This window comes from Longispora albida DSM 44784 (assembly GCF_000379825.1).
Lineage (GTDB): Bacteria > Actinomycetota > Actinomycetes > Mycobacteriales > Micromonosporaceae > Longispora > Longispora albida.
The window spans coordinates 167,478-392,250 of record NZ_KB903825.1 but is presented as its reverse complement, the minus strand read 5'-3'; the positions used below and the strand labels follow the sequence as shown (position 1 = coordinate 392,250).

Here is a 224,773-nt window from a genome sequence, read left to right as displayed (position 1 = left end):
GCCGGTGGGATCTGGGGCTGTGCCAGGCGATGCTGGCGAACCCGGCCTCCGACGCGCCAGCAGACCAGGCCCGCCGGAAGACCGTCCGGGACCGGGTGATCGCCTACAACGCGGAGATCGCCGGCGCGTGCAAGGCGTACGGGAGCGCGTGTAAGACGGACGGCGGGGCGGTGTTCCGGTTCGCGTTCAAGCCGGAGCATGTCAGCGCGATCGACTTCTTCCATCCGAGCGCTGCCGGGCAGGCCGAGCTGGCCAGGGTCACGAACGCTTCCGGGTACCAGTGGTAGACCCGGAATGAGTGGTAGAAAGGGCGCATGACTTCCCACCCCCTGGCCGCGGACGAGGTCGTCGACATCTGCCGCGACCTCATCAGGATCGACACGACGAACACCGGTGACAACGCGACCAGCGCAGGGGAGCGTGCCGCCGCCGAGCATGTGGCCGCGCTGCTCGCCGAGGTGGGCCTCGACCCGGTGATCACAGAGAGCGAGCCGGGCCGGGCCAGCGTGGTCGCGCGGTACGAGGGCTCGGATTCCTCGCGCGGCGCCCTGCTGATCCACGGTCACCTCGACGTGGTGCCCGCCGACCCGACCGAGTGGTCGACGCACCCCTTCGGCGGTGAGATCAAGGACGGGTACCTGTGGGGCCGCGGCGCCGTCGACATGAAGGACTTCGACGCGATGGTGCTGGCGACGGTCCGCCAGTGGAAGCGTGAGGGCGTCGTCCCGCCCCGCGATCTCGTGCTGGCCTTCGTGGCCGACGAGGAGGCCGGCTCGACGTACGGCGCGCACCACCTCGTCGACAACCACCGCGACCTGCTCGACGGCTGCACCGAGGCGATCGGTGAGGTCGGCGGGTTCTCTGTGGACGCTGGCAACGACCTCCGGCTGTACCTGATCGAGACAGCCCAGAAGGGCCTCGACTGGCTGCGCCTGACCGCGAAGGGCCGCCCAGGCCACGGCTCGATGATCCACGACGACAACGCCGTCACGGCGCTGTGTGAGGCCGTCGCGCGGATCGGGGCGCACCGCTTCCCCGTGACGATGACGCCGACCGTGAAGGAGTTCCTGGAGCGGTCATCCGAGGTGCTCGGCATCGAGTTCGACCCGGAGGACCCGGAGGCGGCGGTCGCCAAGCTCGGCCCGATCGCCCGGCTCGTCGGCGCGACGCTGCGGCACACGGCGAACCCGACGCGGCTCGATGCCGGGTACAAGGACAATGTCATTCCCAGCAGGGCCAGTGCGACGATCGACTGCCGCAGCCTCCCAGGTCTTTCGGAGGAACTGGAGGAGCAGCTGCGCGCGATCGTCGGGCCGGACATCGACATCGACTACATCCACCGGCAGCCGGGCCTGGAGACCAGCTTCGATGGCGAGCTCGTCGACGCGATGGCCGGCGCACTGCGCGCGGTGGACCCGGGCGCGCGGCCGGTACCGTACATGCTGTCGGGGGGTACCGACGCGAAGGCGTTCAGCAGGCTCGGGATCCGCTGTTTCGGCTTCGCCCCGCTGAAGCTGCCCGCCGACCTGGACTTCGCGGCGCTGTTCCACGGGATCGACGAGCGGGTACCGCTCGACGGGCTCCGGTTCGGCACGCAGGTCCTTGACCGTTTCCTCCGGCGTTGCTGAATCAACGCCACCTGTGCTGAAAGGCGCCTAGCCATGACCGACGACCGGCACGCCGAGCTCGAAGCCGCACTGGAGAAGGTGGTCACCGCAGCGCGGGTACACCTCAAAGCGGTGCAGGCTGCCGACGGCAAGCCCGACGACGACGCCGTCTGGGCGGCCTATGTCGCGCTGAACAACGCGGCCGTGGCCTACGACGACGAGATGCTCGCCAGCTTCGGCGAGGTCACGCCGTGGGACGTGCAGCCGATCGACCCGGACGCCGCCGACGCCGAGTTCGCGGCGGTGACGATCGAGCGGGACGCCGAGCCGGTGCTGATCGCCGTCCGGCAGCGCCGTGACTACCTGGTGCCGAACGCTGCCGCCCTGCTCAAGGCCGCCCAGCGGCTCCGGCAGGACACCCAGGACACCACGGACGTCGAGTCGGTCGGCGAGGCGGTGCTGGAGCTGCTCCAGGCCGGGGACGGCTCGCTGGCCCCGCTGGACATCCCGGAGCTGGAGCCGCTGGAGGGCGTCGTCACGGTCAGCGAGATCCAGGCCGCCGTGGACCTCGACGCCGGGCCGGAGGACGACGTGAACAGCCTGTTCGCCCCGGCCCCGACCGAGAAGCTGGTCGGCCGGTTCGACGAGCACCCCTACGAAGAGGACGAGGACGAGGACTAGCAGCCTCGGAGCACAGCGGGCGGCAGGTCAGCCGCCCGCTGTTCGTCTGTTCAGGACCGGCCCAGCAGGTGCTGGTGGGCGGCACGGAGCCGGTCGACGCTCCGGTCGGTGCCGGGCGGGCTGAGCCGGGACAGCTCCTCCCACGCCTGGCCGAGGGCAGCCAGCACGTCGTGCATCTCGGCGCGGTGCCGGGCGTGCAGCTGGTCGCGGAGCTGCGTCAGCCGCTTCTCCCAGCCGGCGGCGGCCGCGGCCGGGGGAGCGGGCGCCGGTGAGGGCTGGACCGGGGCTCGCGGAGCCGGTGCCGGAGCCTGGGGTGCCTGCGCCTGCCGGGCGGGGACGATCGCGGCGATCGCTCTGCCGTCGCGCCAGATCAGCGTGGTCTGGCCTGACAGCTCCGCGAACGAGACGAGCTGCGGAAACCGGGTGCGGGCCTCAGCGAGCGAGACCTCGAACGTATGGAGAGTCTTCGTCATGTGGTCATCGTGACGGCACCCTCTGACATTTTTGCCCCGGTGCCGCTGGCAGCCCTCGGGAGGGACGTGGCACGCGTGACCGGCGCGGGACCAGCCCTGGGTGCCGCGCGAGAAAAGAGCCTGGTCAGGACGACAAGGCTGGCAGCGGCCCGCCGGTGACCCGGCGGCGCAGGATGACCTTCCGCGTGCCGTCTCCGAAGAGCAGGAGCCGGGCGAGCTCCCAGCCGCCGTACTCGGCCTGGATCGTCAGCTGTGCCTGGGTGGTAAGCCGATCGGTGCCAGGGGGCAGGCGGAGCGGCACGTATTCGTAGTCCATGACCTCATTCTGGCCATCTGTTGTGCTCCGTGCCACCCTGCGTTCACAAAGTGAAGGGGTTAAACCGCCAGCTCCGGATAGCCCAGAGTCAGTGCGGAAACGTCGTCGAGCGCCCGGCGGATCTGGGCCGGCAGGGTGATCTTCTCGGCGTCGAGCGCGCCGAGGAGCTGGGCGGCCGTCCGTGCCCCGACCAGCGGAGCCGTCACCCCCGGCCGGTCGCGGACCCAGGCGAGCGCGACGGCGAGCGGCGAGCAGCCGAGCCCGTCGGCGGCGGTCGCCACGGCCTCCACGATCCCTGCGGCCCGCTTGTCGAGGTACGGGGCGACGAACCGCTCGAACTGCTCGGAGCCGGCCCGCGAGTCGGCGGGCACGCCGTGCCGGTACTTGCCGGTCAGCACCCCGCGCCCGAGGGGCGACCAGGCCAGCACGCCCAGCCCGAGCGCGCCGGCGGCGGGGAAGACCTCGCGCTCGGTGCCGCGTTCGAGCAGCGAGTACTCGACCTGGGTCGCCACGATCGGTGAGCTGGTGGCGCCGGCGGCCAGCGCCGTCTGCCAGCCGGAGAAGTTGGAGATGCCCGCGTACCGTGCCTTCCCGGCGCTGATCGCGGCCTCCACAGCGGACAGCGTCTCGGTCAGCGGGGTCACGGGGTCCCAGCCGTTGACCTGCCAGACGTCCACGTAGTCGGTACCGAGGCGGCGCAGCGAGGCTTCGAGTGAGCGCAGCAGGTGCAGGCGGGAGTTGTCGTGCCGGCGGAAGTACCCCGGCCGCAGCCCGGCCTTCGTCGCGATCACGACCTCGTCCCTGGCGACCAGGCCGCCGAGCAGCGAGCCGATCACGGCCTCGCTCTCCCCGTACACGTCGGCGGTGTCGATCAGGTTGCCCCCGGCGTCCAGGAAGGTGCGGAGCTGGTCTGCCGCGTCGTCAGCGTCGGTGTCCCTGCCCCAGGTCATGGTGCCGAGGCCGATCCGGGAGACGTGGAGACCGCTCCGGCCGAGGGGTCGCTGCTGCATCCTGGCGACGGTACCGGCTCGGCAGGCGTGACGGTATCCCCGCCGGGCGCTAGGATGGTCACAACCTACTCACGAGTAATATGCGGAGGGCTCGATGCGGCTCGGACTCAACCTCGGCTACTGGGCGAATGCCGAGCAGGCCCAGCGCAACCTGGCGTACACCCAGGAGGCCGAGCGGCTCGGCTACTCCGTGGTCTGGGCCGCCGAGGCCTACGGCTCGGACAACCCGGCCACGCTGGCCTGGCTGGCCGCCCAGACCGAGCGGATCGAGCTCGGCAGCGCCATCATGCAGATCCCGGCCCGCCAGCCGGCCGCGACCGCGATGACCGCCGCGACGATCGACACCCTGTCCGGCGGCCGGTTCCGGCTCGGGCTGGGCGTGTCCGGACCGCAGGTCTCCGAGGGCTGGTACGGCGTGCCGTTCAGCAAGCCGCTGGCCCGGACGCGCGAGTACATCGACATCGTCAAGAAGGTGCTCAGCCGCAAGACCGTCACATACGAGGGCAAGCACTACACGCTCCCGCTGCCGGACGGCCCGGGCAAGGCGCTCAAGCTGTCGCTGCACCCGCACCGCACCGACATCCCGGTGTACCTCGCCTCGATCGGCCCGAAGAACCTGGAGCTGACCGGCGAACTGGCCGACGGCTGGCTGGCCATCTTCCTGGAGCCGGAGGCCGCCGCCGAGCACCTCGCGCACCTCGCGAAGGGCCGCGCCAAGGTCGGCAAGACCCTTGAGGGCTTCGACATCGCCCCGGCCGTGCCGATCGTCATCGGCGAGGACCCGGAGATGTGCGCGGAGATGGTGAAGGGCTACGCGTCCCTCTACATCGGAGGCATGGGCAGCAAGGAGCACAACTTCTACCACGCCCTGGCCACCCGGATGGGTTACGGCGACGCCGCCGACGAGATCCAGGAGCACTTCCTCAACAAGCGGTACCGCGAGGCGATGGCCGCCGTCCCGTTCGAGTTCGTGGACCGCACGTCGCTGCTCGGCCCGGTCGAGCGGATCGCCGAGCGCCTGAAGGCGTATGCCGAGGCGGGGGTCACGACGCTGTCTGTCGTGTCGTTCGACTCCGACGTCGAGGACGGCATCGAGACGCTGCGCGGGGCGGCGAAGGCGTTCGAGCTGGCGGGCGTTTCAGAGTAGTCACGTGGCCTTGAGGCAGTGGAGTGCCGGGCCCCGGCACTTCCTGCCTCCGGTCAGAGCCGGCGGGCGCAGATCAGTGCGGCGACGGCTGCCGACGCGGCCGGGATGACCAGTGCCGCCAGTGGCCCGCCATGATCGGCGAGTACGCCGGCCAGTGCGGAACCGCCGGCCAGCCCGGCGGCGAGTGCCGTCGAGAGCCAGGTGAAGGCTTCCGTGCGGTTCTCCGGGGGCGCGACCGTGTCGATGACCAGGTAACTCGTGGCGGCGATCGGGGTGAGGAACAGCCCGGCGATCCCGAGCGGCAGGGCGAGAAAGGTGCCGGGGACGAGCGCGACGGGTACCAGCGCGACAGCGAAGCCAGCCATCAGCCGGGCGTAGCTGGACCGGGCCGGGATCAGGGTTCCGAGCAGGCCGCCGCCGATCCACACGGACAGCACGACCGCAGCCACGGTCGCCGAGCCCACCGCCGCCGGGACCGCCACCGGCAGGGCACCGAAGACCAAGCCCTGCACGCCCGTGGCCAGCACGAGAATCCGCACTTCACGCACGCGCAGGGCCAAGCCCCGGCTGACCGCCGTGACTCGCCGGGACTGCCCCGCGCGGCCTGCGGCAAGAACAAATCCGCCTGTACCCAGCGCGGCCGCCCCCGCGCCTGCCAGCACAGCGGCGGCCGGGCTGGCGGCTGCGGTGAGCCCGGCGACCACGATCGGCCCGGCGAGCAGGAGTACCTGCTGGATCAGGGACTCGAAGGCGTACGCGGCGCGCAGCAGGCTCCTGTCGGTGACGAGTACGGGCCAGGCGGCCTTCATGCTCCCGGAGATCGGCGGGAACCCGGCCCCTGCGGCGAACGCGCACAGCACAGCCGCCAGCAGCCCCGGAGCGGCGACGAGTCCGGCCAGCGCGAGGACGTAGACCGCAGCGGACGGCAGCAGGACAGCCGCGCGCCCGAGACGGTCGATCAGCAGCCCCTGGACGGGAGTCGTGACGGCGTCACCGATGGCGAGTGCCGCGACGGCGAGGCCGCCAGCGGCGTACGAACCGGATCTGTGGTGTTCCAGCAGGACGACAGCCAGCGGGGCGATCCCCTTTGGCAGCCGGGCCAGCAGCGAGAACCCGGCGACGGCACCGACGTGCGGCAGCCGTGCGACACGGACGAGAGAACTGAGCACGAGAGACTCCTGGGCTGTACGCGGACACGAAGAAACGTGCCGACGTAACCCCCCAGGCTTTTGTCCTTCGAGGTGGCCGCTGCCCTCGGGAACGCCCTCGGGAGCGGTCGTGGCGCTCGGACCAGCCCCGGACCCTCCGGCGGAACCCTAGCCACACATCGATCGACCTCACGCCACCCTACCCGCAGCCCTGCCTGTCCGGACCGCGCCCGCGCTGGCCGTGACCACCAGGAGGATCGCGAGGCCCTGGGCCGGGGACAGTTCCTGGCCGAGGACGAGGTACCCGGCGACGGCGCCCAGCGCCGGGGCCAGGCTGGTCAGCACGGCCATCGTGGCTGCGGGCAGCCTGCGCAGCGCGAGGAGTTCGAGGGCGTAGGGGACGCCGGAGCTGAGTACGGCGATGGCCAGGCCCAGCAGGAGCACCGGGGGGTCGGCCAGTGCCCGGCCAGCGGAGACAGTACCGAGCGGGAAGCTGACCAGCGCCGCGACCGTCATCGCGATCGCCAGCCCGTCGAGCCGGGGGAACCTGGCCCCGGCCCGCGCGCTGAGCACGATGTACGCCGCCCACATCACCCCGGCGCCCAGCGCGAAGGCCACACCGGCGGTGTTCAGCTGCCCGAGCCCGGACAGGCCGAGCAGCCCGACGCCGGCCAGCGCGAGGGCAGCCCACAGCAGCCCGGCCGGCCTGCGAGACGTGACCACGGCCAGCAGCAGCGGCCCGAGGAACTCGATGGTCACGGCAGCCCCGAGCGGGATGTGGCTGATCGACAGGTAGAAGAGGTTGTTCATGCCTGCGAGCGCCAGCCCGAAAGCGGCGGCCACCGCCCAGTCGGCCCGGGAGTACCCGCGCAGCCGGGGCCGGGCGACGGCGAGCAGCAGGAGCGCGGCGAAGGTCACGCGCAGCGCGACGGTACCGAGCGCGCCGGCCCGGGGGAACAGCAGCGCCGCGAAGGCCGCTCCGAACTGGCCGGACACAGCCCCGGCGAGGACGAGCCCCGCGCCGCCGAGGTGCTGTCCGGTGCGGAGTACCAGCGGAGGGTTCTGGATCGTCATGGTCATGCCGCTGACGCTATGGACCGCCGAACATGGCGTGAAATGCCGAAACAGCTGCGGTTATGCTCTGGACGCATGACCATCGAGCTCCGGCATCTGCGGGCGTTCCTCGCGATCGCCGAGGAGGACAATGTCACCCGGGCCGCCGCGCGGCTGCACCTGAGCCAGCCCGCGCTGTCGCGCATCCTGCGCCAGCTGGAAGACCACCTCGGTGCCAGGCTGGCAGACCGCTCAACCCACCACTTTGTACTGACGACGGAGGGCAGGACCTTCCGGGACAAGGCTCTCGCCGCCGTGTCCGCCGTCGAGTCGGCTCTCGACCCGCGCGGGCTGCGCGCCTGGCCGCTCCGGCTGAGCCACACCTGGCCCGCCCTCGGGGATCACACGATCCCGCTCCTGCGCCGCTGGGACGAACGCCATCCCGGTACCCCGCTGGACCTGCTCCGGATCGACGACCGCACAGCCGGGCTCACCCAGGGCCGGGCGGACGCGGCTCTGCTGCGCGGGGGCGCCGTGCCGGACGGGTTCCGTGCCGAGCTGCTGACGGTGGAGGAGCGGGTGGCCGTCATGGCGGCCGACAGCCCGCTGGCCGCGTTGCCCATCGTCACGCCCTCGGACCTCGCCGCGCATCCGCTCGCGCTCAACACGGTCTCTGGTACGACGACGCTGGATCTCTGGCCGCTGGACGCCCGGCCAGCCTCGGTCATCGAGGTCACCAACACCGACGAGTGGCTCGTCGTGATCGCTGCGGGCCGGGCGGCCGGAGTGTCCACTTCGGCCACTCCGAGCAACCACACGCACCCGTCGCTCGTGTATCGGCCGCTGGCTGGGGTGCCGGCTGTGCCGGTACACCTTGTCTGGCCTTATGGCCCCGCACACCCGGCGATCCCGGACCTGCTCGCCCTCGCCCGCGAGATCCTGACGTGAAACACCGCTGGCCGCGCCGGATCGGCGCGGCCAGCGGCCGGTAACGAGGGATCAGAGCCAGCGCTGGGCGCGGGTGCCGTCGCAGTTCCACGTCTTGAGCGTGCTGCCGTAGTTGCCCATGCACAGGTTGGTGGCGGCGTTCCTGAACTCCCAGCCGCCATTGGAGTAGGACTTCTTCCACTTCTGGTAGTTGCCGAAGTTGGAGGCCATCACGTAAACCGAGCCACTGGAGTTGCTGTCCAGCACCAGGCCCGTGGCCGCGTTGATGAGCACGAACGTCTGGTCGCTGGGCCGGTACCAGTTCTGCCAGGTCTGGTAGATGCCGCCGTTGGCGGGGATCGCGTAGGCGTCGCCGTAGCCGTTCCCGCGGTCGTTGGCGTCGAGGTAGTTGTTGGTGTGGATGCTGTGCAGCGTGACGACGCCGTGGTACCCGTAGCCCTGCTCGTACAGGCCGGCGTTCGCCGGAGCGGAACTGCCGAACACGACCGCGGTCAGCGTCGTGGCGGCCAGGAGCAGCTTGGTGAGGAATCGCTTAGCCATGCGCCCATGCTGTCCCGGGTGCCTGTCGGCACGATGGCTGCACGCATGAGGAATTCATGAAGCCAGGCCGTTCGCTCAGTTGCGGGCGTGACGAGGGCCGGCCGCGCTGAGTTCGGCGGCGTCCAGCGCCACGGTGGTCATCTCCCTGGCCGCCGGTTCGGCGTCGTCCAGTTCCTCGACCATCTCCCCGTCGGCCTGCACGACGACGGTGTCGGCCGTCCGGAAGGAACCACGGATCAGCGGCCAGACCACTGTGGCCAGTCCCGCACCGACGATCGGCGCGACCAGGAACAGCCAGACCTGGCTCAGCGACTCGCCACCGGCGAACAGCGCGGGCCCCAGCGAACGCGCCGGGTTGACCGACGTGCCGGTGAGCGGGATGCCGACCAGGTGGATCACGGCGAGCGCGAGACCGATCGCCAGGCCGTCGAAGTCGCCCAGCGTGCGGTTGATGACGGCGAGGACGACGAAGACCAGCAGGAACGTCAGCAGTACCTCGGCGACGAAGGCACCGGGGCCGTTGATCGAGTCGCCCCAGCCGTTGGAACCGAGCCCGCCGGTCTGGTCCTTCACCCCGCCGCCGGTCGTGAACCACTTCAGTACCCCGGCCGCGGCGATACCGCCGAGGAACTGCGCCACGATGTACCCGCCAGCGTCCCGCGGGCTGATCTTCCTGGCGACCACCAGGGCGATGGTCACGGCCGGGTTGACGTGGGCGCCGGAGATGGGGCCGATCGTGTACGCGAGGGCGAGCAGCACGAAGCCGAACGCCAGCGCCACGCCGACCGGGCCGATGGTCTCGTAGCCGAACACCGCGCTGCCAACCCCGAAGAGGACCAGGATGAACGTGCCGGCGAACTCGGCGATGAATCTGCGCATGTCAGTTCCTTGCGTCAGGGGTGCGGTTCTACTCCGTAACGAGTAGCACCCCTGGGCACCGCCTGGCCCGGGTTACGGGAAGAGTTCCAACCCTGGTCATAGGGCCAGTACAACCAGGGTTGGATGCCAACCGGGCAGGCGGGCACGAACCGGAATCAGCCCAGCCAGACCCGGCCGGCCGCGATCGAACGCATCCTGGATGCCGTGCGGGGTGGTCGTGCTGGGGCTCCACCGGTAGCCGGCGAGCGGTTCAAGTTGATCATGGGGCGCGCTGCGGTCCTGCCCGTCCGCTGTGGACCCGCGCCGTCACCTGTCCGGTGCCCGCCCGGCGCCGCCCGGTGCCTCTCAGCTCCGGCTCAGGGCGGGGTGGCTACGCTGTCCGTCAAACACTCGGGCGAGAGCAACGGGAGCGGTGACTGTGGAGATCTGGCAGGCAGTAGTCCTCGGAATCATCGAGGGAATCACCGAGTTCCTGCCGGTGTCGTCCACAGGGCACCTCACCATCGCCGAGAAGCTGATGAAGATGAAGGTGGACGACCCGGCTGTGACCGCGTTCACCGCCGTCATCCAGATCGGCGCGATCCTCGCGGCCATCATCTACTTCCGGGCCGACATCATCCGGTTCGGCGGCGGCATCCTCCGTGGCCTGTTCAACAAGGAGCAGCGCGGTTACGACTGGCGGTTCGGCTGGTACGTCGTGGCGGGCTCGATCCCGATCGGCGTCGTCGGCCTGCTCGGCAAGCCGCTGATCGTCGGGCCGCTGCGCTCGCTGTGGTTCGTGGCCGGCTCGCTGATCGTGTGGAGCTTCGCGATGTGGTTCGCCGAGCGGGTCGGGCCCCAGCAGCGCGGCGAGAAGGACGTGACGCTGACCGACGTGCTCGTGATCGGCTTCGCGCAGTGCCTGGCCCTCGTGCCCGGCGTGTCCCGCTCCGGCGCGACCATCACCGCCGGCCTGCTCCGCGACCTCGACCGGGTCACCGCGACCCGGCTGTCGTTCTTCCTCGGCATCCCCGCGCTGACCGCCGCCGGGATCTACGAGCTGCCCGACGCGCTCGACGGCTCGATCGGCTGGCCGCCGGTGCTGGTCGGAACGGTCGCGAGCTTCATCGTCGGCTACGTGTCGATCGCCTGGCTGCTCAAGTTCGTCGCCAAGCACTCGATGAACACCTTCGTCACGTACCGGCTGTTCCTCGGCCTCGGCGTCATCGGCCTGCTGATCGCCGGCACGATCACCGCCACGTGAGCCCGGCCTGATCGGGTACACCGGCAGCCGTCTGGGAGAATGACTCTCCGTGGCCACCGTACTGCTGCTCCGGCACGGCCGGAGCACCGCCAACAGCGCTGGGATCCTCGCTGGTGATCTCCCCGTGCCGCTCGACGAGACCGGCGAGCGCCAGGCGGCCGACGTCGCGGCCCGGCTGAAGGCCCTGCCGCTCGCGGCCGTGGTCAGCAGCCCGGTCGAGCGCTGCCGCCAGACGGCCCAGGCGATCTGCGCGCCGGGGGAGAAGCCTTCGCTGGACGGGAGGCTGGCCGAGGCCGGGTACGGCGACTGGACCGGCAGGCTCATCTCCGAGCTGAACTCCGAGCCACTGTGGAGGGTCGTGCAGCGGCACCCGTCCGCGGCGGTCTTCCCTGGCGGGGAGGCGATGGCGGCGATGGCAGCCCGTGGCGTGGCGGCCATCCGCGACTGGGACACGCGGATCAGCGCGGAGCACGGGCCCGACGCGCTGTGGGTGGCGTGCAGTCACGCCGACGTGATCAAAGCGGTGACGGCTGACGCGCTCGGGCTGCACCTCGACCAGTTCCAGCGGATCGTCGTGGACCCGGCGTCGCTGACCGTGATCCGCTACACCGAGACCAGGCCGTTCCTGCTCCGGCTGAACGACGTCGGCGGGGACCTGGCCGGGCTCGTGCCGAAGGGTACCGAGGCCACGGCGTCCGACGCCGTGGTCGGTGGCGGGGCCGGGGCCTGAACGGCCGCCGGGGCTAGGCTGTGATGGTGCTGTTCACCGAGGGGCGATGCCGATGATGAACGTTTACTCGTTCGAGCCGCCGGAGCGGTTCGTGGCCGGTACGGTCGGCCCGCCCGGTGACCGCACCTTCTACCTCCAGGCGCGCGGCGGCGGCAGGCTGGTCAGCGTCGCGCTGGAGAAGGTGCAGGTCTCGCTGCTGGCCGACAAGCTCGACGAGCTGCTCGACGAGGTACACGCCAGGTTCGGCCTGGACCTGCCGGGTGTCCCGCCCGCCGACAACGGGCCGCTGGACACCCCGGTCGACGAGGAGTTCCGGGTCGGGACACTGGGCCTGGCCTGGGACTCCGACACCACCACCGTGGTGATCGAGGCCGTGGAGGCCGGCGAGCAGGAGACCGAGGGCGAGCAGGGCGCAGAGCCCGGCCCTGGCCTCGACCGGCTCCGGGTCCGGATCAGCCCGGTGGCGACCCGCGGCTTCATCGACCGGGCCCGCCGGGTCGTCGCCGCCGGGCGCCCGCCGTGCCCGCTGTGCGGCCAGCCGCTGGACCCGTCCGGCCACCTGTGCCCCCGGCACAACGGCTACCACCGGCAGACCTGACCGGCGCGCTCATGGACGCAGCCAAGGACGCCGCCGTCGACCCGCTGGAACTGCTCCGGCACGGCGACCTCGAACTCGAGGGCCGGCTCACCGACGCCTCCAACGCCACCCTGCGCGCCTACATCACGCTGGACGGCGAGACGGCACGGTGCGTGTACAAGCCGGTGGCGGGGGAGCGCCCGCTGTGGGACTTCCCCGACGGCACGCTGGCGGGCCGCGAGGTCGCCGCGTACCTGGTCAGCGAGGCCACCGGCTGGGAGTGCGTGCCGCCGACCGTGCTGCGCGACGGCCCGTTCGGCCCCGGTTCCTGCCAGCTGTGGATCGAGGAGGTCGCTCCGCCGCTGGTCGACTTCGTGCCGGAGCTGCCCGCCGGGTGGCACCCGATCGCCTCGGCGCGGGGCGGGGTGCTCGGGCACGCTGACGAGCCGGGCCTGGCCAAGCTCGCCGCGTACGACGCCGTGATCAACAACGCGGACCGCAAGGGCGGGCACCTGCTCCGGGCGGCAGGCGGCCATGTCTACGGCATCGACCACGGGATCTGCTTCCACGCCGAGGACAAGCTCCGCACGGTGCTGTGGGGCTGGGCTGGCCAGGAACTCCCCGGGGAGGTCACCGGCGTCCTCCAGCTGCTGCGGACCGGCCTGACCGGTGACCTCGGCACGGAACTGGCCCGGCACCTGACCCCGGCCGAGGTCCAGGCCGCGGCGTCCCGGGTGGAACGCCTGCTGGCCTCAGGGCGCTATCCGCTGCCGTCAGAAGAGTGGCCCCCGCTCCCGTGGCCGGCGCTCTGAACACACTGGCCGGCCGCTCCCGCCGGTACGAGATGAATTCCCTTCGCTCTTGTGATTTTCCCGACGGTTCGTGGCGGAGACGGGCTGGATAGGCTGGCGGGATGGACTCCTGGCTGGCACCTGAGCTGCCCACACTGCCCGGAAAGGGCCTGAAGCTCTCCCTGTTCGACTCGTCCAGTGGCCAGGTGCGGCCGACGGAGCCGTCGGGCGCGGCGAAGATGTACGTCTGCGGGATCACCCCCTACGACGCCGCGCACCTCGGCCACGCCGCCACCATGATCACGTTTGACCTGATCAACCGGCTGTGGCGGGACGCGGGGCACGACGTGAACTACGTGTCGAACGTGACCGACATCGACGACCCGCTGCTGGAGCGCGCCACGCGCGACGGGCAGGACTGGATCGTGCTCGGCATGCTGGAGACCGCGCTGTTCCGGGAGGACATGGAGGCGCTGCGCATCCTGCCGCCCGACCACTATGTCGGCGCCGTCGAGTCCATCCCGGCGATCGTCACCGAGATCGAGCGGCTGGTGGCCAGCGGCGCGGCGTACCGGCTGGAGGACGGCACCGGCGACGTCTACTTCGACGTGACAGCCGCCCCGGCCTTCGGCTACGAGTCCAGGCTGGACCGGGCGGCCATGCTCGGGTTCTTCGCCGAGCGCGGCGGCGACCCGGAGCGGGCTGGCAAGCGTGACGCCCTCGACCCGCTGCTGTGGCGGGGCGTCCGGGCCGGCGAGCCCTCGTGGGACGGCAGGTCGCTCGGCGACGGCCGCCCGGGCTGGCACATCGAGTGTGCCGTGATCGCGCTGAGCCTGCTCGGCGACCGGATCGACGTGCAGGGCGGCGGCAACGACCTGCTCTTCCCGCACCACGAGATGTCCGCAGCGCACGCCGAGTGCCTGACCGGCACGCACCCGTTCGCCACGCACTACACGCACGCGGGCATGATCGGCCTCGACGGCGAGAAGATGAGCAAGAGCAAGGGCAACCTGGTCTTCGTCTCGAAGCTGCGCGGCATCGGCGTGGACCCGATGGCCATCCGGCTGGCCCTGCTCGCCGACCACTACCGCACGGATCGTCAGTGGACGGACACGGTGGGCAAGGCCGGCGAGGACCGGCTCGACCGCTGGCGTTCGGCTGTCGCGCGCCGTTCGGGTGCCCCGGCTGAGCCGCTGGTCCAGGCCCTGCGCGAGCTGCTGACCAGCGACCTCGACACGACGGGCGCTTTGGCGGCCGTCGACGCGTGGGCCGAGGCCGACGGCACGGACGAGAGCGCTCCCGCCCTGGTCGCGGCCGCTGTCGACGCACTGCTGGGCGTCAAGCTCTAACCGTTGCACTCATCGCCGAAGACGCCGCCCCAGGTTTCGACCTGGGGCGGTTTCTTTGATTTTGTACCTCAGGGTGCCAGCTGGACCGGCTGACCGGTAGTGGCAGCTCCCCGCCCGGCTCAGGCATGCTGGCTGCCATGTCTCCTCTCAGGTCAGCGCTCAGGCGACGGCTCGGCGCGATCAGGAACGTCAGCCGGAAGCGCGTCGTGCTGACACTGCTCGCGCTCGCCGCAGTGCCGGCCGTCCTGCTCGCCACCGCGGTGACCTGGGTGACCGTCGCGGCCAGCGGGCACGTCTACACCGTCGCCGGGGTACCGGAGCGGCCCGTGGCCCTGGTGCTCGGCGCGCAGGTCAACCCGGACGGGCAGCCCTCGGACTTCCTCGCCGCCCGGCTGGAGCTGGCCCGGCAGCTGTACGAGGCGGGCAAGGTCCGGGCCATCCTGGTGTCCGGGGACGACGGCCAGCCGGAGTACAACGAGGTCGACCCGATGCGCGACTGGCTCGTCCACCGCGGCGTACCGGAGAAGAAGGTCGTCAAGGACCACGCCGGCTTCGACACCCGGCAGTCGTGCGTCCGGGCCGTGAAGGTGTTCGGGGTGAAGTCGGCGACCGTGGTGACGCAGGGCTTCCACATCGACCGGGCGGTCGCGCTGTGCCGCGAGGCAGGGATCGACGCGGTCGGTGTCGGGGACGAGACGATGAAGAAGTGGCCGAAGCCCTGGTACACCGGGGCGGCGCGGGACAAGGTCGCCTGCGTGAAGGCCATGTTCGAGGTGGTGACCGGCGCGCAGCCGGCCTTCCTGGGCCGGCGGGAGACCGGTGTGGACGAGGCGCTCGCCTCCTGACCGGCCTTGACCGGCCGACCCGCCCCACCGGTTTAAGGGACTGAATTTTGCAGGGTCCGGCGGGTACATTCGCCTCCATGACTGGGTACCTGCGTTATCCGACGCTGCACGGTGACACCCTTTTCTTCGCGTGTGAGGACGACCTGTGGACGGTCCCCGCCGCCGGTGGCCGGGCCATCCGGCTGACCGCGGGCGTCGACGAGGCCAGCCATCCGAGGCTGTCCCCGGACGGGACACAGCTGGCCTTCACCGGCTCGGCCGACGGGCCCCGCGAGGTGTACGTGATGCCTGCCGAGGGCGGTGAGGCCCGCCGGCTGACCTTCCAGAGCGCACACTGCACAGTGGCCGGCTGGACCCCGGACGGCCGGATCGTCTACCAGTCCTCGGCAGGCCACCCGCACCGCCGCCACCGCCTCTTCGCCGTGTCCCCGGACGGCGGCCTGCCAGAGACGCTCCCGTACGGGGACGCGCGGACCATCGCCTACGGCCCCGTCGTCGTGCTCGGCCGCAACACCGGCGAGCTCCAGATGTGGAAGCGGTACCGGGGCGGCACGGCCGGTGACCTGTGGCGGGAGGACCGGCGGCTGCTGAGCCTGCCCGGCAACCTCGCCTCGCCGGTCTGGCTGGGCGACCGGCTGCACTTCGTGTCCGACCACGAGGGCACGGGCAACGTCTACTCCTGCACGGCCGAGGGCGAGGACGTCCAGCGGCACACCGACCACTTCGAGTACTACGCGCGGAACCTGACCGGCGACGGCCGGCGCCTCACGTACCACAGCGGCGGCGACATCTACCTGCTGGAGGACGGCGAGAGCCGCAAGGTGGACATCCAGCTCGGCAGCTCGCGCGCCCAGCGGGTACGCATCTTCGCCGACGCGGCCGCTCACCTCGACACCGCCTCGCTCAAGCCGGACGGCTCGGGCCTGGCGATCACCACCCGGGGCAAGGCGTTCTCGTTCGGCCACTGGGAGGGGCCGGTCCGCCAGCACGGCGAGCCGGAGGGCGTCCGGTACCGGCTGCTGTCCTACCTCGCCGACAACGAGCGGCTCGTGGCTGCGGCGAGCGACGACAGCGACCAGGAGGCGCTGGTCGTCCTGCACCCGGACGGCGTGTCCACCCGGATCGCCACCGAACTCGGCCGGATCACCAGTGTGGTCCCGTCCCCGTCCGGCGCCCGCGTCGCCCTCACGAACCACCGCAACGAGCTGTGGCTGGCCGATCTCGACGACCCGGCGGGGCCGCAGCTGGCCGACCAGAGCGAGCACGGCGCGATCACCGGCCTGACCTGGTCGGCGAGTGGCCGATGGCTCGCGTACAGCCGCCCGGCCAGCGCCAACACCGCCGAGATCCACGTGTACGAGGCCGGCATGGGCGTGCACCGGGCCGTCACGAAGCCCGTGCTGCGCGACTTCTCGCCGTCGTTCGACCCGGCCGGGCAGTACCTGTACTTCATCGGCCAGCGCGAGTTCAACCCCGTCTACGACGAGATGCAGTTCGACCTGGGCTTCCCGCAGGGCTGCAAGCCGTACGCCGTGGCGCTCCGCAGGGATGTCGGCTCGCCGTTCGTCCAGCAGCCGCGTCCGCTGGAGGACAAGAAGGACGACGGCGGCACCGAGCCGTCCGACGACATCGACTTCGAGGGGATCGAGCGGCGGGTCGTCGCGTTCCCGGTCGACGAGGCCCGGTTCACCGACGTCATCGGGCTCAAGGGCAAGGCGCTGCTGCTGTCGCATCCGGTGAAGGGCAGCCGCCGGCACCGCTGGTTCGACACCAAGGCACCCGGTACCGGCATCCTGGAGTCCTTCGACTTCGCCACCGGCAAGACCGAGCAGCTCGCGAGCGGCATCAACTGGCTGACGGCCGGCGCCGGCGCCACCACCCTCCTGTACCAGTCCGGTGAGCGGCTCCGGGTCGTCAAGGCCGGCGAGAAGCCCTCCGACGAGGACGGCACGGACCGGGCGGGCGGCTGGATCGACTTCGGCCGGGTGAAGGTCTCCGTCCGCCCGGCCGCGGAGTGGCGGCAGATGTTCCGTGAGGCGTGGCGGCTCCAGCGCGAGCACTTCTGGGCCGAGGACATGCTCGGCATCGACTGGCCGGAGGTGTACGAGCGCTACTCGCCGCTGGTCGACCGGATCAGCACGCGCACGGAGCTGTCCGACCTGATCGGCGAGATGCAGGGCGAGCTCGGCACGTCCCACGCCTACGAGATCGGCGGAGCGTACCCCGACCGGCCCTACCACCCGCAGGGCTTCCTGGGGGCCGACTGGTCCTGTGTGGACGGTGAGTACCGGATCGAGCGGATCCTCGGCGGCGACGTGTGGGACGAGGTCGCCACGTCCCCGCTGAACCGGCCGGGCGTGAACCTCGCCCCCGGCGACGCCGTCCTCGCGATCAACGGGCTGCCGGTCGGAGGCGCGGTGACGCCGGCGGAACGCCTGGTGAACCTGGCCGGCAGCGAGGTCGAGCTGACCGTCCGCCCGGCCGGCGGCGGCGAGCAGCGCGTGGTGAGCGTGAAGGCCACCGGCGACGAGCTGCCCGCACGGTACCGGGACTGGGTCGAGGCGAACCGGGCAGCCGTGCACGAGCGGTCCGGCGGCAGGCTCGGCTACCTGCACATCCCCGACATGGGGCCGGACGGGTACGCCGAGTTCCACCGGGGCTTCCTGGCCGAGTTCGACCGGGAGGGGCTGGTCGTCGACGTGCGGTTCAACGGCGGCGGGCACGTCTCGGGCCTGCTCCTGGAGAAGCTCTCCCGGCGGCGGCTCGGCTACGACGTGCCACGCTGGTCGGCGCCGATCCCGTACCCGGACGAGTCGCCGCGTGGCCCGCTGGTCGCGATCACGAACGAGCACGCCGGCTCGGACGGCGACATGTTCAGCCACGCGTTCAAGATGTACAAGCTCGGCCCGCTGATCGGCACCCGGACCTGGGGCGGCGTCGTGGGCATCACGGTCAACCACGGGCTGGCGGACGGGACGGTGACCACCCAGCCGGAGTTCTCCCTGGTCTTCGACGACGTCGGCTGGCAGGTGGAGAACTACGGCACCGACCCGGACATCGAGGTCGAGATCCGGCCGGAGGACTACGCCCGCGGCGCGGACCCGCAGCTGGACCGGGCGATCGAGGTGGCACTGGACGCCCTGTCGGCGGCACCGGCCCACGAGCCGAAGTTCGTCGAACGGCCACACCTGGGCCGGCCGGCCCTGCCGCCCCGCGTCGGGATCTGATCTCGCGCCAGGTCGTGGCTGGACGGCCGCGTGAAGAACCCTGGAGGGGAAGCCGCGTTTGCCTTCCCGTCCAGGGTTCTTCGCGCGGCCGGGTTCGCCGTCCCCGGCTTGCCGATCTGGGTTCGGTGCCCGGCAGAGGGCGCGGTGCGGCTTGCCGTCCAGAGTGCTTCACCCGGCCGGGTTCACCGCCCCAGCAACGAAACGCAAGAGTCCTTACCCCACCCCGTGCCGCGTCGTGTCCACCACGAAGTCAGCCCGCTCCCGGGTGCCGTCGGCTGTGAAGAACTCCGCTTCCTCCTTCATCCACCGTTTCCACAGTTCTTCCTTGCCCTCGTGCGTCGAGTTCCGGGCGAGGCCGCGTGCGAGGCGCATGTCCGCCGGTGCCTCGACCCACACCGAGCAGGCGAGCCGTCCGGCGGTGGCCTGCCGGGTGCAGGTCACTCCTTCGAGGACGATCACCGGGCTCCAGGGCTGCGTCTTCCAGTCGCCGAGGGACGACCCGTACCAGTCCTGCCAGTCCCTGGCCTGGTACCGCGCCTCGCGCCCGGCGAGCAGCGGCTCCAGTACCTGGGCCTCGAACCGGGGCCACCACCCGCTGAAACAGTCCCAGGACACGAAGTCGTCGATCTCGATGATGGGTGCCCCGAGTGCCGTGGCCAGCCGGGCCGCCAGGTAGCTCTTGCCCGACCCGCTCGGCCCGTCGACGCCGACGAGCCGGATCCCGTTGACCGGCTCGCGGCTCAGGACAGCAGCCGCGATCTCCGCCGCCACCTCGCTCTCGCCCACCTCGGCGCTGCTCATCGCCCTACCCCCGTCGCTTCGCTTCTGACTGTTACCGGCACGCCGTCGGGTGCCGCGCGTTCATGAAACACGCCACCAGTGGACCACCGCCCCCGCCCGTTCTGCCACCCCGCCCTGGGGCCTGTCCGGCAGATCTTTGCCGGGCTGCGGCGGCCTCAGAAGCCGCCTGCATGCGCCGCTTCTGAGACTCGCCTCGCACCGGCAAGATCGACCGGACAGGCCCTAGCCTTGACCACATGCTGCGTACCGTTCACGACCGGCAGGAGCTGGCCGCCCTCTTCGAGCCGGACCCCGGCCTGCACCTCTACGAGCTGGGCGATCTCGACGACTACTTCTGGCCGTACACGACCTGCTACCGGATGCCGGCCGGCCGGACGGCGGCGCTGGTCTACACCGGTGCGGCGTTCGGCCCGCTGCTCCTCGCGCTCGGCCGCCCCGATACTGCCGCCGAGCAGCGGGAACTCCTGTCGGCGCTCCAGCCAGTGCTGCCCCGGAGCTTCTATGCCCACGTGACGAACGGTGCCGAGGACGTGCTGTCGGACTACCGGGTGAGTGATCACGGAGTACATCTGAAAATGCTCTTGAAGGGTTTTGCTCCGGCCAGCGGGGAGCCGGTGGTGCGGCTGGGGCCTGACGACCTGACCGAGCTGCAGGAACTCTACGCAGCCGCCTATCCGGACAATTCTTTCGATCCGCGCATGCTGGGCGCGGGGGAGTACGCCGGGATCAGGCGGGACGGCCGGCTCGTGGCGGTCGCCGGGGTGCACATCCATTCGCGGTCGCGCCGGATCGCCGCCCTCGGGAACGTGACCACCCTGCCCGAACTCCGAGGGCAGGGGCTGGCGGCGGTGGCGGCGTCGGCGCTGTGCCGCACCCTGCTGTCCACGGTGGACCATATCGGCCTGAACGTGCAGGCTGACAACACCGCCGCCGTCTCCCTCTACCAGCGGCTCGGCTTCGAGATCACGGCCGAGTACCGCGAGATGGCCGTGACCTCCTGCTGCTAGCAGCGCAGCTCCCGGCGGATCGCCTCAGGTGCCGCAGGCACACCCGGAGCAGTGCAGAGTTCCGCGCTGCCCAGGGTGAGCACGATCCACCGGCCGCCGGTCTTCTGGAGGACGGCGCGGGCCGGCCCGGCGCTGGGCGCGTACAGGGAGGCCACTGCCCAGCCGGACGAGCACACCATTCCTGGCTGGACGGTCACGCCGCCCGGCAGCCCGGTGTTGCTGGCTGCCGCCGCCTCCAGGACTTCCTTGTCACTGGGGCACGCGGCTTCGGCACGCGGGCTGCTACCCGCAGGAGACGAACTGCTGCCGCCACCCGGGGAACTGCTGCCCAAGCGGCTCACGGCCTCCGGCAGCTCACCCCGCCCGGAACACCCAGTGAGAGCCGCAGCCCCCACAGCCGCCAGCGCCATCGACATGATCTTGGTTCGCACGCGAGCACACTATGCGCTCGGGGCAACCCCGCCCCCACCTGACCTCTAAGCTGCCCCTCATGACGGTATTCGTCGCCGAAGCCACCCGCGTCTCCTTCCCCGGACCGCCGCTCACCCTGGCCACCGCCCCGGAGGCCGAGCGGCTGGGCCAGCTGTACTTCGAGTGCTACGAGCCGGGCGTCGCCTGGGCCACCGAAGCCGAGGCCATCGCGGACATCCGGCTCGGGTTCGACGGCGGATACGGTCCACTGTGGCCGGAGGCGACCCTGTTCGCGGAGGCCGACGGCCGCCCGGTAGCGGCGGTCTATACCGTGCACCGCGCGCCATGGCCGGACACTCCTGACTGCCCGTTCGTGATCGACCTGCACGTCAGCCGGGCGTACCGCCGCCAGGGTCTCGCGAGCCGCCTCCTCGGCGAGGTGCTGAGCCTGGCAGCCGGAACGGACCGCCCCCGGGTCGCCCTGCGCGTCGACCCGGCCAACGAGCCGGCCATCCTCCTCTACACCGCCCTCGGCTTCCGCCCAGCCTGATCTCTCCCCGTACTCACCCGCCCCTGAGTATCGGTCCCGCCCGGTCTGAGTACCGCTCCCGATGTCCCGTCCTCCCCGCCGTGGGGAGATGGAGGCATGAGAGAAGTCTTCATCACCGCGACCGGCTCGTACCTGCCCGGCGCGCCCGTCGACAACCACGCTCTCGCGGACCGTTTCGGCGACAACCCGTTCCGCGAGAAGGTTCTCGCCGCCAACGGCATAAAGACCCGCCACTACGCCGCGCCCGGCGTGCTCAACGAGCACCTGGCCGCCGAAGCCATCACCCAGGCTCTGACCGCTCGCGGTATCACCCCGTCCGATGTCGGCATGCTCGCCACCGGTACGACGCAGCCCGATCTGCTCGTCCCCGGGTTCGCCTCGATGGTGCACGGCCGGATCGGCGGCGGCCCGATGGAGACCCTCTCCGCCGCCGGTGTCTGTGCCTCCAGCATGGCGGCGCTCAAGGCCGCTGCGGCCCAGATCCGGCTCGGTGAGCATGACACCGCTGTCGTCGCGGGTTCGGAACTCGTCAGCCGCTCACTTCTTCACTCCGGCGGCACGGCCGACACCGAGTTCCTGCGCTGGACGCTGTCGGACGGGGCCGGTGCCGTCGTTCTCGAATCGTCCCCGCATCCCGACCGGCCGTCTCTCCGCCTCGACTGGGTCCGCGTCACCTCCCACGCGCACGACCACCCGGTCTGCATGAGCGCCGGCCTCAATCAGGCCACCGGCCAGACCTGGCAGGACTACCCGACGATCCCCGAAGCGGCCGCCGACGGCCTCTTTCAGCTCCGGCAGGACATGCGGGCACTCCCAGCTCTCGCCAGGCTCGGCCTCCGCGAGTTCCTGGCGAGCACCGACCCGGCTGCTCTCGACCACATCCTCTGCCACTACAGCGCCGACCACTTCCGCCAGACCATCTTCCGGCTGCTCGGCCAGGCGGGCACCACAGTGGACGAGAGCCGCTGGTTCAGCAATCTGCCCTCGGCAGGCAACACCGGCGCGGCCAGCATCTTCGTGATGCTCGACGAGTGCCTGCGGTCCGGAAGGTTCACCCCGGACCAGAAAATCCTTGTGGTTGTACCGGAATCAGGCCGCTTCACCTACGCCTTCGCCCACCTGACCTGCGTCGCCCCGGCCTCACGCCACACCACGCAGTCCCCGCTGGGCGCCCCGCGGCCCGACGACTCCGACACCGTCAGCTGGACGGTCCAGCAGCTCGCCCAGGTCTGGTCGGGCCTGGAGGCCGAGCTGGCCAGGGTGCCCGTCGTCCGCCGCATCGAGTCGGGTACCGCGACCCTGGCCGACTACCGCGACCTCCTGGTCAACCTCCGCCAGCAGGTCATCGAGGGCGGCCGGTGGATCGCGCGGGCCGCCTCGCAGTTCTCCGCCGAGTACTTCGAGCTGCGCAGCCTCGCGATCGGCCACGCCGCGGAGGAACACCGCGACTTCCGCCTGCTCGAAGCCGACTATGTGGCGACCGGCGGCGACCCGGACGTGATCCGCACGGCACCGAAGAACATCGGCTCGGAGGCCTTGTCGGCTTTCATGTTCCACCAGGCCGGTCAGCCCGACCCGGTCGACCTGCTCGGCGCGATGTTCGTGATCGAGGGCCTCGGTACGGCGAAGGCGCTGCACTGGGCCGGCCTCCTCTCGGAGCAGCTCGGGCTCGGCGAGGACCAGACGACCTTCCTCCGGTACCACGGGGCCAACGACGACGACCACTTCGCCAAGCTCCGCGACGTGCTCCGTTCCGGGCTGATCGACCGGGCGACGGCGGCCCGGATCGTCAAGACCGCCAAGGTGACCGCCCGGCTCTACGCCCTCCAGCTGGCGGAGCTGAACAATGTCTGATCGCGCTGGCCCCGCCCTCTGGGAAGCCATCCTTGACAACCACGCCCTGCCCTTCGACCCGGCGACCCTCCAGGCGGTCGTCCGCGACCAGCGCCGCTGGACGAGGGCCTGGCTCTACCCGGCCGCCCGGCTGTTCTCCCGCCTCGCCGTGGCGGCCATCGTCCTCGGAAAACGTCTCCTCCCGTTCCAGTTCACCGCGCACAGGCTCATGGACCGGCTGTGTGTCTGGTTCCTGCGCAGGTTCGTGGCACCCGAGGCCGGCGCGCTCCTCATCCGGCACTTCGTCATAGAGACCAACCTGCTCAACTTCCTGATCGCCAACAGCGCGGGCGCCGGGAAACTGCCGCCGGTCACGCTGGTCCCCACGACCCTGCGCCAGCTCGGCGACCACGCCGTCATCGAGCACGACATCAACGTGTACGCCGTCCTGATCGCCCTCGGCAGAACCGGGCACGGCGGTCGTCCGGCCGCCCTCGACTTCAGCATGCTCACCGTGCCGCCCATCGACGCCGAACCTGGTACCCGCCGCTTCCTCCGGCTCGACATCCAGACAGCGCTGTGCCTGATGAACATCCCGTTCGCCCTCTGCCTGACCAGCTCGGAGTACCGCAGGGCCGTGCACTCCCTCCGGCTCGACGAGCCGCTGATGGCGCTGTTGTCCGCCGCGACCGGCGACCCGTCCTTCCTCGCGTGGCGCCCGGCGGGCACCGCGATCCGGGTCGACTCCACGATGGACGTCCCCCGCGCCGTCTACGAGCACGCCGTCTACTGCGAGCACGCCCACGCCCGCCTCCTCGAACTCAGCCAGCAGTAACTGAAAACCTTTCATTTTCCGTACTCCCGCAGTACTGTCCACGCCATCGACTGAGGAGGCGTCATGGCTGGTGTCCAGGGTTTCCCCGAGGGTTTCGTCTGGGGGGCCTCCACGGCCGCGTACCAGATCGAGGGCGCGGCGACCGCCGACGGCCGGGGCCCGAGCGTCTGGGACACCTTCACGAGCCAGCCCGGCCGGATCGCCGACGGCTCCACTGGGGACCACGCCTGCGACCACTACCACCGGTACCCGGAAGACGTCGCCCTGATGGCGGACCTGGGCATCGGCGCCTACCGGTTCTCCCTGTCGTGGTCCCGGATCCAGCCGGACGGCAGCGGCCTGGCCAACCCGGCCGGCCTGGCCTTCTACGACCGGCTCACCGACGAGCTCCTCAGCCGGGGCATCCAGCCCGTCGTGAACCTGTACCACTGGGACCTGCCCCAGGCCCTCGAGGACACCGGCGGCTGGCTGAACCGGGACACGGCCGCCCGCTTCGCCGACTACGCCCGGATCGCGTCCCAGGCACTCGGCGACCGCGTCGCCCTCTGGTCCACCCTCAACGAACCCTTCGAGCACATGGCCCTCGGCCACGCCCTCGGCGTCCACGCCCCGGGCCGCACGCTCGCCCTCGAAGCCCTGCCGGCCGGCCACCACCAGCTCCTGGCGCACGGCCTCGCCGTCCAGGTACTCAGCGAGACCAGCCCGGCACCCGTCATGCTGATCAACAGCTACTCACCGGCCCGCCCTGCCAGCGACGACGAGGCCGACATCTTCGCGGCAGGCATGTACGACCTGCTCCAGAACCGGCTGCTCACCGACCCCGTCCTCCTGGGCTCCTACCCGGCGGAACTGGGGGAGCTGCCCTTCGTCGCCGACGGCGACCTGGCCACCATCGCCCAGCCCCTCGACTACCTCGGCGTGAACTACTACCAGCCCCACACCGTCCGGGCCACCTCCGACGGCCCGCTGCCCTTCGACATCGCCTCGCCGCCCGGGTACCCGCAGACGGCCTTCGGCTGGTCCGTCGTCCCCGACGGCCTCCGCGAGACCCTGACGGCGCTCAGGGACCGCTACGGCGACGCGCTCCCGCCCCTCTACGTCACCGAGAACGGCTGCGCCTACAACGACACCGTCGACGCGGCAGGCGAGTGCGCCGACCCGGCCCGCGTCACGTACCTCGACGGGCACATCAACGCCGTCCGTGACGCCATCGCCGACGGGGTGGACGTCCGGGGCTACTTCGTCTGGTCACTGCTCGACAACTTCGAGTGGGCCGAGGGGTACACCAAGCGCTTCGGGCTCGTGCACGTCGACTACGACACCCAGCGGCGCACCCCGAAGTCCTCCTACTCCTGGTACCGCGACCTGATCACCGGCAAGAGCTAGCCGGCGTAGGGCTGCTGCTGCTGCGGTGGTGGCGGCGGTGGCGGGTACATCCCCGGCGGGGGCGGCGGCGGAGGCTGGAGCACCCGGGCCGGCTTCGCCGTGCGGGGGAGCAGCGCGCCCAGCAGCAGGAACAGCAGCCCTGCCACCACGCTCAGCCCGAGGAGTACCGCCATCGCGTCGCGCGGTTCCAGCCCGTCGCTGTGGCCGAGCAGCTCGTGCATCAGGTCGTACCCGAAGGCCCAGATCAGCGCGCTGCACATCAGCGACAACGTCCCCAGGAGTGCGAACACCGAGTTCTTGCCGTTGATGTGGATCGTCGCAGCCGCCCAGATCGCTCCGCCGAGCATCAGGAGCCCGATCACAAGCGGGACCGCGTGCGTCAGGAGGTCGAAGTCGCCCATGCGACCGGATACTGCCACAACCACGCCACCCGCCCGATGCTTGAGGAACCGGACGTTCCGCAAGTCGTCCTACCGTGGAGGCATGACCGAGACACCGGACGTCCTGACCTTCACCACCCCGGCAGAGTGGGAGGCCTGGCTGGCCGCCCACCACGACGAGCCTGGCGGGGCATGGCTCAAGCTGGGCCGCAAGGGCTGCCGGTACCCGGCGCTCGCCCTCTCCGACGCCCTCGACGGCGCGCTCTGCTACGGCTGGATCGACAGCGTCCGGCGGAGTTTCGACGAGAACTACTTTCTCCAGAAGTACTCACCCCGCAGGCCCCGGGGCTCGTGGTCGCAGGTCAACGTCCACCGCGCCGAGCAGCTCGCCGCCGCAGGCCGGATACGGCCACCCGGTCAGGCCGCGATCGAAGCAGCCAAGGCTGACGGGCGCTGGGCGGCCGCGTACGAGTCCCAGAAGGACGCGGCCGTCCCGCCGGACTTCCAGGCCGCGCTCGACGCGAACCCCGCGGCGGCCGCCGCGTTCGGCCAGCTCGGCAAGACCGCCAGGTACACGCTGATCCTGCCCTTGCTCAAAGCCCGCACCCCGCAGACCCGCGCGAGCCGTCTCACCAAGGCCATGGAAAGCCTCGGCTAGGCCTCTATCCCGGAATCCTCCGATCGCGTCCGTGGCGCAGCCCTTCCAGCATGGCCTCGAAGGCGGTGACCACCGCGGCCAGGTCGGCACCGGGCTCGGTGGCCAGCCACAGGGCTGCCTCGTTCATCGCGCCGGAGAGCAGGCAGGCGAGCGGCTCGACGGGCTGGGGCGGCAGCACGCCCTCGGTGATCAGCTCGGTGAGACCCTCGGCGAGCAGCTGGCCGGAGCCGGCCCGGTCCATCGCCCGCCATGCGGCCCAGCCGAGCACCACCGGCCCGTCGATCAGCAGGATCCGGGCGATCTCTGGCTCCCGCCCGACGCCGAGGAAGGCCCGGCAGCCGGCCAGGAGTGCTGGCCAGGTCTCGCCGGTGGCCGCGGCGGCGACCCGCTCGGCGACCTCGGCATGTACCTGCTCGGCGACCGACGTGAACAGCTCGGCCTTGCTGGCGAAGTTGTGGAAGACCGCGCCCTTGGTGACCGAGGCGGCGGCGGCGATCTCGGCCAGGCTGACCTCGGCGTAGCCCCGCTCGGCGAACAATCTTCGAGCCTGGGCGACCAGGGTGGCACGGGTCTGGTCCCGCTGCCGGGCTCGTCGGTCCATGTTGATCTCCAGGATTGACATACCGCTGGTATGCGATCTAGCCTAGTTCACATACCGATGGTACGCGAACTGGGGGCAACCATGAACCTGAGCAGCTTCTACCCGGTCCTCGGCGTCGAGGACATCCCCGCCGCCCACGACTTCTACACCCGGCTGTTCGGCTTCGAGACCGTCTTCGAGGCCGACTGGTACGTCAGCCTCCGGCACGGCGAGCAGCCGCAGTTCGAGCTGGCCCTGCTGAACCCGGAGCACCCCACGGTGCCGGCCGGTTACCGGGTACCAGCCCGGGGGCTGCTGCTGAACGTCGAGGTCGCCGACGTGGACGCCGAGTACCAGCGGCTGGTCGTCAAGGAAGGTCTCAAGCCCGAGCTGGACATCCGCACCGAGGAGTTCGGCCAGCGGCACTTCATCGTCGCAGCCCCCGGCGGAGTCCTGATCGACGTCATCACCGAGATCCCGATGACCGGCGAGTACGCGGCCTCGTAGACCGTCCTGGAAACGATTTAAGGCCGGTTCTCCACAAAGGAGAACCGGCCCTGAACTGCTCTTACTGCGGTGGGCGTAGCAGGGTTTGAACCTGCGACCCCTTCGGTGTGAACGAAGTGCTCTCCCACTGAGCTATACGCCCGCAACGAGAGGTAACTGTACCCGACCATCCCCGGATCCGCCGAATCGGGGGTCGCGGGCTCACTTCCTCACGAAGCCCATCGCCTTGTCCCATAGATCGATATCAAGGCTGTACTTCACCGAGGCCCACACGACGAACGACACGAACACCAGGCCCACGATGCCGATCAGTGCCCGGACCAGCAGCGACTGCCGCTTGATCCACTCGGTCCAGTTGTGCAGGTGCCGCCGCGTGAAGGTCAGCAGCCGCCGCGCCCAGTGGAACTCGATCGCCAGGATCGCCAGGCCGGCCAGCACGATCAGCCATCCTGGGCCGGGCAGCGGGATCAGGAACGCGCCCAGCGCGATGGTCGCCACCCCGAGCACGGTGACCGTGATCTTGACGGCGATCCGGCCCCCGGGCGCTGCTCTGACCCGGTCGAGCCAGTGTTGCCCGGTATGCCGCTGGGACTCTTTCACTTCGCTGTTCGCGCCACTCTCCACGCCGCCGAAGGTACCCGATAAGTTTTCCTCTTCCAGCCCCCGCTGGGGTCCCGGAGGCTCTACATTCAAAGCGGACTCCACTACGGGTCGAGACCAGCGTATGACGAAGTGTGACGGGGGGTATCACCCGAGTGTGAGAATTGCGGGACGCGCGGGGCGTCTCGTCGCCGGTGCCTGGGGGTGAGGTCGATGGGTGTTCTCCGTCCCGCGACCGTGGAGGTCGAAACGTCTCTGCGGCTCGTCGCGCCGGATGCGACGGCGTTGCCGGTCCGCGCGAGTCTGCGGTATGACCCGCTGGATCCGTACGCCGTTCATGTCCTGTTCCACGCGGAAGCCGTGGGCGGCGAGCCAGTGAGCTGGTCGTTCGCCAGGGATCTGCTGGTCAAGGGGCTGGACGAGCCTGCGGGGATCGGCGATGTCCGCGTCTGGCCTTGGTCGACGCCGCGCGGTGAGTTCGTGGCGCTCGCGCTGTCCTCACCGGATGGCAACGCGCTCTTCGAGGTGCCCAGGAGCGTCCTGGTCCGCTTCCTCCGCCGCACGTACGTCGTCGTGCCCCGCGGCAAGGAGAGCGACCATCTGGACGTGGACGCGGCAGTGGCCCGCCTCCTCCAGGCCCGCTGAACGACGGGACGGGGCCCGCACCGTGTGAGGTGCGGGCCCCGTTTTCCATGCCGTCGGGCGGCCGGTTCGTTGCCGTCAGGCTGCCGCGGTCACCGAGGACTGCCAGCCGCCGAACCTGCCGTCGGCCGTGAACATCGCCAGCGCGCTGGCCCCCGACCCGAGGTCGGCGAGCAGCCCCTCCGGCACCTCCCGGTACACGATCCCGTGGTGCTCCAGGTACCTGGTCACCGTCAGCCGGTGGTCGGCGGGGAACACCCCGATCCCGTGCGTGAGCCGGCGCGAGGCGCTGACCGGGTCGAAGCGGCCGGTCGGTACCCGGTCGTCGTTGAACGCGACGTAGAACTTCCCGCCCTCGTAGGGCAGGCCGAGGTACCCCCGGCACTCCAGCAGCGCCGTGGCGGCCATCACGAGCCGTTCCGCGCACATCACGGGATCGTCCTGTGTGCTCAGATCGAGCCGGTTCTCGGTCAGCTCGGGGATCTCCCAGATCCTGCCGATGTCGGTCAGCCGCAGTACCGGCTGCGTCGCCGCGTGGTCGAGCCCGTATCCCGGGTTGCCCCACGACCACAGGAAGCTGTTGTCGTGCCCGGCGAAGCTGCCGATCAGGCCACAGCGCAGCTGGGCAGCCCCCATCTGGAACACACAGGTCTCGAGGTCGACCGACCACTCGCCGCCCGGCAGGTAGGCGTTCAGCGTCTCCAGTTGCTCGATCATGATCGCGGATCGGGCGGCGGCGAGCCGCTCCAGTTCCGGGCTGAAAAGTTCCATGTCCGGATAACGGCGGACGCAGGCTCGCGACACGCCTCCGGTTATCCTCGGCGGCGTGAACAGGAAATATCTACGGGGACTCATGGCTGCGGCTCTCCTGGCCGGGCCGCTGGCCGTGGCTGGCTGCTCCGGTGACGAGCCGGCGGGCTCCCAGCCGCCAGCCGCTGGCCAGACCGGCCCTGCCGCCGAGCCGTCGCCCGCGGCGCCGGCCAAGGCCGAGGAGATCACCCTCGCCTTCGCCGGGGACGTGCACTTCACCGAGCGGACCGCGCGCCTGCTCGCGAACCCGGCGACCGCGTTCGGCCCGGTCGCTGAGGTCTTCAAGTCCGCTGACTACGCGATGGTGAACCTGGAGACCGCCGTCACGACCGGCGGGAAGGCCGAACCCAAGCAGTACCACTTCCGGACCCCGCCCACGGCCCTCGAAGCGGTCAAGGCCGCCGGGGTCGACATCGTGTCCAGCGCCAACAACCACACCCTCGACTACGGGCAGACGGGCCTTTCGGACACCCTCGCCAACATCAAGTCGGCCGGGCTGCCGATGGTCGGAGCCGGCAAGAACGCCGCAGAGGCCTGGGCGCCGTACATCGCGGACGTGAAGGGCCACAAGGTCGCCTTCATCGGCATCTCCCAGGTCTGGGAACTCGCCTCCACCTGGATCGCCAAGGACAACCGGCCGGGCCTGGCCATCGCCAGCGACGTCCAGCGCTCCGTCGACGCCGTCAAGGCCGCGAAGGCCCAGGCGGACCTCGTGGTCGTGTACATGCACTGGGGCCAGGAAGGCAACCAGTGCGCGATCAGCGACCAGAAGACCTTCGCGAAGAAGCTCTCCGACGCGGGCGCCGACATCATCGTGGGCACGCACAGCCACGTCCTGCACGGCGACGGATACCTGGGCAAGACCTACGTGGCGTACGGGCTGAGCAACTTCCTCTGGTACCGCGACGACGCGATGAGCAACGACACCGGCGTCCTCAAGGTGACCGTACGGGCCGGCAAGGTCAGCAGGACCGAGTTCGTCCCCGCCTCCATCTCCCGCACCACCGGCCAGCCCGTCCCGGTCACGGGGGCCGAGAAGGACCGGATCGCGGCCAAGTACGCCAAACTCCGCGGCTGTACCGGCCTCGCGGCGGCACCGGCGGCCTGATCAGAGGGTGTTTCCCGGCCTTGTGGCGCGGCAGGGCCGGCCCCCGGTTTGCGAGCCGGGGAGCCCTCGGCTAAAGTTTCTCCAGTCAGCAGGGACGCCGCAAGGCGGACAAGCGGACAGATAACTCAAGATAGTGCGGACGTAGCGCAGTTGGTAGCGCATCACCTTGCCAAGGTGAGGGTCGCGAGTTCGAGTCTCGTCGTCCGCTCGACAGAAGTGGGGGCTTCCGGGCCCACCCGGTGGAGTGGCCGAGAGGCGAGGCAACGGCCTGCAAAGCCGTGTACACGGGTTCAAATCCCGTCTCCACCTCTGCACCACAGCAACAAACAGCAGTACAGCAAGGGCGTATAGCTCAGCGGGAGAGCACTTCCCTGACACGGAAGGGGTCACAGGTTCAATCCCTGTTACGCCCACCAGCAAGTAGCACGACAAAGGCCAGTTCCTGAAAATCAGGGGCTGGCCTTTTGCTTGTCCGCCTGTGATCGGTTCATCGGCTGTGCGCGGGCTGCCTGGTGGCGGACTGCCCCCGGCTCGGCCACGACCGGCACCGGCGAGCACCAGCATGGGGGCTGTGCGGGCGCTGACAGCCGCTGAGAGGACCTGGTAGCGCATCGTCAGAGCGGTGTCGGCAGCGGCGCAGTGTTTGCCGCACAAGCCGGGAGCGTCGAACGGCAGACCGGTACCAGCGCACAAAGGAAACTCCCAGATGTCTCACCCCACGCAGCCCGAGTACAGCCGCGCGTTGCGCACGGCCGACGCGACGCAGGAACGGTTCTTCACCGAGTTCGCCGGCGGTGCGACCTCCGCCCCCGCCGCAGCGCCTCGTGGCGATCCGGCCCGGCCGGCTATCCGCTGGAGGCGTTCGACGGGTACCTGCGGCTGCTGCTGGTGTCCTACCACGACATCCGGGACGGAAAGGCGTGCTTCCGTAACGGCGGCGGCCGCCTCACCCGGCGCGCCTGGGTCCCCGTGACGCGTGTCAGCGGCTGTGTCAGGGCGGTGGCAGGCCGGTGACAGCCGGGCCGCCGACAGTAGGCGCATGACAAACAACAGCGCTCACATCAACCTCTCCGACCAGGACAAGCACACCCTGCGGGTCGCCGCGTACGGTGCCGTCACCCTGCTGACCGCCGCTGGTGCCGCCGGTGGCTCGCCCCACAAGATCGCCACGCAGGGCAGCATCGCGCTGGGTTCCGCGACCGGCCTGACCGGGCACGTGCTCGCCGAGCACCCCAAGGTCGCTGAGCTGAACGCCAAGTCCGTGGCCGAGATCGCCGACAGCGTGCTGCCGGCACTGACCGCCGCCATGACCCTGCTCAAGACGCAGGTACCGGGGGAGGAAGCCAACTTCCGCGGCACCGTCGTCACCGCGATGGAAGCCGCCCTCCACAAGCGCGAGCCCAGCCCCGCCGTCACCAGCATGGTCCGCAAGGTCACCGAAGCGCTCGACGCCGTCTGACCAGGTAGGACATTCCACCGCGCCGCGCTGCATCCCCGGGATGCGCGCGGCGCGGTGGTTTCAGGCTGCGGAACGTTCCGTGCGGGTCCCCGCCAGCAGCAGCCCGCCCGCGAGTGCCACGAGCACGGCGGTGAAACCGTGGACGCCCAGTGCAGTCGCCGTCTTGCCGCTGTTCGTGAGCACGTTCGTCATGTCGCCGACCGCCACGAGCGCGGTCACCAGCAGCACCCAGCCCAGCGCCCGGAACTGCCGGGTCACCAGCAGCACGCCGTACGCGAGCGCGAAACCGAGGTCGCGTACTCCCTTGACGGTGTAGAAGCCGCCCGCGTCGCCGGCCGGCGGGTTCGGCAGGCCGAAGCCGGCGGCGTTGCCCTGCCCGTCCAGGAGGTAACCGGTGCCGAAGTAGAGGATGAAGAGGGTGATGAGCGTGGCGAGGACGATGCCGGTCTTCTTCATGAGGTCTCCCTGGTGTTTCGGATGCGTCGGATGTGGTGGGTGTAGCGGGGCCGGCCGGCCAGGTGCCAGACCGCGCGGGCGTACCACGGCAGCTCGCCGAGGAACGAGGCCCGCTCCTGCGGAGAGGCGTCCTCCAGCACGAGGCCGAGGTACGTCAGCAGTACTGGTTTCGGTGTCACGGAAGGGAAGTAGCGTCCCCAGGCGCGCCACTCCGCCACGGTCAGGTGCCGGGCGGCGAGGGGCAGGAGCGTGGTCTCCTCGTCGTCGAGGTGTCCGATGAGGACGGCCCGGTGGTCGACGAGTGCTGCCACCAGCTTGTCCCGTTCGTGCTCGCCGGCGGTCGCCGCCCAGCCCGGCAGCGCGCCGCCGATCGTGGCGAGCGTGGCGGCCAGGTGTTCGTGCTGGGCTGCCATGCGCAGCACGATGTCGGCGTCGAGGTCCACCCGGGCCAGCAGCGGCGGCCACAGGTACCTGTCCTCGGCGACGTGGTGGTTGTGCAGCCCGAGCAGGTAGTCGCGCAGGTGTGCGGCGAGTGTCCCGGCACGGGCGGTGTCACCGGGCTCTACCGCGTCGACGAGGTCCGCGAGCAGCCGCGACTCGCGGCGGAAGGCCCGGTGGATCACCACCATCGTGTGGGTGTTCGGTGTCATGAGCAGAGCATCGGCGGTACCGCTTGGAGATCATTTGGAGCTAGCTTGGAGCGCATGCTGCGGGTACAGGTTCTGGGGCCGGTCACGGCCGAGGTCGCGGGGGCGGCGGTGCCGCTCGGCGGGCCGCGCCAGCGTGCGGTGCTCGCGCGGTTGGTGGCGGCCCGGGGCAGCACGGTGTCCGTTGACCGGCTGATCGAAGATCTCTGGCACGGCGAGCCACCGGCCCGGGCCCTGGTGTCGTTGCAGGCCTACGTGTCCAACCTCAGGCGGCTCCTGGAACCGGGCCGTCCTCCGCGTACTCCGGCCCGCGTCCTCGTCAGCGCACCGCCCGGCTACGCGCTGCGGCTGCCCGAGGACGCGGTGGACGTGTGGCGGTTCGAGCGGCTGGTACGGGACGCGCGGTCAGCCTCTCCCGTGGCGGCGGTCAAGCTCCTGGACGAGGCGCTGGCCCTGTGGCGCGGGCCAGCGTACGCAGCCGAAGAGTGGGCCGTGGCCGAGGTGGCGCGCCTGGAGGAACTCCGGTACGCCGCCAGGGAACTCCGTGTCTCGGCTGCGCTCTCGTCGGCACCCTCAACGGCAGTCGTGTCCGGAGTGGACGTTGTGGCCGAGGCCGGGACGCTCACCAGGGACCAGCCGTTGCGGGAAGAAGGCTGGCGGCTGGCGGCGCTCGCGCTGTGGCGGGGCGGGCGGCAGGCCGACGCGCTGGCGACGCTGCGGCTGGCGCGGGAGACGTTCGTGACGGAGCTGGGTCTCGACCCCGGCCCGCGCCTGACGGAGCTGGAACGCGACATCCTGAGTGGACGCGACCATGACCCCATCCCCGGGCCATCAGCCGGGAACCCGGAACTGTTCGTCGGGCGGGCGCAGGAGGCCGACGCGCTGCGTGCGGAGGCGGTCGCGACGCGCGGCGGTACCCGGCCCCGCGTCGCGCTCGTGACCGGCGAGGCTGGACTGGGGAAGTCGGCGCTGCTGCGGGTGTTCGGGCAGCGGGCGGCGGCCGAGGGCTGGCTCGTCGCGGCCGGTAGCTGTTCCGAAGCGGCCGGAGTCCCGCCGGCGCTGGCCTGGGTGCAGGCGTTGCGCACGATCGCGGCGACCGTACCGCCCGCCGACCCTGCGCCGCTGAAGCCGCTGCTGGACGACGCCGGCGACCATCCCGACACGGATGCGGCCGCCGGCCGGTACCGGCTGCACCAGGCCGTCTGGCACTGGCTCGGTTCGGTGGCTCGTGAGCGGCCTGTCGTGATCGTGCTCGACGACCTGCACTGGGCGGACGAGCCGACGCTGGCGCTGCTCGCGAGCCTGCCCAGCGATGTCCCGGTACTGGTGGTGGCCGCGTTCCGGGCCGAGGAGTTCACTGTGCCTGCCGGACTCGCCCGGCGTGAACCGCTGCGGCTCGCGCTGGCGGGGCTGCCCGAGACGGCGGTGGCCGAGCTGGTGCGCGCCGAGTACGCCGCCGACGATCCCACCGTGTCCTCCGTGGCGCAGCGCTCGGGCGGTAACCCTTTCTTCGCACGGGAACTCGCGCGTCTTCTCGCCAGCGAGGGCCGTTCGTGTGACGTGCCTGAGGGCGTGCGGGACGTGCTGCGGCGCCGGTTCGCACGGCTGCCCGACGCGGCGGTGGCGGTGCTGCGGCTGGCCGCGCTGGCCCGGGAAGTGGTCGACGTCGAGGTACTCGTCGAAGCCGCCGACGCGAATGAGGACGGGGTGCTCGACGCGCTCGACGCCGGCGTGCTCACCGGGCTGCTCACCGAACCGGGACCGGGCCGGGTCGCGTTCACGCACGCGCTCGTGCGGGAGACGCTGGTCGCCGACCTCAGCGGGCTGCGCGCCGCTCGCATGCACGCCCGCCTCGCGGCAGCGCTCGAACGCCACTCGCCCGACGACGTCGCCGCGCTCGCGCACCACTACACACTGGCCGCGTCATCCGCGACGGCAGCCAAGGCAGTGGACTACGGCGTGCGGGCTGCCGAACTGGCCGAGCGCCGATACGCCCATGACGCGGCCGTCTCCCTGCTGACCGGCGCAGTCGAGAGCTTCGAGCGTGCCGGGTTCGCCGGTGACCGGGACGCGCGCCGGGTCGAGCTGCTCGGGCGGTTACTCCGGGCGCAGATCCGCGCTGGTGCGGTGGCCGCAGCCCGGGCCACCCGCCAGCTCGCCATCGACCGCGCCGGGGACCGGGAGGAGCTGGTGGTGGCGGCCTTCACCGCGTGGACCGAGCCGACGCCCTGGCAGACCCGGCCGTACGGCGTACCCGACGAGCGGCTGATCGCCCTGCTCACTCGCCTGACAGCGCGCCAGGACCTCAGCCCGGCGGCCAGGTGCCTGCTGCTGTGCTCCTACGCCGACGAGCTGTCCGGCGAGGGCGACCCGCGGGCGCTGCGGGCTGCCGAGGAGGCCGCGGCGATCGCTGCCTCGCTCGGCGATCCCCGGNTGCGGGCTGCGGCGATCATGAAGGTGGCGTTCGAGTACCCGCCGCAGGACTGGCGGATGCGGGCGGAGACCGGGTCCGAGCTGGTGGAGATCGGCGAACGGCACGACCTGCCGGTGTACCGGGTAGCTGGCCTGCTGCTGCGTGCCCGGTCGGCCGCCATGACCAACGACGCGGCGCGTACCCGCCAGCACCTGGACGAGGCGGCCCGGCTGGCCCGCGCCTACCGGATGGCCGACCAGGAGAGCGTGACCGAGATCGGGAGGGCGGCACTGGCGCACGCGGCGGGCGACCCGGTGGAGGCGGAGCGGCTGTACGCCGAAGCCACCGGCCGGATGGAGCGCGGCGGGTCCCTCCACGCGGCGGGCATGCTGTGGCTCGCGCGCATCACCATGCTGCTGGCAGCTGGCCGGGCGGCCGAGATCGAAGCCGCGGACTCTATCCCGGGCGGCGCCGACCTGCACGCACTCGCCCTGGCCGCAGCCGGCCGCGTGGACGAGGCCCGGGCGGCGCGGGCCGGCGCCGGGCCGCTGCGTCCCGACTACTTCCACTCGTTCCTGGCCACCGTGCGGGCGATGGCCGCGATGGCGGTGGACGACCGGGCGCTGGCCGCCGAGATGTACGAGGTCCTGCTGCCCCACCGCGATGAGCTCCCCGGCATCGCGAGCCTGTCGCTGGCCATGCGCCCGATCGCCAGCACGCTCGGCGACCTGGCGTCATACCTCGGTCAGGACCCGTCAGTCCACTACACCCGCGCGGTCACGATCGCAGAGCAGTGGGGAGCCGGCCACTGGGCCGCAGACGCCCGGCGAGCACTCCGGTCACACGCCGCCCCGCTGCCAGCTGCGTGACGCGTACCTGCTCCGCCCGGCGAGGAAACAGGCTCGCGTAGGGAAACCGTCAAGAACGCGGTCCCGCCGTAGGGAAGCCGTCAAGAAACCTCGCAGCCCGTCGCCCGCGGGGCTTTACTTCGTTCGCGGCCAGTACGTGACCGCAGCCTGGCCAGGCGCCCACTGTCCGAGCGATCGAAGTAGGAAGGGAAGCACGGTGCCTGATGTGGCGTACGTGTCGCTGACCGTGGCGTTGTTCGCGGTCCTGGCGCTGGTGGTCAGGGGCGTGGAGAAGCTGTGAGCGTAGTCAATCTCGCCGGCCTGGTCCTCGCGGTCGGCCTGGCGCTGTTCCTGGTGGCGGCTCTGCTGTTCCCGGAGCGTTTCTGATGAGCACGACCGTGGCCGGCCTGGTCTTCGCCGGCTCCCTGATCGCCGCGCTGGTGGTGTCCTACCGCTACTTCGGCGACTACATGTACCGGGCGCTCACCTCGGCCAGGCACTTCGCCGTCGAGCGCGGCCTGTACAGGCTGATCGGCGCCGACCCGGCGAAGGAACAGACCTGGGGCGCGTACGCCCGCAGTGTGCTGGCCTTCTCCGCCGTCTCGCTGCTGTTCCTCTACGCCTTCCAGCGCGTGCAGGACAAGCTCTGGCTGTCGCTCGGCTTCGCGCCGGTGCAGCCTGACCAGGCGTGGAACACCGCCGTCAGCTTCATGTCGAACACGAACTGGCAGTCGTACTCGGGCGAATCCACTATGGGCCACCTCGTGCAGATGGCCGGCCTGGCCGTGCAGAACTTCGTCTCGGCCGGCGTCGGCATCGCCGTGGCGCTCGCCTTCGTGCGGGGCTTCGCGCGGAGCCGGACCGAGTACCTGGGCAACTTCTGGATCGACCTGACCCGGGTCTGCCTGCGGGTACTGCTGCCAGTGGCGGTGATCGGCGCGATCATCTTCGTCGGCGCGGGCATGGTGCAGAACTTCTCCTCCGGTACCGAGGTCACCACGCTCACCGGTGCCACGCAGACCATCACCGGCGGCCCGGTGGCCAGCCAGGAGGTCATCAAGGAACTGGGTACGAACGGCGGCGGCTTCTACAACGTCAACTCCGCGCACCCGTTCGAGAACCCGGCCAGCTGGACGAACTGGCTCCAGATCTTCCTGATCCTGCTGATCCCGTTCAGCCTGCCGCGAGTGTTCGGCCGGATGGTGGGGGACAGGCGGCAGGGCCTGGCGATCGCCGCGGTCATGGCGATCATCGCGCTCGCGAGCACGGCTGGCGTGATGGCGCTGGAGACCGGCGAGCACGGTACGGTCCCGCAGGCCGTGGGGTCCGCTATGGAGGGTCGCGAGGTCCGGCTCGGGGTGGCGAACTCGGCCACCTTCGCCGCCGCGACCACGCTGACCTCGACCGGTGCCGTGGACTCCTTCCACGACTCGTACTCCGCGCTCGGCGGCGGGCTGCTGATGCTGAACATGCAGCTCGGTGAGGTCGCGCCGGGCGGCGTCGGCTCCGGGCTGTACGGCATGCTCGTCCTCGCCGTGATCACCGTGTTCGTCGCGGGCCTGATGGTCGGCCGCACACCGGAGTACCTCGGCAAGAAGATCGGCGCACGGGAGATCAAGTTCGCCTCGCTCTACTTCCTGGTCACCCCGTGCCTCGTCCTCATCGGTACGGCGCTCGCCATGTCGAGCGCGACCGAGCGGGCCAGCATGCTCAACACCGGCCCGCACGGGTACTCCGAGGTGCTGTACGCCTTCTCCTCGGCCGCGAACAACAACGGCTCGGCGTTCGCCGGCGTCTCGGCGAACACCACCTGGTACAACACGGCTCTTGGTCTTGCCATGCTGCTCGGCAGGCTCCTGCCGGTCATCTTCGTGCTCGCCCTGGCAGGCTCCCTGGCCAGGCAGAAGCCGGTGCCGGCCTCGGCGGGCACGCTGCCCACCCACCGGCCGCTGTTCGCCGGCATGGTCGCCGGCGTGACTGTCGTGCTGGTCGCCCTGACCTTCCTGCCCGCCCTCGCTCTTGGCCCGATCGCTGAAGGGCTGCTGTGACCATGACGACGAAGAAAGCGCACCTCGTGAAGTCCCTGCCGGACGCACTGCGCAAGCTCGACCCGCGCACCCTGTGGCGCAATCCGGTGATGCTGATCGTGGAGATCGGCTCGGTGTTCACCACGGTCCTCGCGGTCATCGACCCGAGCGTGTTCGCGTGGGCGATCACGGTCTGGCTGTGGGCCACGGTCCTCTTCGCGAACCTGGCCGAGGCCGTCGCCGAGGGCCGGGGCAAGGCCCAGGCCGACACCCTGCGCAAGGCCAGGACCGGCATGGTGGCCCGCAGGCTGGCGGCCTGGCCTGACCTGGCTGAGACCGAGGTGCCTGCGAACCTGCTCCAGCAGGGCGACATCGTCGTCGTGGAGGCCGGGCAGTTCATCCCGGCTGACGGCGACGTGATCGAGGGCATCGCCAGCGTGGACGAGTCCGCGATCACCGGCGAGTCCGCACCGGTGATCCGGGAGTCCGGCGGCGACCGCAGCGCCGTGACCGGCGGCACGAAGGTCCTCTCCGACCGGATCGTCGTCAGGGTCACCCAGAAACCGGGGGAGAGCTTCATCGACCGGATGATCGCCCTGGTCGAGGGCGCGAGCCGGCAGAAGACCCCGAACGAGATCGCACTGAACATCCTGCTGGCCTCGCTGACCATCATCTTCCTGATGGCCGTCGCGACCATGCAGCCCCTCGCGATCTTCGCCAAGGCCGGGTCCGCCGCTGCCGACAGCGCGGTCATGGACGGCGACGGCGTGACCGGCATCGTGCTCGTGTCCCTTCTCGTCTGCCTGATCCCGACGACGATCGGCGCGCTGCTCTCCGCCATCGGCATCGCCGGCATGGACCGCCTGGTCCAGCGCAACGTCCTGGCCATGTCCGGCCGGGCCGTCGAGGCCGCAGGCGACGTGAACACCCTGCTGCTCGACAAGACAGGCACCATCACCCTGGGCAACCGGCAGGCCGCCGAGTTCGTGGCCGTCGCCGGTGTCTCCCAGGACGAGGTCGCCGACGCGGCCCAGCTGTCCAGCCTCGCCGACGAGACACCGGAAGGCCGGTCGATCGTCGTCCTCGCGAAGGAGAAGTACGGCCTGCGCGCCCGCGAGGAAGGCATGATGCCGCACGCGCACTTCGTACCCTTCACCGCGCAGACCCGGATGTCCGGAGTGGACATCGACGGCGGCCACGAGATCCGCAAGGGCGCGGCCACCGCCGTCATGAACTGGGTACGCGACAACGGCGGGGATCCTGCCGACGAGGTCGGAGCGGCCGTGGACGCGATCTCCGGCTCCGGCGGTACGCCGCTGGTCGTGGCGGAACGCCGCCCGGGTCAGGCGGCGCGCGCCCTCGGCGTGATCCACCTCAAGGACGTGGTGAAGGCCGGCATGCGCGAACGGTTCGACGAGATGCGCCGGATGGGTATCCGCACCGTGATGATCACCGGCGACAACCCGCTGACCGCCAAGGCCATCGCCGACGAGGCCGGCGTCGACGACTTCCTCGCGGAGGCCACCCCGGAGGACAAGCTCGCGTACATCAGGAAGGAACAGGAGGGCGGGCGGCTGGTCGCGATGACCGGCGACGGCACGAACGACGCCCCGGCCCTGGCCCAGGCTGACGTGGGCGTGGCGATGAACACCGGTACCTCGGCGGCGAAGGAGGCCGGGAACATGGTGGACCTCGACTCCGACCCGACCAAGCTGATCGAGATCGTGGAGATCGGCAAGCAGCTGCTCATCACGCGGGGCGCGCTGACCACGTTCTCGATCGCCAACGACATCGCCAAGTACTTCGCGATCATCCCGGCGATGTTCGCGGCCGTGTACCCGGGCCTCGACGCGCTGAACGTCATGCGCCTGTCGAGCCCGATGTCGGCCATCCTCTCCGCCGTCATCTTCAACGCGATCGTGATCGTCGCGCTGATCCCGCTCGCGCTGCGCGGCGTGAAGTACACCCCGGGCGGGGCGGCCAAGCTGCTCAGCCGCAACCTGCTGGTCTACGGCCTCGGCGGGATCGCCGCCCCGTTCATCGGCATCAAGCTCATCGACCTTGTCATTCAGCTCATTCCAGGGATGTCGTGATGCGCCTTCCAGGCTGGATCAGCCAGCACCTCGCCGCGGCCCGCGCGCTGCTCGTCTTCACTGTCCTGCTCGGCATCGCGTACCCGCTGGTCGTGGCTGGCGTCGGCCAGGCGGCGTTCTACACACAGGCCAACGGCTCGATCATCGAACGCGACGGCCAGAAGGTCGGCAGCTCCCTGCTCGGCCAGTCCTTCGAGGACAGGCCGGAGTACTTCCAGTCCCGGCCGTCCGCAGCCGGTGTCGGCTACGACCCGACCTCGACCAGCGCGTCGAACCTCGGCCCGGAGTCGGTCGTGGACACCCTGGGTGACCCGGCGATCGACCCGGAGTCCGGAGAAGGCAACGGCAGCAAGCAGAGCCTGCTGACCCAGGTCTGTGCCCGGAGCAAGGCCGTCGGGGAGCGGGAAGGTGTGGACGGTTCCCGGCCGTTCTGCACGCCCGGGGGAGTCGGGGCCGTGCTCGGCCTGTTCCGCGAGGGCGGCCTGACCGGCAGGATCACCAAGGTGGTCAGTCTCAACGAGCCGGCCAGCAGCTACGACCGGGCCACCAAGGCCGCGAAGAAGAACGACAGCGCGTTCGTGGCCTCCTACGAGGGCGTCCCGGTCGAGCTGGCCGTGTTCGGCGAGGACTACTCCAAGGCCATCGTCACCCCGATCCGGGGTAACGCGCCCGCGAAGCCAGCCGTGCCGGGTGACGCGGTGACCTCCAGCGGCTCCGGCCTCGACCCGCACATCAGCCCCGCATACGCCCAGCTCCAGCTCGCCCGGGTCGCCAGGGCCCGGGGCGTCGAGGGGGCCCGGCTCCGGAAGCTGGTGGACGAGCACACCACCGGCCGGGCGCTCGGCTTCATGGGTGAGCCCGCCGTCAATGTGCTGGAGTTGAACCTGGTACTCGACCAGCGGTACCCGAAGAAGGGCTAGGCGGACATGACGCGAGGGCAGCTCCGCGTCTACCTCGGGGCTGCCCCCGGCGTGGGCAAGACCTACAAGATGCTCGAAGAGGGCCACCGCCGGGCCGGACGGGGCACGGACGTGGTGATCGGGTACGTGGAGACGCACGCCCGGCCCCGTACGGCGACGATGGCCGAGGGCCTGGAGACGGTGCCCCGGCGCCTGGCCCGGTACCGGGGCGCGACCTTCACCGAGATGGACGTCGACGCCGTCCTCGAACGCCGCCCGGCCGTGGCCCTGGTCGACGAGATGGCCCACACCAACGTGCCCGGCTCCCGGAACTCCAAGCGCTGGCAGGACATCGCGGAGCTGCTCGAAGCCGGGATCTCGGTGATCACCACGGTGAACATCCAGCACCTGGAATCCCTCAACGATGTCGTCGAGCAGATCACCGGCGTCACGCAGCGTGAGGTGATCCCCGACGCGATCGTCCGCTCCGCCGAGCAGATCGAGCTTGTCGACATGACACCGGAGGCGCTGCGCCGCCGGATGGCCCACGGCAACATCTACCAGCCGGACAAGGTAGACGCCGCGCTCGGCAACTACTTCCGCCCCGGCAACCTCACCGCGCTGCGCGAGCTGGCACTCCTCTGGCTCGCCGACAAGGTCGACGACCAGCTCGAACGCTACCGGGCCGAGCACGGCATCGACCAGGCCTGGGAAACCAGGGAACGCGTCGTCGTCGCCCTGACCGGCGGCCCGGAAGGCGGCACGCTGATCCGCAGGGCCGGCCGGATCGCCGACCGCACCAAGGGCGCCGAACTGCTCGGCGTGCACGTCACCCGCTCCGACGGCCTGTCAGGTGCCGACCCGGCCAACCTGGCGCGCCAGCGCACCATGCTCGAAGACATCGGCGGCACGTACCACCAGGTCATCGGCGACGACATCCCGGCGGCACTGCTCGACTTCGCCCGGGGCGTCAACGCCACGCAGCTCGTCCTCGGAGCCAGCCGCCGTGGCCGCATCGCACAGATCTTCTCCCGGGGCGTTGGCGTGACCACCGCCGCCGAGTCCGGCCCGATCGACGTGCACCTGGTCACCCACGAGGAGACCAGGCGCGCCCGGCCCAGACCGGCCCGCCGCACCGGCCTGACATCCGGCCGCCGCGCTTCCGGGTTCGCCCTCGCCGCCGTGGGCCTGCCCCTGATGACCTGGCTGCTGACGCTGGCCCAGGACAGCCTGTCCCTGCCTTCGGACATTCTTCTGTACCTGGCGGCGGTGGTCGGCATAGCCCTCGTCGGCGGGCTGTGGCCGGCCCTCGCAGCCGCCGTGGTCGCCTCGGCCCTGCTCAACTGGTTCTTCACCCCGCCGGTACACCGGTGGACGATCTACGACCGTGAGAACCTGCTGGCCATAGCCGTGTTCCTGGTCGTGGCCGTCGCCGTGGCCGCAGCGGTGGAGCTGTCCGCCCGCCGTACCGCCGAAGCGGCGCGCTCCCGGGCCGAGGCGCAAACACTGTCCACAGTGGCCGGAAGTGTGCTCCGTGGCGCCCGCCCCCTGACCGCCCTCCTCGAACAGCTCACGGAAACCTTCGCCCTGGACGGCGTCACCCTGCTCGAACGCCGGCCGGGCACGCCACTGACCCCGGACCGGCAGCGCGACCCGGCCCTGTGGACCATCGCCGCCACTGTCGGCCAGCCGTGTACCACCCCGGCGGAGGCCAGCGCCGACGTCGTGATCGACGACGAGCTGTCCCTCGTGATGCGCGGGCATGGCCTGGCGGCGGCAGACCAGCGGATCGTGGAGGCGTTCGCCGCCCAGGCCGCGATCGCCCTGCGCCAGGAACGCCTCGCCGAGCAGGCCGCCGCTGCCGGTCCGCTGGCCGAAGTGGACCGGCTCCGTACCGCGCTGCTCCGCGCGGTCAGCCACGACCTGCGGACCCCGCTGGCCTCGGCGAAGGCGGCCGTGGGCAGCCTGCGCAGTACCGAGGTCGAGTTCAGCGCCGAGGACCGGGACGAACTGCTGGCCACGGCGGACGAGTCCCTGGACAAGCTGACCCGGCTCGTGGAGAACCTGCTCGACATGAGCCGCCTGCAAGCCGGAGTACTCGGCATCCACGCCGAACCGGTGAGCGTGGCCGAGATCCTGCCCCGCGTCACCGACGACCTGGGTACCTTCCAGGTCAGCCTGCCCGGGGACCTGCCCGACATCCAGGCAGACCCGGCGCTGGTCGAGCGGATCCTCGCGAACGTGCTGGCCAACGCTGTCCGGTACAGCCCGGCGGGCCGGCCGCCCATGATCAGTGCCAGCGCGCACGAGGGCCGGGTGGAGATCCGGGTCGCCGACCACGGCCCGGGCGTGCCCGAGGCGGACTGGGAACGGATCTTCCTGCCGTTCCAGCGGTTCGGCGACCGGGACAACACCACCGGGGTCGGCCTCGGGCTCGCGCTGTCGCGTGGCCTGGCCGAGGCGATGGGCGGCTCCCTCGACCCCGAGGTGACCCCCGGCGGCGGCCTCACCCTGACACTGGCCCTGCCCGTCGCGCCACCTCCCGGAGAACGGCCCTGAATCGCGGTGCCCCTGGCGTGCTGTTGCTACGGTGCTTGCTGCCGCTCGCGGCCAGCCGGGCAACACCAGCCCGGGCGGCCACGTACCGGCACCACGGACCCCTCGCCTGGGACGGACATGCCCAACAACGACCTGTTAGCTCGGTGGGCGCAGCAGCCGGGAAGTCACGTCTTCACCCACCGGGACGCCACCGCGACCAGCGCACCTGGGTTCCTCGGGCGCGACCGTCTCGTCCTCACCGGCCCCGCCGAGCACCTAGCGATCCTGCTGCCCGGAGTGCTCAGGACCATCACGCCCGGCCACCAGCTCCTCGCCGACACCGCAACCCTGCACGCCCTCACCGCCCAGCTCCATGGCCTGCACCTCATCGACCGCACGGTCTGTCTCATGAGCACGGCCACTCCGCCCGAACCGGTCGGCCCCGCCGCCTGGTACCACGGCCCGGCCCGGGACATCGAGCACCTGCTGGACGCGGCCTGGCCCTCCAGCAAGGCGCGGCCAGGCGTGAACGGGGTGAACCGGTGGGCGTGCACACGCGACAGCACGGGCCGGCTCCTGTCCGTCGCCGCCGACGCCTGGAGCACACCGTCGATCGGCGCGATGTCCGGCCTGGCCACCCACCCGGACCGGCAGGGCAGCGGCCACGGGCGCGCCGTCGCGGCCTTCCTGCTCGCCCAGCTCCTCCAGGACCACGATCACGCGGTACTGCTCGTCGCCGCCCACTACCAGCCGGCCATCCGCCTGTTCCGCAACCTCGGCCTGACCACCCGCACACTCAGCACCGCCCGCATCCTGCCCCGGGCCCGCACCTAGCCCGCACGTTGATACATCTCGCGATGGATACATCAAAGCGTGTACTGTCGCGGCGTGGAGATCCTCACGCACGGCGAGGTGCTGGCCCGCTTCGGGCACGCGCTGTCCGACCCGACCCGTTCCCGGCTGCTTCTCGCCCTGCGGGAGGCACCGGGTTATCCGGCCGAGCTGGCTGAGCTGCTGGGCGTGTCGAGGCAGAGCCTGTCCAACCACCTGGCCTGCCTGCGAGGCTGTGGCCTGGTGGTGGCGAGCCCCGAGGGGCGCCGGACCCGCTACGAACTGGCCGACCAGCGCCTCGCGCACGCTCTGGGCGACCTGCTCGGCGTGGTCGTGGCCGTGGACCCGGCCGCCTGCCCGGCGGACGCGCCGGAAGGGTGCTGCTGATGGCCGGCGGCCCGACTCCGCTGTCCATCGCCCCCGCCGGGCCCTCGCCCGCGCGCCGGGCCCGTCTGACCCGGATCATCCGGCTGCTGGTCGCCGCGACCATCACCTACAACGTGATCGAGGCTGTCGTGGCGATCACCGCTGGTACGGTCGCTGACTCCACCGCGCTGGTCGGCTTCGGCCTGGACTCGGTCATCGAGGTGTCCTCAGCGCTCGCCGTCGCGTGGCAGTTCTCCAGCGCGGACCACGAGAAGCGGGAGAAGGCGGCGCTGCGGGTCATCGCGGTGTCCTTCTTCGCTCTCGCCGCCTACGCGACCTTCGAGTCGGTGCGCGCCCTGGCCGGGCAGGAGCGGCCCGAGCACTCCAGCATCGGGCTGATCCTGGCCGCCGTGTCCCTCGCTGTGATGCCGGGACTGTCCTATGCGCAGCGCCGGGCCGGACGCGAACTCGGCTCCCGCTCGGCTGTCGCCGACTCCAAGCAGACCCTGCTGTGCACGTACCTGTCGGCGGTACTGCTCGTCGGCCTCGGCGTGAACTCGCTGTTCGGCTGGTGGTGGGCCGACCCGGCCGCAGCACTCGTCATCGCCGCCGTCGCGGTCAAGGAAGGCCGCGAAGCCTGGCGTGGTGACAACTGCTGCGCCGTACCCGCGTCGGCTCTGGGCACCGAGCCGGCAGAGGACGCCTGCGGGTGTACTCCGGGCTGCGCCTGCTGCACGGAAGCCTGAGCACGCCCGGCTCCATCACAGTCCCCGGATCGGGCGCTGGGCGCGGGCGGAGTAGAGCAGCACGGAGGCGCTGACCGCGACGTTGAGCGAGTCGGCCCGTCCGTACATCGGGATGGTGATCTCCGGCAGGCCCAGGCCCAGCCAGCCGGGGCAGATCCCGGCCCGCTCGTTGCCGACCACCAGCGCGACCCGCCCGCCGAACCGCACCTCGTGATAGGGCGCGGCCGCCGGGGAGACCGTGGCGAGGAAAGTGCTGAAACCGTGGGCGCGCAACCAGTCCTGCGCCCCGGCCGGGTCCTCGAACTCCAGCACGGGTACCCGCAGGTTCATGCCACGGCTGCCCCGGAACACCTTCGGGTGGGCGAGCCGGGTCCGGCGGTTGGTCAGGATCAGGCATGCAGCCCCGCACGCGTCGGCGGTCCGCAGCAGGGTACCGAGATTGCCGGGGATCTCGATCGCGTCGGCGACCAGGACCAGCGCCTCCTCGCCCAGCCGCACGTCACCCGGCTGCCAGGCGGGCAGCGGGACCAGGGAGACCAGCCCGTCGGGGCGCTCGCGTTCGCACAGCCGCTCCAGGACACGCTCGGAGATCCGGTACGCCTCCGGCGCTTGCCCGGCGATCCGCGCCGCCACGGAGCGGGCCTCAGTGGAGTACCCGGACTCCGGGCACCACAGGAACACCTCGACCGGCACGCCCAGGTCGAGGAGTACCTGGTGCGCCCACAGTCCTTCCGCGAGGAACAGGCGCTGGCGGCCAGCACCGGCGTTCGCGGCGATCTGGCGGGCCTCACGGACCCGGGGGTGCTGCGGCCCGGCCGCAGGCAGGTGGGGAGAGGTCATGACGAGCCTTCGCAGGGGTAGCCGGAATGCCGCCCAGCAGCGGGTCACTACCCGCACGGGCGGATCACGCGGCGGGCGTTCGCGCCGGGCCGCGGCTGGGGAAAGGCTCGTCACAGCAGCACGGGACGACGGTACGGGCGGACGTGGCCGCCGCTCAACGGAAATTAGCGGCGGCCGATGCGTGGCTGCTCGGGCGGGAGTGTGGTTGTGCCGGCCTTTCCGCGTGTGCCTTGGGGTATGTGATCTCAGCTGGGACGTCAATGCACTAGTTTCTGAGCTAATGCCCTATATGGGTGAAGTTGGCGCGGCACTGGCTGGTGCACGACCCACGGAGGCTTGATGGTGGCACGGGGGATTCTGCGGCGGTTCCGCGCCGGGCTGGCGCTCACCTGCGCGGCCGGGCTGCTGGCGCTGGCCTCGCCGGTGGCGGCGGCACCACCGCCCAGCCCGGCGGCCACGGCGAAACCCAAGCCATCACGCGCGCCGGCCGCCACTGCTTCCGGTAAGCCCTCGGCCAGCCCTTCCGCCAAGCCGTCCGCCTCGCCATCGGCCAAGCCTCCGAAGAGCCAGGCGGCCCCGGTCAAGGCGGCACCCGCCCCGGCCAGCAAGCCGCCCTCCCGGGTGAACCGTATGCCCGAGGCTGGGGGCTGCGGGGCTTTCGCCTACACGGCGGTCGGTACTGGGCCGACCAACCTGTACAAGTTCGACCCGATCCTCGGCACGATGACCCTCGTGCCCGGCACCAGCCACGCCAACGGCTACGACGCGATCGGGTACAGCAGCCTGACGGGCAAGGTCTACGGCGCGCAGGTCTCAGGCGACAGGTCCACGAACATGGTGGAGATCGACCCGGAGGCCGGCACGGTCACCAAGATCGCTTTCTCTGGCACTCAGGCCGTCTCCGACACGGCCTTCGACCAGGGCGCGGTCTCGCCTGACGGCCGCGACTACTACATCACCCGCAACAGCACCTCCGGCGCCTACGTGATCAACCTGGACTCGACCCGGGGAGCCGTCGGCAGGGTGCTGAGCAAGATCTCCGGGTACGACCAGTACGACCTCGCCTACCACCCGAACGACGGCTCCATCTACTCCGTCAACTCCAGCGGGAACCTCGTCCGGATCAACCCGTTGACCGGCGCGTCGACCGCCGGTCGCAACGTCGCCCCGGCGGCGAAGTACATGGCGATCGTGTTCAGCTCGGACGGCACGCTGTTCGCCGTGGACGACTCGTCGCCGCAGAAGGTCTACCAGCTCGACCTGTCCGCTTCCACCGCCGCCAGCCCGATCAGCATCACCACCGGCCCGAAGGCCACCCAGATCGGCACCATCAAGCCAGGCACGACCGTGGCCGACGGCGGCGGCTGCCTGCGGCTCAGGGACTACGGCGACGCCCCGGACACATATACGACGGTGTACCCGGACGGCCCCGCGCACAACATGGTGCCCGGCCTGAAACTGGGCGCGGGTACAGACCAGGAGCCCAATGCCCGCCCGTCCGTGGTCAACGGGGTGACCGGCAGCCTCGACGGGCGCGGCGACACCTTCGACGACGGGGTCGCCACCTGGCCGGTACTGCGTACCGACAGCACGAGTTACGCGATCGACGTGGCGGTCACCAACACCACGGCCGCGCCGGTCACGCTGGCCGGCTGGCTGGACTTCGACAACAGTGGCACGTTCGACGATGGCGAGCGGGTCACCGCGACCGTCGCGGCCAGCGCGACCACGGCCACGCTGACCTGGTCCGGGCTGTCCGGCGGGGTAGCCGGCCTCAGCTACGTGCGGCTGCGGTTGTACGACTCGGCCGTCACAGAACCCACGCCCAGCGGCGGGCAGGCCGGTAACGGCGAGGTGGAGGACTACCCGCTGAGCGTCCGGCCGCCGGCCACTGACCTGTGCACGTCCTCGGTCTACGTGTCGCTCGGCACCGGACCGACCGACCTCTACCAGTTCAACCCGCTGCTGGGCACCTCGACGCTGCTGGCGAACACCCGCTATGCCAACGGATACGACGCGGTCGGGGTCAGCGGCGTCAACGGCCGGGTCTACGGCACGACCCGGGGCGCGGACAAGTACACGAAGCTGGTCGAGATCAACCCAGCGGGCGGGGTGACCGAGTACTCGTTCAGCCCGGCGCTGACCAGCAACGGCGGCTCGGTCTACGACGTCGGTGCCGTGTCGCCCGACGGCGCGAGGCTCTACGTGCATTCCAACAGCAGCGTGCCGACCTTCATCGTCAACCTCGACCCCGGCGTGGCCCCGATCGGCACTGTGCTCGGCCAGATCCAGGTCAACCCCGGCAGCAGCGGCCTCTACGACTGGGCATTCCATCCGGCCGACGTGTACCTCTACTCCGTGGACGCCTCCGGCTTCCTGTTCCGGGTGGACCCGGCGACCGGCGCGGTCACCAAGTCGAGTTCGGCGCTGCTGCCGGCTGCCCAGTACCGTGGCGCGTTCTTCGACACCGAGGGCGACCTCTACGTCCTGGACAACAGCACGCCGTCGAAGGTGTACCAGATCGACCTGTCCACCTCGAAGCCCGGAGCGTTGATCAGCCTGAACGGCGTGCAGTTCAGCCAGATCGGCGCGGTGCCGACCACCTCGGCAGCCTCCGACGCCGGCGGTTGCCTCAAGGTCGCCGACTATGGCGACGCCCCCGACTCCTACAAGACCTCAGTGGCGGCCGGCGGCCCTTCCCACAACCGGATCGCCGCGCTCGGCATCGGCGCGAAGGCCAGTGTGGAGTCCGACGCACGCCGGCCCATCGTGGCGGGGGCTGCGGGCCCGCTCGACGGCACGGGTGACACCTTCGACGACGGCGTGGCCGCCTGGCCGCAGCTGTCCGTCGGTGACACGACGTACTCGGTGGCTGTGACCGTCCGCAACACCACCGGCACGGCCGCGACCCTGGCCGGCTGGATCGACGTCGACGGCAACGGCTCCTTCGACGCGGGTGAGCGTGCCACCGTCTCCGTGCCGAACAACGCCACCACGGCCACCCTGGCCTGGTCGGGCCTGACTGGAGTCGCCCGCGGCCGTACTTATGCCAGGCTGCGGCTGTACGAGGGGACCGTGACCCCGTTCCCAGCCGCTGACGATCCGGCCCCGGCCGGGGCCGTGGCCACCGGCGGCGAGGTCGAGGACTACCGGATCCCGATCGCCTCCGCCACCCCCTGCGTCTCCTACGCCTACCTCGCCGTGGGCACCGCCCCCACCGACCTGTACCGCTACGACCTGATGCTCGGCACCATGACCCTGGTGCCCGGCGGGACGCTGGCCGGCGGGTACGACGCGATGGGCTACAACAAGACGGATGGCCTGCTCTACGCGGTCAGCAAGGACAACAAGCTGGTCGTGATCAACCCGGCGGCCGGCACGCTGGTCACGAAGACGATTGCTGGCCTGCCCTCCAATTCCTCCACCTGGCAGCTGGGCGCGGTGACAGAGAACGGGGACTACCTGGTGGTCACCGGGGGCTCAACCTCGTCCTCGGCGGTGATCGACCTGCGTGGCGAGCAGCCGACCGCGACCGCCACCAACCCGCCTGGTACCGGCGGCTGGTGGGACTGGGCCTACCACCCCGCAGACGGCCGCCTCTACGCTGCGGACGGCTCCTCCGGTGATCTGCTCTACGCCGACCCGTCGAAGAGCCCCCAGAAGGTGGTACTGAAGTCGAGCGCTGTGCCGACCGGCACCAACTACAAGGCCGTGTTCTTCGGCGAGGACGGCACGTTCTACTTCCTGGCGACCACCGGGCGGCTCTACCAGCTCGACCTGAGCTCCTCCACCGCCGCCAGCCCGATCACGTCCGCGAACGTGCCGGCTGCCGTGCAGATCAGCAGCCTGGCCGGTAACCCGGACGTGGCCGACGCGGCGGGCTGCCTGCGGTCCGCGGAGTTCGGTGACGCCCCCGACAGCTACAAGACCTCGACCGCCGCCGACGGCCCGGTGCACAAGCTCACCGCCGGCCTGCGGCTGGGCCCGAAGATCGACGCTGAGCCGGACGCCCGCCGGCCCATCGTCAACGGGACGGCCGGCGCCCTCAACGGCCTGGGCGACACCTCGGACGACGCGATCGCCACTGTCGCTGCCCTTGGCAAGGAGGACACTCGCTATGTCGCGAGTGTCAAGGTCACCAACAGCTCCGGTAAGCCGGTCACGCTGGCCGGCTGGTTCGACAGTAATCTCGACGGCCAGTTCCAGCCGGGCGAGCGGGTCACTGCGACCGTGCCGTCCGCAGCTGGCGAGCAGACTGTCGCTCTGACCTGGACAGTGCCGGCTGCCAGGCCTTCCGGTACCTCCTACCTGCGCCTGCGGCTGTTCGACGATGTGGTGGCCGACCCTTCGTCCTTCGGTGAGGCAGCCGGTGGCGAGGCCGAGGATTACCCCGTGACCGTCACGAGCTACCCGGCGATCGACCTGCGGATCGCCACCGACCCGCTGACGCTCACGCCAGGCTCGTCGGGCACGCTGCCGGTCCGGGTGACCAACGACGGGCCGGACGCCAGCGACATCCCCGCCACGGTCACGCTGACCCCGCCAACCGGGACCACGTTCGGCACCCCGCCTGCCGGTTGCGTGAAGAACGCCGACGGCACGGTCACCTGCACGATCGCGGCGTCCGACCTCGCGAAGGGCGCGACGAAGGCACTGGCCATCCCGATCACCGTGAACCCGGACGCCCCGCCGAACGCGAGCCCGCTGCCCGGCGGCACAGCCGTGGTCGGCAGCCCCCGTGACACGAACCCGGCCAACAACACCGCCCCGATCGTGATCAACACGGGTGCGGCGCAGTTCGACGTGGCCATGAAGTCCGCTACCGGGCCAGGCCCGCTCCCGCCGGGTTCCACCGCCACGGTGACGGTCGTCGCGACGAACAGCGGCCCCTCGAACACCACAGTGGACTCGACGGTGACGATCACGCTGCCGGCGAACGTGAGCGTCTCCGGGACGCTGCCGGCCGGCTGCACGGGCACCGGCCCGGTGACCTGCACTGTTGCGGCTGGCTGGGCCACCGGTACAGACAAGTCCTTCGCGATTCCGGTGAAGATCGCCTCGAACGCGCCGGTCAACAGCACTCTGTCCGGCGGTAAAGCCGTGGTCGCGGCGACAGGTGACACGGTCACGACCAACAACGAGAAGCCGTTCACGATGTCCACGACGGGAGCCAGCACGGATCTCGCGGTGACCGCCGCGACGGTCACGCCGGCGGGTGCTCTGCCTCCGGGTTCGACGGCGACGGTCATGGTGACGGCGAACAACGTCGGGCCGTCGGATTCGCGGTCGGCGTCGACGGTGACGATCACGTTGCCGTCCAGTGTGGACGTCGCTGGGCCGTTGCCGGCCGGGTGCACCGGGGCGGCCCCCATCACCTGCACGGTTCCGGCTGGCTGGGTGGCTGGTACGGACAAGTCGTTCGTGATTCCCGTGAAGATCGCCTCGAACGCGCCGCTGAACACGACCCTCAACGGCGGCAAGGCGGTGGTGACCGGCGCGGACGACACGGTGGCGGCGAACAACGAGAAGCCGTTCACGATGTCGACGACAGGTGCGAGCACGGACCTCGCGGTGACGGCGGCGACGGTCACGCCGGCAGGTCCGCTGGCTCCGGGTTCGGCGGCGACGGTCACGGTGACGGCGAACAATGTCGGGCCTTCGGATGCGCGTTCGGCGTCGACTGTGACGATCACGCTCCCGGCGAGTGTGAGCGTGTCCGGCACGCTGCCTGCCGGGTGCACCGGCACCGGCCCGGTGACCTGCACGGTCCCGGCTGGCTGGGTGGCTGGTACGGACAAGTCGTTCGTGATTCCGGTGAAGATCGCCTCGAACGCGCCGCTGAACACCACTCTCACTGGCGGTAAGGCTGTCGTGGACGGCGCGGACGACACCGTGGCGGCGAACAACGAGAAGCCGTTCACGATGTCCACCACGGCACAGGCCGCCTCCGACATCAGCGTCACGGCGACCGGCCCCGGCACGCTGCCGCCCGGTGGCTCTGGTTCGGTGACGGTGACGGCGCGCAACAACGGGCCCTCGGACACCGGTTCGGCGACGACGGTCACCATCACGATCCCGGCCGGGGCCACCGCAGGCACACTGCCGGCTGGCTGCACGGGTACCAACCCGGTGACCTGCACGGTTCCGGCCGGTTGGCAGAACGGTACGGACAAGGTGTTCGTCATCCCGGTGACCGTCGCGCCTGACGCCGCCCCGGACACCACGCTGACCGGCGGCCAGGCGACCGTGTCCAACCCGGACGACACCGTCGCCACCAACAACACGGCCAGCTACGTGATCCCGGTCGGCCCGCGCTCGGCGGACGTCTCCATCACCAAGGCTGCGGTGGGCACGGCGAAGGTCGCCCCGGGTGAGACGTTCGGCTACGACGTGACCGTGACGAACAACGGCCCGTCGATCGCCGTGAACGTGCAGGTCACCGACACGCTCCCGGCCGCACTGAGCTTCGTGTCCTCTGACCCGGCAGGCTGCACGGCCTCCGGCCAGACCGTGACCTGCCCGAAGCTCGCGACGCTGGCCGGCAGCCAGGCCTACCGGCTGACGGTCCGGCTCGACCCCGCCTACACCGGTGACGGTTCCGACGTTCGGAACACCGCCACGGTCAGCGCCGACAGCCCTGACCCGAAGCCCGGCAACAACACCGCCGAGGCTGGCCTGCCGGATGGCGGTCCCGCGCCGGTCCAGGCCGACCTGGCCATCACCAAGGCCACGGCCAACGCGGCGAAGGTCGCTCCTGGCGAGACGTTCGACTACGTGCTGACCGTGACGAACAACGGTCCGTCGGTCGCCAAGGACGTGCAGATCACTGACGATCTACCCGCCGAGCTGATCTTCGTTTCCTCCAACCCGGCAGGCTGCACAGCCGCCGGCCAGCAGGTGACCTGCCCGAAGACGGCGACGCTCGGACGGCTCGGGACCACGTCGGTCACGCTGACCGTGCGGCTCGCGTCCGGATACACCGGCGATGGGTCGGAGGTCCGGAACACCGGCCGGGTCGCCTCGGCCACCACCGACCCGCAGACGGACAACAACACCGCGACAGCGGGGGTGCCCGGCGGGAACACCGCCCCGGCGAAGGCCGACGTGAAGGTCAGCAAGACCACCGGGACGACGCAGGTCGCGCCCGGCGAGGAGTTCGAGTACACGCTGGTCATGACGAACGACGGGCCTTCGGACGCGGCGGGCGCGCAGCTCACCGACACGCTGCCGAGCGCGCTGACCTGGGTGTCCGGCTGCTCGGCCAGCGGCTCGACCGTGACCTGCCCGGCGGAGACCAGCCTCCCGGCCGGCATGTCCAAGACCTACAAGATCAAGGTCAAGCTCTCTTCCTCGTACGCCGGCGACGGCACCGGCTCCGACGTGACCAACTCCGCGACCGTCGCCTCCAGCACGGCCGACCCGAGGACGGACAACAACACCGCCAAGGCTGGCCTGCCCGGTGGCTCGCCAGCCAGCCGCAAGTGGGACCTCGGCATCGCGGCCACCAGCCCGGCGACCCCGATCCAGCCCGGCGGTACCGGCACGGTGAAGGTGACGGTCACGCACAATGGACCGTCGGACACCAACATGGCGGCGACGGTGACGATCACGCTGCCCGCGAAGGTGAGCCCGGGCGTTCTGCCTGCGGGCTGCACCGGGAGCGGGCCGGTGACCTGCACGATAGGCGGGGGCTTCGCCGCAGGTACACAGAAAGAATTTGATCTTCCGATCGTGGTGGCGGCGGACGCAGCGCCGGACAGCACCCTGACCGGCGGCCAGGCGGCCGTGTCGATCACGGGGGACACGCTGGCCAGCAACGACACCGCGCCGTTCACGGTCCCCGTCGGCGGCCGGTCGGCGAACCTGGTCACCACCAAGGCCCCGCAGGGCGGGCCGGTCGCGCCGGGGGAGGAGTTCAGCTACCGGGTCGTGATGACCAACAACGGGCCGTCCGACGCCATCAACGCGAAGGTCACCGACCAGCTGCCCGCTGCGCTGGTGTTCGTGTCCTCGGACCCGGCCGGCTGCACGGCCAGCGGGCAGAACGTCACGTGCCCGGTCGTCCCGGTCCTGGCGGCGAAGGACAGCAGGACGTACCTGCTCCGCGTGCGGCTCAGCGCGGCATACACCGGCGACGGCTCGGACATCCGGAACGTGGCCTGCTCCACTTCGGATACTCCGAACCCCGGCCCGGGCAACGGCTGTTCCGACGCCAGCACCGGCACCCTGCCGGACAGCAAGCCGGCCCCGAAGAAGATCGACCTGGCCACGGCCGTGGCAGCCCCGGCAGCACCGGTCACGCCGGGCACGGCGATGAGCATCACGGTGACGATCACCAACAACGGGCCGTCGACCAGCAACGCCGCGAACCACGTGATCACGTTGCCGGCCAAGGTCACTCCGGGCACACTGCCCTCGGGCTGCACCGGCACCGGACCGGTCACGTGCACCGTCCCGGCCGGGATGCTGCCCGGCGAGACCCGCGACTATGTGATCCCGCTGCTCGTCGCACCCGACGCGGCCCCGGACAGCACCCTGACCGGCGGCAAGGACGTGGTGACCGAACCGCTCGACAGCGTGCCGGCCAACAACGAGGCCCCGTTCGAGATCAGGGTCGGCCCGCGCTCCGCAGACGTGGCCATCACCAAGGCCCCGGTCGGGACTACTCAAGTAGCGCCCGGTGAGACCTTCGGCTACGACGTGACCGTGACGAACAACGGCCCGTCCGACGCCGTGAACGTGCAGGTCACCGACACCCTGCCCGCCGAGCTGACCTTCGTGTCCTCCACCCCGGAGGGCTGCACGGCCTCCGGCCGGACCGTGACCTGCCCGAAGATCGCGACGCTGACCGGCAGCCAGGCGTACCGGCTGACCGTCCGCCTCGACCCGGCCTTCTCCGGCACGAACGTGCGCAACGTGGCGACGGCCAGCGCGGACAGCGCGGACCCGAAGCCGGACAACAACACGGCGGAAGCCGGCCTGCCCGGCGGCGGCCCCGCCCCGGCGAACGCCGACGTCAGCCTCACCAAGGCCACCACGACCACGACCAAGCCCGCGCCGGGCGAGACGTTCGGCTACACGCTGACCGCCACCAACAACGGCCCCTCGCAGGCCAAGGAAGTTCAGCTCACCGACGACCTGCCGGCCGGCCTGACCCTCGTATCGTCCACTCCGGACGGTTGTACCGCAGCGGGCCAGAAGGTGACCTGCCCGAAGACGGCCGCAGTCGACCGCCTCGGAACGGTGACGGTCACGCTCACCGTCCGGCTCGCCTCCGGCTACACGGGTGGCGACCTGGAGAACACCGCGACGGTGACCTCCTCCACACCGGACCCGGTACCGGCCAACAACACGGCGAAAGCCGGACTGCCCGGCGGCGGGCCAGCCGCACCCAAGGCCGACCTGAAGGTTACGAAGGCCACGGCGGACAGCAAGCAGGTCGCGCCGGGCCAGGAGTTCGACTACACGCTCGTCATGACGAACGACGGGCCGTCCGACGCGACCGGCGCGCAGCTCACCGACACGCTCCCGGGCATGCTCACCTGGGTGTCCGGCTGCTCGGCCAGCGGCTCTACCGTGACGTGCCCGAAGGAAGCCAGCCTGCCGGTGGCGGCGTCGAAGACGTACACGATCCGGGTCCGGCTCGCCTCCGGGTACGCGGGCAACGGCAGCGATGTCGTCAACACGGCCACGGTCAGCTCGGCCACCGCCGACCCGGACAGCGCGAACAACACCGCCACGGCTGGCCTGCCCGGTGGCACGCCAGCAGCCCGCATCTGGGATCTCGGCGTGACGGCCACCAGCCCGGCGACTCCGATCGTGCCCGGCGGTACCGGCACAGTGAAGGTCACGGTCACCCACAACGGACCCTCCGACACCAGCACGGCCGCGACCGTCACGATCACCCTGCCGGCCAAGGTCACACCAGGCACACTGCCCTCGGGCTGCACCGGAACGGGACCGGTCACCTGCACGATCCCCGCCGGCTTCGTGGCCGGTACGACGAAGGAATTCGACCTGCCGATCGTCGTCGCCCCCGACGCCGCACCGGACAGCACCCTGACCGGCGGCCAGGCGGCCGTGGCGATCACGGGGGACACCGTGGCGGGCAACAACACCGCGCCGTTCACGGTGCCCGTCGCGGCGGCCAGCGCTGACGTGGCGATCACCAAGGCGACGGCCAGCACGACGCGCGTCGCGCCCGGCGAGGAGTTCGACTACGTCATCGAAGTGACGAACAACGGCCCGTCCGACGCGGCCGGCGTCCAGGTCACCGACGAGCTGCCCGCCGCACTGACCTGGGTGTCGGGCTGCTCGGCCAGCGGCCGCACCGTCACCTGCCCCCAGCTCGCCGTACTGGCGGCAAAGGGCAAGCAGTCCTACACCGTCCGCGTCCGGCTCGACGTGGCCTACACCGGCGACGGCACCGACATCCGCAACATCGCCCGGGCCGCCACGACCAGCGCCGACCCGAACCCGGCCAACAACACCGCAGAGGCCGGCCTGCCCGGCGGCGGCCCAGCCAACCGGAAGATCGACCTGGCGACGGCGGTGACGGCCCCGGCAGCACCGGTCACGCCAGGTACCGCGACCTCGATCACAGTCACCATCACGAACAACGGCCCGTCGGCGACCGCCGCCACGGCGAAGCACACGGTGACCCTGCCGGCCAAGGCCACAGTGGGCAGCCCGCTGCCGGCCGGCTGCACGGGTACCGGCCCGATCACCTGCACCGTGCCCGCCGGCATGATCCCCGGCGCGACGAAGACGTACGTCATCCCGCTGCTCGTCGCACCCGACGCGGACAGCACCCTGACCGGCGGCAAAGATGTGGTGGCCGAACCGCTCGACGGCGTACCGGGCAACAACGAAGCGCCGTTCGTGATCCCGGTCGGCCCGCGCTCGGCGGACGTCGCCCTCACGAAGGCCCCGGCTGGTACCACGAAGATCGCGCCGGGGGAGACCTTCGACTACAACCTGACCGTCACGAACAACGGCCCATCCACCGCCGTCGGAGTCCAGGTCACCGACACGCTGCCCGCCGAGCTGACCTTCCTGTCGTCCACCCCGGCTGGCTGCACGGCAGCCGGCCGGACCGTGACCTGCCCGCAGATCCCAGCCCTGTCCGGTACCCAGTCCTACAAGCTCACCGTCCGCCTCGACCCGGCCTTCACCGGTGCCGACGTGCGTAACGTCGCCGCTGCGTCCGCCAGCAGCCCGGATCCCAAGCCGGCCAACAACACCGCCGAAGCCGGCCTGCCCGGCGGCGGGCCGGCCCCGGCCAAGGCCGATCTCAGCATCACGAAGTCGACTCCGGCGACCAAGATCGGGGCGGGCTCGGAGTTCGACTTCCGGTTCGAGGTCCGCAACGCCGGGCCTTCCGTCGCCACCGGCGTCACGATCAGCGACACGCTGCCCGCACCGTTCGCCTTCCTGTCCAGTATGGACGGATGTACGGCGGCCGGCCAGCAGGTCAGCTGCCCGGGCGACACGCTCGCCCCAGGAGCGGCCGTGACCCGGACGATCCGGGTCCTGCTTTCCCCCGCCTACACCGGGGACGGCTCCGACCTGGCCAACACCGCGACGGTGTCCAGCGGCACCGCCGACCCCGTACCCGGCAACAACAGTCACACCTGGCGGCCGCCGGACGGCATGATCACCCGGCCGGTGACCGACATGTCGGTGACCAAGACCCTGGCCGACGGCAGGGCGATCGCACCCGGCGAGACCTACGACTACATCGTGACCGCCACGAACAACGGCAAGGCCACCGCGGCGGTGAACGTCATCGTCATGGACCCGCTGCCGCCGATGCTCAGCTTCGTGTCGTCCACACCAGCCTGTACCGCACAAGGCCAGCTCGTCACCTGCCCGGTCGTACCCAACGTCGCGCCCGGCGACGACCTCGTCTACACCGTCACCGTCCGGCTCGACCCGGCCTACGCCGGCGACGGGTCTGACATAGCCAACATCGCCAAGGTCACCGCCGACAACGCCGACAACGACCTCGACAACAACTCCTCGAAGGCTGACGGCGTACCCGGCGGCAAGGTCAAGCCGCCGATCGCCGACGTGGCCCTCACCATCACCGAGCCGGCGAACCTCGTCGTACCGGGCGACGCGGACAAGGTGCTGGTCCACCTGACCAACCTCGGCCCGTCGAGCGTCCGCGAGGACACCCCGGCCGAGATCGTGATGCCACCCCATGTCACGGCAGGCACGCCTTTGCCGTCGAACTGCACGGCTGCCAGTGCCGGGACCGTCGTGAACTGCACGGTGCCGCCCGGCCTGCGCCCCGAGTCAGCCCGCCGTACCGAAGCTGCCACGACCTTGACCATCCCGATCGTGATCGCGGCCGGCGCACCCGGCAACAGCGTCCTCACGCCCGGCACCGCCCGCCACACCCGCGCCAGCGACCCGGTACTGGAAAACAACTCCGCCACCTGGAAAGTCCGCACAGGACCGGCGCGCCCCGTGCCGCCAGCCCCCGTGCCGCCGATCCCGGTGACCGGTACGCCGTTCTGGGCGATCGCGGGCTGGGGCCTCGGCTGCCTGGTCATCGGAGCCCTGCTTCTCGTCCTCATCCGCCGCGACCAGGAGGCCTGAGCCCGATGTTCACGCTGCCACCACCGCCGCCACCCCAGCCCGTGACGATCGTGTTCGACGACCAGGCACGCGAGTCCTCGGCCGGCGACGAGTCCCGCTACACGATCAAGGTCCGCAACAACTCCGGCACCGCGTACCCGCACGCCGAGATCTCCCAGCTGCTCCCGGCCAGCCTCACGCACCGCAAGTCCAGCCCCGCCGCCAGCCGGGTCACCACGAGTGAGGTCACCTGGCAGGTCGCCCTGCCGGCCAACGGAACAGTCACGCTGACCATGACCGGCAAAATCGGAGAACCCGCCGCCACCGGCCGCAAGGTGTCCACCACCGCCTGCGTCCGCACCGAACCCGGCCGCGACCTGGCAGCCTGCGCCACAGACAGCAACGCGCTGGTCGCCGCCGGCCCCGGCATCCTCCCGCTGGCCGGCGGCGGAACCGCAGTACTCGCCACGGCCGGCGGCGCCTGGCTCATCTGGCGCCGCCGCCGGTCCTGAGCTGGTTACCAGCGCCGACGTTCTTGTCCTGATGTCAGATCGGGTCCGGGTTTCGGCCTGAGAAGCACCCATATCCGAATCAAAGTCCGAGATTCTCTTGTCAGTGGGCTCAGATAAGGTGAACACGTGATCGAACACGCGACACGAGAGACAGCGGCGACGCTGGCCTTGCTGCGTGCTCCGGTTCGTGACCACCGCCGCATCCTCGCGGATGCGCTCGACGCCGAGTCGGCTTTGCGCATCCTCCACGAGCGTCTCGGCGGCGCATTGCCGATCGGCGAGGACCCGGTCGAGATGGCGCTCGCCGAAGCCGAAGGCCAGATCGCTGCCTGGGCTACATCGGGGATAACCACCCTGTCGGTCTTCGATGAGGCCTACCCCGCCCGGCTGCGTTCCATCAAGCAGATGCCGCCTCTGATCTTCACGCGCGGCCTGCTTCGCGACGACCATCGGGCCGTCGCAGTGGTCGGGTCGCGGTCCGCGAGCCCAGACCGTCTCCGGGTGGCGTCCACCATCGCTCGTACTCTCGCCCAGCACGACGTCACCGTCGTCTCCGGCCTGGCGCGCGGAGTGGACACCGCAGCCCACACCGGAGCGCTCACCGCCGGCGGGCGCACCGTCGCGGTCATCGCGTCCGGACCTGACATCTCCTACCCGCCGGAAAACGCCGAGCTGCACGAGACGATCGCAGCTGCGGGTCTCCTCCTGTCCGCTTATGCCCCCGGCACGCCTGTCGCCAAGGAACAGTTCCTCGCGCGTAACGCGATCATGAGTGGCTACGCCGCCGCGACCATCGTCGTGGAAGCCGAATACCGCTCCGGTGCCCGCGCCCAGGCCCGCATGGCACTGGAGCACGGACGGCCGGTCGTGTTCCCGGAACATCTCCTGCGGCATGAATGGGCGCGCGACTATGCCGGCAACAAGCCCGGCGTGTATGTCGCCAAGGACCCCGACCATCTTGCCGCCATCGTCGAGATGATCATCGAGTCCCTGGATCTGACGGCGGATCCGATCCACGCGGAGCGTCTGTTTGCCTGGTGATAGCCGCGACGTAGCCTACGAGATGTTCCGCTCCCAAGCCGTCGATCTTCGCACCGTGGCGCCCGCGACCCGGGGCATCGTGTGCGTCGTGTGCCGGGGCTCCGTGGAACGATCCACATCCGAACGATGCGACACCTGCCAAGAACACTTCACGCGGGCCAGAAATGTCCTGGCCGACGCGGTCCACCACGTCGTCTATGCCCCGCGCGATCATCAGATCGCGCCGCACCTGTACAACTACAAGAAGATCTACGAGCCAGGCTGGGGCGACGCCGCCCGCAAGGCACAGACCTTCCTGATCTTTGCACCTCCGACGGCACGGCCCGCAGATCGTCACGGAGCTTGGTGGACGGCCAACCGCCTGGACTGTCGTTCCCAGCACCAACCCGCGCCGCCGAGGGCTGCCGCAGCCGCTTCGCATCCTGATGACCTCCCCGATGCGGAATCTGGCCTGGGTCGACCTCGACTTCCATCCCGAGGCCGTACTGGGGAATCGCCGGGCGCTCCACCCAGGTCAGTTCACGGCACGCGACAACCTCAGCGGACACCGCGTCATTCTCATCGAGGACACCTGGGTCCAAGGTGGACACGCCCAGTCGGCCGCGCACGCCCTCAAGAACGCGGGAGCTGACACCGTAGTGATCATCGCGATCGGGCGATGGGTCGACTACTCGGGTTCGGACCGCTGGCGGCCGGTACTGGAGCGAGCTCCCCGGATTCAGGTCCCTCGCCAAAGACCGGCCTGACCTTGGCGTCGCGAGCCGGCCGGCGGCGCCTGGCTCATCTGGCGCCGCCGCCGGGCGATCAGTAGCTAGTGGAGATGGTGACGCCCGAGAACGACGAAGCCGCGTACAGGCTGATGTAGCGGTAGCCGGCCGCAGAGTTCTTCACTGTCAGGGTCTCCGTGTTGCCGGGGTTGGTCGAACGGGCGCTGTATGTGGTGCGCGTGGCCCAGCTGCCCGGGTTGTAGTAGATGTCGGCGTTGCCGGTACCGCCGGAGGTGGTGATCGTCAGCGACGTCGTGCCCGCCGGCAGGTAGATCCAGAAGTACGCGAGGTTGCCGGCCGACGCGGAGATCGGGCCGCGCTGGCAGTTGCGGCCGAGGGCGTACGGGCTCGGGTCCGGGCAGGTCGGCAGGCCGGTCGAGATCTTGCTGGAGATCGCCCGGTCCATGACGTCGAGGCCGATGCTGTTGAACGGCTTGCCGAGGCTGCGCATCAGGGAGTCCTGCGAGGGCCGGTAGAGGCCGTGCTCGTAGTAGCCCGCGCCTTCGTACGCGCCGATCACGCCACCGTCCGGCGTGGGCTTGCCCAGGTAGGAGGCCCACTTCGTGCCGCTGGGCGACTGGGTGATGTTGGGCTCGGCCGGCTCCGTGCCGGTGTAGGTGCCCGGGCTGAAGTACTCGTCGGCCAGCCCGCCGACGGAGTGCCCGAGTTCGTGGATCGCGACCTGCGCCGACTGGGCATTGCCGCCGGACACTGTGGACAGGCTCGGGTACCCGGCCCCGCCGTACTTCGCCGAGTTGCCCACCGCCACGATGGCGTCCACGGCGGGCGCCTGGGCGGCGTAGGACTGCGCCTTCGCCTCGTCGACGCACAGCAGCCGCTCGGTGTTGAAGCACCAGAAGCCCATGTCGAGAGCGGTGTCCCTGCTGACCCCAGGGCTCGGGTCGTTGTCGACGCCCGACTGGGCCGACACGACGTTGACGAGCCAGACGTTGATCTGGTTCCGGTACTTGTTCCACGGGGCCGTGGCCGCGATCTCGCTCCACTTCGCCTCGGCGTGCTGGCGGAGCAGGCCCTGCTCGGACGCTGTGTACCCGTCGCCGACGATCACCAGGTCGAAGCGCTGGCCGACCGGCCCTGTGTCCTGGAGCGCCGTCACGCCGGCTGCGGAGGCCGCCGCGAAGTCCCGGGGTGCGAGGGACTGGCGCTTCTCCTTCGGCAGGTACTTCTTGGTGATGGTGCCGTCCGGTGAGAACACTTCCCGCCACTCGCGCTCGATGGTGGGGCCGGCACCTGCTGGTGCGGCGGCGGTGAGCACGACGGCGAGCGCCGCGAACGCGGCTGCGACTCTTCTGCGCATGATGATGTGTCTCCTGAGGGGGAGTGAGACGTGAGGTGCAGAGTGTCATACCTCACTGCGCGGAAACAAGCAGCAGCCGGGACTACTTCACCGGGTGAACGCCTTGTTACTTTCCGGCGGTGACGTCCACGTTCAGCTCGGCCAGCCGGGCGCGCAGGTCCGCGACGGCCGCCCGGTCCGCGACGGCCTTCGCGACCAGCTCGGCGAAGTCCAGCCGGGTGCCGTCAAGGGCCACCAGCTCGGTCGGGCCCGCCCAGCTCGGCCGCAGGCGGCCAGCCCCGGAGGCCACGACGGTGGTCTCCACGGCGATGCCGACCAGGCTGGCAAGCTCGTCGCCCTGGGCGAACACGCTCGTGCCGAGGGACTCGGCCCGGCCGCTGGCGAGCAGGTCGAGGACCGTGCCCAGATGCGCGGGGTGGGAGCCGGCCAGCCGGGCAGCGCCGGTGTACAACATGCTGGTGAACTTCCGGGCACCGGCGGCGGCAGCGGCGGGAATGAGCTCGTCCCAGTCGAGTACCTGCCGGTCGCCGAAGTCGAAGGCCTGCTGCTCCATGCCGAGCAGCAGCCGGTCGGTCTCGCCGAGCAGCACGGTCGACTGCCGGTCGTCCCCGGTGCTCTGCCCGGCCTCCAGCGCGGACAGTGCCGACAGTGCCCGGACGCGCTCGGCGATCGGCGGGTGGGAGTCCCAGCGGGAGCGCTCCTCCGGTTCCGGATCGGCCCGGAGGCTTGCGAGTTCGCCGCGCCGGGCCGCCAGGAACTCGCGGAAGCCCGCCATCACGCTGGACGGCGCCATGTTCTGCTCAAGCCCCAGGACGAGGTAGCTGCGCAGGAAAGCGCCGTACGCCGCACCCGCCACCGGGATCTCCTGGAGCGCGCTGATCGCGGTGTCGCGCCCGGCCACCCGCACGGAGAACTGGTCGGCGAGGAACTCCTGGCGGCGGCTGATCGCCTGGGTGACCAGCAGGAACAGGAAGAAGTACCCGAGCAGCAGCCAGCTGGCCGGGTTCCACCGGGACAGCCGGGCGCCGATGTGGAGCAGGCTGCCCCGGCCCAGGTAGCTGATCGTGCCGAGGCGGGTGTCGCTGCCGGAGTAGTGGCCGAGTTCGTGGGCGAGCACCGAGCGGAGCTGGCCCACGGACAGGGCGAGCATGAGCGGCGCGCCGAGGTACATCGTGCGGTGGCCGGCCGCGAGGCCGAGCAGCCTCGTGTTCTCGGTGACCGCGGCGTTGACGTCGGGGATCAGCCGGATCTCGTCCGGTGCCCTGGTCCGCACCTCGGCGGCCAGTGCCCGGACCGCCGCCCACAGCTCCGGTGCGTCGTCCTCGGTGACCAGCTGGCCGGAGGGTTCAACCGGGGCCGGGGCCAGCGCTTGCCGCAGGCCCCTGACAACCGCGAGAGCGACACCGCCCAGGGCGAACATGAGCAGGCCCGCGATAACGCCCGCCAAGTCGCTGACCGCGAGCGCGTAGATCCCGTACGCGGCACCAGCCACGATGGACAGCGCGAGGACGTACACCCCGGCGAGCATCAGCACGCCGATGGCGGCCCTGAACCGGACTCCCATGACTTTCCCCTGTCTCCGCTCGGTCCACCCACCGAGCTGGCCGGGAAAGGCTGCCAGGTTTACCTGGCCCTCACAATCCGCCTTTCAGTCCACAGAGGAGCCCGGCACCGCACCCGGTGCCGGGCTCCGCCATCGGTCGTGCTCAGGCGCGGTACGCCGTCCACATGCTGTTCATCCGGGTGACCTGCCCGGTGGTGAACTCGTAGTAGCAGGAGTCGTAGGAGTAGTCCATGTAGTTGTGGATCGGGTCCACGCCGGGCTTCTTGTTGCAGCTGTCCCGGCCGATCGGGCAGCCGTTGGTCGGGGAGCTCTGCGCCGGGGTGTCGGCCACCTCGTCGCCCTTGCCGTTACACCCGCCCTGGAAGGTGTGGTAGAGCCCGAGCCAGTGGCCGGTCTCGTGGGTGGCGGTGTCGCCCTCGTTGTAGTTGGCGATCGGTCCGCCCGGGACCGAGCCGTACTGGATGACCACGCCGTCGAGCTCCGGGTCCCGGTCGTACCAGGACGGGAAGGTCGCGAAGCCCAGGTAACCGGTGTTGGTGGACCAGATGTTCAGGGTGCTGGCCCCGCCGACCCTGGTCGAGCCCTTCATGTCCGCCTCGACCGACGGGCTGTCCACGTTGTTGAACCAGTTCGCGTTGGCCCACCGCTTCGTCTCCTGGAGCGTGAACCGGTAGCCGGTGTCGGGCGCCCCGGCGTTCTCGCCCCCGGAGAAGTGCTCGTTCATCGCGCTGATCTGCGCGCTGACGGTGGCGTCGGTGAGGTTGCCGGCCCCGCCGGAGCCCGTGACGACGTGGAAGACCACCGGCACGGTGACGGCAGCCGCCGGGGTGAAGCCCTGGGCGACCCGCGCCGCGAACCGCTGCTGGGCGTCGCGCTCAGCGGCCGCCTGCTCGGCCGGGGTGATGTGGTTGCGCTCGGGGAGCGCGCTGCCGGGGCGTACCCGTGCGCTGCTGTGGTCGTCCGCGCAGAAAGCGGCGAGCACGTCACCGGCGGCACCGGCACCGGCCGGCGTCACTCCGGTGAGGACGAGGCCGAGGGCGAAGCCGGCGCCTGCCACGCGCCGCCAGATTCCGGAAGGACGGTCCATGATGTACCTCCTCGCGAGGGGTCCCGGATGACCTTGCCGCCCGGGCTGCGGGAGATGTTACGGCCGTCACAGTCGCAGATGGAAGTTATTCGATAGGTGTGGCGCCACAGTGGAGGCTTTCCGGCTGATGTCTTGCGCCGCCCTTACACCTTCCTCAGAACAGCTTTACGCGGTACGCCAGCAGGCAGCCCGCCAGCACCATCCCAGGCAGGACGGCGGCACCCACCGCAGCGAAGCCGCCCCAGGCGAGCAGCGAGCCGCTGGCCACGGCCCCGAGGAAGTACCCGAGCTGCGTGATGCCGGTCCGTGCGGCCATGAGAGTGGTGGCCTGGCCCGGCAGTGCGGTCACGCCGATCAGGGTGGCCGCCGGGGTACGAACTCCGGCCGACGCGCCGAGCAGGCAGAAGGCGAGGACGGTGAACCAAGGGGACACGTCGAGCGCGAACAGGAGCGCGCTCAGCACGGCGACGGCCAGCGAAGCCCCGAGCGCCGTGCGGCGCAGGTTCCTCGGACGCCTCGCGACGAAACCCGAAGTGGACGTCAGGAAGAACGCCCCGGCCCCGAGCCCGAGGGCGACGCCGGTGACCGACTCCGGTACGTGGTCCCGCTGGACGAGCAGCGGGCCGGTGAAGGTGAGGACGGCCGTCCACGCGCTGTAGGCGGCCAGCTCGGCGAGCAGCCAGTTCCGGGCCGGCCCGATCGCGAGCAGCGCCCTGAGAGAGGTGCCGGATGGTTCTGTGTGCCGGGCGGCGGGGGCGTGGCGGGCGGTCGCGAGTGCCCCGAGCGCGGCGGCCGCTGGTACGCAGTACGCGAGCCGCCAGGACAGCGCCTCGGTCAGGAAGCCCGAGAGCGGGTTGACGGCGATCCACGCGAGCGAGTTGGCGCCCGCGACCAGGCCGAGCGCGCGGGCCCGGTGCTCTCCGCTCGCGGCGGCACCGGCGAACGACGCCGAGAGCAGGAGCGCGATCGCGATGCCAGCCAGGAGATGGGCGCCGAGGAACAACCACAGTGTCCCGGACAGCCCGATGACCGCGCAGGCCACGACGGCGACGGTCGCCCCGGCTGCGATCACGCGCCCGGGCCCCAGCCGGCCGATGACCGGCCCGAGCAGAGCCGACACGGCGATCGCCGCCACCGCGGTGAACGAGCGTGCCTGGCTGACCATGCCGACCGGTGCGGAGAACTCACCGGCCACCCGGACCATCGCCGGAGCCAGCACGACGATCAGGGACTGCGACGCGACCGAGGCGGCCATCAGGGAGACGATCGCCGGCCGGGCTGGGCCTTCCGTCACGGGCGGTTCTCCTGTTCCGGGTACGAGAATCGATGTTTATCGCTTTTTGACGGCCTGGCGTTTCCACGGTGACGGAAGGTGTCCACAGTGGATGTCGCCATGCCGACGATCGGACCTTCCGGTGCCTTGGCGGGCATAGCCTCCGTTTCGTCATATCCCCTGAAGAAGCAGAGGCGAATTCGTGCGCAGAAGAACTGCTCTCACGGTGGGTGTCACAGGTGTGGCCCTCTTCCTCACCTTGCTGCCCGGCACTCCCGGCTCGGCGGCACCGGCGAAACCGGCCCCGCGCGGCGTCGGCTCCATCAGCGCGGCGGACAAGGCCATCATGGCGGCGCAGCTGCCGCTGAAGTCCGCGGCCAGCGAGATCCGCTGGGCCGTCGAACGCGAATCCGGCCCGGCCGGCTTCGCTGGCATCGGCCTGGCCGGCGGCCGGGTCACCCTGTGGTGGAAGGGCGAGCTGCCCAAGCCCGTCGCCAAAGCCGTCGACCGGGCACGCGCCACAGCCACGGTCACGGTCGAGCCAGCGGCCTACTCGCGGGAGGAACTCCGGACCGCTGCCGCCGGCCTCTCCGGTTATCTCCAGGCCAACCGCTCTTCGCCGTACCACACGATCGAGGTGGCCTACGACGGCAGCGCGCTCTACCTCGGTGCCGACCCGGGCACCGGCCTCGCGGCCAGCGCGCTACCCGCCGGGCTGGCGGGCCTGTCGCCGATCCCGGTGACCGTGGTCGAGAAGACCCGGCCGAGTACGACGGGGCGGCTCGACGACTACGCCCCCTACTACGGAGGCGGCCGGATCCAGAACAACGACAACGGCGCGTGGTGCACGGCCGGCTGGCCCGTGACCGGTGGCCGGATGCTGACGGCCGGGCACTGCGGCCGGACGAACGGCGGCTGGAACAACGGCAACGACACCCGGTTCTTCGGTACCGGCGCCGCCGAGCACGTCGGGCACGACCTGCTCCTGATCAACGCGAGTGTCGCCGGCCGGATGTGGGACGGCGGGGTCGGCTCCGGCGAGTTCACCAAGGGCGTGGCCGGCTGGGACTGGGTCGCGTCCAGCGAGTACCTGTGCACGTCGGGCTCGCGGACCGGAGCGGTGTGCAACTTCCGCGTCAACAACGTCTGGACGTACAGCTACTGCGGCAACGACGCCTACGGCAACCGGGAGTGCTACAACGACCTCGTGACCGCGCGGCAGCTCGACGGCCGCCCGGGCTCGCAGGGCGGGGACAGCGGCGGGCCGGTGTTCAGCCTGTCCGGCGCCGACCGGGTGATCGCCAAGGGCACCATCTCCGGTGTGAACGGCTCGGACCTGTTGTTCCAGGACTTCGGGACGGCATGGAACGACTTCGGCATCGGCGTCGTCACCGGCTGACGCTGATCGATGACGGGTGCGGGAACCGGGCAGCCGGTTCCCGCGTCCAACCGGCATGCGTCGAGTATGGATAGTGATGGTGCTGTTCGCGCTGGCCGGGTGCGCCCGCACCGTGCCGGGCGATGGGTCGTCGATGCCTGGCGGGCCGGGGACGCCGGGCACGCAGGCCAGCGGGGCGGCGGGGGCCGCGCTGGCCGCCTGGTCCGGATACCCGGCCAGCAGGAAACCCCGGCCGGTCGTGAACCTGCCGGGAGCCGACCCGTTCGTGATCGTCTCCCACCCGTCCCAGACGGAGAACGTGAAGCTCGCCCTGCAACTCCGCAGCTTCGAGCTGGCGGCCGGGTTGCCGAGGGGGCCGGTGAACGCGCCGGACGGCCGCCCGCTGCGCAGCGCGCAGGACGCGTGGGCCCAGCTGAGCAAGGTTCCGGACCCCGCCCCGGCGGCCAAGGTCACGCCGCTGAAGGTGACGTCGGTGCGGCTCGGTACGGCGGCGTTCCGGCACGACCGGCTCGGGGACCTGCCGGCCTGGATCTTCGAGACCGCCGAGATCACGGTCGCCTGGCCGGCCCTCGCGGAGCCGGAGTACTGGAGCCCGCCCGGCGCCGGCCCGGTCAAAGCCAGCCCCTACGCGAAGGTGAAGAGCTCCGGCACGACGCTGACCGTCGAGGTGGAGGCCCTGCAACGGCCATGCCCGGGCGACCCGGAGTACGCGTACGAGGCGGAGGTCAAGGAGTCGGAGGCCGTCGCCGTCGTCTCGATCAAGAAGATCGTGAAGGGCACCGCACCCGGCGAGAAGAGCAGCAGCTGCGCCTACAGCATGGTGTACCGGTCGGCGCCGTACCAGGTCACGCTGGCCAAGCCGCTCGGCGACCGCGTCCTGGTGAGCGGCGAGGGCGCGCCAGCGCTGGTTACCTCGGAATCATAAGAAAGCGGGCAGCCGGATCGTAGGCTGAGGACATGGCTGGTGGGACGGGGTTCAGCGCCGGCACGTTCGCGTTCTACGAGGGCCTGCTGGCCGACAACTCGAAGGCGTACTGGGCCGCGCACAAGGACGAGTACGAGTCGGCGGTCCGGGAGCCCATGCGGGCACTCCTGGACCGGCTGGCACCGTCGTTCGGTGGCGGCTCCGTGGTGATGTTCCGGCCGTACCGCGACATCCGCTTCTCGGCGGACAAGTCCCCGTACAAGCTCCACCAGGGCGGCTTCGTCGAGATGTCACCGGGCGTCGGCTACTACCTCCAGATCGACGCGGACGGCGTGCTGATCGGCGCCGGGTTCCACGCCCGCGACCGCGCCCAGGTCGCCAGCTACCGGGCGGCCGTGGACAACACGGCCACCGGGGGCCAGATCGCCGCGATCACCGCGAAGCTGGAGAAGGACGGCTTCGAGCTGGGCGGGGAACAGGTGAAGACCCGGCCGCGTGGCGTACCCGCCGGCCACCCCCGCCTCGACCTCATGCGCCGCGAGTACCTGACGGCCGGGCGGTCCATGCCTGCCGGGGATGTGCTGGCCGCGGAGGACTTCGGCGGTGTGGTGGCTGCCGGCTGGACGAAGCTCCGTCCGCTGGTGGAATGGGTTGTCGCCAGCGTGTGACGGTGAGGGTACAAAATCATGATTTTGGTGTTTTCTGCCTGAACTGGACAACCGGTGTGGCACGTTGTGCGTCCTGTGTGGACGTGCAGTGTTGCGCCCGGCTGGCAAGATGGGCGCGTGCCGCACGAAGATCGCCATTACGCCGGACCAGCAGAAGCCCCCGACCGCTACGAGCTCGCCCAGCGCCGCGCCGCCGGCGGGGAGGGTGAGGTGTGGCAGGCCATCGAGTACCACGGAGGCCAGCCCTTCTCCTATGCGGTGAAGATTATCGATATCGTGGACGGTGATCGGGCAGGTCAGGGGCTGGACGAGCTGCGTCTCCAGGCCGCGCTGGCCACCCAGCTCGAACACCCGGCGCTGGTCAAGGTCAAGGAGGTGTTCGTCGGCGCGCCCCCGCACGCCGCCGGGGCCGCCGGGGAGACCACCGGCCGCCGCCTCTACTTCGTCATGAAGTGGATCGAGGGCCGCAGCCTCCAGGAAGCCCTCGAAGGCGGGCAGATCAGCGGCCTCGGAGTCCTGGCACCGCTCGAACCGATCGCCGAGGCCATCGACTACCTCCACAGCGGCCGCGACACCAGCGGCTCGACCGTCCTGCACCGCGACATCAAGCCGGCCAACGTGCTGCTCGCCGACGACGGCCGCGTGTACCTGGTCGACTTCGGCCTCGTCCGCTTCCACAGCACGGCCGCCACCTCGCGGATCTTCGGCACCGCGCCGTTCATGGCACCGGAGTCCCTGGCCAGGGGCGAGTACACCCCGGCGACGGACCGCTACACGCTCGGAGCGACCGTCTACTACGCACTGACCGGCGAGATGCCCATCCCCGGCGACACGGCAGGCATGGGGCAGCGGCTCGCCACGGTGCTCGGTCCCGGCCACGACCGGGTCGCTGGCGGCATCCTGCAGATGCTGTCCGTGCAGGCCGACGCGCGCCCGGCCTCGGCGGCGACCTGGCTGCGCGCGCTGCGTACCGCGCCGCCGGAGACCACAGCCGGTCTCCCGGCCGGTTTCCCGCCCGGGGTGCCGCCGATCCCGCCGACCTCGATGGGCCGGCCGCCGCTGACCCCGCCACCGGGCTACGGCCCGCCGCCCTCGTCCTCCCCGCACCTGACCCCGCCGCCGCCGAGCTTCGGCCCCGGTCCTGGACCGAGCCCGAGTTTCGGTCCCGGTCCCGGGCCGAGCCCGAGCTTCGGCCCCGGACCCGGGCCCAGCCTGGGCAACGCGGCCGCCGGCTACTTCGGCGGACCCGCGCCTGCGGGGAAGTCCTCCAGCCGCAAGGTCATCGCCTGGATCGCGGCCGGCATGGCCATCGCGGTCCTCGGCCTGTGCTGCCTCTCCCGGGTCAGCACGCTGTTCGACCTGACCGGCTCGTCATCGGACGGCACGTACGGCAGCTCCGACAAGGGCAAGGGCACCGAGGCGCCCGTCGACCACAGTGTCCCGCCGCCGGCCGTCACCGCCCTCGAACCGGTCCTGGTCTCGGTCGGCGACATCGCCGCGGCGATGAAGATCAAGGAATCCGGTGTGTACGCGAGCAGCGACTCCCGCGCGCTGCACGGCGGGCTGACCAAGCTCGCGCTCTGCGCCGAGAAGAGCGTGAACAGCAGCGCGATCGGCGCGCACACGGCGAACAGTTTCTACACCAGCGGCTCCGGGTACCCGTACGTCAGCTCGTCCGTCGCCGGGTTCTACGGCACGGCGGCAGCCCCGTTCTTCGCCTCGGTGAAGACGACGGCCGAACGGTGCGGGTGGAAGCAGTTCACGGTGCCGAAGCTCGGTGAGGAGTCGTTCGCGGTGTACAACGCTGGCGACCGCACCGAGGGCGCCATCTTCTTCCGGCAGGGCCAGGTCATCGTCCAGGTCGCCGTGAGCAGCAGCAGTTCGTCCTACGGCAGCTACCAGTCCGACCTCACCAAGATCGCGACCGCGATGAGCGGCCGCCTCCCGAAGTGACCTTCACCAGAGGTGAGACGGCATGACTGACGCGCTCCTGATCAGGCTGCCCGGCGGGGAACGCCGGATCACACCGGCCGACGGCGTGGTGACCATCGGCCGCGACCCGCTGTGCCGCCTGGTGATCGACGATCCCCGGGTCTCCCGGCAGCACGCCGAGCTGCACCACGACGGGTACGGCTGGCGGCTCCGCGACCTCGGCAGCAGCAACGGCACCTACACCGCGGCCGGCCGGGTCACCACGGTCGAGGTCGTCGAGGCGTGCTCGATCCGGCTGGGCGGGACGGACGGCCCGACCGTCCTCCTGCGCCCGGACTCGCCGTCCGGCCCACCCCCGGCCCCGGCGACCCAGCTCGGCCCGGACCACCTGCCCGCGGCACCGGCTGCGTCTGACTACGCGCCTTTGACCCCGGCCGGGCCTGCTCCCGTGCCCGCGAGTTCGGCGGTCGGGCTCAGGTTCGAGGCTGGCCGGGTCCCGTCGGCGCGGTACCAGCCGGTCGCGACCCGGACCAGGATCGGCCGGGCACCCGACAACGACATCGTCCTCGGTGACCTGCTCGTGTCCGGCTACCACGCCGACCTGATCCGCGACCAGACCGGCGTGCGGATCTTCGACCACGGCACCCGCAACGGCACCTTCGTCAACGGGCAGGAGGTCAGCCAGGCGTACCTGCAGCCCGGCGACCTCCTCTCCTTCGGCCACCACCAGATGGTGTTCGACGGGCTGGAGCTCCGCGAGTACGTGGACACCGGCCGTGTCTCCCTGCGCGCCGAGGCGCTGACCGTCATCGCGAAGGGCAGCCGGACACTGCTCGACCGGGTGTCCTTCGACCTGCCCGAGTGCAGCCTGCTCGCGGTCGTCGGGCCCAGCGGCGCCGGTAAGTCCACTCTGCTCGGCGCGCTCACGGGCAGCAGGCCAGCCCAGCGCGGCGCGGTCTGGTACGAGGGCCGTGACCTCTACAAGGAGTACGACGACCTCCGGCACCGGATCGGCCTCGTGCCGCAGGACGACATCCTGCACAGCCAGCTCACCGTCCGCAAGGCACTCCGCTTCGCCGCCTCGCTGCGGTTCGGCACGGACGTGACGCCGGCGGAGCGCGACCAGCGGATCGAGGACGTGCTGGCCCAGCTCGCCCTGACCGCGCACGCCGACCAGCGGATCGACACCCTCTCCGGCGGGCAGCGCAAGCGGACCTCCGTCGCGCTGGAGCTGCTCACCGAGCCCTCGCTGCTGTTCCTCGACGAGCCGACCTCCGGGCTCGACCCGGCCCTCGACCGGGACGTGATGACCAGCCTGCGGGAGCTGGCCGACCGGGGCCGTACCGTCGTCGTGGTCACTCACAGCCCGCTGCACCTGAGCGTCTGCGACCGGGTGCTGGTGCTCGGCCGGGGCGGCAAGGTCGCCTACTACGGCCCGCCCGACGGCGTGCTGCCCTTCTTCGGGGCCACCGAGTACGCGGACGTGTTCCAGCAGGTCTACCACGACCCGGACGGCTGGGCGGAGTGGTTCGCCGCCAACCGGACGGGCGAGCAGGGCACGGCGGCCCCGGTGGAGGAGTTCACCGGCTCGGCGCCCCGGCCCCGGCAGGGCTGGCTGCGGCAGGTCGGTGTCCTCACCCGGCGGATGGCAGCCGTGACGGCCGCCGACCGGATGTACGCGGCCCTGCTGCTCGGCCTGCCCCTCGGCCTCGCGGCGCTCCTGCACATCATCCCGGGCAGCGACGGTTTCGCCCGGCCGGGCGGGCCGCTCGGCCGCAGCGCGGAAGCCCAGCAGCTCCTCGTCGTCCTGATCGTCGGGGCGGTCTTCTTCGGCCTGGCCGGCGGCATCCGGGAACTGGTGGGGGAGCGGGCCATCTACCGCCGCGAACGGGCCGTCGGCCTGTCCCCGTGGGCGTACCTGTCCTCCAAGCTGCTCGTCTTCACGATCGTCAACGCCGTGCAGGCCGCGCTGTTCGTCTTCCTCGGGCTGCTCGGCCGGCCCGGGGCACGGGACGCGCTCGTGCTGGGCCTGCCGGCCGTAGAGCTGTTCGTGGTGGTGTGGCTGACCGCGCTGGCCTGCACGGTGCTGGGCCTGCTCGTCAGCGCGTACGTGTCCACGATGGAGCAGACGATGCCGGTGCTGGTCGGCCTGGTCATGGCGCAGCTCGTGCTCAGCGGCGGCCTGTTCGAGGTGGCTGGCCGGGCCGGGGTCGAGCAGCTCGCCTGGCTCTCCCCGTCCCGCTGGGGCTACGCTGCCGCTGCGGCGACCACGGATCTGCGCTCGATCATGGCCGGGCCGCCGGCCGAGGCGCTGTGGCGGCACTCGACGGGCGCGTGGCTGTGGGCGGCCGGGGTGCTGTGCGCGCAGGCCGCGCTCCTGTGCCTCGGTACCCGCTGGGCACTCCGCCGCCACGAGCCAGGAAGGTGAAGAAGACACGATGAGCAAGGCGAACCCGCTGGACGCGGCGCTGAACGACGGCTGGGTCAGCGCCTGCCGGCTGTACGAGCACCTGGCAACGGGCGGCGACGTCCCGGTACTCCCGCCCTCGGCGCTGCGGCTCCAGCCGAACGAGATCCGCTACGGCGACGCGATCCTCGGCTACTCGCGGCTGTACGGCATGAACGTCACGTACAACCAGAGCAACTCGTTCTGGTTCGGCTCGACGGCGTTCGTGGCCGCCGGCATGGCCGCCGACGCGATCGGCAACGCCAGCGCCCGGCGCAAGGCCGAGGCGATGGCCGCCGTGCAGTGGCGCGACCACGCCCACGTCCGGACCAGCCTGACCAGCGAGCGGTTCCTGTGTGACTACATGGGCCGGTGGCTGAGCTTCTGGCACAACGGGGTGGTCGAGTTCGCGTGTGACCTGTCGCGCTGGTCGTTCGTGCTCCGGTACGAGGTCGGCGAGCCGTTGATGCTGCACGGCCCGGCAGCCCCGTGGTTCGCCGTCGCCACGGCGCGGATCATCTACGGGGCGCAGGGCCTCCAGCTCCCGGCCTTCGCTCCGCTCGCGGCGGCCGTCGCTGGTGCCCGGCAGTCCACGATCACGGGTGAGATCGTCGGCCCGGGTACGCCCGAGATCGGTGCCTGACACAGAAACACGGTGCCGCCGGAGCGATAATCGGCCGGTGGAGATCAGGTCCTGCCCGGAAGCCGAGCTGCCGGGCCCGCTGCTGGTGCAGGTCAGGGCGATCCAGGAGGAGGCATGGCCGTCCGATCCTGGCGCTGGCCCTGCCCCGCTCACAGTGCATGATCCGGTACTGAGCCCGCGAACCGTCCTCCTGCTCGACGGCGGCACCGTGCTGGCGGCCCTCGACATCCTCACCAAGGAGATCGAGCACGGCGGGCACCGGTACCAGGCCGGCGGGCTGAGCACTGTCGTCACCGCGAAGGCCGACCTGCTGCCCGGCACTGTCCTCATCGGAGGGACGCCAGCCGGGCTTTCTTCTCGCCGGCGGCCCAGGAACGCCGTGAAGCCTTTCACCACACCAGAATCGCGCTCTATCCGGGTGACATCGACAAACTCTGGTAACCGTGAAGCGCTTCGGGGTGCGTGAGACGATCTGCGCGTGACCGAGCCGCGGGGCGACTTCGACATCCACCTGACCGTCTACGCCTACCAGACCACGGACCTGGCGGTCTTCGCCGAGCGTAACGGCGTGAAGTACACCAGGATCATGCTGGACGAGGGCAGGACCGGCGACCAGCCGATGATCACGGCCACCGGGCACGGCACCCTGGCCGAGATGATGGAGCTCGCCGACGGCTGGAAGGCCAGGCTCGCCGGCTTCGGCGTCGGCTCGGGCAACATCCGCCGGGTGAAGATCGAGGCCGCGCCGTGGAACGATGGCGTGCCCGCCGACGCCGCCGAGGCCGCGAACGAACCCCGGGGCCGGTACTTCGAGCACCACGTCAAGCTCCTCCTGCCGGACGCCTCGGCCAGCAGGCTCGTCGACCTGGCCGAGCTGGCCGAGCAGCACGGGGCGCGTCTGTCCCGCAACGCCCGCCGGCAGCGGCCGGACGGTACCCGCGAGTGGTTCGTGACGCAGCGCTGCCGAGGAGTGGGCCGGGCCGAGGCACACTCCACACTGGAGGAACTGCTCGCGGTGCTCGGCGGGTACGAGATCCTGGCGGTCGAGGAGGAGTACGTCGTCCATGACTCGGCCGAGTACCTCGACGTGGGCTGGCTGCTGCCGGAGCGCGAGCTCGACGGGCGGCTACCCGGCACGGCTGACCACTGGCGGGAGAACCTGCCGGAGACGTACCGGTCGCTCGCGGGGGAGCCGGGTGTCACGCAGGGCATGGCGTTCGACCCGGCGATGAAGCAGCACACCAACGCGTACCGGCCCGGGGAGCCGGCCTTCGCCGACCAGCCGGCCGGCGAGCGCTGGCAGGCGGCCCGGCTGGCCGCGATGCGCCACGTCCTCGGCGTCCTCACCGGTTCCGAGCAGGGCGGGCAGCTCGTCCTGCGCGGGAGCGCGTGCATGGCCGCCTGGTTCGGCGACGCCGCCCGCAACCCGGGTGACCTCGACTTCGTCGTGCTCCCGGACGCCCTGGGCCCGGACGACCCGCAGGCGCTGGCCCTCCGCGCCGGTCTGATCGCCGCCATCAGGGCCCACCCCGGAGCCGGCGTCGACGGCACGGACGCCGTGGTCGAGGACATCTGGACCTACGAGCGGGCCGAGGGCCGGCGGATCGTGCTCGGATTCCGCGTGCCGGGCCTGCCGGACGGCAGCGTGCAGGTCGACCTGGTGTTCCGGGAGCCGCTGCCGCTCGCCCCGGCCCCGCTGGCCATCCCGGGCATCGCGGCCCCGGTCCTCGCCGCCACCCCGGAGCTGTCCCTCGCGTGGAAGCTGATGTGGCTGGCCACCGACCAGTACCCGCAGGGCAAGGACCTCTACGACGCCGTACTGCTGGCCGGCCTGACCCCGGTCAGCCTGGCGCTCGTCCGCGACCTGATCCGCCCCGAGCTGGGCCCGCGAGCTGACGGGTTCGGCGTGGAGTCCGTGCTCGCCTGGGACGTCGACTGGCCCAACTTCCAGGCCGAGTACCCGTCGATCAGCGAGGGCACGGCCCGCACCATGAAGCGCCGCCTGGCCCGCGCCCTGGCGGCGAACTCACCCGGCTGGGAGTGAGCCGGGTCAGGCTGGTACCGGAGACCCGGAGTGGTAGCGGCCCGACTCCAGCAGCCATTCCATGTGGGTACCAGGAAGGGCCTGTAGTGCCGTGGCGACCCGGCTGATCCGGCGGATCTCACCGCCGGGCATGCCGAGGTCGCCGCACAGCCTGACGACGCCGGCCACCACGGCTGGCAGCTGCTCGCAGCGGCGGATGATGTGCGCGGTGACGTGCTCGACGGCCTCGGGAATGCCGCAGCCGAGGTCCTGGGCGATGACCAGGACGTAGTTGTGGACTTCCCCGGCGGCGAGTTCCTTGGGCAGGGACGCGATGTCGTTGCACCAGGCGGTGACGTCGTTCGCGGCGTCGGTGAGCGTCCGCCATTCTTCGGTGGCCAGCACCGCCGCCGGCACCTCCAGCCCGAGGACGGCCTCGGGCAGATCGAAGATGAACTGCCCGGCTGACCTGCGGCGGTGCTCGCCGTACGCGGAGAGGCCCGGCGGCCGGGCTTCCGCGCGCGCCGTGGTCTCCGAGATCCAGGCCTCGCGCTGATCGTCCATATGGGACAGGAACCGGTCCCGCCAGCTCACGCTGGTGCGGGCACTGGTGACCTGCCACAGGTCGGCGAAGGCCGTCTCCAGGGGTGTGCCGAACGGGCCGCGGGGATCGCTGGCCGCTGCCATGACCATCGCGTACCTCGCGCGTACAGCGCCGGCGTCCTGGCTGGACGCGCCGGTGTCCAGCTCGTCGTCGAAGGCGAACAGCCAGGCCAGCCAGCGGGCGAACAGGACGGCCCGCTCGACCGGTTCCTCGGACAGCGCGCGTGCCGCCATCCGGTCGTACCCGGCGGCGAGCAGCCGGGCGGTTTCCCGCTCACCGCAGGCCAGCCCGGTACGCGCGGCCCAGCTGGCCAGCGCCTCCCGGATGGCGGGTGCCTGCGGGTGGATCCTGGTCGGCAGGAGCAGGCCGGGCATCCGGGCGGCCAGGGCCGGCAGCCACCGGTCACGTACCGGTAGCTGCCAGGCCCCTGGTGGCACGGTGCCGGTCACAGCGGGCCGTACAGCCAGTTGCCGGGGACGTCCTCGTCGGAGCCGGTGTAGAACTGGCGGACGGCCTCCAGGTACTCGGCCACGGTCACCGTGCCGTCGCCGTCGCGGTCCAGCCGGGTGAAGGCCTGGCGTGCCTCGCTGGCGCCGGTACCGAAGGCCTGCTGCATCACCAGGAATTCCTGCTCGGCGATCTCCCCGTCGTGGTCGGTGTCGCACAGCACCGCGAACGACTGGGCCGCCGGGTCGAAGATGGCCTCGTACTCGCTGCCCTCGACGAACGCGCCGCGCATCCCCCGGTGGAACTCGTCCGGCGTGATCATGCCGTCGCCGTCGAGGTCCATGTACCCGAGGAGCGTGTTCCAGAAGGCGTCGAGCGTCCGGGTGACCTCCTGCCCGCGGGTCGAGGTCGGGGGCTCGCCGAAGCCGGCCAGCAGCCGGGAACCCAGCGCGAGCAGGTCATCGCGTTCGATGACGCCGTTGCCGTCGATGTCCAGATGCCCGAAGGCGCGTGAGAGCTTGGTGTCCAGCAGTGCGGCCGGCATGCGCACGTCCCCGTTTCGTGAAATCCGACAAAACGGGAAGATCATACATTCCGCCGGCGCACCGGCCGGGGACTCAGGTCAGCGCGCCGATCGACCGGGTGAGGAACTCGCGGAAGGACTCGCGTTCGGCCTCGGTGAAGGACGCCTGGAGCCGGTCCTCGATCTCCTGCATTCTCGGCAGCGAGCGGTGCAGGAGGTCCAGCCCGGTCTCGGTCACCCTCAGCACGAGCACCTGGGCGTGCACCTCGGAGGGCTCCCTGGTGATCAGGCCCTTGGCCTCCAGGTTCGTGATGATCGTCGACATGGTCTGCGGGGTCACGAAGCTGACCCTGGCCAGCTGGGCCGCCGAGAAGTTGCCCGGGGAGCCAGCCAGGACGTGCAGCGCCATGTGCTGCGGGACGGTCAGCCCGAACTCGCGTAGCGCCTCGGTCCTGGCGGTGACCAGGAGTTGTTCCAGGCGGCGGATGTAGATACCGAGCAGCATGGTTGCGACTCTATCAGGGCCCTGATAGTGTTCAGCGCACTGACAGGGCACTGATAGCTAGGAGAGTTCTGATGCAGCAGCGTGTACTGGGAGCCGGCGGCCTCGAAGTCGGCGCGATCGGCCTCGGCTGCATGGGCATGACCTGGGCGTACTCGACCGGGGCCCAGGCACCGGAAGAGATGGTCAAGGTGATCCGCCGGGCGGTCGACCTCGGGGTGACCCTGATCGACACCGCCGACGTGTACGGGCCCTTCGACAACGAGCTCCTGGTCGGCCGGGCGCTCGCGGGCCGGCGCGACGAGGTCACCCTGGCCACCAAGGCCGGCCTGGTCCTCGGCGACGGCCCGGCCCTGGAGCGGACCATGACGATCAACGGCAGGCCCGAGTACGTCCGCGCGGCCGTCGACGCGTCCCTCCAGCGGCTCGGCACCGACCACATCGACCTGTACCAGCTGCACCGGGTCGACCCCGAGGTGCCGCTGGCCGAGACCTGGGGCGTGTTCGCCGAGCTGGTCGCGGCAGGCAAGGTCCGCCAGATCGGCCTGTCCGAGGTGACCGTGGAGCAGGCGGCGGAGGCCCACGCGATCCACCCGGTCGCGAGCATCCAGTCGGAGTACTCGCTGTGGACGCGGGACTGGGCCGACGTCCTGGCCTGGACGGAGGCGAACGGGGTCGGCTTCATCCCGTTCTCCCCGCTCGGCCGGGGCTTCCTCACCGGCCGGATCACCACCGTCGACGACCTGGAGCCCGAGGACCGCCGCCGCCTCAACCCCCGGTTCGCCGCCGAAGCCCTCGCCGCCAACCTGGCCCTGGTCGACTCGGTCCGCGCCATCGCCAACCGGCACGGCGCGCTGCCCGGCCAGGTCGCGATCGCGTGGGTGATGGCCCAGGGCGAGTACGTGGTGCCGATCCCGGGCACCAAGCGGATCAGCTACCTGGAGGAGAACGTCGCGGCCGCCGACCTCAAGCTCACTCCCGAGGACCTGGCCGCACTCGACGCCCTCCAGCCCCCGGCCGGCGCGCGGTACTAGACATGTGAAGAAAGCCCCCTGGCTGCCTCGGCCGCCCGGGGGCTTCTCCGTTCCCGCTGTGCTGTCAGGTGATGAGCTTCAGCCCCAGTGCGTCTGGGGGCGACCCGCGCTCGCCGGAGCTGTTACTGTGCCGCTCAGTGTCGACAGTGGGGAGTTGTGATGGCTGCATCTGGCTCGGTTCCTATCCTCAATCCCTGGCTTGTCAGGATGGGCTGGGTCGGCGTGGGAGCCTTCGCACTCGGATTGCTGGTGTTCTATCTGGGGCGGTACAGGGCCTGCGACGACTGCGAGATCGCCCACTGGGAGAAGATCACGTCGCTGCAGGTACTCGGGCTGACTCTGGTCGGCGCCGCCCTCGTGACCTGGGCGGTGGCGGCCGGTGCGGCTGCGATCGGCTGGCAGATCCGCCAGTCTCGCCCGGACTCGGCGTAAGGGTTCCAGGTCCATCCAGCCGAGGCCGGTCACCCGTCACGACGCATCAGGCATCGTCCGGGAACCGCAGGTCCTTTGAGGACGGCCCTAGCCGCGAACCGCGTCCTGCCAGGCGACCCGGAAATGGCGCGGCAGCCCGTCGAGCGCGGCCAGGACCGGGAACCCGGCCCGCTGGCCGTCGACCAGCGGGGGCGACAGGTAGTACTTGCGGATCACGTGGTTGGCGTCGGGGGAGCCCTCCGGTACGGCCCGCGCCTCCAGTTCGTGCGGGGCCATGCGGAGCCGGTGTGCTCCGTCCCGGGTACGCGGGTCACGGGCCAGGAGTGCCCAGAGCTCGTCGTCGGTGAGCCGGGTGAAGTCGGTGTCCTCGCCCAGCCTGCCGCACAGTTCCCTGAGCATGGCGACCGGTGCGACGTTGTCCCAGGCGGCGTGTGACCTGGCCTCGGCGCTGACCAGGCCGGCCAGCACGTCTGCCGTCCCCGCGTCGGTGTCGACCGCGTGGTCCGTGAGGCGCAGGGCGCGCAGCAGGCGCGGCGCGCTGACCGGCAGCCAGCCGTTGACCCGGGCACTGCGGACATAGGAGTCGAGGTGGTCGAGGTTCATCAGGCCCGGTGTTCCCGTGAGCGGGTTGGGAATCCGCCCGTCCAGGTATCCCAGCGCTTCGGGCGCGAGGCCGGCGATCAGTTCGCGGCCGAGGTCGTGATGGTCGAGGCCGCCGAGCCCTTCCAGGGTGTGGCTGAACGGCAGGTGGCCCACGTCGTGCAGGAGCGCGGCGAGCCGCAGCCCGGTGTTCTCCGGCTCGAAGTGCGCCACGAGCGCGAGGGTGCCGAGGCTGTGTTCGAGCCGGCTGTACGTCTGGTTGGTGAGCAGCCGCGCGGCCCCGGCATGGGCGACGAAGTGCAGCCGCCGCACCTCGGGGGCACGCAGGATCCGTAGTTCCTCCGGGAGCAGCTGGACAGTGACCTGCCACAACCCGTCGGTGTACGAGCCGCCGCTACCCGTGGTCTGCCCCGGCGTCGGCACCAGCGCCCCGGTCACGACGCGGCTCCAGCCAGGACGGCACAGCACCGGAGGTTGCGGTACCGGCCGGCGTAGTCCAGCCCGTATCCGACGATCATGTGGTCGCCGATGTCGAAGCCAACGTGGTGCGCGGCCACCGGGCGGGACGGAGCTGGCTTGCCGGTGTGGTCTGCTTCGATGCTGCGGGCCAGCTCGCCGACCCGCCGGAGGATCTGCTTCTCCGTGAACAGCACCGTCTCGATCTCCGCCGCGACGTGGACGTGATCCACCGTGCCCCCTCGGGAAAACCGTCATGCTCCATCGCTGATCGCCGAGCCTACAGTAGGTCTTCAAAAGAGACTGATCGCTCAGGCCCTCGGCCCCGGCTGCCTCACCGGCCGGTCAGCGGCCGGGCGAAGTCCGACAGCGGCCGGGCGTCGCGGCTGGCCGGCCTGCGCAGCAGCCACGAGGTCAGCGTGAACGCGGTGAACAGCAGCGGCGTCACGACCTGCGGGGCCGGGTCGCCGGCCGCGAAGTGGGAGACGGCGGCACCCGAGTACACGAAGACCAGGCCGGCGTAGGCCCACTCCTTGAGCCGGGGGAAGCGCGGGACCAGCAGCGCGGCGACCGCTCCGGCCTTCCAGGCCCCCATGAGGACGGCGAAGTACATCGGGTAGCCGAGGCGGCCGAAGACCTCCCGTACGTAGTCGATCTGGGCGATGTCCCAGTACGCGCCGACGGCCGACTCGACCGTGACGATCAGCGTCGTGACCCAGAACAGGGCGCGGCGGATGACGGTGGCCTTGGACATTTTTGTCTCCTTTGAGGATGGTAGCGGGCTGTTTCGCTGGGTTCGCTGGTATGACGGAGGTCGCCCGGCGGATGTGACAGCCACGCGCCACAAAGGACATGCCTATAGTTGATCTTGCTCATCGCACGCTTGATCGGAAGGCAACCCCCATGAAGGTTCTCGTGCTCGGTGCCAGCGGCTACATCGGCTCCGCCGTCACCGCCCGGCTCATCGCGGATGGCCACGAGGTCATCGCCCTTGTCAGGACGGGTACGGAGGCGCCGGCCGGGCTGGAGGCGCGGTTCGGTGACCTGGCCGACCCTGACTCGCTCCGCGCCGCCGTCACGCCGGACCTCGGCGCCGTCCTGAACCTCGCCACCCCGACCGGCGACGAGGCCACCGACGTGGCCGCGATGGCGGCGCTGCTCGGCGAGCTGCGGGGCACCGGCCGCGCGTTCGTCTACACCAGCGGCATCTGGGTCCTGGGTGCGACCGGCGACGCACCGGCCACCGAGGACAGCCCGGCCAGCGCGATCCCGATCGTCGGCTACCGCCCGCGCATCGAGCAGCAGGTCCTGGCCGCGGCGGCCGAGGACGTGCGGGCCGTCGTGATCCGGCCCGCGATCGCCTACGGCAAGGGCGGCGGCATCCCGGGCATGATGACCGGCTGGGCCAGGGAGAACGGCACGGGCCGGTACGTCGGCGACGCCGGCACCCGCTGGCCGATGGTCCACGTCGACGACCTCGCGGCCCTGTTCTCCCTGGCCGTCGAGAAGGCGGCACCCGGCAGCCTGTACCACGGCTCGGCCCACGACGCCGTCTCCACCGCCGGGCTGGCGGCCGTCGCCGACATCGCGGCCGGTGGCGCTGGCCGGGCCGAGCAGTGGCCGTACGACTCGGCGGCCCTGGCCCTCGGTGCCGCGTTCGCCGAGGCGCTGGCCCTCAGCCAGACCGTCCCCGGTAGCCGGGCCCAGTCCGAGCTGGGCTGGCAGCCGGTGCAGCCGCACCCGCTGAGCGGCCTGTAGGACCCCGATCTCACCGGTACCCGGCCCGGTACCGGAACCGGGCCGCGAGGCAGTCCTCGCGGCCCGGTCGCATCCGGTCTCTCATCGGGGCGGCGCGAGCCCCGGCAGCCGCCAGCCCCCGTTCCGGCAGGCGGATGCCGGGAGCGTCACGACTGGTCGTGCCAGGCGAAGGCCGAGATCCGCCAGCCCTCAGGCATCCGGACGAACTGGATGGTCTTCGTCCCGCTGCCCTCGTACACCTCGCCGTCGAAAAGACCGTACTTCTCGTACCTGCCGAAGCGGCTGGCCACGTTCCCCGAGACCTCGGTCCGCTCCTCCGTCTCCCACTCGCTGAACTCGGTGAGCCGCCCGCCGGCCGCGAGCAGTTCCTCGCGGGGCACGACGAACTCCTCCACCGTGTACGTCTTGTACGAGGGCCCGGCCACCACGATCACGCCCTCGGGGATCATGAGCCGCCTGATCCGGCCCACGTCGGCCCCGCCGCCGTCCCGGTTGTCGAACGCGGCGAAGAACTCGGCGGTCAGCGTGTCGATCGCGGCCTTGTCCTCGGCGTTCTCGGCCTGCCACTCCGACTCGATGTCCGAGGCGAGCACGGCCCACACCTCCTTGTCGTAGCGCTCGCCGTCGAACGGCCACACCCCGCGCAGCGTTCCCTCCAGCGTCATGCCGAGCCGCCTGGCGACAGCCGAGCTGCGGTCGTTGCCGGAGCGGCACTTCCACTCGGCCCGGTACAGCCCGCGCTCGGCGAAGGCGTAGTCCAGCAGGACGCGGCTGGCGGCGGTCACCAGGCCGCGCCCCTCGGCGGACGGCTCCAGCCAGCAGCCGAGCTCACACGTACCGGACGCGGCGTCGAAGCTCACGAACATCACGCCCCCGACCAGCGTGCTGCCGAGCCAGATGCCGAACAGCCGGCCGCCGTCAGCCGCGTTCCGCTCGGCGTACCGGAGCAGGAGCGCGCGGGCGCTCTCGGTGTCGGCGGACAGGAAGCCCGGGCCGACCCAGGGCCGGATGTGTTCCCTGGCCCGGTCCATGTGGGCGGCGAACTCCGCGGCGTGCTGGACTTCCAGCGGCATGAGCACGGCGTCGTCTCGCAGGCGGTAGCTGAACACTGGTCCCCTCATTCTCATAACCCGTCATTTACATAACGAGTGTTTTGCTTTGTAGAGTGTCAGCATGCCACGGATCAAGGGTGACCACGAGGCCCGCCGCCGGGATGTGTCCGAAGCGGTATGGCGCGTCCTCGCCCGGCACGGCTTCGGCGGCCTGTCGATGCGCGCCGTCGCCACCGAGCTGGGTGCGACGACGGGCCTGCTCACGCACTACTTCCCGAGCAAGCGCGACCTGATCACCCACGCACTGGCCCTGCTCGACGAGCGCACGGCCGCCCGCCGTCCCCGCCCGTCGGCCGCTCCGGGCCTGGCCAGCCTGCGCGAGGCCATGCTCGCCGTCCTCCCGGCGACGCCGGAGTCGGCCGGCACCGGCCGGATCTGGGTGTCCTCCTGGGACACCGCCCTCGCCGACGAGCAGTTCGGTTCCAGTCACGCCGCACGGTACGCCGGTGGCCGCGAACGCCTCAGCGCCCGGATCGCCGCAGCCCAGGCACTTGGCGAACTCGCGCCCGGCGACGCGGACGACCTCGCGGCCGCAGCCCAGTCCTTCCTGCTCGGCCTCGTCGTCCAGGCTCTCCTCGACCCGCCGTCCTTCCCGGCGGCCCGCCAGATCCACCTGCTCGACGGGTACCTCGCGACGCTGGCCTGACGCGCGGCGGGTGTCGGGACGGGGTCGCCGGGTCGCCGCGCCGCCGGTACATTCGGCGAATGTCCACAGTGCACCTGACCGGGCCCCGCGTGGTCCTGCGCGAGCTGAACATCGATGACGCCGAGTGGCTCCCCGGCCTGATCGGGCACCCCGACGTGTTCCGCTGGCTGCTGGACGACGTGGTACCGACGAAGGAGCAACTGCACGAGATCTTGCAGCACAGAGCGGCCACCGCACCGGACGGCCAGCCCAGGCGGAAGTTCGAGCTGGTGGTCACGGTCGACGGGGCGCCGATCGGCTTCTGTGACCTGGAGGTGGTCAAGCGGCAGCGGGGCGAGCTCGGATACGGGCTGCATCCCGCCTACTGGGGCAGGGGCCTGATCGGGGAGGCCGTCCGGCTGGTGCTCGACTTCGGCTTCGGCACGCTGGGCCTGCACCGGATCCACGCCACCACCCGGCCGGACAACATGGCCTCACGGCGGGTGCTGGAGCGTGCCGGCATGCGCCTGGAAGGGCATCACCGGGAGGACACCCTGGTCCGTGGCGAGTGGGAGGACTCGGTGCACTACGCACTGCTCGCCAGGGACCACGTCATCCCGGCCAGTGAATGCTAGCGTTTCCGCGCATGCAGCGGACTCTGTACGGCACCCGCGTGGTGTTGCGTCCGGCCACACCGGACGACATTCCCGTGCTGGCCGGGATCCGCGCGACGCCCGAGGTGTACGAGCGGTGGGGTGGCGGCGAGGACATGGCGGAGGCGGTCGCCGAGGACCTCGGTGATCCGGACTACCGTCATGCGAACATCGACATCTACCTGGACCCGGCGGCGCACGGGCGGGGGCTGGGCACTGACGCCGTGCGTACGCTGGCCCGGCACCTGATCACCGACCATGGTCATCACCGGATCGTGATCGACCCCGCCGCGGACAACGCCGCTGCCATCCGGTGTTACGGCAAGGTCGGCTTCCGCCCCGTCGGCGTCATGCGCAGCTACGAGCGCGGACCGGACGGGACCTGGCACGACGCACTCCTCATGGATCTCCTGGCCGGGGAGCTGACCGAGTAAGGAACCGATGGGCGCAGACCTGGCCGTCCGCTGGTCAGACAGGATCGGTGAACGAGACCGGCTTGCCGGTGGCGTGGGCATAGGCGATCTCCCTGCTCGTGGACTCGCCGACATACCCGCCGGGGTTCACGACCAGAACCCGGTCAGCCAGGTCGATCTTGCGCAGGTGGAGGGCGTCCAGCACGGCCTTCTGCTCGCTGGTGATCAGCTCGGCCGCCGCGCCTGCCTCGCCTGGCGCGAGGACGATGACACCCGCGAACGTCAGATCGCGGTTCGCCGTGCGCATCTCCTCCGCGAACCGGATGGAGCCGCAGATGCAGACAATCTCAGGTCGGTCCAGCACTGCTCAGTCCTCCGGCGTCGTCACTGGCCGGAGGCGAGCGCGGCCAGCCGGTCGAAGGTCGCGACCAGCACCTTCCGCCGCTCCTGCCGGTAGTCCGGTTTCGGTTCCAGGCCGTCGATCGTCGCGTCCCACACCGCCAGGAACGTCTCCTGCCAGCCGGTGATGGTCGCCGGCTCGGGCAGGTTGACCCCGACGTGGCCGCGCTCGGCGAGGAGGCACAGCAACTCCAGGTTGCAAGGGACCGCCACGCCCCAGTACTCGTCGGGTTCGAGGCCGGCCGGGTCTCCGGCCATCGCGGCCTCCACCTCCCCGAGCAGGCGCTCGACGAGTTCCGACAGATGGTCGGCCGCCGTGTCGCTGTCGAAGTTGCCGCTGCCCCAGGTGCCCATCGAGCCTCCATCCGCCGATCACGCGTCGACCGGGAGTGTGCCCTACGGGTACGACAACTTCGCGGCGTTCTCAGCCCGGCAGGCTGATCTGGTATCCGCGCAGCCAGGCGTCCAGCCCGAGGACCAGCTCGCTGGCCGTCCGGAGCCGGGCCATGTCCCCGGGCTCGGCAACGGCCCGCTGGACGGCCGCCCGGTCGGCGAGAGCCCACACCGGAGCCTTGTCGTCGTCCGCCAGCGCCGACAGCTCGCCGTGCAGGGCGATCGGGTACCTGGGGTCCTGTGTGGTGGGATACGGGCTCTTCAGGCGGCCGGCGATCTCGGGCGGCAGCAGGTCCCCGGCGGCCGCCCGCAGCAGGCTCTTCTCCCGGCCGTCGAAGGTCTTCATCCACCAGGGCGTGTTGAAGACGTACTGGACGAGCCGGTGGTCACAGAACGGCACCCGGACTTCGAGCCCGGTCGCCATGCTCATCCGGTCCTTGCGGTCGAGCAGGATCGTGACGAGCCGGGTGAGGTGCAGGTAGCAGACCTCACGCATCCGGCGTTCGAGCGGCGGTACCCCGGGCAGGTGCGGCACCTCGGTGAGCGCGGCCGAGTACGCGCCGGCGGTGTAGGCGGCCAGGTCCAGCTCGGCCACGACGGCCGGATCCAGCAGGGCGTGCGGCGGGGCGATGCCGGAGCCCGCGAGCTGCAAGGTCGCCGCGATCCACGGGAACGTACCGGCGTCGACGGCCGCGGGGGAGTGGAACCAGGAGTACCCGCCGAACACCTCGTCGGCCGCCTCACCCGACAGCGCCACGGTCGACCGCTGCCGGACGCGCCGGAACAGCAGGTAGAGCGAGACGTCGGTCTCGGCGAACATGCTGGGCCGGTCCTTGGCCGTCAGCACGGCCTCCCGGTGCCGCCGGTCGATCAGGTCGCCGGCGTCGAGGACGATCGCCTGGTGGCTGGCGCCGGCGTGCTCGGCGAGCAGCTGCGCGAAGGGTCCGTCCGGAGTGGACCGCAGCCCGTCGGGCCGGAAGTTCTCCGCCTGCCCGGTGTAGTCGACGGCGAAGGACCGGATCGGCCCGGCCCCGGCCGAGGCCAGTTCGCGGGCTGCCAGCGCGGTGATCACGCTGGAGTCCAGCCCGCCGGACAGCAGCGAGCACAACGGCACGTCCGCGACCAGCTGCCGCCGGACGATGTCCTCCAGCAGCTCTCTGACCGTGGCGACCGTCGTCTCCAGGTCATCGGTGTGCTCGGTAGCCTCCAGCGCCCAGTACCGGTGACGCGTGATGCCGGTCCGGGTGACCCGGACAACGTGGCCCGGCAGGACTTCTGCCATCCCCCGGTACAGGGCGTGGCCGGGTGTCTTGAACATGGCGAGGGTCTCGCGGAGCCCGTCGAGGCCGATCGCGGCCGCCGTCGCCGGGTGGGCGAGGATCGCTTTCGGCTCGGAACCGAAGAGCAGCCCGCCGTCGGGTACCGGGTAATAGAAAAGCGGTTTTACGCCGAGCCGGTCACGGACCAGGAACAATTCCTCGGTCAGCGCGTCCCAGATCCCGAAGGCGAACATGCCGTTCAGGTGCTGGGCGCAGCCGGCGCCCCAGCGCAGGTACGCCTGGAGAATGATCTCGGTGTCGCTGGCCGTCCGGAACAGGTGGCCGTGACTTTCCAGCTCGGCGCGTAACTCGCGGTAGTTGTAGATCTCGCCGCTGAAAGTGATGGCGGCCAGCAGCGTGCCGCCGGATTCGGCGAGCATCGGCTGCGCGCCGCCTTCGAGGTCGATGACGGCGAGGCGCCGATGGCCGAAAGCCGCGTGTGGCCACAGCCGCACCGCGCCGTCGTCCGGGCCACGGCAGGTCATCGTGGCGGTCATGGCCTCCACAGTGGGCAGCTCGGCCCGCAGGTCACGGTCCCAGGCGACCCAGCCGGTGATCCCGCACATCAGCCGGCCAGCTTCCGGAAGTATGTCCAGCTCGTCTCGTTCGGCTCGGACCAGGCCTCCGGCGCGCTCGCGAAGCTGGGGTTGTGGCTGGCGATGTGTTTCCGGAGCTTCTCCGGCGCTTCGGCGTACGAGCCGAGCTTACGGCCGTGGGTGTGGAAGGCCAGGCCACCAGGACGGTCACCCTGCGCCATCCACGGCAGCCACGGCGACATCCGCATCCAGGTCAACGTCGAGGGCACGCTTGGCTCGTCCGTGCCGAAAACGGTGGCGGGCGCGAAGTACTGGAAGAGTTCCAGCGCCCGGTAGGTGTCGTCGGCGGAGTTGTCCGGGAATTCGGCGACCGGTAGCGGCGACGGATAGGCGAGCGGGATCTGGAGACTGAAACACACCTGGTCACCCAGTTCCGTGACAGGAATGGGGAATGGGCGCAGCCGCAGGTTCGCCGGGTCGTTCCACACGTGCACGACCGGCCTGCCCTCCCACGTTTCGAGGATCTCGCGGGTCACCGGGTCCAGATAGAACGCCGCCTCCCGGTTGAGGAGCTGGAAACCCCCTTCCTCCGGTACGAGCCGGGCGACGCTCAGCCCCTCGAAGCCGAACACCCGCTGATAGGGCTCACCCGGCCCCCAGGAGAACACGTCGCCGGACCACCACAGCGTCACCTCGGAGCCGTCCAGTGAGGCCCTGGTCCTGGCCAGGGCGTGCAAGACATCGGCGGGTGTCATAGCCATAGCCACATGCTTATCCGGGTTGGGGCTGGCCGCGCAAGCTTGGCATCATGATCAGCATGCGTGTCACCACCCGTCTGATCACCCTGGACGATGCCGATGCCCTCGCCGCCCTGGTCGCGGCCAACCGTGAGTTCATGGCCCCGTGGGACCCGGTCCGCCCCGAGGAGTACTACACCCTGGACGGCCAGGCCGCCGTCCTCCGCACCGCGCTGGCCAGCCACGGCCGGGGCGCCATGCTCCCGCACGTGATCTGTGTGGACGGTGAGGTCGCCGGCCGGGTCAACCTCAACGACGTCGTGCAGGGCGCCTTCCAGAACGGCAACCTCGGCTACTGGGTGGACCAGTCCCGCAACGGCAGGGGCGTGGCCACCGCCGCCGTCGAGTCGATCCTCCACATTGCCTTCACCGAACTCGGGCTGCACCGCGTGCAGGCCGGTACGCTGCCCGGCAACATCGGCTCGCAGCGTGTCCTGGAGCGCAACGGCTTCGAGCGCTTCGGCTACGCCCCGCAGTACCTGAACATCGCCGGAGCCTGGCAGGACCACGTGCTCTTCCAGCGGATCAACCCGGCGGCCTGACCTGGCCGGGTACCGGGGCTCCGGTACCCGGTGGATCGTCAGGCCGGGCGCCAGCCCTTGCCACCGCAGGCGCGGCAGTCCATCGAGTGCGTGACGCCCTTCTTCACGGGCTTGCCGTTCTTGTCGTAGACGGTGGCCGTAGCCGGGGCTTGCACTCTGCCCTTGCCATCACAGGTGGCGCACGGAATCTGCTCGGGTTTCTTCGCCAACTTTCCCACCCCCGTTGGTGCTGGTTGCGCGGTAGTGACCACTGCCGGGCCCGGCCGGCCGGAGGCACGGCGCTGCTGGGTGCACGGGCACGGTGGCAATGAGTATCGGAATGGTCCACTGGGGACTGGACGTGTATCGGCAGGTGACGTCGCGACCCCCAGAACACTACAGAAAGTAGTTATTTGGGGGCGGAAAGTGATATCAGCCGTTCGGCTGAGATGCCGGAGCATAGGTACCCCGGCACCGGTGTTGAGTATGCGTACTCAGGACCGCCCGGCCCGCACCGCCGAGACTCGAAGGCATGAAGAACACCACGGCCTTCTACGTCCAGTCGATCCTCGCCTTCGCGACCTCGCTGGGCGCGATGGTCATCGGGATCGTGTACCTGCCGGTCGGGCCGTGGGTCCGCGGCTTCCTCGCCATCGGCCTGCTCTTCGTGGTCACGTCGGCCTTCACCCTCGCCAAGACGATCCGCGACAAGCAGGAGAGCGACGTGATCAGCCCGGCCGACCAGGCGCGGCTCGCCAAGATGCTCGCCACGCCCCGTCAGCACAACACGCAGTGACTACAAACGGCAGGAGTGGATCTGGGTGGTCAGGATCGCCCGCGCGCCGACCTCCCACAGCTCGTCCATGACCTGCTGCGCCCCGGCGGTCGGCACCATCGCCCGCACCGCGACCCAGCCCTCGGTGTGCAGGGGGGAGACGGTCGGGGACTCCAGGCCCGGGGTCAGGGCGATGGCCTTGCCGACATCGGCGATCCGGATGTCGTAGTCCATCATCACGTACTCCCGGGCCACCAGCACGCCCTGCAGCCGCCGCAGGAACTGCTCGATCTGGGGCTGCTCCGGGTCCCGCCCGGCACCCCGGATCACGACGGCCTCCGACTGGAGGATGGGCTCGCCGAAGGTCGCCAGGCCCGCGCTGGCCAGCGTCGCGCCGGTCTCCACCACGTCGGCGATCACGTCGGCCACGCCGAGCTGGATCGCGGTCTCCACCGCACCGTCCAGCCGGACGACGCTCGCGGACACGCCGTGCTCGGCGAGGTGGCGGGTGACGACGCCCTGGTAGGCGGTCGCCACGGTCTTGCCGCCGAGGTCGGCGACGCTGGATGCCGTGCCCGGCCTGGCGGCGAACCGGAACGTCGAGTGCCCGAAGCCCAGGCTCAGCAGCTCGTCGGCCTCTGCCCCGGAGTCGACCAGCAGATCCCGGCCGGTGATCCCGGCGTCGAGCCGGCCGGAGCCGACGTAGATCGCGATGTCCTTGGGCCGGAGGAAGAAGAACTCGACATTGTTCGCCCGGTCGGCGACCACGAGTTCCTTCATATGGGTGCGCTGGCGGTAGCCGGCCTCGGCGAGCATGGCGGAGGCGGGGTCTGACAGGGAACCTTTGTTCGGGATGGCGATCCGCAGCGCAGTCACCAGGGGAGTATTCCACGGGTGACCTGGGAGGCCGCCGGACGCGCGCGGCCTCCCAGAATGTGAACGGCGCTCGCCGCTCGTGTCGTTCAGGAGATCGTGAAGCCGGCCCGCAGGCGCAGCTGCGTCCCGCCGTTGCCGTCTGGATCGTCACAGTAGGCCAGTGCGAACGTGCCGGTGCCGGTCATCGCGACCACCGGCGTCGTCTGGTCGTGCGTGGTCTGGGGATTCATCCGGTACTCCGGGAACCGGCCGGCCGTGAGCCCTGCGGCGTCGAAGCCCCGGGCGAACACGTCACGCCCCGAGTGGAACGGCGTCGACTCCTCCAGCACCACCACGAACCTGCCGGCGTCATCCACCGCGACGTCCGGGGCGTACTGGTTGCCGACCCGCAGCGTGCCAGACGCGTCCTTCTCGCGCGGCTGCCTGACCGTCGTGCCCTCGGCGTACGTCGACACCGGCAGGTCGGTGAACCGGGGCGTGCCCTGGGAGTCGAAGGCCCGCGCGTACACCCGGGGCTCGGCCGCGACCTCGAAGTCCTGCCACACCACGACGAACTCGCCAGCCGGGGTGGAGTCCACGGCGGGCTCCGCCTGGTCACCCGTCGCGATCGCGTTGATCGTCCGCTCGGTGAACCGGAGCGTGCCGTCGCGGTTCAGGCCCTTGCCCAGGATCTGGCCGCTGTTGTTGCCGTCCGAGTCGTCGCGCCACACGACGACGGCCCCGCCCTGGGCGTCGAGAGCCACGCTGGAGCCGGTGTGCGTGCCGGTCGAGGTGCCGTTGACCTGCGCCTCGCTCGTCTTGACGCCCGCAGCGGTGTACCGGGCGGCCCGGATCTGGGGCTCTCCGGCCACGTGCTCGTCGGTCCACGTGACGACGTGCTCGCCCGAGGCGCTGACCGCGAGGGCTGGAGCGGTCTGCTGGCCGGTGTTGTCGGCGTTCACCCGGATCTTGGTGCCGAGCAGCCGGCCGGTGGTGTCGACGCGGCGCATGGCGATGTCGTAGTGCCCGTTGCCGTCCTCGTCGTCCTGCCAGACCACCACGACATTGCCTGCCGCGTCCAGGCCGGCCTGCGGGTCACGGTAGTCGTAGTCGCTCAGGCCGCCAGCCTGTACCTGCACCTCCAGCGGGCCAGGGCCGTAGCCGTAGAGCCGCAGCCAGATCGCGCCGTGGCGCCCGGAGGGCACGGCGACCGGGTTCGCTGTGTCGGCCCAGGCGACGGCCCTGTGCCCGGCGTCGTTCACCGCGATCGCCGGGTGGTCCTGCGAACCGGCGTCGCGGGAGTTCACGGTGCTGAAGCTGGCATCCTTGTACTTGTCCGGCACGAGCTTGATCGCCTTCGTCTTCTGCCGGTTGTAGTCGGCGAGGAAGGCGTCGTAGATCGCGGAGTCGTCGATGCGCTGCACGACCTCGTTGTTGACGGTCATCGCGCCGCGCGTGTAGTTCTGCGAGCCGGAGTAGACCAGTTTGACCGCCTCGCCCGTCTTGCGCGACGTGCCCTGGACCAGCGTGTACTTGTCGTGCGTCGTGCCGCCCGCCCCGGCGCAGCTGTTCTGCGCGACCGGGTAGGCGCTGGTGCGGCAGCCGCCGGCCCGCAGGCCGTAGAAGGACACGTCGCCCTCGGCCAGCGGCTCGGCCACGGCGGTGACGGACTCGTCGGTCATCGCCTCCACCGAGCAGCCGGCCTTGGCCTGGCCGGTGAGCGCAGCGGTGATCTCCGGCCGGTTGTCCTTCCACGTGGCGCTGATCGTCCGGATCGAGCCGCCATCGGGCGCGTCACAGTTCAGGTCGTTGATGAACGCCGCGATCAGGTCGGTGTTCGGCGTGGTGAAGTGAGCGGCGATGTATGCGGCGTCGGCGTCGGGATCCCGTGGCGAGAAGAACGTCGTGAGCTTGCCTCCGGCCCCGGTGATGGGCTTCGAGACGTTGGCCGGCGTGGCGGCGTGGCCGCTCATCAGGTTCCAGTAGTTCACGAAGCCCGTGTAGCTCGCCAGGTCGTCGTAACTGATCACGAAGTTGTTGTCCAGCTTGCGCTGGTGGACGTTGAGGTTGGCCGAGCCGCTGGCCACGACGTTGCGGCGGCCGTCGTCCAGCGCGCTGAACGTGAAGAACTTGTTGTGGTTGATGCCCTTGCCGGCGTAGGCGGTGGCGTTGCACGTCGCCCGGCACTTCTCGACGGTGAAGCCGGGGAGGGCGTCGAGAGCCTGGAGGGTCGACTCGATGGTGGCGTCCGCCACGCACGGGTCGGTGTCCTCGCACACCTCAGCCACGATCCTGACGGACACCCCCTTCTCGGCGGCGTACTTGAGCGCGCTCTGGTTCTTCGTGCTGCTGTAGGTGTGGTAGAAGGACGCGTGGATCGTGCCGCCGGCCTTCGTGGACCTGATCAGCGTGTCGAGCTTGTCCTCGATCGCGCTGTCGGCGGCCTCGTCCAGGCCCGGGTGGTTGAACACCACCTCCAGCGAGCCGCTGGGCACGACCACCCTCGCGTGGACGGGAACGGGGGGCAGCAGCAGCGCCACCGCCGTCCCGATCGCCATGATCGTTCTTCGCATGCGCACTCCCCAAGATCAATTTTGGTGAACGGGAAGTGTCGCAGGGCTTGACTGGGGGGCTGTGAGCAGGGCCGTCCTCACGGGACGGCCCCCGATCCGTATCTATGCGCAGGGCGTGACGATCCGGTCCCAGTACCCGGTGCGGATGCCCCAGGTCTCGACCAGTACGCCGCCGCAGTGCTCGCGCTTGCCTCCGACGTCCCTGGTGTGGGCGGCGTCCGAGTAGTAGACGGTGTCGCAGTAGTAGTCCCAGTGGCAGGCGCCGGCCTGGGCCGGGCTGCCCGGGACCACCACGGCCCCGGCCGTGGTGGCCGCGACCGCCAGCGTCAGTAATATGCGACGCATAATGTACTCCTTCCTGAGTGGACGTACAGTGCACCGCACCCGGCGGCCCGGAACAATGGCCAGCGCATGCCAAACACAGTCAGCTGTCGATACGTGCGGAGGTGGCCGCCCGAGCTGATCAGCTACCCGCACGGGGCCGCTTCGGCAGAACCCCGGTGCGGGCACCCCGATGTGCGTTACCTTGCCGGAAGGAGCGCGGCGGCGCGGGGACTGCCGGGGGTGATCGCGTGGGCCGGTTTCGCGGCTGGGTACCCGACGCGGTGATCGCGGCGGCGCTCTTCGCGCTGAGCCTGGTGTTCCTCTCCGGTCACGTGACGCCGCGAGACTTCGTGCTGGTCGGGCTGGCCACCCTCCCGATCGCCGTCCGGCGCGCCTACCCCCGGACGGTCCTGGTCCTCGTCACCGCGGCCATGATCGCGTTGATCTTCGCGGATCACGCGAAGTCGGTACCGGGCGTGGCGGCGCTGCTCGCGCTGTACACGGTGGCCTCGCGGTACGGCCGGCGCTGGGCACTGATCGGGATGTTCGTGGCCCTGGCCTGGCCGGTCTGCGCGGTCGCCTTCGGCGGTGTCAAGATCATTGACTTGTTCACGCCGGATTCGCTGGCGATCCCCGGGGCGGCGGCGATCGGCTTCCTCGCGCAGCAGTCCCGGCAACGGCAGCAGGAGCTCAACCACACCATCGGCCTGCTCGGCGAGGCCAGGGCCCAGCTCGCCGCCGAGGCTGTCACCGTGGACCGGGCCCGGATCGCCAGGGAGCTCCACGACGTGGTCGCCCACGGCATCAGCGTCATCGCGGTCCGGGCCGGGGTCGCCCGGGCCCTGCTGCCCGAGGGCCCGTCCGACATCCGGGAGAGCCTGACCGTCATTGAGGAGACCAGCCGGGACTCCCTGGCCCAGATGCGGCACCTGCTCCGCGCGCTGCGCAGCTCCGACGGCTCCGAGACCACCCCGCAGCCGACCCTGGCCGACCTGCCGTCCCTGGTGAGCCGGCTCGGCCAGGCCGGACTGGCCGTCGCTCCCCGGGTCAGCGGGGAACAGGAGCGGCTCGACACGGGGCTGGAACTGGCCGCGTACCGGATCGTCCAGGAGGCACTGACAAACGTGGTGAAGCACGCCGGCACCGCTGAGGCCGAGGTCAGCATCGTGTACCTGCCCGACCGGCTCGACCTGCGCATCCGCGACTACGGCACCGGGCCCAACGGTCACGGCTCCGGCCCCGGTACCGGGCACGGGCTCACCGGCATGCGCGAACGGGCGGCGCTGCTCGGCGGCAGCATGCGGGCCGGGCCGGCTCCGGGCGGCGGGTACCTGGTCGTCGCGAGCCTGCCGTACCCGGAGCCCCGATGACCACCGCCCCCGGCGAGCCGGGCCGCCGCGACCCTGCCGAGCCCAGGCCACCTGCAGGCACCGGGCCCGCGACGAGGGCCGACCCTGGCGAGCCGGTCGGCGAGCGTGAGCGGCCCGCCGGGCCGATCCGGATCGTGCTCGCCGATGACCAGGTGCTGGTCCGGGCCGGGTTCGGCGCGCTGCTGGCCGCGCAGCCCGGCTTCGAGGTGGCTGCGGAGTGCGCCGACGGGGCCGAGGCGGTGGCGGCGGTCGCCGAACACGCGCCGGACGTCGTGCTGATGGACATCCGGATGCCCCGGATGGACGGGATCGAGGCGACGCGGCGGGTCGCCGGTACAACCCAGGTCTTGATCTTGACGACCTTCGACGCCGACGAGCTGGTGTATGCGGCACTTCGTGCCGGAGCATCCGGTTTCCTGCTGAAGGACACCCCGCCGGAGGAGCTGATCCGGGCGGTGCGGGTCATCGCGGCTGGCGAGGCGCTGCTGGCCCCGTCTGTGACCCGGCGGCTGATCTCCGACCTGGCGATGGCGCACGTCCCGGCGTCGGAGGCCCGTGACCTGGCCGCGCTGACCCCGCGTGAGCTGGACGTGCTCACCCTGATCGCCCGGGGACTGGGCAACACGGAGATCGCCGCGAAGCTCGTGGTCTCCGAGGGCACCGTGAAGACGCACGTCAACCGGATCATGGCCAAGCTGGGCCTGCTGTCGAGGGCCCAGGCCGTCGTCGCTGCCTACGAGGCCCGCCTCGTCGTCCCGGGCTCGAGTCACTAGCCGCGTTGTCGTCCACCCACGGGTAGAGCCGGGACCGGTCCGGGTTCCACCTGCGGGCAGATGTCCGGCATCCCTCGCATTTGCGACTCTTCTGGGGTCCCCGCCGGGCGCGCTCGCCGTCCAGGCCGCGCCGGCGGGCGACTTGCCGGCCGGCGGCCCCGACCGAGCCTCGGGGGCAGTCGGTCCCCGGCCGGCCTCCACGAAGGGAGCAGGAGACGATGACCAGTCCCAACCTCGCGGTGGTCAGGCCACGCGCGGCATGGCAGCCGGTGTTCTCCGCCCCGTTCCTCGGGTACGTCGCCGGCGGGCTGTGCCGGTTCCGCGCCGGGTTCGCCGGGCGTCCCGCCGGGCGGGGGGTGTACGGCGACCTGGAGTTCGACGTGACCCCGGCCGTGGCCGACCACCTCGTCCGTGAGGTGCAGGGCCTGTGGTCGATGGGCCAGGCCTCGCCGATCCGGGTCTACTGGCACGGGGAGAACCTGATCGTCAGCCAGCAGGACGAGCTCTGGGGCAACCGCACGATCCAGATCAGCGCGCCGGACGGCGAGGGCCTGCACCGGATCGGCTTCGGCTGGGCGTGGGCGATGACCGACGCCACGGAGTGCGACGTGGTCCTCTTCGCCTGAGGTTCATCGATCTTTTGGCACCGTGTGCTTGTTCCTTCGCGCTCCACCCGTGCGTACGATTCGGGCAATCGAATCGTGTGAATGGCGTCACCCCTCAGCAGGCGCCTCACGTAAAGGAGCGCACCCGTGCGCGGACTCACCAGGAAGGCCGGGCTGGCAGCAGCGGTCCTCGGCCTGTTCCTCGCCTCGATCACATCCCTCACCTCGGCCTCAGCCCACGATCCCGACTCGCCGCAGGGCAAGGAGGACTTCCGCAGGCACATGGCCGACCACCAGCCGGCCTGGCGGGACGCCCCGATCACGGGGGCGATCGTGCCCTGCGTGGCCGGCAAGGCCGGCAACTACCCGTGCAGGAACATCGACCTGCTCAGCGTGCTTCCGCTGTCGAGCATCGGCGGCGGCAACGGCAACAGCATGTGGGGCTGGACGGACCCGTCGACGCAGAAGGAGTACGCGATCGTCGGCCGGTCCAACGGCACGGCCTTCGTCGACGTGACCGACCCGGTCAACCCGCGCTACCTCGGCAACCTGCCCTCGCACAACGGCACCAGCAGCGCGTGGCGGGACATCAAGGTGTACGCCAACCACGCCTACGTCGGGGCCGACTCGATCTCGACGCACGGCATGCAGGTCTTCGACCTGACCCGGCTGCGGACGGTCACCACGCCGCAGACGTTCACGACCGACGCGCACTACACCGGCTTCGGTAACTCCCACACCCTGTCGGTGAACACGGACACGGGCTTCATCTACGCCGTCGGCTCCAACACGTGCAGCGGCGGCGTGCACATGGTCAACGTGCAGAACCCGAAGTCGCCGGTCAACGCCGGCTGCGTCAGCTCCGACGGCTACGTCCACGAGAACCAGTGCGTGGTCTACCACGGCCCGGACACGACGTACGCGAACCACGAGATCTGCTTCAACTACAACGAGGACACGCTGACCATTGTGGACGTCACGACGAAGTCCGCACCGCGTCAGCTGTCCCGCACCGGCTACCCGACCTCCGGCTACACCCACCAGGGCTGGCTGACCGGCGACCACGCCCGGCTGCTGATGGACGACGAGCTGGACTCCGACACGGCGGGTACCGGCACGTACATCTGGGACGTGTCCAACCTGGACCAGCCGGTGAACACGGGCATCTACCGCTCGGCGCGGACGGTGGCGACGGACCACAACCAGTACATCATCGGGAACTACAGCTACCAGGCGAACTACCGTGCCGGGCTGACCATCCTCGACATCACCGGCATCGCGGGGAACTCCCTGTCCGAGGTGGCCTACTTCGACATCTACCCCGCCGACGACAACAAGGGCTTCAACGGCGCGTGGAACAACTACCCGTTCTTCGCCAGCGGCATCGTGGCGATCAGCGGTATCGAGCAGGGCCTGGTTCTGGTCAAGCCGGACCTGACCCCGGACCCACCCGGCCCGTTCTTCCAGAACACCACCGACGTCACGATCCCCGACAAGACCACGGTGACCAGCTCGATCGCGGTCTCGGGCGTGACGACGGTCAGCACTGTCCAGATCGCCGTGGACATCAAGCACACCTACCGGGGTGACCTGGTGATCTCCCTGATCGCGCCGGACGGCACGGTCTATCTGCTGGAGGACTTCCCGAACAACGACAGCGCGGACAACGTCCTCAAGACCTACCCGGTCAACCTGTCGGCGGAGGCCCCGAACGGCACGTGGAAACTCCAGGTCAAGGACACGTCCCGCCAGGACACCGGCAGGATCGACTCCTGGAGCATGCAATTCTGACCAGCCAGGAGCCTGGTACCGGATCGCGGGCTGGGCGGCGGTGGCAGTACGCCATCGCCGCCCTGCTCGCCCTGATCACGGCCGCGACAGCCGTCCACCTCTGGTCCCGGAACCCGGCTCCCGCCGCCCGCCCGGCCCCCGCGCCCACGTCGTCCTCGCACGGCGACGGGCTCACCGACAGCCACGACGGCTACCGGATGGTCGCGGCCACCCTGCCGTCCAGCCGGGGCCCGGACCAGGAGATCGCCTTCCGGATCCTCGGCCAGGACGGCCTGCCAGCCACCGGCTACGCCGAGGTCCAGACCAAGAAACTGCATTTTTACCTGGTACGCGACGACCTCAGCGGCTACCAGCACCTCCACCCCGGCTTCGACGGCACGACCTGGCGGACCCGGGTCTCCATAGCCGACGGCGGGGCCTACCGGATCTACGCGGAGTTCATCCCGCTCGACCGGGCGGGCAGCGGGCACCCGACGGTTCTCGGCCTGCCCTTCCTCGTACCCGGCGACACGAAGTTCGTCCCGCTCCCGCCGCCGTCCGCGACAGCCAGCTCCGGCGGCTACACAGTGACCCGGCTGGACGGCGTCGCGCACGTCAGCCAGAACAAGCCGGCCGTGCTGCGCTTCGACATCACGGGGCCGGGCGGCGGCAAGGCGCAGCTGGAGCAGTACCTGGGCGCATACGCGCACCTGTCGTCCTTCGAGGTGCTGAATCTCCGGCTCACGCACATGCACCCGATCGGCCAGGCGCTGGTGTTCCACGCGGTGTTCGCGCAGCGCGGCGAGCAGCGGATGTTCCTCCAGTTCCAGGTGGGCGGTCAGGTGCACCTGGCGGAGTTCACCGTCTTCGTCACGTGAACAGGACGACCAGCCCGAGGAACGCGTTCTGGAGCCCGTGCAGGACGATCACGGCCCACCTGTTGCGGTACCGCGACCACAGGTAGCCGAGCAGCAGCCCCGTGCTGCCCTGCCAGACGACGATCGTGCCGAGCATGACCCAGAACGAGCCGGTACCGAGCCGCGCGGAGTGCATGACGGCGAACAGCAGCGCGCTGGCGACGATGGCCGGCCAGCGCCCCCACAGCGCCTCAAGCCGGGTCTGGAACACGATCCGGTAGAACACTTCCTCGGTCACGCTCGCCGTCAGGAACGTGATCGTCATGATGACGGCCAGCTCGACCTGGTCGATCTTCCGGTACTCGCTGAGGTCGCCGAGCGGCGCGGCCGCCGGGCCGGCGTAGAAGAGCAGCATCCAGGCCGCGACGGCGGCGAGCGGCCCGGCCCAGTACCAGAGCGCGGGGATCTGGCGGCGGTGCGCGGCGACCGGCGACGGTACCCGCCAGGCCAGCAGCGCGATCGCGACCCCGCCGAGGAGGACGACCGGCTTGACGAGGTGGTAGAGGTCGCCCAGCGGTACCAGCCCGGCCAGCAGCGCGAAGCCGCCGCCGGCCGCCAGGAGCACCGTGACCTGCCGGGTGAGCGCGGCCCGTTCCCGCGCACCGGTCTCGACGGCGAGCACGGGCAACCGGGCCGGCAGGTACCGGATCAGCAGCATCGCGACCGCGAACGCCACGCCGATCGTGAGCATCGCGACGGGTACCGCCTCCTTGTCGGAGGAGGCCCGCAGGCTGGTGTGTCCGGTGAGAAGGAGCCCGGTGGCGGCCACCGCGAACACGCCGAGGCCTGCGAAGGTGATTGATCTCGTCAGCACCCACGAAATGATCTTTAGTCCGCTTGCACCTGTCAACCAGTCCCGCTATGCAATCTCTACTCAGGACCGTCCTCAGTGGATTCAGGGAAGTATGCGTTCTTTGGTGTCGTTCATCCCATTCCTGGATCACATTGGTTAACGGACCGGCCGTTCGTTATTCTTGGCGGCATGGCAGACCTCGAAGCCGCCCCGCCCGTCGCAGCCGCCCGCCCGGCAGCCCTCCCCGTCCGCCGCCTGATCTGGCTGGCGCTGCCGATCACCGTTCTCCTGCTGCTCTACGCGGTGCCGTGGTGGACGCTCGTCATGTCGGGCACCGAGTGGCCCTCCGCCGTCGCCACGTTCGGCACGGTGCTGTTCGCCGCTGGCGCGCTCGGCACGCCGGCGCTGATGATCCTCGGGCACGGCCGCAAGAACGACGCCGCGGCCAGGGTGGGCGACACGCTGGTCGGCGTGATCTGGGTGCTGTTCACCTGGTCAGTGCTCAGCCTCGTGCTCCGGGCCGCGCTCGCGGCTGCCGGGGTCGCCGACCCGGCCCGTTCCCGGATCACCGCCCTCGCCGTCATCGCCATCACCGTGCCCCTGCTGATCTGGGGATACGCGGAGGCGATGCGGGTGCCGCGGGTCCGGCGGACCGACGTCGTCATTCCCCGCCTGGGCAAGGGCCTCGACGGCACGCGGATCGTGGTCCTCGCCGACACCCACTACGGCCCGATCAACCGGGTCCGCTGGTCGCGCGGCGTCGCCGACCTGGTCAACACGCTCGACGCCGACCTGCTGGTCCACGCCGGCGACATCGCGGACGGCACGCCGTCGATGCGCCGCGAGCAGTCAGCGCCGCTGGCCGGCATGAAGGCCAGGCTCGGCCGGGTGTACGTGACCGGCAACCACGAGTACATGAGCGGCGCGGAGTCCTGGGTCGACCGGATGAACGAGCTGGGCTGGACGCCGCTGCACAACGAGCACCTGGTCGTCGAGCGCGGCGGCGACAAGCTGGTCGTGGCCGGTGTCGACGACCGGACCGCCCGGTCCTCCGGCATCAACGGCCACGGGGCCGACCACGCCCGCGCGCTGGCCGGTACCGACCCGGACCTGCCGGTCGTGCTCGTCGCCCACCAGCCGAAGCAGATCGCCCAGGCCGTCGAGTCCGGAGCGGACCTCCAGATCTCCGGGCACACGCACGCCGGGCAGATCTGGCCGTTCAACTTCCTCGTCCGCCTCGACCAGCCGGCCGTGCGCGGCCTCACCCGGCACAGCGAGCGCACCCAGCTCTACACCAGCAGCGGTACCGGCTTCTGGGGCCCGCCGCTGCGGATCTTCGCCCCGAGCGAGGTCAGCGTCCTGACCCTCCGCTCGGCCTGAGCGCTCGGTCTGAGCCTGCTGCTCAGCGGGCCGCGTACCGGGCCGACAGGCCTGTGAGCTGGTTCGCCAGTGCCTCGGTGAGGGCGCTGGCGAACAGCTCGCCCGCCGGCGGCAGCCCGCGCTCCGTCATGACCTGGGCGACAGCGTCCGACGGCGAGGCGTACGGCCACAGCCCGGCCACCGTCACGAAGACCGACATCGCGAAGTGCCGGGCGGCGTCCTCGGGGAGGCCGGGCAGCCGGTCGCGCACGATCGTGGCCAGCCGGCCCTGGTGCGCGGCCGAGCGCTCCTTGAACTGGCGGGCGTCGGCGAGCGGGATGTTCTTCTCCAGCACGCCACCAGTGACGCTGATCAGCTCACAGAGCTGCGGCCGGGCGGTCAGCGAGGCCGCGACCTCCGTGGCGGCGTGGATCTCGGCCGCGAACGGGGCCGGGCCGCCCGGAGCCGGGCTCAGGGTCAGCTCGTCCAGCCACGCCGTCAGGTTCTCGTGCAGGACCTCGAGGAAGATGGCCTCGCGGCTGCCGAAGTACCGCAGGACGTTCGACTTGGCCAGCCCGACGGTCTCGCTCAGCTCGCGCAGGCTGATCTCGGACACCGGCCGGCGCCGCAGCAGCGCGCGGGCGGTGTCGAGGATCGCGCAGCGCCGGGCCTCGACCTGCTCGGGCCGCCGGGCGCGCTGGAAGCCGGGGGAGTCGGTGACCATACCTGGACAATATCAGCCCGCCGGTCCGTAATCCTTGCTCCGCCGCCACGGCAGGGTGCCCTCGATCTCCACCTGGAGCGAGAAGCTGAGGAACGTCCGGATGGCCACGATCAGCCCGAGCACCCCGACGTTGCGCAGGGTCGGGGCCACGGCGACCGTCCGGATCAGGTCGGCGGCGACCAGGACCTCCAGGCTCAGCAGCAGCGCCGAGCCGAACACCCGCCGCACCGTCCGGTACGCCCCGGCCCACGAGCCAGCCGCCCGCCGCTCCCGTACCGCGGCCGCACACGCCCACACCACCCCGCCGGCGAGCACCGCGGCACCCAGCCCCTCGAAGCTGGTCGCCACGGCCTCCATCAGCTCGGTGAACCGCGCGGACATGGGCCCTACTCGAACCGGGACGGATCCCCGCCGCCCACCCGCAGCACCTCGGGCTCACCGCTGGACAGGTCGACCACAGTGGTCGGTTCCGTACCACCGTCACCGCCGTCGACCACGCCGTCGAGCAGGTGGTCGAGCGCTTCCTTGATCTCCCAGCCGCTGGTCATCGGCTCCTCGTCGCCCGGGAGCAGCAGCGTGCTGGACAGCAGCGGCTCGCCCAGCTCGGCCAGCAGCGCCTGCGCGACCACGTTGCCGGGGATGCGCACGCCGACCGTCTGCTTCTTCGGATGCAGCAGGCGGCGCGGCACCTCCTTCGTCGCTGGCAGGATGAAGGTGTACTGCCCGGGCGTCGAGGCCTTGATCAGCCGGAACACCGAGTTGTCGATCCTGACGAGCTGCCCGAGCTGCGCGAAGTCCTGGCAGACCAGGGTGAAGTGGTGCCGGTCGTCGAGCTTGCGGATCTCCTTGATCCGGTCGAGCCCGGCCTTGTTGCCCATCTGGCAGCCCAGCGCGTAGCAGGAGTCGGTCGGGTAGGCGATCAGGCCGCCGTCACGGACCAGTGCCACGGCCTGCTGGATCGACCGGGGCTGCGGGTTGTCTGGGTGCACATCGAAATACCTGGCCACATGCGCGAGCCTAGTCCCATCCCCGCCCGCCGGTGGCCAGCCTGGCCGGAAGGGCGGCGGGAATGGGCACAGTGGCCGGCCGCAGGTCAGTTCCAGCGCCGGCCGGACGCCCGCGCGACGAGGCTGAACGAGGCTCCAGCGACGACGGCGAACACGAGGAACACGGTGACCGGGAGGACGTCGAGCCCGTCTTCCATGGCTGGGTTGCCAGCGAGCCCGGTGCAGAATGCTCCCAGTTCGCCGGACCAGGCGAAGGCGGCGAGCCCGGCGACCATGGCGATGGCCGACAGCACCATGAGCACGAGCCCGCCGGCGGCTGCCTTCCACAGCGGAAGGCGATCCGGAGCGGACAGCGCGAACACCACGGCCACGACCACCCCGATGGCCACGAAGCCCGCTCCCGCCTCGACGTCCGAATCCGCTTCGGTGCCCAGGGAGATCATCACGGGCACCCCGGCCACCACCAGGACGCCCAGCGCCCGGATCGGGCTGAACCTCCTGGCTGCGGCCAGCGCGAACCCGGCGACCGCGACATGGGGAACCGAGCTGACGACCATCAGCCACCCGAGCCCTTCCTGCCCGCCGGTGAAACCGGTGGCGCTCAGGAAGACCAGCGGTACCAGGCCCATCAGCGCCGGAACCCACACCAGCGGCTGCGGCCGGCCCGGCCAGCGCAGCGCGGCGGCGATCAGGAGCAGCACGATCACGCAGCCGGAGCAGGCCAGCACGGAGACCGTTCCCCAGCCCTGCACGTCCGAGCCGCTGACGGTAGTTGATCACTGAAATATCGGCAATTGTCGCTAGTAGACGGCCGCGCGCAGTGCCGCGAACTCCTCCGCGAGCCGGTCCAGGGTGTAGTGCGCGTTGAGCCCGCTCGGGTTCGGCAGTACCCAGACGCGCGTGCCGCCGATCAGCTCGGCCTGCTCGCCCGTCGTGGCCCTGGGGTGGCCGAAGGCCGTCCGGTATGCGCCGATGCCGAGCACCGCGAGCCAGGCCGGGCGGTACGCGGTGAGCTTCGCGGTCAGTACCCGCCCGCCCTCGACCAGTTCCTCGCGGGTCAGGTCGTCGGCGCGCGCCGAGGACCGGGCGACGACGTTGGTGATGCCGAGCCCGAGCGCCAGCAGTCCCGGCTGTTCGGCTGGCTGGAACTGGTGGCCGGTGAACCCGCCCCGGTGCAGGGCCGGCCAGAACCGGTTACCGGGCCGCGCGAAGTGGTGCCCGGTGACGGCCGACCACAGCCCCGGGTTGATCCCGCAGAACAGCACGGCCAGGTCAGGGGCGATCACGTCGGGAATCGGCTGCCCGGCGGCTCCGGCCAGCTCGGCTGCGGAGGGCGTCACGGGTGCCTGGGAGCGTCGCGCCATCGGCTGAGGATACAAGTCACATAAGCGACCGGGTTTGCTATCGTCGCCCGGTAGCCGCCGCCCTCCGCGAAGCGAGTCCCCGTTGTCAGAGTTGTTGTCGCGGCCCGGTGTGCCCGGCCAGCGCCGCCCGTTGGGTGTGACGGTACTCACAGCGCTTCCCGGTCCGCGCCGCGTCCTCCCGGTCATCGCCGCGATCGCCGCAGGCTGGGGTGTGTCCGCCGCCGCGTACTTCACCGGCGTGGCCGCCATCCTCCCCCTGCTGGTCCTGCTCCTGGCGATGTCGCTGGTGCGCGGCGCCCGGACGGTGCTCGACCAGTTCGTGGTGGCGTTCTCCGTGCTGTTCGGCGTGACCTGCCTGGCGGGCATCGGGCTGTCCCTCTGGCCCTGGCAGCTGCACCCGTTACCCGTGGCCGGAGCGGCCCTCACCGCGCTGGCCCTCTTCGCGGCCCTGACCGGCCGCCGCCCGAGGCTCGCGACCCGGTGGCGGCTGGCAGACAGCCTCGCGGCCCTGGCGGCGGCGGCGTTCGCGGCGCTGGTACTCAGACCCTTCCTCGGTACCGACCTGGCAGGCCGGCTCGGGTTCATCGCCAAGGGCGAGGACTTCGCCCGGCACTTCATCGTCTACGACTCGATCGGGCAGATCGGCGGCTACACCTTCCTCGACCCTGCCGGGGCCGAGAGGTACAACCATCCTGGTCTGTCGCTCGAGAGCTATCCGCAGGGCATGCACTTCGTCTTGGCGCTGCTCGACCGGTTCTGGCGCTCGTCCGGCGCCCCGCAGGCCGACGGGACGGCCGCGATGGACTGGCTGGTCTGGAGCTACGTCGCGATCTTCGCCTTCCTCGGCCTCGCGGTGATCTGGGCGGCCCGCCGGCTCGCCGGATTCCGCCTCACGGCCGGCCGGGCACTCCTGGTCTTCACCGTGATCGTCGCCTGGCTGTACTTCGGTGACCCCAGCGGCATCTTCGTCCGGGGCTTCCCGAACGAGATCCTCGCCCTCGGGCTGATGGCGATCGTGGCCGGGCTGGTGGCCCGCCCCCTGACCAGCGCCGGCGAGCAGGCGGTCGTCCTCGGCACGCTGCTGGCGGCCGTCGCGTTCACGTACTACATGTTCCTGCCGGTCGCCGCGCCCCTGGTCCTGTACTGGCTGGTGTCCCGGCGCAGGCGCGCCTGGGCAGCCAAGGGCGCCGTCCTCACCGGGCTGGGGCTCGCGGTGGCCGGGCTCGTGCCGATCGTCGCGAACGCGAAGGCCAACAAGGGCAGCCAGCTCCTGCTGCCCGGCGAGATCATCCCGACCAGCCGGAGCATGACCCAGATCCTCGTACTGCTGGCGCTGCTCGGGCTCGTCCTGGCCGGTGGCCTGCGCAGCCGGAGCCGGCGGGCGATGCTGCTTGCCCTCGGGGCGGCGGTGGCGCTGGTGGCCGGCATCTCCGGGTACCAGAAAATCATGATCGGCCAGTCGATCTACTACAACGAGAAGGCCTACCACCTCCTGATCATCCTGGCCCTGGCCGCCCTCGGCGGCATGGTCCACTGGCTGCCCAGGCCCTCGTGGCGGGGCAGGCGGCTGCTGCCGGCCGCCCTGGCCCTCGTGGTCCTCGCCGCGGGCGTGCTGGTCATCGGGGTCCGGCCCCGCTCGGCCAGATCCAGCGCCGTCCGGGCCGCCCAGCTCTTCCAGGGCACGTACGGCGCGAAGCCCGGCGGCACGGCCAACGCGATCCGCACCACCCGCCTCTACCCGGACGGCGCGGGCAAGGCCACGGTGGACCTGAGCCACGGCGACATGCGCGACTTCTTCAGCACCCTCTACGGCTCGGTCATGCAGCGCGACTACCGCAACGGGGCCAGCTGGTACACGCTGCTGTGGGAGGGCATGGACCCGCAGCCGACCATCGAGGACTTCGACTACCGGGTCACGACCAGCTCCCGCCCGGTCCGGTTCGTGGTCAGCGACCCGGCGGTCACCCGGCTCAAGGCGTCGAAGCCGGGCGAGAAGGCCCCGACGAACCTGGAGGCTGCCGAGCGGCTCGCCGCCAAGTACCCGGACCGCGTCGAGATCGTCCGCCTGCCGTCGTAGGTCCGCTGTCCTAGTTCCGGGTGGTGCGGGCCTCGGCCAGGCCCCGGGCTGCCAGCCGGTCGGCGCGTTCGTTCTCCGGGTGGCCGGCGTGGCCCTTCACCCAGAGCCACTCCACCTCGTGGCGGGCGACGGCGGCTTCGAGGGCCTGCCACAGGTCGGCGTTCTTCACCGGTTCGCGGCTGGCGGTGCGCCAGCCGTTGCGCTTCCAGTTCGGCAGCCACTTCAGGATGCCGTTGCGGACGTACGTGCTGTCGGTGTGCACCCGCACGGTCACCGGCCGGGTCAGGCTGTTCAGCGCCTCGATCGGCGCGGTCAGCTCCATCCGGTTGTTGGTGGTCTCCGCCGGCTCCGAGCCGTAGATCTCCTTCTCGTGGCTGCCGTAGCGCAGCAGCGCGCCCCAGCCGCCCGGCCCGGGATTCCCGCTGCACGCACCGTCGGTGTAGATGTCCACGATCACCCGGGAAGGCTACCTTGCGTTTTTCTTCTACTGTGGGTGTGTGACTGTCTCGCGAGGGAAACTGCTCGCCATCAGCGACCTGCACGCCGGCCGCCCGGACAACCGGGCCTTCACCGAGGCCATCCAGCCGGACGGCCCGCACGACTGGCTGCTGCTGGCCGGGGACCTGGGCGACCTCGCGGCCGACACGGAATGGGTGCTGCGCACCATGAGCAGCCGGTTCTCCACAGTGGTCTGGGCGCCGGGCAACCACGAGCTGTGGACGCTGCCCGCCGACCCGGTGCAGCTGCGCGGGGCCGAACGGTACGAGTATCTGGTCGGGGTGTGCCGTGAGCTGGGTGTGCACACGCCGGACGATCCGTACCCGGTGTTCGCTGGCGAGAGCGGGCCGGTGACGGTCGTGCCGATGTTCCTGCTGTACGACTACTCGTTCCTCCCCGACGGGGCCACCACGCCGGAGGAGGGGCTGGCCATCGCGCACAAGGCCCAGGTGGTGTGCACCGACGAGTACTACCTGCATCCCGACCCGTACCCGTCCCGTGCCGCCTGGTCGGCGGCCCGGATCGACTACACGCAGAAACGGCTGGACGCCCTCGGCCCCGATGTCCGCACGGTGCTGGTCAACCACTTCCCGCTCACCCGGCATCCCACCCGCGTACTCCGCTATCCCGAGTTCGCGCTGTGGTGCGGGAGCGAGCGGACGGCCGACTGGCACGTGAGGTACAACGCGGCGGCCGTCGTCTACGGTCACCTGCACATCCCGCGCCGGATGGAGCACGATGGCGTGCCGTTCGAGGAGGTCTCCCTCGGCTACCCGCGTGAGTGGCGGCAGCGTCCGGTCCAGCCCCGAGTCCCGAAGGAGATCATCGTCTGATGGCCGATCGTCCACCGTGCCCCGACTGCGGGGAAGCCAGCATCCCGATCATGTACGGCATGCCCAGCTACGAGGCCTTCCAGCGGGCGGAGGCCGGGGAGCTCGCCCTCGGCGGCTGCGTCGTCTTCGAGGACGCGCCGCGCTGGCGGTGCCCGGCCGGGCACGTGTGGCGCGAGGAGGGCTAAGGCTCGGTTAACGTTCGCTGCCTGGATACCAGAATAGGTGTCCAGGCGATTGCGGGAAGAGTGAAACAGCACGCCGGAAAGCGGTCAGTCCCTCGCGATGGACTGACCGCTTTCATGTCGAGCATTCAGTGCGCGTGCGCACCGGGGGAATTCTTAGGCCAGGCCGAGAAGCCGGGCGATGATCAGCACGATCTCGCTGATCGAGTATCCGGCGCTGATCCACCGCAGGATCGTGCCCTTGTTGGCCCACACCCAGTCGGCGAAACGCTTGCCGTACTTGGCGCCGGCCTTGATGAGCTGCCATGCGATCTTGATCCACTTCATTGCATTACCTCCGGAACCCGGTGACGCCTTGACGCCGCCCATCGGGCGGTAATTTCCCGTCAGAAGCATCACGACTGTGGAATCCCCGATTGGGGAACTGAAAACTAACATCGACGGAAGTGCTTGATCCACTAAGGACGAAATTGCCATCCAGCTATTGCCATCTGTCCATGGACCTGATAGGACGTGCCCGCGCGGGCCTGCCCGGGTGGTGCCGGTGACGGGCTGGTATGTTGGCGCGCGATGCCTGATCAGGGCGCACTGGCTGCCGGACGAGGCACAGTGGAGGGTGGGGCCCGACCGTGATCATCCAGACTTCGCCGTGGGTCGCCACCGTGCCCGGCGTCGGGTAGTCTGGCCCCGAAATCGGTCCGGCCGGCGCTGCGATCCAGTGCCGGCCCGGACGCGGGAAACGTATTGTCCGCCGGATGACCAGACCGTCCGGGCAAGACTCAGCCGGTAGGAGTTCCGCCATACCCTGGCGCCCGGACCGGCATGGTCGGGGGACTATTTCTGGACGGGGAAAAGCACGTGAACACGGTTATGCTGCGCACTTTTGTGGTCGCAGCTGCGACTGGAAGCATTACGGAAACTGCCAAGAAGCTCAAGTACGGGAAGTCCACTGTGCTCTACCACATTAGAGAAGTGGAGAAGGCCTGCCGTTCCGAGTTGTTCGAACGTGAGATGCGAGGACTGTCCCTCACCCGCGCCGGGCAGCAGGCGCTCGAAATCTCACAGCAGGTACTCCGGATGACAGCAGAACTCAGGTCGCTGCCTTCCGGCGGCCCTCGGGGATGACAACTCTGGCTTCGTGACTGTTAATGTCGGCTCGCCAGAGGACATTTTGCATTTCAGTCGTCCCAACCAACTCGAACGGAGGCTTTGGTGTTTCCGAATACCGCCATTCTCGCGGTGGCAGCAGCGGTCCTGGTGGTGCTGGGCCTGCACTGGTTCGTGGCCCGCAGAGGCCCGCTCTGGCTGGGTGCCCTGGTGCCAGCCCTGTGGGCCGTCGCCGTCGTGGTGCTGATCGCGCAGGGCAGGCTCGACTCCGGCCGGCCGTACGTGGTGTCGGCCGCTGGCCTGGTGCTGCTGCTCTGGATGTGGGCCAGCGCGCGGCAGGCCCGTGCCAAGGCCGAGGCCGCCAGGTCTGCGACATCATGACCGGAGGAGCGGATGCCGCGGCCCGGCGGATGGACAGGCGGGCTGTGCTCTTCTGGCAGGTGGAGAACGCGGTCGGCGCCGTCATGGTCATCGTTCTCGCCACAGTCCTGTCCACAGTCGTGCCACTGCCATCGGGGTGGCGCAGCTGGGTTCACGCGCTTGCGGCGGCAGCTCTGGCTTTCGCGGTACTCGACGCCCTCGTGCTGATTCCCTGGCGTTACCGGTACTACCGGTACACGCTGAACGCTGACTGCGTCATCGTGGAGCGTGGCAGGCTGTGGCGGCAGCGCCAGGTGTACCCGCTGTCCCGGATCCTGTACTGCGAGACGCGCCAGGGCCCGATTCTGCGGTGGTTCAACCTGTTCACCGTCAGGACGGCGACGATCGTCGAGTCACGGTCGATCGGGCCGCTGTCGCGGGCAGAGGCCGATCGGTTCGAGCAGTTCATCCGCGAGCACTCCCCATGACGGGCGCAGCGGGCAGGCGGCGCAACAGCCCGGCCATGTTCGCGATCCGCGTGGCCCAGCACGCCACGACGATCGCGCCTGCCGTGATCGCGTGGCTGTCGATCCGGACCAGGTGGCCGGTCCCGCTCGGCATCCCCGTGGACGCGGTTTTCGGGCTGGTCGGCGGCCTCGCCGTGCTCAGCCTCGTGGCGGACTGGTGGACGACCAGGTTCTCGGTGGGCAAGGAACGGATCAGCTACGACACGGGCCTGCTGTTCCGGCGCTCGGTCTCGATCAGCTGGGCTGAGGTGGTCTCCGTCCAGGTTTCCCGGTCGGCGGTGGCGCGGGCGCTGGGCTGCGCGCGGGTGCTGATCGGCATCGGCGCGGAGTCGAAGGCCAGCCTGGTGATCGAGGCGGTCCCGCAGCCGGTCGCCGCCGAGATCGAGCGCCACTTCGAAAGGAACCGACTGGAGATCCCGGTACCGGGTGCCGGGCCAGCCGATCCCGGCGAGCTCATCTACCGGATTCGCCTGCGCGACTACCTGCTGATCTCGGTGACGTACGGGCAGTTCGTGCTGCTGGTTCCGTTCCTGTTCGAGGTGTACGAGAACACCACGGCACTCCTGCCGTTCTCGCCGGTACTCCCGGAACTCCCCGAGCGGACGGGGCCACTGTGGATGCTGGCCGTGACCGCCGTGGCTGTGTGCGGTTCGGTGGCACTGGCGTTCGGGCTGCTCGTCGCCTGGCTGCGGTACCGCTCGTTCGAGGTCCGGCTCAGGGCTGGGGTGTTCGCCATGTCCGGCGGCCTCATCTCGGCCGAGTCGCGCCAGGTACCCGCTGACCACGTCGTCGGGGTGAAGATCCAGCGGAACCCCCTGATGCGGGTCGCCGGGTACGCGCGGCTGGCCCTCGTGTCCCGCCAGTCCGGCGAGAGGATCGGCGCGAACATCGTCTTTCCCGCCGCCCGCCTCGAACGCGTGCTGGACGGCGTCAGGGACCACTTCCCGGCGTACGCCGCCGCTGTGGGTCACCGTCCCCAGGTGAGCCGGACCCTCCGATGGGGCCTGATCAGCGTGGCGACGGCGACGTTCGCCTTCGCCGCGTGGTTCACGGCCGATCTGCGCCCGGTCCGGGCGGCAGTCCTCCTGGCTGCCCTGGCGATCGCGCTGCTGGCCGCGTGTAACTACTGCTGGGCAGCGGCGCAGGCCGACCCCGACAACGCGGTGGTCCACTTCCGCCGCGGGTTCCTCTGGGTCACGCACTACGTCGTGCCGTGGGACTCCGTGTACTTCGCCGCCTCCTGGCAGCTGTCCTGGTCCGCCCGGCTGCCGGCCTCGGTGGTGTGCCTGGGCGTGTACGACTCCAAAGCCATCCGGCTGTGGGTACCGGTGGGCAGGCCGGTCCTCGCCGACAGGTTCATTGACGCGACGACGAGCGGATCGAATGCTCATGGAAACGGGATGAAGGCATGATCGAAGTAGCGCGAGTCACCAAGAAGTACGGCGGGAAGCCGGTGGTCGAGGATCTCTCGTTCACGGTGCGGCCGGGGATCGTCACCGGTTTCCTCGGGCCCAACGGGTCAGGGAAGTCCACCACGATGCGCATGATCCTCGGGCTGACCCGGCCGGACAGCGGGACCATCCTCGTGGACGGCGTACCCTTCGCGGAGCACCGCAACCCCCTGGGTGCCCTCGGGGCGCTGATCGAGGCCAAGGCGGGTCATCCGGGGCGCTCGGCCTTCCGCCACCTGGAGGCCATCGCTGTGACGGCGGGGATCGGCGCTGCGCGGGTTCGCGAGGTGCTGGACATCGTGGGCCTCGGTGAGGTCGCCGGCCGCCGCATCGGCGGCTTCTCCCTGGGCATGACCCAGCGCCTCGGCGTCGCGGCGGCCCTGCTGGCCGACCCGTCGAGCCTGATGTTCGACGAACCCATCAACGGGCTGGACCCGGACGGCATCGTGTGGATGCGCAAGATGGTCAAGATGCTGGCGGCCGAAGGACGGGCCGTCCTGCTGAGCTCGCACCTGATGAGCGAGATGGCCCTGACCGCCGATCACGTGGTCGTCATCGGCCAGGGGCGGCTGATCGCCGACGAGGCAGTCAGCTCGCTGGTCCAGCGCAGTACCTCCGAGGGCGTTCTCGTCCGCAGCCCGCAGAGTGAGGAACTCGGCCGGCTGGTGCTGTCCGCCGGCGGCCGCATCGTGGGGGAGCCGGACGGTTCGTCCCGGGTGGACGGGCTGACGGCGGCCGAGCTGGGTGACCTGGCCGCCGCGCACGGCATCAGGCTGCACGAGCTGGTACCCCTGCGGGCCTCGCTGGAGCAGGCCTACATCGAGCTCACCGCTGACTCCGTCACCTTCCGCGGGCGTGAGACCAGCGAACCCCAGTACTCCCGGTCCGGCACGGCGAACGCCGTCACGATGGAAACGAGGTGAGCCGGGTCATGACCACGACAACCGGCGCTCCCGCCCGGCGCTACGTCGCGCCTTCCCACCAGCTCACCTTCGCCGGCCTGCTGCGCGGTGAGCTGATCAAGCTGAGGACGACACGGTCACTGGTCACGCTGCTGATCGTGACGGTCGTCTGCGCGGCCGGGATCAGCATTCCCGTGGCGCTGACCGCCGAGCCCCACACCGGGCCGGCGAAGGAGGCGCTGCCCATGTTCGTCACCACGAGCATCCTGGGCATGCAGCTGGCCATCTTCCTGGTGGCGGCCCTGAGCGCGGTGGCCGGCGCGAACGAGTTCGGCAACGGCACGATCCGGGTCACCTTCGCCGCAGCGCCCCGGCGGACACCCGTGCTGGCCGCCAAGCTGATCGTGGTCGCTGGTGCCGCCACGGCGCTGGTCACCGTCACGATCATGGTGACGTCGGTGGTCACCTGGCTGTCCATCACCCCCGGTCAGCTGTGGACACCCGTCACGAACGCGGAGAGCCTGCTGGGCCTGGCCGGCGCGGTCATCGCCACGGCCGGCGTCAGCGTGTCGGCGGTCAGCCTCGGGTGCCTGCTCCGCAGCTCCGCCGGGGCCATCTTCGCCATCCTGGGCCTGCTGATCGTGGTGACGATCATCCTGCTGGCGATCCCGCCCCGGGTGCTTCCGCCCGGGTTCTCCGACTACAGCTTCGGGGGAGCCGTGACCGGCCTCCTGGGACCGGTCACCAGTACCGGCAAGTGGGTCGTCTCGGTGCTGGCCCTCGTGGTGTGGTCCGCGGCTTTCGCCACCGGCGCCGCTGCGTCCATGCGCCGCCGCGACGCCTGACGCGGCGGGGCAGCCGCAGGCCCTGGTGTTAGATGGGGCGTTCGTTGCTTGCCGCAGGAGCGCTACCGGGGGGATACATGACGACCACTGTGTTCGACGAGGCTGAGCGCCGGAAGTGGGCCGGCAAGGCCGGCGCGTACGCCGCTGGCTTCGCCAAGCTCTGTGCCTTCCCGGTACCGGCGCTGGTGGACGCCGCTGTGGCCGGCCCGGGCACGCGGCTGCTGGACGTGGGGACGGGCACCGGCACTGTCGCGGCGGAGGCCAGCGCGCGCGGCTGCACGGTGACGGCGGTAGACGCCGATCCCGGGATGCTGGAGGCTGCCGCCCGTGCCGTACCGGACGCGGAACTGCTGACCGCGCTCCTGCCCGTCCTCCCGTTCCCGGACGGCGAGTTCGACGCCGTGGTGGCGAACTTCGTCCTCAACCACGTCGGCCGGCCCTCGGCGGCAGCCGCCGAGCTGCGCCGGGTGACCCGTCCCGGTGGCCGGGTCGCCGCGACGATCTGGGCGGCGTCCGCCGGGCCGGGGCAGGGGCTCCTGGGCCGCGCGGTCGCCGCTGCCGGCGTGACCCCGCCCGCAGGCCTGCCGGGCCTCGAACCCGGTGACGAGTTCCCCCGGACGCCGGACGGGTTCGCGGCGCTGCTGCGGGACTCAGGCCTGAGCGAGGTCTCCTGCGAGCTGCTGACCTGGCAGCACCGGACCACGGCGCGGGAGTGGTGGGAGGCCGCGGTCACCGGGGTCGCCACGATCGGGCAGACCATCGTCAGCCAGCCGCCGGCGGTCATCGCGACGATCAAGAACCATTTCGAGGTACTGAGCGCGGAGTTCACCGCCCCGGACGGTGCGCTCCTGCTTCCCCACACCGCGTTGCTGGCCTTCGGCACCGCGTAGGGCGCTCACCGCCCAGGTTGGCGAAGTGGGTAAATGCATCACTGTCCGTACATATGCTTTTGCCATGCAGCTGCTGACTGTGGACGACGCCCGCGAGCTGGCCGAGCTGTACCTGGCTGCCGAGTGGCCCCGCCGCTGGCGGCACGTCCAGGCCGTGGCCGCCAGGGCCGGCGAGCTCCAGCCGGTCGTGGGCGAGGGCGGTGAGCTGCTGGTCGTGGCGGCCTGGCTGCACGACATCGGGTACTCGTCCCGTCTGCTGGACACCGGTTTCCACCCCGTGGACGGTGCCCGGCGGCTCCAGCGGATCGGGGCAGGCTTCCGGCTGTGCTGCCTGGTGGCCAACCACTCCGGTGCCGCGATCGAGGCCGGGCTGCGCGGGCTGCACGCCGAGCAGGAGGACTTCCCGGACGAGGACAGCCTGCTGCGCGACGCGCTGTGGACCTGCGACATGACGACCAGCCCGGAGGGGGAGCCGGTCACCTTCGCCGAGCGGCTGACCGAGATCCGCGAGCGGTACGGGGAGCACCACTCCGTGGCGCAGGCCATCACGGCGGCGGCACCCGAGATCGAGCGGGCGATCGGGCACGTGTCCCGGCATGCCGGCGCGGGGTGTGACTGCGTTCAGGACCCGGTCAGCACAGAGCTGCGCGCTGGCCGGTCAGGTAGTCGGTGATCCGGGTGAGGATGCGCGGGTGGATGGGCAGGGCGCCGATCTCACCGGGTACGAAGAAACGAAGGTCTGTCGATTCGGGGCTGATCGCGAGCGAGCCGCCCGTCACCGTGCAGGCCACGCAGACCGAGAACTCCTGGCGGACCTCGCCGTCGGGGTAGGCGAAGACGTGCAGCGGGTCGGAGTAGACGCCGATCACGTAGCCCGGCTCGACGTCGAGCCCGGTCTCCTCGCGGACCTCGCGCCGGACGGTGTCCGCGAGGGACTCGCCCAGTTCCATCAGCCCGCCGGGCAGCGCCCACAGCCCGTTGTCGGCCCGGCGGTGCAGCAGGATCTCACCATTGGGGCCGGGCACGATGGCCGAGGCCGCCGGGCGCAGTGAGGTCGCGGCCGGTGCCGCCGGGTCGTCGTAGTAGTCGCGCCTGCGGGGGACGTCCGTCATGACCAGCCGTCCAGCGGGCGGGAGCGTTCCCAGATCAGGTCGAAGTGCTCGGCGAACCGGGCGTAGAGCCCCCGCCCGCCGAGGTGGCGCAGGTGCAGCAGCGGTGCTGCCGCCCCCTGCGTGGCGTACAGGTGCGGAGTGACCAGCATCTGGTCATCAAACCGGAAAACCGAGTTGTAGAGCGGGGCGTCCTGGAATCTGATCTCGATCCCCGGGCAGCCGCGCAGGCTCGCGAAGTACTTCAGCGTGGTCCGGACCCGGATCGCGATGGTCAGCGCCACGTCCTCCTCGACGTCGCGGTCGGCGACGTGCCGGGACTCGGGGTCGGCGAGGGCGATCCGGATCCTGCATCCGCGCTCCGCCCGCTCGATCAGCGTGTCGGTGAACTGCGGGTGCTGCATGGGCAGGAAGTACAGGGTGTACCCGAGCAGGTCCACCTCCCGCCCCGCCGAGCTGATCAGGTGCCACCACTGCGCGGTCGGCAGGTCGGACCGGTAGGCGTACGCCGAGACGATCTCCGCGCCGACCTTGCGGTTGCCGAAGGTGCGCGACTGGGCGTCCGGCCACAGGAACGCCTCGTCCTCGTCGAGAAAGGACGCGGTGGCCGCCCGGTGCCTCGGGTGCGGGAGCCGCCCCGCCAGCCAGCGGCCGACGGTCTTCACGTCCACGCCGACCGTCCGCGACAGCACCCCAGCTGTCACGCCCGCCCGCGCCATACTTGCCTTGAGCTGGTCGTTACTCACTCGCGCACCCCACACCGCCGACCGCAGAGGGACGTTTCACGCTAACCCGGGAACGTCCCAGATGTCTGCACGCCGTAGTGACGGCGCGACACTCCGCAATGTGGAATCAGGAAAGTGGAACCGGTGCCAGTGGCAGGATTCCCTAGGGCGGCCGGTGAGTGTTCTGGCTGGTCACAGGGGTGTTTCCGCACGAGGACCCAGAAAGCTGGTGCGCATGACCGGGTTCGCCGACCTGCCAGCCGAGTACCGGGCCGAGTGGGATTCATTCATCCGGGACACCCTCACGCCCCGTGACCTGATCATCCTGCACCGGCGGATCCCCGGTGCCGCCGGGCTGTGCTTCGGCTGCCTGGAGTGCGGGCGGCGGGTGGTGTGGCCGTGCCAGATCCGGGCCAGCGCCGAGCGCAGGCAACAGGAGTCCCGTCGGGAATGAGACAGGCTCGGGCCCGGTCCGGCCCGGCAGACTTGGTACGTGCGCATCGCTCAGTGGACAGTGTGGGCGTTCTTCTTTGTCCTCTGTGTCATCCTGCTCGGCGCCAGCCAGCTGCTCCTCCAGAAGTCGGGCCGCCCGGTCAGCCCGGCCGAGGGGGTCTGGCTGGCGGCGGGCGCGGCGTTCGCTGCCGTCGTCGCCAGCGAGCTGCCGTACCTGGCCGGCCTGATCCACCGCGCCCTGACCAGGACGTGGCGCGGCCAGGGCATCCCGGTGCTGGACACCGACCCGGGCCAGCTCGGCCGCTACGAGCTGCGGACCCGTCTCGGCGAGGGCGCGTCCAGCATCGTGTACCTGGGCCGTGGCCCCAAGGGCCGGTACGCGGCCGTCAAAGTGTTCCGCCCGGCGGCGGGCGGCGGCGCGTTCACCGCCCGGCTGCGGGCCGAGGTGGCGGCGCAGCGGCGGGTACGCAGCCGGTACGTCCCGGTCGTGCTGGACGAGTCGCCGTACTCCGCCTCGCCCTGGCTGGCCACCGCGTTCGTCCCCGGCCCGACCCTCCAGCAGGCCATCGCCCTGCACGGCGCGTGGACGGGTGCCCGGGAGCTGGCGATGCTCGCACTGGGGCTGAGCCGGGCGCTGTCGGCCATCCACGCCGAGGGCCTGGTGCACCGGGACGTAAAACCGTCCAATGTGGTGCTCGGTACCCGGGGCCCGATGCTGATCGACTTCGGCATCGCCGCCGCAGTCGACGCGACCCTGAGCCAGGCCGGCGGCACGCCCCTGTACCTGGCCCCCGAGCAGGCCCAGCCGGCCGTCTCGGTACCCGGCCCGGCCGCCGACGTGTTCAGCCTCGGCGCCACCCTCGCCTACGCCGCGACCGGCCGGGCACCCTTCGGCGACAGCGGCCAGCCTGCTCTGCTCGTCTCGGCGGAGCCCGACCTGTCCGGTATGGCTGATACCGGGACATCAGCTCACGAGATCAAGGCACTCATCGCCGCCTGTCTCGCGAAGGACCCGGCCACCCGGCCGTCCGCCGCCGAGGTCGTGGCGCTGGCCGCCGGGATCGCTGGCGTGCGGGACGTCCCGGCGGGCTGGCTGCCCGAGAGCACCCGCCAGCTGGCCCGCTCGATGGTGACCCGGCCGTTCGGCGGGCGGCTGCCGGAGGGCGGGGCCGGCTCGGAGCGCCTCGCCCGCGTGATCCGGCTCGTCCCGCCGGTGATCGCGCTCGTACTGGGCCTGCTGACCCTGCCGGGCCTCAGCCAGGATCCGAAGACGCCACCGGGTGCCACGCCAGCCCCGGCCACCGCCACGCGATCCGCCAGCCCTTCCGCCACCGGCTCAGCGGGATCGACCGGCACGGCCGGGTCCCCGGCTCCCGGCCCCGGTACCACGCCGGGCGCCAGCGGGCAGGCCACCAGCGGCAACGGAGGCGGCACAGCTGGTCCCGGCAACGGCACCGAGATCGGCAACGGGGGAGGCGTGCAGCCCACACCGTCGGACACCCGGACCAGCCCGGCCAGGACCGACCCGCCGCCCGGAGAGCCGTCGGTGCTCGCCGAGGGCGGCCAGACCCTCGGCCCCGGCAAGCCCGCGATGCTCATGGACTATTGGGGGGCCGGCGACCCGGCTTCCGACCTGGTCCGGGGCGGCACGGAGCTGTTCACACAGCTCGGCGCGTACCTGGCCCTGATGCCGGGTACCGCCACGCCCACCTTCGCCCAGTGTTACGGCGCCTCGTGGACGAACATGATCCCGCTGACGGCGCTCACCACCGGCAGCCAGCTCTGCGCCTACACCCAGGCTGGCCGGCACGCGCGGATCCGGGTGCAGGGGATGGCGGGGGACAGCATCGCGCTCAGCGGGTACACCTGGAACATCCCGAAGACCACAGAGAGCGGCAGGAAGGAGGAGAACCCGGGGGTGCGGCTCGGCTCGGACAACCCGGCGGTGCGGTTCCGCGAGTGGCGCTCCGGCGACCCGAGCCCCGACCTGGGCAAGGACGCGGCCGGGCTGTACACGCGGCTCGGTTCCGAGATCACCGTCCACAGTGGCGCCAGCCAGCCGACGTACCAGCAGTGCAAGGCGGCGACCGGCTGGTCGGCCAGCGTGCCGGCGAGCGCGCTGCGGGAGGGCACGTGGCTGTGTGCCCGCGACGACCAGCAGTTCTACGCGTGGATCAAGGTCCGGGCGGTACCGGCCCCCGGGCTGGACTACTTCGTCCTGCACGGATACACCTGGTCCTACTGAGGCTGGAGAGCTGGCGGGCATCCTGCACACTGGTCAGCCGAGACCCAACGGCGAGCGGCGACGGAGGCAGGATGAGCTGGACGCGCGGGCCCGACCGGCGCCGCTGGTGGGTGGGCCGCAGGTGGCTGCCGTGGCGGCCGAGGACCAGCGACCTCGGGAACCTGCCGTCGATCGACATGCCCGACGCCGGCGACGACTGGTTCGGCATCATCATCCTGGTCGTGGTGATCGTCCTCTTCGGCATCCCGCTGCTGCTCTTCGTGCTGACCTTCGTCCTGGAGTGGCTGCTGCTCCTGCTCCTGCTGCCCGTGGTCATGATCGGGCGGAGCCTGTTCGGCGTGCCGTGGACGATCGTCGCGCGGACGAAGGGCACCAGCTACACCGGCCAGGCCACCGGCTGGCGCGCCTCCGCCGAGCTGATCGGGCGCACCGAGGCCGAGATCGCCCGCTCCGGCGCCCCGTGGTCCCTGACCCTCCGCCCCCGCAAGCCCCGCGCGAAGAAGCGCTGAAACCCCCAAACCCCTGATTTTGTACCTGAGCCCGCGTGCACAGTCATCCACTGTGCACCGGTCTCACCGCCCGTGCGCCAGCACGTACACGCGCGGGGCGAGCTTCCCGAGCAGGCGGCGTGGCCGGGTTCGCGCCCGGATTTTCAGGCGAAGGCCGCGGCGATCCTGCCGAGGGCCGGTTCGTACTCGATCACCTCGCGCCAGTGCGCAGGCCAGCCGTCCATCCCGTGTACCGCTCCGGCGAAGGCCCCGGCCAGGCACGCGATCGAGTCGGAGTCTCCGGAGCTGGCTGCGGCCCGTGACAGCGCGGCGACCGGCTCGTCCGGGTACAGCAGGAAGCAGTACAGGCCCGTGGCCAGGGCCTCCTCCGCGATCCAGCCCGCGCCCGTGGCCAGGCACGGGTCGGCGTCGCGGTCCGGGTACCGCAGCGCGGTGTCCAGGACGTCGAGCGCGTGCAGGCACTCGTCCCAGCCCCGCGCGATGTAGTCCTCCGGCGTGCTACTACCCGGACGCTGCCACAGGTCGCCGAGCCAGTCGCCGTGGTACACCCGCCGCTGGCTCTCGGCATGCTCGCGGAGCGCGCCCGGCAGGGCGGCCGGGGTCACGCCGTCGAGCAGGTACCGCACGGCGAAGGCCGTCAGCTCGCTCGCGGCCAGCCCGGTCGGGTGCCCGTGCGTCATCGCGGCCTGGAGCTGCGCGGCCCCGGAACGCTGACCGGCCGTCAGCCCCGGCATCAGCCCGGCTGGCGTGGCGCGCATGTTCGCCCCGCAGCCCTTCGAACCGGCGACGGCCGCCTCGGCCCACGGCAGCCCGGCGTCGAGCGCCTCGCACGCCGTCAGGCAGGTCATGCCCGGTGCCCGGTTGTTGTCCTCGCTGGCCCACCAGGCCACGTACGCTGCCCGGATCGCAGGCTCCAGCCCGGCCGGGGTGACCGACGGCGCGGAGATCAGCGCCTCGGCGAACGCGATGGCCATCTGCGTGTCGTCGGTGACCCGCGCGACCGGTTCCGCCAGCTCGCGTGGCCCGCCCGGCCCGTACATCGCGGCGATCTCGGCCATGTTCTTGAATTCCGCCGGCGCGCCGAGCGCGTCGCCGTACGCCAGCCCGTAGAGGGAACCCGCCACTGTCATAGCGGCCGACGATACACGGGCAGGCGTTCCGGTCCACTGTGGAGAGTCGATACGCTTCGCCGCTACCAGTGACCACCGGGCACTGACCGCCGATGGAGGTACGAATGGTAAAGAAAGGACGGCTGGCTCTCGCCGCCGTGGCCCTGGCCGGCGTGCTCCTGCCCGCCGCACCGGCCCACGCGGCCACGATCACCGGGCTGGACTGCGTGACCAGCGGCCCGACCAGTTTCACCTGCACAGTGGACTTCGCCGCCACGAACCCATACACCATCCAGTGGTACCGCAACGGCCTGCACATGTGGCACGTGGACGGCCAGAAGAAGATCGTCGGCTTCTGCCGCACGCCCCAGTGGACGCATGTCCGGGTCGTGGTCGGCGACGCCGCGAGCACCGAGGAAGCGATCTACGACTCCGTGTACTGCGGCGGCCAGTAGCCGGTGCCCCGCGAACCTGCGGCCCGCCCAGTACCCTCATGATCATGATGTACGGGCGGGCCGCGGAGCAGTCGGCGATCAGCGCGCTCCTCGAATCCTGCCGTACCGGGGCAAGCGGCGCGCTGCTCCTCAGCGGAGACCCCGGCATCGGCAAGTCGGCCCTGCTCGACCACGCCGCCGGGCTCGCCTCCGGCATGCGCGTACTGCGCGGGACCGGCATCGAGTCCGAGGCCGAGCTGCCCTTCGCCGGCCTGCACCTGCTGCTCGCCCCGGCGCTCGACCGGCTGCCGGCCCTGCCCGGCCCGCAGCGGCAGGCGATCGAGGCGGCGTTCGGGCTCGGCTCCGGCGGCCGGTCCGACCGGCTGCTCACCGGGCTGGCCGTGCTGTCGCTGCTGGGGGAGCTGGCCGAGGACGGGCCGCTGTTCTGTGTCATCGACGACGCGCAGTGGCTCGACCGGGCCTCGGCCGACGCGCTGCTCTTCGCCGCCCGGCGGCTCGGCGCGGAGGGCGTGGCGATGCTGTTCGCGGCGCGGCCGGAGTTCGAGGCGGCTGGGCTGCCGGTACTCGCACTCGACGGGCTCGCCCCGCCCGATGCCGCAGCGCTGCTGGACTCCACGGCTGACCTCGCGCCGGCCGTCAGGTACCAGGTGCTGGCCGAGGCGCAGGGCAATCCGCTCGCCCTGCTCGAACTGCCTGCCGCTGTCGCTGACGGCGGGAGCCTGCCGCTGACCAGCCGGCTGCGGATGGCTTTCCACGGCCAGGCCAGCCGGCTGCCCGCCCCGGTCCAGGCGCTGCTGCTGGTCGCGGCGGCGGAGGACACCGGAGATCTCGATGTCGTACTCCGCGCAGCGTCCACTCTGGGCTCCGGCCCCGCCGAGCTGGCCGAGGCGGAGGAGGCCGGACTGGTCGTCGTCGCCGGCCGGACGCTCCGGTTCCGCCATCCGCTGATCCGGGCAGCCGTGTACCAGGGCGCGGCCGTGAGCCGGCGTCTCTTCGTACACGGAAAACTGGCGGAAGCCCTCGGCCAGCCGCAGGACGCCGACCGCCGCGCGTGGCACCTGGCCCGCGCGGCCACCGGCACCGACGAGGCCCTCGCGGCGGAGCTGGAACGCACAGCCGAGCGGGCCCGGGAGCGCACCGGCTACGCGGCGGCAGCGGCAGGTTACGAACGCGCCGCCCAGCTCAGCACCGACCCGGCGGCCGCAGCCCGCCGCTACCTGCTGGCCGCCGAGGCCGCGACCGAGGCCGGTGACCTCGACCGGGCGCTGACCCTCGCAGCCCAGGTCTCCACAGTGGACGGCCGGCTGCGTCACGTGCAGGGCATCGCGCACTTCTGGCAGGGTTCCTACGGCCAGGCGCACCGGCTGCTGCTGGAAGGCGCAGACCTCAGCCCGGAGCCGGCCAGCATCCTGGAGCAGGCCTTCCACACCGCCTGGTACGCGGGCGAGGCCGAGCTGGCGGAGATCGTGGACCGGCTGGCGGCCCTCGGGCCCGGCTACCCGGTCGCCCGGCTGCTCGCGACCGCGATGACCGGCACGGCGGCGGAAGTCAGCGCCGCTATCGACGCGGCCCGCCAGGTCACCGAGCCCCGCGATCTGGCGCAGGTATGCGGGATCGCCCTGGTGACCGGCCGCGACCACGTCACGTACGAGCTGGCCACCGACCTGGCAGCCCGGGGCCGCGCCGACGGCTGGATCGGCTTCCTGCCGACGGTCGGCTTCTTCCTCGCCGAGGCCGAGCTCTTCGCCGGCCGGCACCGCGACGCGCACGCCACCGCCACCGACGCGCTCCGGATCGCGGAGGACACCGGCCAGGCCCAGTGGCGCAGCCAGCTCACCAGCCTCCTCGCGTACCTGGCGGCCGTCGCCGGAGACGCGGCGGAATGCCAGCGGCTCGTGGCGGCCTCGGCCGATCTCGGTCACGCCGGCCAGCCGTGGTGCCAGTGGGCGCTCGCCCTCCTCGACCTCGGTACGGGGCGCGCCGCGCAGGCCCTCGCCCGCCTCGAAACCCTCGGCACGTACCAGATCAGCGCGATCCGCAGCGTCCCCGACCTGGTCGAGGCCGCCGTCCGCGTCGGAGAGCCGGAACGTGCCGCGCCGGGCCTCGCCCGCTTCGAAGCCTGGGCGGCCAGGGCGGCACAGCCGTGGAGCGATGCCCTCGTCCTGCGCTGCCGGGCACTCCTGCGTGGCTCCGGGGAGGACTTCACGGCGGCGCTGGCGCTCGGCGAGCACGCGTCCCGCCCGTTCGAGCAGGCCCGGACGGCGCTGCTCTACGGCGAGTACCTGCGCAGGGCCCGGCGGAAGCGCGACGCCCGCCGCTGGCTCCAGCCAGCCGTCACCACCCTCGAAGCACTCGGCGCGGAACCCTGGGCCGCCCGGGCCCGCGCGGAACTGACCGCGACCGGGGCCGCGGCCCCCGAGTCCGCACGGCAGGGCAAGCTCGCCGTCCTCACCCCGCAGGAACTCCAGATCGTCCGCCTCGCGGCGACCGGGCTGTCCAACAAGGACATCGCGGCCCAGCTCTTCCTCAGCCCGAGGACCGTCGGGCACCACCTCTACAAGGCGTACCCGAAGCTCGGGATCATCTCCCGCGCCGAACTCGCCTGCCTACCCCTGGAGACAGCATGACCGAGCGTCACATCCCCTTCGGCCGGGTCTACAACTTCCGCGACCTCGGCGGGTACACCGGCCACGAGGGCCGCACCGTCCGCTGGGGCCTGCTCTACCGGAGCGCGTCCCTCGCCCCGCTCGCCGAGGACGGGCCCGACCGGGAGACCTTCGCGGGGCTGGGCGTGCGGACGGTCGTCGACCTGCGGTACCCGTGGGAGGTCGAGCGCTCCGGCCGCTTCCCGGAGACGGAAGGCGTGGCGTACCACAACCTGAGCGTCGAGCACCGGCCGTACCAGCAGGCCAGCATGGAGGCTACGGTCGAGCCGGGGCCGTTCCTGGCCGGCAAGTACATGGAGGTGGCTTCGGACGGCGTCAAGGAGATCCGCCAGGTCCTCGACCTGGTCGCCGAGGACACCGGGCCGCTCGTCTTCCACTGCATGGGCGGCAAGGACCGGACCGGCCTGATCGCGGCCCTGGTGCTCAGCCTGCTCGGCGTGTCCGAAGAGGACATCGTCGCCGACTTCGCGATCACCGGGCAGTTCGCGCACCTGGCCGTCGCCCGGTTCGTCGAGCGGACCGGCAAGCAGCCGTCGTGGCCATACACCGGCCAGACCCCGCCCGAGGTCATGGAAATCTTCCTCGCGGAACTCAAGGCCGAGTACGGCTCCGTCCGCGAGTACTGCGCCACGGCCCTCGGCATCGACGACGCCTTCGTCGAGACCCTCCGCGCCCGGCTCCTCACGGACTGACAAGCGTCCCCTCGCGCTTGATCGCGGCGGCCCACTCGCGAACCAGCGCGTCAGCGGCAGCCCGGCCGTGGACGACCTGCTCACGGTCCGGGAACTCCGTACCCGACGGTGGCCGGGCGTGGACGGTCCACCGGCGGGACACCCACCTCCGCCACGGCCACACGACGACCGTCGCGAGCAGGCTGGACGTCAGGCTGAGCGCGAAGAGGGTAAACGGGATCACGTTCAGCGCGAGGTTGATCATGAGCCCAATGCCCTCGGAGTCGCCGCTGGTGTCGAGGAAGAAGCCACGGTACCGGGGCCGCCAGGCGATCTGCTGCCGCCAGACCCGCCATTCCATCCACTGGCCATCCGGGGCCCTGGCAACAACGCGCATCCAACCATGCTGACCAGCCCCATCTGCCCTGGTCAGGCCGGGTATGGCAGGTGTGCCGGCCCGCACAGCCCGCGCCGGGGGAGACGAGGTGCCGCGCGGGTCTCAGCGTGTCTCGATGGCTGTCTGTGCCGATCCTGTACGTACAATGTGAATTGTGCGATTTGCCGGGTTATTACTCGCCGCGCCGGGGGCTCTCGTCCCCGGCGCGGCCCTTGACTACGGCGACGCACCCGCGAGTTACGCGATCACCCGGGCCGACGACGGACCCCGGCACACCCTCAGCCATCGCGGCACCCTGACCCTCGGCCCGTCCGTCACGGAGGAGCCCGACGGCGGCCCCGGCGACGCCGACGACGGCCTGACCAGCTGGGACGGCGCGACGGCCACAGTGGACATCCGCAACGGCACCGGCCGGGGTGCCCTGCTGGCGGGCTGGCTCGACACCAACCGCGACGGGCACTTCGACAGCTCGGAGCTGACCGTGGCCCTCGCCTCCGGCGGGCCTGTCCGGCTGCGCTGGGACCCGGTGCCCGGCCCGCCGACGTACCTGCGGCTCCGGCTCTACGGCGTGGCACCCTCCGACATCCAGCCGACCGGGCTCGCGGCGGGCGGCGAGGTCGAGGACCACCGGGTGGCGTTCCCCGCCGCCAGGCCGTCCTCGGCGGCGCCGGTGCAGCCAGTGGTCCCCGAGTCCTCGCCGCCGGTCAGCGTCCGTCCAACGAGGACCCGCTCTGCCGCGCCGTCGCCCCGGCCATCGGCCAGCCCGCCGTCCCCGCCGGTGGTCCAGCCTGCCGCCAGGCCGCCCGGGCCGGCGCAGGCCCCGCCCGGTCAGCTTCCCGCGCCACCGCTGCCGGCCCTCCTGCTGTTCAACGGGCTGTTCATGTCGGCGTTCGCCACCGCTGTCCGGGCCGTGACCCGCGCCAGATAACCCAGCAACGAAAGGTCCACCATGGAACTCGCGGCCATCGGCGCCCTGGTCGCGCTCGGCTCGGCTGCCCTGGCAGTCGCAGTCAGCCTGCTCGCGGCCCGGCTGCTGCCCGAGCGCTGGCTGTCCGGCAGCGCCGACATCGCCGGAGCGCTCTACTCCAGCGTCGGCATGGCCTTCGCGATCCTGATCTCCCTCGGCGCCATCGCGGTCTGGGAACCACACAGCGAGGCCTCGGCCAGCACCGACCGGGAGGCTGGCGCGCTGGCAGAGGCGCACTGGGCCGCCAGGAACCTGCCGCCGGCCGAGCGGGCGGTGGTCCGGGCGAAGATCCGTGAGTACGCGACGGTCGTGGTCCACCAGGAATGGCCGGAGCTGGCCGCGCACCAGCGGCCCAGCCCCCGCGCGGCGGAGCTGCTCATCGAGCTGCGCACCACGGCCGACCAGAGCCCGGAGTCAGCGGCGCGGCAGCAGGTGGCGCACCAGCTCACCGAGGTCGCGGGAGCCCGCAGGGCCCGGATCGGCACCGCAGGGGCGACCATGCCGGCCGTGCTCTGGCCAGCCCTGATCGCCGGAGCTGTCATCAACGCCGGCTTCCTGCTCTTCGCCGGGCTGCGCCCGACTGTCCCGCACCTGGCGATGCTCGGCACGGCCGCCGCGATGACAGGAGTCCTGCTCTTCATCCTGTACCAGCTGGAACTGCCCTTCGGCCGCGCCTTCGCCGTCACCCCGGAAGCCTTCGAGGCCCTCCTGTCCGCGATCAGCGCCAGCTCGGCGTGACGATCACGCCGGGCGGATCACCGCGCAGGTGAACCGGGCCGGGGTGCGGCCCTCCACCCGGTACTCGTGGGACCGGTCGGAGCGGAACGCGACCGCGTCGCCGGCCGCCAGCCACTGCTCCTCGCCCCCGACGTCGAGGGTCAGCGGGCCCTCGGTGACGGTCAGCAGCTCGCGGGTGCCGGGTAGCGCCTCGCCCTGGTAGACCTCGCCCGGATACATCACCCAGGACCACAGCTCGACGGAGTTCGGCGGGTCGGAGCCGATCACGAGCTGGGCGTGGCCGCCCTCGGTGCCCTGCCACAGCCGGACCGTGTCGGCGGCCCGGGTCAGCCGGACGATCGGGGACTGCTCGACGACCACGAGCTGGGCCAGCGTCACGCCCAGCGCCTGGGAGACCCGGACCAGGGTGCCGACGCTCGGGTTGGTCCTGGCCTGCTCGATCTGGATCAGCATGCCCCGGCTGACGCCCGACCGGGTGGCCAGCTCGTCCAGGCTCCAGCCGCGCAGGGCGCGCAGCTCCTTGAGGTGGGCGGCGATCGCCTGGGCCACCGGCTCCTGGTCCGAGTTCATTGTGGTGCACCTCGCAGTTCACTCTGATGGACGGACACTGTACTGTCCTGAGCAGTCCATCAGATTGTACGGAGGCGGGGCGTGATCTCGGCGGTCCTAGCTCTCACGGCCAGCGGCCTGTGGGGCTCGTCCTACTTCCTCGGCGGCAGCATCAGCCGCCGCATGCCGGCCATCACGGTGCTCTTCATCGCCCAGCCACTGATCCTCGTCGGCACCTGCGTCATCGTTGTCGGCCGTGGCCTGGTCCCCGACCTGTCAGCGATCGGCTGGGGCGTCCTGGCCGGCCTCGCCGCCATCGGCGCGATGTTCACCCTGTACCGGGCGATGGCTCACGCCCCGATGGGCGTCGTGGCCCCGATCGGCGCCTCGGCGGCGGTCCTCCCGGTCGTCGTCGGCCTGGCGACCGGCGAGCGGCCCAGCGTCCTCCAGCTCTCCGGCGTCGCCGCGGCCCTGGCCGGCGTCGCGCTGGTCGCCCGCGCGCCGGGCTCGACCGGCAAGACCTCCCGCTACGCCCTGCTGATGGCCGTCGTCTCCGCCGTCTTCGTCGGCATCGTCTACACGGCCGTCCCGCTCGGTGCCCAGGCCGACGCCACGACCACGCTGATCGTCCAGCGGATCACGATGACCGCGCTGACCGCGGCCATCGTGCTCGCCACCCGCCAGCAGATCAGCGTCGAACCGGGCAGCCTCGGCCGGATCGCCATCATCGCCGGTACCGAGATCGCCGCCAACGTCGCCTACAGCATGGCCGCGACCCGGCCCGGCGCGATGCTCTCCGTCGTCTCGGCCCTGGCCTCGCTGTCCCCGGTCGTCACGGCGCTGATCGCCCGGCAGGTCCTCGCCGAGCGCCTCTCCCGCCTCCAGCTCGCCGGCGTGGCCGTGACCATCGCCGGCGTCGCCGGAGCGGCAGCCGCCTGACCTCTACGCCCTGCGCTGCGGTTTCGTACCCGGGGCCAGGCCGGAGCCGCTCGTCCAGTGCAGGTGGGACATGGTGTCGTTCATCCAGGTACCGCCGGCGTTGGAGATCTCCGTCCCCGGCGGGAACGTGACGCAGCCGCCCAGCCCGTCCGGGTTGTCGGTGTAGTGCTCGCAGACCACGGCCGTCCACGACGCGTCGGCGTTCAGGAACGACGAGCCGGTGTCGTTGATCAGGCTCAGCCCGCCGGGCAGCTCCCACCACCGGTCCTCGTTGTTGAACATCGCCACGCCCCGGCCGGTGAAGTCCGCGTGCTCCCACGCGCACAGGTACCCGGAGGGGCAGCTGTCCCTGCCCGGCCCGATCAGCTGCACCCGGCCCGTGTCCCGCGCCGTCCACCAGGTCGTCTGCCGCTGCGCGCCGGCCCAGCCGAACTCGAAGTGGATGTGGTCGGTGTGCGGGCTTGCGCCGCCGTAGGGGTGCCAGTTGTGGTCTGAGTACTCGGTCATCAGGTAGATGATCTGCCGGTTCCAGATGATGAAGTTGATCCCGAGCCGCCGGGCGATGGCATGCGGCTCGCCGTCCCGCGTGGCCAGCAGCCAGCCGAGGACCGTGCTGGCGATGTCGCGCTCGCCGGCGTTGCCGGAGTTGAGTCCCCAGTCGAGTGCCCGGCCCTGGTCGTGGCCGCCCCACGTGCTGGGATCGCAGACGTACGTGCCCCAGTTGCGCTCGCCGAGCCCCGGGTACGTGCTCCGCAGCAGCTGGTAGAAGTCGGAGACACCCGGTTTCGTACCGGCGTCGCAGCGGTCGACGGAGTCCTGGTGGGCGTAGTCGTCGGGCACGGCGCTGAACGCCGGCACCGGGGGAGTGGCTGCCGCGCTGGCCGGGGCCGCCGGCACGACGGCACAGGCCAGGGCGAGCGCCACGGCAGCCAGGATGCGGTTACTTCGCATATTGGTACGTCACCTTTCCATCGATGTTCTCAACTGTTCCGTTGACGCCGAAGCGGCTGGTCTGGGTCCTGCCTCCGGACGGTGGGCTGGCGGTAGCCGTGCCGTCGTGGCTGGTCCACACGACGACGCCCCTGCCCGGTTCGAACTGCACGGTGTACTGGGGCTTGACCGTGATGACCCACGAGACGGACGGCTGGCGGGACACCCGGAACGGGCAGCCGGGCGGCTCTGCCTCGGTGCTGCGAGCGCACTCCGCGATCAGCGCCTCGACCTGACGGCTGGCCTCCTCCGCCACCCCAGCCTTGAGTACCGGCTTGAGTTCCGCTGTGGTGTCAGCCCCGGCGGCAGCCGTGACCTTGACCGCCGGCGCGTCGAACAAAGGGCCGCCCGCAGCCCGCGCCGTGTACCCGCCGAGCAGCACCGGCAAGTCACCGTCCTCATCAGACAGTGCGACCCCGTTGACGCTCACCTCGCCCAGGCCCTGGCCGGACACCCGCACACTCGCCAGCCCGCCCGACGTGATGCGCCAGCCGTGGAAGAGCAGCAGTGAGGACTTCTCGTTCCGCCGGAGCTGGAACGTCCCGGTGTGCTCCCGCCCGCCGACCCGGAACCGCACGGCCGCGCTGGCCTGCTCGCCTCCGGCATCCGTCGTCAGCTTCGTGATGCTGACCTGGCTGGGTGGCTCGTATCCCTTGTCCCGCAGCGGGCCATTGGCCAGGAGCGGGCTGGGGCGCCGGTCGTGGCGGTCCTGGCGGTCGAGGAGGGCCAGCGCGGCCGTGGCGTCCCGGTCGGCGAGCGCGCCGAAGAACGCATCCACCGCGGCCCCCGGGCTGTACCACCAGGACCGCATGCCGCTCAGCGCGACGAGGGCGAGGACGCCGGCCGCCAGGACGGCACCGGTGATCCGCAACCGCCGTCGCGACGCCCCGGTACTCCCGGCCGGCACGAACGGCCCGGTGGCCGGCCGGGCGGGGCGTTGCCGGGCCGCGTTCATGGCGCATCCGCAGCCCGGGCAGTACCGGGCCTCCGCCGGGGCATGCCTCGCACAGGCCGGGCAGGGAACGCTCCCGGGCCCGGAGCCGCACCGTGCACACTGGACGGTCCCCGGCATCATGGCCGTCTGGCACCGCTCGCACTTCCCGAAGCTGCTCACCGGCCCTCCAGCGCGGCCATGACGTACCCGCGGGTGCGGGCCAGCCGCTCGGCCTGTACCTGTTCCTGGTGCCGGACGGGCGGCTCGTGCCTGCACGCCGCCAGTTCCCGCCACGCCACCGCCGCCGACCGCAGGTCGTTGTGCCAGCCGAGCGCCTCGGACGGTTCCCAGGACGCGGAGACGGCGAACAGGTGCCAGTACCAGAAGATCCGGAGTTCGGTCCGCAGCCCCTCGTGGGCCGGCCAGCAGTCGGGAAGCACCACCCACGGCGCGTACGCCTCCTGGAGCCAGCCGGCCCAGGCGGCCAGCTCGGCCCAGTTCTCGGCGAGCTGGTCTGGTGGCAGTCCCGTCCAGTCCCACGGCGGCGGGCCGGGGTCCTGCTGTTCCTCGTAACCGGGCTCTGTGCTCATAGCCCCTTCCTCCCTGTGTCCTTGCCGGTGCTCTTCTGCCTGGGGGTGACCTTGCGGGCGGGGGCCGGGGCCGCCCGCCGGGAGAGCCAGGCCGTCCGGAGATCGGCGGCGCTGGCCCGGTTCGCCGGTGGCACGGCTGCCCGTCCGGTCGCCGGCCGGCCGGCCAGCTGTTCCCGGCGCAGGATGTCGATCTCCCGTTGCTGCCACTTCCGGAAGTCGAACGCCGCCCGGTCGGCGGGCTTCACCCGCGTGATGTCGTTGGCCTTGCGGTCACGGTCCACCGCCAGCCGTGCCTGGTCGCGCGCGATGCGCTCGTGCGCGAGCCTCTGCGGGTCCGGCTGCCGCGCCCCTTCCGGCGGCTTGCCCAGCCGCATGCCCTGCCGCAGGGCCGCTTTCCGGTCGGCTGTCCGGTCTGCCTGCCGTCTCGCTGGTGCCTGCTGGGTGCCGCGCTGCTGCTTGGCTGCCTCCCGCTGCTTTTCCATCGCGTACCTGGCTGCCGACCGGCCCAGCCCCACCTCCGGCGGGGGCACCTGCCTGGCCGTGCCGGGCGCGCCGCGCACTTCGGGGGGCTGTTGCAGGCGCCTCGCCAGTGCTGCCCGGCGCGGATCGGGCTGACGGCCTTCCGGCGTGCCGCGTACCTTCGCTGCCGCCTTCGCCGTGGCGTCGCCGATCCGGTCCCCGGCGGCGACTACCCGTTTCCCAGTACGGCCGGCGGTGTGCTCGCGGTCGCCGGTGCCGCCGGTACCGAACTTCTCCAGGCGGAGCTGGGCCTGCTCACCCTTCGCGCCGATGGCCCGAGCCGCCTCGATCCGGCCGTCCTGGACTTTCCGCCGGAACCATGGCATGGCCTTCTTGGGCTCCGGCGGCCCGGGCTGCGTGGCCGTCAGCCTGCCATGGGCCCAGCCAGCGCCGGCTCCGGCCGCCCTGCCCAGTACGCCGCCAGCCGGCCCGAATCCCGAGAAGACCCGCTTGGCGAGCAGTGCGGCCGGCGCGCCGAGCAGAGCGCCGACGGTCAGGGCTGTCATCGAGCGCGGTTGCTGCTCGACATAGCCGACAGCGCTGGTCTTCGTCGCGAACATGCTGCTCCACGCGCCAAGGTGGACTCTCATGCCGCCTCGTCCAGGTACGCGACGCCGCCGGCCAGCAGCACCGGCAGGCTCGCCACCACGGCCCGCGCGAGCCGCAGCCGGAGCACGCCGGCCGGCGAGGTCTCCGGGGGCTCGGGCTGGGTGGCCAGCCAGCCGCACGCCGTCCAGATGTCGGCCTGGTACGAGGTGGCCCACACGGAGTACACGCCCGGGCTGACCGACACCCTCGGTTCCAGGTCCGGCCCGGAGATCAGGCAGGTCTCCGGCTCGGCCGGGGTGTTGCCGAGCCCGATGCCCAGCGCGACCAGCCGCAGCCGGGACAGCACGTGCGGCAGCTCGGCGGAGGCGGGGTCGGCGACGGTGAGCAGCCCGCTGCCGTGCAGGGTGCCGAGCACGGCAGCCGGGTCTGGCACGCCGGCCCGGTACGCCGCCGCGACCAGCGCGTCGTGTGCCGGGTGCTCGGCCGCGAGGTTCCACACCTCGTACTCGGCCAGCCCGACCTCTGCCAGGCCCGCGCCGACCCGGATCACGGCGACCGGCGCGCCCTCGCCGTGCAGGACGCCCATCGGGAAGCCGACCGGCAGCAGGTACACAGTGGAGGGTGTCATGGCGTGAATCCCTCCAGTGCGCGGAACTCGGGGATCAGCCCGGCAGGACGCGTGTCCACCAGCCGGTGCCGGTCACTGCGCCAGAACAGCCAGGCGTGCAGGGGCGGAAGCTGCTGGATGGCGTTGACCGGCAGGGCAGGCCGGTACAGCTCGCTGACGGTGACCGAACCGGGGCCCTGGCCCTGGAAGCCAGGGCCGCCCAGGGCGCCGGGCGCGGCGCTCACCACCCCGCCGCTGCTGCCGCCGGCCTGGAACGTGCTGGTGTTCTGGCGTTCCTCCCCGGCCCAGCCGGAGACGTTGGCCAGGTCGGGGCCGTGCGACATGCCGCCGTAGACGACCTTGGCCGTGGTGGCTGCGAGGATCGCGGCCTGCTTCTCCACGCCGTACCGGTCGCGCAGCTGCGCCAGGCTCTGCACAGCCCACATCGTCACGATGCCCCGCCCGCCGCCCTCGGACACCAGGGCGGGCAGGCTCTGGATCGGCGCGATGTTGGCGACCTCGTCGAGCGCGAGCAGCAGCGGCTGCGCGAGCCGCCCGCCCTGCTCGGCCGCCAGTTCGGCTGCCCGCTGGGCGATGCTGTCCACCAGGCCGGCGACCAGCGGGGCGATCGCCTGCTGCACGTGCGAGGGCCCGATGATGTACAGAGTGGACCGGCTGTGCAGGAACTTGTCGACGTCCAGGTCCGTCGCGTCGCAGGAGCGCAGTACCGTCGGCTCGGCCAGCGCCTCCAGCGTGTTGCGGGCCACGGAGAAGAAGCTGCCGCGCTCCTGCTCGCCGAGGATCCGGATCGACTCCAGGTCGTCGGCCCAGATCGCGCCGGGGCTCCCGGACAGCCGCAGGATCGCGACCGGGTCGCGGGTCTCCTGCCCGGCCAGCCAGCGCCGCACGACCGACATCGGCAGCCGCTCCAGCGCCGCGGCGTGGAAGTACCCGCGCAGGATGCCCGCGGCCCCGGCCCGCCAGTGGTCGCCGTCCTTGACGCCCTGCCCGCTCACGGCGGTCAGCGCGGCCACCCGCCGGTAGCAGACGGCCGGGTCGGCACAGCCGGCCAGCGGGGACCAGCGCATGCTGTGCTCCGGGTACTCCGAGCCCAGCGGGTCGTAGATCAGCACGTTCCCGCCGGCGCTGTGCGCGACGCGCCGCCGCCAGTTCCCGGTCTTGGCCAGCAGGTCACCACGGGTGGAGGTGCACACGGCCGGGCCGGGCCAGGTCAGCAGGTTGGGGATGATCAGGCCGGAGGACTTGCCGTACCTGGGCGGGCCGATCAGCCCGACCGAGTCCTCCCGTGCGCTCCAGACCGGCTGGAGCCGGTCCTGCTTGTCCCAGCCGAGGAACACCCGATCCTCGAACTGCACCCGCACCTCCGGCAGCGGGGCCAGCGCGGGGCTAGTCACCGTAGCCCCTGCTCACCGTGCTGGCCACGACGACAGGGAACGGCTGGGCCGGGGAGTCGGGGTCGGGCAGCGGGTAGCTGCCGCCCTGCTCCTCGATCGCCTCCAGGCGCAGCTCCGTCGGCGGGTGGCTCGCGCAGATCGCCTGCTCCCAGCCGTTGCTGCCCCGCTCGGTCCGCCCGATCTGGACGAGCGCCGTGCGCAGGCCGGCCCGGTACCCGGCCACGACGGCCGCGCGGTCGGCACGCAACTCGGCGCGGCGGGCGTCGACCGCCAGCACCGGTACCAGGAAGAACCGCTGGAGAACCAGCACCGACCAGCCGAACGCTCCGGCGGCGAACCGCAGCACGGGGTTGGCCGCCTGGTCACGGACCACGGCGAACAGGTTGCACATCAGGTACAGCGGCAGCGCCATGCCCCGGACGAACAGCGCGGAGATCACGTCCCCGTTGGCCCAGTGCGCCAGCTCGTGGCAGATGATGCCCGCGATCGCGTCCCGGTCGTACTGGAGCTGTTCGAGCATGCCGCGCTCCAGCATGATGTGCCGCGTACCGGCACACGCGTTGATGTCGCCCCGCCGGTCGCTGATCAGCACGCGGGGCCGGCCGGCGAGCCCGAGGTCAGCGGCGCACTTCTCGACGATCGGCAGCAGCAGCTCAGCCTCCCGGCGGCTCAGCCTGCGGCCACCGTCCACTGTGAACCGCCAGCCTTCCAGCGCCACGCCGTACACCGTGTACAGCGAGCCCATCAGCAGCGACACCAGCACCTGGCCGAGGATGATCCCGAGCGCCCCGGCCGGGTCGCCGTCGAAGGCCAGCTTCCACGGCAGGACCAGCCCGCCGAGGAAACCGAGCACGGTACCGGCGGCGAAGCCGAGCAGCCCGCCGACCACGCCGCCGCCCTGGAAGAGGAAGCTGTCCAGCGCGGTACCGAGCACCGGCACCTCGGCCAGCTCGGCCGGCGCGCGCCCCGCACCGTGGAACACACCGAGGATGGCACCCGCGATCCCGCCGGCCACCGCGCACACGATCGCCAGCGGCAGGTTGAACCAGCTCGCGACCAGCGCCGCGGCAACGCTCCGCCAGTCGCGGAAGACGCCGCTCGTGAGCCACGCGAACACGTTGGGGAAGTGCTGTGGCCGGTGCGAGAACACCCGCTCGGCCAGGGCCGGCCCGCTCACTGCCTGCCGATGGGAGACGGCCGGTGGCTCCGGAAGCGGCTGGGGCTGGGGCTGCGGTGGTACGGGCAGCGGAGGCTGGCGCTGCTGTGGCGGGTACGCGTACGGCTCGGGCTGGAAGACCAGGCGGCAGCCGGCGCAGTACGGCGCCCCTGGCTGGTTGTGTGCCCGGCACTGTGGGCAGATCATGGTTCGCTCCTCGCGGTTCAGGTCCCGCAGAGCTAACCGTCGACAGTGGATTCTCCACAATGGTTCCCGGTCGTTCCCGGTTGAACCCGGTTACCGGGTAATCTCCCGTGATCGGCGAGGCGGCCGGTCAACGGGGAGGAACCGCACCAATGAAACTGGCACCGGAGTCCGTCAATACGGTCCGCGAGCTGGCGGACCAGTTCCGGCTGCTCCGCGCGCGGGAAGGCAAGTCACAGGCCCAGCTGGCGAAGGACTCCGGGGTGCCGCAGTCCACGATCGCCGACATGTTCAAGCTGGACCGCAAACGGGTACCGGACCGTCTCCAGTTCACGGCCGCCCTCAACGCCCTCACCACCGACCCGGCGCTGAGGAGCGCGTTCCTCGAAGCCCACCTGCGCGCCGGTGCCGATCCCGATCCGGGGCCGGTTCCCGTGCCGAGGATCGTGCCCCGGGAGCTGCCGCCGGACGTCCGGGCGTTCACCGGCCGCGCCGGCCAGCTGGCCGAACTGGACAGGGCGCTGCTCGGCGGCGGGCACCTCTCCGCGCTGATCACGGGCCAGGGCGGGGCCGGCAAGACCGGGCTCGCCGTGCACTGGGCGCACCGGGTGGCCGGCCGCTTCCCCGACGGGCAGCTCTACGCCGACCTGCGCGGCTACGACCCGGCGGCCGACCCGGTCACCCCGGGTGAGGTACTCGGCGGCTTCCTCCGCGCGCTCGGTGAGAAGGACAGCGACATCCCGCACGACCCTGCGGCCAGGTCGGCACGGTTCCGTACCCTGACGGCCGGGCGGCAGATCCTGATCCTGATCGACAACGCCCGATCAGTCGACCAGGTCCAGCAGCTGCTCCCGGGCTCGCCGAGCTGCCGGGCGGTCGTGACCAGCCGCGAGGCCCAGATCGGGATGGTGGCGCTCTTCGACTCGTACTGGATCGGCCTCGGCCCGCTGCCGGAGGACGACGCGCTGAGGCTGCTCGGCACCATCGCCGGGCGCGACCGGCTGGCCGCAGAGCCCGAGGCCGCGCGGGACCTGGCCGACCGGTGCGCGAGGCTCCCGCTCACCCTCCGGGTGGCAGCGCAGGTGGTGGCCAGCAGGCCCGGCGAGTCCGTCGCCGCGATCACCAGCCAGCTCGACCTGCTGGGTGCCGCCGATCCGCGCGCCGCGGCCGGTGCCGTCTTCTCCTGGTCGTACCGGCAGCTTCCCTCCGGCCCCGCCCGGCTGTTCCCGCTGCTCGGCCTGCACCCTGGCCGGCACATCGACCTGGGAGCACTGGCCGCGCTGTACGACGGAGAGGCCGAGTCCGAGGTCATCGCGCTGCTGCGCGCGCACCTCGTCGAGGAACACGGCAGCACGGCGATCCGCATGCACGACCTGCTCCGGGCGTACGCGGCAGAACTCGCGGCCACCCTCCCCGACGCGGAACGGGCAGCGGCACTCGACCGGCTGCTCGACTACTACGTCCACACCACGCAGATCGCCAAGGACACCGCCCACAGCTGGGACAAGCCGTCCGGGCCCCGTGGCCTGCCAGGTTCGGCGAGGCATGCCCGCACCTTCGAGTCGGAGTCCGAGGCGGAGCGCTGGCAGGACACCGAGCACCCGAACCTGGTCGCTGCGGCGTCCTTCGCGGCGGCCAGCGGCTGGCCCCGCCACGCGAGCTGGCTGTCCACCCTGCTCTGGCGGCTGTTCTACATGCGCGGCCACCACGCCGACGCCCTCGTCGTGCACACCGCGGGCAGGGACGCGGCCCGCTCGTCGGGCGACCAGGCTGCCGAGTCTGCGGCGGAGTTCCGGATCGGCGACGTGTACTGGCGGATCGGCAAGCTCGACCAGGCCCTCGTCCACTTCCTCGCCTCCGCCGGCCTCAAGCGGGCGATCGGCGACGACCTCGGGGTCGCCCACGCGCTGAGCGGTATCGGCACGATCCACCACCTGCGCGGCGAGTACGCGAAGGCGATCGCCTGCTACGAGGAGGGCCTGGCCATCGCCGTCGGGCTCGGGGAGTGGCAGACCGAGGCCATCGCGCTGAGCAACCTCGGCGAGGCATACGAGCTGCTCGGCCAGTTCGGCCAGGCCGAGGAGTACTACCGCCGGTGCCTGGTGGTGAAGGAACGCCACGGCGACCGGGAAGCCCTGGCGAGCACCCTCAGCAACATTGCCTGGCTCAAGCTCCGCAGGGGCCAGGTGGAGGAGTCGGCGGCCCAGCAGCGTGAGGCGCTGGAACTGGCCAGGTCGCTGAAGATGCGCGGGGCCACCGCGCTGGCCCTCGGCAGGCTCGGCGCGGCGGAGGCTCACCTGGGCCGGCCAGCTGCCGGGGCGGAGATGCTCCGCCGGGCGCTCAGGCTGATCGTCGAGTGCGAGGACCGCGTCGCCGAACCGGAACTGCACAACTCGCTCGGCACCGCCCTGCACCTGTCCGGTGAGCGCCAGGCGGCTGTGGAGGCCCACCAGCGGGCTCTGGGCATCGCCACCGAGATCGGCAACCGCCACGAGCAGGCCCGGGCCCATTCCGGCCTGGCCATCAGCCTGGACGACCCGCTGGCCAGCGCCTGGCACGGTGAGCAGGCCGCCGCGATCTACGCTGCGCTCGGGCTCCAGCTGTCCTGACCTCTAAACCGGATGCACGGGCCGGAGGTACCCGGCTACGTTCACGCGCATGGACCCAGTCACCGCCGCCCGCCTGCTCACCGAGCACGCCGCCGCCCGCGACGCGCTGCTCGCCCGCCTGGTCAGCTGGGCTGCCGCCGAGGGGCACACGCTCTGGCAGGCCGGTTCGTTCTCCCGTGGCGCCGCCGACGAGTGGAGTGACCTGGACCTTGTCCTCACCGGAGCGCAGCCGCCGGCCACCGGAGCCGCGCTGCGCGTGATCAACCCGGCCAACGGGCTCGACGGCTACGGCTACGTGGGCGAGGCACACCTGACCGGCCCGCTCCTGCACTGGATCGACTGGTACCCGTGGCCGGCCGACCTTCCGGCCCCGGCCGACGCGCTGCTCCTCACGGGCACCGGCGAGCCCGGCGAGCTCGACCTCGTCCAGTCGCTCGACACCTACACCCGGGGTACGGGCACCGAGCGCCCCGACGCGGACACGTTCGCGTTGGCCATGATTCCGATCGCGGCCAAGTACGTGGCGCGCGGCGACACCGACGACGCCGCCGGGATGGTGGAGATGCTGGGCGGTGACCCGGAAGCCGACCCGGTCACCGAACTCCGCGCTCTCGTACCTGCTGGCGCGCCCGCAGACATCGCCGAGCGGGTCCACCTGACCCTCGACGTCGCCGGAGCACTCCGCCCCCAGAAGGAACGCTCCTAGCGGGAACCAGCCGCCACCGGCACCTGGCCGGAGCTGTGGGCGAGGATCGCCTCGCAGATCTCGCCGAGCTGCTCGGCCTGTTCTGCGGTGAGGGCGTCGAAGAGGTGGCTGCGGACGGCCTCGACGTGGCCGGGGGCCGCCTCGGCGAGGACCTGGTGGCCGGCGTCGGTCAGGCTGGCGATGCTGCCCCGCTTGTCGCTGGGGCAGCCGCTCCGGCTGACCCAGCCGGCCTCCTCCAGCCGGGCCACGGCGTGCGACAGGCGGCTCTGGGAGGAGTTGGTGGCCTTCGCCAGCTCGCTCATCCGCAGCGCCCAGCCGGGAGTGGCGGACAGCGTGGCGAGGATCGTGTAGTACGCGTGGGACATGCCGGAGTCGCGCTGGAGCTGGCGGTCCAGCGCCTCCTCCAGCTTGCGTGCCGCGGCCAGGTACGCCAGCCAGGTCCCCATCTCCCGGCTGGTCAGCCAGCGGGGGTCCATCACGCCGCGGCGGCTGGGCTGAGGTCGATCGTGTGGCCGGTGGCCTCGACCTTCGCGTGCAGGTACCGCAGGTTGGCCTCGTTGACGTGCACGCCGGTCGGCGCGACCTCCCGGACGTGGATGCCGAGCGCGCGGAGCTGGGCCGCCTTGTCGGGGTTGTTGGTCAGCAGGTCGATCGACGGGGCGTCGAGGGCCTGGAGCATCTGGGCGGCCGCCGTGTAGTCGCGCTCGTCGTCGCCGTGGCCGAGCGCGCGGTTCGCCGCGTAGGTGTCGAGGCCGGTGTCCTGGAGCGCGTAGGCGTCGAGCTTGGCGTAGAGGCCGATGCCCCGGCCCTCCTGGCGCAGGTAGAGCAGCCAGCCGCCCCGGTCGGCGATCCGCTCGACGGCCTCACGGAGCTGGGGGCCGCAGTCGCAGCGGGCGGAGCCGAACACGTCTCCGGTCATGCACTCCGAGTGGGCGCGGACGAGCGGGATCTCGGTGCCCCGGAAGTCGCCGAGGCCGAGGGCGAGGTGCTCCTTGCCGTCCGCGAGGCCGGTGAAGGTCACCACCTCGGCGGTCGTGGTGTAACCATCACCGAAGCGCAGGGGGACCTGCACCCGGGTACGAATGCCCGCCGGCTCCGTCATGTCACCCTCCAGCTGCGCAGAAGCTCAAGCTTCGCCTCGACGGTACGACCGGTTGCTTGAGCGCTCAAGGTCTTTGTGACCCTCGGCTCACCGGGAATAACCGCTGATCAGGGTCGATGATCTGGTGTACGGGACGGGTAAATGATCATCGATCGGACCGGGGGCCGCCGCATATCGGTACCGAAGATCATGATGGCGGCGAAGGCGGCCCGGGACTCCACAAGGGACATCCTGTGACACGGGCGAGGGGCCTGCCGTCCGGCAGGCCCCTCGTGGCGGACCGGCTACAGCAGGCCCGCGGTCTGGAGCCATTCCTTGGCGACCTTGTCCGGGTCCTGCTTGTCGACGGAGACCTTGCGCATGAGCTGGGTCAGCGTCGCCGTGTCGAGCTTGGCCGACACGCCATTGAGCACGGTCCGGGCGTCGGTGCCCACGGCGGCCTTGTTGACCAGCGGGGTCACGTTCTGCGCGCCGAACAGGCTCTTCGGGTCGTCGAGGACGACGAAACCGTTGACCTCCAGCGCCGGGTCGGTGCTGAACAGGTTGGCGGCCTGCACGTCACCCTTCTTCAGCGCGGACACGGTGATCGGGCCTGCGGTGTCCAGCGAGCGGAACTCCTTGAACTCCAGCCCGTACACCTCCTTGAGCCCGGCGATGCCCTGCCGGCGGGTCTTGAACTCCGGCGGGCCGCCCACCACGAAGTCCTTGGCGACCGGGGCCAGGTCGGGGATGGCCTTCAGGTTGTACTTGGCCGCCGTCTCCTTGGTGACGGTCAGCGAGTCCTTGTCCTCGGCCTTGGAGGACTCCAGCAGCTCGAGGCTGGCGGGCAGCTTGCCCTTCAGCGCCGTGTTCACCTCGGAGGTGGTCGCGGCCGGGTTGGACTTGTCGAGGTAGGCGAGCAGGGCGCCGTTGTACTCGGGCAGCACCGACAGGCCGCCCGACTCGAGCTGCTTGTAGATCACCTCGCGGCTGCCGATGTTCAGCTTCTTCTCGACCTTGATCTTCTTGGCCGTCAGGGCCTGGGCGTAGATCTCGGCGAGCAGGACGTTCTCCGGGAAGTTCGCCGAGCCGACCACGACGGTGCCCGAGGACGCGGCCTTGCCGCCGTCCACCGGGTTGTCCGCCTTACCGCAGCCGGCAAGGGCGAGTGCCGCCGCCACGGTCAGGGCCGCGGCACGGGTGATGCGGTTCATTTCTCTCCTTCAGGAGGTTTCAGTTATCAGCTGGTGCGTGTTGGGGCTTTCGAGGGGGATGCCGGGTTCCGCCTGCGCAGCAGGGCGTACGCGGCCTCGGTGAGCAGCGCCAGCGCGACGACGAGCACCGAGCCGCCGACCACGGCCTCGTAGTCGCGGCGGGCCAGCCCGTCGAAGATGTACCGGCCGAGCCCGCCGAGCCCGACGTAGGCTGCCACGGTCGCCGTCGCGATGATCTGGATCACCGCTGTACGGATACCCAGCAGGATCAGCGGCCATGCCAGCGGCAGTTCGACGAGGCGCAGCACCTCGGAGGAGCGCATGCCCATGCCCCGGGCCGCGTCCACCACGGCGGGGTCGGCGGCCCGCACGCCGGCGTACGTGTTGACCAGGATCGCCGGGATGGCGAGTGCGACCAGTGCCACCATGACCGGCAGGAGCCCGATGCCGCGCAGCACGACGACCAGGCCGAGGACGCCGAGGGTCGGCAGGGCACGGACGGCGTTCGCCGAGTTGACGATGAGGAACGTGCCCTTGCCGGTGTGCCCGGCGAGCAGGCCGAGCGGCAGGGCGATGGCCAGCGCGATCAGCAGCGCGAGGCCCGTGTAGAACAGGTGCTCGCCGAGCCGGGCCGGGATGCCGTCCGCGCCGGACCACTGCGCCGGGCTGGTGATCCACGCCCAGAAGAGCTCGATGATCCTCATGGCCGCGCCCAGGGGGTCAGGAACCGCAGGCCCAGCACGAGCAGCCCGTCGAAGGCGATCGCCAGCAGCACGGTCAGCACGATGCCGCACACGATCGGGGTCATGAAGTCCCGCTGGAGGCCGTCGGTGAACAGCTGGCCGAGGCCGCCGATGCCGACCAGGGCCCCGACGGACACCACGCTGATGTTCGACACTGTCGCGATCCGCAGCCCGGCCATGACCACCGGCACCGCCACCGGCAGCTCGACCTGGACCAGCCGCCGGACCGGGCCGAAGCCCATCGCGGCAGCCGACTGGCGGACCGGCTCGGGGACGGAGCGCAGGCCGTCGACCACGTTCGGCACGAGGACGGCCAGGCTGTACACGGTCAGCGGGATGATCACGGTCGCGTTGCTCAGCCCGGTGACGTCGAGCAGGAGCATGAACAGCGCGACGGACGGCAGCGCGTACAGGGTGCTGGTCAGGCCGGTGACCGGCGGGTACAGCCTCGGCCAGCGCGCGCACGCCACGCCGAGCGGGATGGCGATGAGCAGGCCGTAGAGGACCGGCATGACCGACAGGTACGTGTGGAGGCCGAGCTTGTCGGCGAAGTCGGGGATGTGGTCGCGGACCCACTGCCAGTTCATGCGTGGACCGCCGCCAGGATCTCGGCCTGGCTGACCGTGCCGAGCAGCGTGCCGTCCCTGGCGGCGACGGCCAGCCCGGCGGGGGAGAGGACCGCGCAGTCCAGCGCGGAGCGCATCGAGTCGGCTGCCGGGTCGAAGGTGCGGCCGATCGGCACCTTCTGGCCGTCCGGCCCGATCCAGCCCTCCGGCCAGGACAGCTCCCAGCCGGCCGCACGGTCCACAGCGGACGGTGTCAGGGCGGTGGCCGGGAGGGTGGCGAGCCTGCGGAGGCCACGGTCGTTGCCGAGGAATCCGTCCACATAGTCGTCGGCGGGCTGGGCCAGGAGCCGCGCGGGAGTGTCGAACTGCACCAGGCCGCCACCCGGGCGGAACACCCCGACCAGGTCACCGAGCCGGATCGCCTCGTCGACGTCGTGGGTCACGAACACGATCGTCTTGCGCAGCTCGGACTGGAGCCGGAGCAGCTCGTCCTGGAGGGACGCGCGCACGATCGGGTCGACGGCGCTGAACGGCTCGTCCATGAGCAGGATCGGCGGGTCGGCCGCCAGGGCGCGGGCCACGCCGACGCGCTGCTGCTGGCCGCCGGAGAGCTGGTGCGGATACCGCGTGGCGTACGAGGCGGGGAGGCCGACCAGCTCCAGCAGCTCCAGGGCGCGCTGCTTCGCCTTCGGCCGGGCCCAGCCGAGCAGGCGGGGGACGGTGGCGACGTTCGCGGCGACGGTACGGTGCGGGAAGAGGCCCGCCTGCTGGATCACGTACCCGATGCCCCGGCGGAGCCGTGGCGGGTCGGACTCGCGGACGTCCAGGCCGTCGATGAGCACGCGGCCGCCGGTCGGCTCGATCATCCGGTTGATCATGCGGAGGGTGGTGGTCTTGCCGCAGCCGGAGGCCCCGACGAGCACCGTGATCTTGCCGTCCGGAATGTCGAGGTTCAGCCCGTCGAGTGCGAGTGTGCCGTCCGGGAAGCGCTTCGTCACATTCTCGAACCTGATCACAGTCCGCCCCTCGGCGCGTCAATGAGACCCACATGCTATCGGCTTTCGGATTCCCGCAAGGTGATCCGCACGACATGAGCTGGTTTCAGCGCCGTGGATAGGGGCAGGATCGCGGCTGTTATGGACTTCTGGCCAGTCGTGATCTTGCTCATCGCGGCGGGGGCGGCGGGCTGGGTCGACGCGGTCGTCGGCGGTGGTGGCCTGCTCCAGCTCCCCGCGCTGCTGCTCGCTGCGCCGGGCATGCCGGTGGCCACCGCCCTCGGTACCAACAAGATGTCTTCCATCGCGGGGACGGTGACGGCGGCAGTCACCTATCTGCGATCCACCAAGGTGGACAAACGGGTGGTCTGGCCCGCGGCGGCGCTGGCTGTCGCCGGCTCGGCGGCCGGAGCCGCCCTGGCGGGCGCGATGTCCTCCGGCGCGCTGCGGCCGATCATCCTCGCCGCGCTGATCGCCGTCGCGGTCTTCGTGACCTTCAAGCCGAACGTCGGCCTGGTCGTCCGGCCGGAGCGGGACACGCCGACCCGCCGGATCCTCGCGATCGCCGTCGCGGGCCTGGCGATCGCCACCTACGACGGCCTGGTCGGGCCGGGCACCGGCACCTTCCTGATCATCGCCTTCACCACGATCCTCGGCACGGACTTCCTCCAGGGTTCCGCGATGGCCAAGGTGATCAACGCGGGCACCAACCTCGGCGCGCTGCTGGTCTTCGTCCCGCAGGGCCACGTCGACTGGAAGCTCGGCCTGGGCATGGCCGCCTGCAACGTCATCGGCGCGCGGCTCGGTGCCAGGACGGCGATCCGGCGCGGCGCCGGCTTCGTCCGGATCGTGCTGATGGTCGTCGTGGGTGCGCTCGTCCTGAAGCTGATCTTCGTCTAAACCCTCATTGTGTACCTGCTGCCACCGCCCCCGATCCCACCAGCGCCCCGGCCGCCGGGCCCCCTGGCTGCCAGCTGAGGTCCCCGGCGACGGGGCAGCGGCACGCGCTTCCCCGGCTTAGAGGTCCTAACTTAATGGCGGTGGTGCTATGGCGAGGTCCAGGAGGCGAGCGGCAAGCAGAATTCGAGGGCGGATACCGGTGTTGTATCCGCCCTCGAATTCTGCGCAGTCCGGTCGTCTTCTGGAGCCGCCAGAGCGCCGCCAGTCATTGAGTTAGGACCTCTTAGGCTGCCCCGATGCCTATCCCGTTGTACTGCCGTGTCCGGAAAGCCACCCCAGCGGATCTTCCCGCCATCGGGGCCATCGACGCGCGCGCCCGCAGCGAGGCGTACGCGGAGATCTTCCCCGCTGACAAGCTCGCCGTGATGACGCCGGAGCTTCGGACGGTGGCCTGGACGGAACGCTGGGAGAAGGAGGCCGGCACCCACACCATGCTGGTCGGGGAACTCGCCGGCACCGTCGCAGGCTTCGTCTACGTCGGACCCGGCAGGGACCCGGAGGTCGGTGACCTCTACGCCCTGCACGTCGACCCCGCGCACCAGGGCGCCGGCGTCGGTACTGACCTGCTCGCCGCCGGGGTGGCTCTCCTCGAAGGCCTCGGGTACGGGAAGCAGTTCCTGATGGTGGCGGAGGAGAACACGCGGGCGGCCCGGTGGTACGAGCGGCACGGCTGGGTCCGGAGCGGCGGGCCGACCGATGAGGTTCCGCCATACCTGCTCTACTTCCGGCACGGCGGCCCTACAGTCACTATGTGAAGCTTGCTCGGCTTTGCGGTGTTGTCCTCTTCGCTGTGACGGCGTGCGGGGTACCAGCCGGCCGGTTCGCGGCTCCGGTACCCGTGGCGGTGACGAGCCCGCCGGCCGTGAAGAGCTTCACCGTCGTGGCGGCCGGTGACCTGCTCGTGCACGAGGGGCTGACAGCGCAGGCGGCAGCCGACGCGCGGGCGGCCGGCCGGGCTGGCCACGACTTCGGGCAGGTACTGGCCGGCATCGCCCCGGTCATCCGCGCCGCCGACCTCGCGGTATGCCACCTGGAGCAGCCGCTGGCGAAGCCGGAGGGCCCGTTCACCGGGTACCCGATCTTCTCCGCGCCGCCCGGGCTGGCCGCTGGTGCCGCCGAGGCCGGGTTCGACGCGTGCTCGACAGCCTCGAACCACTCGCTCGACACCGGAGCGGACGGCATCGACCGGACGCTCGCGGCGCTCGACCGGCAGGGCATCTCGCACGCGGGTACGGCCCGGACGGCCGAGGAGGCGCAGCGGATCCCGATGACGAGCGCGCAGGGCGTGCCGGTCGCGCACCTGTCCTACACGTTCAGCTTCAACGGGATCCCGCTGCCGGAGGGCAGGCCGTGGGCTGCGAACCCGATCGATCCCGGCCGGATACTGGCCGACGCGCGGCGGGCGAAGGCAGCCGGGGCCGAGGTCGTGCTGGTCAGCATGCACTGGGGGACGGAGTACCAGAGCGAGGCCGACCCCGGGCAGACCGGCCTGGCCGCGACGCTGCTCGCCTCGCCGGACGTTGACCTGATCATCGGGCACCACGTGCACGTCGTGCAGCCGATGGCGCGGATCGGCGGCAAGTGGGTCGCGTACGGGCTGAGCAACCTGACGGCCCGGTTCCCCGACGGCTCGCCGGAGCAGACCCAGGACGCGCTGGCCGCCCGGTTCACGTTCAGCCGGACCGGTACGGGGTGGGCGGTCACCCGTGCCGAGGCGATCCCCACGTTCATGGAGTACTACCCGGCTGCCCGCGTCGTGAACCTGGGGGAGGCCATCGCCGGCCCGGCGGCCCCGGCGCAGTACCGGCGGGCGCACGCCCGGATCGCCCGCGTCCTCACCAGCCTCGGCGCGCCGGTGGAAATCCGTACGGCATAAGGAGTTCTGGGCCAAGCGCTCCACACTGGACCGTGCGCGTTTCTGTCGGAGGGCGTATCTATGATGCGCGCATGCCGGAACCCACTGCCCCCGAGATCCTCTCCTTCGACGAAGCCGACGCCCGGCTGGGCGGGGCGCTGTCCGCCGAGCTGGAGGCCTCGTACGAGGAAGTGCTCTTCTTCGACGGCGACCTCACACTCCACGGCGACTTCCTGGACGCCATCAGCACGCTGCGCGTCGCGGACCAGGAGTCTGACGACGAGGACGACGACGAAGAAGAGGGTGACGCCGAGCTGATCGTGGTCGCCGGCAACCTGACCGTCAGCGGCCGGATCGCGCTTTACGAGGACCTGCCGGGGCTCTTCGTCGCTGGCCGCACCGAGGCAGAGACCCTGGAGGCCGGCGACGCCGAGGTCTACATCCACGACGGTTCCTTCACCTACCTGGTGTACGGCGAGTACAACCACGGCAGCCTGCGGACCGGGGTCGTCAGCACGCCGTGGGTCATCGAGTCCGACCACGCGATGGACGTGTCAGCCCCCGGCGCGGTCTGGGTGGACATCTTCGGCGACGCCGGCCACGCCGACTTCGACCGGGACGACATCGCGGACGTGTTCGTGCCGGAGGTCGTCGGCGCGGAGGACGGCGAGCTGCTGGTCGACGAGTTCCTGGAGCGGCTGCGGGCCGGGCTGCCGGTGCTGCTGCCCGGAGCCCGGACGGCGGGCCAGGCCGTGCGCGACCTCCTCGCCCAGGCCCTCGCTGACAGGGCCGAGCACCTGGACCTGACCGGGCGCAAGCTCCAGGAGTTCCCGGCGGCGGTGCTCCAGATGCCGTGGCTGCGCACCCTGATCCTGGACGGCAACCTGATCGGCGAGCTGCCCGAGGCGCTGGGTTCCCTCACCGAGCTGGAGGTCCTGTCGGCGTGCGGCTGCGGGCTCAAGGCCCTGCCCGAGTCGATCAGCGACCTGTCCCGCCTGCGGGTGCTGCGCGTCGCCCGCAACTACCCGGGTGACGAGGGCGCGCTGGCGCTGCCGGCGTCCGTCGGCAAGCTCGCCGCCCTGGAGGAACTCGACATCTCCGGGCTGTCCGGCCGCACCGGCGCGCCGGGCAGGCCAGGAGGGCACCTGCCCGAGCGGACACGGTTCGTCCTGCCGGACAGCTTCGGCAGCCTGGCCGCGCTGCGCAGGCTGGCCGCCGACGGTACCAACGTCGTGTTCCCGGAGTCCGCGCACGGCATGACCAGCGTGGAGGAAGTCTCCATGAGCGCCAGCGGCACCGGGGGTACCTTCCCCGAGGCGGTCACCGCCTTCCCGAACCTCCGCCGGCTCGACCTGAGCCACAACACCTTCGGCACCATCCCCGCCAGCCTGCTCCGCCTGACCCGCCTGGAGGGACTCAACCTCGACGGCAGCCTCGGCATGGTGAACGAGCCCCTTCCGGACCTCGGGAGCCTGCCGGCCCTGCGGGTCCTCGGCTTCAGCGGGCATTCCGGCCACGCGCCCGTGCGGGGGTACCAGTGCCTGACGGAGCTGCTGGGCATGGAGCTGCCCGGGCTGGAGGAGCTGCGGATCGACCGGTGGCACCGGGACGGCAAGCGCGACCGGCTCCAGCTCACGCCCGCCGACCTCGCGGGGCTCGGGAACTTCCGGGGCCTGCGGGCACTCGACCTGTCCTTCAACAGGCTCACGGACCTGCCGCCCGAGTTCGGCACGCTGGGCGGGCTGGTGGTGATCGACCTCAGGTACAACCAGTTCCCGGGGGAGGTGCGGGACCGGATCGCGGCTGCGCACCCGGCCGCCCAGATCGACTTCGACTCCTAGGGGAGCGGGCTACCCGACGTCGGCCCGGTCGGCCGCCTGGGTGCCGGACGTCCAGCCCTCACGGCTGGGGATCTGCACCTGGGTGGTCGTCAGGTCGGGGTAGCTGTCCTGCACGGCCTTCTCCACCGCGCCCATCCAGCGGACCGGCAGGTCGAGCCCCGCCACCACTGCGGACAGCCGCTCGCCGATCCGCTCGGCGTAGGCGATGAGGAACGAGTCGCGGAAGGCCGGCGTGTCCGCCCGCCCGTACTGCCTGCGGGACCGTGCCGCCCGCATCATCGCCTTCGTGCCCTGGATGATCAGCGACTGGTACAGCAGCTCGCAACCCTCCACGTCGGACGGATAGCCGAAGAGCGTCCCGTAGCCCTCCGACCAGACCATCCGGCACCGGTTGGCCTGGGCCACCCGGTCGAGCAGCAGCGCCTTGGCCTGCGCGTGCGGGGCAGGCAGGTCGACGCGGCGGCTGACCGGGCCGATGATCTCCTCGGCCTCGACGCTCTCGATGCCCAGGCGGGCCATCAGCTCCTGCGCCTTGGCGGTCAGCGCCTCCGCCTCGGCCTCGAACGTGGTCGACTCGGCCTTGCGGAGCAGGGCGCGTACCTTGTCGATCATGCGCTGCTCGGTCACCAGCCGAGCGTAGCCGTTGGCCAAACCAGGGGCGGGACGGTGCCCAGCTGGCTAGGGTTGGGCGGTATGTCGGGTGACGTGTCGATCGGGGTGGCCCCCGCGCCGCCAGAGCCGGTACCGCACTGGGAGCCGCCGCCACGCAACTGGCGGAACCGGGTGCCGAAGGTCTTCGCCGCGATCTTCACCGTCGTGGCCGTGATCTGCGCGCTGGCCGCGATCAGCGCGGCGATGCGCCGGGGCATCCAGCCGGTCCGCAGCTCGATCGACTACTTCTTCCTGCCGGCCCCCGCCAACCTCGGGTACGCCGTCCTGATGGGTGTCCTGGCGGCGGCCATCGCCCGCCGGAAGCGGATCGCCTGGTGGGGCCTGGTCATCCTGCTGAGCCTCCAGCTGCTCGCCGACCTGCTGTTCGGCCTGTTCATCGGCCTCTACCTGGGCAACGAGGAACTCAAAGCCGAGATCGACGCCGAGGGCGGCATCGAGCGCTGGGAGATGGCAGCTGTCGCCGTCAACATCGTGCTGACCCTGGTCATGCTGGTCGTCCTGCTGCTGTCGCGGCGGGAGTTCTACGCGCGGGCCCGCAAGGCGAGCTTCGCCAAGGCGCTCGGGGTCTTCGCCGGGCTCCAGGTGCTGTTCATGACGCTCGGCTTCGGGCTGGTGTCGGCGTTCCCGGGCAGCCTCCAGGGTGCGGGAGCCCGGCTCACGTACACGATCGGGCGGGTACTGCTCGGCGGGCTGCTGTTCGACTTCCGCCGGGACGGCAAGGCGCCAGGCTGGGTCAGCCTCGTGCTGGGCCTGTTCGGGGCGATCGCGCTGCTGGCGGCCGTGTGGGTGCTGTTCCGCTCGCAGCGGGCGCGGGCAGTGCTGCCGGTCGCTGACGAGGCGCGGATCCGGGGGCTGCTGGCCGGGTACGGGGAGGACGACTCGCTCGGCTACTTCGCGACCCGCCGCGACAAGTCCGCGATCTTCGCGCCGAACGGCCGGGCTGTCGTCACGTACCGCGTCGAGTTCGGCGTGTCCCTGGCCAGCGCCGACCCGATCGGTGACCCCGAGGCCTGGGACGCGGCCATCGTGGCCTGGCTCGACCACTCCCGCCGCTTCGGCTGGGTACCGGCCGTGATGGGCGCATCCGAGACTGGCGCGACGGCATACGCCCGGGCCGGCCTCAAGGTCATACAGCTCGGCGACGAAGCGATCCTGTACCCGCGCGAGTTCACGCTCGACGGCCGCGAGATGCGCCCCGTCCGGCAGGCCGCGAACCGGATCGAGCGCGCCGGCTACACCGCGCGCATCCGCCGCCACGCCGACATCCCGGAGGCCGAGCTGACCGAGGCTGCCCGGCTGGCCGTCGCCTGGCGGGACACCGACGCCGAGCGCGGGTTCTCGATGGCGCTGGGCAGGCTGGGCGACCCCGCCGACGGGCGCTGTGTGCTCGTCGAGGCGATGGGGCCGTCCGGGCAGCCGGTCGCGTTGCTGTCCTTCTCGCCGTGGGGCAGCAAGGGCCTGTCACTCGACCTGATGCGCCGCGACCGCGAGGCTGACAACGGGCTGATGGAGTTCATGGTCGCCCAGCTGATGGCCGCGTGCGGCGGGCTGCGCGTCGAGCGCGTCTCGCTCAACTTCGCCGTCTTCCGGGCCGTCTTCGAGGAGGGCGCCCGGATCGGAGCCGGCCCGATCCTGCGCGCCTGGCGCCGGCTGCTGCTCTTCTTCTCCCGGTGGTGGCAGCTCGAATCGCTGTACCGGTCCAACGCCAAGTACCACCCCGAGTGGATTCCCCGGTACCTGTGCTTCGGCGAGCGGCGCGAGCTGGCGAAGATCGGGATCGGGGCGGCCATCGCCGAAGGGTTCCTCCCGATCGCCGGCAAGCACTCCGCGACCCTGCACACCGGCAGCCCCGAGGGCCTGCACGAGCTGATTCCGGCGTACCTGCCGGTCGCGGCCCCCGTCGCCGAGGTCAAGCTGCCCGAGCAGATGCGCGTCCGGCTGGCCAAACTGGACGCGATCCGCGCGGCGGGCACCGAGGCCTACCCGGTGACGTACCCGGTCACGAACACGTGCGCCGAGCTGACCGCCGAGTACGGCGACCTCGAACCAGGGGCGATGACCGGCCGGCGCGTCGCACTGGCCGGCCGCGTCGTGCTGCTCCGCGACCACGGCAAGCTCACCTTCGCCACGCTGCGGGACTGGTCCGGCGACATCCAGATCATGCTCCGGGGCGACGTACTGGGGCGCTGGCGGTCCGATGTGGACCTCGGGGACTGGGTCGGCGTGGCCGGCGAGGCCGGCAAGTCGCGGCGCGGCGAGCTGTCCGTCTTCGCCGACGAGTGGACGCTGACCGCGAAGTGCCTGCGGCCGTTGCCGGACAAGCACGCCGGGCTGACCGACCCGGAGGCGCGGGTACGGCAGCGGTACGTCGACCTGATCATCAACCCGGAGGCGCGGGCCACCCTGAAGGCCCGCAGCGCCGTGATCCGCTCGCTCCGGAACACGCTGGACGACAACGGGTTCATCGAGGTCGAGACGCCGATGCTCCAGGCCATCCACGGCGGGGCGAACGCCCGGCCGTTCACGACGCACATCAACGCGTACGACATGCGGCTCTATCTGCGGATCGCCCCTGAGCTGTACTTGAAGCGGCTCGCGGTGGGTGGCGTGGAGCGCGTGTTCGAGCTGGGCCGGACCTTCCGGAACGAGGGTGTGTCGTTCAAGCACAATCCCGAGTTCACGATGCTGGAGGCGTACCAGGCCTACGCGGACTACATGACGATGCTCGACCTGACCCGGCGGCTGATCCAGGACGCGTGCTTCGCGGCCCGGGGCACGCTGGTGACGGCGAACGGCGCCGACCTGTCCGGGGACTGGCCCGTGATCGCGGTCAACGACGCCATCTCGGCCGCGCTGGGGGAGGAGGTGAGCCCATCGTCCACAGTGGCCGAACTACAGCGGCTGTGTGAGGCGAAGGAGATCCCCTTCGACCCGAAGTGGGGGCACGGGGCACTGATCCTGGAGATGTACGAGCGGCTCGTCGAACACGACACCCAGCAGCCCACGTTCTACAAGGACTTCCCGACGGACGTGTCGCCCCTGACCCGCCAGCACCGCGACGACCCGCGCCTCGCGGAACGCTGGGACCTCGTCGCGTACGGGACGGAGCTGGGGACCGCGTACTCGGAGCTGATCGACCCGGTCGAGCAGCGCCGCCGCCTGACCGAGCAGTCGCTCCTCGCGGCCGGCGGCGACCCCGAGGCGATGGAACTGGACGAGGACTTCCTGACCGCGCTGGAGTACGCGATGCCCCCGACCGGCGGGCTCGGGATCGGCGTGGACCGGATCGTCATGCTGATCACGGGCGGCACGATCCGCGAGACGCTGCCGTTCCCGCTGGTCAAGCCACGGTGAACGGTGATCAGTCCCAGCCGAGCATGGCCACGATCGCGATCAGCGGCGGCACGCTCGACCCGATCGTGCCGATCACGCTCCCGCCACGCGGCTTCCAGTACCCGAGCAGGTCGGCCACGCCCATCGCGAGGCTGGCCAGGACCATGTAGGACAGCACGGTCAGCACGACGGCACGCCCCGCTGTCGCGTGGCCGTTCCACACCATGATCAGGCCGGTCAGGCCCCCGATCCCGGCCAGAGCGTTCCGGAAACCGACCACGAAGCCCCACATCCGGATGTCACTGATGTTGTCGGCCTCGACATGCAGGAACCTGCGGGCGAACGGCTTGTCGATCAGGAACATCTCCAGGGGCGCGGCCCCGAGGTAGGCCACGACGCTGACCAGGGTGGCGATCTGGGCAACAGTGTTCACGGCACAGGTCCTTCCGCGACGGAGCCCGTGAACCGGATCCCCGCCGTGCCGCCCCGGCCCAGCAGGCCCGGCGCGACACGCCGAGTGCTCCAGCCCAGCCCGGCCAGCAGCCAGGCACCCTCAGTATCCCAGCCGGAGCCTCGGCGGCATATACCCAGCTCAAGACCACTATCGCCGGAGGTTCGGGCTGTGGGTCAGAGCAGTTTGTACGACCATCTGACAGCAGCAGAGGTGCACGAGGGGCGGAGGGTTGTGCCGTCGTGGCGTTCGACCACGGGCTGGTGGTCTTCGAGCTGGATCGTCTCGCCCTCGCGCAGGAAGAGGGCGCGGTCGAGCGTGATGAGCAGGCAGCTGTTGTTGACCATGATGTCCCTGATCATCAGGTTCTTCGGGGCGGTGATCCGGTCTCCGTGCAGCTGCATGCGCACATGGTGGCATGGGGTCGGCTGAGGTGACGTCCCGCGGGTTCCTTGCTGGGCTGGGGCTCGGCGTGGCCGGGTGGGTTCCGGGGCGGCGGGGCCGGCAGGGCCCGGGAGCACCGGAACGGGGTGGCCGCGGGAGGCAGCGCCGTCCGGGCGGTAGCCCGGGGGAGGCGCTGCCGTTGCGGCCGGGGCGGCCGCTCGGGGCCGGACGTGGGGGACCGCTGGCCTGGCAGCCGGGGTGCAGCGACGGGGGCTCCGGTGCCCGGGGGCGCGGGGTTGCTGTGCGCGGCCGGGTGCGCCCGTTCCGGGTACAAAATCAGATCTTGGGTTTTGTTGTGTCCAGCGCTGCGCGGCTCAGAACAGGGCAGCCGATCAGTTGCTCCAGGGCTCTGCGCTGCCGGTCGGTCACGTCGTTGCAGAACACGACCGCCACGGCCTGAGTGTGAGCCTGGGCTGCGGCGATCTCACGGATCTTCCCGTGGCTCATCAGGGTTCGTGAGGAGTACGGCTGATCCAGGTTGGCGCGGCCTCCCGGCGCGTCGCCTCGCCTGCCTCCAGAGATCCCGCGCCGCTGAAGGAACCGGCCAGCCACCGTGCCGCCCATGCTTTCAACCAGGGCGGCCAGGTCGTCCAGTGCCAGCCAGGGTTCCTTGACCTTGGCCGAGAACAGGCCTGCGATCAGCACGCTGCTCCCGGCCATCGTGACGAGATCCGGAACGGCGGCACGGCCCGGGGCATGCTGGGGTACCCGATGGGCCTTCCACCGCCGTGTCACCGGCACACCATAGCCCGCCAGCCACGGAGGTCAGCTCGGTTCAGGCCCACCACGTCGAGTGGGTGATCAGGTCGAAGCCGAGGGACTCGTAGAGGGGGCGGCCGGGCTTGGCGGCCACCAGGGCGACGGGCAGGCCGGCGGCGAGGTCGAGGACGGCGTACATCAGGGCGCGGCCGACGCCACGGGAGCGGTGCTCGGGGAGGGTGCTCATCCAGTACACGCCGAGGGTCTGGCCATTGCCGACGGTGAGGCAGGCGCCGGCGGCGACGCCGTCGATCTCCGCGAGGAAGAAGCCGGTGCCCTGCTGGTCGAGCATCGCGGGCGGGAAGGCCTGGGCGGGGACGTAGGGCGCGAACGGTTCGAGGGGGAAGCCTTCGACGATGACCCGTTCGGCGGTCGCCAGCGACGCGGCGTCCACGCGCCTGACCGTCACGCCCGGGATCTCGCGGCGGTCGAGGGCCTTCGGGTACCGGATCATCACCGGGAGCTGGCGCGGCGTGAGGCCCAGTGCCGGGTCGGGCGTGAGGGCGCTGAACGGGTCCTCGACCACCACCTCGCCGCCGTCCGCGCGCCAGGCGGCGGCGAGCGCGGTCAGCTCCGCGACCTCGTCAGCCCCGGGCGTGCCGGAGCGCAGCAGGATCCTGGGCGTGCCGGGCTCGGCCGGGCCGCAGGCGAGGAACCCTGGCCGGTCGGCCAGCAGCCGGCCGCCGGCCCTGGCCATCGCCGTCCACATCGACGCGAAGCTTTCGGTGGCCAGGTACAGCTCGGCGGGGTACACCTCGGAGATCTTGATCATGAAACCAGACTAGATCGTGAGCGGCTCAGCTGGCAGGGCCAATCGCCCCGCCTGAGCCTGGGCCAATCGCGAAACTACGCATTCCCCGGAAAACAGCCCCATCCCTCATGGAGGATCGAAAGGTCTGGGGAAGAGCCGGCGGTGGTGGCAGCGGAAGGGGACGGCCGTGGCGGAACGGCGCGCGCACCCGTGGCGGCAGGTGACCGCCCTCGGGGTGATCCTGGTCGGGCTGTGGGCTCTGGTGCTGTTCACCGGCCCCGGCAAGATGTGGTCCAAGGACCGGCTCAGCCCCCGGCTCGGCCTCGACCTGGTCGGCGGGACGACGCTGACGCTCATCGCCCGTACGCCCGACGGCAAGCCGCCGTCGGCGTCCAGCCTGGAGCAGGCCCGGCAGATCATCGAGAACCGGGTCAACGGCCTCGGCGTCGCCGAACCCGAGGTCGTCACCGAGGGCGACTCGAACATCAAGGTGTCCGTCGCCGGGTCCGGCGGGGACGCGATCAAGCAGGTGGGGCAGCCGGCCCAGCTCAAGTTCCGCAAGGTACTCGGCGGGGTGCAGTCTGATCCGGCGGCACCAGCCCCGCCGGCCAGTCCACAGGGGACGGTCACGCTCGACCAGGTGACGGCGAAGCTCGGCGCGGCCTGGCCCGTCGCGCAGGCGCTGACCTCGCCGCAGGACGGAACCGCCAAGGCTGCCGAGCTCGCACCCTTCGGGACGCTGAGCGGGCGCGAGGTCGCCGTACTGCCAGCCGCTGTCCAGTTCAACGTTCCGACCGTGAACTGCCGCCAGCTCGGCGAACGGCCCCCGGGCAGCGTGGACGATCCCGCCGTGCAGGTCACGGCGTGTGACGGGGCGACGAAGTACCTGCTGGACATCGCGAAGGTCGTCGGCACGGACGTGTCCGGCTCCAACTTCGCCTTCGACAACGGGTGGAAGGTGACGCTGACCTTCACGTCCGGCGGGCAGCAGAAGTGGACGGACCTGACCAGGGAGGCGTACGCGAACGGCGAGGCCAACCAGGTCGCCATCGTCCTCGACAACACCATCGTCTCCGCCCCGCGCATCCAGAACGTGATCACCGGGGACGCCGAGATCACCGGCGGGTTCGGCAGGCGGGACGCGGAGCTGCTGAGCAACCAGCTCAAGTACGGCGCGCTGCCCCTGACCTTCGAGCAGGGCGAGGCGAACTCGATCTCCGCGACGCTCGGTACCGAGCAGCTCCGGGCCGGCCTCCTCGCCGCAGGCATCGGCATGGCCCTCGTCCTCCTCTACGCGCTGTTCTACTACCGGCTGCTCGGCACCGTCATCATGGGCAGCCTCGTGATCTCGGCGCTGCTCACGTACGCGGCGCTCGTGCTGCTCGGCCGGTCGATCGGGTTCACGCTGACGCTCGCGGGCATCGCCGGTTTCATCGTGTCGCTCGGTGTCGCGGCCGACTCGTTCGTCATCTACTTCGAACGGCTCAAAGACGAGATCCGGGAAGGGCGGACGCCGCGCAGCGCCGTCGACCGGGCCTGGGTCCGCGCCCGCCGGACGATCATCTCCGCGAACGTGGTCACCATCGGCGCCGCGGTCGTGCTCTACCTGGTCTCCGTCGGCGCGGTGAAGGGCTTCGCCTTCGCGCTCGGCCTGGCCACGATCCTCGACCTGCTGGTCGTCTTCCTCTTCCGGCACCCGATGATGACCGTCCTGGCCAGGATGCGGGCGTTCCTGTCGCCCCGGGTCTCCGGGCTCGGCCGCGTCCTGCACTCCCAGGGGGAGAAACAGACCTTCTTCGCGAAGCTGTACCGGGGCGAGGCCGGCCTCGACATCGTCGGCAGGCGCAAGCTCTGGTACGGCATCGTGGCGGCCTTCGTCGTGCTCGCGATCGTCAGCTTCGTGTGGCGCGGCTTCCACCTGGGCATCGAGTTCAAGGGCGGCAACTCCTTCCAGGTACCGGCGGCGAACCTCACCCTCGACCAGGCCCGCGACGCCGTCGGCAAGGCCGGCGCCACAGTCGTGTCCGCCCAGCGGGTCGGCGGCGCGACCCCGACCTACCTGGTCCGGACAGCGCCCCTCACCGCAGCCAGGACGCTCGAGGTGAAGAACGGCGTCGCCACCGCCCTCAAGCTCACCCCCGAGCAGGTCTCCGACAACCGGGTCAGCGCGGCCTGGGGCTCACAGATCACCAAACGCGCGCTGCTCGGCCTGCTGATCTTCCTGGCGCTCGTGATCGCGTACCTGGTGATCCGGTTCGAGTGGCGGATGGCGGTCGGCGCGATAGCCTCGCTGCTGTTCGACCTGCTCGTGGCCGCGATGGTGTACTCACTGGCGGGCTTCGAGGTCTCCCCGTCCACAGTGATCGGCATGCTGACCATCCTCGGCTTCGCGCTGTACGACGTGGTGGTCGTCTTCGACAAGGTGCACGAGAACACGGAACGTGTGCTGTCCGGCACCCGCCGTACCTACGCCGAGGCGGCAAACCTCGCTGTCAACCAGACCCTCATGCGCTCGATCAACACGTCGGTCATCGCGCTGCTGCCCGTCGCCGGCATGCTCTTCATCGGGGTCGGCTTCCTCGGCGCCGGTACCCTCAAGGACCTCGCCCTCGTGCTCTTCGTCGGCATGGCCACCGCGGTGTTCTCGTCGATCCTGCTCGCCACGCCGATCACCGTCGACCTCAAGTACCTCGACAAGCGGGTCAGAGCCCACGACCTGCGGGTCAGGTCCCGCAGGCAGGCGGCGGCAGCGTAGCCTGCCTTCGTGCTGACTGTGTCGACCGTGAACGTCAACGGCCTGCGGGCCGCAGCTCCCAAGGGCTACACCGAGTGGCTGGCCTCCACCAGCGCCGATGTCGTCTGCCTCCAGGAAGTCCGTGCCGAGGCGCACCAGATCCCCGACGAGGTCCGCAACCCGGAGGGCTGGCACGCCCTCTACGCCCCGTCCGTCGCCAAGGGGCGGGCTGGTGTGGCCGTGCTCACCCGGGCCGCGCCGGAGGGCAGCCGGATCGGCTTCGGGTCTGAGGAGTTCGACCTGTCCGGCCGGTACCTCGAAGTGGACCTGCCCGGCCTGACCGTCGCCAGCCTCTACCTGCCCTCCGGTGAGACCGGCACCGAGCGGCAGGACGAGAAGGAACGCTTCATGAAGGAGTTCTACTCCTACCTGGTCGCGCTGCGGCAGCGCGCGGCGTCCGAGGGCCGCGAGGTGCTGGTCTGCGGCGACTGGAACATCGCGCACCGCGAGATCGACCTGAAGAACTGGAAGACCAACCAGAAGCAGGCCGGCTTCCTCCCCGAGGAGCGGGAGTGGCTGGGCAAGGTCTTCGCGCCCGAGGACGGCGGCTACACCGACGTCTTCCGCACCCTGCACCCGGAAGGCCCCGGCCCCTACACCTGGTGGTCCTACCGGGGCCAGGCCTTCAACAACGACGCCGGCTGGCGGATCGACTACCACGTCAGCACCCCGGGCCTGGCCGCCAGGGCCACCGCGGCCCGGGTGGAACGGGTGGAGTCCTACGACCAGCGCTGGTCGGATCACTCCCCGGTCACCATCACCTACTCGGCCGTTTAGCGGCCGTTTAGACCCGCTGAGAGCGAATCTGGACTGCGCGGCGCGGGCTTCCACGTACAACACCGGTACGAGGAAGCCCGCGCCGCTTGCCAGATTCGCTCTCAGCGGGCCACTTCGCCTCAGATCAAGAGCGTCAGATCAAGAGCGTCAGGCGGGCAGGGTCCAGTCGACCGGGTCGGCGCCTTGCTCGGCCAGGAGCTGGTTGGCCCGGGTGAAGGGCTTGTGCCCGAAGAAGCCACGGTCGGCGGACATCGGGCTCGGGTGCACGGCCTCGATCCTCGGCGTGTCGCCGAGCAGCGGGCGCAGCGACTGGGCGTCACGGCCCCACAGGATCGCCACCAGCGGGCGCTGGCGGGCGACGAGCGCGCGGATCGCCTGGTCGGTGACCTTCTCCCAGCCCTTGTTCTTGTGCGCGCCCGGGGTGCGCGGGGCTGTCGTCAGCGAACGGTTGAGCAGCAGGACACCCTGCTTCGTCCACGGGGTCAGGTCGCCGTTGGCAGGCTTGGGCAGGCCGAGATCCTCGCAGTACTCCTTGAAGATGTTCACGAGGCTCGGCGGGATGCGCCGGGTCTCCGGCGACACCGAGAAGCTGAGCCCGACGGCGTTGCCGGGGGTCGGGTAGGGATCCTGGCCGACCAGGAGCACCTTCACCTCGTCGAGAGGCTGCGTGAAGGCGCGGAGCACGTTCTCCCCGGCCGGCAGGTACTCCCGCCCGGCGGCGATCTCGGCACGCAGGAAGTCGCCCATCTTGGCGATCTGCTCGGACACGGGCTCCAGGGCCTCGGCCCAGTCGGAGCTGACAAGTTCAGACAAAGGGGCTGCCACGGCGAGTGACTTTACCGTCCGGGTACGACAAGACCAAAAGCCGCGCTGGTCAGAGTGCCCGCGAGGCCCGGTCCACACCGGACGGAGCCGGGTCCCGCTGGGCGGCGCGGGACCCGGCCGGTGACACTCCGCGCGGTCAGGCGGTCTGAGCCGCGTTGTAGAGGTTCTGCGCGTCGGCCGCGAAGTACGGGCCGAACATGTACTTGGTGGAGAAGTTGTACTTGAAGCTGTTCACCGAGTTCAGCGTGCCGGTGCCTGCTGACTCGCTGAACGACAGGAACCACGGGCCGCCGCTGGCCCCGCCGGTCATGTTGCACGTCAGCCCGAGGTCACCCGTCCCGAGCCACTCGTTGAACGCCTTGCCGGAGCAGTAGATCAGCTTCGAGCCGTCGTACGGAGCGGCGGCCGGGTAGCCGTAGGCGTACATGTTCTGCTGCTTCGGCTGGTTGAACGCGATGCCCTGGCCGCCGACCACGTCGGTCAGGTTCGCGCCGTCGAGCTGGCTGACGACGGCCGCGCCGATGTCGTAGCTGATGTTCTCGCTGGCCACCCACTGCGGGGTCGCCTTGAGTGACCGGGCGGCCCAGGTGCCGTATGGCCGGTTGCCGTTGTCGTAGCCGGGCACGAAGACCCAGTTGGTGTGCCAGGCGCCCTGGTACTTCACGCAGTGCCCGGCGGTGATCACCGTGCTCTTGTTGGTGCTGGTGACAGCGCTGCCGGAGCAGGAGGCAGTGCGGTCACCCATCGTGAAGAACACCCGGCCGGTCGTCTTGACCACGGCTCCGCCGCCCGTCCACGGGCCGCCGGCGTTCGGGATGGCGGTGGGCGAGACGGAACTCGGCGTGCCGGTGGCCACCTTGCCCGGCCTGACGTTCACCGTGATGGCGTCCATCGGCGTGGCCGAGCGCATGCGCTCGGCCGTCCAGAACGCGGCGGCCTGCTGCTGCGCGCCGGCGCTGACCAGTGTGGACGGATCTGCGGCCTGGGCAGGGGCTCCGCCGCCGAGCAGGCTCGCGCCGACAGCTGCCAGGACCGAGAACGTTGAGAGAAGCTTCCTCTTCATTGACCACTCTCCATGAGGGGGAAGGACAGTGGCAGTGAAGATAGTGGAAACTTTTCATGTTTTTCTAGTGACGATCGTCGATATGGCACAAGGGGCGGCTCGCCCCAGCCGTCCACACAGGCCCAGCGCACCCTTGCGTGCCCCTTGCCTCGTGACATTCCCGGCGCGGGACCTTGACTCGGGGATTGTGGACAAATCTAAATATGCGTAGGTCTTACAAGCCCGTTAACTCCACCCCTCACTAGGAGTGAACATGTCCGCAAGCAAGTTCGTCCGTGGCCTGCGCAACCTGGCCGTTCTCACCGTGGTCGCCGCTGGCGCGCTGGTCGGCGCCGGTTCCGCGGCGACGGCAGCTCCCGCGCAGCCGGCCGCCCCGCTGGCCGTCCGCAACCTGGTCTACAACGCCAGCGGAGCCGGCGAGTACCGCACGACCTTCGACCAGGCCGCGCAGATCTGGGACAGCCGGGTCAACAACATCACGCTGCGGTCCGGCTCCGGAGCCACGATCAACGTGTACGTGACCAACAGCGGTGGCTCGCGCGCCTACGTGAACGGCCTCGGCCGTGGCACCATCTACATCGACCGGACCCAGGTCAACCAGGGCCACAGCCCGCTGCGCATCCTGTCGCACGAGCTCGGCCACATCCTCGGCCTGCCGGACAACTACAACGGCGTGTGCTCGCAGCTGATGTCGGGCGGCAGCGCCGGCACCTCCTGCACGAACCCGTACCCGAACTCCACCGAGGTCTCCCGGGTCGAGTACCTGTTCCGCAACGGCCTCGTCGCGAGCCGCGAGGCCTTCACCGGCACCAGCCGCGTCTACTAGCAGTGCCGGCCCGCTGAGAGCGTCGACGCGCGCTCTCGGCGGGCCACTTCAGCTCAGATCACGAGCAGAAGATCAAGAACTGATCAGTGGTACTCGTGGCCGCCAGCGGATCCTCCCGCCGCTGGTGGCCTTCCGCGTGCCGGTGCGCCGAAACCCGGCGGCGGTGCGGCGTACGGCGGAGCTAGGCTGCTGATCATGGGTCTGCTCCGCTCCGTGAACGTCGGCAAGCCAACCACCTCCGAGCACGCCGACCTCGGCGTGACCGGCATCGTCAAGCTCCCAGCCGGCGGGCCGGTCGCCGTCGCGGCACCGGGGCCGAAGGGTACCGGCGGGAGCGGGCTGGCCGGGGACACCGTCTGCGACCTGCGGCACCACGGCGGCAACGACCAGGCCGTGTACGCGTACGCCCGCGAGGACCTCGACATGTGGGCAGCGGAACTCGGCCGGGAGCTGACCGACGGCATGTTCGGCGAGAACCTGACCACCGAGGGCCTCGACCTCACCGGCGCGCGGATCGGCGAGCGCTGGCGGGTCGGCGGCGAGCTCGTGCTGGAGGTGTGCGCGGCGCGTATCCCGTGCCGGACCTTCGCTGGCTGGCTGGAGGAGCGCGGCTGGGTCAAGCGCTTCACGCAGAAGGCTGTGACCGGCGCGTACCTGCGGGTCATCGAGCCCGGCGTCATCGCGGCCGGCGACACCATCGAGGTCATCCACCGGCCGGAGCACGACGTCACCGTCAGCCTGGTCTTCCGGGCGCTGACCACGGAACGTCACCGTCTTCCGGAGCTTCTCCCGGCCATCGACACCGTCCACCACGAGACACGCGAGAAGCTGGCCCTTCTGTAACCCGCGAGCCCTGGCCAGGCCTGGCGCTGGCCCTTTGGCGTACGAGTACTCTCGTGCGGATGATCTTGGATGAAGTAACTGACGTGCTCCGCAGCTGGGCAAAGGGCCTGGCTGCTGTCAGGCGCAACTCCGTGCCCGTCGAGACCGCCTGGGGCCTGCGGATCGACGAGGTCCGGCCGAAGACCCGCGCCCGCTGTCTGGTGTTTCGCGACGACCTCGACGCGGTGCGCAGCGCGGCGGCGGAGGCGACCGCGCCGCACGGTGTGATCATCGTTGCCGCCGCCGAGGACGCGGTAGCCGCCCTGCTCGGGCCGGCCTGGCAACGCACGCCGCCGGAGCCGCTCATGACGACCACGCTGCGGCAGGGCGCGCCGAGCGTGCCCGCTGGCTATGACCTCAGCACCACGATCGACGCGGGCGTCATCAACGTGCGGGTGCATTGCGAGGGCGAGGTCGCCGCGGCGGGATACACCGCCGTGGTGGACGGAATCGCCGTCGTGGACCGTGTCGGCACCGAACCCGCACACCAGCGCCGCGGCCTGGGCACAGCGGTGATGAACGCACTCACCGTCGCAGCCATGGACCACGGTGCCGTGACCGCAGCGCTCCACGCGACGGAGGAAGGGCGTGCCCTCTACGAGGGCCTCGGCTGGCAACTGCGCTCAAGGATCACCAGCTTCACTCACGAGGCATGATCTGACGAGTGTGGCGGCGAGCTGGCGGATGAGGTGGGCGGCTTCTGTGACCTGCGGGCCCTTCTGGAACGGGACGGCCACGGCTAGGCTCCGGCGGCATGACGTATTCGATCGTGGCCAGGTCGGCTGACGGCCAGTCGTTCGGGGTCGCCGTGGCCAGCAAGTTCCTCGCCGTGGGCATGGCGGTGCCAGCTGCCGAGGCTGGGGCTGGCGCGCTCGCCACCCAGGCCGCGGCCAACCTCGCGTACCGGCAGCAGGGCCTCACCCTCCTGCGCACCGGCGTACCGGCAGCTGGCGTCGTGGCCGGGCTGACCGCCGCCGACGAGGGCCGGGCCGACCGGCAGCTCGGCGTGGTCGGGCCGGCTGGCGACGGTGCCTCGTACACGGGGGTGTCCTGCCACGGCTGGGCCGGCGGGCTGACCGGCGACGGGTACGCGATCCAGGGCAACATCCTCTCCGGCCCCGAGGTCGTGGCCGCGATCGAGCGGTCCTGGCTGGACTCGGCCGGCCTGCCCTTCGCCGACCGGCTCCTGCGTGCGCTCAAGGCCGGCGAGGACGCTGGCGGCGACCGGCGGGGCCGGCAGAGCGCGGCGATCCTCGTGGTCACGCCGGGCGGCGGGTACGGCGGCGGCAGTGACGTGTCCGTGGACCTGCGGGTGGACGACCACGCCGAGCCGGTCGCCGAGCTGATCCGGCTGCACGGCCTGCACGAGCTCTACTTCGGCCGGTCCGACCCGGCCGAGCTGCTGCCCCTCGAAGGCGAGCTGGCCACGGAGGTCAGCGTCCTGCTGGCGAAGCTCGGGTACGAGAGCCTGGACAGCTGGGCCGGCGTGGAGAACCTCGAGGAGCGGCTGGCCGGCGGGCTGATCGATCCGGTGGTACTGGATGTGCTCCGTACGGCCGCCTTGAGAGGATAGTCCCCGCAAGGACTGAGAACGAGCAGCAGCCGAAAGGGGCGCAACTATGACCGCCACCCGTGTCGCGAGTACCCACTGGGAAGGTTCCCTGCTGGAGGGCAACGGCCAGATCAGCCTGGACTCGTCGAAGCTCGGTTCCTTCGACGTGACCTGGGCTTCCCGGGCCGAGAGCCCCGAGGGCCGGACCAGCCCGGAGGAGCTGCTCGCCGGCGCGCACACCACGTGCTTCCTCATGGTGCTGACCAACCTGCTCACCAAGGCCGGCCACACCGTCGCCAGCCTGGACGCCTCGGCGGAGGTGGACTTCGTGCCCGGTACCGGCATCACGGAGATCCGGCTCTCGGTGCGCGGCGACGTCCCCGGCCTGGGCGAGGAGGAGTTCGTCTCCACCGCGCAGCAGGCGAAGGAGAACTGCCCGGTCAGCAAGGCCCTGGCGGGCGTTCCGTCGATCACGCTGGACGCCAAGCTGGTGTAGCGGCATCAACGTGGGACCCCTCACGTCGTAATAGCGGAGTGAGGGGTCCCACGTGGTGTCAGGGGCTGGTCAACAGTTCAGCCTTGGCTGTACAGTTCACGCCATGCTGACAGTAGCGACGCATCTTGACGCGATGGCCAGGGTCGGCCGGGCGCTCGCCGACGAGACCCGGTGCCGGATCCTGGTCGAGCTGACCGCCGGGCCCGCGTACCCGAGTGAGCTGGCCGGGCGGCTGGGCGAGTCCCGGTCGAAGATCAGTAACCATCTGGCCTGCCTGCGCGGCTGTGGCCTGGTCGTGGCCGGCTGGGAGGGCCGCAAGGTGCGGTACGAGATCGCCGATCCCCAGCTCACCCACGCCCTCAAGGACCTGCTCGGCGTCGTGCTCGCCGTGACGGACCACGAGCACGAGAACCACGAGCACGACGGTACCGATGCGGGGGAGCAGCGGTGACCCACGACCACTCCCACTCCCACGGCGACAGCCACGCCGGACACAGTCACGGTGTCTCCGCCGACGCCGACCGGCGCTGGCTGACCGCAGCCCTCGCCCTGATCACCGGGTTCATGGCGATCGAGGTCGTGATCGCTGTCGCGGCCCAGTCGCTGGCCCTGCTGTCCGACGCCGCCCACATGCTCACCGACGCGGCGGCCATCGTCCTGGCGCTGGTCGCGATGCGGCTGGCGGCGCGTCCGCCCCGCGGCGGGTACACCTTCGGGCTGAAGCGGGCCGAGATCCTGTCCGCACAGGCCAACGGCCTGACGCTGCTCCTGCTCGGTGCCTGGCTGGCCTACGAGTCCGTCGAGCGGATCATCGACCCGCCGGAGGTCAAGGGTGGCCTGGTGCTGGCCACGGCCCTGGCGGGCATCGTGGTCAACGTGGCCGCTGCCTGGTGCATGAGCAAGGCCAACCGCTCCAGCCTGAACGTCGAGGGTGCCTACCAGCACGTCCTCAACGACCTGTACGTCTTCATCGCCACCGCGATCGCCGGCCTGATCGTCGTGGTCACCGGCTTCACCCGGGCCGACGGCATCGCCACGCTGATCGTGGTGGGCTTCATGGTCAAGGCTGGTGTCGGCCTGCTCCGCGAGTCCGGCCGCATCCTGCTGGAGGCCGCGCCCGCCGGCCTCGACCCGGAGACCCTGGGCGGGGAGCTGGCCGCGCTGCCCGGCGTCGTCGAGATCCACGACCTGCACGTCTGGCAGATCACCTCGGGCCAGGCAGCGATGTCCGCGCACGTTCTGGTGGTGCCGGAGGCCGACTGCCACGCGGTACGGGCCGACATCGAGACCTTCATGCGTAAGCAGCACCACCTCGGGCACACCACGCTCCAGGTCGACCACTGCGGAGCGGAGGAGCTGGCCGACGAGCACTGCACCGACGCCCACGGCCAGGTGTACCGGGCCTAGCGGTTCAAGTCCTCACACGATCGCCGTCTGGCGTTCACGTGCTCCCATAGCAGGCGAAGTGTCCGCGGAGTCCCCTATGGTGCATGACTCGTACCATTGCGCGCATCGCGACCGTCCTGTCCGCCGTCCTGTGTGGTGGCCTGCTCGCCAGCCCCGCGTGGGCCGGCACCGTGTCCCTCCCGCTCCGCGACGCGGTGGCCTCCCTGCCCGTGGCCGCCGAGAACCGCACCGGGTACAACCGTGACCTCTTCCCGCACTGGATCGATGCGGACGGTGACGGCTGCAACTCCCGCTACGAGGTACTGATCGCCGAGGCCGTCACCGCGCCCTCCGTCGGCTCCGGCTGCACCCTGTCCGGCGGCCGCTGGTACTCCTACTACGACAACGCCTACTGGACGAACCCCTCCGACCTCGACATCGACCACGTGGTCGCGCTGGCGGAGGCCTGGGACTCCGGCGCCCGCACCTGGACGACGTCGCGCCGTCAGGCCTTCGCCAACGACCTCGGCGACTCCCGTTCCCTGATCGCCGTGACCGACGACGTCAACCAGGCCAAGGGCGACAAGGACCCGGCCGAGTGGCTGCCGCAGTACCAGCGGTGCCGGTACCTCGGCGAGTGGGTGGCGGTGAAGCTCCGCTGGCGGCTCACCGTCGACCAGGCCGAGAAGAACGCGCTGACCAGCCAGGCAGCCGGCTGTTCCAACGTGACGATCACAGTGACCCGGGCGTTCTGACGGGCCCTACGTCGCCGGGGGCGGGGGCGGCAGCTCGACGGTGATGTCGAATCGGGCGCTGCCCTCGATGTCGCTCGTCAGGCCGCGCGCGTAGGCCGTGCAGTGCGAGAACTGTGGCATGGCGTAGAACGCCGGCGAGCTGACCTGGCCCCTGGCGTCGGTCGTGCCGATCCACGCGCTGACCCCGCCCTCGAACCGGCACGACTTGCCGTTCCACGCGAACTGGACCTGCGCGCCGCCGACCCCGCTCCCGTCCACCCTGGTCACACTCACCACGAGTGGCTGCCCGGTACCGGTGGACGGGATCGTCTGGTCGCCGGAGACCTTGGTGACAGCGTTGCCGAACGCCCAGCGGTTGTTCTCCGGGCGCTCCAGGCAGCTGTCGCTGTACCCGCGCGCGCCCTCGGTGAGGCCGTCCACTGTGGCGCACTTGCCGGTGGAGGCGTTGACGAGCTGGCGTTGCTGGACGCCGACCCGTTTGAGCTGCCAGTGCTGGTACAGGTCGTCGGCCGAGCACGCCTTCGGGACCAGGGCCAGCCCGTCGAGCGGGCTCTGGCCGGCCAGGCACTCGCCGGTCACCTGGTTCACGAAGGCGGTGCGGTCCCCGGCCGGGGTGGCCACCCATACGGCGTCGCTGCCGGTGACCGGCGCGAGCCGGATCTCACCGGCCACGATCGCCAGGCCCAGCGAACGGTTGGCGTTCAGCGGGATCGGCGCTGGCTCGGCCGTCTCTGCCGTGCTCGGCGTCACGCCCGCCAGGCCACCGGCCGTCAGCAGCGCCCCTGCCAGCAGGCTGTGCATCCACTCCACCCAGCCTGTATATCCCGCCGATCACCCCATTGGCGGCAATTCTCCAAAATAGGGTTACTTTGACGGCCTGCGTCGCTGCTGCGTGACCAGCACGGACGCGATACCGGCCCCGAGCAGCATCAGCCCGGTACCGATCACCGGCACCAGCGAAGACGTCCCCGTCTCCGGAATGTCCTCACCCGACGCCGTCGCGTACGGCTTCGTCGGGACCACCGGCCCCGGCGCCGTCGGCTTCACGGTCGTGGGAGCCACGGTCGGCGCGACCGTCGTCGGCCCGGCGGTGGGGGCAGCCGTGGTCGGGCTGGTCGTCGGGGCCACCGTCGTCGGGCTGGCGCTCGGCGTCGGGGCCGCGCAGCTCGGCAGGTCGCCGTCGAAGGCGTACGCGTGTATCTCCTGACCGCCGCCGCCCGCCGGATTCGACATGTGGACCAGGTTCCCGGTGGCGAACATCCGGCCGTTGAAACCCGGTGCGGTCAGCGTGGTCGTCGAGCCGGTGTTACCCGCCAGCAGGCTGCCCTGGAACTGCCCGGTCCCGGCGACGTTCACCGTCGTGGCGTCCGGGACGTTCCACAGCAGCTTGCTCCGGATCTTGTTCCACGGGTCGTCGTCGGTGATGGTGCCCGAGTAGCTGTTCACCGTCCACGCCGGTGTCTTCACCACGTTGACCAGGACGGTGGCCCCGGCCGGGATGTCGGTGAACACGATGCCCTGCTGCCCGCCGGATGGCCCGGCCAGGTCGAAGTCCACGTAGAACACCTGGAGCTTCGACGTGCCGTCGCCCTTGAACGTCGTCTGGCTGCCCTCGTTCTTCGCCGTGCCGGTCGCCGGGGCCTTCTCCTTGTTCGCGTAGCACTGCGAGGCGCCGGCGAGCGAGGTCCGGATCTTCCTGTACTTGTCGGCGGCCCCGGTCTCCTGCACCACCTTCTCCGCGAGGATCGTCCCGCTGGCCGTGCCGGCGTGCCGGACCACGCCCCGTTCGCCGATCAGCCGCTGCCCAGCCGCGACGGTCACGTTGCCGCCGGTGACCAGGAAGTCCTGCCCGTCCGACGGCGGCACGAGCGACCCGGCCCCCACGATCCCGATGTTGTACGCCGCCGAACCACCGGCGCTCGTGTCCTTGTTCTGGTCGAAGGAGCCGAGCACCACGATCCGGCCCTCCGTCTCGGCCGCCCGCCCCCGGACCTGGAAGTCCCCGCCGACGAACACGTTGATCCCGTTGTCGCGGCCCTTGAAGTCCGTGCCGATGCCGATCGGCGGGTACGGGCTCGGGCAGTCGCCCGGCACGCACGGACCCAGGCCGTCCGGCAGCGGGTCGGCGAGCCCTGGAGCCGCGATCAGCACCAGGCCGACCGCGACCGAGCTGACGGCGGCGGCCCAGAACAGGGCGGGACGGCGGAGAGCACGCATAGAAACACGCTAACTTGTCCGATATTGTCCATATTGTCGACACGCCGAGGTGGCACGTGCTACAGAACCCCGCAGCAAGGTGAGCCGCTATAGAAACCGCGGCTAGGGTTGCGCCGTGACTCCCGACCCGTGGCTGCTGACCCAGCGCCCTCGTCCCGCCGCCCGCCTCCGGGTGATCTGCCTGCCCTTCGCCGGCGGCGGAGCCACCGCCTACCGCGACTGGCCTGCCCAGCTGCCCGACTGGGCAGAGGTCAGCACGGTATGCCTGCCCGGCCGGGGCGCCCGCTTCGCCGAGGAGCCACACCGGAGCACGGCCACGCTGATCCCGGCGCTGCTCGGCGCACTCCGGCCCCGGGAGCCCTATGTCCTCTTCGGGCACAGCATGGGAGCGCTCACCGCCTTCGAGCTGTGCCGGGCACTGCGCGCCGAGGGCCGGCCCCTGCCGCTCGGCCTGGTGGTCTCCGGCCGCCGCGCCCCGCACCTGCGCCGTCCCGCGCACATCCCCGACCTGCACTCGCTACCGGAGCCCGCCCTGCTCGACCGGCTCCGCTCCTACGGCGGCACCCCGGAGGAACTGCTCGCCAACACCGAGCTGCTCGAACTCTTCCTGCCAGCGCTGCGTGCCGACTTCGAGCTGGTCGAGACCCACCAGTACACGGTGGCGGAACCGCTCGGCATCCCGATCGTGGCCTACGCCGGCCTGGACGACGCCTCCACCCCGCCCGGCTCCGCCGAGGCCTGGGGCCAGCACACCAGCGCCGGCTTCCGCTGGGAGCTGTTCCCCGGCGGCCACTTCTTCCTCTTCGACGGCCTCACCGTGGTCAAGCAGCTATCCGGCGATCTGGAGAGCTTCCTCTAAACCCTTTTCTGGTACCTGCTGCCACAAGCTCGTCCTGATCCCCTCCTCCGTGCGCTCCCACGTGCCCACCACACGACCGGCGTGCACGACGACCGGGGAGATCCAGCCACCGGCCCGGCTCACGTCAGCCCGGTGCGCCTGATCCAGCAGGTGAGGGTCTGCCGTCCCCGGGCCGAGCACGTACTGGTCGAAGGCCGGCAGCAGCCGCACGGCCGTGCTGGGCTTCGTCTTCGCCAGCTCGTCCAGGTCGGCCTCGCGGGCGAACAGCTCCTCGCCCTCGACGTCCACAGTGGTCAGCCCGTCCTGGCCGAACCAGGCCCGCAGGTCCTTCTTCTTCAGGGCGCCTCGGAGCAGCCACTGGTCGAAGGCTGCCATGCTCGCCGGCCCGTACGCCCCCAGGTACGCCGGGATGGCCACCCGGGCGGCCTCCTCCGGCTCGGGCAGCTCCGCCCAGCCGGGAGCCGTGAAGGTCACCTTGCCGCCGGGCCCGGTCGTGCCGTGGCACAGCAGCCCGAGCCAGGCCAGCGGCTTGAGCACCGTGCCCCAGCCCGACTTCAGCTGCGCGGCGAGCTCCGGATCGGAGCCGGCCGCAGCTGCGACGAACTCCTCCCTGGTCAGCTCCCGCCCGGGCAGCAGCTCCCTCGCGGCGGCGATCAGCGAGGCCATCTGCGCTGTGGTCACGAAGCTCCGCTGCCAGACCGGCTTCTCCCACGTCTTCGCGGTGGCGATCAGCGCGTTGCACGCCCTGGCCTGCTCCGGCGTCATCAGGTGCAGTGTCCCGCGCATGGCCCACGTCCTGACCAGCTCGCCGCTGGCCAGCGCGCCGGCCGGGTCCTCAGGCCTGGCCTGCCGCACGGCGACGGCCTCGGCCGCGAGCGAGGCGACCTGGGCCTGCACCCCGCACAACCGCTCCGTGACCTGCACCGCCGTCACCGCCGCGCGCCGGTCGAGGAACTGCCGCCCCAGCCGCCAGGCGAACACCTGGTCCCATGTGATCTTCACAAAGCCCGAGTCTAGGCAGGGGGTGTGACATCGCTGGCCGATCACGCCCGGCGTCTAAGCTGACCCCATGATTGACCTGCGCAGCGACACCATGACCCGGCCCGGGGCAGAGATGCGGGCCGCGATGGCCGCTGCGGAGGTCGGCGACGACGTGTGGGGCGAGGACCCCACGGTCAACGCCCTCCAGGAACACCTCGCTGACATGTTCGGCCACGAGGCAGCGCTGTGGATGCCGACGGGCTCGATGGCCAACCAGGCCGCGCTGCACGTCCTGGTCAAGCCCGGCACCGAGTTCCTCTGCGATGTCGACGCGCACGTCGTCACCTACGAGCTGGGCGCAGCCGCGGCCTACGCGGGGGCCACGAGCCGCACGTTCCGCTCGCTCTCCGAGGTGCCGGGCATGATCCGCCTCCCCGGGTACCCGGCTGTGCCGACGGCCGCCGTCGTCGTGGAGAACACGCACAACCACAAGGGCGGTACCGTCATCCCGCTCGGGGAGCTGACCGCGCTCCGCGAGGCGGCCAGCGCGCACAGCATCGCCGTCCACTGTGACGGTGCCCGGATCTGGAACGCCCATGTGGCCAGCGGCGTACCCCTCGCCACCTACGGCGCACTCTTCGACACCCTCTCGGTGTGCCTGTCGAAGGGCCTCGGTGCGCCGGCCGGCTCCGTCCTGATCGGCAGCGCCGAGCGCGTCGCCCGGGCCAGGGTCGTCCGCAAGCGGCTCGGCGGCGGGCTGCGCCAGGCCGGCATCCTCGCGGCCGCAGGCCAGTACGCCCTCGGCAACATCCACCGGCTCGCCGAGGACCACGCCCGCGCGGCCCGCCTGGCGAAGGCCTTCGGTACCAGCGTGGAGACCAACATCGTCGCCCTCGCCGTACCCGACGCGGCCGAAGCCGCCCGCCTCGCCGCCGAGCAGGGTGTCCTCATCGGCGTGATGGCCCCGTCCTTCGTGCGGCTCGTCACGCACTACGACCTCGACGACCAGGCGATCACCCGCGCCATCGAGGTTCTCACCCGGCTGATCCCCCAGCAGTAAAACGGTTTGCCCGGGGCGGCCGGCGCGAGTCAGAGTGTGGGCATGACGTTCTAGTGCGGCGACCCCGTTTCCCCAGGGCCCCTCTGGCCCCGGCCTCTCCTGGCCCCCGGCTCCGGCCTGCCTGATCCCCTCGTGATCCCGGCCGTGACGCCGACCTCCCTCCTTCTTCTCCTGTGAAGAGAGCGTCTTCTTGTCTGAGTACCACTCCACCCTGCCCGTTTCCTCCGGTTCGGCCGGTCCGGCCTCGGTGAGCGTGTTCGCCTCGCCGTCGAGCTGGATCGAGTCCGACGCCGTCGCGCAGTGCCACCAGGTGGCGGCGCTCGACGGCATGGTCCACGTGGCCGGCATGCCTGACCTGCACCCCGGCAAGGGTGCGCCGATCGGGGCCGCGATGGCCTCGACCGTGTTGTACCCGTTCCTCGTCGGCTCGGACATCGGCTGCGGGATCGCCGTGTTCCCGATCCGGATCAAGCGGCCGGCCCCGGCGCGGCTCGCGGCCCGGTTCCCCGACCTCGACCAGCCGCTCGACCCCGTAGCCGACGCGGGTGATCCGGCCTGGGAGGTGTGGGAGGGCGACATCCCCGCCGGGTACACCGAAAGCCTGGGAACCGTCGGGCGCGGCAACCACTTCGTCGAGCTGGCCCGCGTGGGGACAGTGTTCGACGAGATGCACGCCCACCGCCTCGGGCTCGCCGAGGGCGATCTCGTGCTCATTGTCCACAGTGGATCCCGTGGCCTCGGCGAGCGCATCCTCCGGGAGCACACCGAGGTACACGGAGCCGGCCCGGCAGCCGACCCGGCCGCGTACCTCAAGGCCCACGACGAGGCCGTCCGGTGGGGCTCCATGAACCGCAGGCTGCTCGCGGCCCGCGTCGCGCACGCCCTCGGCGCCGAGCCTGCCGAGCCGATCGTCGACCAGTGCCACAACCTGGTCGAGATCCGCGACGGGATGTACCTGCACCGCAAGGGCGCCGCTCCCGGTGACGAGCGCGACGTGCTGATCGCCGGCACGCGCGGCACCCCGTCCTACCTCGTCGCCGCGCACGCCGGGCCGGAGGCCGGTCACTCCGTCGCGCACGGTGCGGGGCGCAAGATGTCGCGCTCCGACGCCCTCCGCCGGGGCAGGGCCAAGCACACAGTCGAGGAACTGCGCCGTACCCCGGTCGGGTCGATCGTGGTGTGCGGCGACCGGCAGCTCCTGTTCGAGGAGGCGCCCACGGCGTACAAGAAAATCGAGCAGGTGGTGAACGACCTCGTCAGCCACGAGCTGGCCACGCCAGTGGCCACCACCATCCCGCTGGTGACCTACAAGACTCCTGACGTGAAGAGCGAGCGGCGGGACCAGCGGCGGCAGCGGGGCCGGGGATGAGCGCCCATCTGCTGATGTCGGCCGGGCGCGGGCCCCAGGAGTGCTCGTGGGCCGTGGCGAACCTGCTGTCCCGGCTGGAAGCCGAGGCCGCCCGCCGGGGAGTGCGGGCACACCGCGTCGAGACGGTCCCCGGCGACCGGCCGGGGACGCTGCGCTCGGTGCTGCTGAGGCTCGAGGGCGACGGCGCGGCGGCGTTCTTGAAGGAATGGACCGGGACGCTGTGCTGGCAGGCCCCCAGCCCCTACCGGAACACCTCCCGCAAGAACTGGTACGTGATCGCGCAGGCCGTGGAGATGGGCGGCGAGCGCACAGCGTTCGACGAGTCCGATGTGGACATCGTGCCGTGCCGGACCGGCGGGCCCGGCGGCCAGCACCGGAACAAGGTCAGCACAGCCGTCCGCGCCACGCACCGTCCCACCGGGCTCGTGGTCGTGGCCGACACGGAACGGCAGTTCAGCCTCAACCGGGCGATCGCCCTGCGGACGCTCCGCGAGCGCATCGAACGCGGGGACAGGCAAGCCGAACAGGCGGCCGTCACGGCCAGGTGGCGGGTCCACGACGAGCTGGTACGCGGCGACCCGGTACGAGTAGAACGCCCACGGTGAGACCGCCCCGATCGCAGCTCCGGATCCCAGCCGCACCCACCACCCACGGTTTCGTCCAGCCCCACTTCTGCTGGGCTGACCGCACACCGCGGGCAGGCGTGTCCTGACCACGGGTTCTAAGCCCACCCCTACCGGGCTGACCGTAATCCGCCGGCAGACGTCGCTCGGATAACGGCGCCCGGGCACGGGTTGGGCAGGCTGGCCGCGGTTCGCTTCGCGCGGAAGCCCCCTGGGGCCGGAGCGCGAAGGGAACCTGCTGAAGCGGCCAGCCTGCCCAACCCCAGCTAACGGGGTTCGCGCCACATGGGCCAGAGTTGGGAGCCGTCAGGGACGGCGAAGGGCTCGCCGTGCGGCTCGTAGCCGTGCCGCAGGTACAGTGCGCGGCTCTGGAGGCTGCTGGCTTCCAGGTACGCGGACTCGCCTGCCGCGTCGAGCTGCTCGTGCCGGTACCGGAGGAGGGCGCTGCCGACGCCCTTGCCCTGCCGTCCCGGCAGGACGGCCAGCAGCGCGAGGTGCTGGTGTGGCTTTGCCGGGTGGTGGGCGTCGAACAGTTCGTCGAGCGTGTGGAACCGGTCCGTCCACGCGCCACACGCCGTGGCCAGCCGGGCGTCGTAGTCCCGGGGCGGCGGGATCGGCGTGCCGTCCTTCGGGAACCACACCGCCGCCGCGTCCCGTTCGACGGTCAGGAGCACCGTGCCGTACCGGATCGCGTGCTCGGCGAGGATCACGAACTGGGCCGGCAGGATCTTCGCGCGCTCGACCGGGTCGGGGACGAGCCACTTCGCCACGTCCAGGTCGCAGAACGCCGTGCCGACGACGTTCGCGACGGCTTCGGCGTCCTCGGGGCCGGCGTGCCCGAACCGTACCTGTGTCATACCGATACCTCCGTGGCCGACGGGCGGGCCGGGCTGCTGGTCGTCGTGCGGCCGGTCGCGCTGTTCGCGCCGAGGCCGATGGTCTGGTACACGCCGGGGCGGCTGGAGCGGAGCACGATCGCCCAGGCGACGCCGAGGACGGCGGCCACCGGGTACACGGCGGGGATCAGCCACGCGGCCGGCGAGTCCGGCGTGCCGAGCAGGGCACCGAAGTTGGCGACAGCGACGGCGATGATCACGAGCAGTGCCACCGCGGCGAGGCCCGGGGCGATCAGCCGGTGCCACATCGAGTCGGGCGTGCGGTTGCGGAGGAAGAAGCTGACGATCGAGACGGCCGTGGCGGCGATCAGGAGCAGGACGCCGAAGGCCCCGCCGGTACCGAGCCAGAAGAAGAGCTGTTCGAGGGGGTTGAGGCCGGCCACGGCGTACCCGACGATCACCAGGAGTGCCGTGACGCTCTGGGCGATCGAGCCCACCTTCGGCGCCCCGGTCCGGCGGCTGGTCCGGCCGAAGACGGCAGGCAGCACCCGCTCCCGGCCGAGCGCGAACGCGTACCGCGCCGTCGTGTTGTGGAAGCTGATCATGGCGGCGATCATGCTGGTCAGCAGGAGCACGTGCCCGATGTCGTTCACCAGCGAGCCGACGTGCGGGCCGGACAGCACGAACATCGTCTCCGGGCCCTGTGCCCTGGACAGGCCCACGATCTGGTCCGGCCCCGCGGCGACCGTCAGCACCCAGGCCGACACCGCGTACAGCACGCCGATGATGCCGACCGACAGGTACGTCGACACGGCGACCGTCCGGCGCGGATCCTTGGCCTCCTCGGTGAACACTGCGGCGCCCTCGAACCCGACGAAGCCCGGCTGGAGATCATCGTAGGACTGCCCCGCGGCCCGTGGTGGCGATGGCCGAATCGTTACCTGCGAAATTCGCCAGCTGTTCACATGGTGAGCCGGCCGGCATGGTGGAAAACCCTGCTCACCAGGCCGATCTGGGCCGGAACGTTCACAGAATAGACGATCTTGACTGTCTTCTGACATCCGGCGCTAAGGTTCCCTTCAGGCGGGCGCCGCTGCCCGCCACTGTGACTCAACCCCCTCTAGGAGTCCACCATGCAACCCCTCACACCCCTTTCCCGGTACCGGGGCTGGCTGCGCGGCGCGCTCGCGGCCGGCACCCTCCTCGGCGCGCTGTCCGTGGCGGCGCTCCCCGCCCAGGCCGGCCCGGCCGACGAGCCGGCCATGCGGCAGGCCGTCGAGCGCACCCTGATCGCCCAGCGCGGCGAGACCGCGCGCGCCGCGTACGCGAGCCCGGCGCTGGAGACGATGGTCGAGCCCAAGCGCCGCCAGCGGAACTGGGTCTTCGGCGGCGCGATCATCCGGGTACCCGGCGGCGTCGAAGCCTCGCCCGTGACCGCGCTGTTCCTCGCAGAGAAGACCCGGGCCGGCTGGACGGTCAGCCTCGAAGGCACGCGTGAGTTCGCCACGGCGGCGGGGCGGGCACCGGAGTCCGTCGTCGACGCCGAGGAGAAGGCGCTGTTCAGCGCGCCGGCCCCGCTGGCTGGCACCCCGACCGGGCTCGCGCTGCCCTGGGAGCTGAACAAGGGCTGGGCGCACTGGGGCGTCCACGGCAACTCCGGCACCTCGCGCCCGTACAACTCGATCGACTTCTACGGCGGCGACGGCAAGGTCCGCGCCTCCCGGGCCGGCAAGCTCTACCGCTTCTGCACCAGCGGCGGCCAGTGGCCGTACCTGAAGGTCGTCCACGACAACGGCTACACCACCGGGTACTACCACCTGAGCAGCACCACGACCAAGGGTGACGGCTCGGCGATCGCGCTGGGCGAGTTCCTGGGCGACATCGACGTGCAGCTCCCGTGCGGCGGCCGGGCGAACGGCGACCACGTGCACTGGACGCTGTGGCAGGGCGACACCGCCATCGCCGTGCAGGGCAAGGACATCGGCGGCTGGACCTGGTACGAGGGCTCACAGGCCTACGCCGGGTACGCCGAGCGCAACGGCACCAAGATCTACGGCAACTCCTGCTGCAACCTGGTCAACTACGGCGCGGGCGGCCCGGCACCGACCGGCTCGGCCGCGACGGTCAACTCGGGCACCTACAGCAGCGTGAACGTGCGCAGCGGCCCGGGTACGAGCTACAGCGTCATCGGCTCCCACGCCCACAACGACGTGATCCAGGTGGCCTGCACGGCCAGCGGCAGCTCGGTGACCGGCCCGTACGGTACGACGTCGGTGTGGGACAAGAAGACAGACGGCGGCTACATCTCCGCAGCCTTCGTCAAAATCAACACCGGGCAGCCGGCTCCGCCGGCCTGCTGAGCTAGCTGGGGTTTGGCGGGCTGGCCGCTACGGCAGGTTCCCTTCGCGCTCCGGCCCCAGGGGGCCTCCGCGCAAAGCGAACCGCGGCCAGCCCGCCAAACCTGTGCCCGGGCGCCGTTACCGTTGCTACGTCTGCCGGCGCTTCACGGTTAGCCCGGTTGTGGTCGTTGTGGAAGAACCCGATGGGGGTCACGGAGACTGCTTCGGGCTTAGCTGCGGTGCTATGGGTTGATTTGCCGAGACGCGCGGCGGTGCGCGGTCATTCCAGCAGTGCGCCGTCCAGGAGCGACAGCCGGCGTCTGCTGTCCTCGTCGGTCGGTGTGTACACCACCATCCTGGTCTCCGGCGGGGTCGGCATCCCGAAGGTGGTCGAGACGAGCCGGATCTCGCCGTCGGCCCGGGGATGCCGGAAGATCTTCACCCGTGAACTGGAGTCGGCCACGTCGTGCGCCGACCACAGCCTGACGAACTCGGGACTGGCCGCCGACAGCCGGCGGACGAAGTCCGTCCAGGCCGGCTCGCCGACGTGCGCGCCGAACCCCGCCCGCAGCCGGGCCACCATGAACGGCAGGTCCTGCTCCGGATTCACGTACGGGCTGCGCTTCGGCGGGCACATGAACGTCTGCCAGATCGCGTTACGTTCCGGCTCGGGCGCCGCGCACAGGTTGGGGAACAGGCGCCGGTACGGCTCGTTCCAGGCGAGCAGGTCGTAGCGGGTGTTGTAGACGCAGCCCAGGAGCGGCGCCAGCGCGTCGAGCACGGTCTGCACCTCGTCCGGTACCTGGCAGCCGCCGTCCGGCGCTGGCGGGGCTGACGTGATGTCGGCGAGCTGGTAGAGGTGCATACGCTCGGCCGCGTCGAGGCGCAGGGTGCGGGCGATGGCGTCGAGCACCTGCACGCTGGCGTTGATCGGCCGGCCCTGCTCCAGCCAGGTGTACCAGGTGACGCCGACCCCGGCGAGCTGCGCCACCTCCTCGCGGCGCAGCCCGGGGGTGCGGCGGCGGGCGCCGGGCGGCAGGCCAGCGGTCTCGGGGCTGATCCGGTCGCGGCGGCTGCGGAGGAACGCGGCGAGCTCCGTGCGGCGGGTGGTCACCGGACCATGATGCGGGCCGGGGGACACCGGTGCCAGGTGCTGGTGGTACCAGGATGATCAGGCTCTCGTTACCGGTACCCGGTTCCGGGCACGCTCAGCACCATGACCGCAACCATGATCGAACCCGCGCCGCCCCGCACCCGGCGGCGGGGCGCGCTGCTCGGCACCGTCCTGGCTGGACAGTTCATGGCCATCCTGGACGTGTCCATCGTCAACGTGGCCGCTCCGGCCCTCAAGCAGGATCTGAACGCCTCCGGCTCGGCTCTCCAGCTGATCGTCGCCGGGTACACGATCGCCTACGCCATGCTGCTGATCACCGGTGCCCGGCTGGGTGACCTGTTCGGCGCGCGGCGGATGTTCACGACCGGGCTGGGCCTGTTCACGGTCGCGTCCCTCGCGTGCGGGCTGGCCGGGGACGCTGGGGCGCTGATCGGGTTCCGGCTGGCGCAGGGTGCCGGGGCGGCGCTGATGGTGCCGCAGGTACTCGGCGTGATCCAGCGCGAGTTCACCGGCGGTGCCCGGGCCAGGGCGCTGTCGCTGTACGCGGCGGTCATCGCCGGCGGGGCCGTGGCCGGCCAGGTACTCGGCGGGGTGCTGGTCAGTGCCGACCTGTTCGGTACCGGCTGGCGGCCGGTGTTCCTGGTCAACGTGCCGGTGGGCGTGATCCTGCTGGTCGCGGCGGTGAAGCTGCTGCCGGCCCAGCAGGCCACGGCGGCTGCGGGTACGCGGCGCCGGCGGCTCGACCTGGCGGGCGTGGCCACCCTGTCTCCCGCCGCGCTGCTGCTGGTCGTGCCGCTGGTCCTCGGGCACGAGAACGACTGGCCACTGTGGGGCTGGCTGAGCATGGCCGCCTCGGTGCTGGTGTTCGGCCTGTTCGCCGTGACCCAGCGCCGGTCGGCCGACCCGCTCGTGTCCGGCCGGCTGCTGCGGTACCCGGGTGTGCTGACCGCCGCGGCCGGCATCTTCATGCTGATGGCCTCGTACGCGGGATTCCTGTTCACGCAGGCCCTGCACCTGCAGTCAAGCCGGGGTTTCAGCCCGCTGCTCGCCGGGGTCGCGTTCGTCCCGGGGGCCGGGGCGTTCGCGATCGCCAGCCTGAACTGGCGGCGCGTCCCGGCCCGGTGGCACGGCCTGATGATCCCGGCCGGGCTGGTGCTGGCCGCCGGCTGCTACGCGCTGCTCGGCCCGGCGACCGGGCACGCCACGCACTGGTACCAGCTCGCGCCCACCGGTGTGGGCCTCGCGCTGGGGCTGGGTGTCGCGTTCACCCCGATGCTGAACCGTGGCCTGCGGGACGTGCCCGTGGCGGAGGCCGGCGACGCCGCCGGGCTGCTCGCGATGCTGACCCAGCTCGGCCAGGTGATCGGCGTGGCCACCGTCGGCTCGTACTACCTGACCGAGCTGCGCGCCGAGGACGGCCCGGCGGCGATGGGCAGCGCCGGCCTGGCCCTGGCCGGGGTCGCGGCCGTGGCAGCGCTCTTCGCGCTCCGCCTCCGCCGCAGCTGATGTCCCAACACGTCCCAACTACTGGGCTGACCGTGAAGCGCCGGCAGACGTAGCAACGGTAACGGCGCCCGGGCACGGGTTGGGCGGGCTGGCCCCGGTTCGCTTTGTGCGGAGGCCCCTCGGGCCGGAGCGCAAAGGGAACCTGCTCAAGGGGCCAGCCCACTCAACCCCAGTTACTCTTTAGTAATGCGCACGCATGAGGTGACCAACCAGGTACCGCCGCTGGAGAACTTCGACGCAGCCGAGGACGCAGCCCTGCTCGAAGGGCTGGAGCGGGAGGGCGCGGGCTGGGCAGCGGCCGACGTGCGCGCGCTGGGTGAGCTGGCAGGCAGCGCGCACGTGCTGCACCTTGGCCGGCAGGCCAACACGTATCCGCCGGTGCTGCGGACGCACGACCGGTACGGGCACCGGGTGGACGAAGTGGACTTCCATCCGGCGTACCACGAGCTGATGTCGGTGGCTGTCGCCAGCGGGCTGCACGCCGCGCCCTGGGCCGACGACACGAAGGGCGCGCACGTGGCCCGGGCGGCCAAGTTCTTCGTGTGGAGCCAGGCCGAGGCCGGGCACGGCTGCCCGATCTCGATGACCTACTCGGTCGTTCCCGCGCTGCGCCGCAACCCGGAGCTGGCGGCGCGGTACGAGCCGCTGCTGACCGCCCGCACCTACGATCCCGGGCTGCGCGCCCCGCTCACCAAGCGCGGGCTGATCGCCGGCATGTCGATGACCGAGAAGCAGGGCGGGTCGGACGTCCGCGCGAACACGACGGAGGCCGTGCCGGCCGGCGACGGCACGTACCTGCTCACCGGGCACAAGTGGTTCACGTCAGCTCCGATGTCCGACCTGTTCCTCGTGCTGGCCCAGGCCCCGGGCGGCCTGTCGTGCTTCGTGCTGCCCCGGGTCCTGCCGGACGGCTCGCGCAACGCGATGCGGCTGATGCGGCTCAAGGACAAGCTCGGCAACAAGTCGAACGCCTCGGGCGAGGTCGAGTACGAGGGCGCGTCCGCCTGGCTGCTCGGCGGCGAGGGCGACGGCGTGCGGACCATCATCGAGATGGTGAACATGACCCGGCTGGACTGTGTGCTCGGCGCGGCCAGCGGGATGCGGGCCGGGGTCGTGCGGGCGGGGCACCACGCCAGGTACAGGAGGACTTTTGGCCGTGAACTGATCGACCAGCCGCTGATGCGCAACGTGCTCGCTGACCTGGCCCTCGAATCGGAAGCGGCGACGACAGTCGCCCTGCGGCTGTCCGGCGCGACCGATCGCGGCGAGACGGACTTCCGCAGGCTGGCCCTGGCCGTCACCAAGTACTGGGTCTGCAAGCGCGGCCCGGCGCACGCCGCCGAGGCCCTGGAATGCCTGGGCGGCAACGGTTACGTCGAGGACTTCGACATGGCCCGCCTCTACCGGGAGGCCCCGCTCGTCTCGATCTGGGAAGGCTCCGGGAACGTCGCCGCGCTCGACGCGGTACGGGCACTCGGCAAGCCTGCCGCTGTCGAGGCGTTCCGCGCGGAGCTGTCCGGAGCGCGCGGCGGCAACCGGCACTTCGACGCGGCGCTGTCAGCCCTGGCGTTCAGCCCGGAGGAGAGCAACGCCCGTGTGCTGGTCGAGCGGCTCGCCCTGTTGTTGCAGGCTTCCCTGCTCATCAGGCACGCCCCGGCCGCCGTCGCCGACGCCTTCTGCGCGTCGCGGCTCGGCGGCGAGTGGGGCCACGTCTACGGCACGCTGCCGTCCTCTGTGGACTTCGGCGCGATCCTGGACCGTTCGCTGATCTGACTACGCTGACTTGCGGGCGCGCTTGGCCGGGGCGGGCACGGCCTTGAGCGCGCGTTTCGCCGCGGCCTTCTTCGCGGGTGCCTTCTTCGCCGGAGTGGCTTTCCTGGCTGGCTTCTTCTCTGCGGCCGCCGGGCTCTTGGCCTGCTCGACGCTCGCCTTGAGCGCGGCCATCAGGTCGATCACCTTGCCCTCGGCCATGACAGGTGCCTCGGGCGCGACGACCTCGCGGCCGGCGATCTTCGCGTCCACGACCTCCTGGAGCGCCTTGCGGTAGTCGTCGTGGTAGTCGGAGGGCTCGAAGTCGCCGGTCATCGTCTCGATCAGCGACTCGGCCATCTTCAGCTCCTGCGGCCTGACCTTCACGTCGTCGTCGAGGAAGCCGAACTTGGGCTTGCGGATCTCGTCCGGCCACAGCATGGTGTTCAGGACCAGGACATTCTCGTGTACCCGGAGGGTCGCGAGCGCCTCCCGCTGCCGCAGGGCCACCTTCACGATCGCGACCTTGCCGCCGCCGGCCAGCGCGTCGCGGAGCAGGACGTACGGCCGGACGGCCGCCTCGGCCGGCTCCAGGTAGTACGCCTTGTTGTAGAGGATCGGGTCGATCTGCTCGGCCGGCACGAACTCCAGTACCTCGACGGCCCGTGAGCTGGACAGCGGCAGGCCCTTGAAGTCGTCCTCGTCCAGGAGCACCAGGTCGCCGCCGCCGAGGTCGTAGCCCTTCACGATGTCGGAGTAGCCGACCTCCTTCGCGCAGACCTCGCAGACCCGCTTGTAGCGGATCCGGCCACCGTCCTCGCGGTGCACCTGGTGGAACTTCAGGTCCTTCTCCTCGGTCGCCGAGTACAGCTGGACGCCGATGGACACGAGCCCGAAGGAAACAGCGCCCTTCCAGATCGCCCTCACCTGTCCAGGATGGCACCACGACCCGCCCTGAACTGCGAAAATCGGCTCATGTTCCCGCCGATGCTGGCGACTCCGGGGCCACTGCCCTCCGGTCCCGAGTGGGTGTTCGAGCTGAAATGGGACGGGGTGCGGGTGGTCGCCACGTTCGACCCCGGCCTGCGGCTGAGTGCCCGTTCCGGCACGAACGTCACTTCCCGGTACCCGGAGCTGAGCGGCCTCTCGCTCCCGCCCGGCACGGTGCTCGACGGCGAGGTCGTCGTGCTCGCCGACGGCAGGCCGAGCTTCGAGCTGCTCGCCGAGCGGATGCACCGGGACCGGCCACCGGCGGCGCTGGCCGCCCGGCTGCCCGTCACGTACCTGATCTTCGACCTGCCGTACCTGGCCGGCGAGAACCTGTGCGAGCTCCCGTACGAGGAGCGCCGGGCGCGGCTGGACGAGCTGGGGCTGGCCGGGCCGCACTGGGCGGTGCCGCCGGCCTTCGACGACGGGCCGGCCACGTACACGGCCTCGGCGCAGCTCGGGCTCGAAGGCGTGGTGGCCAAGCGCCGCACCTCGCAGTACCGGCCGGGGCTGCGGAGCGCCGACTGGGTCAAGTGCAAGAACGAGTCCACGATGGACGTTCTCGTCGGCGGGTGGCGGCCGGGGGCGCGGCGGCTGGGGGCGCTGCTCGTCGGTACAGAGGAAGAAGAGGGCCTGGTCTTCCGGGGCAGGGTCGGGGGTGGCATCTCGGCGGCCACGGAGGAACGGCTGCTCGGCCTGCTCGAACCGCTCGCCAGGCCCACCTCGCCCTTCGCTGAGGCCCTGCCGCCGGAGGATCGGCGTGGCGCACGCTGGGTCGAGCCGCTGATCGTGGTGGAGGTGGCCTACGGGCAGCTGACCAACGCCGGGCGGCTGCGCTTCCCCCGGCTGCGCAAGGTCCTCGACCATGAGTAGGGACGCGAAGGTCAGGGTCGAGGTCGAAGGCCGCGTCCTCACCCTGTCGAACCTGGACAAGGAGCTGTACCCGGGGGTCACGAAGGCCGAGGTCATCGACTACTACCGCCAGATGGCACCCGTGATCATCCCGCACCTGTCCGGCAGGCCGGTGACCCGGATCCGCTTCCCGGACGGCGCGCTCGGCAAGAGCTTCTTCGAGAAGCAGGCCCCCAGCCACACCCCGGACTGGGTCCCCACGCACCGTGACGGCGACGTCGACTACGTCCTCGTCGAGGAACTGGCCACGCTGGTCTGGCTCGCCAACCTCGCGGCACTCGAACTCCACGTACCACAGTGGAGGGCCGGAACGCGCAAGCATCCCGACCGGCTCGTCATCGACCTCGACCCCGGCCCGCCCGCCGGGCTGGCCGAGTGCTTCGCCGTCGCCGCGCGGCTCCGCGACCGGCTGGCCGCCGACGGCCACGAGGCGCTGCCGAAAACGAGCGGGCGCAAGGGCATGCAGCTCATGTGCGCGCTGGAGGGCACGTCCACCGCCACCGTCGTGTCCGAGTACGTGAAGGGGCTCGCGGAGGAGCTGGAAGCCGAGACGCCAGAGCTGGTGGTGTCCAGGATGGAGCGGGCGCTCCGGCCGGGCAAGGTCCTCGTGGACTGGAGCCAGAACAACGCCGCCAAGACCACGGTCGCCCCGTACTCGCTGCGAGCCGGGGCCGTGCCGACCGTCTCCGCGCCCTTCAGCTGGGACGAGGAACCCCGGCTGCTCGGGACGGCCGAGGTCCTGCAACGGATTGTGACGACGGGGGATCTGTTCAGTTCCCTCCTGGGTATCGGAATTTAGAGTCGGCGGTGCCCATGCTCGGGCACCGTCGGTCACGAGGTCAGTACTTCTTAATTAACCCTTAAGCCGAAAGCCTTTTCGTCTTAAGTAAGAGTTCGGCTATCTTGCGTCACCCCCTCGATTTCGGAGGGCTCGCCTGGTGTCCCCTCGGCACCACCGGGTTATCGGAGGACGCATTGTTTCCCCTCACAGCCAGCAGGCTGCGGCGCTCCACTGTGGCCGCTGCCGCCCTCGGCGCCGCGCTAGCCTTCGCGGCCTCCCCAGCCGGGCTCTCCCCGGCGGCCGCCGCGCCGTCCGGCTCGACCGCCTGGGCGGCCGGCACCCGCGCCTACCTGGTCATCGTCGCCCCCGGTGACACGACTGCCGCCCGCACAGCCGTCACGAACAACGGCGGCACCGTCTTCTCCTACTACGACGCGATCGGGGTCGTCGTCGCGCACTCGACCTCGTCGACCTTCGCCAGCACCCTGCGTGGCGTCTCCGGCATCCAGAAGGTCGGCGCGACCCGGACCACGGACGTGCCTGCCGACGCCTACAACCCGGCCCTCCCGGCCAACCCCGCCCAGCAGACGACGACCCTGACCGAGTCGAACCGCTGGGACATGACCCAGATCAAGGCCGACCAGGCCTGGGCCGTGAACACCGGCTCGTCCACCGTCAAGGTCGGCATCCTCGACACCGGCGTGGACGACCAGCACCAGGACCTCGCGCCGAACTTCAACGCCGCCGACTCGGTCTCCTGCGCCTACGGCAAGACCGACACCCGGACCGGCGCGTGGCGTGACGTCGGCACGCACGGCACCCACGTGGCGGGCACCGTGGCCGCCGCGAAGAACAGCAAGGGCGTCATCGGTGTCGCGCCGGGGGTGAAGATCTCCTCCGTCCGGATCGCCGAGCCCAGCACCAGCATGTTCTACGCGGAGAACACCATCTGCGGCTTCATGTGGGCCGGTGACCACGGCTTCAAGGTCACCAACAACAGCTACTACACCGACCCGTGGATGTTCAACTGCCCGGACAACCTCGACCAGGCAGCGATCATCGAGGGCGTCAACCGCGCCCAGCAGTACGCAGAGGGCAAGGGCTCGCTCCAGGTCGCCGCCGCCGGTAACTCCAACTACAACCTGGCGAACAAGACGACCGACTCGTCGAGCCCCAACGACTCGACCCCGGTCACCCGCACCATCAACAACTCCTGCATCGACATCCCGACCGAGCTGCCGGGCGTCGTCACGGTGGCCGCGATGGGCAACGGCACCAGCCTGAAGGCCTCGTACTCCAACTTCGGCTCGAACATCATCGACGTGGCGGCTCCGGGTGGCGACGGCTCGTCGGGCGTGTACTCGACGCTGCCGGGTGGCAAGTACGGCAACATGAACGGCACCTCGATGGCCTCCCCGCACGTCGCGGGCGTCGCGGCGCTGATCGCCAGCGTCAACCCGACCTTCACCCCGGCCGACATCCGGGCCAAGCTGGCCACCCAGGCCAACGACACGGCCTGCCCGTCGGACAGCCGGTGCACCGGCACCACCGCGAACAACTCGTTCTTCGGTGAGGGCCAGGTCGACGCGCTCAAGGCCGTCGGCACCACCGTGCCGCCGGGCAAGTACTTCGAGAACCTGACCGACGTCACCATCAACGACAACGCCACGGTGGAGAGCTCCATCGCGGTGACCGGCGTGACGGGCAACGCCCCGGCCACCCTCAAGGTCGGCGTGGACATCAAGCACACCTACCGCGGTGACCTGATCATCTCCCTGGTCGCCCCGGACGGCTCGGTTTACCTGCTCGAGGACATCACCAACAGCGACGGCGCGGACAACGTGATCAAGACGTACACGGTGAACGCGTCGGCGGAGGTCGCGAACGGCACCTGGAAGCTCCGCGTCCAGGACGTCGCCAGCCAGGACGTCGGCAGGATCGACGCCTGGAACCTGACCTTCTAGTCACACCGGCTCCGGGTACCCCGCGCGCATCGGGGTACCCGGGTTCAGCCGCTTCCGGGGAGCGTGCCGCGTGCGGGAGGCTCCGGCCACGCTCCCCGGAAGCTCACAGCGGCTCCGGTCAGCGGCCCTTCGCGGCCTCGACGAGCGCCGTGATGCCCGCCGTGACGTCGGCCGGCGACCATTCCAGCGCACGCTCCGCGATCGTCACCTCGGCCATCGAGTGGCCGGGCCTGCCGGGTTCGCGCCAGCCGCCGATCGTCCACCAGCCCAGCTCCTCGGCCACGGTCAGCACCGCATCCTGGAGCGCCTTCGCCGGGTACGGCAGCCACACCTGGAACTGGTGGGTGTGCGGGACGGCCGGGTAGACCTCGGCATGCTGGCCCAGCGCGGCAGCCACGACCTTCGCGTGAGCCACGTACTCCGGCAGCCTCGGCAGGATCGTGTCCAGCCCCGCCAGCGCGGACATCGCGGCAGGCCACTGCTGGAAGAGCTGCCCGCCGTACCGGTGCCGCCACGTCCGCGCGTCCCGGAGGAAGTCCTCCGAACCGGCCACCGCCGCGCCCGACAGCCCGTTGAGCGTCTTGTAGAACGACACGTACACGCTGTCGGCGAGGGCCGTGATCTCGGGCAGGGTGTGCCCGAGGTGCACAGTGGACTCCCAGAGCCGCGCCCCGTCGAAGTGGACGACGGCCTCGCGGTCACGGGCGGCGGCCACCGACGCGGTCAGCTCGTCCCAGCTGGGGAGCACGAAGCCGGCCTCGCGCAGCGGCAGCTCAGCCATGAACGTGCCGAAGGACTCGCACTCGGCGATCTCCGGCGGCGTGGCCAGCCGGGGGGCCTGCGCCGGCCAGACGGAACGCAGCCCGGACAGCGCCGAGTACGCATGCCGTTCGTGGACCTCCGGGTGGTGCAGCGGATGCATGGCCACGACCGGGTTACCGGTGCGTTCGGCCCACACACGCAACGCCACCTGCTGGGCCATCGTGCCGGTGGGGAAGTAGAGGGCGCCCTCGGTACCGAGCAGGCCGGCGACGCGTTCCTCCAGGGTGGTCAGGGCCCCGCCCTCGCCGTAGACGTCGGGGAGCGGATGGCTGGCCGCGTACTCCTGGATAGCCGCCAGCCGCTCGGCCGGCGACATCCACCCGCCACCGGACAGCAGCCGTTCGCTGGCACGCATCAGCCGGACCCGGCGCTCGGTCGCGGTCTCCGTCATCTCTCAGGCTCCTGCGTCTCGGGGTTCGGTCATGAGGAGGCCGGCGGCGCGGGACGCGTCGGCGTGCGGTACGAAAAGGTGATCATGAAAATAGCCCGCGACGACGTTGCAGCTGATCCCGGCCCCGGCCAGCCTCGTCGCGACCGCCGCCGTCAGGCCCACCGCGTCGAGCGCCGAGTGCACGCGGAGCGTGAGCCAGCCGGCCACGTACTCGTAGGGCAGGCCGTGCCCGTCGGCCTCGGCGCGGGGGAGTACGAGCGTCAGGCCCTCCCGTTCGGCCACGGTGACCACCGGGTGGACGCCGTCCGGCTGCTGCCCGTCCGGCACCGTCACGAACACGTACTCGCCGTCGTGGACCTCGGGGTCCATAGTGGACAGCAGGGTCGCCAGGTCCTTCTCGCCCGCCATGCGCGCTCTAGTCCCCGGCTTCCGACACGGCCTCGGCCAGTGCCGTGGCTGTCCGGCCGACCAGTGCGCGCCCGTTGTCCAGGATCAGGATCGGCCGCTGGATCAGCTCGGGATGGGCCGTCATGACGGAGATCCAGCGCTCCGGGGCCTCGTGACCCCAGTCGGCCAGGCCCAGCTCCTTGGCGGCCGGCTCGCCGAGACGGCAGATCTCCCACGGCTCCATGCCGAGCTTGGCCAGGACCTCGCGCAGCTCGGCCTCGGTCGGCGGCTGCTCCAGGTAGGGCCGGAGGGTGTACGGGACGTGGGCGGCGTCGAGCGTCTCGCGTGCGGCGGCACACTTGCTGCACGCCGGGTTGTTCCAGATCTCCATCGGGTCATTGTGCCTGGCCAGGATGCCGGTACTCGCTCGTACCCGCGAGGAGTCAGCGCACCGGCCAGGCCAGCAGCTGCCCGTCGTCGCCCCCGCTCAGCAGCAGCGAGCCGTCCGGCGTGAACGCGAGGGCCTGGACCCGGCCCGTGTGCCGGCTCTGGCTGTCGGTGATCTCGCCGTCCGGCAGCCGGAAGATGTCGACGTACCCGGACAGCATGCCCAGTGCGACGTGCTCCCCGTCGGGATGGAACGCCGCCGACCAGTACTGCTGGGCCTCCTCGCCGAAGATGTCCGGCAGGTGGGGCCCGGCCGCACCGGCCTTCCACACCACTGTGGAGCGCGCGTCGGCGTCGATCGCGAGGACGTACCCGCTACCGGGGGCCTGGCCGAGCCAGCGCAGCCGCTCGGGGGCTCCGGTGAGGACGGCCTCGGCGGGGCCGCCGCCGATCGGGTACACCCGGACCTCGGGATCGCCCGTGCCACCGACCGTGAAGCTCTTGCGGTCGGCGCCGAGGGAGATGAGCGGGGCGAGGCTCGGCTGGTTCGGCAGGCGGGGAGCCGGGGGGTCGAGGCGCCACAGGAGCTCCGGGGCCGCGGAGTCCAGTGCGTACAGCTCGGTCTGGGTACCGCTGCTGGCCAGGAGGCCCCCGCCCAGCTCGGCCCAGACCACGTCGCCGGGGACGGGTTCCGTCCGGGTTCCGTCCGGCGCTATGAGGACGAGCCGCTGCCGGCTGAATCCGGCCAGGGCCACCCGCCCGGCCTCGTCGCGCACCAGGACCCGGCAGGTGTCCTCGCCGAGCAGGTCCCCGCCGGGCCCGTCCAGCGGCGACAGATCGGGCAGCGCCCAGCGGCTGAGCGCGGGCTGGCCGTCCTCCGAGGCCTGGCCGGCCAGAACTTCGGAGCCGTCCGGCGCCACGGCCAGGCTCGTGACCAGGGTCGGATTGGCCAGTGCGGCCCGCGAGGGCTGGTCGAGTCTCATGTCAGCGGCTTGTCCTTGTCATCGAGGAGCGGCCTGCCGTCGATCCGCTTGGCGTTGGGCACGCCGCCGTCGGCGAGGGAGCTGGTGAACCCGGGATCCAGGTCGCGCTGCTGGCCGAACTTGTGCCCGCCGGCCTGGAGACTCGCGTTGACCGACTTGGTGATCAGGCGCCACTTGTTCTGGTCGACGCAGTGGGCGCGCCGCTGGTCGTCGCTGATCTTGTGCCCGTCGGACTTCCAGTGCTCGGCCAGCGGGACGGAGTGGTCCACCTCGTACGCCGTCGCCGCGACCTCGGAGGCCTTGAACTTCTTCGCGTCGAACCTGGCCAGCGCGTTCTCCGGGAGCTGGTGGAGCTTGTCCAGCTTGACGAGCTTGGCCCGGGCGGCTGGGGTGTACCCGCCGGCCAGGATCGCGGTCACGTTGTTCACCAGCTTCGTCTTCTCCGCGTTCCGCCAGTTCGTCGAGGCGGCCTTCCAGCCGCTGCCGAGCACGTACAGCCTGGTCCGGACATCGTATCCCGGCGGGAGGCGCCTTTTGCCCGGTGTGTCCACGAACTGCTTCATGCTCTTGAGCTTGCGCAGGGCCACGATCTGCTTGGCGAGGAGCTGCTCGATCGGCTGGTAGAGCTTCTGCTCCTTCTCGGCGAGCAGCTGCTTGCTGAGCGCCTCCGCCTCGGCCTTCGTCTTGATCCGGCCGTCCTTGACCCGGCGCTGCACCCGCTCCTTGACGGCCTTCTCCGCCTTGGCCTTGCCGGACTTCCACTTCGCCTCGGCCCCGGCGATCAGGCCGAGCTGCGTCTCGATCTCACCGATCGCCGACAGCGCCCTGGTCTTCTCCGAGCCGGTCAGCTTCCCGGCCTGGCCCTTGAGGGTGCTCATCACGGCGCGGACCTCGCCGGCGAAGGCACTGGCGATCATGACCTTGAGGCCGGAGTCGCTGGCCTGCGCCGTGAGCGTGTGCGGCTCGCCGGAGGCCATCGCGAACGGCTTGGCGATGCTCTTCGGCCGGATCTTCTGCGCCACCCAGTCGAAGATGGCCTTCGCCTTCTTCTTCACCTTGGCGAACAGCTTCTTGCCTGCCTTGACGACCGTGCCGACGACCGAGTCGATGACCTTGTTCACCGGGGCCTGGATCTTCTCCAGGATGCTCTTGATCTTGTCGGAGATGCCGCCGAGGCCGAGCAGGCTGGCCAGCATGCCGATCACCATCGGCAGCGCCTTGGCCAGCGCGTTCTCGATCAGGCCCACCACGCCGCCGGTGCCGCCGCGGGCGATCGACTCGATCGAGTCGAGGACCGAGTCGACGAACTCCTTGATCGCAGCGGCCTTCTCGACGAAGAACATCACGATGTTGTAGATCGCCTGGCAGGCCTTGATGAACGCTGCGGCCGGGTTCAGCATGCTGATCAGCCAGACGATGCCGGCCTTGATGATCCGCTCGATCACGAAATCCTTGATCTGGCCGAGGACCATCTCCTTCAGGTCGCCGATCTTCTCGACCACGTACTTCCACAGCCCCGGCAGGCCCTCGGTCACCAGGATCTTCACGATCTCGAAGCCCTGCTCGAGCCGCTGCATCACCGGTTCCGGGATGAACTTCAGGATCCGGGTCCGGACGTTGGCCCAGGTGAGCCCGAGGATCGACAGGACCATCTTCAGGATGCCCCTGATGTCGAACGTCTCGGGGATCTCGATGCCCGCGCTGGCCAGGTTGCCGAGCAGCCAGGCCTTGAGCCCGTTCTTGAGGTGGGTGACGATGTTGGCGCCGAAGGCCATCACCCCGCCCTTGACCGCGCTGATCAGGTTGCCGAGGAAACCGATCGGGTCCTTGATGATCAGTTCGATCGCACCGGCCGCGCGGGCCAGCACGCCGAGCAGCATGTCCTTGAGTTTCTTGATCGTCTCGATCGCCCCGCCGACTGCCTCGGCGGCCTGGGCGACCCAGCCCTTGTTCTCGTCCTGGAGCTTCTTGATCTCCTCGTCGACGGCGTTGCGCGCCTCGGCGTACTTGGCGGCCAGGTCGTCCACCAGCGACTTCTGCTTCTCGTCCACGGAGGACTCGAGCTCGGTGAACTGGTCGGTGAACTCCTTCGCCGCCTCCCCGGCCAGCTTGCGCAGGGCGGGACCCTGGGAGTCGACATGCGCCTGTACCTGGGCCTTGCCGGTGGCGATCCTGGCCTTGGCCTCGGCCAGCTTGGCCCCGACGAAGTCGGCGATCGAGGAGATGACGGCCTGCATCTTCGCCTCGTAGACCTTCTTCGCCTCCTGGAAGATCTGGTTCGCCTCGGACGGCAGCCCGGCGAACAGGTCGTAGCCCCAGCGCAGCGCCCCGCCGGCGCCCCCGTACCGCTCGTCCTTGTACTTCCGCATCCGGGTCTGGTGCTCCCGGGTGAACGCGGACTTGGCCTCGGCCTCCCCGGCGGCGAACCGCTCGTCGACGCCCGGGTCGATGCTGGCCAGGATCGCCTCGGTGTCCGTCTTCGTCCTGTCGAAGATGCCCTTGATCTCGCCGGCGATGCGCGCCCGGTCCTGCTCGTCCTTCGTCTTGGTCGCGTTGCGGGCCTGCTCGCCGCGCTGCCCGGTACCGGCGTGCGCCCCGGTCATCCCGGCGACCGTCTCTGCCCCGCTGGCCTGTGCGGCCGACTGCGCGCCGGCGAGCTGCTGCGTCTCGGCCGCGCGTACCTGGGCCGGAGCCGTCGCGGCGTGCTCCTCGGCCTGCTTCTTCTGGTCGAGCGCCCCGGTGAACTCCGGCTCGTTGGACCTGGCCAGCTGATCCTCGGTGACCCCGGCCCCGGCCATCTTCGCGTTGTTCTCGCACGGCCCGGCGCGCAGGTCGGTCTGCTCGGCCGGGGCCTTGTCCGGGATGGCCTTCTTCGGGTCCGGGGCCCCCAGCACGGGCGGAGCCGGCTTGGGTGGCATCGGCGTGACGGGCTTCTCCACGGCCTTGCTGGTGTCGGGAGCCTCCTTCGTCTTGTCGGTGACGTCCTTCGCCGAGGAGTCCTTGCCCTGGCTGACCTTGCCCATCACGTCCGACTTGATCTGGTCGGCCTTGCCGGACGTCGCGAACTTGTCGGCCTCGTCGAGGTTCTGCGGAGCCTGCTTGGCGATGGCGGCGTTGACAGCGGCGATGAAGGCCGCCTTGTCGAAGCCACCGGGCTTGGCCTCGGCCATCTTCCCGGCCTGGGCGGCCTTGGCCTGCGCCTCCTTGTCCTCCGGCGGGGCGACGGCCGCGTCCTGGGCCTTCTTCACCTCGGCGGCGGCCGGCGGGTGGGCCTTGGCCGTCTTCGCTTTGGCGCCGATGTCGCCCTTCAACGCGGCGAACTTCGGGTCGGCGGCCGGGGTCTTGCCCTCGGGGGCTGGTGCCGGGGCCGGGCAGTCGGCGCGCTGCACGTCGAGCAGGCTCGCGACGGCGGCGTTGCCGGCCCCGCGCTGGAGCCGGAGCAGGGCGATCGGGGCCGCCTGGCGCACCGGGGCGCGGCGCGGCCTGACCGGCCCGGCCTTCTCCCCGGGCTCCTTCTGCGCCCGCGCCGTCACGCCTCCAGCCTCAGGGCAGCAGCAGATCACGAGCAAGAAGCGAAAGGGCAGACCTGCCAGGCACGGCCGGACATCCGGTTGCTGCGCCTGCCAGATGGTAAAGCTGTACTTCTAAGGGCAGGAGCATGTCCGCAGTGGTTCAGACCGAAAAGAACAAGACCCGGATTTCCGGTTGCGGGGGCTGCGAGACTCCACTTCATGATTTTGTACGCCGTTGGCACCGCCGGCCTAGTCCCGGCTGACCTCGCAGGCTTCTTCGCCGGCTGGCCAGCCGCACCGACTCCCGAGCAGCACCTCGCCGTGCTGGACGGCAGCTACCGCGCGGTGATCGCCCGCGACGGCGAGGACGGGCCGGCCGCCGGGTTCGTCAACCTGATCAGCGACGGTGTGCTCACCGGCTTCATCCCGTGGCTCGAGGTCCGGCCCGAGTACCAGGGCCGGGGCATCGGGCAGGAACTCGTCCGGCTGGTCCTCGCGGAAGCGGCACACTTGTACTCCGTTGACCTGGTCTGCGACGCCGGGCTGAAGCCGTACTACGAGAAGCTCGGCCTGTTCGCGCTCACCGGCATGGCCCACAGGAACCGTGGCGCCCTCGGCGGCTAGTTGTACCGTCTCCCACCATTTACCAGGTTCTATGCGTCCGATGGGTGACTCCGGAACCGGTAACCCATAACTACTGTCTGCGGCGTTGTGTTCACCATATGAAGGGGAACCGCAATGCGCAGCAGATACGCACCGCGCAGAACCCTCGGCGCTGCGGCACTTTCGCTAGCCCTGCTCCTCGCCCAGGCCGGCGTGGCAACCGCCGCGCCGGTACCGGGAGTGAATGTCCATTACACCACCGACGCCCAGTTCGACCAGGGCGTCCTCGACGATGTCAACCACAACGCCCCGGGCGGTAACCAGCTCCAGCTGGACAAGGCCCAGGCGTTCTTCCCGTTCGTCAACGTCGCGGCTTCCGGCCGGGGCACGATGATCCGCGCCGACGTCAACACCGGTGCGATCGTCGGCGAGTGGCTGTCCGCACCGGCCGGCCGGTTCCGCAACCCCTCGCGCACCACAGTGGACAGACTGGGCAACACCTGGCTGTCGAACCGCGACGAGGCCGACGGCGGCAAGGGTTCGGTCACCCGGGTCGGCGTGCTGATCGGCGGCACGCGGGTCAACGCCGACGGCAGCCCGAACCCGGCTGGTGACTACCTGGCCGGCCCGTTCGCGTACAACACGTGCGCTGACCGCGACGGCGACGGCCTGATCGCCACGTCCCGGGGGCTCGGCGACATCCGGCCGTGGACGAACGCCGGCGGGGCCGACAACAACGGCGGCGTGAGCACTGCCGCCGACGAGTGCGTCGTCAACTACACCCGGGTCAACGGCAACAACACCCGGACCGTCGCCGTCGACGCGAACAACGACGTGTGGACGGGCGGCTCCGACACCGAGCACGAGAAGGTCAGCGGGGCGACCGGGCAGCCGGTACCCGGCACGGCGTTCAGCCTCGGCTGCGGCGGGTACGGCGGCCTGATCGACAAGGCCGGCACGCTGTGGTCGGCGCGGTACGGGGCGAACCTGCTCCGGTACGTGCCCGGCTCCGGCGGGGCCTGCCTCGACACGTCACACGGCGACTACGGCCTCGGCATGGACCCGGTGACCGGCGAGATCTGGCACACCACCCTGTCGTCGGGCCGGGTCGTCAAGCTCCGCCCGGACGGTGTCGTGCTCGGCAGCTTCCCGCACGGCAACACCTACGCCCAGGGCGTCGCGGTGGACGGCAAGGGCAACGTCTGGGTGGCCCACTCGATCCTGGGCGCGCAGACCACTGTCGGCCACCTGCGTACCGACGGCACGTTCGTCGGCAACGTCACCCTGCCGGGCGGGGCCGGCCCGACCGGTGTCTCCGTCGACACCAACGGCAAGATCTGGGTCGCGAACCTGAACACCAACAACGCCATGCGGATCGACCCCGACGCGGGGCCGGTGGGCGGCGGCGGGTTCACGGTCGGCGCTGTCGACCTGACCGTCGACCTGGGGGCCGGCTCGGCTCCGTACAACTACAGCGACATGACGGGTTCGGTGCTCGGCGAGATCACCGCGCCGCAGGGCACGTGGACCGTGGTGCAGGACTCCGGCCGGTCCGGTAACCCGTGGGGCAAGGTCACGTGGAACACCGAGCCGCAGGGCAGCGTCCCGCCCGGCACGTCGATCACGGTGGAGGCGCGGGCCGCCGACACCGAGGCCGGGCTGCCGGGGCAGTCCTATGTGCCTGTCGGCAACGGGTCGGTGTTCAGCATGGCCGGCCGGTACATCCAGGTGCGGGCGACGCTGAAGGCCAGCCCGAACGGCACGAGCCCGATCCTGTCCGACCTGCGGATCCAGGGCCTGAAGCGTGCGGGCACGTTCTCCTGCCAGGCCACGGCGCTCAACCTGGCCGGGATCGTCGTCGCGCAGGCCAACCCGCCGGACGTGCCGTGCGCCGACGACCAGAAGACCGTCGCGAACGTGAACCTGAACGCCGGCATCGTGACGGTGAGGCTGACCGCGCTGGACGCGAAGACCAACGTGACACCGGACAACCAGTCGCTGCCACCTGGCATCGGCGACAACGCGGTGTCGACGGTCCGCGTCGAGCAGAGCCGGATCACCGCCGGGGCGATCGTGCCCCTGGTGACGATCGAGCTGGGCGTTATCCAGTCCCGGGCGTCGGCGACCTGCCAGAACGGGCCACACGGGCCAGCGCCGGCCTTCGAAGGCTGGTCACACATTGCCAGCCTGAAGATCAACGGCCTGGCGGTCGAGGTGGGCAGCGCGCCGCTGACCATCCCGCTGGTGGTGGGTGAGCTGCGGCTCAACTACACCTACGTACGCGGCAACGAGATCCTCCAGCAGGCGGTCGCGCTGGACACGCTGCTCACGGACGTGGTGATCGGCGAAGCCAAAGCCAACACCGAGGGCAACCCCTGCGGGCTGACAACCTAGGGAATGGGACCCCTCATGCTGCTATGGCAGCATGAGGGGTCCCATTTAGGTAAGTACAGGGCTTACCTCTTCTCGTACAGGGCGAAGGCCGCGCCCTGCGGGTCGGTGACGATCGCGAACCGGCCGCCACCCGGGATCGGGGCCGGCGGGACGTGCTGGGCGCCCCCGAGGCTGAGGACCTTGGCCACGGACGCATCGACGTCGGCTGTGCCGAAGTAGACCATCCAGTGTGGAGGGACGCCCTCCGGGTACCCGGTCATGTCCATGATGCCGCCGAACTCCGTGCCGTCCTTCGAGACGTGCACGTAGTCGCCCTCGGAGGCGCTCCAGCCGAAAACGGTGCCGTAGAAGGCTTTCGACGCCGGGATGTCCGGGCTCGCCAGATCCATCCAGGCGAACGTGCCGGGCTCGCCGGTCCGGCCGAAGCCGGCGAACGCCAGCGGCTGCCACACCCCGAACGCCGCACCCTGCGGGTCGACCAGCACCGTGAACCGGCCCAGGTCGCCGACGGTCTCCGGGTCGAAGAGCACCTGACCGCCCGCCTCCTTGACTGCTGCGGCCGTGACGTCGGCGTCCTCGGTTCTCAGGTACATGCTCCAGGCCACGGGCTGGGCCGGGTTCATCAGGGGGCCGACGCCGCCGGCGGGCTGGCCGCCGAGGTGCCACTGCGCGTACCCGCCGAACTTCTCGTCCGGCTCGGTGGCCGCCCAACCGAACAGCGCGCCGTAGAAGGCGCGGGCAGCCTCCGGGTCGGACGTGCCGAGGTCAGCCCAGCAGGGCGTACCGGTTCCGGTGCCAGTCATGTCATTCCTCGTCTTCTTCCGCCTCCGCCTTGACGATGGCGATGTTGAAGTTGGCGGTGCCGAGGGCCTGGTACAGCGACACCCACAGGGGAACGTACATCTCGGCGGTGCGCGCCGAGCGGATTCCGCCGAGATCGATGAGCCGCCCGGCGGGCCAGCCGAACTCGCCGAGCAGCCCGGCCACGGTCTTCTTGGCCGCCGGGTCCTCGCCGGAGAGGAAGAGGACGTGCTCACCCGGTACGAGATCGGGGTTGACCATGACGGCGGCCGTGACGGTGTTGAGCGTCTTGACCACGCGGGCCTCGGGGAAGGCCGCCTGGATCTGCTCGGCCAGGCTGTTGGTGTTGGCGACCGACAGCACCGGGGGGAAGCCGCCGGAGAAGTCGAGCGGGTTGGTCACGTCGGCAACGACCTTGCCGGCCAGGTTGTCCTGCCCGCCGTCCGCGGCGGCCAGCGCACTGAGCGCGTGCACGCCGGCCGTCGCGTTGATGACGATCTCCCCGTGGCTGGCGGCGTCGGCGAACGTGCCGGCCCGCCCGCCGTTCGCCTCCGCCCACGCCGCTGCCGTCTCGTTGGCCGCGTCACGTGCTCCCATGACGACGCTGTGCCCCAGGTCAGCCAGCCGGGTCGCGATGGCCTGGCCCACGCTGCCAGTCCCGAGTACTCCGATATCCATAGTGAGCAAGGGTAGTCACGCCGCGACCGCGAGCGTCAGGCCGAAGCGATGCCCCGTGTCCGTCCACCACCGCACCGGGGTGAAGCCGGCGTGCCGCAGCTCGGCGGCGATCCCGGCCTGGCGGAACTTCGCCGACACCTCGGTGTGCAGCTGCTCGCCCGCCGCGAACTCGACCGTCATGTCCAGCCGGCGCAGGTGCACCGTCATGGGCCGCGAGGCCCGCAGGCGCATCTCGATCCATTCCTGGTCGGCGTCCCAGTGCGCGACGTGGGAGAAGGCCTCCGGCTCGAAGTCGGCGGCCAGCTCGGCGTTGAGCCGGTGCAGCACATTGCGGTTGAACTCGGCCGTCACGCCCTGCGCGTCGTCGTAGGCCCGGACGAGGACCTCGGGATCCTTGACCAGGTCGGTGCCGAGCAGCAGCCACTCGCCGGGGTCCAGCGCCGAGCGCAGCCCGGACAGGAACTCCTCGCGCTCGGCCGGGATCAGGTTCCCGATCGTCCCGCCGAGGAACGCCACGAGCCGCTGCCCGCCGCGCGGCAGCCGGTTCAGGTGCCGGGTGAAGTCGGCGACGAGCCCGTGCACCTTCATCGCCGGGTACTCGGTGGCCAGCGCCGCGGCAGCCTCCCGCAGCGCCGTGGCCGACACGTCCAGCGGCATGAAGCAGTCAGGCTTGATCGCGTCCAGCAGCAGCCGGGTCTTCTCCGAGGAACCGGAACCCAGCTCGACCAGGGTCTTCGCGCCGGAGGCCTCCGCGATCTCCGGCGCGTACGCCGCGAGGATCTCGCGCTCGGCCCGGGTCGGGTAGTACTCGGGCAGCCGGGTGATCTCCTCGAACAGCTCCGAGCCGCGCGCGTCGTAGAACCAGCGCGGGCTGAGCCACTTGGGCCGGGCGGTCAGGCCCGACATGGCCTCGGCGCGCAGCTGGCGGTTCAGGTCGCTGGCGTCGAGGTACAGGTCGATCTCGGTGAGGGCCATCAGAGAGCCTCCACGATCGTGCTGTCCCGGGTCACGACGACGATCCGCTGGTCGTCGGCCTGCTCCCACACGGACTGGTCACCGAAGGGCTCGGAGGCGACCCGGCCACGGGCCGTCCACAGTGAATGGCCGCAGGTGCTCGCCACGATCCGCTCCCCGTCGGTGAGCAGCAGGTTGAGCCGGGCGGTCGGCGCGGCCTCGTGGACCTCGGTGACCGTCGCTGCGACCGCCTTCACCGGGTCCACTCCGGACCGGAGCCGGTCGCGGACCAGCGCCCACAGCAGCGCCGAGTCGGTCGGAGCCTCCATCGCGATCAGGTCGAGGGCCGGTAGCCGGCCGGCGATGTCGGCGACCACGTCGGGCCAGCCACGGATCACGCCGTTGTGGCTGAACAGCCACTGCCCCTCGGTGAACGGCGCGCACGCCGTCTCGATGACGGGCATGCCGGGCGTCGCGGCCCGTACCGCGCCGACGACAGCCTCCGAGCGGATGGACCTGGCGAGGCTCGCGAAGTTCATGTCGCCCCAGACCGGGACCGCGCGGCGGTACCTGACCGGTGGCGCGCCGTCACCCGGGTACCAGCCGACGCCGAAACCGTCCACGTTGATCGTGCCGCCGCCCCGCATGTCGAGCGGGTTCCACGACTGCCGCTTGAGCGAGTGCTCCGGGTCGAAGAGCAGTTCTGCGAGGGTGACGGGTTCGCCGAGGTACGCGAGGTGACGGCACATGCGGTAGCTCCGTTCGTCGTGGGTACGGTTAGGCGTCGCGGGCGCAGCGGAAGCCGGCGAAGATCTGGCGGCGGATCGGGTAGTCCCAGTTGCGGAAGGTGCCCCGGCAGGCGGAGGCGTCCGTGCCGAACGAGCCGCCGCGCAGCACCCGGTACTCCGGCCCGAAGAACACCTCCGAGTACTCCCGGTAGGGGAAGGCCCGGAAGCCCGGGTACCCGGTGAAGACGGAACTGGTCCACTCCCACACGTCGCCGATGAGCTGGTGGACGCCGAGGGGGGAGGATCCGGCCGGGTACGCGCCGGCCGGCGCCGGGCTCAGGTGCCGCTGGCCGAGGTTGGCGTGCTGGGGCGAGGGTTCGTCGTCGCCCCACGGGTACCGGCGGGACCGGCCGGTCGCCGGGTCCCAGCGGGCGGCCTTCTCCCACTCGGCCTCGCTCGGCAGCCGTTTCCCGGCCCAGGCGGCGTACGCGCTGGCCTCGTGCCAGGACACGTGCACCACCGGCTCGTCCGGGACGCGTTCAGCCGTGCGGCCGAAGCGCGTGTACGTGCCGTCCGGCCCCCAGTGCATCGGCCCGGACAGGCCAGCCCGCTGGCGGTGCGCCCAGCCGTCGGGCGTCCACCAGCGCTCGGTGTCGTAGCCGCCGTCGGCGATGAAGGCCTCGTACCCGGCGTTGGTCACCGGGGCCGCGTCGATGAAGAAGGAGTCCACGTCGACGACGTGCGCGGGGCGCTCGTTGTCGAGGGCCCAGGGCTCAGCGTCGGTACCCATCGTGAACTGTCCACCCTGGACGAAAACCTCGCCAGTGACCGGTGATCCGGCAGGTGGCGGCGGGGCGGACAGCACCGGCGGCCCGGAGCGGAGCTGGTGCGTGGCGAGCATCGTCTCGTCGTGCTGCTGCTCGTGCTGCACGATCATGCCGAACACGAAGGCGCCGGTGACGAGCGGAGGCCCGTCGAAGGACATCACGTCCAGAGCGTCGAGGACCCGGTCGCGCACCTCGCGGACATAACCACGGGCCTCGGCCGGGCCGAGCAGCGGCAGGGCCGGCCGGTCTGCACGCGGGTGCCGGAAGGCGTCGTAGAGATCGTCGATGTCGGCCCTGACCGGCGAGCAGCCGCCGGCCCGGCGCAGCAGCCACTGTTCTTCCTGGTTGCCGATGTGCGCGAGGTCCCAGACCAGCGGCGACATCAGGCGGGAATGCTGCCGGGTGAGATCGTCGTCGCCCACGGCGTCGGTCAGCAGTGCGCTCCGTGCCCGGGCTCGCTGCAACTCCCCAGCGACCCGGGCCCGGAGATCATCCGGGTCGGTCAAGAGAAACCTCCTCGCCGACCCCCATTCTTCCCCACCAGCAGGCCCATCTGAAGGAAAAGATCGCCGTTTCGGCACTTTTCCTCGGTCCGGGCAGGGTTGAAGGTGCGGGCAGCGGGGTAACCCAAAGATCATTTTCTGGTACCTGCTGCCCGGCACCCCTTCCCTCCGCCCCCGACCGGCTGCCCGGCCCGCGCGGGCCCTACCCCCGCGGGTGGTACGACCTCGGGTCCACCAGCAGTGGCACGCAGAACGAAGCGGCCACCGCGTCCCAGCGGACGAACCTGGCGTTGGTCGCCTCGCGCTCGCCACCCGGCTCGGCCTCACCGTCGTGCACCACGAGCATCCCGCGCGGGTAGTCCCGGCCGAGCGGCACGTTGATCACGGCGGCCCCGTCCGAGTGCTCGGCCCCGGCCACCCTGAACGAGCCCAGGTACCGGTTGCCGCCCGACCGCGTGTACACGGCGAACGTCGAGTCGCCCTGGCTGGACGCCAGCACGTAGCCCTGCCCGTCGCGGCCGTGGTAGATCGTCACGCCCTCGGCGTCGGCGGCCAGACGTGTGCCCCCGTACCCGGGATCGGCCCCGGCTGCGCACTCCTCAGTCTCAGGATCGAAGGTGGCGGGCACGCCGTACTCGCGGACCCGGTCGATCAGCGTCTCCGCGGCGAACCGCCCGCCGGACACCCCGATCCGCCACAGCCCGACGTCCTCCTGGCCGGCGTAGAGGACCCTGGTCACCTGGTCCACGGCCATGCCCTCGACCTGCGGGCGCTCGCCCGGCTCGGCGCACGGCGTCCACGACCCGCCGTCCGGCAGCGTGAACGTGGCGGGCAGGTCCAGCGTGTCGGCGGTCCGGTAGCTCACCCGGCCGCCGGCGTCGGCCAGCCTGAGCAGGGCGAGCCGGGTCTCGTGCCGGCGGCTGACCACCACATAGGACGATCCGCGCTCGGTGAAGGCCGCCAGCCCGTACGCGGTCCGCGCCTCGTCGACCTCTTCCTCCGTCGCCGAGAACACGCGTGGGGCGTCGGCGGCCGTGACGTCGGTCAGCGGCGGACGGCCGGGCCGGTCGGCGACGGCGTAGGCCCGGATCCGGTCCCGGCCCCGGTCGGACACCACGAACAGGTCGGTCCGCCGCCCGGCGAGAACGAAGCCGTAGACGACGTCCACGTTGTTGAACCTGCCCGGCTCTGCCTCCTCACCCGGAGCGGCCGGGGCCGGGATGTGCTGGACGAGCCGCCCCCTGAGGTCGTAGACCCCGAGCCCGCCCTCCTTGAGGGTCAGCGCGACCAGGCTCCGCGCCGGGTCGGACGGGTGCACCCAGACGGCCGGGTCGTCGGCGTTGGCGTTGCCGCCGGCCTCGTCGTCGTAGACCACCGGGGTCTGCGCGACGACGGGGACGGCAGGCAGGGTGCCGGCCCAGGCCGGCTGTGCGGGGACGAGGCTGGCGGCGAGCAGTACCGCTGCCGTCAGGGTTGTCCCGTGTGAGATACGCATGGCCCCCGATGCTGGGGTCCGCGGGTTAATGGCCGGCGGCGCGCGGGTGTCGGCGGCCTGGCGATTGCACGCTGTGTGTGGCTGACCCCGGCCATGCCTACCACTCTGCCCAGTCGGCCCTCCGGCGACGGAGGGTGCGCACCCGCAGCCCGATCAGCGCCAGCACCGTGAGAAACGGCAGGTAGAGCCACCAGGCGGCGGCGAACGGGTTCGGCCCGTCGTCAGGGAGCGCCAGCCTGACATCCTCCACGAAGGACTGTGAGACGGCGAGGGGCGACGCCTTGCCCGGGAAACTGACCACGGTGCGGTACTGGCCGTCAGGCCCGGCGGCCAGGATGCTGGCCTGCTCCTGGTTGTCGATGCTGACCATGACGGGGTGGCCGTCACGCCACCCGGGCAGGCCCGCTGGTGTGCCAGGGACGGTGCCGCCGCCGGGGAGCCGGCTGCCGTCGGCCGGGTTCAGGAAGGTGAGCTTGCTGCCGTCGAACACCGCGAGCCGGCCGTCCGGCCCCCAGGAGCCCGTACCCAGGGCGGAGCTGCCGGCCGGGGCCGATGCCGTCCACAGCACACTGCCGTCGGCGGTGCTGGCCACGCCGATCCGCCCGAATGACTGGAACGCGAACCGTTTGCCGTCCGGGGAGAAGCTGGCCGCTTTCCAGCCGGTCTCGCTCAGCCCGGTGAGCACGCGGCTCGTGCCGGTCTTGGCGTCGACCAGGTACAAGGGGCTCCGGCCACTCTGCTGGCCGTCGCCGGCGATCAGCAGGTGGGTGTCGCCGGGCGACCAGGCCAGCGGGTTGCTGCCCTGGATCCCGGTGGCAAACCCGTTGCTCATGCTGATCAGCTGGTCGCCGGCCGCGAGCGTTCTGCCGTCGCGGGACAGTGCAGTGCTGAGATGCTCGGTCCGCACTGTCCGGTAGGAACCGTCCGTGCCGACCACCACGGTCTGGTTCTGGGTGTAGCGGATGGTCGCCACCCCGGAAGGGAGGAGGCTGAAGACCGCCGCTGCCCGGCCCACGCCGAAGGGGAACATATCCGCCTGCCAGGCGTAGGGCCGTTCGATCTGCCAGGACTGCTCACCGGAGCCCGCCTGGGCCGGCCCGGCGGCGAGCACCCCAGCCAGTGACAGAGCGATAGCGATTCGTGTACGTCGCTGGATCAGCATCCGCGGAGCTTAGCCGGCGAAGGCCCAGCGTGGCCTGCCCGGAATCCCGGAGGCGGCGTCACGGAGGGTAGGCTACGGTCGGGCCATGCCTTTACTGAGAGTGAATGACACGAGCCTGAACTACACCGTGGAGGGCCAGGGCGAGCCTGTGGTCCTGCTCCACTCGGCACTGTGTGACCTGACCATGTGGGACGAGGTGGCCGAGGCCCTGGCCAGCCAGTACACCGTCATCCGCTACGACATGCGCGGCTGGGGCCACTCGGGTGTGCCCGCCGGGCCGTTCCGCCACCACGAGGACCTCGCGGCGCTGCTCGACGCGCTCGGTCACGAGGGGCCGATCCGGATCGCCGGCAACTCCTTCGGCGGGCGCATCGCCGCGAAGTTCGCCATGGCGTACCCGGAGCGGGTCGAGAAGCTGGTCCTGCTCGCCGCTGCGGCCGAGGGCCACAACTGGTCCGACCAGATCCGGGCCTACGGCGCGGCCGAGGGCGCGGCCCTGGAGGCCGGCGACTTCGACAAGGCCGTCGAGATCAACCTGGAGACCTGGTTCCTGCCGGGCACGCCGCGCAACCTGGAGTCGCTCCGGACCGGCCTGGTCAACCAGAACGCCGGCGAGGAACACGAGCAGGAGGGCCCGGAGTGGGACCTCGGCGCGATCAAGGCGCAGGTGCTGGTGGGCTACGCGGTCCATGACCTGCCGGACTTCGAGGTGATCGCCCGCCGGTACGCGGAGATCCCCGGCGCGCGGCTGGTGAGCTTCCCGGAGTCGGGCCACCTGATCCCGCTCGACGATCCACAGAAGACGATCGAGGTGCTGCGGGCGTTCCTGTAACGCTCGCGGGGTGCACGGTCCGGCTGCCCGTTCAGGCAGCCGGACTGCCCGGACGTCCATCCACGCGGCCGTTGGTCCGGCCGCCAGGCAGCTACATGATCTAGCTACCTGCGTAGTGGACGAGGAGGCACACCCATGCCCACGTATCTGTCGCCCGGCGTGTACGTCGAGGAGGTCGAGGCCGGTTCCCGGCCCATCGAGGGCGTGGGCACCGCCGTGGCGGCCTTCGTCGGCTTCGCCGCGCAGGGCCCGTTCAACACGCCGACGCTCGTGTCGAACTGGAGCCAGTACACCCAGACGTTCGGCGAGTTCGCCGAGGGCTGCTACCTGCCGCAGGCCGTCTACGGATACTTCCTGAACGGCGGCGGCAACTGTTACATCGTCCGGGTCGGCGGCGAACGGGACGACACTGGGCAGCAGGGCGAGCTCGGCGGGGGAGCAGGCTCGGCGCAGGCACTGCTCGGCGGGTACAGGGTGGCGGCGAAGGAGCTCGGAGCCAGCGACATCAGCGTCGAGATCGCCCCCGCCACCGGGGACAGCCCGCCGGAGGACCGGTTCACGCTGCTCGTCAAGCGGGGCGGCGCGGTCGCGGAGACCTTCGAGAACGTCACGGCCAAGCGGGGCCGCGACAACGTGGTGACCAGGGTCCGCGAGGCGTCCCGCCTGATCACGCTGGAGGAGCAGGAGGCGGCTGGCGCCGTCGCGCGGCCCGAGACGGGTACGGTCGCGACGCTGAACGCCCCGCCAGCCCCCTCCGCCGTCCCGGCCCAGATCGTCGCCGACGTGTACGTGGGCGATGTCGCCGACCGCACCGGCTTCGGCGGGCTGGAGGTCGTCGACGAGGTGACCATGGTCGCGGTGCCCGACCTGATGAGCGCGTACCAGAAGGGCGCGATCGACGCCGAGACGGTGAAGGCCGTGCAGCTCGCGATGATCGCCCACTGTGAACTGATGGGCGACCGGGTCGCGATCCTCGACACGCCACCGGGCCTCAACCCGCAGAAGGTGAAGGACTGGCGGGTCAACGAGGCGGGCTACGACTCGAAGTACGCCACCCTGTACTACCCGTGGATCAAGGTCTTCGACCCCGCGACCGGCACGAACGGCTTCGTGCCGCCGAGCGGGCACATGGCGGGCGTGTGGGCGCGCAACGACGCGACCCGTGGCGTGCACAAGGCACCGGCCAACGAGGTCATCCGGGGAGCCATCTCGCTGGAGACCCAGCTCACCAAGGCCGAGCAGGAGCTGCTCAACCCGGTCGGCGTCAACTGCGTGCGGGCCTTCCCCGGGCGCGGCATCCGGGTCTGGGGCGCGCGGACGCTGTCGAGCGACCCGGCCTGGCGGTACCTGAACGTGCGGCGGCTGTTCAACTACCTGGAGAAGTCCATCCTCATCGGTACACAGTGGGTGGTCTTCGAACCGAACGACGACGCACTCTGGGCGAGGATCCGCAGGACGATCGCGGCCTTCCTGGTCATGGAGTGGCGCAAGGGCGCGCTGTTCGGGCTCACGCCCGACGAGGCCTTCTACGTCCGGTGCGACCGGGAGACCAACCCGGCCGAGAGCATCGACGCGGGCCAGGTGATCTGTGAGATCGGGGTCGCGCCCGTCAAGCCCGCCGAGTTCGTCATCTTCCGGCTGTCGCAGTTCTCCGGCGGCACCAGCCTGGTCAGCGAGTAAGCAGAGCAGAAGGGGCAGGTAAGTCACATGGCACTTCCCGATTTCGACTCCTCGGTCGGCCACTCCTTCGGGCTCGAGGTCGACGGTGTGATGATCAAGCAGATCAACGAGGTCAGCGGGCTCAAGTTCGAGCAGGACGTGATCGAGCTGAAGACGAACATGTCCGCCGACGGCAAATACATGATCAAGAAGCTGCCGGGGCGGCCCAAGGCCGGTGAGATCACCGTGACCCGGGGCCTGACGGACTCCAACAGCTTCGAGAAGTGGATGAAGGACGCGCGCTTCGGCAAGATGTCCGACGCCCGCAAGACCGCCGCCGTGATCATCTTCGACTACGAGGGTTCGGCCATCAAGCGGTACAACCTGGTCGGCGCGTGGCTCAAGAGCCTGGAGATCGGCTCGCTGAAGGCCGGTGACACCAGCGTGCTGACCGAGAAGGCGGTCATCACCTACGAGGAACTGACGGTCGAGTAGTGCGCCGGACGATACCGGCTCCGGCCGAGGCTCCGGCGGAGCAGCTCCGGACCGAGTTCGCGTTCGAGCTGCCCCGGGGCTATGTGGACGACGCCGGGACCGTCCACCGGGCCGGGGTGATGCGGCTGGCCACGGCCCGCGACGAGCTGGTCCCGCTCCGCGACGACCGGGTCCGGGAGAATCCGGCGTACCTGACGGTCGTGCTGCTCGCCCGGGTGATCACCCGGCTGGGCGGCGTGGCCGACGTGCACGCCGGCGTCGTGGAGAACCTGTTCGCCGCGGACCTGGCCTTCCTCCAGGACCTGTACCGCAGGGTCAACAGCGAGGGGCACACCCGGGCCGGGGTGGCGTGCCCGTCGTGCGGCCACGGGTTCACTGTGGACCTCGCGGGTGGTGGGCGGCCGGGGGAATCCTGACGTACGCGGCCGACCGGCTCCAGGAGGAGATCGCGTACGTTGCCTACCACTTCCACTGGCCGCTCGGCGACATTCTCGACCTGGAGCACGCGGACCGGCAGCGGTACGCGGCCGAGATAGCCAAGATCAATACCCGGATGAACCAGGCGTCGCACCGGCCGGCGTCGTTCCAGCCGTACCCGGGGTGAGCCGGATCCGGGACACGCGAGCGGGCAGGGGAGGTGAGCGGGAATGTGGCCGTTCCGCAGGAGCGGGAGATCCGCACAAGAGCCGGAGGCGGGAACGGAAGCTGTGGCCGGGCCGGCTGTGGTGCCGGGGCCGGTGTTCCGGGCCGAGTGGCGCAGCCTGCCACCGATCCAGCGCGTCGTCGCGGCCCACCCGCTGGTCAACCCGGTCGGCGAGTTCTCCGGCCGGCTGACAGCCTGGCAGAACCCGTCGTACCTCGCCCCGCTCGGTCACGCGGTCGGGCCGTCGGAGCCTTCGGGGTCGGCGGACATCGCGGTGCCGGTCCGGGAGTCTGTGGCGTACGAGGAACTGCCCGTCCGGGTGCCGGTGGCGCACGAGGAACCGCCGGTCCGGGAGCGGGGCGGCGAGGGTTTGACGGGTGCCGGCGGGGGCGGGATGGTGTCCCGGTTCCTCCAGCGGTTCGCTGGGGCGTCTGGTGCGGAGCGGGAAGCAGGTGGCGGTGCCGAGCCGGTCGCTGGCAGCTCCGTGGCCGGCGTGCCTGTCGTGGCGGAACGGCCGGTTGTCCAGCGTGTAGCCGATTCTGATGGCCAGAGTCCACAAGAGACGGTGCAGCGAGACGCCGCCCCGCAATTGGGTGAAGCGGACGGCTCGCACAGCACGGCACTGGAGCCCGCTGGTGAGGCCGGCCTGCTCGGGTCGGAACTCCCGAGCCTCACCCCCGACCCAGCCGGCGAAGCCCCCGAGCCGCCGGCCTTCAGCCCGCAAACCATGAACGTCCCGGCCCCGCTGACGGTCTCCCGTACGTCCCCCCTCCCAGAACCGCCGCTGCGCAAGGAACCGGGGCTGCCAGGCGGGCAACCGTCCAGCCCTACCCCGAGTGTCCAGCGAGACGTGGCAGGTCAGCCCGGGGACGCTCTTCCCGCGGAAACTGCGGCCCGGCCTGGCCCGGAAGACACGGCCGGCGCAGGCCTCCCCGAAATGGTGACTGTCTCGCGCCTGGCGGAGGTGTCCGGCTCATGGCCCCAGCCGAGCCCGGAGCAGGAGGCGGAAGCAGAAGCGGAACCGGCTGAGCCGGAGCCCGCACCCGGAACGCGGCCCACGATCGGCGCGGATGTGGCCGCAGCCGACCCGAGCGGCAGCGGTGACGCGGAGGCGGTCTCGACGGACGCCAGCAGCGGGTCCGCAGCGCCCCCGGGGACCGGGAGTGGTGCCGGGCCAGGCCCGGTCGTCGTCTCGCGGTCGGTGTCAGAAGGAGCCGGTGCTCAGCCTGCCTCAGGGCCGGGGGCCGTACGCGAAACGCTCGGGTCCGCCGAAGTTCCACTGTCTCCGATGGCAACGGAACCGATTCCGTCGGCGGGCGGAACTCCGGGACTGAGCGACGAACAGCCGGGGTCTGCCACGGAACCGCTGACGCTGGCCGCTGGGCCGGGCGGGCAGGAGGGATTCCCAGGCGAGCCACTGCACTCGGGTGGTGACGCCGAGGCGGCGGGAGCTGGCGACCTGGCGGTGCAACGGGAGACGGAGCCTGACGCGGAAACAGCGCAGCACGCCACCTCCTCCCGGACAGACCGCGAAACCCTGGGCATGGGGACCGGTGGCGGTATCGGGCTCCAGGCCGGTGCTGGTAGCGCGGCGGCCGGGGCGGGTGGCGGGACGGTGCAGCGATCGGGGCTGGAACTGGGTTCTGGGCCCGGTTCCGGGGCTGGGCCGGTGGTGAGTGCGGCGGGTGCCGGGGGCTGGCCGGGGGCTGGGGGCGGGCCGGGGCCGGCGGAGCCGGCCGGTCCGCTGGTACAGCGGACTGAGGCCGGGTCGGCCGGGGGTCTGGCCGCACAGCGGCCGTCCGGAGGCGAAGCCGTGGACGGCGGTGCGGCCCGCAGGCTCGGGCTGGGCGCGCCGTTCCGGCCGGGTGAGACGCCGTCCGCCACGGCCGGCATCGTCCAGCGGCAGCCGGTCGTGCACAGCGCGCCTGCTGTCCAGCCGTTCCTCACTACGCAGCCGGTTCAGCGCTTCACGACAGGTGACTCGCAGCCTGGTCTCCAGCGCGGGACTATCGGGGAGCCGTTTTCCGGGCCGCAGCCCGTGAACCTCCAGCCTGGCACCGACACCAGGCCCACGCTCCAGCGCCTTACGCCGACCACGACTACACCGGGGCCCAACCCCCCACCAGCCGACGATGGTCCACAGTGGTCGTACGCCGTCATCGACGAACCAGCCCCTTCCGCGCCTCCCACCCCACTGCCGCTACCCACCCGGACGCTGGTCGGCGGGTTGCCTGCGGTCGCGCAGCCGGTGCAGCGCGCGGTGGACTCCGAGGCCGGGCAGCCTGACGAAGGGCCGCCGCCCCCGCTTCCGGCGCTGTTTCACGCCGAGCCTCTGGCGCCGCTCCGGGCCGAGCCGCCGCCACTGGTCCCGCCTCAGCCGCAGGTCCAGCGGGAGCTGAGCCGCGGACCAGGCGAGCCTGCCGTCGCAGGTACCGAAAAAATCTTCGTCCAGGCCGAGACCGCGGCAGCCTCCCAGGCCCCTGCCTCAGCTGGCGGTGGACCCGGCGGGGGAGCAGGCGGTGACCCCGACGAGCTGCTGAAGAAGCTTTTCGACCCGCTGCTGCGCAGGCTGCGCGCCGAGCTCCGGCTCGACCGCGACCGGCGCGGCACGGTGACGGACCTGAGGTTCTGAACGAAGACCACGTGAGGAGGCGGGCATGGGCAGGGCGGACATCGAGGCGGTCGCGGTCTACTTCGTCGTCAAGGTGGACAACGACAGCCTGGGCGCGTTCAACTCGTGCGAGGGCCTGGGCTGCGAGGTCGTCATGGAGCAGCGCGAGGAGGGCGGCCAGAACGGCTGGGTGTGGCAGCTGCCGACCCGGATCAAGTATCCGAACATCAAGCTCACCCGGCAGGTGACCGCCGACAGCGAGAAGATCACCAAGTGGTTCGCGAACATGGCCGGCGGGATCAGGCGGATGACGGCCACGATCGAGGCGCGCAACCCTGAGGGCAAGAAGATCGCGAGCTGGAACCTCCAGGGCGTCGTCCCGGTGCGGTGGACCGGCCCGCAGCTCAACCTCGACAGCCCGAAGATCGCGACGGAGACGCTGGAGCTGGCGCATCACGGGTTCGTGGCGGCATGACGTCCCCGGTCGCGTTCACGTCGCCGGCTGGCGGGTCGAAGGGCTCGCCGGCCAGCCTCCAGCACGCCTATCTCGAGCTGCGCGAGCCCCCGTCGGACGGTTCGACGGCCAAGCCGTCGAGCAACGTCATCGGGAAGATCGACTTCCAGTTCAACCCGAAGGAACTCAGCCTGGCCAAGACCTCCAAGTGGAAGCGGGAGACGCAGGCCAAGGCGAAGAAGGCCGCGCCGCCGGAGTTCCTCGGCCCCGATCCGGCGAAGCTCAGCCTCGAACTCTTCTTCGACGCGACGGAGAAGATGGACGACGGGGTCGTCAAGTCCGTCGAGCAGCTGTTCACCTGCACCGTCCGCTACGGCGAGGCCAAGACCCCGCCCTGGGTGATCTTCTACTGGGGCGGGCTGACCAGCTTCCCCGGCTTCATCAACAGCGTGACAGCGAAGTACACCCTGTTCACCCCGGCCGGCATGCCGGTCAGGGCGGTGTGCACGGTCGTGCTCGAAGAGATCGCCGGCGAGAAGAAGGGGCAGAATCCGACGTCCGGCGCCCTCGCCGCCCGCGACGTGCACGTGCTCGTCGCCGGCGACACCCTCCAGTCCGTCGCGTACCGGGCGTACGGCGACGCCGGCCGGTGGCGGGCCGTCGCCGAGGCCAACGACATCGACGACCCGCTGCGCCTGCGCCCCGGTACCCGGCTGCTGGTCCCAGCACTGGAGGAGCTGGGGAATGGCTAACGAGAGCTTCGCGAACAGCCTGCTCATCGAGGTGGAGGGCAGCCAGCTCCCCGCCGATGTCGCCTCGCTGCTCACCTACGCCTACGTCGACGACTCCCGGAACCTGCCCGACCTGTTCGTCCTCCGGTTCCGGGACCCTTCGCACACTGTCCTCTCCAAGGCCGGTTTCAGGATCGGGGCGAGGGTCACGCTGAAGGTGCAGACGGCCGAGCCCTCGGGCCCGGTGACGCTCCTGGCCGGCGAGGTGACGGGTGTCGAGCTCGAACTCGACCGGAGCGGCACGCTCACGGAGGTCCGTGGCCTGGACCAGGCACACCGCCTGTTCCGGGGCCGCCGGGTCGCCGCGTATCCGGCGATGACCGTCTCCGACGTCGTCCGCAAGGTAGCGACCCGGGCCGGCCTGCGCGCCGGGAAGATCGACTCGGTGCAGGGTGTCGGCGGGCCGGTCGGCACGCAGATCAGCCAGGACAACGTCAGCGACTGGGAGTTCCTGTCGCGCCTCGCGGACCTGGTCGGCGCGCAGGTGGCCGTCGTGGACGGCGCGCTCAGCTTCCAGCTCCCCGAGAAGCCGTCCGCCGCGCCCGACCCGGGTGCCAAGGCCCATTCCGACCCGCTCGTCCTCGAAGCCGGCCGTAACCTGGTGTCGCTCCGCGCGTCCGTCACGGCTGCCGAGCAGGTGCCGTCCGTCGAGGTCCGTGGCTGGGATTTCGAGCGCAAGCAGGAAGTCACCGCCACGGCCAAGCCTTCCGCCGCGGGTTCGGAGGTCCAGGCCGATCCGGTCAAGCTCGGCAACCTCTTCAAGAGCCCGCCGTACGTCGCGGCCGACCCGTCCTGGCGGACACAGGGGACGGTCAAGGCCACAGCCGAGGCGATCGCAGCCCAGCTCGGCGGGGCCTGCGTGGAGCTGGACGGCGTCGCGAAGGGCAACCCGGCGCTGCGGGCCGGAGTCGCTGTCGCGCTCGGCGGGGTCGGAGACGAGTTCAAGGGCAAGTACACCCTCACCAGCACTCGTCACCTGTTCAGTGAGGGCTCCGGCTACACCACGTCGTTCACGGTCTCCGGCCGCCAGGAACGTTCGTTCTACGGCCTGATCAGCGCCCCGTCCGTATCCTCGCCATCCACCGGCCACGGCCTGGTCCCTGCGATCGTCAGCGACATCAAGGACCCGCTCAAGCTGGGCCGGGTCAAGCTCACGCTGCCCTGGTTGTCGAAGGAGTTCAGCAGTGCGTGGGCACGGGTCGCCATGCCGGGCGCCGGCAAGGATCGCGGCGCGGTGTTCCTGCCGGAGGTCGGCGACGAGGTCCTCGCCGGATTCTCCAGCAGTGACCCCGACACCATCTACGTCGTCGGCGGCCTGTTCAACGGCAAGGACGCCCCGCCGGCCCTGTCCTCCCCGGCCGTCGACAGCGGCAGCGGCGAGGTCGCCGTCCGCGCTCTCGTGTCCCGGAAGGGCCACAAGCTCGAACTCTCGGAGCAGGGCGGCATCACCCTCGCCACCGGCGACGGCAAGCTCTCGCTCAAGCTCGACCTGTTGAGCGGCAAGGTCTCCCTCACCGGATCCTCCGGGGTCACCGTCGACGCCGGCACCGGCAAGCTCGAACTCAAGGGCGCCGGGGTCACTGTGGACGGTGGTTCCGGAGCCGTCGAGATCAAGGGCCAGAAGGTCTCCGCCCAGGGCACGGCGCAGGCCGAGCTCAAGGCGAGCGGCCAGGTCACGATCACCGGCGGCATCGTGAAGATCAATTAGGAGGTGTACCGTGCCAGCAGCGGCGAGGGTCGGCGACCCGACCGGCCACCCGGGCGTGATCACCGGCCCGGGCTGCCCGACAGTGCTCATCGGTGGCATGCCGGCCGCCCGGGTCAGCGACCTGCACACCTGCTCGTTCCCGCCGCCGGCTGTGCACCCGCCGAGCCCGCTCACCCCGCCCGGCTGCCCGACCGTGCTGATCGGCGGCATGCCGGCCGCCCGGATGGGCGACATGGCCGGCTGCGGCGCGCCGATCATCATGGGCTGCCCGACCGTCCTGATCGGAGGGTAGCGGCGATGTCGGAGGAGTTCGTCGGCCACGGCTGGGCCTTCCCGCTGCGTACAGACCAGACCGGCTCGATAGCCCTGGTCGGCGGCGAGCGGGAGATCGCCGAGAGCGTCCGGCTGATCCTGGCCACGGCGCCGGGGGAGCGGCCGATGCGGCCGGAGTTCGGCTGCGCGATCCACGACCTCGTCTTCGCGCCCGCCGACGCCGCCACGGCCGGCCGGATCGCGTACGAGGTCAGGCTGTCACTGGAGCAGTGGGAGCCGAGGATCAGCGTCGTCGACGTCGCGGTCAGCTTCGACGCCGCAGACCAGGGCATGCTCCTCATCGACATCCGGTACGCCGTCCGGGGCGACAACGACCCGCGCAACCTGGTCTTCCCGTTCTACGTGATCCCCCCGCACGAGGACGGCGACCTGCCGTTCTCCGGCCGCGACGGAGGCTCCTGATGGCCCTGCCGAGCCCCAACCTCGACGACCGGCGCTTCCAGGACCTGGTCGACGAGGCCAAGCGGCGCGTCCAGCGCAACTGCCCGGAGTGGACGGACCACAACGTCTCCGACCCGGGTGTCACGCTGATCGAGACCTTCGCCTTCATGGTCGACTCGATGCTGTACCGGCTCAACCGCGTCCCCGGCCTGCACTACCTCAAGTTCCTCGACCTGATCGGCGTGCGCCTCTTCCCGCCGACAGCAGCCGCCGTCGACGTCACGTACTGGCTGTCGGCCGCCCAGGAGTCCGCCGTCGTCGTCCCCGGGGGCTCGCAGGTCTCCAGTGCCCGGATCGACGCCGAGGAGCCGGTCGTCTTCACCACCGAGCGCGAGCTCGACATCGTGCCGTGCAGCCTCGCCAAGGTCGTCACCGGCACCGCCGACCGCACCGACGAGCTCGCCTCCGCTCCCATCCCGTGCTTCTCCGCCCAGCCAGCCCCCGGCGACACCCTCCTCTTCGGACTGTCGAACGCCGTCCCGAGCTGCGCCGTCCTGCTCCGCGTCGAGTGTGAGGCACAGGGCGTCGGCGTGGACCCGAAGGACCCGCCATGGATCTGGGAGGCGTGGAACGGCTCGGCCTGGACCGCCTGCGAGGTCGAGTCCGACACCACCGGCGGCTTCAACAAGCCCGGCGACATCGTCGTCCACCTCCCCGCCGGCCACGCCACCTCGATCGTCGGCAGGCAGCTGGCTGGCTGGCTGCGCTGCCGGCTCACCGAGCCGGCGCCCGGCCAGAGGTTCTACCGCGACTCGCCCCAGCTCCGTGCCGTCACAGCCCGCACGATGGGCGGCACCGTCCCCGCCATCCACGCCGACGTGATCCGCAACGAGCAGGCGGGTTTCGGCGAGGGCGTCCCAGGCCTGCGGTACCCGCTGGAGCACGCCCCCATCGTCGCCGGCGACCCGCTCACCGCCCTCGTCGGCGACGACGAGTGGACTGAGGTCACGTCGTTCGCACAGTCCGGCCCCGACGACCGGCACTTCATGGTCGACCGGGGGGCCGGCGAGCTGGTCTTCGGTCCCGCCGTCCGCGAGCCAGACGGCAGCCTCCGCCTGTACGGGGCCGTCCCGGCCAAGGGTGCCGCGATCGTGCTCCCCGAGTACCGGACCGGCGGCGGGCGCCGGGGCAACGTGGCCCGCAACGTCCTGGTCGTCCAGCGCGACCCGGTACCGTTCGTCAGTACCGTCACGAACCGCCGCCCGGCCAGCGGGGGAGTCGACGGCGAGTCGGTGGACGACGCGGCGACCCGTGGCCCGCTCGTCCTCCGTACCCGCGACCGTGCCGTCACCGCCGAGGACTACGAGGCCCTGGCGCGCGAGGCTGCCCCCGACGCCGCCCGCGTCCGCTGCGTACCGGCCAGCCCCGACTCCGCCGCCGTCCGCGTCCTCGTCGTCCCCGCCGTCGCCAACACCGCCGAGCTGCCCTTCGGTGACCTCCGCCCGGGCGACGTGCTGCTGAGCCGGATCCGCGACCACCTCGAAGCCCGCCGCTGCATCGGCGCCCGCATCTCCGTCGAGCCGCCGTACTACCAGGGCGTCACCGTCGTCGCCCAGATCCAGGCCAAGGCCCGCACGAGCCCCGACGCCCTGCGCACGGCGGCACTGGAGGCCCTCTTCTCGTACCTGCACCCGGTGACCGGCGGCCCCGACGGCACCGGCTGGCCCTTCGGCCGCCCCGTCCAGGCCGGCGAGATCTACGCCGTCCTCCAGCGGCTCCCCGGCATCGACATGGTGGACGACGTCCGCCTCTTCGGCGCCGACCCGCGTACCGGCGAGCGGGGCAGCGCCGTCCCACGCCTCGAACTCCCGGTCAACGGCCTCGTCTACTCCTACGGCCACCAGGTCCGGGTGACCCGCCCATGACCAGGGAAAGCCTCGAAGGCCTGATCTCACCGCACCCGATCGGAGCCCGCCTCCCCGGCGTGTACCTCGACGACGACTTCACCCAGCGCCTCACCGAAGCCCTCGACGGCGTCCTCGCCCCGGTCTTCCTCGCGCTGGACTCGTTCCCGGCATACCTCGATCCGTACCTCACACCGGAGGACTTCCTCGACGTGCTCGCCTCCTGGGCCGGCGTGCAGCTCGACGCCGACCGGCCGCTCGCCGAGCGCCGCGAGCTGGTCGCGCACGCGGTGAGCCTGCACCGCCAGCGGGGTACGCCGGGTGGCCTGGCCGCACACGTGGCCCTGCTCACGGGCGGCGAGGTCGAGATCGCCGACAGCGGCGGGTGTACCTGGTCGCCGCACCCAGGTGCCGACCTGCCGGACGAGCAACCCCGGGTGACCGTGCGGATCACGGGTGGCCGGGACGTGGACGAACGCCGGGTGCTGGCCGTGATCAGCGAGACGGTGCCCGCGCATGTGGCTGTGACGCTGGAGGTGGGTACACGATGATCGTTTGTGGTCAGTGCGGGGAACGCAGCGAGCGCAAGGTGGAGTTCTGCGGCGCGTGCGGAGCTTTCCTGGAGTGGGACTCGGCGATAGCCGAGACCGCGCAGCCTCCAGACCCGAGGCCACACACCATCCCGGACCCGGAACGGCACACCCCTGACCCCCGGCGGCACGCCCCCGAACCAGAACAGCGCGCCCCCGAATCCGCGCAGCCGAAGGCTGTACAGCCGGTCGCCGTGCAGCCCACAGCCACAGAACCCCCGCCCATCACCCGGCGCCCGCAGCCGGAGCCCGAGGATCGCCGTCCGCTGCCCGGCGAGCTGATCTGCGGTTTCTGCGGCTCCGGCAACGATCCGAAGCGCCGGTTCTGCCGCCGCTGCGGCACGTCGCTGGCCGAGGCCCCCGTGGTCCCGCCGCCGCCGTGGTGGAAGCGGATCTTCCGCAGGAAGACCTACGAGGCCGGAACGCGCCGCGACGTGTCCCAGCCGAGGCAGTGGCGCAGGCCGATCCTGATTCTCGCCGCCCTGCTGCTCATCCTGATCTTCCTGGCCGTGCCAGCGCTGAGGTCCCTCCCCGGCCGTGGCTACACCGCACTCCTCGACCGGGTCAAAACCCACAACCGTGTCGTACCGGCCAGCGCCCGCGCCTCCTCCTCCGCAGCCGGAGCCGGACCCGACCGCGTCTACGACGGCCACAACGACCGGTACTGGGCCACGGCCCTGCCCGGCCCCGGCGGCTGGGTCGAGGCGGAGTTCGCCAAGCCGATGCGGCTGCTCGACATCATCGTCACGCCCGGCGTCTCCGCCGACCAGAAGGTCTTCGTCGCCGACGGCCGCCCGGCCGAGCTGCGCGTGGAGGCGTTCAGCTCCACCGGGGACGTGGTCACGGCCAGGACGCTCAAGCTCGTGGACGCACCCGGCCCGCAGACCTTCAGCGTGAAGGCCAGCGACACCGCCCGCGTCCGCATCACCATCAAGGGCGTCTACGGCCCCGGTACCCGCCCGCCCGCGATCGCCGAGCTGGAGTTCTTCGGCCGCTGACCACCGTGGAGTTACTGTGGGTGGCGATGACGAGCCTGATCACGCCACCCAGCGGTACCCCTCGAGCCGCCGTCCTGCTGCTCCACGGCTCCAGCGGCCGGCCGGACATGACCCGGGCCCGGCTGCTCGCCGGGCACGGGGCGGCGGTGCTCGTTCCCCGCTGGTTCGGCGGCACAGGCCAGCCCGCAGGCATCTGCGAGTTCCCGCTGGAGTACTTCATTGCCGCCGTCGGCAAGCTCGCAGCCCTGTACCCGGCGACACCGATCGGCATCGCAGGCATCTCCAAAGGCGCAGAGGCAGCCCTGCTGACCGCCGTGCACGACCCCCGCGTCTCCTCGGTCGTCGCCCTCGCCCCGACCTCGGTGACCTGGGCGAATGTCGGCCCGGGCCCCGACGGCACCGCTTTCCCGCGCAGATCCTCCTGGACTCTGAACGGCCTGCCACTACCCTTCGTCCCCTACGACGAGGACTGGAAGCCCGCAGAACTGGCCGGCCCCGTCGCGTACCGCACCCACTACGAGTCAAGCCTCGTGACACACGCCGGCCGCGTGCCCGCAGCCACCATCACCGTCGAGCGGATCACCGGCAGTGTCCTGCTCGTGCACGGCGGCGACGACCAGGTGTGGCCGGCCGACGTGTTCGCCGCCGCCATCCGCGCTCGCCGGCGAGAGCACGGCCTGCCGACCACAGTGGTCAGCGAACCGTCCGCCGGGCACCAGCCCGTCTTCTCTGGCGAAACACCACCAGCACCCAGCCGCCTCGCCCGGGGCGGCACACCGGAAGCCGACCGGCGTCTCGGCGCGGCGGCCTGGCCCGAAATCCTCACGGCCCTCGGCCTCGCTACCTGAGGGTCGCCAGCACCGCCGCGTACCGCTGCCGGGCCCGTCCGGCGGCTGCGAGGTCGCCCAGCGCCGTCCGGCCCTCGATCAGGAGCCGCCAGCCGGCGTCGCAGTACATGTCGATCTCCACGCACTGCCCGGCGGCCGTGGCCACCTCGGCCAGGTCGCCACGGCGGTGCGCGACCCGGGCCAGCTCGACGGCTGCGGCGGCGGCGCGGCGGCGCAGCGCCTCGCGTTCCGTCACGACCCACTCGGCCGGCCCGTCCTCCGGCAGCAGCTCGCCGGCGTACGCGTCGAGCGCCGCCCGCAGCGCCACGACCAGCGTCCCCTGGTCGCCGTTCAGCCGGGCCTGGTGCGCTGTCTCGATCGCGGCGGTGAAGGTGACGACATCGCTGTACCCGCCGGCCGGCAGCACCAGCTCGTACGCGTCGCCGTCCCGCACCAGCTCGCCGGGCCCCGTACCGAGCAGCCGCCGCAGGCTCGACAGCGTGACGTGCAGGTTGTGCGTGGCGGTGACGGGCGGGCTGCCCGGCCACAGCGCCTCGATCAGCGTCTCCCGGTGTACCGGCCGCCCGGCCCGCATCGCGAGCAGCCGCAGCGCGGTCCTGGTCCGGGGCTTGACGGCGGTGCAGTCGACCGGCTGCCCCCGCACCGAGAGCCGGAACCCGCCTAGGCAGCGCAGTTCCATGAAGGGTCGTGAAGTGGTTGTCTGGCCGGGGCTGCGCTGAGCGAGTGTGGACACGTGTCCTCCCGTGAACAAACAGCACGTCAGCGCAGAATGCCACGCGAAAAAATACCGGCAGGTAGGAAAGCCAGGTATCCGACAGTAGTTTTCCAAGGTCACAGCGTGATCGGTCGGGAACGGGACGGAACCCGCCGCGCACCGTGCCGCCGAAAACCGTGCGGTGCGGCCGGGCCGCGATGGCTATATTGCCGGACGTGACGATCATGGTGCCGTTCCAGCCGCTCCCGCTCGACCAGTCCGACGTGCAGTACGCCCACGGCCCCGACTCGTTCGTCCAGCCTGGAGTGCCGGCCGGGCAGCTGGTCGAGTTCGGCTGGGACACCAGCACCGTGTACCCGGGCACCAGCCGCAAGTTCTGGGTCTACGTACCGCAGCAGTACGACCCGGCCGAGCCCGCGTCCCTGCTGGTCGTGCAGGACGCGCTCTGGTACACCGACCCGCAGGGCCGGGTACGGGCACCGGTCGTGCTGGACAACCTCATCAGCCGGGGCGACATCCCGGTCACCATCGCCGTCTTCGTCGAGCCGGGTGTCTTCGAGGGCGCGGCCGAGCCGAAGAACCGCAACGCGGAGTACGACGCGTTCGGCGACCGGTACGTGACCTTCCTGCTGGACGAGATCATTCCGCAGGTCACGGAGCGGTACGCGATCACGGCCGACCCCGAGCGGTGGGCGGTCTGCGGCGGCAGCAGCGGCGGCAACTGCTCGCTGACCGCCGCCTGGCTGCGCCCGGACCGGTTCCGGCGGGTCATCTCCTTCAACGCGAGCTTCGCGCAGATGCCCGGCGGCAACCCGTACCCGGAGCTGATCCCGGCCGGGCCGCGCAAGCCGCTGCGGATCTTCCTGGCCGCCTCGCACCGGGATCTCGGCTGGCACGAGCCCGAGGGGAACTGGCTGTCGAGCAACCTCCGGGTGGCCGCCGCGCTCGCGGAGGCCGGCTACGACTTCCGCCTGGTGCTCGGCGACGGCCAGCACGCCAGTACCCACGGCGGGGTCCTGTTCCCCGACGCCCTGCGGTGGGCCTTCGCCGAGCGCGTCGAGGAATGGCCAGCCGAAGACGAGGACTAAGAGGTCCTAACTCAATGACTGGCGGCGCTCTGGCGGCCCCAGGAGGCGACCGGACTGCGCAGATCTCAGAGCCGGATACAACACCGGTATCCGGCTCTGAGATCTGCTTGCCGCTCGCCTCCTGGAACTCGCCATAGCACCACCGCCATTGAGTTAGGACCTCTAAACGTCAGCGCTTGTTCGTGCGGGACTCCTTGCTCATCGCCTTCCACTTCTGCCGCTGGGCCGCCATCGCCTCGGGGTCGTTGCGCCGGTTCTGGTAGGCCATCTCGCGCCGGATGGTCCGCCAGCTCTCCAGCCGCCGGGCAGGCAGCTCGCCCGACGCGATGGCAGCCTCCACCGCGCAGCCCTTGTCGCCCTCGTGCGCGCAGTCGGCGAACTGGCAGCCGGCCGCCAGCTCCGCGATGTCCGCGAACGTCTCTTCGAGGCCGTCCTCGCTGGCCAGCAGGTCCAGCGCGCGGATGCCGGGGATGTCGAGCAGGACGCCGCCGCTGCTCAGCCGGTACAGCTTGCGGGTGGTCGTGGTGTGCCGGCCCTCGCCGTCCCTGCGGACCTCGCGCACGGCCTCCTCGCGGCCCTCCAGCGCGTTGAGCAGCGAGGTCTTACCCGCGCCAGAGGCACCGAGCAGGACGCTGGTCCGGTCAGCCATCAGCTCGCGCAGCCGCGCGACGCCCTCGCCGGACAGCGAGCTGGTGACGATGACGTCCACGCCCGGCGCGACCTCGGCGGCCGCTGCGGCCTCCGCCTCGGCATCAGCGGCGCCGTCGGCCTTGGTGAGCACGATGACCGGCTGGGCGCCGCTGTCCCAGGCCATCACGGACAGCCGCTCGGCCGCCTTGCGGTTCAGGCCGCGGTCGATCGGCAGCGCGATCAGGATCAGGTCCATGTTGGACGCCATGACCTGCACGTCCTTGCCGTTCGGGTCGGGCCGGGTCAGGCTGGCCCGCCGGGGGAGCACCCCGGTCAGCGCCCCATCGGTGATGGTGACCCAGTCGCCGGCCACCGGGCTGACCGGCAGGTCGCTGGTCAGGTGGAACAGCTCGTGCCGTTCCTCGCCGCCGGGATACCAGATCACCTCGGCCGCCGGGCCGTGCATGATGGCGACCCGCCCCGGCAGGGCCTCGCCGTCCTGCTGCCAGTGCTCGGTCTCGTGCCCGGTCCAGCCCAGGCCCGCCAGATGCTGCATGTGCGTGTTACCCCCGCGTAGTGTTCAGTGCGCCGATGATCTTCACTCATCGGGCCTGACCCCGCAACTACCTGGGGAGATCGCGGACCAGGACCTTCCCGGTCGCGTTGCGGGGGAGTGCGTCCAGGAAACGCACGTCCCTCGGTACCGAGAACCTGGCCAGGTGTTCCTTCACGTGCTGCCGCACCGCCTCGGCATCGAGCTCGGCGCCCGGGTGCAGCACCACCCACGCGGCCAGCCGCTGGCCCCACTCGGGATCGTCCACCCCGGCCACGCAGCACTCCAGGACCTCGGGGAGCCGGGACAGCAGGTCCTCGACCTCGCGGGGGAAGACGTTCTCCCCGCCCGAGATGATCATGTCGTCCTCGCGGCCGTCCACGAACAGCAGCCCGCCGGCCTCGAGGTGGCCGAGGTCCCCGGTCCGGAGCATGCCGTCCCGGATCTCCTTCGCGGCCCCGTTCGTGTACCCGTCGAAGATCATTTCGTTGCCGACGAAGATCTGCCCCGTCTCGCCGGGCCGGACCGGCTCGCCGTCCTCCGAGAAGATCACCAGCCGGGTACCGGCCGGCGGCCGCCCAGCCGTCCCCGGATAGGCCCGCAGCTCGTGCGGCTGGGCCACGGCGGCCCAGGACGCCTCGGTCGAGCCGTAGAGGTTGTAGAGCACGTCGCCGTACGCGTCCATGAAGGACAGTGCCAGGTCGCCGGGCAGCGTGGAGCCGCTCACCGCCGTCACCCGCAGCTCGGGTACCCGGGGCGGAGCAGCCTCGTCCAGCAGCCGCTGGAGCATGATCGGCACGGCCCACAGCGCGGTGCACTTCTCGGCGGCCAGCAGCTCGTTGATCGCGGCCGGCTCGAACTTGCGCCGCAGCACCAGGGTGGACCGCATCGCCGTCGCGAACTGGAGCCCGCCGAAGCCCCAGGTGTGGAAGATGGGGGCGGCGATCAGTACCCGCCCGCCGACCTTCAGCGGAATGCGCGACAGCATCGCGGCGAGCGGCCTGACCCCGTGCACCACCGGCCGCCGGGCTCCCTTGGGTGCTCCCGTCGTACCCGACGTGAGGATGATGGTCCGCCCCGGCTGTTCCGGCGGGCTCAGTTCCCCGCCGCCGGGCGTGGTCGCCAGCGACTCCAGATCGGAGGCCCCGCCCTCGGCCCACGCCAGGTACCTGGGCAGCACCGAGTCGCCGAGCAGCCCGGCGAACTCCTCGTCGAGCACGACCACGTCCACCTGCTGCTGGTCGAGCACCGTCGCGAGCTGTGCCGCCGACAGGCCGGTGTTGAGCAGCACGACATCGCTGCCCAGCTTGCTCGCCGCGATCAGGGTCTCCACGGCACCCCGGTGGTTACGGCACAGCAGGCCGATCCGTGGCCGGCCGTGCACGGCGAAGGCGAGGGCCATCCTGTCTGTCCGCTGGTCGACCTCGGCGAAGGTGAGCTGCCCGGCGTCGTCGACGATCGCGATCCGGCCGGGGTCGCGCCGGGCAGCGGAGACGAACTCCCCGGCGAGGCTCAGCCCCCAGTGGAGCAGCGCGCCGACCTGCCGGGCGATCCGGTCGGGCCTGCTGGGCTTGAGCAGCCCGCTGCGTGCGAAGGCGTATCCGAGCTTGGCCAGGGTGCCGACCGGGGTCATCGTGATCCTTCCGCCGTGTGCCGCCACGCACACACTTCGACGACAATGGATGTCTACAGCATAGGCCCAGCTGGCCGGGTACCGAAGAAAAAGAAACCCCGGGCCGGAAGCGCACTTCCAGCCCGGAGTCACTACCCCAACCGTGTTACCGCAGCGACGCGCCTGAGATCGCCCGTGCGATCACGAGCCGCTGGATCTCCGAGGTGCCCTCGAAAATGGTGTAGATCTTCGAGTCCCGGTACCAGCGCTCCACCGGGTGCTCCCGGCTGTACCCGTAACCGCCGAGGATCTGCACGGCCTGCTCGGTGACCCTGACGGCCACCTCGCCGGCCTTGAGCTTCGACATCGAGCCCTCACCCGCCTCGAAGCGCTTGCCGTTGCGGCCCATCCACGCCGCCCGCCAGACCAGCAGCCGGGCCGCGTCGATCTCCATCCGCATGTTGGCCAGCATGAACGCGATCGCCTGGTTCTCGACGATCGGCCTGCCGAACTGCACGCGGGTCTTCGCGTAGTCCAGTGAGTACTCGTAGGCCGCCCGCGCGATGCCGACAGCCATCGCCCCGACCGACGGCCGGGTCAGCTCGAAGGTCTGCATCGACTTGTTGGAGGCGCGCTGCCCCTCGCGGGCCTTGGCCAGCCGGGCGTCGAGCGCTTCCTTGCCGCCGAGGAGGCAGGAGCCGGGCACCCGGACATCGTCGAGGTACACGTCGGCGGTGTGCGAGGCGCGCAGCCCCAGCTTCTTCATCTTCGCCGGGCTGGTCAGTCCCTTCGTGCCCGGCGGGATGATGAAGCCGGCCTGCCCGCGCGAGCCCAGCGACGGGTCAACAGAGGCCATGACCACGTGAATGCCCGCGATGCCGCCGTTGGTGGCGAAGCACTTCGAGCCGTTGATGACCCACTCGTCCTTCGCCTCGTCGTACACCGCGCGGGTGCGCATCGAGGCCACGTCGGAGCCGGCCTCCGGCTCGGTCGAGCAGAACGCGGCCACAGCCGGGTTCGCCTCGTCGCCGTAGCACTGCGGCACCCACTCGACGAGCTGCTCGGGCTCACCCGCCGAGTAGATGGCCGCGACCGCCAGGTTGGTGCCGTAGATGGCCAGGCCGATCCCCGCGTCGCCCCAGAACAGCTCCTCCAGGGCGATCGGCAGGGACAGGCCCGTGCCGTCAGCCCAGAACTCCGCGAGGGTCTCGAAGCCGTACAGCCCGATCTTCGCGGCCTCCTGGATGATCGGCCAGGGGGTCTCCTCCCGCTCGTCCCACTCGTGGGCCGCAGGCCGGATCACGTCGGCCGCGAAGCCGTGCACCCAGGACTTGAGCTCCTCGTGCTCGTCGGACAGCTCGAAGTCGACCACGCCGGATCAGGCCTTCGGGATGTTGAACAGGCTGGCCAGGCCGGCCGCGAACCCGAGGTCACCCTTGATCTTGATCTTGCCGGTCATGAACTGCACCGGCGGGGAGGCGTTGCCGGAGGCCAGCTTCAGGAACTCCACGCCGTTCAGGCTGATCGTGGCGCGCGCCTCGTTCTCGCCGTCCTTGTTCACGGTGCACTCGGTGCCGTCGAGGACGGTCTCGTACAGGTCGTAGCCGCCGCCCGGCTTGTCGAGGATCTTCCAGTGCAGGACGGCCTTGGTGGACTTGCTGCCCTTGTACAGGGTGGTCATCCGGTTGAAGACCTCGTCCAGCACGGTCGTGCGGGCCTCCGGGTCGCCGAGGACCTGCTCGAAGACCTCCTTCGGCGCGGTCTTGACCAGCTTGGCGAAGTCGGTCGGGCTGATGTCGCTCAGGTCGCCAAAGCCTTCGATCTCGGCCATGATGTATTCCTCCGTGGGACGGCTACTTACTTGCGAGTAAGGTTACGTTGGAGTAGGTACACTGGCAAGTATGACGAGCACGAAATCTCGCCGCCTGCCCCGCGCCGTCCGCGAGCAGCAGATGCTGGACGCCGCCGTGGCGGTCTTCGCCGAGCACGGGTACCACGCGGCGAGCATGGACGAGATCGCCGAGCGGGCCGGCATCTCCAAGCCGATGGTCTACGCGTACCTCGGCACCAAGGAAGAGCTGTTCGCCGCCTGCATCCGCCGCGAGTCCGAGCTGCTGATGACGGCCGTCGCCGAGCGGATCGTCGGGGAGATGAGCGCGGACGAGCGGCTGTGGCAGGGGCTGCGCGCCTTCCTCACCTTCGTGGCCAAGCACCGCGACGGCTGGATCGTGCTCTACCGGCAGGCCCGCTCCCAGGGCATCCCGTTCGCCGAGCAGGTCGCCAGCAGCCGGGCGCGGATGGTGCAGGCCGTCGCCGCGCTGCTCGGCGGGGCCGCGCAGGCCGAGCGGATCGAGCCGAGCCGTGGCGACGTGGCAGCGATGGCGACAGCGCTGGTCGGCGCGGGGGAGGCGCTGGCTGACTGGATCGCCGACCACCCGGACGCCGACCCGGAGGCCGCGGCCGCCCGCCTCATGAATCTCGTCTGGCTCGGCTTCGGCACCCTGCTCACCGGTGCACAGTGGACCCCGCCGCCGCACGCGTGACCGCAGGGGGCTAGCGTCGCTGGCGAGCTGGGTACAGGAGGCCGGATGCGCAACTTCCAGTCCTGCACGATCGAGGCCCCGGCCGGGCAGGTCGCGCCGCTGCTCGCCACGGCCGGGAGTTCTGACGACCTCGTGTGGCCCCGCCGCTGGCCGCCACAGGTCTTCGACCGGCCGCCCGGCGTCGGCGCGCGCGGCGGGCACGCCGTCATCCGGTACTCGATCACCGAGTACGAGCCGGGCAGCCGCGTCCGGTACGCCTTCGATCCCGGCTCCGGCATCGAGGGCTGGCACGAGTTCCGGCTGGAGCCGGCCGGTTCCGGCCGCTGCGTCGTGACCCACGAGATCAACGGCCGGACGACCGGCGGGATGCTGCTGGGCTGGCCGCTGGCGATCCGCTGGTTCCACGAGGCGCTGGTCGCTGACCTGTTCGACAATCTCCACCGGCTGACCGGGCATCCGCCTGCCCGGCCGGCCCGCTGGTCGCTCTGGGTCCGCTTCCTGCGAGCCACACTGCGGCGTACTAAGAAATAGTGCCGGTCAGGTGTGGCTTGCCGTTCTTCGCGTCGTGCAGGGCGAACTCCGTGCCCGACCAGGAGAAGGCGAGCTTGGCGGGCAGCAGCACCGGCAGTTTGAACCGCACGTCCACCGTGTACGCCTCCGGCAGCCGGCCCTCCATCGCCGCCAGGCAGCGCGCCTTCGTCCACATGCCGTGCGCGATGGCGCGCTGGAAGCCGAAGACGCGCGCTGTCAGCGGGTACAGGTGAATGGGGTTGGCGTCGCCGGAAACGGCGGCGTAGCGGCGGCCGGTGTCGGCGGGCACAGACCACACCGCGCTGGGCTTCGGCGGCTCGCTGCCGCCGCCACCCGAACCAGAGGACGACCCTGACCTGCGCAGATAGGTCGACCAGTCCTGCCAGACGACCTCCTCACCGACCCTGGCCTCCGTCACGAGGTCGAACTGCCTGCCCTTCTCGTGATCACGCAGGTCCTCGGCCCGCACGGTCAGTTCCAGCTCCTCGTCGGCGAGCAGCGGCCGGTGCACGGTGATCCGGTTGGCCACGTGCACCAGGCCGATCACCGGGAAGGGGAAGTCACTCGCGGTCATCAGCTCCATCTGGAGCGGAAACCCGAGCACGTGCGGATAGGTGGGCCCCACCAGGTCAGAAACCCGGAAACCACACACGATGTTGTACTCCGCGAGCGCCCGCCGATCCGGCGTGACCGTCTTCCGGAGCACCGTGCTGGGCAGAGAGTCACCCTTGTGGGTCATCGACAGGAGCGCGCGGAGCACAGTGGACATTACGCCCCCAGCAGGCTCTGGCCGCAGACGCGGACCACGTTGCCGGTGACGCCACCGGAGCCCGGGTGCGCGTACCAGGCCACGGCCTCGGCGATGTCCACCGGCAGGCCACCCTGGGCGAGTGAGTTCATCCGGCGGCCGGCCTCGCGGATCATCAGGGGCACCGAGGCCGTCATCTGCGTCTCGATGAACCCGGGCGCGATGGCGTTGAGCGTGATGTCGCGCTCGGCCAGGTCCGGCGACCAGGACTGGACGAAACCGATCACGCCGGCCTTGGACGTGGCGTAGTTGGTCTGGCCGACGTTG

At 71.0% G+C, this 224,773-nt stretch carries 215 protein-coding genes, 4 tRNA genes and 5 pseudogenes (2 of these 224 only partly in view); 128 read left to right on the top strand and 96 right to left on the bottom strand.

What is annotated here, in order from left to right:
• The 3 genes in view from A3G1_RS0115600 to A3G1_RS0115590 are tightly spaced (at most 33 nt apart) and all read left to right on the top strand, a layout consistent with a single transcriptional unit that may run on beyond the window.
• A protein-coding gene (locus A3G1_RS0115600) for an SGNH/GDSL hydrolase family protein (protein WP_026212167.1) crosses the window boundary here: on the top strand, positions 1–287 show its 3' end. Its footprint begins 565 nt before the window's first position; 287 of the gene's 852 nt are visible here — the last part of the coding sequence; its start codon lies beyond the left edge, outside the window; it ends in the stop codon at positions 285–287.
• Between the two features lie 27 nt (positions 288–314).
• Positions 315–1,628 carry a M20/M25/M40 family metallo-hydrolase gene (locus A3G1_RS0115595; RefSeq protein WP_018350408.1) on the top strand — a complete coding sequence of 438 codons (1,314 nt, stop codon included), beginning with the start codon at positions 315–317 and terminating at the stop codon, positions 1,626–1,628.
• A 33-nt stretch (positions 1,629–1,661) separates the two neighbouring features.
• On the top strand, positions 1,662–2,288 hold the full coding sequence (locus A3G1_RS0115590) for a hypothetical protein (protein WP_018350407.1): 627 nt from the start codon (positions 1,662–1,664) through the stop codon (positions 2,286–2,288).
• A gap of 50 nt (positions 2,289–2,338) precedes the next feature.
• On the opposite strand, the gene A3G1_RS0115585 is transcribed toward A3G1_RS0115590, so the two are convergent.
• The 3 genes from A3G1_RS0115585 to A3G1_RS0115575 form a co-directional block, all read right to left on the bottom strand.
• On the bottom strand, positions 2,339–2,761 hold the full coding sequence (locus A3G1_RS0115585) for a hypothetical protein (RefSeq protein WP_026212166.1): 423 nt from the start codon (positions 2,759–2,761) through the stop codon (positions 2,339–2,341).
• 124 nt (positions 2,762–2,885) lie between these two features.
• Entirely contained in the window at positions 2,886–3,077 is a 192-nt protein-coding gene (locus A3G1_RS0115580; RefSeq protein WP_018350406.1) for a DUF5703 family protein, read from the bottom strand.
• A 59-nt stretch (positions 3,078–3,136) separates the two neighbouring features.
• Positions 3,137–4,087, bottom strand: a complete 951-nt coding sequence (locus tag A3G1_RS0115575) for an aldo/keto reductase (protein WP_018350405.1) — start codon at positions 4,085–4,087, stop codon at positions 3,137–3,139.
• Between the two features lie 94 nt (positions 4,088–4,181).
• On the opposite strand from A3G1_RS0115575, the gene A3G1_RS0115570 reads away from it, so the two are divergent.
• Complete coding sequence (locus A3G1_RS0115570) at positions 4,182–5,234, top strand: LLM class F420-dependent oxidoreductase (RefSeq protein WP_018350404.1); 1,053 nt, start codon at positions 4,182–4,184, stop codon at positions 5,232–5,234.
• Positions 5,235–5,287: 53 nt separating this feature from the next.
• On the opposite strand, the gene A3G1_RS0115565 is transcribed toward A3G1_RS0115570, so the two are convergent.
• A complete protein-coding gene (locus A3G1_RS0115565; protein ID WP_018350403.1) occupies positions 5,288–6,403 on the bottom strand; it encodes a hypothetical protein in 1,116 nt (371 codons plus the stop codon).
• Between the two features lie 168 nt (positions 6,404–6,571).
• Positions 6,572–7,462: an EamA family transporter gene (locus tag A3G1_RS0115560; protein WP_018350402.1), complete on the bottom strand. Its 891-nt coding sequence runs from the start codon at positions 7,460–7,462 to the stop codon at positions 6,572–6,574.
• A gap of 69 nt (positions 7,463–7,531) precedes the next feature.
• On the opposite strand from A3G1_RS0115560, the gene A3G1_RS0115555 reads away from it, so the two are divergent.
• Positions 7,532–8,383: a LysR family transcriptional regulator gene (locus A3G1_RS0115555; protein ID WP_018350401.1), complete on the top strand. Its 852-nt coding sequence runs from the start codon at positions 7,532–7,534 to the stop codon at positions 8,381–8,383.
• A gap of 51 nt (positions 8,384–8,434) precedes the next feature.
• On the opposite strand, the gene A3G1_RS0115550 is transcribed toward A3G1_RS0115555, so the two are convergent.
• Positions 8,435–8,923: an RICIN domain-containing protein gene (locus A3G1_RS0115550; protein WP_018350400.1), complete on the bottom strand. Its 489-nt coding sequence runs from the start codon at positions 8,921–8,923 to the stop codon at positions 8,435–8,437.
• A 75-nt stretch (positions 8,924–8,998) separates the two neighbouring features.
• On the bottom strand, positions 8,999–9,802 hold the full coding sequence (locus A3G1_RS35090) for an MIP/aquaporin family protein (protein WP_018350399.1): 804 nt from the start codon (positions 9,800–9,802) through the stop codon (positions 8,999–9,001).
• Positions 9,803–10,214: 412 nt separating this feature from the next.
• Between A3G1_RS35090 and A3G1_RS0115540 the strand changes: the two genes are divergently transcribed.
• The 7 genes from A3G1_RS0115540 (at position 10,215) to A3G1_RS0115510 (ending at position 18,564) form a co-directional block, all read left to right on the top strand.
• Positions 10,215–11,045 carry an undecaprenyl-diphosphate phosphatase gene (locus A3G1_RS0115540; protein WP_245563506.1) on the top strand — a complete coding sequence of 277 codons (831 nt, stop codon included), beginning with the start codon at positions 10,215–10,217 and terminating at the stop codon, positions 11,043–11,045.
• A gap of 49 nt (positions 11,046–11,094) precedes the next feature.
• Positions 11,095–11,775 (top strand): MSMEG_4193 family putative phosphomutase, encoded by a 681-nt coding sequence (locus tag A3G1_RS0115535; protein WP_018350397.1) that lies wholly within the window; start codon positions 11,095–11,097, stop codon positions 11,773–11,775.
• 46 nt (positions 11,776–11,821) lie between these two features.
• Positions 11,822–12,373 carry a DUF3090 domain-containing protein gene (locus A3G1_RS0115530; RefSeq protein ID WP_018350396.1) on the top strand — a complete coding sequence of 184 codons (552 nt, stop codon included), beginning with the start codon at positions 11,822–11,824 and terminating at the stop codon, positions 12,371–12,373.
• Positions 12,374–12,384: 11 nt separating this feature from the next.
• Positions 12,385–13,164, top strand: a complete 780-nt coding sequence (locus tag A3G1_RS0115525; RefSeq protein ID WP_018350395.1) for an SCO1664 family protein — start codon at positions 12,385–12,387, stop codon at positions 13,162–13,164.
• 101 nt (positions 13,165–13,265) lie between these two features.
• Positions 13,266–14,492, top strand: a complete 1,227-nt coding sequence (gene mshC, locus A3G1_RS0115520) for a cysteine--1-D-myo-inosityl 2-amino-2-deoxy-alpha-D-glucopyranoside ligase (RefSeq protein WP_018350394.1) — start codon at positions 13,266–13,268, stop codon at positions 14,490–14,492.
• 137 nt (positions 14,493–14,629) lie between these two features.
• Complete coding sequence (locus A3G1_RS0115515; protein WP_051110565.1) at positions 14,630–15,337, top strand: SanA/YdcF family protein; 708 nt, start codon at positions 14,630–14,632, stop codon at positions 15,335–15,337.
• Positions 15,338–15,414: 77 nt separating this feature from the next.
• Positions 15,415–18,564, top strand: a complete 3,150-nt coding sequence (locus A3G1_RS0115510; RefSeq protein WP_018350392.1) for a S41 family peptidase — start codon at positions 15,415–15,417, stop codon at positions 18,562–18,564.
• Positions 18,565–18,777: 213 nt separating this feature from the next.
• Here A3G1_RS0115510 and A3G1_RS0115505 read toward each other — a convergent pair whose 3' ends face one another.
• Complete coding sequence (locus A3G1_RS0115505; protein ID WP_018350391.1) at positions 18,778–19,365, bottom strand: uridine kinase family protein; 588 nt, start codon at positions 19,363–19,365, stop codon at positions 18,778–18,780.
• Between the two features lie 236 nt (positions 19,366–19,601).
• On the opposite strand from A3G1_RS0115505, the gene A3G1_RS0115500 reads away from it, so the two are divergent.
• Positions 19,602–20,372, top strand: a complete 771-nt coding sequence (locus A3G1_RS0115500) for a GNAT family N-acetyltransferase (protein WP_018350390.1) — start codon at positions 19,602–19,604, stop codon at positions 20,370–20,372.
• Here the strand turns inward: A3G1_RS0115500 and A3G1_RS40590 are convergent.
• Positions 20,369–20,803, bottom strand: a complete 435-nt coding sequence (locus tag A3G1_RS40590) for a hypothetical protein (RefSeq protein WP_157641161.1) — start codon at positions 20,801–20,803, stop codon at positions 20,369–20,371. The two genes, A3G1_RS0115500 and A3G1_RS40590, sit on opposite strands and share 4 nt — an antisense overlap.
• A 59-nt stretch (positions 20,804–20,862) precedes the next feature.
• On the opposite strand from A3G1_RS40590, the gene A3G1_RS35085 reads away from it, so the two are divergent.
• From A3G1_RS35085 to A3G1_RS0115475, 4 genes are all read left to right on the top strand, one after another.
• Positions 20,863–21,333 carry a GNAT family N-acetyltransferase gene (locus tag A3G1_RS35085; protein WP_018350388.1) on the top strand — a complete coding sequence of 157 codons (471 nt, stop codon included), beginning with the start codon at positions 20,863–20,865 and terminating at the stop codon, positions 21,331–21,333.
• A gap of 96 nt (positions 21,334–21,429) precedes the next feature.
• Positions 21,430–23,187 carry a 3-oxoacyl-[acyl-carrier-protein] synthase III C-terminal domain-containing protein gene (locus tag A3G1_RS0115485; protein WP_018350387.1) on the top strand — a complete coding sequence of 586 codons (1,758 nt, stop codon included), beginning with the start codon at positions 21,430–21,432 and terminating at the stop codon, positions 23,185–23,187.
• On the top strand, positions 23,180–24,001 hold the full coding sequence (locus A3G1_RS0115480) for a DUF6999 family protein (protein WP_018350386.1): 822 nt from the start codon (positions 23,180–23,182) through the stop codon (positions 23,999–24,001). Before A3G1_RS0115485 ends, A3G1_RS0115480 begins: the two co-directional genes overlap by 8 nt.
• A 63-nt stretch (positions 24,002–24,064) precedes the next feature.
• On the top strand, positions 24,065–25,387 hold the full coding sequence (locus A3G1_RS0115475) for a GH1 family beta-glucosidase (RefSeq protein ID WP_018350385.1): 1,323 nt from the start codon (positions 24,065–24,067) through the stop codon (positions 25,385–25,387).
• Here A3G1_RS0115475 and A3G1_RS0115470 read toward each other — a convergent pair.
• The gene (locus A3G1_RS0115470; protein ID WP_018350384.1) at positions 25,384–25,788 is read right to left on the bottom strand and encodes a hypothetical protein; all 405 of its coding nucleotides are present in this window, start codon (positions 25,786–25,788) and stop codon (positions 25,384–25,386) included. The two genes, A3G1_RS0115475 and A3G1_RS0115470, sit on opposite strands and share 4 nt — an antisense overlap.
• 82 nt (positions 25,789–25,870) lie before the next feature.
• Between A3G1_RS0115470 and A3G1_RS0115465 the strand changes: the two genes are divergently transcribed.
• Positions 25,871–26,425, top strand: coding sequence for a YdeI/OmpD-associated family protein (locus tag A3G1_RS0115465; RefSeq protein ID WP_018350383.1), 555 nt, complete (start codon positions 25,871–25,873; stop codon positions 26,423–26,425).
• 4 nt (positions 26,426–26,429) lie between these two features.
• On the opposite strand, the gene A3G1_RS0115460 is transcribed toward A3G1_RS0115465, so the two are convergent.
• The gene (locus A3G1_RS0115460) at positions 26,430–27,026 is read right to left on the bottom strand and encodes a TetR/AcrR family transcriptional regulator (protein WP_026212162.1); all 597 of its coding nucleotides are present in this window, start codon (positions 27,024–27,026) and stop codon (positions 26,430–26,432) included.
• Between the two features lie 81 nt (positions 27,027–27,107).
• Here A3G1_RS0115460 and A3G1_RS0115455 point away from each other — a divergent pair, with 81 nt between their 5' ends.
• Positions 27,108–27,512, top strand: coding sequence for a VOC family protein (locus tag A3G1_RS0115455; protein ID WP_018350381.1), 405 nt, complete (start codon positions 27,108–27,110; stop codon positions 27,510–27,512).
• A 70-nt stretch (positions 27,513–27,582) separates the two neighbouring features.
• Here A3G1_RS0115455 and A3G1_RS0115450 read toward each other — a convergent pair.
• Positions 27,583–27,654, bottom strand: a tRNA-Val gene (locus A3G1_RS0115450).
• Between the two features lie 59 nt (positions 27,655–27,713).
• Positions 27,714–28,136: a TIGR02611 family protein gene (locus tag A3G1_RS35080; protein WP_018350380.1), complete on the bottom strand. Its 423-nt coding sequence runs from the start codon at positions 28,134–28,136 to the stop codon at positions 27,714–27,716.
• 189 nt (positions 28,137–28,325) lie between these two features.
• Between A3G1_RS35080 and A3G1_RS0115440 the strand changes: the two genes are divergently transcribed.
• Positions 28,326–28,757, top strand: coding sequence for an SsgA family sporulation/cell division regulator (locus A3G1_RS0115440; RefSeq protein ID WP_018350379.1), 432 nt, complete (start codon positions 28,326–28,328; stop codon positions 28,755–28,757).
• 75 nt (positions 28,758–28,832) lie between these two features.
• Here the strand turns inward: A3G1_RS0115440 and A3G1_RS0115435 are convergent, their stop codons facing one another.
• On the bottom strand, positions 28,833–29,525 hold the full coding sequence (locus tag A3G1_RS0115435; RefSeq protein ID WP_018350378.1) for a DUF6882 domain-containing protein: 693 nt from the start codon (positions 29,523–29,525) through the stop codon (positions 28,833–28,835).
• Positions 29,526–29,580: 55 nt separating this feature from the next.
• Here A3G1_RS0115435 and A3G1_RS0115430 point away from each other — a divergent pair, with 55 nt between their 5' ends.
• The 5 genes from A3G1_RS0115430 to A3G1_RS0115410 all read left to right on the top strand — a co-directional run bounded on the left by A3G1_RS0115430 (position 29,581) and on the right by A3G1_RS0115410 (position 32,131).
• The gene (locus A3G1_RS0115430; RefSeq protein ID WP_157641160.1) at positions 29,581–30,672 is read left to right on the top strand and encodes a CapA family protein; all 1,092 of its coding nucleotides are present in this window, start codon (positions 29,581–29,583) and stop codon (positions 30,670–30,672) included.
• Between the two features lie 135 nt (positions 30,673–30,807).
• Positions 30,808–30,880 (top strand) — tRNA-Gly (locus A3G1_RS0115425).
• A 30-nt stretch (positions 30,881–30,910) separates the two neighbouring features.
• Positions 30,911–30,981 (top strand) — tRNA-Cys (locus A3G1_RS0115420).
• 32 nt (positions 30,982–31,013) lie between these two features.
• Positions 31,014–31,088 (top strand) — tRNA-Val (locus A3G1_RS0115415).
• A 623-nt stretch (positions 31,089–31,711) separates the two neighbouring features.
• Positions 31,712–32,131 (top strand): hypothetical protein, encoded by a 420-nt coding sequence (locus A3G1_RS0115410; RefSeq protein ID WP_018350376.1) that lies wholly within the window; start codon positions 31,712–31,714, stop codon positions 32,129–32,131.
• 60 nt (positions 32,132–32,191) lie between these two features.
• Here A3G1_RS0115410 and A3G1_RS0115405 read toward each other — a convergent pair whose 3' ends face one another.
• Positions 32,192–32,587, bottom strand: a complete 396-nt coding sequence (locus A3G1_RS0115405; protein WP_018350375.1) for a DUF4267 domain-containing protein — start codon at positions 32,585–32,587, stop codon at positions 32,192–32,194.
• Positions 32,584–33,237: a hemerythrin domain-containing protein gene (locus tag A3G1_RS0115400; protein WP_018350374.1), complete on the bottom strand. Its 654-nt coding sequence runs from the start codon at positions 33,235–33,237 to the stop codon at positions 32,584–32,586. Before A3G1_RS0115400 ends, A3G1_RS0115405 begins: the two co-directional genes overlap by 4 nt.
• Positions 33,238–33,291: 54 nt before the next feature.
• On the opposite strand from A3G1_RS0115400, the gene A3G1_RS35075 reads away from it, so the two are divergent.
• From A3G1_RS35075 to A3G1_RS0115345, 9 genes are all read left to right on the top strand, one after another.
• Positions 33,292–36,516 carry an ATP-binding protein gene (locus A3G1_RS35075; RefSeq protein WP_018350373.1) on the top strand — a complete coding sequence of 1,075 codons (3,225 nt, stop codon included), beginning with the start codon at positions 33,292–33,294 and terminating at the stop codon, positions 36,514–36,516.
• Positions 36,517–36,792: 276 nt separating this feature from the next.
• Positions 36,793–36,882 carry a K(+)-transporting ATPase subunit F gene (gene kdpF, locus A3G1_RS35070; protein WP_018350372.1) on the top strand — a complete coding sequence of 30 codons (90 nt, stop codon included), beginning with the start codon at positions 36,793–36,795 and terminating at the stop codon, positions 36,880–36,882.
• Entirely contained in the window at positions 36,882–38,543 is a 1,662-nt protein-coding gene (gene kdpA, locus A3G1_RS0115380) for a potassium-transporting ATPase subunit KdpA (protein WP_018350371.1), read from the top strand. Before kdpF ends, kdpA begins: the two co-directional genes overlap by 1 nt.
• Before the next feature lie 2 nt (positions 38,544–38,545).
• On the top strand, positions 38,546–40,615 hold the full coding sequence (gene kdpB / locus A3G1_RS0115375) for a potassium-transporting ATPase subunit KdpB (RefSeq protein WP_083936942.1): 2,070 nt from the start codon (positions 38,546–38,548) through the stop codon (positions 40,613–40,615).
• Entirely contained in the window at positions 40,615–41,535 is a 921-nt protein-coding gene (locus A3G1_RS0115370) for a potassium-transporting ATPase subunit C (protein ID WP_018350369.1), read from the top strand. The genes kdpB and A3G1_RS0115370 overlap by 1 nt, the downstream gene beginning before the upstream one ends.
• Before the next feature lie 6 nt (positions 41,536–41,541).
• Entirely contained in the window at positions 41,542–44,073 is a 2,532-nt protein-coding gene (locus tag A3G1_RS0115365) for a DUF4118 domain-containing protein (RefSeq protein ID WP_018350368.1), read from the top strand.
• A 117-nt stretch (positions 44,074–44,190) separates the two neighbouring features.
• On the top strand, positions 44,191–44,886 hold the full coding sequence (locus tag A3G1_RS38605; RefSeq protein ID WP_018350367.1) for a GNAT family N-acetyltransferase: 696 nt from the start codon (positions 44,191–44,193) through the stop codon (positions 44,884–44,886).
• Positions 44,887–44,940: 54 nt separating this feature from the next.
• Positions 44,941–45,270, top strand: coding sequence for an ArsR/SmtB family transcription factor (locus A3G1_RS0115350; protein WP_018350366.1), 330 nt, complete (start codon positions 44,941–44,943; stop codon positions 45,268–45,270).
• Positions 45,270–45,995 carry a cation diffusion facilitator family transporter gene (locus A3G1_RS0115345; RefSeq protein WP_026212160.1) on the top strand — a complete coding sequence of 242 codons (726 nt, stop codon included), beginning with the start codon at positions 45,270–45,272 and terminating at the stop codon, positions 45,993–45,995. The genes A3G1_RS0115350 and A3G1_RS0115345 overlap by 1 nt, the downstream gene beginning before the upstream one ends.
• 15 nt (positions 45,996–46,010) lie before the next feature.
• Here A3G1_RS0115345 and A3G1_RS0115340 read toward each other — a convergent pair whose 3' ends face one another.
• Positions 46,011–46,835, bottom strand: a complete 825-nt coding sequence (locus A3G1_RS0115340) for a TrmH family RNA methyltransferase (RefSeq protein ID WP_018350364.1) — start codon at positions 46,833–46,835, stop codon at positions 46,011–46,013.
• A 339-nt stretch (positions 46,836–47,174) separates the two neighbouring features.
• Here A3G1_RS0115340 and A3G1_RS35060 point away from each other — a divergent pair, with 339 nt between their 5' ends.
• From A3G1_RS35060 to A3G1_RS40585, 4 genes are all read left to right on the top strand, one after another.
• A complete protein-coding gene (locus A3G1_RS35060; RefSeq protein WP_018350363.1) occupies positions 47,175–59,441 on the top strand; it encodes a DUF6923 family protein in 12,267 nt (4,088 codons plus the stop codon).
• A gap of 5 nt (positions 59,442–59,446) precedes the next feature.
• Entirely contained in the window at positions 59,447–59,932 is a 486-nt protein-coding gene (locus A3G1_RS38600) for a DUF11 domain-containing protein (RefSeq protein WP_018350362.1), read from the top strand.
• Positions 59,933–60,058: 126 nt separating this feature from the next.
• A complete protein-coding gene (locus A3G1_RS35050) occupies positions 60,059–60,973 on the top strand; it encodes a DNA-processing protein DprA (RefSeq protein WP_018350361.1) in 915 nt (304 codons plus the stop codon).
• A 437-nt stretch (positions 60,974–61,410) separates the two neighbouring features.
• Positions 61,411–61,719, top strand: a complete 309-nt coding sequence (locus A3G1_RS40585) for a type I phosphoribosyltransferase (RefSeq protein ID WP_157641159.1) — start codon at positions 61,411–61,413, stop codon at positions 61,717–61,719.
• Between the two features lie 58 nt (positions 61,720–61,777).
• Here A3G1_RS40585 and A3G1_RS42225 read toward each other — a convergent pair whose 3' ends face one another.
• The 5 genes and pseudogenes from A3G1_RS42225 to A3G1_RS0115305 form a co-directional block, all read right to left on the bottom strand.
• On the bottom strand, positions 61,778–62,122 hold the full coding sequence (locus tag A3G1_RS42225; RefSeq protein ID WP_425411391.1) for a PPC domain-containing protein: 345 nt from the start codon (positions 62,120–62,122) through the stop codon (positions 61,778–61,780).
• A pseudogene (locus A3G1_RS35045) lies at positions 62,111–63,058 on the bottom strand (M64 family metallopeptidase); the annotation flags it as partial. The pseudogene A3G1_RS35045 and the gene A3G1_RS42225, both read right to left, overlap by 12 nt.
• Before the next feature lie 106 nt (positions 63,059–63,164).
• Positions 63,165–64,622 (bottom strand): M48 family metallopeptidase, encoded by a 1,458-nt coding sequence (locus A3G1_RS35040; protein ID WP_018350360.1) that lies wholly within the window; start codon positions 64,620–64,622, stop codon positions 63,165–63,167.
• 142 nt (positions 64,623–64,764) lie between these two features.
• Positions 64,765–65,709: a zinc metalloprotease gene (locus tag A3G1_RS0115310; RefSeq protein WP_026212159.1), complete on the bottom strand. Its 945-nt coding sequence runs from the start codon at positions 65,707–65,709 to the stop codon at positions 64,765–64,767.
• 154 nt (positions 65,710–65,863) lie between these two features.
• Positions 65,864–67,003, bottom strand: a complete 1,140-nt coding sequence (locus A3G1_RS0115305) for an MFS transporter (protein ID WP_018350358.1) — start codon at positions 67,001–67,003, stop codon at positions 65,864–65,866.
• A gap of 181 nt (positions 67,004–67,184) precedes the next feature.
• Between A3G1_RS0115305 and A3G1_RS0115300 the strand changes: the two genes are divergently transcribed.
• From A3G1_RS0115300 to A3G1_RS0115265, 8 genes are all read left to right on the top strand, one after another.
• Positions 67,185–68,381, top strand: coding sequence for a chymotrypsin family serine protease (locus A3G1_RS0115300; RefSeq protein WP_157641158.1), 1,197 nt, complete (start codon positions 67,185–67,187; stop codon positions 68,379–68,381).
• Positions 68,382–68,457: 76 nt separating this feature from the next.
• Positions 68,458–69,306, top strand: coding sequence for a hypothetical protein (locus A3G1_RS0115295; RefSeq protein WP_018350356.1), 849 nt, complete (start codon positions 68,458–68,460; stop codon positions 69,304–69,306).
• A gap of 32 nt (positions 69,307–69,338) precedes the next feature.
• Positions 69,339–69,974, top strand: a complete 636-nt coding sequence (locus A3G1_RS0115290; RefSeq protein WP_018350355.1) for a DUF2461 domain-containing protein — start codon at positions 69,339–69,341, stop codon at positions 69,972–69,974.
• 117 nt (positions 69,975–70,091) lie between these two features.
• The gene (locus A3G1_RS0115285; RefSeq protein WP_026212158.1) at positions 70,092–71,927 is read left to right on the top strand and encodes a serine/threonine-protein kinase; all 1,836 of its coding nucleotides are present in this window, start codon (positions 70,092–70,094) and stop codon (positions 71,925–71,927) included.
• 22 nt (positions 71,928–71,949) lie between these two features.
• Entirely contained in the window at positions 71,950–74,334 is a 2,385-nt protein-coding gene (locus tag A3G1_RS35035) for an FHA domain-containing protein (protein ID WP_018350353.1), read from the top strand.
• Between the two features lie 10 nt (positions 74,335–74,344).
• Positions 74,345–74,995 (top strand): hypothetical protein, encoded by a 651-nt coding sequence (locus A3G1_RS0115275; protein WP_018350352.1) that lies wholly within the window; start codon positions 74,345–74,347, stop codon positions 74,993–74,995.
• 37 nt (positions 74,996–75,032) lie between these two features.
• The gene (locus A3G1_RS38595) at positions 75,033–75,461 is read left to right on the top strand and encodes a hypothetical protein (RefSeq protein ID WP_018350351.1); all 429 of its coding nucleotides are present in this window, start codon (positions 75,033–75,035) and stop codon (positions 75,459–75,461) included.
• A gap of 12 nt (positions 75,462–75,473) precedes the next feature.
• Complete coding sequence (locus A3G1_RS0115265) at positions 75,474–77,039, top strand: nucleotidyl transferase AbiEii/AbiGii toxin family protein (protein ID WP_018350350.1); 1,566 nt, start codon at positions 75,474–75,476, stop codon at positions 77,037–77,039.
• Positions 77,040–77,045: 6 nt separating this feature from the next.
• Here the strand turns inward: A3G1_RS0115265 and A3G1_RS35025 are convergent, their stop codons facing one another.
• The 3 genes from A3G1_RS35025 to A3G1_RS35020 all read right to left on the bottom strand — a co-directional run bounded on the left by A3G1_RS35025 (position 77,046) and on the right by A3G1_RS35020 (position 79,097).
• The gene (locus A3G1_RS35025; RefSeq protein WP_018350349.1) at positions 77,046–78,071 is read right to left on the bottom strand and encodes a terpene synthase family protein; all 1,026 of its coding nucleotides are present in this window, start codon (positions 78,069–78,071) and stop codon (positions 77,046–77,048) included.
• Positions 78,068–78,613 carry an EF-hand domain-containing protein gene (locus tag A3G1_RS0115255; protein ID WP_026212157.1) on the bottom strand — a complete coding sequence of 182 codons (546 nt, stop codon included), beginning with the start codon at positions 78,611–78,613 and terminating at the stop codon, positions 78,068–78,070. Before A3G1_RS0115255 ends, A3G1_RS35025 begins: the two co-directional genes overlap by 4 nt.
• Before the next feature lie 73 nt (positions 78,614–78,686).
• The gene (locus tag A3G1_RS35020) at positions 78,687–79,097 is read right to left on the bottom strand and encodes a MarR family winged helix-turn-helix transcriptional regulator (protein ID WP_018350347.1); all 411 of its coding nucleotides are present in this window, start codon (positions 79,095–79,097) and stop codon (positions 78,687–78,689) included.
• Positions 79,098–79,168: 71 nt separating this feature from the next.
• On the opposite strand from A3G1_RS35020, the gene A3G1_RS0115245 reads away from it, so the two are divergent.
• On the top strand, positions 79,169–80,128 hold the full coding sequence (locus A3G1_RS0115245; RefSeq protein WP_018350346.1) for an aldo/keto reductase: 960 nt from the start codon (positions 79,169–79,171) through the stop codon (positions 80,126–80,128).
• 222 nt (positions 80,129–80,350) lie between these two features.
• Positions 80,351–80,560 carry a hypothetical protein gene (locus A3G1_RS0115240; protein ID WP_157641157.1) on the top strand — a complete coding sequence of 70 codons (210 nt, stop codon included), beginning with the start codon at positions 80,351–80,353 and terminating at the stop codon, positions 80,558–80,560.
• Between the two features lie 87 nt (positions 80,561–80,647).
• On the opposite strand, the gene A3G1_RS35015 is transcribed toward A3G1_RS0115240, so the two are convergent.
• The 3 genes from A3G1_RS35015 to A3G1_RS35010 form a co-directional block, all read right to left on the bottom strand.
• A complete protein-coding gene (locus A3G1_RS35015) occupies positions 80,648–81,598 on the bottom strand; it encodes an HD domain-containing protein (protein ID WP_018350344.1) in 951 nt (316 codons plus the stop codon).
• Positions 81,595–81,849: a hypothetical protein gene (locus tag A3G1_RS0115230; protein ID WP_018350343.1), complete on the bottom strand. Its 255-nt coding sequence runs from the start codon at positions 81,847–81,849 to the stop codon at positions 81,595–81,597. Before A3G1_RS0115230 ends, A3G1_RS35015 begins: the two co-directional genes overlap by 4 nt.
• Before the next feature lie 101 nt (positions 81,850–81,950).
• The gene (locus A3G1_RS35010) at positions 81,951–82,370 is read right to left on the bottom strand and encodes a DoxX family protein (protein ID WP_018350342.1); all 420 of its coding nucleotides are present in this window, start codon (positions 82,368–82,370) and stop codon (positions 81,951–81,953) included.
• A gap of 149 nt (positions 82,371–82,519) precedes the next feature.
• Here A3G1_RS35010 and A3G1_RS0115220 point away from each other — a divergent pair, with 149 nt between their 5' ends.
• Complete coding sequence (locus tag A3G1_RS0115220) at positions 82,520–83,374, top strand: NAD-dependent epimerase/dehydratase family protein (RefSeq protein WP_018350341.1); 855 nt, start codon at positions 82,520–82,522, stop codon at positions 83,372–83,374.
• 551 nt (positions 83,375–83,925) lie between these two features.
• Here the strand turns inward: A3G1_RS0115220 and A3G1_RS41780 are convergent.
• Positions 83,926–84,483 (bottom strand): annotated as a pseudogene (locus A3G1_RS41780) (GNAT family N-acetyltransferase); the annotation flags it as partial.
• A 64-nt stretch (positions 84,484–84,547) separates the two neighbouring features.
• Here A3G1_RS41780 and A3G1_RS0115210 point away from each other — a divergent pair.
• From A3G1_RS0115210 to A3G1_RS0115200, 3 genes are read left to right on the top strand one after another with little or no spacing between them, the layout of a single operon-like run.
• A complete protein-coding gene (locus A3G1_RS0115210; RefSeq protein WP_018350339.1) occupies positions 84,548–85,132 on the top strand; it encodes a TetR/AcrR family transcriptional regulator in 585 nt (194 codons plus the stop codon).
• A gap of 59 nt (positions 85,133–85,191) precedes the next feature.
• A complete protein-coding gene (locus A3G1_RS35005; RefSeq protein ID WP_018350338.1) occupies positions 85,192–85,746 on the top strand; it encodes a GNAT family N-acetyltransferase in 555 nt (184 codons plus the stop codon).
• An 11-nt stretch (positions 85,747–85,757) separates the two neighbouring features.
• Positions 85,758–86,198, top strand: a complete 441-nt coding sequence (locus A3G1_RS0115200; protein WP_018350337.1) for a GNAT family N-acetyltransferase — start codon at positions 85,758–85,760, stop codon at positions 86,196–86,198.
• Positions 86,199–86,232: 34 nt separating this feature from the next.
• Here A3G1_RS0115200 and A3G1_RS0115195 read toward each other — a convergent pair whose 3' ends face one another.
• The 4 genes from A3G1_RS0115195 to A3G1_RS0115180 all read right to left on the bottom strand — a co-directional run bounded on the left by A3G1_RS0115195 (position 86,233) and on the right by A3G1_RS0115180 (position 89,585).
• Positions 86,233–86,541, bottom strand: coding sequence for a hypothetical protein (locus tag A3G1_RS0115195; RefSeq protein ID WP_018350336.1), 309 nt, complete (start codon positions 86,539–86,541; stop codon positions 86,233–86,235).
• A 20-nt stretch (positions 86,542–86,561) separates the two neighbouring features.
• The gene (locus A3G1_RS0115190) at positions 86,562–86,930 is read right to left on the bottom strand and encodes a DUF4259 domain-containing protein (RefSeq protein WP_018350335.1); all 369 of its coding nucleotides are present in this window, start codon (positions 86,928–86,930) and stop codon (positions 86,562–86,564) included.
• Positions 86,931–87,000: 70 nt separating this feature from the next.
• Positions 87,001–88,854: an asparagine synthase (glutamine-hydrolyzing) gene (gene asnB / locus A3G1_RS0115185; RefSeq protein WP_018350334.1), complete on the bottom strand. Its 1,854-nt coding sequence runs from the start codon at positions 88,852–88,854 to the stop codon at positions 87,001–87,003.
• On the bottom strand, positions 88,854–89,585 hold the full coding sequence (locus A3G1_RS0115180) for a DUF1838 family protein (RefSeq protein ID WP_245563505.1): 732 nt from the start codon (positions 89,583–89,585) through the stop codon (positions 88,854–88,856). The genes asnB and A3G1_RS0115180 overlap by 1 nt, the downstream gene beginning before the upstream one ends.
• A 47-nt stretch (positions 89,586–89,632) precedes the next feature.
• Between A3G1_RS0115180 and A3G1_RS0115175 the strand changes: the two genes are divergently transcribed.
• On the top strand, positions 89,633–90,163 hold the full coding sequence (locus A3G1_RS0115175; RefSeq protein WP_425411385.1) for a GNAT family N-acetyltransferase: 531 nt from the start codon (positions 89,633–89,635) through the stop codon (positions 90,161–90,163).
• A gap of 38 nt (positions 90,164–90,201) precedes the next feature.
• On the opposite strand, the gene A3G1_RS40580 is transcribed toward A3G1_RS0115175, so the two are convergent.
• Complete coding sequence (locus A3G1_RS40580) at positions 90,202–90,372, bottom strand: hypothetical protein (RefSeq protein WP_157641156.1); 171 nt, start codon at positions 90,370–90,372, stop codon at positions 90,202–90,204.
• A gap of 302 nt (positions 90,373–90,674) precedes the next feature.
• Here A3G1_RS40580 and A3G1_RS0115165 point away from each other — a divergent pair, with 302 nt between their 5' ends.
• Positions 90,675–90,938, top strand: coding sequence for a YiaA/YiaB family inner membrane protein (locus A3G1_RS0115165; RefSeq protein WP_018350330.1), 264 nt, complete (start codon positions 90,675–90,677; stop codon positions 90,936–90,938).
• Here A3G1_RS0115165 and hisG read toward each other — a convergent pair whose 3' ends face one another.
• From hisG to A3G1_RS0115150, 3 genes are all read right to left on the bottom strand, one after another.
• Positions 90,939–91,793: an ATP phosphoribosyltransferase gene (hisG, locus tag A3G1_RS0115160; RefSeq protein WP_018350329.1), complete on the bottom strand. Its 855-nt coding sequence runs from the start codon at positions 91,791–91,793 to the stop codon at positions 90,939–90,941. It abuts the gene before it with no gap.
• Positions 91,794–91,879: 86 nt separating this feature from the next.
• On the bottom strand, positions 91,880–94,345 hold the full coding sequence (locus tag A3G1_RS0115155) for a phospholipase D-like domain-containing protein (RefSeq protein WP_157641155.1): 2,466 nt from the start codon (positions 94,343–94,345) through the stop codon (positions 91,880–91,882).
• A 102-nt stretch (positions 94,346–94,447) separates the two neighbouring features.
• A complete protein-coding gene (locus A3G1_RS0115150) occupies positions 94,448–94,690 on the bottom strand; it encodes a DUF6289 family protein (RefSeq protein ID WP_018350327.1) in 243 nt (80 codons plus the stop codon).
• Positions 94,691–94,917: 227 nt separating this feature from the next.
• On the opposite strand from A3G1_RS0115150, the gene A3G1_RS35000 reads away from it, so the two are divergent.
• The 5 genes from A3G1_RS35000 to A3G1_RS0115125 all read left to right on the top strand — a co-directional run bounded on the left by A3G1_RS35000 (position 94,918) and on the right by A3G1_RS0115125 (position 100,065).
• Positions 94,918–96,039, top strand: coding sequence for a sensor histidine kinase (locus A3G1_RS35000; RefSeq protein ID WP_018350326.1), 1,122 nt, complete (start codon positions 94,918–94,920; stop codon positions 96,037–96,039).
• Complete coding sequence (locus tag A3G1_RS0115140) at positions 96,036–96,812, top strand: response regulator (protein ID WP_018350325.1); 777 nt, start codon at positions 96,036–96,038, stop codon at positions 96,810–96,812. Before A3G1_RS35000 ends, A3G1_RS0115140 begins: the two co-directional genes overlap by 4 nt.
• Positions 96,813–97,030: 218 nt before the next feature.
• On the top strand, positions 97,031–97,438 hold the full coding sequence (locus A3G1_RS0115135; RefSeq protein WP_018350324.1) for a hypothetical protein: 408 nt from the start codon (positions 97,031–97,033) through the stop codon (positions 97,436–97,438).
• Between the two features lie 126 nt (positions 97,439–97,564).
• On the top strand, positions 97,565–99,208 hold the full coding sequence (locus A3G1_RS34995; RefSeq protein WP_018350323.1) for a choice-of-anchor B family protein: 1,644 nt from the start codon (positions 97,565–97,567) through the stop codon (positions 99,206–99,208).
• The gene (locus A3G1_RS0115125) at positions 99,136–100,065 is read left to right on the top strand and encodes a hypothetical protein (protein ID WP_245563504.1); all 930 of its coding nucleotides are present in this window, start codon (positions 99,136–99,138) and stop codon (positions 100,063–100,065) included. The genes A3G1_RS34995 and A3G1_RS0115125 overlap by 73 nt, the downstream gene beginning before the upstream one ends.
• Here the strand turns inward: A3G1_RS0115125 and A3G1_RS0115120 are convergent.
• Entirely contained in the window at positions 100,058–100,918 is an 861-nt protein-coding gene (locus tag A3G1_RS0115120; RefSeq protein WP_018350321.1) for a CPBP family intramembrane glutamic endopeptidase, read from the bottom strand. The genes A3G1_RS0115125 and A3G1_RS0115120 overlap by 8 nt on opposite strands.
• 168 nt (positions 100,919–101,086) lie before the next feature.
• Between A3G1_RS0115120 and A3G1_RS0115115 the strand changes: the two genes are divergently transcribed.
• Positions 101,087–102,277, top strand: coding sequence for a metallophosphoesterase (locus A3G1_RS0115115; protein ID WP_018350320.1), 1,191 nt, complete (start codon positions 101,087–101,089; stop codon positions 102,275–102,277).
• 22 nt (positions 102,278–102,299) lie between these two features.
• Here A3G1_RS0115115 and A3G1_RS0115110 read toward each other — a convergent pair whose 3' ends face one another.
• The 5 genes from A3G1_RS0115110 to mug all read right to left on the bottom strand — a co-directional run bounded on the left by A3G1_RS0115110 (position 102,300) and on the right by mug (position 105,351).
• Positions 102,300–102,980: a TetR/AcrR family transcriptional regulator gene (locus tag A3G1_RS0115110; RefSeq protein WP_018350319.1), complete on the bottom strand. Its 681-nt coding sequence runs from the start codon at positions 102,978–102,980 to the stop codon at positions 102,300–102,302.
• Positions 102,981–102,992: 12 nt separating this feature from the next.
• Positions 102,993–103,361: a DUF1622 domain-containing protein gene (locus A3G1_RS0115105; protein ID WP_018350318.1), complete on the bottom strand. Its 369-nt coding sequence runs from the start codon at positions 103,359–103,361 to the stop codon at positions 102,993–102,995.
• Positions 103,362–103,366: 5 nt separating this feature from the next.
• Complete coding sequence (locus A3G1_RS0115100; protein WP_026212152.1) at positions 103,367–103,987, bottom strand: L-threonylcarbamoyladenylate synthase; 621 nt, start codon at positions 103,985–103,987, stop codon at positions 103,367–103,369.
• Between the two features lie 86 nt (positions 103,988–104,073).
• Entirely contained in the window at positions 104,074–104,739 is a 666-nt protein-coding gene (locus A3G1_RS0115095) for a hypothetical protein (RefSeq protein ID WP_018350316.1), read from the bottom strand.
• 48 nt (positions 104,740–104,787) lie between these two features.
• On the bottom strand, positions 104,788–105,351 hold the full coding sequence (mug, locus tag A3G1_RS0115090) for a G/U mismatch-specific DNA glycosylase (protein WP_040478415.1): 564 nt from the start codon (positions 105,349–105,351) through the stop codon (positions 104,788–104,790).
• Between the two features lie 136 nt (positions 105,352–105,487).
• On the opposite strand from mug, the gene A3G1_RS38590 reads away from it, so the two are divergent.
• A complete protein-coding gene (locus A3G1_RS38590; RefSeq protein WP_018350314.1) occupies positions 105,488–107,428 on the top strand; it encodes a DUF2029 domain-containing protein in 1,941 nt (646 codons plus the stop codon).
• 10 nt (positions 107,429–107,438) lie between these two features.
• Here the strand turns inward: A3G1_RS38590 and rnhA are convergent, their stop codons facing one another.
• Entirely contained in the window at positions 107,439–107,885 is a 447-nt protein-coding gene (gene rnhA / locus A3G1_RS0115080; RefSeq protein ID WP_018350313.1) for a ribonuclease HI, read from the bottom strand.
• 40 nt (positions 107,886–107,925) lie between these two features.
• Between rnhA and A3G1_RS0115075 the strand changes: the two genes are divergently transcribed.
• Both A3G1_RS0115075 and A3G1_RS0115070 read left to right on the top strand, forming a co-directional pair.
• Positions 107,926–108,759 (top strand): metallophosphoesterase family protein, encoded by an 834-nt coding sequence (locus A3G1_RS0115075; RefSeq protein WP_018350312.1) that lies wholly within the window; start codon positions 107,926–107,928, stop codon positions 108,757–108,759.
• Positions 108,759–108,944: a hypothetical protein gene (locus A3G1_RS0115070; RefSeq protein ID WP_018350311.1), complete on the top strand. Its 186-nt coding sequence runs from the start codon at positions 108,759–108,761 to the stop codon at positions 108,942–108,944. Before A3G1_RS0115075 ends, A3G1_RS0115070 begins: the two co-directional genes overlap by 1 nt.
• Before the next feature lie 153 nt (positions 108,945–109,097).
• On the opposite strand, the gene A3G1_RS40105 is transcribed toward A3G1_RS0115070, so the two are convergent.
• Entirely contained in the window at positions 109,098–109,268 is a 171-nt protein-coding gene (locus A3G1_RS40105; RefSeq protein ID WP_018350310.1) for an aureocin A53 family class IId bacteriocin, read from the bottom strand.
• A gap of 495 nt (positions 109,269–109,763) precedes the next feature.
• On the opposite strand from A3G1_RS40105, the gene A3G1_RS42325 reads away from it, so the two are divergent.
• The 8 genes from A3G1_RS42325 (at position 109,764) to A3G1_RS34980 (ending at position 115,696) form a co-directional block, all read left to right on the top strand.
• Positions 109,764–110,066 (top strand): LysR family transcriptional regulator, encoded by a 303-nt coding sequence (locus A3G1_RS42325; protein ID WP_083936939.1) that lies wholly within the window; start codon positions 109,764–109,766, stop codon positions 110,064–110,066.
• Between the two features lie 87 nt (positions 110,067–110,153).
• Entirely contained in the window at positions 110,154–110,429 is a 276-nt protein-coding gene (locus A3G1_RS40575; protein ID WP_157641152.1) for a hypothetical protein, read from the top strand.
• Entirely contained in the window at positions 110,426–110,896 is a 471-nt protein-coding gene (locus tag A3G1_RS40570; RefSeq protein ID WP_157641151.1) for a PH domain-containing protein, read from the top strand. Before A3G1_RS40575 ends, A3G1_RS40570 begins: the two co-directional genes overlap by 4 nt.
• The gene (locus A3G1_RS0115050; protein ID WP_083936937.1) at positions 110,893–112,347 is read left to right on the top strand and encodes a PH domain-containing protein; all 1,455 of its coding nucleotides are present in this window, start codon (positions 110,893–110,895) and stop codon (positions 112,345–112,347) included. The genes A3G1_RS40570 and A3G1_RS0115050 overlap by 4 nt, the downstream gene beginning before the upstream one ends.
• The gene (locus A3G1_RS0115045) at positions 112,344–113,309 is read left to right on the top strand and encodes an ATP-binding cassette domain-containing protein (protein WP_018350307.1); all 966 of its coding nucleotides are present in this window, start codon (positions 112,344–112,346) and stop codon (positions 113,307–113,309) included. Before A3G1_RS0115050 ends, A3G1_RS0115045 begins: the two co-directional genes overlap by 4 nt.
• A gap of 8 nt (positions 113,310–113,317) precedes the next feature.
• The gene (locus tag A3G1_RS0115040) at positions 113,318–114,133 is read left to right on the top strand and encodes an ABC-2 transporter permease (protein WP_157641150.1); all 816 of its coding nucleotides are present in this window, start codon (positions 113,318–113,320) and stop codon (positions 114,131–114,133) included.
• Positions 114,134–114,210: 77 nt separating this feature from the next.
• Positions 114,211–115,023: a class I SAM-dependent methyltransferase gene (locus A3G1_RS0115035; protein WP_018350305.1), complete on the top strand. Its 813-nt coding sequence runs from the start codon at positions 114,211–114,213 to the stop codon at positions 115,021–115,023.
• A gap of 64 nt (positions 115,024–115,087) precedes the next feature.
• A complete protein-coding gene (locus tag A3G1_RS34980; protein WP_018350304.1) occupies positions 115,088–115,696 on the top strand; it encodes an HD domain-containing protein in 609 nt (202 codons plus the stop codon).
• Here the strand turns inward: A3G1_RS34980 and A3G1_RS0115025 are convergent.
• Positions 115,656–116,135, bottom strand: a complete 480-nt coding sequence (locus A3G1_RS0115025; RefSeq protein WP_018350303.1) for an NUDIX domain-containing protein — start codon at positions 116,133–116,135, stop codon at positions 115,656–115,658. The genes A3G1_RS34980 and A3G1_RS0115025 overlap by 41 nt on opposite strands.
• Positions 116,132–116,878 carry an XRE family transcriptional regulator gene (locus A3G1_RS0115020; RefSeq protein ID WP_157641149.1) on the bottom strand — a complete coding sequence of 249 codons (747 nt, stop codon included), beginning with the start codon at positions 116,876–116,878 and terminating at the stop codon, positions 116,132–116,134. Before A3G1_RS0115020 ends, A3G1_RS0115025 begins: the two co-directional genes overlap by 4 nt.
• Positions 116,879–117,092: 214 nt before the next feature.
• On the opposite strand from A3G1_RS0115020, the gene A3G1_RS0115015 reads away from it, so the two are divergent.
• The 3 genes from A3G1_RS0115015 to A3G1_RS0115005 all read left to right on the top strand — a co-directional run bounded on the left by A3G1_RS0115015 (position 117,093) and on the right by A3G1_RS0115005 (position 120,064).
• Entirely contained in the window at positions 117,093–117,311 is a 219-nt protein-coding gene (locus A3G1_RS0115015; RefSeq protein ID WP_018350301.1) for a hypothetical protein, read from the top strand.
• A gap of 39 nt (positions 117,312–117,350) precedes the next feature.
• A complete protein-coding gene (locus tag A3G1_RS38580; protein ID WP_051110539.1) occupies positions 117,351–119,555 on the top strand; it encodes a serine/threonine-protein kinase in 2,205 nt (734 codons plus the stop codon).
• A 71-nt stretch (positions 119,556–119,626) separates the two neighbouring features.
• On the top strand, positions 119,627–120,064 hold the full coding sequence (locus A3G1_RS0115005) for a hypothetical protein (protein WP_026212150.1): 438 nt from the start codon (positions 119,627–119,629) through the stop codon (positions 120,062–120,064).
• Between the two features lie 143 nt (positions 120,065–120,207).
• Here the strand turns inward: A3G1_RS0115005 and A3G1_RS0115000 are convergent, their stop codons facing one another.
• Positions 120,208–121,194 (bottom strand): ADP-ribosylglycohydrolase family protein, encoded by a 987-nt coding sequence (locus A3G1_RS0115000; protein ID WP_018350299.1) that lies wholly within the window; start codon positions 121,192–121,194, stop codon positions 120,208–120,210.
• 104 nt (positions 121,195–121,298) lie between these two features.
• On the opposite strand from A3G1_RS0115000, the gene A3G1_RS0114995 reads away from it, so the two are divergent.
• Genes A3G1_RS0114995 through A3G1_RS0114985 form a run of 3 tightly spaced genes read left to right on the top strand, consistent with a single transcriptional unit; the run spans position 121,299 to position 124,986 of the window.
• Positions 121,299–121,628, top strand: a complete 330-nt coding sequence (locus tag A3G1_RS0114995; protein WP_018350298.1) for a hypothetical protein — start codon at positions 121,299–121,301, stop codon at positions 121,626–121,628.
• Between the two features lie 44 nt (positions 121,629–121,672).
• A complete protein-coding gene (locus A3G1_RS0114990) occupies positions 121,673–124,255 on the top strand; it encodes an ATP-binding protein (RefSeq protein WP_026212149.1) in 2,583 nt (860 codons plus the stop codon).
• On the top strand, positions 124,252–124,986 hold the full coding sequence (locus tag A3G1_RS0114985; RefSeq protein WP_018350296.1) for a tyrosine-protein phosphatase: 735 nt from the start codon (positions 124,252–124,254) through the stop codon (positions 124,984–124,986). The genes A3G1_RS0114990 and A3G1_RS0114985 overlap by 4 nt, the downstream gene beginning before the upstream one ends.
• On the opposite strand, the gene A3G1_RS0114980 is transcribed toward A3G1_RS0114985, so the two are convergent.
• Entirely contained in the window at positions 124,976–125,362 is a 387-nt protein-coding gene (locus A3G1_RS0114980; RefSeq protein WP_157641148.1) for a hypothetical protein, read from the bottom strand. The genes A3G1_RS0114985 and A3G1_RS0114980 overlap by 11 nt on opposite strands.
• 154 nt (positions 125,363–125,516) lie before the next feature.
• Between A3G1_RS0114980 and A3G1_RS0114975 the strand changes: the two genes are divergently transcribed.
• Both A3G1_RS0114975 and A3G1_RS0114970 read left to right on the top strand, forming a co-directional pair.
• A complete protein-coding gene (locus A3G1_RS0114975; protein ID WP_018350294.1) occupies positions 125,517–126,290 on the top strand; it encodes a GEVED domain-containing protein in 774 nt (257 codons plus the stop codon).
• 21 nt (positions 126,291–126,311) lie between these two features.
• Positions 126,312–127,067: a bestrophin-like domain gene (locus tag A3G1_RS0114970; RefSeq protein WP_018350293.1), complete on the top strand. Its 756-nt coding sequence runs from the start codon at positions 126,312–126,314 to the stop codon at positions 127,065–127,067.
• 3 nt (positions 127,068–127,070) lie between these two features.
• On the opposite strand, the gene A3G1_RS0114965 is transcribed toward A3G1_RS0114970, so the two are convergent.
• A complete protein-coding gene (locus A3G1_RS0114965) occupies positions 127,071–127,637 on the bottom strand; it encodes a helix-turn-helix domain-containing protein (protein WP_018350292.1) in 567 nt (188 codons plus the stop codon).
• Positions 127,638–127,718: 81 nt separating this feature from the next.
• On the opposite strand from A3G1_RS0114965, the gene A3G1_RS0114960 reads away from it, so the two are divergent.
• Positions 127,719–128,555: an EamA family transporter gene (locus A3G1_RS0114960; protein ID WP_018350291.1), complete on the top strand. Its 837-nt coding sequence runs from the start codon at positions 127,719–127,721 to the stop codon at positions 128,553–128,555.
• A gap of 3 nt (positions 128,556–128,558) precedes the next feature.
• Here A3G1_RS0114960 and A3G1_RS40565 read toward each other — a convergent pair whose 3' ends face one another.
• The 7 genes from A3G1_RS40565 to A3G1_RS0114920 form a co-directional block, all read right to left on the bottom strand.
• Positions 128,559–129,506 (bottom strand): peptidase inhibitor family I36 protein, encoded by a 948-nt coding sequence (locus A3G1_RS40565; protein WP_018350290.1) that lies wholly within the window; start codon positions 129,504–129,506, stop codon positions 128,559–128,561.
• Positions 129,496–130,500 (bottom strand): hypothetical protein, encoded by a 1,005-nt coding sequence (locus A3G1_RS0114950; RefSeq protein ID WP_157641147.1) that lies wholly within the window; start codon positions 130,498–130,500, stop codon positions 129,496–129,498. The genes A3G1_RS40565 and A3G1_RS0114950 overlap by 11 nt, the downstream gene beginning before the upstream one ends.
• A gap of 155 nt (positions 130,501–130,655) precedes the next feature.
• Complete coding sequence (locus tag A3G1_RS34965) at positions 130,656–131,069, bottom strand: hypothetical protein (protein WP_051110538.1); 414 nt, start codon at positions 131,067–131,069, stop codon at positions 130,656–130,658.
• Positions 131,066–132,178, bottom strand: coding sequence for a hypothetical protein (locus A3G1_RS0114935; protein ID WP_157641146.1), 1,113 nt, complete (start codon positions 132,176–132,178; stop codon positions 131,066–131,068). Before A3G1_RS0114935 ends, A3G1_RS34965 begins: the two co-directional genes overlap by 4 nt.
• Positions 132,175–132,765, bottom strand: a complete 591-nt coding sequence (locus tag A3G1_RS0114930; RefSeq protein ID WP_018350287.1) for a hypothetical protein — start codon at positions 132,763–132,765, stop codon at positions 132,175–132,177. The genes A3G1_RS0114935 and A3G1_RS0114930 overlap by 4 nt, the downstream gene beginning before the upstream one ends.
• The gene (locus A3G1_RS0114925; protein WP_040478411.1) at positions 132,762–134,159 is read right to left on the bottom strand and encodes a type IV secretory system conjugative DNA transfer family protein; all 1,398 of its coding nucleotides are present in this window, start codon (positions 134,157–134,159) and stop codon (positions 132,762–132,764) included. Before A3G1_RS0114925 ends, A3G1_RS0114930 begins: the two co-directional genes overlap by 4 nt.
• Positions 134,152–135,522, bottom strand: a complete 1,371-nt coding sequence (locus A3G1_RS0114920; RefSeq protein ID WP_085985706.1) for a M48 family metalloprotease — start codon at positions 135,520–135,522, stop codon at positions 134,152–134,154. Before A3G1_RS0114920 ends, A3G1_RS0114925 begins: the two co-directional genes overlap by 8 nt.
• A gap of 149 nt (positions 135,523–135,671) precedes the next feature.
• Between A3G1_RS0114920 and A3G1_RS34960 the strand changes: the two genes are divergently transcribed.
• Both A3G1_RS34960 and A3G1_RS0114905 read left to right on the top strand, forming a co-directional pair.
• Positions 135,672–138,128 (top strand): ATP-binding protein, encoded by a 2,457-nt coding sequence (locus A3G1_RS34960; protein WP_018350283.1) that lies wholly within the window; start codon positions 135,672–135,674, stop codon positions 138,126–138,128.
• A 49-nt stretch (positions 138,129–138,177) separates the two neighbouring features.
• Positions 138,178–138,834, top strand: a complete 657-nt coding sequence (locus tag A3G1_RS0114905; RefSeq protein ID WP_018350282.1) for a hypothetical protein — start codon at positions 138,178–138,180, stop codon at positions 138,832–138,834.
• Here A3G1_RS0114905 and A3G1_RS0114900 read toward each other — a convergent pair.
• The 6 genes from A3G1_RS0114900 to A3G1_RS0114870 all read right to left on the bottom strand — a co-directional run bounded on the left by A3G1_RS0114900 (position 138,831) and on the right by A3G1_RS0114870 (position 143,454).
• The gene (locus A3G1_RS0114900; protein ID WP_018350281.1) at positions 138,831–139,310 is read right to left on the bottom strand and encodes a MarR family winged helix-turn-helix transcriptional regulator; all 480 of its coding nucleotides are present in this window, start codon (positions 139,308–139,310) and stop codon (positions 138,831–138,833) included. The genes A3G1_RS0114905 and A3G1_RS0114900 overlap by 4 nt on opposite strands.
• Entirely contained in the window at positions 139,310–139,936 is a 627-nt protein-coding gene (locus tag A3G1_RS0114895; protein WP_018350280.1) for a GTP cyclohydrolase II, read from the bottom strand. The genes A3G1_RS0114900 and A3G1_RS0114895 overlap by 1 nt, the downstream gene beginning before the upstream one ends.
• 284 nt (positions 139,937–140,220) lie before the next feature.
• Positions 140,221–141,129, bottom strand: a complete 909-nt coding sequence (locus A3G1_RS0114885) for an ABC transporter substrate-binding protein (RefSeq protein WP_018350278.1) — start codon at positions 141,127–141,129, stop codon at positions 140,221–140,223.
• 26 nt (positions 141,130–141,155) lie between these two features.
• The gene (locus tag A3G1_RS34955; RefSeq protein WP_018350277.1) at positions 141,156–141,833 is read right to left on the bottom strand and encodes an ABC transporter permease; all 678 of its coding nucleotides are present in this window, start codon (positions 141,831–141,833) and stop codon (positions 141,156–141,158) included.
• Positions 141,830–142,459, bottom strand: a complete 630-nt coding sequence (locus A3G1_RS0114875) for an ABC transporter permease (RefSeq protein WP_018350276.1) — start codon at positions 142,457–142,459, stop codon at positions 141,830–141,832. The genes A3G1_RS34955 and A3G1_RS0114875 overlap by 4 nt, the downstream gene beginning before the upstream one ends.
• On the bottom strand, positions 142,456–143,454 hold the full coding sequence (locus A3G1_RS0114870; RefSeq protein WP_018350275.1) for an ABC transporter ATP-binding protein: 999 nt from the start codon (positions 143,452–143,454) through the stop codon (positions 142,456–142,458). The genes A3G1_RS0114875 and A3G1_RS0114870 overlap by 4 nt, the downstream gene beginning before the upstream one ends.
• Positions 143,455–143,574: 120 nt before the next feature.
• On the opposite strand from A3G1_RS0114870, the gene A3G1_RS0114865 reads away from it, so the two are divergent.
• From A3G1_RS0114865 to A3G1_RS0114850, 4 genes are all read left to right on the top strand, one after another.
• Complete coding sequence (locus A3G1_RS0114865; protein WP_018350274.1) at positions 143,575–144,333, top strand: sulfite exporter TauE/SafE family protein; 759 nt, start codon at positions 143,575–143,577, stop codon at positions 144,331–144,333.
• 296 nt (positions 144,334–144,629) lie between these two features.
• Positions 144,630–145,148, top strand: a complete 519-nt coding sequence (locus A3G1_RS0114860; RefSeq protein ID WP_040478407.1) for a GNAT family N-acetyltransferase — start codon at positions 144,630–144,632, stop codon at positions 145,146–145,148.
• Positions 145,145–146,269 carry a CapA family protein gene (locus A3G1_RS0114855; protein WP_245563503.1) on the top strand — a complete coding sequence of 375 codons (1,125 nt, stop codon included), beginning with the start codon at positions 145,145–145,147 and terminating at the stop codon, positions 146,267–146,269. The genes A3G1_RS0114860 and A3G1_RS0114855 overlap by 4 nt, the downstream gene beginning before the upstream one ends.
• A gap of 71 nt (positions 146,270–146,340) precedes the next feature.
• Positions 146,341–148,089, top strand: coding sequence for a leucine-rich repeat domain-containing protein (locus A3G1_RS0114850; RefSeq protein WP_018350271.1), 1,749 nt, complete (start codon positions 146,341–146,343; stop codon positions 148,087–148,089).
• A gap of 9 nt (positions 148,090–148,098) precedes the next feature.
• Here the strand turns inward: A3G1_RS0114850 and A3G1_RS34950 are convergent, their stop codons facing one another.
• Positions 148,099–148,716, bottom strand: a complete 618-nt coding sequence (locus A3G1_RS34950; RefSeq protein WP_051110537.1) for a DUF2786 domain-containing protein — start codon at positions 148,714–148,716, stop codon at positions 148,099–148,101.
• A gap of 66 nt (positions 148,717–148,782) precedes the next feature.
• On the opposite strand from A3G1_RS34950, the gene lysX reads away from it, so the two are divergent.
• On the top strand, positions 148,783–152,115 hold the full coding sequence (gene lysX / locus A3G1_RS0114840) for a bifunctional lysylphosphatidylglycerol synthetase/lysine--tRNA ligase LysX (RefSeq protein ID WP_018350269.1): 3,333 nt from the start codon (positions 148,783–148,785) through the stop codon (positions 152,113–152,115).
• A 7-nt stretch (positions 152,116–152,122) separates the two neighbouring features.
• On the opposite strand, the gene A3G1_RS0114835 is transcribed toward lysX, so the two are convergent.
• The 4 genes from A3G1_RS0114835 to A3G1_RS0114820 all read right to left on the bottom strand — a co-directional run bounded on the left by A3G1_RS0114835 (position 152,123) and on the right by A3G1_RS0114820 (position 154,520).
• Positions 152,123–152,527, bottom strand: a complete 405-nt coding sequence (locus A3G1_RS0114835) for a DUF1304 family protein (RefSeq protein WP_018350268.1) — start codon at positions 152,525–152,527, stop codon at positions 152,123–152,125.
• A gap of 194 nt (positions 152,528–152,721) precedes the next feature.
• A complete protein-coding gene (locus A3G1_RS0114830; RefSeq protein WP_018350267.1) occupies positions 152,722–152,949 on the bottom strand; it encodes a hypothetical protein in 228 nt (75 codons plus the stop codon).
• Positions 152,950–153,265: 316 nt separating this feature from the next.
• The gene (locus A3G1_RS34945) at positions 153,266–153,634 is read right to left on the bottom strand and encodes an HflX-like GTP-binding protein (RefSeq protein WP_040478520.1); all 369 of its coding nucleotides are present in this window, start codon (positions 153,632–153,634) and stop codon (positions 153,266–153,268) included.
• 130 nt (positions 153,635–153,764) lie between these two features.
• Entirely contained in the window at positions 153,765–154,520 is a 756-nt protein-coding gene (locus tag A3G1_RS0114820; protein WP_018350265.1) for a GNAT family N-acetyltransferase, read from the bottom strand.
• A gap of 199 nt (positions 154,521–154,719) precedes the next feature.
• On the opposite strand from A3G1_RS0114820, the pseudogene secD reads away from it, so the two are divergent.
• From secD to A3G1_RS0114810, 3 genes and pseudogenes are all read left to right on the top strand, one after another.
• Positions 154,720–156,282, top strand: a pseudogene (gene secD, locus A3G1_RS34940) (protein translocase subunit SecD); the annotation flags it as partial.
• Positions 156,265–157,430: pseudogene (gene secF, locus A3G1_RS41775) on the top strand (protein translocase subunit SecF); the annotation flags it as partial. The pseudogenes secD and secF, both read left to right, overlap by 18 nt.
• Positions 157,333–158,070: an exodeoxyribonuclease III gene (locus A3G1_RS0114810; protein ID WP_425411390.1), complete on the top strand. Its 738-nt coding sequence runs from the start codon at positions 157,333–157,335 to the stop codon at positions 158,068–158,070. The pseudogene secF and the gene A3G1_RS0114810, both read left to right, overlap by 98 nt.
• A gap of 147 nt (positions 158,071–158,217) precedes the next feature.
• On the opposite strand, the gene A3G1_RS0114805 is transcribed toward A3G1_RS0114810, so the two are convergent.
• The gene (locus A3G1_RS0114805) at positions 158,218–158,883 is read right to left on the bottom strand and encodes a uracil-DNA glycosylase (protein WP_018350262.1); all 666 of its coding nucleotides are present in this window, start codon (positions 158,881–158,883) and stop codon (positions 158,218–158,220) included.
• A gap of 148 nt (positions 158,884–159,031) precedes the next feature.
• On the bottom strand, positions 159,032–159,958 hold the full coding sequence (locus tag A3G1_RS0114800; RefSeq protein WP_018350261.1) for a trypsin-like serine peptidase: 927 nt from the start codon (positions 159,956–159,958) through the stop codon (positions 159,032–159,034).
• A gap of 253 nt (positions 159,959–160,211) precedes the next feature.
• On the opposite strand from A3G1_RS0114800, the gene A3G1_RS34935 reads away from it, so the two are divergent.
• The 8 genes from A3G1_RS34935 to A3G1_RS0114760 all read left to right on the top strand — a co-directional run bounded on the left by A3G1_RS34935 (position 160,212) and on the right by A3G1_RS0114760 (position 165,855).
• Positions 160,212–160,784 carry a snapalysin family zinc-dependent metalloprotease gene (locus A3G1_RS34935; RefSeq protein WP_018350260.1) on the top strand — a complete coding sequence of 191 codons (573 nt, stop codon included), beginning with the start codon at positions 160,212–160,214 and terminating at the stop codon, positions 160,782–160,784.
• A 195-nt stretch (positions 160,785–160,979) separates the two neighbouring features.
• Entirely contained in the window at positions 160,980–161,627 is a 648-nt protein-coding gene (locus A3G1_RS0114790; RefSeq protein ID WP_018350259.1) for an MOSC domain-containing protein, read from the top strand.
• A gap of 59 nt (positions 161,628–161,686) precedes the next feature.
• Positions 161,687–162,322, top strand: a complete 636-nt coding sequence (locus A3G1_RS0114785; protein ID WP_245563502.1) for a GNAT family N-acetyltransferase — start codon at positions 161,687–161,689, stop codon at positions 162,320–162,322.
• A 98-nt stretch (positions 162,323–162,420) separates the two neighbouring features.
• Positions 162,421–163,239, top strand: a complete 819-nt coding sequence (locus tag A3G1_RS0114780; protein ID WP_018350257.1) for a DUF1028 domain-containing protein — start codon at positions 162,421–162,423, stop codon at positions 163,237–163,239.
• A 46-nt stretch (positions 163,240–163,285) separates the two neighbouring features.
• Positions 163,286–163,714 (top strand): OsmC family peroxiredoxin, encoded by a 429-nt coding sequence (locus A3G1_RS0114775; RefSeq protein ID WP_018350256.1) that lies wholly within the window; start codon positions 163,286–163,288, stop codon positions 163,712–163,714.
• Between the two features lie 103 nt (positions 163,715–163,817).
• On the top strand, positions 163,818–164,165 hold the full coding sequence (locus A3G1_RS0114770; RefSeq protein WP_040478403.1) for an ArsR/SmtB family transcription factor: 348 nt from the start codon (positions 163,818–163,820) through the stop codon (positions 164,163–164,165).
• Positions 164,162–165,121, top strand: coding sequence for a cation diffusion facilitator family transporter (locus A3G1_RS0114765; protein WP_018350254.1), 960 nt, complete (start codon positions 164,162–164,164; stop codon positions 165,119–165,121). Before A3G1_RS0114770 ends, A3G1_RS0114765 begins: the two co-directional genes overlap by 4 nt.
• An 83-nt stretch (positions 165,122–165,204) precedes the next feature.
• The gene (locus A3G1_RS0114760) at positions 165,205–165,855 is read left to right on the top strand and encodes an HNH endonuclease family protein (RefSeq protein WP_018350253.1); all 651 of its coding nucleotides are present in this window, start codon (positions 165,205–165,207) and stop codon (positions 165,853–165,855) included.
• 6 nt (positions 165,856–165,861) lie between these two features.
• Here the strand turns inward: A3G1_RS0114760 and A3G1_RS0114755 are convergent, their stop codons facing one another.
• Both A3G1_RS0114755 and A3G1_RS0114750 read right to left on the bottom strand, forming a co-directional pair.
• A complete protein-coding gene (locus tag A3G1_RS0114755) occupies positions 165,862–166,656 on the bottom strand; it encodes an RICIN domain-containing protein (protein WP_157641145.1) in 795 nt (264 codons plus the stop codon).
• A 63-nt stretch (positions 166,657–166,719) separates the two neighbouring features.
• The gene (locus tag A3G1_RS0114750) at positions 166,720–168,072 is read right to left on the bottom strand and encodes a choice-of-anchor A family protein (protein ID WP_018350251.1); all 1,353 of its coding nucleotides are present in this window, start codon (positions 168,070–168,072) and stop codon (positions 166,720–166,722) included.
• 115 nt (positions 168,073–168,187) lie between these two features.
• Between A3G1_RS0114750 and A3G1_RS0114745 the strand changes: the two genes are divergently transcribed.
• The gene (locus A3G1_RS0114745; RefSeq protein WP_018350250.1) at positions 168,188–168,931 is read left to right on the top strand and encodes a thioesterase II family protein; all 744 of its coding nucleotides are present in this window, start codon (positions 168,188–168,190) and stop codon (positions 168,929–168,931) included.
• On the opposite strand, the gene A3G1_RS34930 is transcribed toward A3G1_RS0114745, so the two are convergent.
• A complete protein-coding gene (locus tag A3G1_RS34930; protein ID WP_018350249.1) occupies positions 168,902–169,933 on the bottom strand; it encodes a winged helix DNA-binding domain-containing protein in 1,032 nt (343 codons plus the stop codon). The two genes, A3G1_RS0114745 and A3G1_RS34930, sit on opposite strands and share 30 nt — an antisense overlap.
• A 67-nt stretch (positions 169,934–170,000) precedes the next feature.
• On the opposite strand from A3G1_RS34930, the gene A3G1_RS0114735 reads away from it, so the two are divergent.
• The 3 genes from A3G1_RS0114735 (at position 170,001) to prfH (ending at position 172,946) form a co-directional block, all read left to right on the top strand.
• The gene (locus A3G1_RS0114735; protein ID WP_018350248.1) at positions 170,001–170,972 is read left to right on the top strand and encodes a threonine aldolase family protein; all 972 of its coding nucleotides are present in this window, start codon (positions 170,001–170,003) and stop codon (positions 170,970–170,972) included.
• Positions 170,973–171,162: 190 nt separating this feature from the next.
• Positions 171,163–172,341 (top strand): RNA ligase RtcB family protein, encoded by a 1,179-nt coding sequence (locus A3G1_RS0114730; protein WP_018350247.1) that lies wholly within the window; start codon positions 171,163–171,165, stop codon positions 172,339–172,341.
• A complete protein-coding gene (gene prfH, locus A3G1_RS0114725; protein ID WP_018350246.1) occupies positions 172,338–172,946 on the top strand; it encodes a peptide chain release factor H in 609 nt (202 codons plus the stop codon). The genes A3G1_RS0114730 and prfH overlap by 4 nt, the downstream gene beginning before the upstream one ends.
• A 284-nt stretch (positions 172,947–173,230) precedes the next feature.
• Here prfH and A3G1_RS0114720 read toward each other — a convergent pair whose 3' ends face one another.
• Complete coding sequence (locus A3G1_RS0114720; protein WP_018350245.1) at positions 173,231–173,821, bottom strand: GNAT family N-acetyltransferase; 591 nt, start codon at positions 173,819–173,821, stop codon at positions 173,231–173,233.
• Complete coding sequence (locus tag A3G1_RS34925; protein WP_083936936.1) at positions 173,818–174,861, bottom strand: APC family permease; 1,044 nt, start codon at positions 174,859–174,861, stop codon at positions 173,818–173,820. The genes A3G1_RS0114720 and A3G1_RS34925 overlap by 4 nt, the downstream gene beginning before the upstream one ends.
• Positions 174,862–174,933: 72 nt before the next feature.
• On the opposite strand from A3G1_RS34925, the gene A3G1_RS34920 reads away from it, so the two are divergent.
• Positions 174,934–176,160, top strand: coding sequence for a M23 family metallopeptidase (locus tag A3G1_RS34920; protein WP_018350243.1), 1,227 nt, complete (start codon positions 174,934–174,936; stop codon positions 176,158–176,160).
• A gap of 259 nt (positions 176,161–176,419) precedes the next feature.
• Here the strand turns inward: A3G1_RS34920 and A3G1_RS0114705 are convergent, their stop codons facing one another.
• On the bottom strand, positions 176,420–177,253 hold the full coding sequence (locus A3G1_RS0114705) for a helix-turn-helix transcriptional regulator (protein WP_018350242.1): 834 nt from the start codon (positions 177,251–177,253) through the stop codon (positions 176,420–176,422).
• 102 nt (positions 177,254–177,355) lie between these two features.
• Between A3G1_RS0114705 and A3G1_RS0114700 the strand changes: the two genes are divergently transcribed.
• Both A3G1_RS0114700 and A3G1_RS0114695 read left to right on the top strand, forming a co-directional pair.
• The gene (locus tag A3G1_RS0114700; protein WP_157641144.1) at positions 177,356–178,759 is read left to right on the top strand and encodes an MFS transporter; all 1,404 of its coding nucleotides are present in this window, start codon (positions 177,356–177,358) and stop codon (positions 178,757–178,759) included.
• Between the two features lie 186 nt (positions 178,760–178,945).
• A complete protein-coding gene (locus A3G1_RS0114695; RefSeq protein ID WP_026212142.1) occupies positions 178,946–180,532 on the top strand; it encodes an acyl-CoA dehydrogenase family protein in 1,587 nt (528 codons plus the stop codon).
• Here the strand turns inward: A3G1_RS0114695 and ku are convergent.
• Positions 180,447–181,435: pseudogene (gene ku, locus A3G1_RS0114690) on the bottom strand (non-homologous end joining protein Ku); the annotation flags it as partial. The gene A3G1_RS0114695 and the pseudogene ku overlap by 86 nt on opposite strands.
• 48 nt (positions 181,436–181,483) lie before the next feature.
• Here ku and ligD (A3G1_RS0114685) point away from each other — a divergent pair.
• The 3 genes from ligD (A3G1_RS0114685) (at position 181,484) to A3G1_RS0114675 (ending at position 185,152) form a co-directional block, all read left to right on the top strand.
• Positions 181,484–182,368 carry a non-homologous end-joining DNA ligase gene (gene ligD, locus A3G1_RS0114685; protein WP_018350238.1) on the top strand — a complete coding sequence of 295 codons (885 nt, stop codon included), beginning with the start codon at positions 181,484–181,486 and terminating at the stop codon, positions 182,366–182,368.
• Complete coding sequence (gene ligD, locus A3G1_RS0114680) at positions 182,361–183,206, top strand: non-homologous end-joining DNA ligase (protein WP_018350237.1); 846 nt, start codon at positions 182,361–182,363, stop codon at positions 183,204–183,206. The genes ligD (A3G1_RS0114685) and ligD (A3G1_RS0114680) overlap by 8 nt, the downstream gene beginning before the upstream one ends.
• A gap of 176 nt (positions 183,207–183,382) precedes the next feature.
• Positions 183,383–185,152 (top strand): S8 family peptidase, encoded by a 1,770-nt coding sequence (locus tag A3G1_RS0114675; protein ID WP_211216312.1) that lies wholly within the window; start codon positions 183,383–183,385, stop codon positions 185,150–185,152.
• A 118-nt stretch (positions 185,153–185,270) separates the two neighbouring features.
• Here A3G1_RS0114675 and A3G1_RS0114670 read toward each other — a convergent pair whose 3' ends face one another.
• From A3G1_RS0114670 to A3G1_RS34910, 5 genes are read right to left on the bottom strand one after another with little or no spacing between them, the layout of a single operon-like run.
• Positions 185,271–186,365 carry a threonine aldolase family protein gene (locus A3G1_RS0114670; RefSeq protein ID WP_018350235.1) on the bottom strand — a complete coding sequence of 365 codons (1,095 nt, stop codon included), beginning with the start codon at positions 186,363–186,365 and terminating at the stop codon, positions 185,271–185,273.
• 3 nt (positions 186,366–186,368) lie between these two features.
• The gene (locus tag A3G1_RS0114665; protein WP_018350234.1) at positions 186,369–186,773 is read right to left on the bottom strand and encodes an ACT domain-containing protein; all 405 of its coding nucleotides are present in this window, start codon (positions 186,771–186,773) and stop codon (positions 186,369–186,371) included.
• A gap of 7 nt (positions 186,774–186,780) precedes the next feature.
• On the bottom strand, positions 186,781–187,143 hold the full coding sequence (locus tag A3G1_RS0114660) for an ArsC/Spx/MgsR family protein (RefSeq protein WP_018350233.1): 363 nt from the start codon (positions 187,141–187,143) through the stop codon (positions 186,781–186,783).
• A gap of 52 nt (positions 187,144–187,195) precedes the next feature.
• Complete coding sequence (locus A3G1_RS34915; RefSeq protein WP_018350232.1) at positions 187,196–188,122, bottom strand: WD40 repeat domain-containing protein; 927 nt, start codon at positions 188,120–188,122, stop codon at positions 187,196–187,198.
• Complete coding sequence (locus A3G1_RS34910) at positions 188,119–191,655, bottom strand: phage tail protein (protein WP_051110536.1); 3,537 nt, start codon at positions 191,653–191,655, stop codon at positions 188,119–188,121. Before A3G1_RS34910 ends, A3G1_RS34915 begins: the two co-directional genes overlap by 4 nt.
• 198 nt (positions 191,656–191,853) lie before the next feature.
• On the opposite strand from A3G1_RS34910, the gene A3G1_RS0114645 reads away from it, so the two are divergent.
• Positions 191,854–192,258 (top strand): GNAT family N-acetyltransferase, encoded by a 405-nt coding sequence (locus tag A3G1_RS0114645; protein WP_040478399.1) that lies wholly within the window; start codon positions 191,854–191,856, stop codon positions 192,256–192,258.
• Between the two features lie 114 nt (positions 192,259–192,372).
• Positions 192,373–194,631 carry a Vgb family protein gene (locus A3G1_RS0114640; RefSeq protein ID WP_211216311.1) on the top strand — a complete coding sequence of 753 codons (2,259 nt, stop codon included), beginning with the start codon at positions 192,373–192,375 and terminating at the stop codon, positions 194,629–194,631.
• 62 nt (positions 194,632–194,693) lie between these two features.
• Here A3G1_RS0114640 and A3G1_RS0114635 read toward each other — a convergent pair whose 3' ends face one another.
• The 7 genes from A3G1_RS0114635 to A3G1_RS0114605 all read right to left on the bottom strand — a co-directional run bounded on the left by A3G1_RS0114635 (position 194,694) and on the right by A3G1_RS0114605 (position 201,779).
• On the bottom strand, positions 194,694–195,434 hold the full coding sequence (locus tag A3G1_RS0114635; RefSeq protein WP_018350229.1) for a VOC family protein: 741 nt from the start codon (positions 195,432–195,434) through the stop codon (positions 194,694–194,696).
• A gap of 1 nt (position 195,435) precedes the next feature.
• Positions 195,436–196,110 carry an NADPH-dependent F420 reductase gene (locus tag A3G1_RS0114630; protein ID WP_026212139.1) on the bottom strand — a complete coding sequence of 225 codons (675 nt, stop codon included), beginning with the start codon at positions 196,108–196,110 and terminating at the stop codon, positions 195,436–195,438.
• Between the two features lie 15 nt (positions 196,111–196,125).
• Positions 196,126–197,085, bottom strand: coding sequence for an L-histidine N(alpha)-methyltransferase (egtD, locus tag A3G1_RS0114625; RefSeq protein WP_018350227.1), 960 nt, complete (start codon positions 197,083–197,085; stop codon positions 196,126–196,128).
• Positions 197,085–197,813 (bottom strand): ergothioneine biosynthesis protein EgtC, encoded by a 729-nt coding sequence (egtC, locus tag A3G1_RS0114620; RefSeq protein WP_018350226.1) that lies wholly within the window; start codon positions 197,811–197,813, stop codon positions 197,085–197,087. Before egtC ends, egtD begins: the two co-directional genes overlap by 1 nt.
• Positions 197,814–197,841: 28 nt before the next feature.
• A complete protein-coding gene (egtB, locus tag A3G1_RS0114615; RefSeq protein WP_018350225.1) occupies positions 197,842–199,125 on the bottom strand; it encodes an ergothioneine biosynthesis protein EgtB in 1,284 nt (427 codons plus the stop codon).
• A 199-nt stretch (positions 199,126–199,324) separates the two neighbouring features.
• Positions 199,325–200,617 carry a phytase gene (locus A3G1_RS0114610; protein ID WP_018350224.1) on the bottom strand — a complete coding sequence of 431 codons (1,293 nt, stop codon included), beginning with the start codon at positions 200,615–200,617 and terminating at the stop codon, positions 199,325–199,327.
• 97 nt (positions 200,618–200,714) lie between these two features.
• Positions 200,715–201,779 carry a TolB-like translocation protein gene (locus A3G1_RS0114605; RefSeq protein WP_157641143.1) on the bottom strand — a complete coding sequence of 355 codons (1,065 nt, stop codon included), beginning with the start codon at positions 201,777–201,779 and terminating at the stop codon, positions 200,715–200,717.
• An 85-nt stretch (positions 201,780–201,864) separates the two neighbouring features.
• Here A3G1_RS0114605 and A3G1_RS0114600 point away from each other — a divergent pair, with 85 nt between their 5' ends.
• From A3G1_RS0114600 to A3G1_RS0114530, 15 genes are all read left to right on the top strand, one after another.
• Complete coding sequence (locus A3G1_RS0114600; protein ID WP_026212138.1) at positions 201,865–202,611, top strand: alpha/beta fold hydrolase; 747 nt, start codon at positions 201,865–201,867, stop codon at positions 202,609–202,611.
• A gap of 135 nt (positions 202,612–202,746) precedes the next feature.
• On the top strand, positions 202,747–204,291 hold the full coding sequence (locus tag A3G1_RS41770; RefSeq protein WP_018350221.1) for a phage tail sheath family protein: 1,545 nt from the start codon (positions 202,747–202,749) through the stop codon (positions 204,289–204,291).
• A gap of 27 nt (positions 204,292–204,318) precedes the next feature.
• Positions 204,319–204,765 carry a phage tail protein gene (locus A3G1_RS0114590; protein WP_018350220.1) on the top strand — a complete coding sequence of 149 codons (447 nt, stop codon included), beginning with the start codon at positions 204,319–204,321 and terminating at the stop codon, positions 204,763–204,765.
• Complete coding sequence (locus A3G1_RS0114585; RefSeq protein ID WP_018350219.1) at positions 204,765–205,181, top strand: hypothetical protein; 417 nt, start codon at positions 204,765–204,767, stop codon at positions 205,179–205,181. The genes A3G1_RS0114590 and A3G1_RS0114585 overlap by 1 nt, the downstream gene beginning before the upstream one ends.
• Positions 205,124–205,369, top strand: a complete 246-nt coding sequence (locus A3G1_RS34905) for a DUF6760 family protein (protein ID WP_018350218.1) — start codon at positions 205,124–205,126, stop codon at positions 205,367–205,369. The genes A3G1_RS0114585 and A3G1_RS34905 overlap by 58 nt, the downstream gene beginning before the upstream one ends.
• A gap of 103 nt (positions 205,370–205,472) precedes the next feature.
• A complete protein-coding gene (locus A3G1_RS0114575; RefSeq protein ID WP_026212137.1) occupies positions 205,473–208,040 on the top strand; it encodes a hypothetical protein in 2,568 nt (855 codons plus the stop codon).
• A 25-nt stretch (positions 208,041–208,065) separates the two neighbouring features.
• Positions 208,066–208,494, top strand: a complete 429-nt coding sequence (locus tag A3G1_RS0114570; RefSeq protein WP_018350217.1) for a phage tail protein — start codon at positions 208,066–208,068, stop codon at positions 208,492–208,494.
• Complete coding sequence (locus A3G1_RS0114565) at positions 208,491–209,225, top strand: CIS tube protein (protein WP_018350216.1); 735 nt, start codon at positions 208,491–208,493, stop codon at positions 209,223–209,225. Before A3G1_RS0114570 ends, A3G1_RS0114565 begins: the two co-directional genes overlap by 4 nt.
• The gene (locus tag A3G1_RS0114560; RefSeq protein WP_018350215.1) at positions 209,218–210,972 is read left to right on the top strand and encodes a VgrG-related protein; all 1,755 of its coding nucleotides are present in this window, start codon (positions 209,218–209,220) and stop codon (positions 210,970–210,972) included. Before A3G1_RS0114565 ends, A3G1_RS0114560 begins: the two co-directional genes overlap by 8 nt.
• 10 nt (positions 210,973–210,982) lie before the next feature.
• Complete coding sequence (locus A3G1_RS0114555) at positions 210,983–211,264, top strand: PAAR domain-containing protein (protein WP_018350214.1); 282 nt, start codon at positions 210,983–210,985, stop codon at positions 211,262–211,264.
• Positions 211,265–211,269: 5 nt separating this feature from the next.
• The gene (locus tag A3G1_RS0114550) at positions 211,270–211,707 is read left to right on the top strand and encodes a GPW/gp25 family protein (RefSeq protein ID WP_018350213.1); all 438 of its coding nucleotides are present in this window, start codon (positions 211,270–211,272) and stop codon (positions 211,705–211,707) included.
• Positions 211,707–213,611, top strand: a complete 1,905-nt coding sequence (locus A3G1_RS0114545; protein WP_018350212.1) for a putative baseplate assembly protein — start codon at positions 211,707–211,709, stop codon at positions 213,609–213,611. The genes A3G1_RS0114550 and A3G1_RS0114545 overlap by 1 nt, the downstream gene beginning before the upstream one ends.
• Complete coding sequence (locus A3G1_RS0114540) at positions 213,608–214,141, top strand: phage tail protein (protein WP_018350211.1); 534 nt, start codon at positions 213,608–213,610, stop codon at positions 214,139–214,141. The genes A3G1_RS0114545 and A3G1_RS0114540 overlap by 4 nt, the downstream gene beginning before the upstream one ends.
• Positions 214,138–215,178: a discoidin domain-containing protein gene (locus A3G1_RS0114535; protein ID WP_157641142.1), complete on the top strand. Its 1,041-nt coding sequence runs from the start codon at positions 214,138–214,140 to the stop codon at positions 215,176–215,178. Before A3G1_RS0114540 ends, A3G1_RS0114535 begins: the two co-directional genes overlap by 4 nt.
• A 26-nt stretch (positions 215,179–215,204) precedes the next feature.
• Positions 215,205–216,026, top strand: a complete 822-nt coding sequence (locus tag A3G1_RS0114530) for an acyl-CoA thioester hydrolase/BAAT C-terminal domain-containing protein (protein ID WP_051110558.1) — start codon at positions 215,205–215,207, stop codon at positions 216,024–216,026.
• Here the strand turns inward: A3G1_RS0114530 and A3G1_RS0114525 are convergent.
• Complete coding sequence (locus A3G1_RS0114525; RefSeq protein ID WP_157641141.1) at positions 216,019–216,759, bottom strand: AfsR/SARP family transcriptional regulator; 741 nt, start codon at positions 216,757–216,759, stop codon at positions 216,019–216,021. The genes A3G1_RS0114530 and A3G1_RS0114525 overlap by 8 nt on opposite strands.
• A 197-nt stretch (positions 216,760–216,956) precedes the next feature.
• Between A3G1_RS0114525 and A3G1_RS0114520 the strand changes: the two genes are divergently transcribed.
• Positions 216,957–217,829 carry an alpha/beta hydrolase-fold protein gene (locus tag A3G1_RS0114520; protein ID WP_018350207.1) on the top strand — a complete coding sequence of 291 codons (873 nt, stop codon included), beginning with the start codon at positions 216,957–216,959 and terminating at the stop codon, positions 217,827–217,829.
• Positions 217,830–217,998: 169 nt separating this feature from the next.
• On the opposite strand, the gene rsgA is transcribed toward A3G1_RS0114520, so the two are convergent.
• The 4 genes from rsgA to A3G1_RS0114500 form a co-directional block, all read right to left on the bottom strand.
• Positions 217,999–219,015, bottom strand: a complete 1,017-nt coding sequence (rsgA, locus tag A3G1_RS0114515) for a ribosome small subunit-dependent GTPase A (RefSeq protein WP_018350206.1) — start codon at positions 219,013–219,015, stop codon at positions 217,999–218,001.
• 67 nt (positions 219,016–219,082) lie between these two features.
• The gene (locus A3G1_RS0114510) at positions 219,083–220,645 is read right to left on the bottom strand and encodes an AMP-binding protein (protein ID WP_018350205.1); all 1,563 of its coding nucleotides are present in this window, start codon (positions 220,643–220,645) and stop codon (positions 219,083–219,085) included.
• Positions 220,646–220,790: 145 nt separating this feature from the next.
• On the bottom strand, positions 220,791–221,996 hold the full coding sequence (locus A3G1_RS0114505; RefSeq protein ID WP_018350204.1) for an acyl-CoA dehydrogenase family protein: 1,206 nt from the start codon (positions 221,994–221,996) through the stop codon (positions 220,791–220,793).
• Positions 221,997–222,002: 6 nt separating this feature from the next.
• A complete protein-coding gene (locus A3G1_RS0114500; RefSeq protein ID WP_018350203.1) occupies positions 222,003–222,455 on the bottom strand; it encodes an SCP2 sterol-binding domain-containing protein in 453 nt (150 codons plus the stop codon).
• A 70-nt stretch (positions 222,456–222,525) separates the two neighbouring features.
• Here A3G1_RS0114500 and A3G1_RS0114495 point away from each other — a divergent pair, with 70 nt between their 5' ends.
• The gene (locus A3G1_RS0114495; protein ID WP_018350202.1) at positions 222,526–223,167 is read left to right on the top strand and encodes a TetR/AcrR family transcriptional regulator; all 642 of its coding nucleotides are present in this window, start codon (positions 222,526–222,528) and stop codon (positions 223,165–223,167) included.
• 45 nt (positions 223,168–223,212) lie between these two features.
• Entirely contained in the window at positions 223,213–223,698 is a 486-nt protein-coding gene (locus A3G1_RS0114490; RefSeq protein ID WP_018350201.1) for an SRPBCC family protein, read from the top strand.
• On the opposite strand, the gene A3G1_RS0114485 is transcribed toward A3G1_RS0114490, so the two are convergent.
• The gene (locus A3G1_RS0114485; RefSeq protein ID WP_018350200.1) at positions 223,688–224,467 is read right to left on the bottom strand and encodes a MaoC family dehydratase; all 780 of its coding nucleotides are present in this window, start codon (positions 224,465–224,467) and stop codon (positions 223,688–223,690) included. The two genes, A3G1_RS0114490 and A3G1_RS0114485, sit on opposite strands and share 11 nt — an antisense overlap.
• On the bottom strand, positions 224,467–224,773 hold the final stretch of the coding sequence (locus A3G1_RS0114480; RefSeq protein WP_018350199.1) for a 3-oxoacyl-ACP reductase. The gene runs 1,031 nt beyond the window's last position; the window shows 307 of its 1,338 coding nt (coding positions 1,032–1,338); its start codon lies off the right edge, out of view — the gene reads right to left on this strand; the stop codon is at positions 224,467–224,469. The genes A3G1_RS0114485 and A3G1_RS0114480 overlap by 1 nt, the downstream gene beginning before the upstream one ends.

Bases quoted from the DNA above. Each gene is read 5' to 3' on its own strand.
- A3G1_RS0115595 (WP_018350408.1), top strand. From the start codon at position 315: ATGACTTCCCACCCCCTGGCCGCGGACGAGGTCGTCGACATCTGCCGC.
- A3G1_RS0115590 (WP_018350407.1), top strand. From the start codon at position 1,662: ATGACCGACGACCGGCACGCCGAGCTCGAAGCCGCACTGGAGAAGGTG.
- A3G1_RS0115585 (WP_026212166.1), bottom strand. From the start codon at position 2,761: ATGACGAAGACTCTCCATACGTTCGAGGTCTCGCTCGCTGAGGCCCGC.
- A3G1_RS0115580 (WP_018350406.1), bottom strand. From the start codon at position 3,077: ATGGACTACGAATACGTGCCGCTCCGCCTGCCCCCTGGCACCGATCGG.
- A3G1_RS0115575 (WP_018350405.1), bottom strand. From the start codon at position 4,087: ATGCAGCAGCGACCCCTCGGCCGGAGCGGTCTCCACGTCTCCCGGATC.
- A3G1_RS0115570 (WP_018350404.1), top strand. From the start codon at position 4,182: ATGCGGCTCGGACTCAACCTCGGCTACTGGGCGAATGCCGAGCAGGCC.
- A3G1_RS0115560 (WP_018350402.1), bottom strand. From the start codon at position 7,462: ATGACCATGACGATCCAGAACCCTCCGCTGGTACTCCGCACCGGACAG.
- A3G1_RS0115555 (WP_018350401.1), top strand. From the start codon at position 7,532: ATGACCATCGAGCTCCGGCATCTGCGGGCGTTCCTCGCGATCGCCGAG.
- A3G1_RS0115550 (WP_018350400.1), bottom strand. From the start codon at position 8,923: ATGGCTAAGCGATTCCTCACCAAGCTGCTCCTGGCCGCCACGACGCTG.
- A3G1_RS35090 (WP_018350399.1), bottom strand. From the start codon at position 9,802: ATGCGCAGATTCATCGCCGAGTTCGCCGGCACGTTCATCCTGGTCCTC.
- A3G1_RS0115530 (WP_018350396.1), top strand. From the start codon at position 11,822: ATGCCGATGATGAACGTTTACTCGTTCGAGCCGCCGGAGCGGTTCGTG.
- A3G1_RS0115525 (WP_018350395.1), top strand. From the start codon at position 12,385: ATGGACGCAGCCAAGGACGCCGCCGTCGACCCGCTGGAACTGCTCCGG.
- mshC (WP_018350394.1), top strand. From the start codon at position 13,266: ATGGACTCCTGGCTGGCACCTGAGCTGCCCACACTGCCCGGAAAGGGC.
- A3G1_RS0115515 (WP_051110565.1), top strand. From the start codon at position 14,630: ATGTCTCCTCTCAGGTCAGCGCTCAGGCGACGGCTCGGCGCGATCAGG.
- A3G1_RS0115510 (WP_018350392.1), top strand. From the start codon at position 15,415: ATGACTGGGTACCTGCGTTATCCGACGCTGCACGGTGACACCCTTTTC.
- A3G1_RS0115505 (WP_018350391.1), bottom strand. From the start codon at position 19,365: ATGAGCAGCGCCGAGGTGGGCGAGAGCGAGGTGGCGGCGGAGATCGCG.
- A3G1_RS0115500 (WP_018350390.1), top strand. From the start codon at position 19,602: ATGCTGCGTACCGTTCACGACCGGCAGGAGCTGGCCGCCCTCTTCGAG.
- A3G1_RS35085 (WP_018350388.1), top strand. From the start codon at position 20,863: ATGACGGTATTCGTCGCCGAAGCCACCCGCGTCTCCTTCCCCGGACCG.
- A3G1_RS0115485 (WP_018350387.1), top strand. From the start codon at position 21,430: ATGAGAGAAGTCTTCATCACCGCGACCGGCTCGTACCTGCCCGGCGCG.
- A3G1_RS0115480 (WP_018350386.1), top strand. From the start codon at position 23,180: ATGTCTGATCGCGCTGGCCCCGCCCTCTGGGAAGCCATCCTTGACAAC.
- A3G1_RS0115475 (WP_018350385.1), top strand. From the start codon at position 24,065: ATGGCTGGTGTCCAGGGTTTCCCCGAGGGTTTCGTCTGGGGGGCCTCC.
- A3G1_RS0115470 (WP_018350384.1), bottom strand. From the start codon at position 25,788: ATGGGCGACTTCGACCTCCTGACGCACGCGGTCCCGCTTGTGATCGGG.
- A3G1_RS0115465 (WP_018350383.1), top strand. From the start codon at position 25,871: ATGACCGAGACACCGGACGTCCTGACCTTCACCACCCCGGCAGAGTGG.
- A3G1_RS0115460 (WP_026212162.1), bottom strand. From the start codon at position 27,026: ATGGACCGACGAGCCCGGCAGCGGGACCAGACCCGTGCCACCCTGGTC.
- A3G1_RS0115455 (WP_018350381.1), top strand. From the start codon at position 27,108: ATGAACCTGAGCAGCTTCTACCCGGTCCTCGGCGTCGAGGACATCCCC.
- A3G1_RS0115440 (WP_018350379.1), top strand. From the start codon at position 28,326: ATGGGTGTTCTCCGTCCCGCGACCGTGGAGGTCGAAACGTCTCTGCGG.
- A3G1_RS0115435 (WP_018350378.1), bottom strand. From the start codon at position 29,525: ATGGAACTTTTCAGCCCGGAACTGGAGCGGCTCGCCGCCGCCCGATCC.
- A3G1_RS0115410 (WP_018350376.1), top strand. From the start codon at position 31,712: ATGACAAACAACAGCGCTCACATCAACCTCTCCGACCAGGACAAGCAC.
- A3G1_RS0115405 (WP_018350375.1), bottom strand. From the start codon at position 32,587: ATGAAGAAGACCGGCATCGTCCTCGCCACGCTCATCACCCTCTTCATC.
- A3G1_RS0115400 (WP_018350374.1), bottom strand. From the start codon at position 33,237: ATGACACCGAACACCCACACGATGGTGGTGATCCACCGGGCCTTCCGC.
- kdpA (WP_018350371.1), top strand. From the start codon at position 36,882: ATGAGCACGACCGTGGCCGGCCTGGTCTTCGCCGGCTCCCTGATCGCC.
- kdpB (WP_083936942.1), top strand. From the start codon at position 38,546: ATGACGACGAAGAAAGCGCACCTCGTGAAGTCCCTGCCGGACGCACTG.
- A3G1_RS0115370 (WP_018350369.1), top strand. From the start codon at position 40,615: ATGCGCCTTCCAGGCTGGATCAGCCAGCACCTCGCCGCGGCCCGCGCG.
- A3G1_RS0115365 (WP_018350368.1), top strand. From the start codon at position 41,542: ATGACGCGAGGGCAGCTCCGCGTCTACCTCGGGGCTGCCCCCGGCGTG.
- A3G1_RS38605 (WP_018350367.1), top strand. From the start codon at position 44,191: ATGCCCAACAACGACCTGTTAGCTCGGTGGGCGCAGCAGCCGGGAAGT.
- A3G1_RS0115345 (WP_026212160.1), top strand. From the start codon at position 45,270: ATGGCCGGCGGCCCGACTCCGCTGTCCATCGCCCCCGCCGGGCCCTCG.
- A3G1_RS0115340 (WP_018350364.1), bottom strand. From the start codon at position 46,835: ATGACCTCTCCCCACCTGCCTGCGGCCGGGCCGCAGCACCCCCGGGTC.
- A3G1_RS35060 (WP_018350363.1), top strand. From the start codon at position 47,175: ATGGTGGCACGGGGGATTCTGCGGCGGTTCCGCGCCGGGCTGGCGCTC.
- A3G1_RS38600 (WP_018350362.1), top strand. From the start codon at position 59,447: ATGTTCACGCTGCCACCACCGCCGCCACCCCAGCCCGTGACGATCGTG.
- A3G1_RS40585 (WP_157641159.1), top strand. From the start codon at position 61,411: ATGCGGAATCTGGCCTGGGTCGACCTCGACTTCCATCCCGAGGCCGTA.
- A3G1_RS35040 (WP_018350360.1), bottom strand. From the start codon at position 64,622: ATGGGAGTCCGGTTCAGGGCCGCCATCGGCGTGCTGATGCTCGCCGGG.
- A3G1_RS0115310 (WP_026212159.1), bottom strand. From the start codon at position 65,709: ATGGACCGTCCTTCCGGAATCTGGCGGCGCGTGGCAGGCGCCGGCTTC.
- A3G1_RS0115295 (WP_018350356.1), top strand. From the start codon at position 68,458: ATGGTGCTGTTCGCGCTGGCCGGGTGCGCCCGCACCGTGCCGGGCGAT.
- A3G1_RS0115290 (WP_018350355.1), top strand. From the start codon at position 69,339: ATGGCTGGTGGGACGGGGTTCAGCGCCGGCACGTTCGCGTTCTACGAG.
- A3G1_RS35035 (WP_018350353.1), top strand. From the start codon at position 71,950: ATGACTGACGCGCTCCTGATCAGGCTGCCCGGCGGGGAACGCCGGATC.
- A3G1_RS0115275 (WP_018350352.1), top strand. From the start codon at position 74,345: ATGAGCAAGGCGAACCCGCTGGACGCGGCGCTGAACGACGGCTGGGTC.
- A3G1_RS0115255 (WP_026212157.1), bottom strand. From the start codon at position 78,613: ATGCCGGCCGCACTGCTGGACACCAAGCTCTCACGCGCCTTCGGGCAT.
- A3G1_RS35020 (WP_018350347.1), bottom strand. From the start codon at position 79,097: ATGCTGCTCGGTATCTACATCCGCCGCCTGGAACAACTCCTGGTCACC.
- A3G1_RS0115245 (WP_018350346.1), top strand. From the start codon at position 79,169: ATGCAGCAGCGTGTACTGGGAGCCGGCGGCCTCGAAGTCGGCGCGATC.
- A3G1_RS35010 (WP_018350342.1), bottom strand. From the start codon at position 82,370: ATGTCCAAGGCCACCGTCATCCGCCGCGCCCTGTTCTGGGTCACGACG.
- A3G1_RS0115220 (WP_018350341.1), top strand. From the start codon at position 82,520: ATGAAGGTTCTCGTGCTCGGTGCCAGCGGCTACATCGGCTCCGCCGTC.
- A3G1_RS0115210 (WP_018350339.1), top strand. From the start codon at position 84,548: ATGCCACGGATCAAGGGTGACCACGAGGCCCGCCGCCGGGATGTGTCC.
- A3G1_RS35005 (WP_018350338.1), top strand. From the start codon at position 85,192: ATGTCCACAGTGCACCTGACCGGGCCCCGCGTGGTCCTGCGCGAGCTG.
- A3G1_RS0115200 (WP_018350337.1), top strand. From the start codon at position 85,758: ATGCAGCGGACTCTGTACGGCACCCGCGTGGTGTTGCGTCCGGCCACA.
- A3G1_RS0115190 (WP_018350335.1), bottom strand. From the start codon at position 86,930: ATGGGCACCTGGGGCAGCGGCAACTTCGACAGCGACACGGCGGCCGAC.
- asnB (WP_018350334.1), bottom strand. From the start codon at position 88,854: ATGTGCGGGATCACCGGCTGGGTCGCCTGGGACCGTGACCTGCGGGCC.
- A3G1_RS0115180 (WP_245563505.1), bottom strand. From the start codon at position 89,585: ATGGCTATGACACCCGCCGATGTCTTGCACGCCCTGGCCAGGACCAGG.
- A3G1_RS0115175 (WP_425411385.1), top strand. From the start codon at position 89,633: ATGATCAGCATGCGTGTCACCACCCGTCTGATCACCCTGGACGATGCC.
- A3G1_RS0115165 (WP_018350330.1), top strand. From the start codon at position 90,675: ATGAAGAACACCACGGCCTTCTACGTCCAGTCGATCCTCGCCTTCGCG.
- A3G1_RS0115155 (WP_157641155.1), bottom strand. From the start codon at position 94,345: ATGCGAAGAACGATCATGGCGATCGGGACGGCGGTGGCGCTGCTGCTG.
- A3G1_RS0115150 (WP_018350327.1), bottom strand. From the start codon at position 94,690: ATGCGTCGCATATTACTGACGCTGGCGGTCGCGGCCACCACGGCCGGG.
- A3G1_RS0115140 (WP_018350325.1), top strand. From the start codon at position 96,036: ATGACCACCGCCCCCGGCGAGCCGGGCCGCCGCGACCCTGCCGAGCCC.
- A3G1_RS0115135 (WP_018350324.1), top strand. From the start codon at position 97,031: ATGACCAGTCCCAACCTCGCGGTGGTCAGGCCACGCGCGGCATGGCAG.
- A3G1_RS0115115 (WP_018350320.1), top strand. From the start codon at position 101,087: ATGGCAGACCTCGAAGCCGCCCCGCCCGTCGCAGCCGCCCGCCCGGCA.
- A3G1_RS0115110 (WP_018350319.1), bottom strand. From the start codon at position 102,980: ATGGTCACCGACTCCCCCGGCTTCCAGCGCGCCCGGCGGCCCGAGCAG.
- A3G1_RS0115105 (WP_018350318.1), bottom strand. From the start codon at position 103,361: ATGTCCGCGCGGTTCACCGAGCTGATGGAGGCCGTGGCGACCAGCTTC.
- mug (WP_040478415.1), bottom strand. From the start codon at position 105,351: ATGGCGCGACGCTCCCAGGCACCCGTGACGCCCTCCGCAGCCGAGCTG.
- A3G1_RS0115070 (WP_018350311.1), top strand. From the start codon at position 108,759: ATGGCCGATCGTCCACCGTGCCCCGACTGCGGGGAAGCCAGCATCCCG.
- A3G1_RS40105 (WP_018350310.1), bottom strand. From the start codon at position 109,268: ATGAAGTGGATCAAGATCGCATGGCAGCTCATCAAGGCCGGCGCCAAG.
- A3G1_RS42325 (WP_083936939.1), top strand. From the start codon at position 109,764: ATGGTCGGGGGACTATTTCTGGACGGGGAAAAGCACGTGAACACGGTT.
- A3G1_RS40570 (WP_157641151.1), top strand. From the start codon at position 110,426: ATGACCGGAGGAGCGGATGCCGCGGCCCGGCGGATGGACAGGCGGGCT.
- A3G1_RS0115050 (WP_083936937.1), top strand. From the start codon at position 110,893: ATGACGGGCGCAGCGGGCAGGCGGCGCAACAGCCCGGCCATGTTCGCG.
- A3G1_RS0115045 (WP_018350307.1), top strand. From the start codon at position 112,344: ATGATCGAAGTAGCGCGAGTCACCAAGAAGTACGGCGGGAAGCCGGTG.
- A3G1_RS0115040 (WP_157641150.1), top strand. From the start codon at position 113,318: ATGACCACGACAACCGGCGCTCCCGCCCGGCGCTACGTCGCGCCTTCC.
- A3G1_RS0115035 (WP_018350305.1), top strand. From the start codon at position 114,211: ATGACGACCACTGTGTTCGACGAGGCTGAGCGCCGGAAGTGGGCCGGC.
- A3G1_RS34980 (WP_018350304.1), top strand. From the start codon at position 115,088: ATGCAGCTGCTGACTGTGGACGACGCCCGCGAGCTGGCCGAGCTGTAC.
- A3G1_RS0115025 (WP_018350303.1), bottom strand. From the start codon at position 116,135: ATGACGGACGTCCCCCGCAGGCGCGACTACTACGACGACCCGGCGGCA.
- A3G1_RS0115015 (WP_018350301.1), top strand. From the start codon at position 117,093: ATGACCGGGTTCGCCGACCTGCCAGCCGAGTACCGGGCCGAGTGGGAT.
- A3G1_RS0115005 (WP_026212150.1), top strand. From the start codon at position 119,627: ATGAGCTGGACGCGCGGGCCCGACCGGCGCCGCTGGTGGGTGGGCCGC.
- A3G1_RS0115000 (WP_018350299.1), bottom strand. From the start codon at position 121,194: ATGACAGTGGCGGGTTCCCTCTACGGGCTGGCGTACGGCGACGCGCTC.
- A3G1_RS0114995 (WP_018350298.1), top strand. From the start codon at position 121,299: ATGGTAAAGAAAGGACGGCTGGCTCTCGCCGCCGTGGCCCTGGCCGGC.
- A3G1_RS0114990 (WP_026212149.1), top strand. From the start codon at position 121,673: ATGATGTACGGGCGGGCCGCGGAGCAGTCGGCGATCAGCGCGCTCCTC.
- A3G1_RS0114985 (WP_018350296.1), top strand. From the start codon at position 124,252: ATGACCGAGCGTCACATCCCCTTCGGCCGGGTCTACAACTTCCGCGAC.
- A3G1_RS0114980 (WP_157641148.1), bottom strand. From the start codon at position 125,362: ATGCGCGTTGTTGCCAGGGCCCCGGATGGCCAGTGGATGGAATGGCGG.
- A3G1_RS0114970 (WP_018350293.1), top strand. From the start codon at position 126,312: ATGGAACTCGCGGCCATCGGCGCCCTGGTCGCGCTCGGCTCGGCTGCC.
- A3G1_RS0114965 (WP_018350292.1), bottom strand. From the start codon at position 127,637: ATGAACTCGGACCAGGAGCCGGTGGCCCAGGCGATCGCCGCCCACCTC.
- A3G1_RS40565 (WP_018350290.1), bottom strand. From the start codon at position 129,506: ATGCGAAGTAACCGCATCCTGGCTGCCGTGGCGCTCGCCCTGGCCTGT.
- A3G1_RS0114950 (WP_157641147.1), bottom strand. From the start codon at position 130,500: ATGAACGCGGCCCGGCAACGCCCCGCCCGGCCGGCCACCGGGCCGTTC.
- A3G1_RS34965 (WP_051110538.1), bottom strand. From the start codon at position 131,069: ATGAGCACAGAGCCCGGTTACGAGGAACAGCAGGACCCCGGCCCGCCG.
- A3G1_RS0114935 (WP_157641146.1), bottom strand. From the start codon at position 132,178: ATGAGAGTCCACCTTGGCGCGTGGAGCAGCATGTTCGCGACGAAGACC.
- A3G1_RS0114930 (WP_018350287.1), bottom strand. From the start codon at position 132,765: ATGACACCCTCCACTGTGTACCTGCTGCCGGTCGGCTTCCCGATGGGC.
- A3G1_RS0114920 (WP_085985706.1), bottom strand. From the start codon at position 135,522: ATGATCTGCCCACAGTGCCGGGCACACAACCAGCCAGGGGCGCCGTAC.
- A3G1_RS34960 (WP_018350283.1), top strand. From the start codon at position 135,672: ATGAAACTGGCACCGGAGTCCGTCAATACGGTCCGCGAGCTGGCGGAC.
- A3G1_RS0114905 (WP_018350282.1), top strand. From the start codon at position 138,178: ATGGACCCAGTCACCGCCGCCCGCCTGCTCACCGAGCACGCCGCCGCC.
- A3G1_RS0114900 (WP_018350281.1), bottom strand. From the start codon at position 139,310: ATGGACCCCCGCTGGCTGACCAGCCGGGAGATGGGGACCTGGCTGGCG.
- A3G1_RS0114895 (WP_018350280.1), bottom strand. From the start codon at position 139,936: ATGACGGAGCCGGCGGGCATTCGTACCCGGGTGCAGGTCCCCCTGCGC.
- A3G1_RS0114885 (WP_018350278.1), bottom strand. From the start codon at position 141,129: ATGAACCGCATCACCCGTGCCGCGGCCCTGACCGTGGCGGCGGCACTC.
- A3G1_RS34955 (WP_018350277.1), bottom strand. From the start codon at position 141,833: ATGAGGATCATCGAGCTCTTCTGGGCGTGGATCACCAGCCCGGCGCAG.
- A3G1_RS0114875 (WP_018350276.1), bottom strand. From the start codon at position 142,459: ATGAACTGGCAGTGGGTCCGCGACCACATCCCCGACTTCGCCGACAAG.
- A3G1_RS0114865 (WP_018350274.1), top strand. From the start codon at position 143,575: ATGGACTTCTGGCCAGTCGTGATCTTGCTCATCGCGGCGGGGGCGGCG.
- A3G1_RS0114860 (WP_040478407.1), top strand. From the start codon at position 144,630: ATGCCTATCCCGTTGTACTGCCGTGTCCGGAAAGCCACCCCAGCGGAT.
- A3G1_RS0114850 (WP_018350271.1), top strand. From the start codon at position 146,341: ATGCCGGAACCCACTGCCCCCGAGATCCTCTCCTTCGACGAAGCCGAC.
- lysX (WP_018350269.1), top strand. From the start codon at position 148,783: ATGTCGGGTGACGTGTCGATCGGGGTGGCCCCCGCGCCGCCAGAGCCG.
- A3G1_RS0114830 (WP_018350267.1), bottom strand. From the start codon at position 152,949: ATGCAGCTGCACGGAGACCGGATCACCGCCCCGAAGAACCTGATGATC.
- A3G1_RS0114820 (WP_018350265.1), bottom strand. From the start codon at position 154,520: ATGATCAAGATCTCCGAGGTGTACCCCGCCGAGCTGTACCTGGCCACC.
- A3G1_RS0114800 (WP_018350261.1), bottom strand. From the start codon at position 159,958: ATGAAGAGGAAGCTTCTCTCAACGTTCTCGGTCCTGGCAGCTGTCGGC.
- A3G1_RS34935 (WP_018350260.1), top strand. From the start codon at position 160,212: ATGTCCGCAAGCAAGTTCGTCCGTGGCCTGCGCAACCTGGCCGTTCTC.
- A3G1_RS0114790 (WP_018350259.1), top strand. From the start codon at position 160,980: ATGGGTCTGCTCCGCTCCGTGAACGTCGGCAAGCCAACCACCTCCGAG.
- A3G1_RS0114785 (WP_245563502.1), top strand. From the start codon at position 161,687: ATGATCTTGGATGAAGTAACTGACGTGCTCCGCAGCTGGGCAAAGGGC.
- A3G1_RS0114780 (WP_018350257.1), top strand. From the start codon at position 162,421: ATGACGTATTCGATCGTGGCCAGGTCGGCTGACGGCCAGTCGTTCGGG.
- A3G1_RS0114775 (WP_018350256.1), top strand. From the start codon at position 163,286: ATGACCGCCACCCGTGTCGCGAGTACCCACTGGGAAGGTTCCCTGCTG.
- A3G1_RS0114770 (WP_040478403.1), top strand. From the start codon at position 163,818: ATGCTGACAGTAGCGACGCATCTTGACGCGATGGCCAGGGTCGGCCGG.
- A3G1_RS0114760 (WP_018350253.1), top strand. From the start codon at position 165,205: ATGACTCGTACCATTGCGCGCATCGCGACCGTCCTGTCCGCCGTCCTG.
- A3G1_RS0114755 (WP_157641145.1), bottom strand. From the start codon at position 166,656: ATGCACAGCCTGCTGGCAGGGGCGCTGCTGACGGCCGGTGGCCTGGCG.
- A3G1_RS0114750 (WP_018350251.1), bottom strand. From the start codon at position 168,072: ATGCGTGCTCTCCGCCGTCCCGCCCTGTTCTGGGCCGCCGCCGTCAGC.
- A3G1_RS0114735 (WP_018350248.1), top strand. From the start codon at position 170,001: ATGATTGACCTGCGCAGCGACACCATGACCCGGCCCGGGGCAGAGATG.
- prfH (WP_018350246.1), top strand. From the start codon at position 172,338: ATGAGCGCCCATCTGCTGATGTCGGCCGGGCGCGGGCCCCAGGAGTGC.
- A3G1_RS0114720 (WP_018350245.1), bottom strand. From the start codon at position 173,821: ATGACACAGGTACGGTTCGGGCACGCCGGCCCCGAGGACGCCGAAGCC.
- A3G1_RS34925 (WP_083936936.1), bottom strand. From the start codon at position 174,861: ATGTCAGAAGACAGTCAAGATCGTCTATTCTGTGAACGTTCCGGCCCA.
- A3G1_RS34920 (WP_018350243.1), top strand. From the start codon at position 174,934: ATGCAACCCCTCACACCCCTTTCCCGGTACCGGGGCTGGCTGCGCGGC.
- A3G1_RS0114700 (WP_157641144.1), top strand. From the start codon at position 177,356: ATGACCGCAACCATGATCGAACCCGCGCCGCCCCGCACCCGGCGGCGG.
- A3G1_RS0114695 (WP_026212142.1), top strand. From the start codon at position 178,946: ATGCGCACGCATGAGGTGACCAACCAGGTACCGCCGCTGGAGAACTTC.
- ligD (WP_018350238.1), top strand. From the start codon at position 181,484: ATGTTCCCGCCGATGCTGGCGACTCCGGGGCCACTGCCCTCCGGTCCC.
- ligD (WP_018350237.1), top strand. From the start codon at position 182,361: ATGAGTAGGGACGCGAAGGTCAGGGTCGAGGTCGAAGGCCGCGTCCTC.
- A3G1_RS0114670 (WP_018350235.1), bottom strand. From the start codon at position 186,365: ATGACGGAGACCGCGACCGAGCGCCGGGTCCGGCTGATGCGTGCCAGC.
- A3G1_RS0114665 (WP_018350234.1), bottom strand. From the start codon at position 186,773: ATGGCGGGCGAGAAGGACCTGGCGACCCTGCTGTCCACTATGGACCCC.
- A3G1_RS0114660 (WP_018350233.1), bottom strand. From the start codon at position 187,143: ATGGAGATCTGGAACAACCCGGCGTGCAGCAAGTGTGCCGCCGCACGC.
- A3G1_RS34915 (WP_018350232.1), bottom strand. From the start codon at position 188,122: ATGAGACTCGACCAGCCCTCGCGGGCCGCACTGGCCAATCCGACCCTG.
- A3G1_RS0114645 (WP_040478399.1), top strand. From the start codon at position 191,854: ATGATTTTGTACGCCGTTGGCACCGCCGGCCTAGTCCCGGCTGACCTC.
- A3G1_RS0114640 (WP_211216311.1), top strand. From the start codon at position 192,373: ATGCGCAGCAGATACGCACCGCGCAGAACCCTCGGCGCTGCGGCACTT.
- A3G1_RS0114635 (WP_018350229.1), bottom strand. From the start codon at position 195,434: ATGACTGGCACCGGAACCGGTACGCCCTGCTGGGCTGACCTCGGCACG.
- A3G1_RS0114630 (WP_026212139.1), bottom strand. From the start codon at position 196,110: ATGGATATCGGAGTACTCGGGACTGGCAGCGTGGGCCAGGCCATCGCG.
- egtD (WP_018350227.1), bottom strand. From the start codon at position 197,085: ATGGCCCTCACCGAGATCGACCTGTACCTCGACGCCAGCGACCTGAAC.
- egtC (WP_018350226.1), bottom strand. From the start codon at position 197,813: ATGTGCCGTCACCTCGCGTACCTCGGCGAACCCGTCACCCTCGCAGAA.
- A3G1_RS0114610 (WP_018350224.1), bottom strand. From the start codon at position 200,617: ATGCGTATCTCACACGGGACAACCCTGACGGCAGCGGTACTGCTCGCC.
- A3G1_RS0114605 (WP_157641143.1), bottom strand. From the start codon at position 201,779: ATGCTGATCCAGCGACGTACACGAATCGCTATCGCTCTGTCACTGGCT.
- A3G1_RS0114600 (WP_026212138.1), top strand. From the start codon at position 201,865: ATGCCTTTACTGAGAGTGAATGACACGAGCCTGAACTACACCGTGGAG.
- A3G1_RS41770 (WP_018350221.1), top strand. From the start codon at position 202,747: ATGCCCACGTATCTGTCGCCCGGCGTGTACGTCGAGGAGGTCGAGGCC.
- A3G1_RS0114590 (WP_018350220.1), top strand. From the start codon at position 204,319: ATGGCACTTCCCGATTTCGACTCCTCGGTCGGCCACTCCTTCGGGCTC.
- A3G1_RS0114570 (WP_018350217.1), top strand. From the start codon at position 208,066: ATGGGCAGGGCGGACATCGAGGCGGTCGCGGTCTACTTCGTCGTCAAG.
- A3G1_RS0114565 (WP_018350216.1), top strand. From the start codon at position 208,491: ATGACGTCCCCGGTCGCGTTCACGTCGCCGGCTGGCGGGTCGAAGGGC.
- A3G1_RS0114560 (WP_018350215.1), top strand. From the start codon at position 209,218: ATGGCTAACGAGAGCTTCGCGAACAGCCTGCTCATCGAGGTGGAGGGC.
- A3G1_RS0114550 (WP_018350213.1), top strand. From the start codon at position 211,270: ATGTCGGAGGAGTTCGTCGGCCACGGCTGGGCCTTCCCGCTGCGTACA.
- A3G1_RS0114545 (WP_018350212.1), top strand. From the start codon at position 211,707: ATGGCCCTGCCGAGCCCCAACCTCGACGACCGGCGCTTCCAGGACCTG.
- A3G1_RS0114540 (WP_018350211.1), top strand. From the start codon at position 213,608: ATGACCAGGGAAAGCCTCGAAGGCCTGATCTCACCGCACCCGATCGGA.
- A3G1_RS0114535 (WP_157641142.1), top strand. From the start codon at position 214,138: ATGATCGTTTGTGGTCAGTGCGGGGAACGCAGCGAGCGCAAGGTGGAG.
- A3G1_RS0114530 (WP_051110558.1), top strand. From the start codon at position 215,205: ATGACGAGCCTGATCACGCCACCCAGCGGTACCCCTCGAGCCGCCGTC.
- rsgA (WP_018350206.1), bottom strand. From the start codon at position 219,015: ATGCAGCATCTGGCGGGCCTGGGCTGGACCGGGCACGAGACCGAGCAC.
- A3G1_RS0114510 (WP_018350205.1), bottom strand. From the start codon at position 220,645: ATGACCCCGGTCGGCACCCTGGCCAAGCTCGGATACGCCTTCGCACGC.
- A3G1_RS0114500 (WP_018350203.1), bottom strand. From the start codon at position 222,455: ATGGCCGAGATCGAAGGCTTTGGCGACCTGAGCGACATCAGCCCGACC.
- A3G1_RS0114495 (WP_018350202.1), top strand. From the start codon at position 222,526: ATGACGAGCACGAAATCTCGCCGCCTGCCCCGCGCCGTCCGCGAGCAG.
- A3G1_RS0114490 (WP_018350201.1), top strand. From the start codon at position 223,213: ATGCGCAACTTCCAGTCCTGCACGATCGAGGCCCCGGCCGGGCAGGTC.
- A3G1_RS0114485 (WP_018350200.1), bottom strand. From the start codon at position 224,467: ATGTCCACTGTGCTCCGCGCGCTCCTGTCGATGACCCACAAGGGTGAC.